The organism is Bifidobacterium sp. LCP19S3_E9, assembly GCF_052121135.1.
In the GTDB taxonomy this organism is placed as follows: domain Bacteria; phylum Actinomycetota; class Actinomycetes; order Actinomycetales; family Bifidobacteriaceae; genus Bifidobacterium; species Bifidobacterium thermacidophilum.
In genome coordinates, this window is the sequence record NZ_JBQKEV010000002.1 from 1 (window position 1) to 230,686 (window position 230,686).

Here is a 230,686-nt window from a genome sequence, read left to right on the forward strand (position 1 = left end):
GGCGAACAACCACGACGATCCGACGAACGAACCTGGATTCTACATCCGCAAAGGACACGTCCACTAACCAAAAATGGAAGTCTAAAACACCACGTTTAGTTCCTATAGCCCCAAACTGGTGACGCTGGGCGGGTGATTTGCGTAGACAGTTGGTATGGGATGGCGGTCCCGGCATGAAAAATGAGGAGACGGCCAAAAACGAAAAACCCGCCGATGGTGGCGGGTTGTTGAGGTGCCCCCGGTGGGACTCGAACCCACACTGTGCAGATTTTGAGGCTGCTTCCTCTACCAATTGGGATACAGGGGCGTGCTCCGTATTGAAGCAACAAAATAACAGTGTATCACATATCTGCGAGTGACACGAACATTTCAGCAATCGGACGATTTCATGCTTGATATTTGCCATACATCGCTTGGCACGCCCGAATTCGGCGTCGGAACCTTTGTCTTGACCTTGTCTGCTGGTATTATCGCTAATAGAATGACGGCAGATCGTGCCTGGGTGTGGGTCCGCACAGAAGGGCATGGATCGGTCTCGGTGTCGGTGCGGCGCGTGCCAGCGTGCCTGCCGGATGATTAGGAAAGAGGCAGGGATGACTGCGAAGAACGAGACGGGACAGGCACAGCCGGATACCCCGGTGCTGACGGAGGATGAACTCAAGGCAGTTGCCGCCGGCGAGCCGGTCGTGCCGCAGGATAAGCAGGACGGTGACGCTCGCGGGGACGAGCATCGCAAGCGCACCGTTGTGGTCGCTGAGGACGAATCCGTCAACCGTATGGATTTGGTCGCCATTCTCGAAGACAACGGTTATGAGGTCGTCGGTGAAGCCGCAAACGGTGAGGAAGCGGTCGAGCTGACACGCAAGTATCGTCCGGATGTCGTTTGCATGGACGTCAAAATGCCTCGCATGGACGGTATCACCGCCGCGGGTGTCATCTGCGACGAGAATATCGCCCCTGTGGTCATGCTCACCGCGTTCTCGCAGCCTGATCTGGTGAAGCAGGCGACCGGCGCAGGCGCTATGGCGTATGTGACCAAGCCGTATGAGGAATCCAAGCTGCTGCCGGCGTTGGAAGTCGCTATGGGGCGGTTCCAGGAAATCAACGATTTGCTTGACAACGTGGAACGCAGCGAAAACGAGCTCAATGAAACCCGTGAACAGTTGCGCGACGCCGAAGAAAAGCTGAAGAAGGCGCAGGAATCTTTGGAAGAGCGCAAGCTCGTCGACCGCGCTAAGGGTCTGCTCATGGACAAGGCGGACTTCTCCGAGCAAGGGGCGTTCCGCTGGATCCAAAAGACATCCATGGATCAGCGCATTCCGAAGAAGCGTCTCGCCATGGCGATTATCGCGAAGTATGGCGATCAGAAGCCGGATGCCGACGATGAGCGATAACTCCCAAGCTCAAAACGCTCAACAAGGTGCCGCGGAGAAGGATTTCCGCGGCACCTTGCTTGTCGTGGACGGACACTCGCTCGCGTTCCGCGCGTATTTCGCCCTTCCCGTCGAGAACTTCTCTACCGCGAGCGGTCAGGCGACGAACGCGGTCTGGGGCTTCGCCAAGATGCTCGCGCAGGTCATCGAGACCGAGCACCCCGATAAACTCGCCGTCGCGTTCGATGTCAAAGGCGGTACGTTCCGCAATGATCTGCTGCCGCAATACAAAGGCACGCGCGAAGCGGCACCGGAGGATTTGCTATCCCAGCTGCCGCTCATCCAGGAGATGCTCGCCGCGCTCGGCGTCACCTACATCGAAAAGCCCGGGTTTGAAGGCGATGACATCATCGGCACTCTGGCGACCATGGGTGAACGCGAACGGTACCGCACTCTCGTGCTCTCCGGCGACCGCGATGCATTCCAGCTCGTGGACGATGCGATTACTGTCCTGTACCCGGGCCACCATTTCAAAGACCTCAAGCATATGACCCCGCAGGCGGTGGAGGAGAAGTACCACGTCACTCCGCAGCAGTACCCCGATTTGGCGGCACTGCGCGGCGAGACCGCTGACAATATCCCCGGCGTGCCCGGCGTGGGTGACGGTTATGCGGCCAAATGGATCGGCCAATACGGCTCGCTCCAAGGCATCATCGAACACGCTGACGAAATCGGCGGTAAAAAAGGCCAGGCCCTGCGCGACAATCTTGATCAGGTCAAACTCAACCGCAAAGTCAACGCGTTGGTGCGCGACCTTGATCTCGGCGTCGACATGGATGACTTTGATTTCGGGCCGATGAATCGCGAACAGCTGTCAGCCTTGTTCTCGAAGCTTGAATTCGGCGTTCGCACACGCAATCTGGTCGTCAAGGCGTTCAGCGGCGGCAACAGCGCGTCGGCAGCGTTGCATGACTCCTCCAAGACCGCCTCTGCTGACACCGACGAGCGTCCCGGCGAATCAGTCAGTCTCGTCAAGGATTGTCCGGCAAGCCGGATACGGGACTGGGCGCAGCGGTATCAGGCGCAACACGCCGCCAACACCGACGCAACAACCCTCGCCGAAAGCGAACAATCGAAGACAGTAGCGGTCGCCCCGGCCCAATCCGCGGCCAAGCCAGCGCCAGCCACTGCCGGTACGCCCGCTTCTCCGGAAGCTTCTTCCTCTTCCGACTCGCCTGACAGTGACACCTCCGAATCAACGGAGCGCCGGAGCGAACCGGAAAAGACCGCAACATCAAGCATCGTCATCGACCATCACGCCGTGAGCGCCCCGAAAGTCGCCCAAGGCTGGGTGCTGTACGCTGACGGTGATCCGAAACCTGGCGCTCCACACTGCACGGGTGTGGCCTTGCTGGCAGGTGACGAGGCGTTGGCATTCACCCCGCCGCTTGAACTGGATGTGGCTGCCGCAATCCAGACTTTCATCGACGCCAACCACGACACGATGATCGTCCACGGGTACAAAGAGCATCTGCACCTTCTGGAAAGCATCGGCATTCATCTGCGTCGGCCTGCATTTGACACCAAACTCGCCTGCTATCTGGTGCTTCCCGACTATCATCCCGACTCCCTTGAGCAGGCTGCGGTCCGGTTCGCGGACATCCACCTTGACCAGCCGGAACGTCCGGCTCAAGGCCAGCTTGACCTTGACGGCCTGGATGATTCAGGTGCGGTCGCATCACAGGATGATGCGACGATCACCGCGAAACTGGCTACCATCAGGGAGCTTGCAGTGCGGTTGTCCGCAACGTTGGACGAGCGCGAGCAATACGGGCTGTTGCGTTCGCTCGAATTGCCGGTTTCCGAGGTGCTTCACAGGATGGAGGACGCGGGGGCGTGCGTCGATCAGACGCGTCTGGTGGCCATGCGCGACCAGTTTGCCGCCGATGCCGCACAAGCTCAGGAAATCGCATGGCGTGCAGCCGGCAGCGAAGTGAACCTGCAAAGCCCCAAGCAGTTGAGTAGCATACTGTTCGACAAGCTCGGCCTGCGGCCGCTGCGCAAGACCAAATCCGGCCAGTACAAGACGGATGCGGCGACATTGACCGCCTTGTACGCACAATCGGCAAATGGCAATGAGCAGGCGAACGATTTCCTGGGAGCGTTGCTGCGTCACCGGGAAACCAATAAGCTCAAGCAGATTGTCCAGACCTTGATTGATGCGACCAACCCCCATGACAGCCGTATCCACACGACTTTCGAGCAGACGGTCGCGGCCACGGGACGCTTGAGTTCGGTCGATCCGAATCTGCAGAACATCCCCAACCGCAATGCGATGGGGCGGGAGATCCGTTCAGCGTTCGTTCCCGGGCCGGGATTCTCGTCATTGCTCAGCTGCGACTATTCGCAGGTCGAGTTGCGCATTATGGCTGATTTGTCAGGGGATGAGGCGCTGATTGAAGCGTTCCGTTCCGGGGCTGATTTCCATAAGTATGTGGCCAGCTTGGTGTATCAGGTTCCGGTCAGTGACATCACGCCGGACCAGCGCAGCCACGTCAAGGCGATGAGTTATGGCCTGGCATACGGTTTGAGCACGTATGGTCTCGCGCAGCAGCTGCATATCAGCCCTGCGGAGGCCGACGTGCTCAAAGAGAAGTATTTCGCCACCTTCGGCAAAGTCCATGACTATCTCGAGTCGTTGGTCAGCAACGCGCGGAAGGTCGGGTACACCGAGACCTTGTTCGGCCGACGCAGATACTTCCCGGGATTGTCCAGCTCCAATGCAAGGGCGAGAAATGCCGCCGAACGCGCCGCACTCAACGCGCCCATCCAGGGGTCGGCGGCGGACATCATGAAAATCGCGATGATCCGCGCCGATCAGGCCTTGAGGGATGCCGGCGTGGCCAGCAGAATCATCCTGCAAATTCACGACGAACTCGTGGTGGAAATCGCGCCTGGCGAGGAGGAGCAGGTCTCTGCACTGGTCAGCGACGCGATGGAACATGCCGTGACCCTGGCGGTGCCGCTTGACGTGTCGATTGGTATCGGCGCTGATTGGCAGCTTGCCGCCCATTAGCCCCCTGCATGGCGGACCCTCGTAAGAGGAGACATGAGGACCATGCCAACAGACATATCGAGTTGAACTGGTGCCGTCAACGGTGATTTTGCGTTAACGGCACCAGTGGAAAGCGAGGACGAATGCCGAATCTGCAAACCGTTGTGGACGCTTTGGAGACCTTGTATCCGCTGCGATACGCGGAATCGTGGGACGCGCCGGGACTGATTGTCGGCGATTTGGACGCTCCGGTCACCCGCATCGCCTTTGCGGCGGATCCGACGCATACGGTCATCGATCAGGCGCTCGCATGGCATGCCGACCTGCTGGTCACCCATCACCCACTGTTCTTCCGCGCGGTGCACGAGACCTCCGGATCTGGCGCACATGGTGCGATTGTCAGCGAACTGTACCGCCACGGTTGCGCGCTGTGGGTGGGACATACCAATGCCGACGCCGCATACCGTGGTGTGGGGCAGGCGGCCGCCGACGCATTCGGACTGCAAGACCAGCGGCCACTGGAGCCGATTGATGATCCGCAATCACCGCACGCGGTCGGTATCGGGCGTGTCGGCCGGTTACCCCAACCGATGCCATTGCGTGATTTCGCACGGATTGTAGCCCGCGAGCTGCCGCACACCGAATACGGTATCCAAGTCGCCGGCGAGCTTGACGCACCGGTGTCCACGGTCGCCGTACTGCCGGGTTCCGGCGATTCGATGTTCGACGTGGTCCGTGCCAGCGGGGCGGACGTGTACGTGACTAGCGATTTGCGCCACCATCCGGCTACGGATGCGCTTGAGCAGGCGCGCTGGGAGGCGTCGCTTCGCCGGCAGGGCCTGCATGCAGGCAGTGGGGACGGCCATATGCGCCCGGCGCTCATCAACACCCCGCATTCGGCGATTGAATCCCTGTGGTTCAGGTATGCGTTGGATGACGTCCCTGCGGCGGTTGAAACACGGTTCGGCGAGCGTCCCGAAGTCACGTGGATTGATACGCGCACTGACCCGTGGGATCTGGTGATTCGCTGAACCGTCCCGGCCAAGAGTCAGGCTCAGCATCAGGTTCATCAGACCATGCATACGATCCGCCCGTGGGTGGGCAGAGAGGAGAACACGGACATGACACAAGATTCAGCTCACAGCGGGCAGACCCGCAATACGCCGCTTCTGCATCATGGTGCTCAGAGCGAACTCGACGCGAGGCGTCTACTCGATCGTTCGTCGGATGGCGTCGATATGAACGGTTCCGTCCGCGAAATCAGCCGCAAGACGGTGTTCGAAGGCCCGATTTTCGCCATCGACGATATCGTTCTCGATCTGCCGACAACCGATGGCGGTACCGCGCGAATCCGCAGGCAGCTGATCCGACACGCCCCATGCGTGGTCATGCTGGTGCACGACGTGCCGGGTGACCGCTACCTCATCGAACGCGAATACCGAGTCGGTTCCAACCGTTTCGCCTACGGCTTGCCGGCAGGCCTGATGGACGCGGGCGAGAATCCCGAGCAGGCCGCTCTGCGTGAGCTGTCCGAGGAAACCGGCACCGTGCCTGACAACCTGCCCGCCGTCCGCTTCGACCATGTTGGGGCGTACTACTCGTCCGAAGGCATGACCGACGAGCTCGCCAATATCATGGTCATCCACCTTGACCGTTGGCATACCGAAGACCGGCATTTTGACGCCGACGAGCATGTCGAATCGGCGTGGGTCTCCTGGCAACAGCTGCTGGACACGCCCGTGACTGAATCCAACGCCATCATCGCCATCCAGCATGAGATGCTGCGCCGCACCAAGCATATGGGCGATACCGTCGCGTAAACCAATCGGACGGAACCGTTCGGGCGGCACCAATCAAAGGCGCGCCAACCGAGAAACACACGGCGGGCAAGCCTGCGAACATGAAGCGGCAAAACGTGAGATACTGGAATCATGCAAATCAGACCTGGTTCCATGTTTCCGCTCGGAGCAAGCTATGATGGCGCGGGCGTGAATTTCGCATTGTTCTCGCAGGTGGCAGACAAAGTCGAACTGTGCCTGTTCGATGAGAACGACCATGAGACACGCGTTGAGATGACCGAGAAGAACTCATACGTGTGGCACAACTATCTTCCCGGCATCCAGCCAGGGCAACGTTACGGGTATCGCGTCTACGGGCCGTATGATCCCGAGCACGGTTTGCGGTGCAACCCGCACAAGCTGCTCCTGGACCCGTATGCCAAGGCGATTGAAGGCAACATCGACGGTGATGAAAGCCTGTACTCGTACTGGTTCCGCAGCCCGGACGACACACATGACATGAACACGCTCGATTCGGCCGCCCACACGATGAAAGCTGCGGTTATCAACCCGTACTTCGATTGGGGCAATGACCAGCATCCGTTCATCCCGTACCACGATTCGGTGATCTACGAGGTGCATGTGCGCGGCATGACCAACCTCAACACGATGGTGCCACCGGATATCCGCGGCACCTACGCGGGGCTGGCGTACCCGGGCGTAATCGAATATCTCAAGAAGCTCGGCGTCACCGCCATCGAGCTCATGCCGATCCACCAGTTCGTCAACGACTCGTTCCTGCAGGAAAAAGGCCTGAGCAACTACTGGGGATACAACACCATCGGCTTCTTCGCGCCACAGAACTCATATTCGAGCTCAGGCGAGCGCGGCGAGCAGGTCAACGAGTTCAAGTCGATGGTCAAGGCATACCATCATGCCGGCATGGAAGTCATCCTCGACGTCGTCTATAACCATACGGCCGAAGGCAGCAACTACGGACCAACCTTGAGCTTCCGCGGCATCGACAACAAGGCCTACTACCGTCTCGTGGACAACGACCAACGCCACTACTTCGACACCACCGGCACCGGCAACTCGCTGCTCATGCGCTCGCCGTACGCGCTGCGACTGATCACCGACAGCCTGCGCTACTGGGTTACGGAAATGCATGTCGACGGGTTCCGTTTTGATCTCGCCGCGACTCTCGCACGCCAGTTCCAGGAAGTCGATAAGCTGTCGGCGTTCTTCGACATCGTCGAACAGGATCCGGTCATCTCGCGGGTCAAGCTGATCGCCGAACCGTGGGATTTGGGCTCGGGCGGTTATCAGGTCGGTGGCTTCCCGTCCAGCTGGTCGGAATGGAACGGCCGGTACCGCGATTGCGTTCGCGATTTCTGGCGTTCGCAGCCTTCGACCTTGCCAGAATTCGCCAGCCGATTGATGGGCAGTTCGGACCTCTATGAGCAGAACGGGCGCAGGCCGGTCGCGTCGGTGAATTTCATCACCGCGCATGACGGCTTCACCATGAACGATCTGGTCAGCTACAACAACAAGCACAATGAGGCGAACGGCGAAGGCAATCGCGATGGCGAAAACAACAACCGTTCCTGGAACTGCGGTGTCGAAGGCCCGACGAGCATACGTGACGTCAACGAACTGCGTGAACGGCAGATGCGCAACATGTTCGCCACCCTCTTGGTCAGCCAAGGCATCCCGATGATCTGCGGCGGTGACGAGGTCGCGCGCACTCAGCAGGGCAACAACAACGCGTATTGCCAAGACAACGAGATCTCGTGGACCAATTGGGATCTCAACGATTCCCAGAGGGATTTGCTGCGGTTCGTCAGCAAGATGATCCATCTGCGGCTTGACCATCCGGTGCTGCACCGCCGCCGCTTCTTCACGGGGCGTACGCCGGGCGATGACGAAAATACGATACCGCAGGTCGAATGGTTCGACCATCTCGGGCGGATCATGGATATGAATGATTGGCAGAACACGCATGCCTCGTCGATGATGGTGTATCTCAACGGCAAGGATATTCCCGAGAGCGACTGGTACGGCAACCAGATGGTCGACAACGATTTCATCCTGATTTTCAACGCCCACTACGAGCCGATCATGTTCACACTGCCTGACGAGAAATACGGGCAGAAGTGGCAGCTGGTCGTCGATACCTACAATCCCAAGGGACCGGAATTGAGCTATGAGGCCGGGTTCGACATCACCGCGCAATCGCGTAGTTTCCTGCTGCTCATGAGCGTGGATGATACAGACAAGGAGGAGCTGTTCTGAAGGAACCGCTCTGAACGCGTGGTTGTACAGGGATATCTGATGATTGTCCGGCGATCGGCAGTGATTGACTGGACCGTACAAACTGGTGACGCTAGGCCAGCCGCTAGCGTCGCCAGCTTGTACGGGCAGACTGGTCGGTACTGCCGACCGCCGAATGTCGTGCTGCTGTGCCCGATTACTGATCGGATGCGAGCCGCGACTCCAGCGACGAATCAACCGGTTTCGTCTCGATTGTCGAGCGATGCCGGGAAGGCAACCAGCGCAACCAATGGTGGCGACCGGATTTCGAATGATGGTCGTCGGTGGCGCCTGAACCGGCTGTCTTGGCAGCTTCCACATCGTCTTTGGATGCTCTCGTCACCGGCACGTTGACCGGAATTGGCACGGTCCGCATCGCATCAGCGTCGTTGCCGCTTGCGGCGACATCATACTGGGCGTGCAGAAGCTGGGCCTGGACACGGTCGGTTTCAATCGCCGCAATCTGCCTGGTGAACACCACGAACCATCCGAGGAAGAGCAGTCCGGCGAACGCCTCGACATTCGTCAGCGTATTCTCGCCTTCCAACCAGATGATGCCAGTATAAGCGCACACGACGATCGCGAGATCAGAGATTACATACACCGCTTTCGACAGCTGCGGCGCCAACCATGGCAGGGCGAGCATCAGAATGCCCATGACTCCGGGCAGACTACGTGCGAACACGTTGTGCAACACCGGATGCGGGGTGTAACGGAACATGCCGATGCCGAAGAACTCGATACCGGCGAGCGTGAGCAGAATTCCGAGAATGACGGTGCGCGGAATGAAATGGGGGATAGGGCCCGAACCCAGTTTTGTCTCGTCGCCATGCCAGCGCAGACGTTGCCGGTAATTCGCCACGAGCTCGGAGATGGCGAAGTAGCTGATGATGATGATGCAAATGCCGCCGAGCATGAGTGTGGAATTGAACATGCGTGCCGCGAACGTGGTGCGGTCGCCCAGCTGGGAGAAATTGTTGTTTGCCCAATACGGGTCGTCGCTGGTCGAGCCCGCGGTGCTGACGCCTGCGATGATGAAGAACGGCAGCAGGAACGCCAGTGTTTTCGCGTTCATGAGTTCTGCCTGCACGAAAGTCAGATAGCCGACGATTCCTGAGAATGCGGCGCAAATCGCAGGAAGGTACCCGGTCATCGTCTTGCCCATGAGCGAATTGATCATGTCGAGGAACATGAACGACGTGAGGAATATCGTCGATCCGTACACAACCGATAATGCGAGCACCTCAAACAGACGCCGGACGACGAGATACCAATGGTGTTTCTCTCGCAACGACCTGGAGAAATGCGTATACCCGATGATGAACGAAACGACGGCGCATCCCGCGGCGATACCTGAACATGCGGTGAATGTGCGCTGGGTCAGCTGCCAGATTGCGGGCGCGTAGGCGCGGAACATGGTCATCGCGAAGTACCCGATGACCGCACAGACGACACAGGAAATCAGCCCCGACGATTCAGCCCGCTGGTTACGTCCCACGTCGTTCTCCTCTCATTGCCTTGCAGCAGCCATTGTATCGCCAGCGATAGAGGGGCGGTGATGCGGGCTTTTCAGTCAAAGCCGCTACGATTGAACAGCAGGATGGAGGCGGTGTCGCATTTAGGCGTGTGCGTGGATTTCTGCGTCCATGTCAATGTGTGGCGAAAACAGGTGCGACGCAATCTTTGTCGACAACCATGGTGTCATCGAAGGAGTGCCAGGAACCATACTGGAAGTGGTCGGAATTGCCACCGCTGGTTGTGAGATTCAGCGTAAGCTTGCCGCCTACGAAGTCGTATATATTGCACACGATTGTTCCGTTGTTCTGTGGTTTGCACTTGCCTATGGACAGTGAGTCGCTGCTGAGCTTGCCTGGTGTGTACGTGACCGTCCACGCGGAATAGACTTGCGGATCGAGGTATTTCGAGATGAACGTGCACGTGTTGTCTGACAGGTCACGCGCATTGAGCTTGCTGACGCAGCTGCGCGTATGAACGTCCAACTGTCGCAACATCGAAGTCTTGGCTTAATCGGTGAAATGATAGTCAATGGAGAAGGAATATGACAAACTCGCATTGATGAGGCAACCCATGTGCCGTCGTCGGAACGTGTTTCACCGTAGCGATAACGGTCTGATTCGGTATCGTCAGTACTGGTGGCGTCGGAACCATCCGTATTGCCGGAACTGTCGGCGCTGCCGGCAGTGTTGTCACCATCGGTTCCGGATGTTTCAGGAACGCGCGTATTGGAGGAACCATACGGAATGAAGATATCTCGTTGGACAACGGTGAACAGTTTCGGATTGTCCGCAGGTAGAGGCGTGCTGACCGCATAGATGCCTGGGTATGCGGGAACATAGAAATCATCGTCGCCGATGTCAAGCATTAACTTGCTCTTGCAGTATTTCTTCGATGTAGGACATATCGAGTTCAGGTTGAAACCGGTATCGGACACTGGCACACCATTCACCGTGAATCGTTCGGGCCGTGGCGGTTTCATCACGTTGAGCAGGCTTTGATCAAACGCCCATGAGCCATTGGGCTTCATGTGCAGATGGAGCATGCTTGAACCACGATATTGTTCCCCTTGCGTATTGCCCAGAGTGTAGAACAGATGAACCGAGTATCGCAACGGTGAGAAAGATTCGTGCTTGAAATCGATGTCATACGATGTGATGCGATGATTGGCGTCCAGCACGCCGTGGGCGAACAGTACACGCGCGGATTGCGGCACATTTGGGTTGGCGAGTTGTGTAGCGTGTTCGAAATCGCCATTCGCAACGGCACGGACATACGAGGCAACCAGTTCACGCGGCGCCTTAATCCGAGGCAAGATAAGCGAAGCCGCGATAAGCGCCACGATGATGACGACAACTGCGGCGATACACGACGAGGGCTGCAATGCAGCAAACGGCGATGTCTTCTTGGAAAAGATATCGAGCTCCTGATCCGCGGATGTGTCGGCCGACGATTCTTCGAAGGGAAAAGCTGAATCATGGCACGATGATGAATCCCGGTGTCGGGGCCGTGTCGTCCTCGTCGTATGGAGCATCCAGGTGGGAGCGTCATCCGTGCATATCCTTGCCTTTCGTGAATCGGTATTCGTCATTGTGCTACGGTCACTTGCAACGTCATGCCACGGTGGCATGTCATGGTGAGTCTTGGAAAGGAAAAAGAAACCAAATCATTGGACCCCCAACGATTTGGCTTTTGTGGTCGGGCTGACAGGATTTGAACCTGCGACATCCTGCTCCCAAAGCAGGCGCGCTACCAAACTGCGCTACAGCCCGATGTGTCAAACGGCACAATCACCCATTATACCTAAAGCCAAGACGAGTACGACACGACACTGTTATTCCATCGCCATTTCGCCGGAGTTCCGCCATTATTGCATTGTCATTCCCGCCGCCCTCCGTTCTGTCTGCACTGGCTTGTCTCGCAGACTTTTCTCCCATATGCTGTGATGAGGCGTCGCCAGATGCGGCGTTTCGGATACTATGGTGACCATGACCGAACACGCATATCCCGACCCTTGGCCCGCACCGACAGCGAGCCGTCCGCTTAACGCGACTGTGACCATTCCGGGCAGCAAATCCCTGTCCAACCGTTTCCTCATCCTCGCCGCGCTCGGCACGAAGCCGGTTACGTTGCGCGGATTGCTGCGTTCGCGCGATACCGAGTTGATGATGGACGCGCTGCGTACGCTCGGTGTGCATTGCGAGACCGCTTCTAACGCCGAGACCACAGTGACCGTGACTCCTCCGGCCGACGGACATTTCCACGGTTCGGATACCGTGTATTGCGGGCTCGCCGGCACGGTGATGCGTTTCGTCCCCGGCCTCGTCTTGTTCGCCGACGGTCCAATCCGCTTCGACGGGGACGAGCAAGCCTACCAGCGGCCGATGGGACCGATTCTCGACGGTCTCGAGCAACTCGGCGCGACCATCGCCTACGAGGGGGAGACCGGACGATTGCCGTTCACCATCACCCCGCCACTGCATGTGCATATCGACGGCCTGCGTCGGCATGTCGCCATCGACTCGTCGTCATCATCCCAGTTCATTTCCGGGCTGCTGCTGATCGGTTCGCGGCTCTCCGGTGGGCTTGATCTCACCCACACCGGCGAACACCTGCCCAGCATGCCACATATCCGCATGACCATGCATGATGTCGAAGCCGCGGGTGGGCATATCAGCATGCCCGAGCAGGGTCACTGGATTGTGGAACCTGCGTCGCTCGAACTACCCGCAGACGTCATCGTCGAACCCGACCTGTCCAATGCCGCGCCCTTCCTCGAGGCGGCGATGATCGCTTCCGGCAGCGTGTCCATACCGAACTGGCCGTATATCACCACCCAGCCTGGGGGACTGCTGCCCGGAATCCTGCAACATATGGGCGCGAGCATCACCCTCGACGGCACACCATTCGACGAAGCCATGCGTCAAACCCAAACCCAACCACACGCGTACACCCACCGGTCGGGAACGCTGACTTTGACCAGCAACGGTACCATCCACGGGCTTGGAGATTACGACATGTCCGCCGCGGGGGAGATCGCACCGAGTATCGCCGCCGCCGCAGCGCTCGCCGACACGCCGTCAGCGCTGCATGGCATCGGGCATCTGCGCGGCCATGAGACCAATCGTTTGGCCGCGTTGGTCACTGAAATCAAGCGGATCGGCGGGAAAGCCGAGGAGCTGCCTGACGGGCTGACAATCGAACCTGTCCCGCGCGCTTCACTGCACGCTGCGGTCATGGAAAGCTACGCCGACCACCGTATGGCTACGTTCGCCGCCATGATCGGGCTCGCCGTGCCAGGCATCGAAATTCGCAACATCGCGACCACCCGCAAGACGATTCCCGATTTCCCCGGCATGTGGGCGGATATGCTCGCGCAACGCTGATTCGCGTCATCGCTGTTGTGGCAACTGGGATTGCGCGATCGCGCTGTATTGCTTGTGATTGCTCCCATCTCTGTTTCTGCCGACGCTGACAATCCGCTCAGCGTCGGCAGAAACAGAGATGGGAGCCGCTGGGCGCAAAGGAAGGTACCGCGCACCTGATTGTGACACGCAGGTATATACAGCTGAGGGGCTGTGAGGATGTTTCTGCGCATCCTCACAGCCCCTCAGCTGTGCCAACGTTCAGCGGTTACCGACTGTGTCATCGACCAGCCGGTAAAACTGAGTGATGTATTCAGCGGGTGAACTCGTTGCCGTAGGAGTCCTTGCCCTCCGCGGCGATGGTCGCGGACTTGCGGGCGATGGCGAGCTCCTCGTTGGTCGGCACAACGGCGATGACCACGGAGCTGTCCGGCGTGGAGATGACGCGCGGCTGCTTGGAACGCGTATTGTTCTTCTCCTCGTCGAGCTTGACACCGAACGGGGCGAGACGATCGCACACCATCTTGCGCACAATCTCGTCGTTCTCGCCGACACCGGCGGTGAAGGTGATCACGTCGACGCCACCCATCTGAGCGGTGAAGTCGCCCACGTACTTGATGATGCGGTGCACGTACACGTCGAGCGCGAGCTTGGCATCCTTGTCGCCGGCAGCGACAAGCTTGTGGACCTCACGCATATCGGCGTGGCCGCACATGCCGGTCAGGCCGGAACGCTTGTTGAACAGGGTGTCCAGCTCGTCCACGCTCATGTGGGCGTTGCGAATCAGGTGGAAGACGGCAGCCGGGTCGATATCGCCGGTACGGCCGCCCATCATGAGGCCCTCGAGCGGGGTCAGACCCATGGAGGTGTCGATCGGCTTGCCGGAGATCTGGGCAGAGGCAGAAGCGCCGTTGCCGATGTGCAGGACGATCTGCTTGAGGCCTTCAGCGGGCTTGCCGATGATGCCCGGGACGACGGAGCCGACATACTCGTGGGAGGTGCCGTGAGCGCCGTAGCGGCGGATGTGGTACTGCTCGGCGATGTCCTTGTTCAGCGCGTAGGTGCTGGCCTCGGCCGGCAGCTGGAAGAAGAAGGAGGAATCGAACACGAAGACCTGCGGCACGTCAGGCAGCAGCTGACGCATGACTTCAGCGCCCTTGGCCTCCGGGCCGTTGTGCAGCGGGGCGAGCACGGCGAGATCCTTGACCTGGTTGATGGTCTTGTCGGTGACGAGCGCCGGCTTCGGGAAGATGTAGCCGCCCTGGACCACGCGGTGACCGACAGCCACGATGCCAGCCTCGGACAGCTTCGGGCCGTACTGCTCGAAGAAGCCGAGCACACGCTTCAGGCCCTGCTCATGATCGTGGATGGGCTCTTCGAGCTCATGCTTCTCACCGTTGTACTCGTGCTTGTAATGGCCGTCGGTCGGCTCGCCGATCTTCTCGACGAGGCCGGAAGCGAGACCTTCACCGGTCTCGAGGTCGACCAGCTGGTACTTGATCGAGCTGGAACCCGAATTGATGACAAGGACGGTTTTCGCCATAGTGGGCATCCTCCATTGTTGTGTACGATCCGTGCGGTTTTGCACGGCTACCATTGCTGACTTTACTCGTGAGCGGCTACAAATCGGGGCGTACACCATGGCGAATCCATGAGCGTACACCCCTCGTCACAGGGCTTGCCCGGCAGCTCCGGCTTCGGACCAGCCCGCCCTCGGTCAGTCTTCTTTCGTCTGCAACGCCGTCAATGCGATGGTGTTGATGATATCCTGGACGGTCGCGCCGCGAGACAAATCGTTGACCGGTCGGTTGAGGCCCTGCAGCACCGGCCCGATTGCGCGGGCGCCCGACGCACGCTGGACTGCCTTGTACCCGATATTGCCGGCGCTCAGGTCCGGGAAGACGAAGACATTGACATGCCCGGCGACCGGGTTACCCGGCGCCTTGGTTGCAGCCACCTCCGGCTCCCACGCGGCATCGAACTGGATCGGCCCGACCAGGGGCAAATCCGGCTGCTGTTCATGCGCCAATGCGGTGGCTTCCTCGACCAAGTCGACGTCCGGCCCCTTGCCCGAGCCGAGCGTCGAATACGACAGCATGCCCACCCGCGGATCGATGCCGAGACTCTTGGCCGTGCGCGCCGATTCGATGGCGATTTCGGCGAGTTGACGAGCATCCGGATTCGGTGTGATTGCCACGTCCGCAAAGACTGCGACATGCGTCTTGAAACACATGAGGAACGCGCCGGACACCAGCGAATTGCCCGGCTTGGTCTTGATCACCTGCAAGGCTGGCCGCACGGTGTTCGCTGTGGAGTTGACCGAGCCGGATACCAGCCCGTCCGCCTTGCCGAGCACGACGAGCATCGTGCCGAAGTAGCTCGGATCCTTGAGCTGCTCGCGCGCCTTGTCAGGCGTCATGCCTTTCTTGGCCCTCAGCTCGCACAGCTTGTCAATCATCGGAGCGAGAACGGTTTCATCGTTCATGCTCTGGAAGCGTGCCTCGGACAGGTGCTTGAGTCCGAGTTCGTCGCCATGTTTGAGGATGCCATCGCGTTCGCCGAGAATCAGCAGGTCGACGACCTCGCGTTCGAGCAGATAATCCGCGGCTTCGAGAATACGGCCTTCCTCGCCTTCCGGCAGCACGATGGTCGCGCCGGACTCCTTGGCGCCATGCAGCAGCTTGTTCTGGAACGCGTACGGCGTGGTGGCGGGGCAGAAGGGGGTGTCGATTGCCACCCGGACCTCGTTGGCGGGAGCGTTGTCGCGGAAAGCTTTGAGCGCACGTTCGGCGGCATCGTCATGCTCAGGATCGGGGAAATCGACCGCGGGAATCGTCCACACCGGAATATCAAGCCCGGACAAGGCCTGACGGGCGTCGGCGGCTTTCTCGGGCGTGCAGCCGGTCACGAACACGCCGACGACAGCCGAGCCGCCGTGTTCGATCGCCTGACGGCAGGATTCGACGGTTGCGAGCACTTCCTCGCCATTGCGTCGCATAGTGCACACCGCCAGGAACACCGGGGATTTGAGGTCGGCGGCGATATCGACGTCAAGTTCGAAGCTGTGCGGGTTGAACACGTGGGAGGCGTCGGTGCCGACGATGACCATGGCCTCGGCACCGCTGGCTTTCACGGTGTCGTAGTATGCGGAGACGATGTCGGGGCGGACGCACTGCGGGTGCTCGCGTGCATACTTGGGGCATACTCCGTGCACATCGTCAAGACCCTGACCCGCATTCGACGCTTCGACAAGGGACTGCGTGATGGGGCTTTTTCGACATGCGATCGGGCGGAACACCCCGGTGCGTGCCACGGTGGTCAGAGCGTCAAGCACCCCATACGCCACGACGTTGCGGCCGTTGCCGCCTTCTGGACTGGCGATATAAATCACTCGTTCCGACATACTGCTCCTTGATTCAGGCCGTCGCGCGTCTATGCACGCGGCTTGGACGTGAACTGTTCCGTTCTATTGTACGGTCGTTGCGTTTCGCGGTATATCACTGTGTCGCTGTTGCAAAGAACGATTCGCGTTACCGCGGAATGAAAGAAATCGCGATGAAGGGACTTCAAAGGATGTTCTGTCGTGCGGCGCATGTCGGGACATGCATAACCGTGCAGATGCTGGGGCCTGCCATCCGTCATGTCATTATCGGCTGACGCATGTCCGGGTATGCTCGGCATGGCAGGCGCAGAGAGACGCTGTTGACATTTCAGTGTTTTGATGAGTTGTGCATGTTACGGCATTCACAACACGACGGATATCGTGGGGAGAGTTGCTTGGCATTGTGCGTCCGGTATCTTATGTATGCCCCGGCATACGCAACACGGTGAACCTCTGAAGACGGGTAGCATCGGTTCATATTCTCCGATATTGCTTGCGAATCCACAACAAAACGGCAGGAGGGGCACCGGGATTGTTCCCGATGCCCCTCCTGAGCTTAAGGCTTATGCCTCATGCGTCTTGCGACGCTTCAATCACTCGTTGTCGCCAGCGGTTGCGGCGGTGGCGGTGACGGCGCCCTGCTTGGCGGTGTTCACGCCCGGCCACACCCAGTCGGTGTAATCCGGATGATCGTAGCCCTTGTCGACCGCGAACTGGAAGGCTTCGTCGCGGAAGGCCTCCAGCTTGTCGATCTCAGCGGCGTACTTGTCGGCATCAACCATGCGCAGAGCCTCAGCGGTCAGCTCGTAGCGGTCGATGTTGTTGACGCGCACCATGTCGTACGGCGTGGTGGTGGAGCCCTGCTCTTCGTAGCCGTGAACGTTGAAGTTGTCGTGGTTCGGGCGATCGTAGATCAGGCCGCGCACGTCGCGGGCATAGGAGTGGTAGGCGAACAGGACCGGCTTGTCGGTGGTGAACAGGTCAGCGAACTCCTCATCGGTGAGCGCCTCGTTGTTCTCCTTGGCAGACTGGAGCTTGACCAGATCCACCACGTTGACGACCTTGAACTTGATGCCGAGCTTGTTGAGCTTGTCGGCAGCAGCCATGATCTCCTGGGTCGGAACGTCGCCGACGGAAGCGAGGACGATGTCGGCCTCGTCGTTGGACTTGACGTTGGAAGCCCACTTCCACTCGGCAGCACCCTTCTCGAGCTCGGCACGAGCCTCGTCGAGGGACAGCCAGGTGGCGGCCGGCTGCTTGCCGGCGATGATCGCGTTGATCATGTTGGTGGACTTGAAGCACTTCTCGGCGACGGCCAGCAGCATGTTGGCATCAACCGGGAAGTAGATGCCGATCACGTGGTCGTTGTTGAAGCACTTGTTCAGCAGCACGGAGGTCACACCCGGATCCTGATGGGAGAAGCCGTTGTGATCCTGGCGCCACACATGGGAGGAGACCAGCAGGTTCATGGAGGAGATCGGCTTGCGCCACGGGATCTCACGAACCGTTGCCTCGAGCCACTTGGCGTGCTGGTTGAGCATGGAGTCAATCACGTGCACGAAGGACTCGTAGGAGCTCCAGATGCCGTGACGGCCGGTGAGCAGGTAGCCCTCGAGGAAGCCTTCCATCTGGTGCTCGGAAAGCTGCTCGGTGACCTGGCCGGTGACGGCCATGTGCTCGTCAACCTGGGCGGACAGGTAGCCGGCGTCCCACTGCTTGTTGGTCACTTCGTAAGCGGCAGCAAGACGGTTGGAAGCGGTCTCGTCCGGTCCGAAGATACGGAACGAATCCGGGTTGTTCTTGATGATGTCGCGGCAGTAGACGCCAAGACGACGGGTGGCCTCGAGCTGACCCCAGCCGTGTCCGTACTCGGAGACTTCCTTGACCTCGTAGTCCTCGAGCTTCGGCAGGTTGAGCTCCTCGCGGATGCGGCCGCCGTTGGCGTTCGGGTTCTGGCCGATGCGCAGCTCGCCCTTCGGCATGAAGGCGGTGACTTCCGGACGCACAGCGCCCTTGTCATCGAACAGCTCTTCCGGCTTGTAGGACTCGAGCCAGTTCTTGAGCACCTGGAAGTGCTCTTCGGTATCGCGAGCGGAAGCCAGCGGCACCTGGTGAGCGCGCCAGGAGCCCTCGGTCTTCTTGCCGTCGATGAACTTCGGGCAGGTCCAGCCCTTCGGGGTGCGGAAGATGATCATCGGGTAGAACGGACGGGTCATGTCGTCGGTCTGAGCCGCGGCCTTGATGTCGCAGATCTCGTCGAAGACGGACTCGAACAGGTCGGCGAAGCGACGGTGGATGGACATGTGGTCCTCATCGTCGAAGCCGGCGACGAACTCGTACGGCTCATAGCCCATGCCGTGGAAGAACTCGTGCAGCTCTTCGTCGGAGATGCGGGAGAGGATGGTCGGGTTGGCGATCTTGTAGCCGTTGAGGTGCAGGATCGGCAGCACGATACCATCGGTGCGCGGGTTGATGAGCTTGTTGGACTGCCAGCCGGTGGCCAGCGGGCCGGTCTCGGCTTCGCCGTCGCCGACGATGGCCGGCACGAACAGGCTCGGGTTGTTCATCACAGCGCCGTAAGCGTGGGACAGAGCATAACCAAGCTCGCCACCCTCGTGGATGGAGCCCGGGGTCTCCGGAGCGAAGTGGGACGGGATGCCACCCGGGTAGGAGAACTGGCGGAAGAACTTCTGCAGGCCAGCCTCATCCTTGGTGATGTTCGGGTAGTACTCGGTGTAGGTGCCGTCCAGGTAGGACTGAGCGGTACCGGCCGGGCCGCCGTGGCCCGGGCCCATGATGATCACAGTGTTCTGCTGGTGATCGGCGATGAGACGGTTGATATGGCCGATGAGGAAGTTCAGGCCCGGGGTGGTGCCCCAGTGACCGACGAGACGATGCTTCACGTCTTCGCGGGTGAACGGCTCCTTCATCAGAGGGTTGCTGCGAAGATAGATCTGGCCGATGGACAGGTAGTTGGCGGTGCGCCAGTACTTGTCAACACCTTCGAGGGCTTCCTCGGAAACCGGAGCGTCAAGCTTCTTCCAAGGGGTGCCAATAACAGGATTCGTCATGTGTACTCCTGTACTCCTGCACTGTTCGTGCGATTGGTTGTTTACATTCGGGCAAGAAGACCTCAGGCCTTGCGGTCCATGGACTTCTCTCCCTGTCGCGAACCATCGTACGTGGAGCACACGACTTTTGCACGTTTTTTTGCATGTGTGTTCGAAACTGTTGTCAAATTTTGATGTATTGTGAGATTGAGACGGTGGAGATGTGAAGGTGAATGCAAGATGACATTGCCTCAAAAACCGCGGAATGTCAAGGAATATAGTAGTCGCTGAACATTTTGGACGTTCATTTCGGCGAAAAACATGGCGGCGTGTTGACGCGTGGCGTGTTCTGTTCATGTTCGTTTGCTGGTGTGGTCGGTTCCTGGGAGTAGCGGTGCGGGGTGTGACCGGATTGCCACACGGCGGGTTGGTTTACACGACTTTGGGATCTGGTGTTGGGGGTCACATGTCGCGGAGCGACTGGGATGCCGCTTTTTGCCCACATGTCCAGTATGAGTTTGTGAGTTTGCCACATATCCACCACGGCGTTGTCGGCTTGCCACGCAACAATAGGTATGTTGTTGTGACCAGTCGATTGTATAGATAGGGAGAGTCACCTATGGCGAAAGGTCCAGTGCTCGTCGTCGATTTCGGCGCGCAGTACGCCCAGCTTATCGCGCGTCGCGTGCGCGAAGCCAACGTGTATTCCGAGCTTGTGCCCCATTCCATGTCAGCCGATGAGATGCTTGCCAAGGATCCTAAGGCCATCATCCTTTCTGGTGGCCCGGCGTCCGTGTTCGAGCCCGGAGCCCCCGGCATCGACAAGAAGGTGTTCGAGGCCGGCGTCCCGGTGCTCGGCATCTGCTATGGCTTCCAGGTTATGGCATACGAGCTTGGCGGCACGGTTGATAAGGCGGCGCTCGGCGAGTACGGCAAGACCGAGACCAGCATTGATGACGCTGAAGGTATTCTCGCCGGTTCCCCTGCCGAGCAGACCACGTGGATGAGCCATGGCGTGGCTGTGGAGAAAGCACCTGAAGGGTTCAAGGTGCTCGCTCACACCGGGGGCGCTCCGGTCGCCGCGATGGAGGATGAATCCCGCAAACTCTACGGCGTGCAGTGGCATCCGGAAGTCAAGCACACCCCGCGTGGCCAGGAGCTTATCGAGACCTTCCTGCACAAGTGCGCCGGTCTCGACCGCGATTGGGACGCGTCGAACATCATTGAAGACCAGGTCAAGAAGATCCGCGAGGAAGTTGGGGACGCCCAGGTGATTTGCGGCCTGTCCGGCGGCGTGGATTCTGCTGTAGCCGCAGCCCTCGTGCACAAGGCGATCGGCGACCAGCTGACCTGCGTGTTCGTCGACCACGGCCTGCTGCGCAAGGGCGAGGCCGAGCAGGTCAAGCATGATTTCGTCAAGGCGACCGGCATCAAGCTCATCGCCGTCGACGCTTCCGAGGACTTCCTCACCGCGCTCAAGGGTGTCTCCGAGCCGGAACGCAAGCGCAAGATCATCGGCGAGAAGTTCATCCGTACTTTTGAGAAGGCCCAGCGCCAGGTCATTGAAGAAGCCGGCAAGAACGGCGCCGAAGTGAAGTACCTCGTGCAGGGTACCCTGTACCCGGATGTCGTCGAGTCCGGCGGCGGCGACGGCGCGGCCAATATCAAGAGCCACCACAATGTCGGCGGCCTGCCCAAGGACATCAAGTTCAAGCTGATTGAACCGCTGCGTACGCTGTTTAAGGACGAGGTGCGTGCCATCGGCACCAAGCTCGGTCTACCGGACGATATCGTTTGGCGTCAGCCGTTCCCCGGTCCGGGCCTCGGCATCCGTATCATCGGCGAAATCACCCGCGAGCGGCTTGATTTGCTGCGCGAGGCCGATGCGATCGCGCGCGAGGAGCTGTCGAAGGCTGGTCTTGACCGCGATATCTGGCAGTGCCCGGTTGTGCTTCTGGCTGACGTTCATTCCGTGGGCGTCCAGGGTGACGAACGCACCTATGGTTCACCGATTGTGCTGCGTCCGGTCAGCTCCGAGGACGCGATGACCGCCGACTGGTCTCGCGTCCCGTATGACGTGCTTGCCACCATCTCCACGCGTATCACCAACGAATGCCGTGGCATCAACCGCGTGGTGCTTGACGTGACCAGCAAGCCGCCGGCAACCATCGAATGGGAGTGATGTCGGAGCACGCCGAATTTGCGCATCGCCGAGAATCCATAGGAGTCTCCGGGGATCGCCGGGACAATTCGGTTATGCGATGAGAGGCTCGCAGTCGTTGCAATGACGGCTGCGAGCCTCTCACCGTATCTGTCGCTTGTCGTATCTGTCGTAACTGAAAGCAGCCGTGCGCTTGTGCCCGCCTACGTTCATCGCATGCTTTTTCGTGGATTCCCGACCGCCTGACGTCGTCACATGCCCTTGACCAAGCGGACTTACGATGGGAACGACGCTGATCGGGCGCGTTCAGTGACCCGAATCATCAAACTGCATGATCGACGGGAGGAACGACATGGCATACCGGACATCACATGGGGTACCGCTTCAGCACGCAGGTGATGGTGCCGCTGCACACACGACAACCGGGGTGCGGGCCATTGATCCGACCATCTGGCGCGTCGTCGGCACACCGCTGATCGCCGCCACCCACCCCGGTCCGCTGTCAGGCATGGGCGTCGCAGTCAAGGATTTGTATGCGGTCGCCGGGCAACGCGTCGGGGCAGGCAATCCCACGTATTTGGCCGAAGCACCCGTACAAGAGCATTCCGCTCCCGCGGTTCAACGTCTGCTTGACGCAGGAGCAGACGTGATCGGCATCGCACAGACGGACGAATTCGCATACTCCCTTGCCGGTGTCAACGCGCATTACGGTACGCCGCCGAATCCGAGAGCGCCGGGACGCGTACCGGGAGGATCGTCTTCCGGCCCGGCAAGCGCGGTAGCCTCAACACAGGCGACCATCGGTTTGGGGACGGATACGGCGGGATCGATCCGCATTCCATCCGCATATCAAGAATTGTGGGGGTTGCGCACCACGCACGGCAGGATCAGCCGTGAAGGCGTGCACCCGCTGTCAGGATCATTCGACACGGTCGGCTGGATGACCCGCGACGCACAGACTATGGATGCCGTGACGCAAGCGATGCTGCCTGACCGGGACACGGCGACATTGTCCGGCGAAGTGGCGGTCTGCGTGTTGCCCAGTCAGATGGTGGATGCGGATGTCGCCGAAGCGTTCGGGCGTTCCTGCGATATGATGCGCAACGCGACGCTTGCGAGCGGACGCGACTGCCCCGACATGTGGGATGAACTCACCTTGGACGCTGACATGTTCGACGGGTTTCTTGACATCTTCTCCGTGGTACGTGGTTATGAGGCGTGGCAAGCTAACGGCGGCTGGGTCAGCGGGCATTTCGATGCGATCGCCCCGGATATCGCCCAGCGTTTCCGTAACGATGCGCTGATCGACGAGACCGCATATCGCCAAGGATTGGAACGGTTGGAACAGTCTTGCGCGATGATCAGATCACTGGTGGGCGATAGGGTGCTGCTCACGCCGACCGCCGCGACTGTCGCCCCGACCCTCACGGAACAAGATGACCCCGACACTGCGGCCCGCACGCGCAAACAGACCATGCGCCTGACGTCACTTGCCGGCATCGGCGGCCTTCCCGCCTTGAGCATGCCCATCGCAACCGTGCAAGGGCTGCCGTGCGGCATGTGTCTGATTGGTCCTGCCGGGAGCGATAAGGCGTTGGTGGCATTCGGCAAGGAGCTTTACCGGCGGCTTTCGGCGTGAGTTCGCGCGATACCAATCGCGGCAGCGGGTCGGCGACTGAAATAAGGGACGGAGAGCGTCGTCCGTCTGCCGGCGATTGCGATCGGCATCCGTTTGCACGGCCACCGCAGGCAATCTCAGTTTGCCGCTGTGAGCTGCAGATTCAGGCGTATCGCCTTGCAATCATGCGGAAGTTGGAATCGTCACCCTGTGTCGCGTAGAGTAGGAGAAGGATTTCAGATGCCGCAAGAGGCGCGGCAGCTGGCGGCGGAGGGCCGCGAGATATGCAGCGTGAAGCGATGCAAAGCATCATGATGCAGCCAGAAGAAAGGGAAGACCATGGACGATTTCGATGACGATGAGAACATGTCCTTCGAAGAGTCACTGAGTCACGACGAGATGGGGCCGGTGACCGTTGAAACGCTGCAGAACATCGAACGACAGATCAACGAGCAGAGTGGGGTACCCGTGTGGGCGGTCGTGCAGAACCTGTTCGTGCCCACCGCGCATCGCATCATGCAGGACGCCGGAAGCGTAGTCGGCGGACGGGCGGCGAGTTTCGTGCGTTCCACGTTGGAAGAAGTGATCCGCACCACACCTGATTCCGGCGATGACCTGCCTGATGTATCGCTGAGCGTCACCGGCGCCATGACCTTGCTTGGTTCGTACTATTACGATGGTGTGCTCGGCGAGCAGGATTACGCTAAGGCGTTCGAATACTACAAGGCTGCTGCGGAACGTGGCGGCATCCGGGCGACGCTGAATCTGGGGTACTGCTACCAGTACGCCCACGGGACCATGCGTGATGATGCGAAGGCTTGCACTTGCTACAGCGTGGCGTATCTCGCTGACCCCACCAACCCTGAAGCGCGCTACAAGATGGCTGACATGTTCTTCAACGGCTACGGCGTGCCGCGCAACGAGAGGGTAGCCGTGCAGGCGTATCTCGAGATTCTCGACGAGATGACCGACGATGACATGAAGGACTGGTTCGCCGAGAACGAGGAGTCCCTGTACCGCCGGCTGGCGCTCGCGTACCGTGACGGCAGGGGAGTCAAGCGCAGTCCGCTCAAGGCGCTTGAGTATTACGAGAAGCTGGAGATTATCCACTACCGTGACTTGGCGCATGGACGGCGTGACACACCGTATTACAGTACTGCACATCACTTGGACAGTGTGCAGAAGGAGATCGCCAAGCTGCGGGCGGAGTTGGATGCTGATCCTACGGCGGCATCGATGTAGGGCGGAGCGGTGCTGGCGGGCACGGGCAGGTGCGTGCTGGTGCTTGCTGGCGTGCGTGGGCTGGTGCGCGGTATGGTGCCGGCTGGCGCCTACTGGCGTTTGCTGGTACGAGTGCAGGTATCTGGGCTGGCGTGCGGGACTTTATCCGTTGACGGGTTTGTTTGGGATGATTTGCCATGCGGGCGTTGGAGTTCGTCGGAAATCTTGGGGGATTGTGGGAGATTACAGCAAACAGGCCGTTTGACAGGTAAAGTCCCGTGCTGTTGTGGGAGATGAGTGCGATTCGGTCACTTTGCGGGCTAAGTCCCGTGTTCTCCCGGGAGTTTACAGCGGATGGGTCATTCGATGCATAATCTCCCAACCACGGATTCCTGCCGATGTGCAAAAACCGCGGAATTCCAACATTCTCATTAGGGAGATAATCGCCAAATCCCAAAATCCGCGAGTTCTCCCGGGAGCATTTTGGCTGATGGGCGGAATCGGGCTAAACTCCCACCGCGCGAATGCTTCCGGGCAGTCTGCGGGTAACACCGAGCAATGCTGCTGGGTGCGCTGTGATGAGTTCGGCAGGAACTGCCGTCATATCAATCAGTCCTCTTGCGCGTGCTTTGAGACTTGCGGCTGTGTGATCACGGATTTCGGCTGCTGATGTTCTCATGCAGCCAACATTTGTGCCAGGTCGGAGCGGGGTAGGATGGATTTCATTCTGTAGCGGGCAGCATAGTAGCTCTTGGTTTTCAAGTGGAAACTGAAATAGACATCGATTCTGTATTATCTTAGATGCTTGATGAGCATTAATATATGCGAGTGAGTATTGCAGGGGTGTGAGTCTAAAAAATGAAGCGGGTTGAGAGATTCATGAAGTGTTTCAATGTGAGGAGAAAGATATTGAATATATTTGATAATTTCATGAAATGGGCTACAGAATATGACAGTGCGATAGAAGCGATTTCAACATTTATAGCTACAGTGATTGCTGTTTTTGGCATTGTTCTCTCATGTATCTCGATTCAATCATCGAATGTGGCGAATGAAATTTCTCGAGAACAGTTCATGTATTCGAAGAGCCGGGAGCATGAGAATGAGATTCGAGCTCAAGCTGTTCTTGTATCAGCGTGGATGATAACGAGTGATGTCGATACTTCGGGGGATGACAGACATCTTGTTGTGAATGTCCGCAATGGAGACACGCAGCCTGTTTACGACGGAGTGATATCGACAGGGGCAATTCAAGGCGCAGCGCCTGAACTTTTCACTGGCGAATATGCCGTTCCCGTTGGTACAATACCGCCTGGAGAATATCAGGTTACCGTTCCTCGTCCGCCGTCGGGGATGGGGATTCGATTCAATGCATCCATTGGTTTTACTGATTCAGCAGGAATTTCATGGACTCGAGATGCCAAAGGTCAATTGAAGCAAATCAAGAAACACCCATACGAGTTCTTTAAGATTCCGTTGCCGGTTCAAGAATTTGCAGAATTGTCACCCGTGCAAAAGAAACATGATTCGGGCGTAGATTCTCAACTTGACGGAGATGAGGAACTTGGATAGGTGATAATCGGCGTGCATGCGGGACGCTCTCTGCCCTGTAATCGGAATTTCATAAGAATAATGAAAATTATCCTTTGCTGATTTTATGATACAGGCATGCAAGTAAACGTGCTGATTTCGCATCCCGGGGATGTTGCAGAAGATGTTCTGGAGAGAGTTTATGAAAGCTTCAATCGCTGGAACAGTGAACATCGTTCTACGAGTATTCGTTTTTATCCATTTGAGTGGCAGAAGGACATTGCTGCCACTGCTGAGGTCATGAATGGGCAGAACGTTATTGATCTTCATGCTGAAACGCGGTGTGATGCCACATTAGCTTTATTCAACACGCGGTTGGGTAGCCCGACGAACGAATCGTTATCAGGAACAGTGCATGAGATTGAGGAATCTGTACAACATGATAAATATACGGGAATAATTGTGGACCAGAGACAGAAGGAAAGGCAAGAGAAAAGACTGCGCGATTACCTTGATAACGGTCACGGACTATATAAATCCTTTGATTCATTTGATTGTCTCGATGACGAAGTGAGATGTTTTCTCGACGAATGCATGAGACGTTTGCGTGACGGTGAGAATCCAAATAGCAGACAACCGGAGACGCTGTCACGCACTGATTCGCCCATATATCCTGCTAGTAGAATTGCGCAACACATCTACAACCCTTATTTCCATAACAAGACAGGTAAAGAGAAAAAACTTGATTGGCATGAAGAACAAGGGGAAGTTGTGTATGCGGCCAATGGTGAATCTGGCATTAGATTGGATTGCATAGGCTGTGAAATTCCCTCTCCCTTTTCTGAGCAGACGCGCGCTTGTTGTCGCGCTGAAGGCCTGTCAGGCGGAGTCATACGCGTCCAAGGATTATTTGGCAAGCTTTTTGGAATCATCAGTCAAGAGTTGCCCCATATGGATTTTGATGTTCCTGCTAACACGTATATTGTGCTAGTTTTCGTACCGGATAAAAATAAAAATCTAGTATGTAATTATTTGGGACTTACATCTTCACATATATTTCCTTTTTCCGGTTCGACTGCTCCCGAAGCAGGATTGACGAATTGACGCGACAAGCAAATGCAGCTGTATAGTTGGATAACATCAATGGGAACGAAGCGGTCTTAATTTCGCGCGAGGTAGGCTATTCTCGCGAGTTCGCATCTGCATCAGAACAAGGGAGAGAAGGAGAGCAGTTCGATATGTGGAAACGTGGCAAGATGACGACCGCGTCTGAGAACGGTGATTCTGATAACAAATTGGGAGTTACGGAATTGCAGCCGCTATACCCGCGGTATATCGAGGGAGAGCACCGTGTGTACGTCGATGCGATTGAAAGCGCAATCGAAAATGACCGTGAAGGTAAGCTGCATAACATCGCGTTATCGGGGGTGTATGGCTCGGGCAAGAGCAGTATTCTTGAGAAAGTAGTTGAGGATTTTGAGGTCGGTAAGCGGTTTAGGATCGCGGCGAAGGGCAGTGGCCGAAATTTCCGCAGTCGCACGAAGAGCATTTCTCTTGCTCCATTGGCGTCCCGTATCGATGACGACATACATGACGACGGACAATTCGGTGGTAGTTCCACTGAAAGCACTCCAGAAAGCAACGGCAATTCGGTAGATTCCCGGACCAATAAAATACAACGCGAGATTGTAAAACAACTGTTGTACGGGGCGAAACCTGAGGATGTTCCGCTTTCAAGGTTTCATCGTATTCATGAAGTGAGCGTTCCAAGGTTGCTGCCCTGCGCATTGTGCATCAGCTTGTTTTTAGTTGTATTTCTGGGAATATTTTTCGGAGGACAGCTTAGTGCTTTCGGAAATATATTGTTGGAATTCCCTCTACTGAAAGCGAAGTTGAAGAATAATTCAAATGCGCCGATAGTTGGTTATTTGGCTCTGGCGGTATTTCTGTTTCTCTTATCTTGCGCAGTATGCTACTGTCTGATGAATAGCAACTTGAAAATATTGCAAGTTGATGCTGGTGGGGCTTCTATCAAACTGGACAAAGGCGTAGATTCATACTTTGACCAGTACCTTGATGAGATTGTGTATTTATTTGAAAAATCGAAAGTAGAGCTTGTAGTTTTTGAAGATCTCGACAGGTTTGAAAGTCCTGAGATTTTTGATTCGTTACGAGAGTTAAACCAAATCCTCAATGATGACCCGAAGATTGCTAGAAAGAGAGTAATACGTTTCATATACGCGATAAGTGATGCCGTGTTTGATGATCAGTGCACCGCTTCCTCTGCACATCAGAGTGGCAATAATAATGATTGTGATGACGATCACAATCACGCAGAGGCATTCGCGCGTGCGAAGTTCTTCGATCTGATTGTTCCAGTTGTCCCGTTTGCGAATCCGGCCAATTCCTACCAAATGGCCCGCCGTACGCTGGGCGACAAGATTACTCAGATGGAGGGTGTCGGTGACCTCTTGGAGGATGTCGCACGATATATTCCGGATCAACGAACCTGGATTACTATCCGAAATGATTTCATTGTGTATTGCACAAAGCTGCATATCGGATTAGAAGACGGGAAAGATATCGAGAACGTCCTTGGTCTGTCGCCGAAGTATCTTCTCGGATTCCTCATTTATCGCAACTACTATCTTGCCGATGCGGCAAGTATGAAAAACGGCAAAAGTAAAGTTGATAAGATATATTCCATAGCTCGGGACATTGTTGCGGGCAGCATTCCTAAGCAGACAAAGTTGAAACAAGAACACCAACGCAAGATCGAGATGGTCTCAGAGGGTCACGAAGCAAATGCCAATGCAGCTGACTTGACACGCGATGTAAAAACATTTGCCGTGTCGCTTTCTGGATTAGATGCAAGTGAATGGTTGCTTCGTGTTGACAATAATGATGAAGAGCAATTGAAGAAGGCAAGCACATGGAGAGAAATATCAAGCAAAAAGGAGAATGAAGAAATCCATATCGAATTGTATAGCGGTTATTCGCGAGTGTTTGAAATCTCTCCAAGTAGGTCCACCCTTGAACAATACCTAGACAGATCCATAGATATCGACCAGTTTACATGGGATGCGCTTACACGAGAGGGGTATGAGATTGAAACGCGTCTGAAGAATCTGAGAACTGGGAATTGGGCCTTCCTTCTTCATGACGTAGAATGTAAAACAAATCTAGATATTGATGACACTGATAAGGAATCAGCAGGTCAAACTCTGGCTGAATATCTTGAGGATGACTTGCACGAAAGCGATACGTTGTTGTATCACCTGATTGATGGCGGATGGCTACGGCAGGATTATAAGTTGTATTCCACTGTTTATTCAGATGAAGGAATAACTAGAAACGCTCTTGATTTTACGATTCATCACATTGATGAGAATGCCCCTGATTTCTATTTCCATCTTGATAACGCAGATGTCAAGAGCGTACTGAAGCGCGTGCAATCACGCGGTACCTCCCTGTTGGGACAGGCATGGATGTTGAATATCGACATCCTCAATTATTTGTTGGAATCCGAGGGGAATCAAGACAAGGAGACACTGAAACTGGTCATTTCATACTTGTGTGATTTGAAAGATGATGCTTCAAGAGAATTTCTCAAAGCATTCCTCGGTGAGGAGGGCAATAGGACAACCGAGATTCTCGAGTTACTTGCAGGCAGGTGTCCGCAGATACTGACGTTCTTGACAGATGACGCGTCAGATGCGCTCGAGCCAGCTGCTTTGTGCGGATATCTAGACGCAGTGCTTAGACATTTAGCCCCTGATATCGAATATCAAGTACCTGAAGGGTTTGCCAACTTCATTCGGCTGCACGGCAGCTCTATAGCGGCGTTGAAGGATGATTCGCTGACAAAGGAGCGGGCCGAGGTTTTCGACCGGATACTAAAGCGTGCCGGATACATTGCACCGGAGTTGGGCGCTGTGGGCAGGGCTCTCCGTATGCTCCTTATTGACCATGATGGTTATTCGTTCACTAGAGTAAACCTTCTTTCGGCGCTCGGAACTCTCGATAGTTCATTGAAGGAAGGTCTTCTTCCTCCTCTCAATAGAATCAAGGCAATTTCACTGAACGTTTATCGATATGTCACCAGGCTCATGGAAGCCTATCTGCGCATGTTGAAGAAGCAGGAGTATTCATTTTCATTCGATGACACAACGTCGACCGATGATGTTGACAACACAATTATCTATGTGATGTGTGATGTAATCATGGCGCTGGATGGTGCGCAGAGCAATGGCGAGGTGGGGCCTGGAGATAATCCGCCTGAGACTACTCTCAGTAATCGCGGCAAGAAGGTAATCCAAGATGTGATTGCGAAGCGAGCGGATGACGTCAAAGTCAGTTGTTTTGAACCCGGGGAATTGAAGGCCGGCTTATCTCAGAAGATGGCTCCGGAGGTATGTGAACAGTACGACCATTACCTCTTCTTTGAACTACTCGACAACAATGCAATACAGTTTACTGCGAGGAACCTACTGTCAGCATTTACTGCTTTTACTAGAAGCGAGTCGCGAAAAGCCGTATACAAATGGATGAATTCTAAGGAATCATTTGACTCTGTGGACGATATCTCGGAGTCTGACAAGATGAAGCTTGTTGTCGAACTATTGAATGTACCTTCAGCCGACTGCAATATGGAGAAGAAAGTAGAATTCGTTCGCTCGCTTGATCTTGAATCTCCGTTGCCTGATGAGTTGACTCAACAGATTAAGGTTGGTGACAAGTCCGTCTTCGATCTCGAAAAACATCCTGATGCCTATGCAAAATTATTGGACGAGAAGCCGATAGTCACGGATACTTTGACAGCATTTAAGATGATTCCAGCTGATAACAGGAAAGCGCGACTCGAGTGGATGAAGAAGTCTGAAGAGTTTCCGACTTATGTATCGAGTCAGCTCCTTGATCCAAATGAAGCGTGTGATGTGATATCTATTTCAGATAATCGTCTTCGTAAAATCCAGCAGATGATACTCCAAAAGCCGGAAACGTATCTTCATGATGCGGATTATCAACATCTGCTGACAGCCGTGAAAAGCAATATTGATGCTGAGGGAGGTTGCGACGAGACACTGCTGGGAGTGTTTGCGCATAAGATAGACAAGCTTGGTACTATCGAGAAGCTGATGCGTGGCGACCTCCACAGCTTGAACAGTGAATCTATTTTAGCGATACTAAATTTTGTATTGTCTGAGAACGACCTGTCCAATTCCAATATTTATCTAGCACGTGACATTATTGTCAAATGCGGAAACCCCTATGTTCAGATGTTCGACAATAAAAAACGTGTTCTACTCGTAAAATATAATATATTCAGCGAACTTATTGCAAAGTTCAATGATTTTACAAAAAATGATTTCAAAGAAGGCAAAGGAATATGGAATTACGAGCAAGAGGAGAGCGGCGTCAAAAAGTATAGATCTGTTCCTGGCATTTTGCCGAAGCTGAATCGTCATATTGATCAACTGAAACGGCCGATGTTGACTGATTTAGTGGGTTGAAGTTACATCGATGCTTCTCGTAGGATTGTCGCAGTGTGTTCTTTCTGCCTCGCATTTTGCCCAATACCCCTCCCGGAGTAATCTGGTGTTTTGACGCGAAACCGGAGCCTGCGAGGAGGGGATGAACGTGTCTTGCGACATTCAGTCTGATGTGATGCGCGCCGACAAACGACGTGTGCTTGGACTGTTGTTGCAGGACAAGACGTCGAAGAGGAACATCCTGTGGGGCACCGACATGTACGCGGAACGCGGCACGGCATATGCGCATGACAGCAAAATCACTCCGGAGCTGATTACCGGGGTTCATGCAGGTCTTATCCGCAGTAGGGCTCAGAAGCATCAGGAGCAGCAGTCCGAGCGGACCAGAACGCATGCCGAGGTATTCACGCCGATGTGGGTGTGTGCCATGATGATTGATGCATTGGATGATGATTGGTTCGGTGCGCAACACGTATTCACTGATGAATCCGGTGAACGTACTCAGCGGGTCGAATTCCCAGAGGGCAAGACCTGGCAAGACTATGTGCGTTCGACACGTCTGGAAATCACGTGTGGAGAGGCACCTTTCCTTGTCAATAGGTACGATGCGGCGACGGGGGAGCCTGTCCCGGTGGAGAAGCGTATCGGCATTCTTGACCGCAAATTGCGTGTGGTTGACGAGAACGCTGTGGATGAAGACGAGTGGGTGCACTGGGTACTTCTTGCGTTCCGCAGTACGTTTGGTTATGAATTCCAAGGTGACAATCTGCTGATTGCGCGACTCAATCTGCTCGCAACATTCGAAGAATACCTTGACCACAGGTGGCATAGAGAGGCGACCGATCGGGAGCTGCGGAAGATTGCGAACATCATTGTGTGGAACGTGTGGCAGATGGACGGGCTGACATACCGCATCCCGTTTGACACTACTAGTGATGCCCCTATGGACCTCTTCGAGTCAGCGGGACTCGAAGATTCACAAGAGGTGCCTGCGGCCAGACGTATCTCAAGATGCCGTATATACGACTGGAGTTCGAATCGAAGCCAGGTATTGGTTTCGGAGAGAGGGAAGGCAACCATGAAATTCGATTACATCATCGGCAATCCGCCGTATCAGGAAGAGGTGGAAGGTGATAACAAAACCTATGCGAAGCCGATTTACGACCGGTTCCTAGACGCCTCTTACAAGTTGGGCAACGTCGTAGAGATGATTCATCCCGCGCGCTTCCTTTTCGATGCAGGCAGCACGCCGAAGGCCTGGAATGAGAGGATGCTCAATGACGAGCACCTTAAGGTTCTGTGGTACGAGGCCGACAGCAAGCGCGTCTTTACTAATACTGACATCAAAGGGGGAGTGGCTGTAACTCTGCATAATGCGAGTAAGCAGTATGAACCTGTTGGAGTATTTGTCCCTTATCGTGAGATGGCGTCCGTATTGAAAAAGGTCACTGGTTCGCCGGCTTTTCTACCTTTGTCTTCAGAAGTGCTTTCCGCGTATTCTTATAAGTTCACGCAGAAGATGCATGACGATTTTCCTGATGCCCTTGAAAAAATGAGCAGCGGCCATGCGTTTGATTTGAAATCGAATGTGTTCAATCGTTTGCCGCATATTTTGCTTGGTGAGAAACCAAAGGATGGTGATAACTATCTTCGTATTGTTGGGCGCGAGGGCAATAATCGTGTGACTAAATACATTCGGCGCGAGTATGTGAATCATGTCGAGAATCTTGATTCATGGAAAGTGTTCCTTCCTGCGGCAAACGGAGCTGGCGATTTCGGCGAAGTCTTTTCAGATCCTATCGTTGCAGGACCAGGAGTCGGGTCTACAGAAACCTTTATCAGCCTTGGTAATTTTGGTTCCAAAGGCGAAGCAGAGAGCTGCCTGGCATACATCAAGACGAAATTCGCCCGTGCCCTCCTTGGCATTCTAAAAACAACGCAACACCTGACGCCGGGTGTGTTCAAGTACGTCCCCCTCCAAGACTTCACCTCATCCTCCGCTATCGACTGGTCCCAGTCCGTTGCGGATATCGACAAGCAGTTGTACAAGAAGTACAACCTGACCGATGAGGAAATCGACTTCATCGAGAAGAACGTGAAGGAGATGAAGTGACCATGGGCAACACGCCGAACATCAACCCCTTCAAGCGCATCCGTCCGATGATCTACGCCTATCAGACGCCCTCGGTCCCGGATCACAATGGCTGGACGAAGATCGGATATACGGCCACGCAGTCGGTGGCCGATCGCATCAACCAGCAGAGCCACACCATCAATGTGCCGGCTGACCTTCGCTGGACCGAACCGGCCATGTACTTGGATGGTTCTTTTGAGACGTTCACCGATCATGATTTCCATCGCTATTTGATGAACCAGAAGCATGTGGAGCGTACACCGGGAACAGAGTGGTTCCATATCGAACCAAATCCGGCGCATGCCGAGTTCACCAAGTTCGCTCACCGCGACTATGACATCGCCTCAGGCACCACCTACACGCTGCGGGACGAGCAGGCTGCGGCTGTGGAGATGACTCAGCGCTATTTTGCCAATGGCGGCAAAGAGTTCCTCTGGAATGCCAAGCCTCGTTTCGGCAAAACATTGACCGCCTACGATCTGGTGCATCGCATGGGATTCAAGAACGTGCTCATCGTCACGAACCGTCCCAGCATCTCCGACTCGTGGCTGAATGACTTCCAGAAATTCATCGGCTGGCAATACCCCTACCTGTTCGTCACAGACAATAAGGGAGTACTGGACCAGCACGCCAAGCTTAGCGCGCATGCCAATGAAGGCATCATGACGCGCAAGGAATACCAGGAATTTCTCAATTCCCACAGCATCATCTCCGTCTCTGACCCCGATTACAAAGGCATGATCGCGTTCGAGTCCCTGCAAGGACTGAAGACGTCGAAGTATTTCGGCGCGTATGACGGGGTGGACAAGCTCCGTTGGATTAGCGAGCTGGAATTCGACCTGCTGATCGTCGACGAATCACAAGAAGGCGTTGATACCTCCCTGACCGAAAAGGCATTCGACAGAATCAACCGCAAACACACGTTGTACCTGTCCGGCACCCCATTCAAGGCGCTCGCCCAAGGCCGGTTCTCGGACGACCAGATCTTCAACTGGACGTACGTGGACGAGCAGGAAGCGAAGCAGGCTTGCGCCGACGGTGAGAACTCAAATCCATACGAGGTACTTCCTCGCATGGAGATGTACACCTATCGCATGTCCGACATGATCACGAGCAAGATTCGTGAAGGCGCCGACGTGGACGATGATGGTGAGAACGAAGAATATGCGTTCGACCTCAACGAGTTCTTCGCCACCAAACGCGACGGCACCTTCGTGCACGAGGATGCCGTCAAGGATTTCCTCCACAACCTGACGACGCTGGAGAAATACCCGTTCTCCACTCCGGAACTCCGTGCCCAGCTCTCGCATACGCTGTGGATCCTCAACCGCGTGGCAAGCTGCAAAGCGCTCGCCAAGCTCATCCAACAGGAGCCCGCTTTCGAAGGGTACAAGGTTGTGGTTGCCGCCGGTGACGGCAAGCAGCCGCTCACGGAGAACGGTGAGTCGCTCGTCAACCCCGACGACGCCGACAAGGTGGAAGCGACCGCTCTCGAGCGGGTGAAAAACGCCATTGCGAACAATCCCCGCACCATCACGTTGAGCGTTGGGCAACTGACCGTGGGCGTGACCGTTCCCGAGTGGAGTGGCGTGCTCATGCTGTGCAACCTGAACAGCGCTTCATCATACATGCAAGCGGCGTTCAGGGCACAGAATCCGTGCACCATCACTGCTGAGGTGGACGGCAAGCCACAGCCAATGCGCAAGGAGACCGCCTACGTCTTCGACTTCGACCCCGTGCGTACCTTGACCATCTTCGAAGAGTTTGCGGAGAACCTTTCCCACTCGACCACAGGCGCTCACGCCGCATCGTCCGGTTCAAGAGCCGAACAAGTGAAACGACTGCTGAACTTCTTCCCGGTGATTGGTGAAGACGACGAAGGCCGTATGGTCCAGCTCGATGCGGAAAAGGTCATGTCCATCCCGCGCAAAATCAAGAGCCAGGAAGTCGTCAAACGTCGCTTCCTGTGCAACTTCCTGTTCCAGAACATCGCCGGCATTTTCGGAGCCCCCAAAGAAATCACGGATATTCTCAACAAGCTCGAACCAGCCAAGGAAGAGAAGCATTCCAAGAAGGACATGGAGGTTCGGCCGGCGGACTTCACCTTGGACAAGGACGGGAACCCGGTCATCGACGATGCCGATGTCAACAAAGACGTCAAAGACCTATTCAGCGATGAGAAAATCATGGTCATCGACCCTGTGGATATCCCGCCCATCCCTACGATTGAGCAGAGCCAGGATCCCGACACCGGTTATCTGTCACACGTGGATATGACCACGGATACCAACCTCTTGGCAAAACAAGCCAAAGAGCAGTTCCGTGAGAAGGTTATCGCCCCGATTGTGCAGAAGCATAACCTCAACGCACGCGACAGCAAGAAACTCGCCGAAAATGTCAACCATGCCTTCGATGCAGTGGTTGAGCAACAACGCGATGCTTTCAACCAGAAGCAGGCGGAGCTCAGGCAGGCGTACACGGAGAATCTCGAGCAATCCGAAGACCCGGACGAGCGCATGCAGATGTTGAAGGATAATGCGGTCAAACTCGCCAAAGATGCTGAAACTATGATGAAAGACATAGTCAGCCAGATCAACGAGATTACAGACAAAGAAATCAAGAACGTCAGTAGGCAAGCACAGACGATAAAGGCTGAACATGAGAAGAAAAATGATGAAGACATCATGCGCGCTCATCTGCGCGGCTTCACTCGGACCATCCCGAGCTTTGTCATGGCGTACGGTGACCGTGATCTCAGGCTGGGCAATTTCGATGACTATACCGAAGACGACGTATTCCATGAAGTGACCGGCATTACTGAAGAGGAATTCCGTTTGCTGCGTGATGGTGGCGATTACCGGGATGAAGTTACCGGAGAGAAGAAGCATTACGACGGGCACGTTTTCGATGAAACCGTGTTCAACGACGCCATCCAGGAGTTCCTCAACAAGAAGGAACAGCTCGCCAACTACTTCGATGATTCCCAGACCGAAGACATCTTCGACTACATTCCGCCACAGAAAACTAACCAGATTTTCACTCCGCGCTGGGTCGTGGAGAAAATGGTGGACGAGCTGGAACATGAGAATCCGGGATGCTTCGACGATCCTGACGCCACATTCGCCGACCTGTTCATGAAATCAGGCCTGTACATCACGGAGATTGTGAAGCGGCTCTACCGAAGCGAACGTATGAAGCAGCTGTTCCCGGATGGCGAAGAACGCATCAAGCATATCTTTGAGCATCAGGTGTACGGCATGGCACCGACCCGCATCATCTATTTGATTGCAACCAATTACATCCTCGGGTTCAATGACCAGCTCAAGGCATCCACCACGCATTTTGTGCAGGCGGATGCCGCGGAAGCCGCGAAGAGCGGGACGCTGCAGGAGCTCGTGGACGAGAAGTTCGGGAAGTGATGAGCAGAGATGCTGGTGTGAGTGGCTAGCACGGGGTGCACAGCGGTAACTGGTTGTGCTGTGGCAAGCGGCATACTTGCCACAGCACAATCGGCAATCAACACTGATTGATCAGCCTCATCACTTCGGGAATGTCCTCCGCGCTGTGCACATCCACCCGTGTCATGCACCCTGCTTCAAATCCGTATGGTCGCTTATCTTGCGCGTAGCCGTTTGGATCATCAAGACTATCAATGGTGATGTTGAGGCCGATGCTGAGACTCGTGGAGCTAGGACGTGCCTTGATGACGATGTGCAGGGACTTACCGCTATCGGTGTAGTAACCGACGTAGTTCTTTTTCACGCCGAAGGTCCAGTCGTGTTGTGTTTTCACGATGGCTTGTTGCAGCTGTTCGAACAAGTCGTGGCATCTGCCGCCGGTCGCAAGTTCCGGTTGCGTGGTTTCAATCGTCCAGTCGGTGGAGCGGGTTGTGGCTCTCGATTTTGGTCGGTATTGGTCGATGATTTCATCCTCGAGTGTGGGGCGTTGCCATATTGAACAAGCTCTATCAGCGAGCGCGGCGGCTCGCTCATGGATGGTTTCTGCGTTCCACACAGTGCAATCGGCGATATAGCGGTTCAGGCTGAGTGGACTGTATTTGTACCCTCCGGGGTTGAGGTTTTGCTTATCCGGGAACGGCCTGTTCGAATATTCCTGGTTGTAACCGGTGAGTGTGAGATTGCCCAGCGTGTGGCACAACGTGTCGTGAATGGTCTGCCAGTCCGGGCCGAGCATGGTCTGCCATGCGGCGGAATCATCGATGGTCTGCGGCATGACATGCTCGATCTGGTACATGCCGGTATTGACAGGCTCCTTCGGATGGTACGAGTCCTCCAGACGTTCCAGTAGATACTGTTTTCCTTTCTTAAGGCCGCGGTATATGTCACGAGTCGTGAGTGCGTCGGCGAACTGGCTGTCATCGGGGAAGTAACCGGTGGAATCCTTCTCGGGTGCGAGCAACAGTGCGGTCAGACACTCTTGGGGATTATCGGCGTCATCGAGTCTGCGGTACATTCCGGCGAACATTTTGTTCAGCCCTTGCGTGGACTTGCCTACCGTCATGCGGCGGAACAGGAAGGATTCAACCATGTCGCACATCCTGCCGAACTCGTCTTTGGTGAGTTTGTGCTCGTCCATCAGCGTGTACAGGCACATCAGCAGCGGACGTGCGGGTCTGACATCCAGAGTGTTGATCCTGTCGAACTTGCGCTTGAGATCGGGGTCGGGCTCCTGCCTGAGGAACATGCGAGCGTATCGTGTCGCATACGCAAGCAGTTCGGAGAGGATGGTTTGTGGTTCCCGGTCGAGGTTCCGGCTTTGCACATAATACTTGAAATCGTGATAGGCGTTCTCTTGCTTGGGTGCGCGCTCGGGAATCTTCAGAGACAGCCAATACCAGAGGAAGGTGTTGAATTCGTTCTCGGCACCCTGCCCGAACAGGTGTTCGATAGGGCGCCAATACTGGTCGTAAAGCTCGTTCTGCCGGTCGTTCGACAGTGACAGGAGCATGAAGTTGCGCACGAGGTCGATCGGGGTGAGGGGTTTGCCCTTGGAATTCATCGACTCGAAGATGAGCTGTGCATTGTCTTCATTGGGGTTGAGCTCCGTGTCGATGATCACCAGTTTGTTCAAGCCGTTCCACAGCGTTTCGGGGGAGGTTTGCCCTTCGCGGATTCTTTTAGAGAAGAATGATTTGGCGTCCACAAGAAGACGGACCGGGTGCTCCGGCAGGGGGCTGCCGTCGACCAAGGAATGCACGGTTGTCTTATCGTCCATCGACAGGACAAGCTTGTACCGTGATTCTCCTCGGTAGTCATCATTGAACAGGTAGCTTTTGCGCAAGGATTTGGGGGAGAGATCGGTGAGAAATTGCGCGCGGGAATCATCCTCGTCCAGATAATCGAGCAGTGCGGCGAGGAGCAAAGAGAGCGTGGCCATGCGCTGCTGGCCGTCGATGAGGAGCTTGCGGTGGATGCTTGTCGCGGTGCTGTCCTCTTCGGGGATATACAGGAACGAGCCGATGAAATGGGTCATGCCATCCTCACCCGCCAGCGTCACGTCGTTCCATAAGTCCTCCAATTGCGGACGCTGCCAGGAATATTCACGCTGATACACAGGGATGATGAACTGGGTTCTGTCCGCCCCGAGCAGGTCAAGGAATCTTGCTTGTGTCGCCCGCATGGTTGGTCTCCTTCTTCGGTGATGCCTTGGTTCTATGGTATTGCGGGGTGGGGTGATTGGTGTGGGGTGTGGTTGGTGGGTTGTTGCTGGTGGGTTGTTAGGTGTGGGTTTGCGGCAGAAGTGGAAACTCGCTGGTGTGCGATGATGATGTCGCACGGCGGCGGTATTGCCTGATGGCTGAGAGTCGCATTGGTGGATATCATGCTGTGGAGCGACTCGGTGTCGCACGGCTGGCAGATAGCTTCCGTAGCGGGACCATGCCGTCGGCTATCTGGCTGTTGTGCGACTGCTGCGTCGCACGGCGGGCGGATGGCGATCATTGGTACGGCCATCCCGATTGCTATCTTGCCGTGGTGTGACTGGTGTGTCGCACGACGACAAGATAGTGCCCAGTGGTTACAGCATCCTGCTTGCTATCTCGTCGCGTTGCAACAGCCGCGTCGCACGGCGGGCAGATAACGAGGCACGGTTTCCAGATCGCTATCCGTTCGCGCTGGGACTGTGGGGTCGCACGCCAGCGCCGATGCCCGTCCACCGTCTCTGTTAGTATCGACCACAGCATGTCTATCACAGCATTGAATCTGTCACATATCACCTACACATACCCCGGGGCGCCGGAACCGATTTTCGAAGACGTTACTGTCACGTTCGCGCCCGGCTGGACCGCCGTGCTCGGCGACAACGGTATCGGCAAATCCACGCTCATGCACATCGCACGCGGTGCACTCACACCAGAACGCGGACAAGTCAGCCCGTCCGACGCAGTTATCGCCTTCTGCCCGCAGGATGTCGCCGTCGTACCGGCCAATCTGGATGATTTTGCCGGCGACTGGAGTCCGGAAACCATAGCGATCCGCGACACGCTCGGCATCGCGGACGACTGGCCATACCGGTACGACACGCTCTCGGGCGGCGAGCGCAAACGGTTGCAAATCGCGTGTGCGCTCGCCGCGCAACCTGACGTGCTGATCCTCGATGAGCCGACCAATCACGTCGACGCGCCGACGCGCGACACCATCGCACGGGCCATGCTTGATTTCACTGGGCAAGCCGGTGATGCCGACTCGCCTGCATCCGTGCCTGCCGCGCTTCCAGCACCACGACGGGGACGCGTCGGTATCGTCGTCAGTCACGACATCGAACTCATCGACCAAGTCGCCATGCGATGCGCCTGCTTCGAACGCCGTCATATCGGCCACAACAACGTGACTCAGGTCATCGTGCGTCCCGGCAACTACACGGCCGCATTCGCCGACGCGCAAACCCAGCAGGCGGGCGAACAGCGGGCGCTCGATCAGGCGCACAAGGAAGCCGCGCGACTGCAACGCGAAAGCGCATCCCGCAGGCATGAGGCGGCACTCGCTGCGACATCATGGCGGGCGAACCGCACCATCGACCGCAAAGACCATGATGCACGCAACGCCGCCAAACTCGCCAAAATGACCAGTGTCGACGGCTCCGCCGGCTCAGCGCAGGCGCGCCTCGACGCCCGGGTTGAGGCCGCACGGCAGGCTGCGGACTCCATTACGGTCGCCGCGAAACGCTACGACGGGGACCTGACCGCATTCGCCGGCATCGAACCCAGCCATGCGACGGAACTCGTCCGCCTAGACGCGGGTGTTATTCCGTTCGGGGAAGCGGCAGTGCAGGTTTGGGCGCAATCTAGCGACCGTGTTACGGGTGTAAGCGGTAAGAGCTGCAATGCGGCGGAATCTGCAAGGTCAAGGAAATCGAATGATATCAAGCTATCGGCGGATATAACAGAATCAGCGTCGGATGTCCCCGTGACTGTACACGCTTGGCACACCCCGGACGGCGTGCAAATTCCGATGCTCAGCGTCGGCCCGAACGACCATATCGGCATCATCGGGCCGAACGGCGCCGGCAAAACCACCATCCTCAACGCGTTGCTCGCACAGCTCGACGCGCAACCATCCGACGTGCCGCGGCTCGTCATCGCGCAGAACACCACAAGCGCCGACGCGCACGCCGCGCTCGACCAGCTGGCGCAACTCAGCCCCTCCGACCGTGGCGACGTGCTCTCAGCCATGGCCCAGCTCAACGCCGACCCCGACCGCATTCTCGCCGCCTCCAGCGAACCCTCGCCGGGTGAATTGCGAAAACTGCTCCTGTGCCTCGGCGTCACGCGTCACCCGCATCTGATCATCATGGATGAGCCGACCAACCATCTCGACCTGCACTCCAGACAGGCACTCGCCCGGGCGCTTGCAGCGTATCACGGGGCGGTGATTGTGGTCAGCCATGATATGCCGTTCCTGCGAGAAGCGGTCACCCAGCTGTGGGCGGTGCACGCCTAGGCGTCCGACGGTTGGTATGCCGGTTCCGATGGCCGTTGTGTGAGGATTGGCTCACACAAGGAGGGCGCCGTGAGTGGAATCCGGCGGTTTTGGCCGGTGTGGGTGCGGGTTTGTGAGGATTCGCTCACACAACGCCCCGTCGACACCCAGCGAATCCGGGGTGCATCAAGGAGCGCAGGATATGCCCGGACAGACCCGCGCATAATCGGCCTGCGGTGCAACCGTACCGTCACACGACGGCAAGATACCGTCCGTCAGGGGAGAGGAAAAACCGTCGCCTCTGCCCGACCCGACCATGCCCAGCCTCTGCCCGCCCGTGGCCCGCCCCTTACCCGGTCCGCCCCGGCAAACGGGGGAATGTCAGCCGCGTGCCTGCATGCGCCGTTGCACCCGGAATGATGCGGCGACGCACACCCCGATGGCGAGCGCCAACACCAGCAGGATGATGAAATCAATCCGGCTGCCGCTCACGGTGGCCGCGCCAACGGGCATGTGCAGGCCCTGCGCGGCGATGACCGCGCTCATCACCGCGGTGCCGAACGATCCGGCGAACTGCTGCATCATGGAGAACAAGGAGTTCTGATCTGATTTCTGGGGTGGGGCAACGTATTTGCTTGCGTCTGACATGGTGATGCCGAATCCGATATTGAAGCCGATTCGCAGCAACGTGTAGAACACGCCGGTCAATATGACGGTCAGCGATCCGGCGAACCCGGCGAGCAAGGAAAGCGCCAGCACCATCAGGGTGACGCTCAGGGTGATCGGCCGGCGCAAACCGGAACGGTCGTACGCCTGTCCGGCGAAGGGGGCGGCGAGCGAGCCGATCAGGGATCCCGGCAGCAGCATGAGTCCCGCGGTCATGGCGGATCCGCCGAGCACATCCTGCACGTAGAGCGGGAAGACGATGGAAATACCGATGTTGATGAACTGCATGCCGAAATATGAGAACAGACGCAGCCGCACCATGGGGTTGCTTAGAATCGCATAGTCGAACAGTCGGCGTGAACCGTGACGGGCATGCCAAACCATGATGGCGGCCAAAACCAGGCAGATGGCCAGTCCGATCCAGAATCGCGGAGACAGCCAGCCGTATTGGCCCGCCTCGTTGAAGGTGACGAGCAGCCCCAGGAATACGCAGGACAACACGGCAAGCCCGATGATGTCGAAGCGTTGCCCGCCGACCCCGCCGGCCTTGCCGGTGACGCTCAACGCCCCGGCGATGCCGATGAGCGCAAGCAACGGCAGTACGCCCACGAAGATCGCCCGCCACGACCATAGACTTGTCATGATTCCGCCGTAGGAGGGTCCCAGTGCGGGGGCGAGTGAGATGATCACCGCGGCGAACCCGGTGTACACGCCGAGCTTGCGGACCGGGACTTGGGTGAAGATGGTTTGGAACATGAGGGGCGTGGAAATGCCGGTGGCGATGGCCTGCAACATGCGACCGGCCAGTAATATCGTGAATCCTGGGGCTGTCATGCAGATGGTCGAGCCGATGATGCTGGTCGCCAACGCGAAGAAGAACAGGGTGCGCGGGTTGAACCGTTTGAGTACGTAGGCGGTGCTGCCCATCACGATGGTCACCAGCAGCAGGTATCCGGTGGTCAGCCATTGTACGGTGGTCAGCGGCACGTGCATGCTGCGGATGAGGATCGGGAAGTCCACGGTCATCGAGGTTTCGGTGAGGATGCCGACGAAGGACAGCATGCCGATCGCCGCGATCGCCAGACGGGCGCGCCAGGAGACCGGGGGATCGGCAGCCGGGCGCTCGCCGGCGAGCCCGGTGGTGACGGGTGGTTGGTGTCGCATGTGGTCAGCCATGATGCTCCTTGCTGTTGTTGTCGCCTGCTTGATGGCTCGGTTGTCCCGTGCGCCCATGAATCGTTGTTTTCCGCTGATTGTGGGGTTGCTTGCGGAACGCGCATCAGTTACGGGTGGCGTGGATGGGGGAGGATCTTCGTCGCCGATCCCATGGGGCATGTCACACCTCATCCAGCGCGGAAGACGCTCATACTCTACGCTTCCGGGGTGGACGCGGGTGGTTGCGTCGTGAACGTAAAAATACGCTATTTTCCTAAAAAGTCTTGTGCAATCGGTGTCATGCCGGTTATTGTCGGTACGTGATGAAACGAGAACCAGGCACACACAGCCCACACCCACATGACCCGGCAGCAGCTTCACATGCTGGAAAACCGGCACATGATACCGGTTTCGATTCCGATGGTGAACCCGGCGGTGGAAACGGCTCCCAGCCCGGTAACGGCACAGGCTCTGGCATTGGCTTCGATGCCGCACGCGAGTGGACGTTGGAAGAATGCCCGGTGGGGCAGGATATGCGGGTCACCGGCGTACGCATGGATGAACGGCATGTGCTGCGCATGCTGGAACTCGGCATCAGGGCGGGCGGCTTGGTGCGTGTCACCCAGCGGTCGAATTTCGGTGGACGCGTCATCGCCATCGGCACGGGCAGAATCGCCATCGATGCGGCCACCGCCCAATCCATCACCGTCCGGCCAGCGGAACCCAACACGCATGGAGAACAATCATGAGCGCGGATATCAAGCCTGAAGAATCGACGAATACCGCCGGATGCGCCGCGTGTTGCGGGCATGGCGACGGCGAATCCAAACCCGCTCATACCGGGGATACGGGGCATGACGGGCATTACGGACATTCCCAGCACGGCGGGCAGCCTGACGGGCAGCATGGCGGACACGACGACATGATGTCGATGCCGTCTCCGACCGCCCGAGGAAGGCTGGAACGGCTGTTCGACGCCATTCGATTCGGCCGCACGCCCAGTGCCGACGCGGATGCGGACTGCCACCACGGTTCCGGCGGCGGGCATACGTTGACTGGCGAAACCGCACGACGCGTGGTCTTCGTTGGCAACCCCAACGTCGGCAAATCCACACTGTTCAACGCGCTGCTGGGTGCTGGCGCGCGTGTGATGAACGCGCCGGGCACCACGGTGCTTGTCGAGCGTGGGCGGCTTGACATGACCGGCAAACCGGGTATTTCCGAATCTTCCGCGGGCATCTGGGACATCATCGACACGCCCGGCACCTACTCGCTGCTGCCGCAGTCGCCGGACGAACGGGTTGCCGCGCAGGCCGCCGCAGGGATTGACGGCATGCCGACGTCTGATGCGCTGGTGGCCGTACTGGACGCCACTAATCTCGTCCGGTCCCTGTACTTCCTCGCGGGCGTGCTCGAACTGGGCAGGCCCGTCGTCGTCGCGCTGTCGATGAACGACCTGGCCCGCCGCCAAGGCGACGATATCAATCCGCAAACGTTGTCACAGGCGCTTGACGGCGTGCCGGTGATTGCGATTGACCCGCGTACCGGCGAGGGAACAGATACGCTTATGAGCACGGTCGCCGGCAGTTTCGACGGCACCCCGCTTCCGCACGGTTTGCAACTGATGCACGCCGGCAATGACGAAGAGCTTGCAACCATGGTTCGTGAGGGCGCCGACCGCCGCTTCGACTGGGCTGCCGGCATCATCCACCGGCTCGGTCTGGACCATGCCGGGCGGGAAACCGTCTCCGACCGCATCGACCGCGTATTGCTTAACCCGTGGCTGGGTGTGCCGGTGTTCCTTGCGGTCATGTATCTGGTGTTCCAGGCGACCACCACGCTCGCCGGCCCGATGCAAGACTGGTTCGACGTGACCGTACGCGGATGGCTGACCGACGGGATCGACGCGGTTATGTCGTTGTTTGGTCCGGACGCCACGAGCGGTTGGGTGCACGGGCTGATCGTGGACGGTCTGCTTGATGGCGTCATCACCGTAGCTACGTTCATCCCGCCGATGGGCATCATGTTCATCATGCTGTCTCTGCTGGAGGATTGCGGGTATCTGGCGCGCGCCGCGTTCGTCATGGACCGTCTGATGCGCGCCCTGGGGCTTGACGGGCGTGCGTTCCTGCCGATCGTTGTCGGTTTCGGCTGCAATCTGCCCGGACTTGCGGCCACCCGTACGCTCACTGATTCACGGCAGCGCGTTATGGTCGGCATGCTCATACCGTTCGCCTCATGTTCTGCGCGACTATCCGTGTATCTCGTGCTCGCGTACGCGTTCTTCCGCTCCACGGCGGGCTTGGTCGTCTTCCTCATGTACGTCATCTCGATTGTGCTGATTCTGGCGATTGGCGTGCTGTTGCGTCACACTGTATTCCGTGATTTGAAGCCTGAACCGTTTGCCATGGTGCTGCCGCCCTACCAGTGGCCGAAAGCCGTGGCACTGGTCCGGTCCGTGCTGATTCGCCTGTGGGGGTTCCTGCGCGGGGCGAGCTCGATCATCATCAGCGTGATCATTGTGCTATGGTTGCTCGCCTCCGTTCCGGCTACGGCGGGTGCGGGGAGCTTCGGAAACGTCGAGGATGTACATGATTCGGCCTACGGTGTGGTCGCCGACGCGGTGGCGCCGGTGTTCGCGCCCGCCGGATTCGACGACTGGCATGCCTCGGCCGCCTTGCTCACCGGGTTCGTCGCCAAGGAGGTAGTGGTCGGCTCGATGTCCCAGTCCTACAGCATCTCCGGCACGGACGACCAGTCCGAACAACAGCAGGGGCAGGGTGCGCTCGGCAGCAAGCTGCGCGAATCCTTCGATGAATCTTCAGGCGGACATGGGCGTGCCGCGGCGATCGCGTTCCTGTTGTTCGTGCTCGCCTACACCCCGTGCTTGGCAACGGTGGCCGAGTTGAAACGCCAGTTCGGCGGGCGTGTCGCCGCCGGCAGTGTCGCGCTGGGGCTGGCGGTTGCGTACGTGCTTGCGGTGGTCGCATTCCAACTGCTCAGGCTGGTGATGTGAATGAGTGCTGGTATGGATACTGCCGCAGAAAGCGCCAAACACACCGTTCGCCGCATGCCTACCGGTGTCCGCGGCAGGGTTGCGGTGATGATTCGGCAGGGGCTTGATATCGCCGCGTGTGCTCGCGTACTTGGCATGCCTGTGGATTTTGTCCGACAGGTCGCCGAAAGTCTGGAAGCTGAGGGTGCAATTGATCTGGTTACGTGGCGCGGCTCGCACGGCTGCGCCACGGGCGGCTGCACGCCCGACCCGGATTCGCCGCTATGCGCGGGCTGTCCGCTCAAACCCGTCCAACTGCGCCGCCACAGGTCGGCACAGGAAGCAGACCTGTCCCCACGCGCGGGACTGTGGCATCGGGCGTCCCGCAGTCACTGATTCACCCGGCCAGCGTGTCAAGTCTTCGTCCGTTGCCGTGCCGGGCTACAGTGGGATGGGGTTACAGTGGGATGGTCGAAAGGAGCACGTGTGAAGGATCTCATCCAGACCGTGAACCAAAGAACCCACGCCTGTGCCCAATGGCTGGACAAGCCGCGGACCATGCCCCGCTGGGACGCCTACGACATGGTCTACTTGTTCGCCATCGCCGGTACGGTCGGCACCGTGTATGAGGAAGTACTGATCGCTCTGACCCACGGCGTGTTCGAGAACCGCAGCGGGTCGATCATCACAACCGTCAACTGGGTGTACGGCATGGGCGCGGTCATCATGTTCCTCGCCTTGCAACGCGCGAACCGGCCTTGGCAGTACATCGCCTACGGCGCGCTGCTCGGCGGTGCCGTAGAATTCACGTTAAGCCTGATCCAACAGTATCTGCTGGGCACGCGCTCATGGGATTATTCCGACAAATTACTCAATATCGGCGGCCGCACGACCATACCTTACATGCTGGTGTGGGGCCTGTTGTGCATGGCCTGCATGTGCTGGCTGTTCCCGCCGGCCCTCAGACTGGTCCACCGTATTCCGGAACACGCCCGGCATACCATCGCGGTAGTGCTCGCTGTGATCATGCTGATCGACCTGTCGCTCATGGTGCCCGCGATTGTCCGCTACGGGCAGCGCGCGCACGGCGTCTACTTCGACAACCCGTACTGCCGTTGGGTGGACCGTGTGTTCGATGACGCGTTCATGCGCTCGCGATACCCGAATATGCAGGTCGGCTAGGCCTTATCCGTGTGGCGGTCGCACTCGCCGAGCAGGTATTCGCGCAGGACGACCGCGTTGTTGTGTTCGCTGTCTTTGGCGCCATACAGCAGGGTGACACGGGGATGATCGGCGATCAGCTCGCGCAGGCGGTTGACCGCTTCCGTATTGGCGTCAAGCTCACGGCGGTAGCGTGACGCGAACTCGTCGAACCGTTCAGGGATATGCCCGAACCAGCTTCTCAGCTCTTTCGACGGGGCGATATCCTTGAGCCACACGTCGATATGCGCGTTCTGCTTGGATTTGCCGCGCGGCCACAGCCGGTCGACCAGGACGCGCAGACCGTCATCCGCGGACGCATCCTCATACACGCGGCGGATCCTCACATCGGTACCGTTGCCGGTGCCCTTGCCGGTGGCGGCGCAGAGGTCGGCGTTGGCGTCCATATCGGGTTCCGACATGCGGACGGCATGAGTGTGTCGCGGTGCGGGGGATTGCGATACTGCCGATTGCTGCGAAGCCTGTGCGGTCGCACTGCCGCCTGCAACCGTTGGCACGCCGTGCGCCCCTTGCGCTCCGGACACGTCTTGCGTCCCTTCGGCTGCGTACAACGGTACGGCTTTCGCATTCAACGGGCTTTTCGACACGAACGGATTGCCCATGATAATCAGACGCCTGTCGCGGTCGGTCGCCTTGCTGATGCCGATACGTGGCGTGCGCGCGATCCGTTCACCCTCGCGCAGCGATGCGCGGACCAGACGCAATGGAGGATTGTTCAGATCATGGCCGTACAGGGATTTGTCAATGGCGAGCGCCTGGCAGAGTTTCGCCGGCCCGTTGGTCAGTTCGACCCCGGTGCGCCCGCCGCGCAATGCGCGCATATGCTCGATTCCTTCGACAGGCTCGCCCGCCCGGATCAGCACCCCGCATCCGAAGCCGTCCGCGCCCGCGGTCACATTCACGCAATAGTGCATACCGTAGGTGAAATACACGTACGCATGGCCCGCCGGACCGAACATCGCCCGATTGCGTTCACTGCGGCCGTGATACGTGTGGCTTGCCGGGTCGTTCTGGTCGTAGGCTTCCGTTTCCACGATGCGTACCGCGCTACGGGTGCCGTCCGGCCAGTCGCGAACCAGCAGACAGCCAAGCAACCCCGCCGCCGCCTCATCGGCGCCGTGGATGAGCAGATCCATGGGAATGCCTTGCTCTGCGCCGTTCCCACCGCCGTTTTCGTCGTTGTACTGTGACATGTGTTTCCTCCCGTCCGGCGCGGGCGCGTCGACTGCCACCATCGTCGCCCCGGATATGGACGGAAGTTGACATGTTCGTAAATCGTTGTCGCCCATGCTGCTCTCGTTGCAGCATATGACACATGGGGCGATGGGCGGGTTCGACCGGTCTGATGGCATTGTATGCGATCGCGTTCATCGCCGCGGGGCTGGTCGTCTCACGGTTCGTCTCACGACGCTCGTGATTGACGCGCGGTACCATGGCATCATGATCTCACCGACTCCACAGCTCGCCCTGCTGCCGATCCGCACGGCCACGACACAAGATCTCGATGCCATCGACAGCCTCGAACGCGCGTGCTTCCCGCCGGCGGAAGCGGCCAGCCGCACGTCGATCAGCAGCCGGCTGGCGGTGTTCCCCGACCATTTCTGGCTGTTGGAAGCCTCTCACAGCGCCGATACCGGCGACCGTACCGATGCCGACCTGCTGGTGAGTTTCGTCAACGGCATGGTCACCGACCAGCCGCATCTGCTCGACGACATGTACGACCATGCCGAGATGCATGACCCGCACGGCGCGTGGCAGATGATTTTCGGCGTGGACACCCACCCGGACTACCGGCGTCACGGGTACGCGGGACGGGTATTGCGCCATGCGATCGACACGGCGCGCGCGGAACATCGCCGCGGCGTGGTCCTGACCTGCAAGGATCGGCTGGTGCACTTCTACGCGTCCTTCGGTTTCCGCGATGAAGGCATGTCCGCCTCCACGCATGGGGGAGTGCCGTGGCATGAGATGCGTCTGACCTTCTGACCCGGGCGCACCGGCGATACGCGCAGCGCACGCCCGATGACGCCCCGATCAAAACCGGAACAATCACTGGAATCACCTGTGGAAAGCCGAGGTGCCGATGACATTGCCCACCGTCGCATTCATATGCACGCACAACTCCTGCCGTAGTCAAATCGCAGAAGCGCTCGGACGGGCGTTGGCTTCGGACGCGTTCACGTCATATTCAGCCGGCACCACCATCAAATCCGAAATCAACCCGGACGCCGTGCGGCTCATGCGTAGCCTGTACGGCATCGATATGCCGGCGAACGGGCAGCATCCTAAGACACTCGACCAGCTGCCGCCGATCGATGTCGTGGTCACCATGGGTTGCGGTGTCGTCTGCCCGGTGCTGCCCGCCGGCTCGCGTGAAGACTGGGGGCTTGAGGACCCGACTGGCAAGGATGACGCCGCTTTCACCGCCACAATCCGTGAAATCGAACGCGATATCCGTAATCTGCGCAGTCGGCTGCTGCAACACGAGGCCTGACGTCAGCATCCGCCGAACCGCGAACCTCAGCCGCCGGCATACAGCCTTGAGCCTCGAGCCTCGAGTCTCCATCGGCATGGCTGTCGGCGGCATCGGCAATCATCGCAAGGCTTGTCTTGAGATTGTCTTCGATGCTGCGGGTCATGCCCATTTGTGCCAGCGCGATTTTCATGCCGGTATCGTATCGGCTGCGATGCGGCTGCGACAACACTCGTCTCGCACGGTGAGGCATCCACACTAGACTCGGCGGTATGGCATTAACGGGCGGAACACGGGATTTCGTGCAGGAGATTGCGCGGTTTGCGCTACAGCGGCTGCATACTCAACCCCGCCCGGGCGGGCGTATAGCGGGAAGTCTGGTTTTCGACCACCCGGCGACCGGCAGGAGATACGCCATGATGATCGGCGGGCATGATCTCGTCGTGCGCTGCGAGCCTGCGCATATCGCGTCGTTGCTCACCCTTCCGGGGTTTGGACCGACCATCAAGGCCGATCATGACACGTGGATGTTCATCAAACTTGATGGGACGGTTGATCTGCCAACTATGGCCGACTATCTGACGTCATCCTACGCGATGGCATCGCAGCCCGCAAAGGATGTCGACGTGCAAGCAACGCGATTCTCGGCACCCGAAACGAAAATGAACCCTATAGCGACGCTGGAAGACCCATCGCAGCAATCCATCTCGACGGATGATGCCGCCTCGACGCGGGTGCGAATGCATGACACGGTGTACACTGACACGCCCATCCCCATAAAACCCGCCGCATCGGGCGCTCCCGCATCGGGCAGGACCGTTGCATCCGGCGTTTTCGGGCATGTCGAGGATGCCGGTAGCCAGCCTGCCAACACTCATCGCCGTCCGAGCATCCAGCCCGGCGGCTACGAACCGTATCCCGATACCGCAGATACCGGAACGGTCTACGGGCGCAACGACTCCATCGCATCCGAAGCAACCCAGCCCACGCACCTGAACCAGCCCGCGGGGCGAGCCATACCACGGCCGTACCGCGACCAGCCCATCATCATGCCCGAGGAATCAGACCTCGCCGCGCGCCCGTCTCGCCCAGTGCGACCTCTGCGCCCGGCCCGCCCGACCACCACACGGCAAAGCAACTCCCGGCAAAGCATCCTGCCCGCCCGCCTGCGCCGCATGCGAGCCATCCGCGCCCACTACACTTTCCGCGACGTGACGCTCGGCCGCGCTCTCGACTTCTACCTGCAAGGCGCATCCGTGGCCGACTACCGCGACGACTACGACTGGCACGGCATCTTCCGCTGGCAGCACCCCACTTACCGGGATATGGACAACCACCAGCTGCGCGGATATTTCGCCTGGCGCACCCGGTTCCTTGACCGCACCGACCAGGCAGACCACCCTGACCGGTCCAGAATCGACAGCGACGCCGGCCCCACGCCACGCGAACGCGACTGGTACGACACGTGCATGGCGTTCTCCAAAGTCCGCGCCTACGAAATCATCTGCGGTATCGAACCCGACGCCGACCAAGGCTTCCGCCAACTCGTCCGCATCGCCCACAGCTACGCCTGGCAGGACCGACGCTACGCGGAAACCATCGACATGTGGATTCGCGACTACCTCATCGACCGCAACCTCACCGCATACATCAGCGAGGACACCTTCCCAGTCATCGCCTACGACGAGATGATCGACACCGTCATACACCCCGAGTCCGCCAGCGACGACGACTACTTCAACGCGGTCACACACCTGTCCGGATACCACTTGGACACCTCGGCATTCGCCAAACGCCACGCCGACATCATGCGCTACTCCCTGCGCCGCATCTGCATCGCCATTGACGAACACTTGAAAACCCGCGCCTCCAGCCTCGCCGGCACCTGCTTCGGCCCACTGCCGCAAGAAAGCACATCCCTGTTTTGGGATGCGATCTACCTTGACGCGCAGCGCTACCAGCCGCAGCCCGACTACGGGCTCATGCGCCTGACCAGGCATGAACCACAAACCGTGACCATCGACCCCATCCGCTACTACCAGTGGACCCCCGAGGACGGCTGGCACCTGCACGCCTACAACCTGAACGGCTCCATAAATCGCACATTCGGCGACATCACCCGCGAAATCGACAGGCAACTACGCCTGTACCACCACTTCGGCCACCCCATGAAGGCGCCTGCGCCAGGCAGCCTCGCCGCAAGCCTGACACCGGTCATTGCCCGGACAATCGAGACCATTGAACACGAACGCGAAGAAGCCGCCCGACCGCATATCACCATCGACATGCAGGCGCTCGCCAGCATTCGCCACGACGCCGACCTCACCCGGGATGCGCTCATCGTCGATGACCAAGACACGCAAGTCGAAGACACGGCGGAAACCATCAGTGAGCCAGCCGCATCGCAACCGACTGCGGTACAAGCACCTGCAGTACATAAGACTTCGGCACAACCCGCCGAGCAACAGGAAGCACAGCCAGCCAATCCGCCGACACCGCCGACACCGCCGACACCGCCGACACCGCCATCCACTCCACAGGCCGCACCTGCGACGACTCCCACACCCACAGCGCACCCCACCGCGAAACCCGGAGAGCAATCCGCAGCGCACCCCGGAACCGACGATTCCGAACGCTTCCTTGTTCGCTCACTGCTCAACGGCGAACCATACGAGGACGAGCTACGCCGCCGGCACGAAAGCCTGAGTATGCTGGTAGACCGGATCAACGAACGCATGATGGACGAGATCGGCGACACCGTCATCGAATTCGACGGCGACCGGCCCGTTATCATCGAAGACTACGAAGACGACCTGCGGCAATGGCTGGCACGCTAGCCGCACGCCACCATACCAACGTGAAGGACGCGCACATGGACCATACCGAATCGGCAGCCAACACCCCTGGCAGTGCGGAAGCAGGGCAGACTACGCCACGCCGACAAGTTCCCAAACGCATCGCCGGAGTCATCATCAACTCCCTCAAAGGCGGCGTCGTACCCCGCATCGGCCTGCCCTACATCACCGTCGGCCGCCGCCGCGAAATCGAAGCCATCCTCCACGACGTCGACATCATCGAAAGCGGGGGAGCAGCATTCCGCTTCATCGAAGGCCGATACGGCAGCGGCAAAAGCTTCCTCCTACAAGCCGTCCGCACCCACGTCATGGACCGCGGCTTCGTCGTCGTCGACGCCGACCTCTCCCCGGAACGCCGCCTGCAAGGCACCAAAGGGCAAGGCCTGGCCACCTACCGTGAACTCATGCGCAACATGTCCACCAAAACACGGCCGGAAGGCGGGGCACTCCCGCTCATCCTCGACCGGTGGATCGCCACCGTACAAACTGACACCGCCGCCGCGCTCGCCGGCGAAACCGGTGCTATGCCCGGCCCTGACGACCCTGAATTCGCAGCCCGCGTGGACCAAACCATCGCCGAGACCATCGCATCCATGCGGGATATGGTCCACGGCTTCGATTTCGCGCGCCTGCTGACCATGTACTACCATGCCAGCCAGCAAGGCGATGACGAGACCGTGGGGCGCGTGCTCAAATGGTTCCGCGGCGAATACGCAACCAAGACCGAGGCGCGCGGCGAGCTGGGCGTCGGCGTCATCATCGGCGACGACAACTGGTACGACTATCTCAAGTTGTTTGCCGATTTCCTCGTCAAGGCTGGTTATCGCGGGCTGATTGTCATGATTGATGAACTGGTCAACATCTACAAAATCCCGAACGCCATCAGTCGGCAGAACAACTACGAGAAGATGCTCACCATGTACAACGACACCATGCAGGGCAAGGCGCATCACTTGGGCATCATCATGTGCGGCACCCCGCAGTGTGTGGAGGACCGGCATCGCGGCATCTACAGCTACGAGGCGCTGCGCAGCCGGCTCGCCGACGGGCGATTCTCCAAGGAGGGGTCGCGTGACCTGTTGGCCCCGGTCATTCACCTCGACCCGCTAGGCCCAGAGGAGATGCTTGTGCTCGCATGCAAGCTCGCCGACATTCACGCCCGGCTCTACGGGTATGAGCCGGTATTGGGCGATGACGACCTCGCGATGTTCATACGCGTGGAATATGAGCGGGTTGGAGCGGATTCGCATATTACGCCGCGCGAGGTGATTCGTGATTTCATTGAGCTGTTGGATATCCTCTACCAGCATCCCGACAAGAAACCCGCCGATTTGCTGGCATCCGACGAATTCTCCTACGCGCAGGGCGACCCGTCCGACGGAATGAGCCCGCAGGCGGGCGGACAGTACGCCCAGTTCACGATCTGAGCTTCTCACACCTTGGCAAGGCTGGTGTGTAACTGATATGGAGAACAGATATACAGCAGGTTGTCGTCGGTAAGGCAATAAGGCGATGAAGCAATGAGCAAAGGAGAGCCGCGCATGGATGTGTTCAACCGGTACGCGCCGTTCATCCAGGACACGATTTACGAGCGCGGATGGCAGAGCCTGCGCGGCGTGCAGGTCGCGGCGGGTGAGGCGATTTTCGGCACCGACCAGAACGTGCTGCTCAGCGCCTCGACCGCATCCGGTAAAACGGAGGCCGCGTTCTACCCGATCCTCACCTTGATGGCTGAAGACCCGCCGGCATCGGTCGGTGCGTTGTATATCGCGCCGCTCAAAGCCCTGATTAACGACCAATTCGACCGGCTCAACGAAGTGTGCACGCAAGGCGATATCCCCGTATGGCATTGGCATGGCGACGTCTCGCAATCCCACAAGCGCAAGCTCATGAAACACCCCTCGGGAATCCTGCAGATCACGCCCGAATCGCTTGAGGCGATGCTCTTGCACCGGCATGCGGCCATTCCCGCGCTGTTCGGCGATCTGCGTTTCATCGTGATCGACGAACTGCACGCGTTGATGCGCGGCGATCGCGGTGGGCAGACCTTGTGCCTGATTGAACGGTTGTCCCGCATGGCCGGCGTCAACCCGCGCCGCATCGGGTTGTCCGCCACCATCGGGGACCCGAAGCAGGCAGCGGAATTCCTGAGCGCCGGAACCGGCAAGGGCACGGTTGTTCCGAATATCGGCGCCAGTGGTCAGACCTGGCGGCTGTCCATGGAGCATTTCTTCAATAGCGGCCCGCAAGCTTCGCAGCGGGGACTACGCATGCCGGCATTTGCACGAAACCCGCACGCGGTTGACGGCGAAACCCGACCATTGTTGGAACAGACGGAAGCAACGCTTACCGGTGAAACCCAACTCAAATCCTCGATGGAATCCCCGTTTGAATCCCCATTTGAACGGCAAGACAAGCCACTTACCGGCCCGCTCGCCCAATCCGAACCCGCCTCGGACACCGCCCCGCAGGCCGCTGACCCTGGCATCGGCTACATCTTCGAACACACGCGTGGCCGCAAATGCCTCGTATTCTGCAATTCCCGCGAGGAAGCCGAAGCCGTGACCACCACCTTGCGCCAGTACTGCGAGGTACGGCATGAGGCGGACCGCTTCCTCATCCACCACGGCAACCTTTCAGCGCCCATCAGGCAGAGTGCCGAAGAGGAGATGAAGGACGAGAACAGCTGCATGACCACCGTCACGACGGCGACCCTCGAACTGGGCATTGATATCGGCCGGCTCGAACGCGCGTTCCAGATTGACGCGCCGTTCACCGTCTCCTCGTTCCTCCAACGCATGGGACGCACTGGCAGACGCAACCAGCCGCAGGAAATGTGGTTCGTCATGCGTGAGGATCCGCCGCAATCACGTGAAATGGCGCCGGATATCATCCCGTGGAAACTCATCCAAGGCATTGCGCTCATCCAGCTGTACGTGGAACGCCGCTGGGTGGAGCCGCCCCGGCTTGATGGTCTGCCTTACAGCCTCCTGTACCACCAGACCATGAGCACGCTCGCGTCAGGAGGTGAGATGACGCCTGCGCAACTGGCGTCCCAGGTGCTTTCGCTTGCCGTGTTCAAACGCGTCACGCAGGATGATTACCGGATCCTCTTACGTCACCTGATTGGTATCGACCATATCGAGACCACTGAACGCGGCGGTCTGATCGTCGGCGTGGCAGGGGAGCGCATCACCAGCAACTTCAAGTTTTACGCGGTATTTCAGGAAAACGAGGAGTACAGCGTACGCAGCGAATCGCAGGAGATCGGCACGCTGGTGGCCCCGCCTCCCGCCGGCGAGAAAATCGCCATCGCCGGCCACGTGTGGGTGGTCGACGAGGTGGACCGCAAACGGCATATCGTCTACTGCACCATGGTCAAAGGCAAAGTGCCCGCATATTTCGGCGACGTGCCCGGGGACATCAACACGGTGATCCTCGAACGCATGCGACAAGTGCTTCTGGAGCCGCCGGAGGCCACCTACCCGTATCTCATGCGCAATGCCGCGGCCAGATTGCAACAGGCGCGCGTTGACGCGGCGGTTATGGGGCTCGCCGACCAGCCGTTGCGCCACCTGGGCGGCAACATGTGGGCGCTGTTCCCTTGGCTCGGTACATACGCGTTCCTTGCGCTTAAACGCCTGCTGCTTCTGCGGTGCGCGCCAAGCCTCGGGCTCAAGGGCTTGGAGGCCTTCTCGCCCTACTACATGACCTTCACCATGGACGCCAACGCGCAGGCGTTCTACGCGGCGGTTACGCAGGCCGCCCGCGAACTTACCGATCCGCTGACGCTCATGTACCCCGACGAGATCCCGGATTTCAACAAGTACGACCGCTTCCTGCCGCCGCAGCTGGTGCGCAAGGGCTTCGCATGTGGCGTGCTCGACCTTAACGACATGCGGGAGCGCGTACGTCAGTGGGAGCGATTCGTCCGCAAACCTTGATGCTTTGCAGACGGTTGCAGCCGATGCCAAACGTGCTTACAACGCTGTCTTTCCAAGCCCGTTGCGGTCGATCCGTCAATTCGGCAATGCCTTCTCACCGCCCGCGCAGCCGGTAGCGTTTGGTCCCATCCTCGGCAGGCGGGTGCGCCTGCGCGATCTCTCCGGCGCGGACGAGCTCACGCAGGCCGGAAGCCACGGCGAGCGGCGTCAAATGCAGTTCGCGGATGATTTCCTTCGCGCTCATCGCCGAATGGCGTTCCAACAGGCCAAGAATCGCTTGGGAGACCTCGGACGGCGAATCGACGGCATGAAGTCTGCGTTTCGTGAACGTCATCGTGAACATGCCATGCTCGTTGCGCGCTTCCGCCGGTTCAATGCCGGATTCGCGCAACTGGGAGAGGATCTGCCGGAACCCGTCACCCTCAGAGGTAACGACCGTGCCGCCGTGCGGTGAGGGAGTGAGTTCAAGCAGCGTGAACAGGAACTGGTTGCGGGTCGATGTCATCGTCGGCCCGTCATCCTGCGGGTGTTTGGACAGCACCTCCTGCGTGACGGTGCCATACAATCCGCCGGGATTCGTGATGGTAATACGGTCGGTGAACACGCTCACGCGGACGGGCGTGCCTTGCGCGTCAGGGGAGTAGTCGCGGTGGATGAGCGCGTTCGCGATCGCCTCGCGCAGCGCCGCTGGCGGGTATTCGGGCTTACGCCCGCCGATCCAACGCATCAGCGATTCCGTGGTGTCCTCGATCATCACCGGGATGGATCCGACCACATGCTGGGTCGCAATTAGTGATTCATTCCCGCGGAACACGTCATCGGCGTTCGTGCCAGGGAACACCGCCACGGATACGCCAAGCCGCGGATAGTATTTCTGCGGGTACCGGCCGAGCGCGAGCAGACCGGCAAGCGTGGGGCGCAGCACACCGCCGACTTGGGACGCATCACTGTCGTCATGGCGAAGCGCCTGCAAATCGCACAGCACCTGTTCGTCACTGCGGTCGGCGAACACGTGCGGATGCCGTTCGCGCGCATTGCCGGTCACCGCTTGGACCAAGGCCGGATCGAGGTCATCGATAGTCGCTCGCGGAACAAGATCGAGATCATACGTGGGCTGGTTGTGCTCCTCGATAAGCCGGTCGACCTCATAGGCGGTCATATGCCGGTCCCCGTCACCTGTACGGATGAACGACCCGTCATGCGGGCCGAGCGCGGTGATGAAACACGGTTTGAGTCGCGGCTGCATCTCATCTACCCGCGCGAACACCAAGTTGGTTCCCTCGAACGGGCATGTGACGATTACCGGACGCACCACCGGGGTGAGCCGCTCACACGCCTGGCTGAGCGCCTCCTGCATGGCGCGCGCGTTGAACCCCTCGACCGGTGTGAACCCGTTCTTCTCTGACAAACCGAGAATGATCCAGCCGCCGGAACCGTTGGAAAACGCGGACAGCGTTTCGGTGATGGTCGAGGACATCTTGCGCTTGCATTCCTTGACCTCGCACTGCTGGGTGTCATTGCCGATGATGCGCATCAGACCGATGAGCTCGGTCATCGTGCTCGTGTAACGGTCCATAAGGCTTCCCTTCGCCGCCGGGTGTACCCAGGTACCATCATTGTCTCACAAATCCAGGTGATTCGGTATTACAGACGGGAAATACGCTAACGAAAACGGCGACACCGGGAGAGATAGTTTCTTCCGGTGTCGCCGCTTTGGAACGTCTATGAACGTCTATGAGATTCAGCGCTTTTCGTTGACTTCGCCGTTCGACGCGAGGAAATGCTCCTCGCCCGGCAGTACTGCGTTGAGGATGACCGCGACCACGAAGGCCAGCGCGATGCAGTTGCTCGCGAAAATCGACTGGAACAGTGACGGGAACTGGGAGAATATGCCCTGCACCTGTGTGAAGCCGATGCCGATGGTCAAGCTGAGCGCCGCGATGGCGATATTGCGCTGTGTGAAGCCCGCTTCGGCGATCATCTGGAAGCCGGAGAGCACGATTGTGCCGAACATCATGATGGTGCAGCCGCCCAGCACTGCTTGCGGCAGCGAGTTGAACACTGCGGCGATGCCGGGGACGAAGCTTGCGAGCACTAGAATCAGGCCGCCGGAGAGAATCACCTTGCGGTTAACAACCTTGGTCATCGCCACAAGCCCGATATTCTGTGCAAACGATGTCAGCGGCAGGCAGCCGAACAGGCCGGAGACGCTGGAAATCAGGCCGTCACCGGCGATTGCACCGGCGGTTTCACGCTCGGAAGGCGCACGGTTGAGACCGACCTTCGCCAAGGCGGCGGTGTCGCCAAGCACTTCGACCGAGGACACCACGTACAACAGGGCGAAGGAGATGATTGCGCCCGCGTCGAACTGCACCTTGAACGGCATGACATGCGGCGCGCTGAGCACTGCCAGGTTCTGGAACCCCGAGAAATCGACCTTGCCCATGAATAAGGCCACCACATAGCCCACCACGAGGCCGAAGAGCACCGACAGCTGCTTGGCGGTGCCTTTCATGAGCAGCTGGAACGCCAGGCAGGCAACCAGGGAGACCAGACCGAGGGTCAGATTCTGCCAGCTACCGAAATCCTTGGCGCCGGAGCCGCCGCCGAATGATGTCGCGCCGACGCTGAGCAGCGAGAAACCGATCGAGGTGACCACGATTGCAGAGACGATCGGCGGGACGAAACGGCGCCAGAACCGTGCGGTCAGGCCCAGCACGAGTTCAAGCAGACCGCCGACCATCACTGCGCCGACAACCGCGCCATACCCTTTGTCGCTGACTACGGCGATGGCCGCCGCCACATAAGTGAAGGAAATACCGGTGACCATGGGCAGACGGCTGCCGATACGCCACAACGGGTACAGCTGAAGACACGTGCCGAGGCCGGCGACCAGCAGGCCGTTCTGGATAATCATCGCTGACTGTTCCGGGCTCATCTTCGCGGCCGCCGTCACAAGGAAAATCGGGGCGAGATTCGCCACGAACATCGCCATCACGTGCTGCAGACCGAAGGGGATGCCTTTCCAGAAGGAGATTTTGCCGTCAAGCTCGGTCAGCGGGTTGGATGTTGCGGCTTTCTCCGTTTCGGCTGATGCGGCGGCGGCCGTGGTTTCCGGCGTGTTCTTCTTCGTGGCGGTGTCTTGCACGGTGTTGCCTTGTACAGGTTTGCCTTGCGTCGCGTTGTCCTGAGTTGTTGTTGCCGTTGTCTGTGCCGTCGTTGTCACGTTCTGGTCGGCTGCCGTCTTGTCATGCTCCGACGGCATTTCGATGGGGTTGCCCATATGTCTCCTGCCTGTCTTTTTCCTGGTCTCTGTGCTGTTTGCGTATTTGCTGTGCACAACCCGTCAGGCTTCGCGGAACGTGATTTCACCGGTGTCCGGATTCATCGAGTCCACAATTGCCAACGATTGCAGGTCATAGCCGGCCTCGCGCAGCTTCGCGCCGCCGTCCTGGAAGCCCTTCTCGATGGCGATGCCGATGCCTTCGACCACCACGCCTGCCTCGTGGCACAGCTCGATCAGCCCCTCCATCGCCTTGCCATTGGCGAGGAAATCATCAATGAGCAGCACATGCTCGCCGGGGTTCAGGAAGCGCTTGGACACGATGACCGGGAACTCGCGCTGCTTGGTGAACGAGTACACCTTCGTGACATACTGGTCGCCGTCAAGATTGATGGACTGCGCTTTCTTAGCGAACACGACCGGCACGTCGCCGAAATGACGCGCCGCGACACAGGCGATACCGATGCCTGAAGCCTCAATGGTCAAGATCTTGTCGATCTGCTTGCCGGCGAACAGCCGTGCCCATTCCCGGCCCATCTGGTCGAACAACTTGACATCGCATTGATGGTTCAGAAATGCGTCCACTTTGAGGACGTTCCCCGGCTTGACGATACCGTCACGACGGATGCGCTCTTCGAGTTCTTTCATTGACCTGCCTCGTGTTCTCTTGTGGAGCCTTGGCCCCGGCTTGTCTGGCCACCCTCGCGGCCATGTGTTTGATATGGTTCGTGGGTGCATGACGACATGCGCGACGAGCCTGGCCGGGACGGGTGTAATGGAGCGAGCATACCGCGAGCGCCGCACATCCGCCCGGCAGTAGGCGCGCGTCGTGCTGACCTGTGGCTGTGGTAGAAATTATGGGCGCCGTACAGTCGGCGATGGCATGATTCGGAGGGTGACAGTGTTCGACAATGATTCCCCAGTTCTCGCTCGTAGCGCACAGGAGCTGCTTGGCGGGCTCAATCCGCAGCAGGCGCAGGCGGTCCAGTATCAGGGGCCGGCACTGCTGATTGGCGCGGGCGCCGGTTCCGGCAAGACGCGTGTGCTAACCCGTCGCATCGCGTGGATCCTCACCCAGTTCAACGCCTGGCCGAGCCAGATCCTCGCCATCACCTTCACCAACAAGGCTGCAGCCGAAATGCGCGAGCGGCTGACCACGCTGATTGGCCCGGTCGCCCAGCGTATGTGGGTGTCCACCTTCCATTCGGCATGCGTGCGTATCCTTCGCCGTGACGGGCAGGCCATCGGATTGAACTCCGGTTTCTCCATCTACGACACCCAGGACTGCCAGCGGCTGGTCAAGCTCATCGCCACCGACTTGAACATCGACATCAAGCGCTATACCCCGCGCGCGATGCTCGCCAGGATTTCGGATTACAAGAACAATCTGCAAACGTGGCAGGGGCAGCTCAAGCAGTTCGCCCCGGATTACCGTCCCGGCCAGCGCGGCTACCAGCTGGGCCGGTACGGCAATGAGGAACAGCTGTATGCCGTGGTCTACGCGGAATACCAGCATCGTCTCGCCGCGGCGAACGCCGTCGATTTCGACGACCTGATCATGCGTACCGTCGAACTGCTGCGTACCCAGCCGGATGTCGCCGATTACTACCGGCATAAGTTCCGCTATATTCTCGTCGACGAGTACCAGGACACCAACCACGCGCAATACGTGCTGATCCGCGAGCTTGCTGGCATCGATGCCAATGAGCAGCCTGATCCCTCGACGATTGGCGCTGGCAGGGTGGGCCCGGCGTGGGTGACGGTCGTCGGCGATTCCGACCAGTCGATTTACGCGTTCCGTGGCGCGGATATCAGCAATATCCAGGATTTCGAGAAGGATTTCCCGGACGCGAAGACCATCATGCTCGAGCAGAACTACCGTTCGACGCAGACGATTCTCGACGCGGCCAACGCGGTCATCTCTCACAACGAAGGGCGCAAACCCAAGAAGCTGTGGACCGCCGCAGGCAAGGGCGCGCCGATTACAGGCTACGCGGCGGACAACGCGCAGCAGGAAGCCTTGTGGATCGCCACCGAAATCGCCCGTCTCGTCGCCGAAGACGGCTACAAGTACTCCGATGTCTCCATCATGTACCGGGCGAACGCCCAGTCGCGCTCCCTTGAAGAGGCCTTGATCAACGCGGGTATCCCGTACCAGCTCATCGGCGGCACCAAGTTCTATGAGCGCAAGGAAATCAAAGACGCCATCGCCTATCTTCAGGCGATTGTCAACCCGGCTGACAGCGTGAATATGCGGCGCATCCTCAACGTGCCCAAGCGTGGTCTCGGGGCGCGTGCCGAAGCGATTGTCGCCTCGTATGCCGATGCGCATGCCGTACCGTTCTGGCAAGGAATAGCCAATATGGAACAAATCGAGGGTCTGCCCACGCGCACCGCGAAATTGCTCGGCGCATTCCGCGACACCATGCAGCATCTTGCCGCCTTCGCGCGCGACCATGCGAACCAGCCGTCAGACATCGTCGCTGAAGTGCTTGACAAGTCCGGTCTGCTCGAGGAACTGCAACGCTCCGAAGACCCGCAGGACGCCTCCCGTGTGGAGAACCTCTCGCAGTTGCAATCGGTTGCAGCCGAATTTGAGCAGAATACGCCCGACGCGACCCTCGAAAGCTTCCTCGAAACGACCGCGCTCGTTGCGGATTCCGACCAGCTGCCAGGCGAGAACGAAGACAGTGGCAAGGTCACGCTTATGACCCTGCACACCGCCAAAGGCCTCGAGTACCCGGTCGTGTTCCTCACCGGCATGGAACAGGGCACGTTCCCGCATTCCCGCTCGCTCGAAGACACCAGCGAACTGGCGGAGGAACGCCGGCTCGCCTACGTGGGCATCACCCGCGCCAAGCAGCGCCTGTACCTGACGCGCGCCGCGGTCCGCTCGCAGTGGGGGCGTGCCGACGACATGATGCCCAGCCAGTTCCTTGATGAGATTCCTGATGAACTTATCGACTGGAAGCGGCGTGAGGCAAGTACCGAACGCATGGGCAGCGGCTGGAAGTCCGGTGGTCTCGATGACGATGAATTCGGCGGATGGGGCGATGACGACGATTTCGGCTCGACCAGCTTCGGCGGCTCGACCTTCGGATCATATGGCTCACGCAGCTCGTATGGTTCGGGACGCTCCTCATCGTCCCGGCGTTCCGGCGGCTCGACATACGGCTCCTCCTACGGCGGGTCTTCGTATGGCGGCTCATCCTACGGATCGCGGTCCGGCTCGTCCTCGTCGCGCGGCTACGGGTCGCGTTCGGGCTCCTCGTATGGTTCCCACGGCTCGTACGGCTATGGTCCGTCATCAGATTCGGGGCGTTCCGGGAAAGTGACCACTCGGCACACCTCAGCCGTTTCACACAAGAAGAGCGCGGCATCCGGCACATCGCAGGTGGGCAAGGACAACGGCTTGAACATCTCCGATTTCAAGGTCGGCGACAAGATCACGCACGACAAGTATGGCCTCGGTACTGTGCTGGAAACTCAGGACAAGGGCCGCAACTCCGTGATCACCGTGGACTTCGGATCCGACGGCGTCAAGCGGCTCATGCTCCGCGCGGCACCGATCGAGAAGCTCTGAGCGCATGCGTTGCTGTCACCTATCGCAGCCTTGCACGACGCTCCCGGCACGCCGTCACAGGGGAGCCGGGAGCGAGGTCGCAGGTGTGGTGTATGTTAGTGACTCGTGTGTGCAACCGCACGCACTATCTGGAGTCTTAGCCCGTCAGTGGGTCGGCGGCGGTCCGTACAAAGCGGTCCTCCGTTCGTGCATGGCACGATGAAGCACTGGAGAGGCTGGCTCAGCGCGAGGGAATATCTTTCGCGTTCCGTTCAGATAACGACAGAAAAGGAACAATATGACTAACGCTCAGCGTTCCCGCCGTCAGGTGCGTCTTTCTCGCGCCCTCGGCATTGCACTGACCCCGAAGGCCCAGCGCCTGTTCGAAAAGCGTCCGTACGCTCCTGGCGAGCACGGCCGCACCCGTCGCCGCACCGAATCCGATTACGCGGTGCGTCTGCGTGAGAAGCAGCGTCTGCGCGCCCAGTACGGCATCTCCGAGAAGCAGCTTCGCGCCGCTTACGTCAAGGGCACCCGTACCGCTGGCCAGACCGGTGCTGCTATGCTCACCGATCTTGAGACCCGTCTCGACGCCCTCGTGCTGCGTGCCGGCTTCGCCCGCACGACCGCCCAGGCCCGCCAGTTCGTGGTGCACCGTCACATCATGGTTGACGGCAACATCGTCGATCGTCCGTCCTACCGCGTCAAGCCCGGCCAGACCATCCAGGTCAAGCCGAAGAGCCAGACCATGGTGCCGTTCCAGGCTGCTGCCGAAGGCGTCCACCGCGACGTGCTTCCGGCTGTTCCGCCGTATCTCGATGTCAACCTCGCTTCCCTGAAGGCGACCCTGACCCGCAAGCCCGTTCCGGAAGAGATCCCGGTGCAGGTGAACATCCAGTACGTCGTCGAGTTCTACGCTCGCTGACCTGGATCCATTCCATTTTTCAAGGACATACAGCACAAGGCCCCGCTTTTGACGGGGTCTTCTGCTATCTGCAACTCTTCTCTGAACAGACGCTGCATGGAACAGACATTGCATGGGATCTGTCGCCGCAGGATTCACCAAACTTCGATATTCTTCAACGGCAACCGGAGCCTGTACGGTCCGCGGGTCAATGAAGATCCGCGGACACCTGCGGGGGGGGGGGAGTCAGCTTACTTGCCGAACACGCCTGAAACAATCGACGACACGATGGACATGATGAGCGAGCCGAGTACCGACCACCAGAACCCGTCGATGACCACGCCCACGTCGAAGAACGAGAAGGCGAGCCACGAGGCGAGCTCCATGAACAGCCAGTTGATCACCAGCGCAACGAATCCGAAACTCAGCAGCGAGAAGGGGAGTGCCAGAAGGTGCACGACCGGTTTGATCGACGCATTGATCAACGCCATGAACAGAGAGAACGCGGCGATGCCCAGGATCGGAGGTTCACCTTTCGCCTGCATGCCGGGCAGCACCGCCACCATGACACCGGCCGCGATAGTCAAGATCAGCCAATTGATGAGAAAGCGTTTCATGCCGTCAGTCTACAGCACACGATCAGATATCAGAAGGAATCCGGGCGTCACTGGCCGCAGAATGCCTGGCGGAGCATGGTGGCGTACACCGGGCGGCCTTGCGGCGTCAGATGCGTGCCGTCGTCGTACAGGTATTCGCTGTGCCCTTCGCTGGTGCCGTACCAGTCGATGATGCCGACATTGCGGTGGCTCGCCGCGAAGGAACGCAGAATCGCGTTGTTCTGGTCTTGCCACGAGACCGGAACGCGCAAGGTGAGGAAGTACACCGGCTTGCCATCCATCGCATCGACGATGCTTTGCAATTCGGCCTCGTCGCGAATCGGGCCGTTGTCGCCGAGCGCGACTACGACCACGCTGCCGCCTTGCCCTGCCCCGGCATGTTGGGCGTAGATTCCCGGCGCTGTGGTGATCTGCCGGCTGACCTGCGCATCAATGACGGCTTTGGGCATGATTTGCTGGATGATATCCGCGGCTCCCAAAGCCACGGAATCCCCGATGATCAATGGGTCGGCGCTACACACACCGGTCGCCGCATCGAAAGTCCACGACGACAGCGGGACGCCTGTCGGCACTTTTTCGGCATGCGCGTTCATCTTCGGCGTGGCGGGGGCCTTCGAAGGAGTTTGCTGGGCGTTCTTGGACGAGCCTGAAGCCGAGGACTTGGACGATGGGGAAGCGGCGTGTCCAGCGGAATCTGGTGCCTTGGACGCTCCCGCGGACGGTGACGAACCGGGGACACCAGCGAGGGCCTTTTTCCCTGCGAGGCTGGCTTCGCCTGCGATTTCCGGCCGCAGCTCGATTGAACGCTGTTCAACGATGCCGTCCCAGTCGAACGGCAGGCACCCGACGATGATGACAGCGACCAAACCAGCCGCAGCCATCACCTTCGCCGCCGGCTGCACATCCGCTAGATATGTGCGCACGGTACGCCCGGCGCCTGTCACCACCAGCCGCAGGCCTGTCATGGCCTTCGACTCCGCGTTGTTATCGTTGGGCTGACCCGCGCGACCATCGTTGCCGCCGGCAACTGACTTCGCGCCTTTTTCCGTCGCCTCGGAAGTGGTTCCGGCCGTGATGCCCCGCTGCACCGGGACTTCGATGAATCGGTGGATGAGTTCCGCCGCGCCCGCAATCACCGCGAACTGCAACAGCCAGCCCCACCACGGCATCGTGGTCGTGCGTGTCGCCGGATTCATGATCTCCAGCAGCGGGAAATGGATGATGTACACCGCAAACGCCCGAGCCCCCGCGACGACCAACGGCTGGCACCCCAGAATCGCCGCTGTGATAGACCCGCGTACTGTGCAGGCAGCGACCAGCAACGCCGCCAAGATGGCCGCCACCAGATAGCCGCCGCGGTACATCCATATGGCCTCGCCATCGACAACTGCGACGCCGGCTGCCAGGGCGAGCAGCGCGATCAACGCGAATATGTCGGACATGCCGATGGTCGCACCTCCTACGGTGGTGCGATAAGTCATGCGCTTGACCAACCGGTTCACCCACGCCCGTGCCGGAACCCGCTGTCCGGTTCCGTCGTTCGCGGAGTCGTCGGTGGCCGCACGAAGCCCTGGCTTGGTATCTTTTGACACAGGCGCCGCGCCGCGGTCCGCGAGCAACAGTGCGAGCTCGGCGCCGACCAGCAGCTCGGCCGCGCGCGTATCAAGACCGTAATACAGGTGCGCGGTATCGTTCCCGTTGAAGGAAAGCGCCCCCATGGCGACGGATGAACCAAGAATCAGGAACAGCACCGCCGCGTGCATCATCCAGCGGGTACGGCAGATGCGGTGCAGCAGCAGCAGGATCGCCGGCCACAGCACAGCGAACTGCATGACAATCGCCACAAACCACAGCGGGGTCAGGGGAGAAGGCAGGCCAGCCGTGGCGAAATACGGCAGTTTGCGGAAGATATACACCCAGTTGACCACGAATGCCGCCGCAGGCAACGCGTCCGCCCGCGCCTTGAGAAGCAGCGAAGGGGAGAACAGGTACACGAGCGGAATGGTCAGCGCGATGGATGCCAAGACCATCGGCCACAGCCGTTTGAGCCGTTTGAGCACGTATGAACCGTACCGGAAGCTACCGCGTCCGATCGCGCGCTCAATGCTACGGGTACTCAAGAAACCGGTGATGACAAAGAAGACCGTCACGCCGAGGAAACCGCCGGAGAGCATGGACGGACGCGTATGAAACAGCACGACTGACACAATCGCAAGGGCGCGCAACCCATCGATACCACGGTATCGACCGCCGGCATGCACAGACATGTCTTCGTGCGACTGGTGTTCGCTGATACCGGCTTGACTTGCCATGGTTCCCTTCCTCGCGTTCGATGCGTTAGACATTTGTACAAACCGCTACAGACGTATCTAAAAACGACACGCCGGTGCGACATGCGCACCTACGGACACGCGGCTATAGCATGGGTGTCATGAAGTTGCATCTGTATCTGGTCCGCCATGGCCAGACCTATTTCAACCGCTACAACCGGCTGCAAGGCTGGTCAAATTCCCCGCTGACCGAACAAGGGCTCACCGACGCTGAACGCGCCGCCCGCAAGCTCGAAGGAATCCAGTTCGCCGCCGCTTACTGTTCTGACACCACGCGCGCGGAACAGACGGCGCGCATGATCCTCGACGTGAACGAAAGCCACGGTCATAAGCGCCCGACACTGATCGCCGACTTGCATTTCCGCGAACAATACTACGGGTATTTCGAAGGACAGGATATGTCCGCCTCCTGGTGGGCGGCGGGGGCTCCTCATGGCGCCGGAACCTATCAGAAGATCGTCTCGCAGTATGGGCTCTCCGCGACCCGTGATTTCCTCAAACAAGCCGATCCCTTCCATGATGCGGAATCAGACGAGGAATACTGGAACCGGATCGAAGGCGGGTACCGGCTCATCGCGTCCAATCACATGCTCCATGACGGTGACCGCGTGTTGCAGATCTCTCACGGCAACACCCTGCTCAGCCTCATGCATCGTTTCGCCCCGGACGGCTATGACCTGTCCGAACGACCGGGCAACGGCAGTGTGACACAGCTTGACTTTGACACCGAAGCCCCATTCGATACGGCGCTGAGCGTAATTTCCTACAACAATTGACCTGCGCGCCCGGGGGCGATACATTCGTCAACAAGGCGCGCGTCTCGCCCGCCTACTAGGCTTAACCCGGTATCGTAGCGCTGTACGCGCGTGAGCAGAAAGAGGTTCGCATGGGTGTTGGAGACATCGCCGGGCTGATTGCGGCAATCGCATTCGCGATTCTTGTCGGCTTCCTTATCTACCCGCTGATTCGGCTGGGCAAGCTGTTCGACCAGATCGCCATCACCGTCAAGGAGTCGGGTGACCACGCCATCCCCGCCATTGACGAGGGGGTCACCACAGTCAAGCAGGTCAACAAGTCCCTGGCTGATGTCAATCGCATCTCCGATTCCGCATCCACCACGGTAAACAACATCACCGCACTGACTGATTTGTACGGTTCATTCCTCGGCAAGCCGGTCATCAAAGCTGCATCTACGGTGTATGCGCTCAAGTCGACGGCTCAGCAATTCTTCTCCAAGAAAACCGCACGCAAGCAGGTCGTGCCCACCAAGCCGGCTGACGCCAAGACGCGGGCGAAGGCCCAAACGAAGTAACCGGGCATGCAGACAAGGAGCATCATGAAAAGAACGTTCTGGGTGGCAGTAGGCGTGGTCATAGGTGTGGTGGCCGTCGCCAAAGCCCAGGCTTATGTCAAGGCCAACACCCCTGATAACGCAAGGCAGTTCCTGCTCGGACCCGATCAGGACAATGTCCTGCAACGCACGCTCGCTGGTCTCATCGAGGATTTCAACACGACCCGCAAAGCGCGCGAAGCGGAGTTAAACGCACAGTATTCAGGTATTTCAAAGTAACAGGTGCCGCACCAGTCTGGCATCAATAACGCAGGCCCACGCCGCAACCGCGAGCCGCACACAACACAAGGAGTCATCCCGCTTATGCGCACAGCAGACATCGCAAAGCGTTACCTCACGTATTTCCAGAAGCATGGCCATTTGGTCATGCCGTCGGCTTCGCTCATCTCGCCGAACCCGACAACCCTGTTCACCATTGCAGGCATGGTGCCGTTCATCCCGTACCTGCTCGGTGAGCAGACGCCGCCCGCCACGCGCGTGACCTCGAACCAGAAGTGCGTGCGTACGCTCGATATCGACGAGGTCGGAAAAACCACCCGCCACGGCACCTTCTTCCAGATGTTGGGCAACTTCTCCTTCGGTGATTACTTCAAGGAGGAGGCCATCCATTACGCGTGGGAGCTGCTGACCACCCCGCAGGACCAAGGCGGCTACGGTTTCGACCCCGAAAAGCTTTGGGTGACCACCTTCACTGACGATGAGGAAGCGCGCTCGATCTGGAAGAACGAAGGCTTCGACCCCGAACATATGCAGGTGTTCGGCATGGAAGACAACTTCTGGACCACCGGCGGCCCCGGCCCCGGCGGCCCCTGCTCCGAGATTTACGTGGATCGCGGCCCGGAATACGGCCGTGACGGCGGCCCCGCGGCTGACGAGAACAGGTTCATCGAAATCTGGGATCTCGTCTTCGAAAACTACGAAGTCGACAACGTCAAGTCCAAGACCGACCTGCATATCGTCGGCGAGCTGGAGCACAAGAACATCGATACCGGCGCCGGTCTGGAACGTCTCGCGTACCTCATGCAGGGTAAGCAAAACATCTACGAGACCGATGAGGTCTTCCCGGTCATCGAGGCCGCGGAGAAGCTCTCCGGCCGTACCTACGGTGAGGACGCCGACGCGGATGTGCGCTTCCGCGTCGTGGCCGATCATGTGCGTTCGGCCCTCATGATCATGTCCGACGGCGTGCGTCCGAGCAACGTCGGTCGTGGCTACGTGCTGCGTCGTCTGCTGCGCCGAACCGTGCGCTCCATGCGTATGCTCGGTGTGCGCGACCACGTGCTGCCCACACTCTTCCCGGTCTCCGAAGCGGCAATGGAACCGAATTATCCGGAACTCAAGGACACCTTCCATGAGGTTTCGGAATCCGCATACGGTGAGGAAGACGCCTTCCTGAGGACGCTGGAAAGCGGCACCACGATTCTTGACGTCGCGGTCGATCAGGCCAAGCGTAATCATGGTGAAGTCTCCGGTGAGGACGCCTTCAAGCTCCACGATACCTACGGCTTCCCGATTGAGCTCACCCTTGAAATGGCCCAGGAACAGGGCGTTAAGGTCGACGAGGCGAAGTTCCGCGAGCTCATGCACGAACAAAAGTCCCGTGCACGCGCCGACGCGCTCAAGAAGCGCCACAACGTTGATCTGAGCGTCTACGACGATTTCAAGAAGACGCTCGCCAAGCCGATCGACTTCCTCGGATACACCGATTTTTCGAGCCGTTCCACCGTGCTCGGCATCATGCAGGAAGGCAAGGGTTCGGTGCCTGCGGTGACAGGCCCGGCGAACCTCGAGGTCATCCTCGACCGCACCCCCTTCTACGCCCAGGCTGGCGGTCAGCTCGCCGACCAGGGTGAGATTATCTCCGATGATGGCGCGGTGCTTGAAGTCGACGACGTGCAGAAGCCCATCAAGGATCTGATCGTCCATCAGTGCCGTCTGACCGAGGGCACGCTCGTGGTCGGTGCCGCGGTCAACGCGAATATCGACCTGCAGCGTCGTGGCGCCATCGCTCGCGCTCACACCGCGACCCACATGGTGCATAAGGCTTTGCGCGAAGAGCTCGGCCCGCAGGCTACCCAGCGTGGCTCCGAAGATGCCCCGAACCGTCTGCGCTTCGATTTCCAGTGGTCCAAGGCCCCGAGCAAGACCGTCATGGACGCTGTGGAGGCGCGAGTCAACGACCGTCTGCGCGACAACCTTGTCGTCACCACCAAGGAAATGAAGTTCGACGACGCTATTGCGCTCGGCGCGATGCATCTGTTCGGTGAGAAGTACGGCGATATCGTGCGTGTCGTGTCCATCGGCGAGGACGGCTGGAGCCGTGAGCTGTGCGGTGGTACCCACGTCGACCATGTCGGCAAGATCGGCCAGATCAGCATCATGTCCGAAGCTTCCATCGGTTCCGGCGTCCGCCGTGTCGATGCGGTTGTCGGCCAAGGCGCTTACGAATTCAACGCTCGTGAGCATGCGTTGGTCTCGCAGCTGTCCGACAAGCTCAACGCCCGTCCGGACGAGCTCGCAGATCGTGTCAATACGCTGCTCGCCAAGCTCAAGGAATCCGATCGTCGCCTGTCCTCTATGTACGAGGCCCAGCTTGCAGCTGCCGTCCCTGAGCTTGTGAAGAACGCCCAGGCTTCGAACGCGCCTGTTACGGTAGCCTCGAAGAATGTGGGTCATTTCGGCTCCTTCGACGCGCTGCGCAAGACCGTCCTCGATATTCGTGGCCGGCTTGGTGACGACAAGCCGGTTGTGGTGGCTCTTGCCGGCATCAGCGGCGACGACAAGCCGATGGTCGCCGTGGCAACCAATGAATCCGCACGCAAACTCGGCATCAAGGCGGGTGACCTCGTGCGCGGTGCGTCCAAGATGCTTGGTGGCGGCGGTGGCGGCAAGCCCGATTTTGCCCAAGGCGGCGGCGCCGACGCGAGCAAGATCGATGCTGCGTTGAGTTCTCTCGCCGACGAGGCGATGAGAGGCTGACCACACGATGGTGTGGCTTGGTGTCGATCTCGGTGAAGCCAGGGTCGGACTCGCATTGTCCGACCCCGAGCTCACCTTCGCACACCCGATAGGCAATATCAAAGTCCACGGCAATGCCATGGACGCCATCGAGGATGTCATCGACATCATCGAACGAGAGCAGGTGGGACGCGTCATCGTGGGCGTCCCCCTGCTGCTCAGTGGCAAACGGGGAGAAAGCGCGCGCAAAGCGCAAGGCTGGACGCGCGAACTCATGTCGCGGCTGTTGGAATACCGTAACACCGGGCAAATCCAGCTCAACGACGTGCCGATTGTAGAGCTGCAAGACGAACGGTTGACCACCGTCACAGCCCACCGCCAGCTGAGCGATACCCAGATTTCAACACGTGACCACCGTCCGATGGTCGATCAGCAATCGGCGGTGCTGATTCTTCAATCAGCGTTGGACGCCCGTCATGCCGATGCCATACCCAGCAACGAGGCTGCGTAGGCCGGCGAAAGGAAGAGATGAGACCATGCCAGATGATTTCCGCGAGTTCTTCGAGGAGCGTACGCAATGGACCGATACCGATGACGCTGGAGACCATACGCATCCTGAAGGTGCCGCCGAGCACAGCGATGCCGAGAACGAGATGCCTTTGTCGCGACGCCAATTGCGCAAATCGCACGAGAAGCGTCGCAACCAGCGGATCATTCGTATCGTGGCGATTGTGGTCGTTGCGGCCATGGTTGTCGGATTGCTGGTATTCGGCTATTCCAAACTCAAGTCTTGGCGTGATGCCCGTGAACGCGCATCCCAGGCGTTGACCGCCGATTATCCCGGGCCAGGTACCGGCAAAGTGGAATTCACAGTGGAGAGCGGCGAAGGGCCGGCAGAAATCGGGAACAATCTGGTCAAGGCCGATGTCGTCAAATCCCAGGCCGCATTCACCAGCGCCGTGGCCGCCAACAACAGCACGTTGTATCCCGGCACGTACGAACTGAAGAAACACATGGCCTGCGCTGATGTCATCGCGATTCTTTCCGACCAGTCCAAGGCCACTGGATTCCTGCAAGTCAAGGCAGGAGAACGGGTTTCGCAGGTCATCGCCGACGCCGCCCAACTGTCGGGCATCAGCGCCGACGACTTCAATGCGGTCATCAATGGCGGCGGCGCCGGAATCCTCCCCGCGGAAGCCGGCGGCAAATTCGAAGGCTGGTTCGAGCCGGGCACCTATAACGTGAAAAACCGCAATTCAGCTAGCGACATCATTAAAGAGATGGTTGACAAGCGCGTTGAAAAGCTTGATTCGCTGGGGGCGCCCACAGGGGCGGACCGCGAGAAGATGCTGATCATCGCTTCAATCGCCGAATCTGAAGTCAATGCTGACGAATACTACGGCAAAGTGGTGCGCGTCATCCTCAACCGGCAGGCCAAGAACATGCCGCTCGGCATGGACTCGACCGTCGCCTACGGTCTGGGAACAACCGCCGACAAACTCACCGATGCCATGCTTCAGGATGCATCGAACCCGTATAACACGCGTGTCAATACTGGCTTGCCGCCTACGCCGATCAGCAATCCGGGCGAATCAGCAATCAAAGCCGCCATGAATCCTCCCGAGGGGGATTGGCTGTACTTCGTCACCGTGAATCTCACCACCGGTGAGACGAAATTCGCCACCACCGAGGATGAGTTCTGGAAGCTGCGTCACGAATACAAGAGTTCGAACAGCAACGCGAACTGAGCAGACAGTACGCGCCCAGCGGCGTCTTTCGTGTCCATATAGAAGACGCGGATGCACGCGTGGGGCGGGTTGACGCTATCATTCGAGAAGCTGCGCCAGCTGCATGGCACGAGCGGAATCACGCATTCCTGTCATGCAGCAGGCGGATTTACCGAAAACGACAGACAAGCCGGAATTTGAGCAAAGGAGACGACATGTTGCGTTGGCAGACCGCAGGGGAGTCGCATGGTGAAGCGCTCGTCGCGATGATGGAGGGGTTGCCTGCCGGCGTGCGGGTCTGCACGAAGGATATCTCTGCGGCTCTTGCCCGGCGTCGTCTCGGTTATGGGCGTGGCGCGCGAATGAAATTCGAGCAGGATCAGGTGCGCCTGCTGACCGGTGTCCGCCACGGCTCCACCTTGGGCTCGCCGATCTCCATCGAAATCGGCAACACCGAATGGCCCAAATGGACCGAAGTCATGAGCGCCGACCCGCTTGACCACGAATTGCCTGACACTGGCCGCAATGCTCCGCTGAGTCGTCCCCGCCCTGGACACGCGGACCTGACCGGCATGCGCAAATACGGTTTCACCGACGCCCGCCCCATTCTGGAAAGGTCCAGCGCCCGCGAAACAGCCTCCCGCGTGGCTTTGGGCGCAGTTGCCGCGAATTTCCTCGAACAGGCGCTGTCCATTCGTACGGTTGCACACGTCATCTCCATCGGCGGTGTCGGCATTGACGAGGATGCCCCGTTGCCGGTCCCGGATGACCTCGACGCCCTCGATGCGTCACCAGTCAGAACCCTGGATAAAGACGCCGAACAGCGCATGATGGAACGCATCGACGAGGCGAAAGCGTCTGCCGATACACTTGGCGGTGTCATCGAGGTCATCGCGTACGGCGTTCCCGCAGGACTGGGTACGTACGTCGAATCAGACCGTCGTCTCGATGCGGCGCTGGCCGGTGCCCTGATGGGCATCCAGGCGATTAAGGGCGTCGAAATCGGCGATGGATTCAAGGAAGCAGACCGTCCCGGCTCCCTCGCCCATGATGAGATTGTGGTGAATGATGACGGCCGTATCAGTCGTCTGAGCAATCGTGCCGGCGGTATCGAAGGTGGTATGTCCAACGGCGAGCCCATCCGCGTGAGGGCTGCGATGAAGCCGATTCCGTCGATTCCGAAGGCTTTGCGCACCATCGACGTGCTGACGGGCGAGCCGGCACAGGCCATCAATCAGCGGTCCGACAACACTGCAGTCCCGGCGGCGTCGGTCGTCGCCGAAGCGATGGTGCGGCTGACCTTGGCACAGTTCGTCCTTGAGAAATTCGGCGGTGACAATATCGCCGAAACGCGTAGAAATGCCGAGAACTATCTCGCCTCCTGGCCCGAGCATCTGCGCTGAGCGCCGCCCAGTGGCAAGTTCGCATACATCGGTAGGGATTTCACTGATTACAGAGTGAGGATGGTATGACTGAGCATCGTCATGGCGGCCACGGCAATCGCCATCATGGTCAACGTCGTCGGTCAGGCAAATCACGGAACATGCCTCGTATAGCTGAGCCGCCGGTGGCAGTGCTCATCGGCATGCCTGGAGCTGGAAAAACACGTGTGGGCGGCGAAGTCGCGCAGATGCTGGGAGTTCGGTTCACTGATTCGGACGAGGTGATCGAGCAGCGTGCTGGCATGCGTATCACCGAGTATTTCAGCGAATACGGCGAGCCGAAGTTCCGCGAGCTGGAATCGCAGGTCATCGCCGATTTGTTGCACACGGCCGGTGGTATCGTCTCGCTCGGCGGGGGAGCGCCCATGACCGAGTCCGTCCGACGCAATCTGCAGAAGTATATCTCGCAAGGCGGCAAAGTCGTCTATTTGCAAGCCGATCCGCAGGAAGCGATGGAGCGGGCGCGCCGGGGCGGCAACAGGCCGATGCTCGCCGGTGATGCCGACGCCCGTTGGCGTGCCTTGTACGAGGAGCGCGACCCAGTATTCGACGCCGTCGCGAATGTGCATGTGCATACCCGTGGATCGTCGCCGCAACATGCGGCAAGGAAGGTGATGGATATGGTCATGGAACATGACGTGCATGTCACGGGCACGTCGATTACCCCGTACGATGTGCGCATCGGAGTCGGGACATCGAATCATCTCGCTGAAGTGCTGGGCGACCGGCCGGTGAGAATCGCCCTGATCCATACGGCGCCCGTACAGCGGCATTCGGATCGTGCGCGCGCGCTGTTGCGCCAGGCCGGGTACGAGGTCAGCGATGTGCTGATTCCGGACGCCGAGGCCGGCAAGACCATCGAGGTCGCCAACGGCATCTGGCAGCGGCTCGGTAACGAGGGATTCACCCGTTCTGACGCCGTGGTCGGCTTGGGTGGCGGCGCGGCGACCGATCTTGCCGGATTCGTCGCGGCGACTTGGATGCGCGGCATCCGCTACGTGAACTGCCCGACATCCCTGCTGGCGATGGTGGATGCCTCAACCGGCGGGAAAACCGGTATCAACACGCCGCAAGGCAAGAATCTCGTCGGTTCGTTCTACACGCCTGCGGGAGTGCTCGCAGATATGCGAGCCCTGGAGACCCTGCCCAACGATATCTTCATCGAAGGCCTGGGTGAAGTCGCCAAATCCGGATTCATCCGCGACCCTGAGATTCTCAGCATTCTGGAGAATCATGCACAGCAATTGCGTGAATTCAACGGCTCCACCTTCCTCGGCTCTCCGCTTGAGGATGTTGTCGCAGAACTGATTGAGCGTACGGTGAAGGTCAAAGCCTATCACGTGTCCAACGACCTGCGCGAAGCCGGGTTACGTGAATTCCTCAACTACGGGCACACGCTCGGTCACGCCATCGAACAGATTGAGCATTTCAAGTGGCGGCATGGCAATGCGGTTGCTGTCGGGTGCGTGTTCGCGGCGGAACTGTCCAATATCCTCGGGTATATCGATCAGGATCTCGTTGACTATCATCGTCAACTGCTCGGTTCGCTCGGCCTGCCGATTTCATGGTCGGGCGGCGATTGGGACAGCGTGCTCGCACTCATGCACCGCGACAAGAAGGCGCGCGGCAACACCCTGCGTTTCGTGGTGCTCGAAGGTGTCGGCCACCCGATCCATCTGGACGATCCGCCTATCGAGGCAGTGCATGAGGCGTTCGAGCGGATCCGCTCCGCGCACTGAACGCCTCCTGCGATTGCCAAGGATTCGGTAACAAGCGAAAGGACAGCAATGGCACGACATGTTCTTGTGGTCAATGGACCCAATCTCGGGCGTCTTGGCGTCCGCCAGCCCGATGTGTATGGGCATCAGGACCTTGAAACGCTGCGCAAGGATTGCACGCAGTGGGGGCACGAACTTGGTCTGGATGTGGAAGTTCGGCAGACCGATGACGAGGCGGAGATGATCCACTGGATGCATGAGGCCGCGGATGGCGCCATTCCGGTCGTCATGAACCCGGCGGCGTTCACGCATTACAGCTACGGCCTCGCCGACGCGGCGCATATGGTTGGTGATGCCGGCGTGCCTCTGATGGAGGTGCATATCTCGAATCCCGCTGCACGCGACGAGTTCCGCAAGCGCAGTGTTATTTCACCGGTGGCTACTGGAACCATCACCGGCATGGGATTCTTCGGGTATCGTCTCGCCCTCGAGGCGGTGGCCCACATCATCGGCCAAGAAGCCTGAATCCCACCCCGAATCCATCAGCTTAGCCCTGACGATTGTTGGATCGTCGGGGCTTGTTGTTTTTCATGCGCATAGCAGCAGAGGATTGCGCGCGTGAGTCGCCACGAACCGGCACGGCAACGGGTTGACAACCGGCATGACAACGTTTGTGGGAAGCGATTCAGAAGACACTGACCGCCGTCTCATGAAACAATGTCAAACAGTGTTGAAGAATGGCGGACTTTCAACAATCGCACCGTTGCATTGGTGTTGCGGAACAATCCCGATATCATGAAAATACCTGATACAAACGTATGCAATCCGATGACGGACCTCCCCAGGTGGTCGTGGTCACACGGCCGGAGGGCATGCGATACAGCCACGGCAGGGTACGCGCAATCCGGCGCGATTTCCTGTACGGGCATCTCACAGTTGAGAATTGGAAGGATATATGGCCATACAACGATTCAGTTCAGCAGCCAAGCGGGCCTTCGGCGCCGCTGTCTGCGCGGCGATGATCCTCGGCTCAGGCGCTCTCGTCCTGCCGTCCATCGCCCAGGCCGGAGATACATCAGCTTCCTCCGGCTCCAGCACCACCGCATCATCCAATGTCTCCGCAGCAAATGCGGCGGATTGGGTCAACAGCGATGTCCAGGTCATTGCGTTCCAGCAGACCTGGAACACCATCGCCAAGGAATGCAAGGACACCTACGGCCCCGAAGGCGTAGGCTACGTCGAAGTGTCCCCGCCCCAGGAATCCATCAAAGGAAGCTCCTGGTCGACCTCATACCAGCCGGTGAGCTACAAGCTTGATTCGAAGCTTGGCACCGAAGCTGAATTCAAGAACATGATCACCGTCTGTAAGGCGCAGGGCGTGGGCATCATCGCCGATGTGGTCATGAACAACACCGCTGCCCCAAGTACGGACGGCAAGACCACTACATACACCGGCACGAACGGCAGCGAGTACACACCCGATACCGGCTCGTTCCCCGGATTCGCGACATCCACGTATCCTGACGGTTTGACTGCTGCGGACTTCCACACGTGCACCAAGGAGGTTGCGGATTATAAGAATCAGGAGGAGGTCCAGCAGTGCCGTCTGCTGGGTATGCTCGACTTCGATTCTGAATCCGAGAAGGTCCAGGATATCGAAGCGGACTACATGGCCCGCATGTACAACTACGGCGTGCTCGGCTTCCGTATCGACGCCGCCAAACACATCAACACCGACAGCCTCCACGCGCTGAAAGCCAAACTTGCGCAGAAGATCGGCAAGAACGCATCCGATATCTACTGGATCCAGGAGGTCATCGGCAATGCTTCCGAAGCCGCCGGCATCCAGCCGCCGCATTATACGCAGAACGGTACGGTCACCGAATTCGGATTCAAGAGCGAAATGAGCAAAGCGTTCAACAACAACGTCACTTCGCTCAAGGACTTGGCCAAGCGACTGAGCGGCGACCTATCAAGCAACGATGCGAACGTATTCGTCACCAACTGGGACACCGAGCGCGACAACGGCACCATCACGTACAAGGACAGCGGCAAGTACCAGCTCGCCAACGCGTTCATGCTGGCCTACGGCTACGGTACACCGCGCCTGATGTCAGGATACAAGTTTGACAACAGGGATGCTGGTGCGCCAGGAGCCACCGACACGACGGTCCCGGATGTTGACATGAACAAGGCCTGCTCCACCAACACGGGCGACTGGAACTGCGAGCAGCGCTGGACCTCCACGCGCGGCATGATCGCCTTCCACAAATACGTCGGCGATACCGCGACCTCACCGGTCAAAGACTGGCAGTCCAACGGCAACGACAGCATCGCCTTCTCGCGCGGCGCCAAGGGCTTCCTGGCGCTCAACAACGGCACCAAGGCGTTTGACGTCACTTACGACACGACGCTTCCGGACGGCGAATACTGCAATGTGTTCTCCACCCAGGATTGCTCCCAGACCGTGACCGTCTCCGGCGGCAAGGTCAAGACCACCATCCCGGCCCGTTCGGCAATCGCCCTGTACGGCGGCGCCACCAAGGCCAGCCATCCGGCGGCCTCGGCGACCACCGACCCGTCCGACCCGAAGGTCGAAATCAAGGACGAGGCCGTCAAGCCCACGGACACCACGCTCACCGTGTACTACAAGAACGACAACGGATACAAGCAGCCGTACATTCACTACGGTGTCGGCGAAACCTGGACCGACGTTCCCGGCAAGGCGATGACCTACGACAAGACGAGCGGCTACTGGAAGTACACCATCGAAACCGGCGGCAATGCCGTGCAATACGTGTTCAACGACGGCAGCAACAGCTGGGACAATCCGAACGGCGGTGGCAATTACGAAGCCGCCAAGGGCATCGTCCAGCAGACCGTCACCGATCATGCCAGCACGGTCGGTTCGCCGAAAACATACCACCAGAACGGCAAGACTCGTTTGGTCGTCCATTACAAGGCGCCTGCGGGTGACAAGGCACGCGCCCTGTGGGTGTGGGGATCGAATTCCAACACCTCAGCGAAACTTGACGGACAGCAGATCGAGTTCTCCGGCACCGATTGCTGGGGCGAAGTCGCCACTGTCACCTTCGACGGTACATACACCGATTTCGGTGTCATTATCAAGGGCAAGGATGACTGGGACAAGGTCGGCCAGAACGACCGTAATGTGAAGGTCTCAGCGGACGGCACCGCCGAGATCTGGGTGGACGGCACCGCCTCGGATCTCGAGCAGACGCTCACCGTTGCCCCGGCCGACTACGTCAGCTCCTGCAAAGGGTATGACGTGAACATTACGGTGCACTACTACCGAGACGACGGCCTGTATTTCAACGCCGGCGACACGACGAACAAGACTCCGCAGTGGGACCTGTGGACATGGTCAGGTGCGGGCAGCGTTAATTCGCAGCAGAGCCTCACCAGTCATGATGACTGGGGTGAAATCAGCACGTGGACGCTGAAAAACTACAAGTATCCCACCGACACGTCATCTGGAGCCAGTGACATCGGCTTGCTGCGCCGCTACGGTGGCGATGCCTGGATCAAGGAACCTGATGGCGGAAACCACTTCATCCCGGCCGACTCCCTGGTGTTCGACTCCGCCACCAAGACCGGCAAGGCTGAGGTCTGGCTGGTCGCCGGCGACCCAACCGTCTACACCGCACAACCGTCCCTGACCGTTTCGGTGCGCAGCGCGGAAATCGCCGATGCCAAGAAGATCGCCGTCAAACTCAGCGGCGAGCCTTCCGGCGACGTGACGGCTACGGTGACCGACGCCAACGGCAAGACCGTCGAAGTCGCTGATGCGAAGGCCGACAAGGCGACTGTGACCGTGACCACGAAGGACGCTCTCGCTGTGGACGGCGCGTACACCGTGACCATCAGCAACGACAAGGGTGACAAGATCGGTTCGGCGACTGCGGTTGCTGGTGCCATCGTGCGCACCGACGACTTCGACAAGAACTACGCCTACGACGGTGATGATCTTGGAGCCACGTGGACCAAGGCCAAGACCACCTTCAAGGTGTGGGCTCCGACCGCCACCGGCGTGGACCTGGTCGTCTACAAGTCCGACACGAGCGCGGACGCCGAGCAGGACTATACCTCGCAGATGATCAAGGGCGACAAGGGCGTGTGGAGCGTCGCGGTGGACGGGGATCTCAAGGATACCGCCTACCAGTATCGCCTCACCTTCGCCGACGGCACGGTGAACTATTCGCCGGATCCGTATGCGACCGCGGCCGTAGTCAACGGCAAGCGTTCCGTGGTGCTGTCCGACGCGGAGAAGTCCATCAAGGACTTCCACCGCATGCCGTCCTTCGGTTCGTCGTCCAACGCGGTGATCGCAGAAACCCATATCCGTGATCTGACGATGAACGCCAATTCCGGCGTGTCCGAAGCCAATCGAGGCAAGTACCTGGGTGTTGTGGAGGAAGGCACCACCAACCCCCAAGGCAAGGCGACCGGTCTTGACTACCTCAAGCAGTTGGGCATCACCCACGTGCAGATCCAGCCGATGTTCGACTACGCGAGCGTTGACGAGACCAAGACATTGGACGATAACAACTACAACTGGGGGTATGACCCGGAGAACTACAACGTGCCGGAAGGCTCGTATTCCTCGAACGCGAGCGATCCGTCCACGCGTATTGTCGAAGCCAAGGAGATGATCAACGGACTGCATAAGAACGGTCTGCGCGTCATCATGGACGTGGTGTACAACCATGTCGCCGACGCTTCCACGAACCCGTTCAATCTCACGGTTCCGGGATATTACTTCCGGTACAATGCGGACGGTTCCATGGTCAACAACTCCGGTTGCGGCAACGATACCGCCTCCGAGCGGGCGATGATGCGCAAGTACATCGTCGATTCGGTCACGTATTGGGCGAAGAACTACAATGTCGACGGCTTCCGCTTCGATCTCATGGGTCTCGAGGATCTCGAAACCATGAAGGAAGTGCGTGCCGCCCTCGACAAGATCGATCCGGGTATCATCATCGTCGGCGAAGGCTGGGATATGAACACCACGATGGACAAGTCCAAGATGTCCATCCAGCCGAACGCCTATGAGCTGGACAACACCGGCTCCAACGGCACGAAGACCGGCTCGACTGTCTCGTTCTTCAACGATTCCATCCGCGATGGGCTCAAGGGCTCCGTGTTCTCCGACACCGACACCGGTTTCATCTCCGGCAAGAAGGATCAGGAGAAGCTGATCCTGCACAACATGCTCGGCTGCCCGTACGATACGAGCGAGGGCGCCACCACCTGCTGGAACGGCAATGCACAGGATCATTACCAGACCGCCTCCCAGGTGGTCCAGTATGCGGAGATTCACGACAACATGACCTTGTACGACAAGCTCGTCAAGTCGGTGCCGAACGACGACGAGGCGACGCGCACCAAGCGCGCCGAACTCGCCGACGCCGTGGTGTTCCTGTCGCAGGGCATCTCCGAGATTCAACTCGGCCAGGAATTCCAGCGCACCAAGAACGGTGAAGGCAACAGCTACAAGTCCGGTGATTCGGTCAACGCCATCGATTGGCATCGGCTCGACGATGCCAACTATGGCGCCAATGCCGAGTACGTCAAGGGGCTGATCGCCCTGCGCAAGAAGGTTGCGGCATTCCGCATGTCCGACTATGACCAGATTGCGAACAACACCAAGGTCTTGCAGGCCAAGGATGGGGTAGTCGCATATCAGGTCAAGGATGATGACGGCACGTACGTGGTCATCCTCAACGCCAATGATGCCGATTCCACGGTATCCGGCTTGACTGCTGGCGACTACAAGCTGCTGGTCTCGGACGGCACGGTTGCCACCGATGCATCCAAGGCCAAGACTGCCGCGGTCACCGACGCCGGCTACACCGCTCCGGCGCTGTCAGCCACTGTGCTCGCCTTCGTGCCGTCGACCAAGACGGATACGCCTGGCGACAAGGCTGACGATGCCAATGCCCAGAAACCTGGCGATTCTGACAATAAGGGCGATGTGCCGTCGCAGAAAAACGACAACGGCAACACCGCTGCGAAGCCCCAGGACGGCAAGTCCGCGGCGCAAGCCGCGAACCAGCCGGCGGATCTCGCCAAGACCGGCGCTTCCGTTGCCGGTGCCATCCTCGTGTGCCTCGCACTGGCCTTGGCTGGTGCAATGTCACTGGCAGGGGAGCGCAGAGCCAAGCACGGCGCATACCGTGACTAGCCTGGTCTACGGCGCATAGTCCGACCTCGTGTCAGACGCGTCCCACCAACGGGTGACGAACGTAAGACAACGTTCGTCACCCGTTGTCGTTTTCATCGACTCGTTTGCGCTCCCGCAAGGTGTTATCGTCCACCGCCGACTGCGAACGTTTGCAGGACCGAGCCGCCCGTCATACAATGCTGTCAGCCCATCCAACGGAGGAATCATGAAACAACGCATCAGAACCATCCTGATCGCAGTGCTGTGCATCGCCGTCAGCGCAGGCCTTACCGTAGCGACATTCCGCACGCCGACCGGTGTCCCCGCTGATTTCGATCCGGCAAGCTACCGCAGCGATGTCATCGTGACTATGTTCCAGGCCAACTGGAAGTCGGTCGCCGAGGAATGTACGGATACCCTCGGACCTGAAGGCGTGGCGTACGTTCAGGTCTCTCCGCCGCAGGAATCCATCAAAGGCACTCAATGGTGGACGTCCTATCAGCCGGTGAGCTACAACTTGAACTCCAAGGAAGGAACCGAACAGGAGTTCAAATCCATGGTCGCCACCTGCAGGGCCGCAGGGGTCGGCGTCATCGCCGACGCCGTTATCAACCACACCACCGGCGTCGATCAGGGTAGCGGCACCGGTACCGGCGGCAGCTCCTTCGACGCGAAGGGCGATTTCCCCGCCATTGGATACACCGCGAAGGACTTCCACACCTGCGACACTGATGTCATCAACTATTCCGATCAAGAGAATGTGCAGGATTGCCGTGTCACCGGATTGCAAGACCTCGACACGTCTTCAGCCCATGTGCGGGATACGCTCGCCTCGTATTTCGCCAAACTCATCACGTATGGGGTTGCAGGCTTCCGCGTCGATGCTGTCAAACACATCTCCAACACGGATGTCCTTGCCATCAAAAAGCTCGTAGCACAGAAAACCGGACGCTCCCTGAACGATATCTGGTGGATGCAAGAGGTTATCGGCAATGTGAACGAGGCGGCGTCGATCCAGCCGAAGAACTATACGCGTTCCGGGCAGGTGTCGGAATTCCAGTACGCGTACCAGCTCAAGACCTTCTTCTCCAATTCGCTTGTCGGGGGCACCAAGTCGATCAAGGACATCACCAGCAATCTCGTGCCAAGCGACGAGGCGGCGATATTCGTCACCAATTGGGATACGGAACGCAACGGCATGACGTTGACATACCGCGACGAAAACTCCTATCTGCTGGCCAACGCCTTCATGCTTGCTTATCCGTACAGCACGCCGAACATCTTCTCCGGCTACGAATACGAGAAATCTGACGACGGAGCCCCAGGGGCGACCAAGACATCCGTTCCCGACACCACATGCGGCACAGGCTCGGATTGGACATGCACGCAGCGGTGGACCGCGATTCGCGGCATGATCGGCTGGCACAATGTCGCCGGATCGGCGCGCATGACCGACTGGCATGATGACGGCGATAACGTGATCGGTTTCGGCCGTGGCAATCGGGCCTACATCGTGATCAACAACGGCGAGAACGACGCCACCGTGTCGTATGCCACGTCGATGCCAGCCGGCGACTACTGCAATGTCTACGCCAGCGGCGACTGTTCGTCGACGGTGCATATCGGTATCGATGGCAAGCTCAACGCGACTGTGCCGGCGGGATCGGCCATAGCGATCCATGTGGCGGCCACGCCGTCCACCTGGCATGGCGGTTCCGCTCGCGACGCATCCGACCCGGATTGGTATGGGAACTGATATGTTCGCTCAACCCGCGTTGTCCCGTAATCAACGGCGGTAATCGGGGAGGAGTCGATTTCGTTGCGCACAGCCCGCTACCTGTCGTGCCGTGCGCAACGAAACACGCCGGGTCATGGCGAGATGATAGATTGGAGTTCCATGGCAAGAAGACAACATGGCAATGCATCGGAACACGTCACCAAGCATATTTTCGTCACCGGAGGCGTGGTGTCCTCCCTCGGCAAAGGACTGACTGCTTCGTCCTTGGGCCGTCTGCTGCGCAGCCGCGGAATCCGCGTCCTGCAGCAGAAACTCGATCCCTACATCAATGTCGATCCTGGCACGATGAACCCCTTCCAGCACGGTGAGGTCTATGTCACCGAGGACGGCGCCGAGACCGATCTCGACATCGGCCATTATGAGCGCTTCCTTGATGTCTTCCTCAGCCAGAAGGCGAACGTCACCACTGGTCAGATCTACCAGTCCGTGCTGCGCAAGGAGCGCGCCGGCGAGTATCTCGGCCAGTGCGTGCAGGTGATTCCGCACATCACCAACGAAATCAAGAGCCGTATGCGCGCCCAGGCCGCGGACGACGTCGACGTGATCATCACCGAAATCGGCGGCACGGTCGGTGACATCGAATCCCAGCCGTTCCTCGAGGCCGCACGCCAGGTGCGCCGCGAACTTGGCCCGGAGAACTGCATGTTCGTGCACGTCTCCCTGGTGCCGTACATCTCCGCCGCGCATGAACTGAAAACCAAGCCGACCCAGCATTCCGTGATGATGCTGCGCCAGCTGGGCATCACCCCGGACGCGCTCGTGCTGCGTTCCGACCGCACGCTCAACCAGTCCATCAAGGACAAGATTTCGCTCATGTGCGATGTCGATCCTGAAGGTGTGGTCAACTGCGTGGACGCCCCGAGCATCTACGACGTGCCGAAGATTCTGTTCGACGAGGGACTGGACGCCTACGTCGTGCGCGAACTCGGCCTGCCGTTCCACGATGTGGATTGGGCCGAGTGGGAGGATCTGCTCGAGCGCGTGCACCACCCCAAGCATGAGGTGAACGTCGCCATCGTCGGCAAGTACATCGATCTGCCGGATGCCTACCTGTCCGTCACCGAGGCGATCAAGGCCGGCGGTTTCGCCAACTACGCCAAGGTCAACGTCAAGTGGGTCGCGGCCGACCTGTGCGAGACCTGGGAAGGTGCGAAGGCGGCGCTCAACAACGTCGACGGCATCGTGATCCCTGGCGGTTTCGGTATTCGCGGCATCGAAGGCAAGATCGGCGCGCTGAAGTTCGCCCGCGAGACTGGCCTTCCGGCGCTCGGCCTGTGCCTTGGACTCCAGTCCATGGTCATCGAGTATGCGCGCGACGTGCTCGGCCTTGAGGATGCCAACTCCACTGAATTCGAGCCCGATTGCAAGAACCCTGTCATCGCCACAATGGAAGAGCAGAAGGACATCGTCGCCGGCCACGGCGATATGGGCCACACCATGCGCTTGGGCTCCTACCCGGCGAACCTCGAGGAGGATTCCTTGGTCGCCCAGCTCTATGGCAGCACCCACGTGACCGAGCGTCATCGTCACCGTTATGAAGTCAACGTCAACTACAAGCAGCAGCTGCGTGACGGCGGCCTGCGGATTTCCGGCGAAAGCCCGGACGGCGAACTCACCGAGTTCGTGGAGCTTCCGCAGGATGTCCACCCGTTCTACGTGGGCACCCAGGCTCACCCGGAGTTCAAGTCCCGCCCGACCCGCCCGCATCCGCTGTTCGCGGGTCTGGTCAAGGCGGCCCTCGATCATCAGGCGGCCGACCAAGACTGACTGTGACTGACGTGCGAAACAGCCGGCATCATTGACCGGAACCACGAATGCGCCTGCACATCCAAAGTTGTGCAGGCGCATTCATTTCGACACGCCTACACGTGTCACCATCCGATTTCGCATGAGGCGTAGTTCGGACAACCCCTAGTTTTTTCCGTCCCTGTCTGTTAGGTTAGCGATGGAACAACGAATGAATGGAGGCAGCGTACGGTGGCGAGCGAACACACACCAAACGCCGCGGAAGACGTGGAGATGAGCCAGTATGTGGCTGACCGTTCCCGCGTCAACGAGGACAAGATCAAGCAGGATGACGAGATCATCAGCCAGTTCGGTGACTACAACTACGGCTGGCATGATTCCGACGCAGCCGGCGAAGCGGCGAAGAAAGGCATCGACGAGAACGTCGTAAGGGCCATCTCCGCCGACAAGCACGAGCCGCAATGGATGCTTGACATGCGTCTGCGCGGCTACAAGGCTTTCGTCGACAAGCCGATGCCCTCGTGGGGCGTTGATCTGAGCGGCTTCAACGCCGACGATTTCAAGTACTATGTCAAGCCGATCAAGGAGCAGGCGAAGCGTTGGGAGGATCTTCCCGACGATATCCGCAATACCTACGACAAGCTCGGCATTCCGGAAGCGGAGAAGAAGCGTCTAGTCTCCGGCGTCGCGGCGCAGTACGAATCCGAGGTCATCTACAATTCGATTCGCGATGATCTGAAGAAACAGGGCGTAATCTTCGTCGACACCGATACCGCGGTCCGCGAATACCCTGATTTGGTCCGCAAGTATTTCGGCAAGGTCGTGCCGCCGGAGGACAACAAGTTCGGCGCACTGAACACGGCGGCATGGTCGGGCGGCTCCTTCGTCTACGTACCGAAGGGCGTACACGTCGATATTCCACTCCAGGCCTATTTCCGCATCAACACGCCGAATATGGGCCAGTTCGAGCGCACGCTCATCATCGCCGACGAAGGCTCCTACGTGCATTACGTTGAAGGGTGCACCGCGCCGATATACTCCACAGACTCGCTGCACGCCGCCATCGTTGAAATAGTCGTCGAGAAGCATGCCCGCGTACGCTATACGACAGTGCAGAACTGGTCGAACAATGTGTACAACCTCGTCACTCAGCGCGCATACGTGCGTGAAGGCGGCACAATGGAATGGGTCGATGGCAACATCGGATCCAAGGCAACCATGAAGTACCCGGCATGCATCCTCGCCGAGCCGTATGCCAAGGCATCCACCATGTCCCTGGGTTTCGCCGGCAAGGGGCAGTATCAGGATACGGGCGCGAAGATGATTCATCTCGCCCCCCACACAAGCTCCACGATTGTGGCGAAGTCCATTTCACGCGGTGGCGGTCGTTCTGCTTATCGTGGACTCGTGAAAATCGTCGACGGAGCCGAAGGCTCGAGCTCGTCGGTCGTGTGCGATGCCCTGCTGGTTGATGATTTCTCTCGCTCCGACACGTATCCGCATGTCGATGTGCGCGAGGATGACGTATCCATGGCCCATGAGGCGACTGTTTCCAAGGTTTCCGAGGACCAGCTGTTCTATCTCATGAGCCGTGGTCTCGAAGAGAAGGAGGCCATGGGCATGATCGTCCGCGGCTTCGTCGAGCCGATCAGCCGCGAGCTGCCGATGGAATACGCGCTTGAGCTCAACAGGCTCGTCGAATTGCAGATGGAAGGATCGGTAGGCTGATCCATGGCAGAACAAGAGCAGAACACAATGCAGAACGTACAGGACGTACAATCGCAAACCCAGCCGAAGGATACGGAAATCAAGGTCCCGCGAGCCGACCCGCATGACCCGTATGCGTTCCCTGCGGCCATGCCGTCGAGTGCGGACCGTGAACCGCGGTCCTTCGAGGTGGACGACTTCAAGCAGCCGACCCGAAAACAAGAGGATTGGCGATACACGCCGATTGAACGCATCGAGGAATTCTTCGACGTGTTCGAGCCGAGCGGCAAAACGAGCATCGAAGTCACCGACACCGAGGGACGTCCCGTCGATGCCGGGCATGTTGATGTGACGCAGGTCGCGATGGGGGAGCAGCCCTCAGGAACCGTGATGATGCCGAACGACCGGGTTTCCGCGGTCGAATGGGCCAGCGGCAAGGCGGCTACTGTGGTACGCTTGCGCGGCGAAATCGACACGCCGGTGCTCGTGCATATCCATGGCGGCGGCAATGACCTTGATGCGGTCCATCTGGTCATCGTCGCAGAGGATCGTGCGCATGGCGATGTCATCGTCGAACATGACGGTCTCGCCCGTATCGCTGAAGGCGTGGAAATCTCCACGGGCGCGGATTCTCATATCTCCACGACCTTCGTGCAGGAATGGGATAAAGGCTCCAAACATGTGGGCAACCACCGCATCCGTGTCGGGGCGGGAGCCTCGTTGCGGCATTCCGTGGTGACGCTCGGCGGTGACGTCGTGCGTATCCGCATGGATCAGGATTTCGGCGGCGCCCAAGGCGATCTCAACATGCTCGGCATCTATTTCGCCGACCCGGGCGAGCATATCGAGCATCGGACGATGGTCGTGCACAACTATCCTGAGTGCAAGTCCCGCGTCGTGTACAAGGGTGCGTTGAGCGGCAAGGGCGCGCATTCCACATGGGTTGGCAACGCGCTGATTGAGCCGACCGCCCCGGGCACGGACTCCTACGAGCTCAACAGGAATCTGGTGCTTACCCCGGGTGCCATCGCGGATTCCGAACCGAACTTGGAAATCGAGAACGGCAATATCGTCGGTGCAGGCCATGCCAGCTCGGTCGGCCGTTTCGACGACGAGGAACTGTTCTATCTCGAATCTAGGGGCATCAGCGAAACCGAGGCGCGCAAACTGGTGGTCCAAGGATTCTTCGCGGAACTCGTCGAGGAAATCGGCGTTCCCGCCATCGCACAGCACCTGATGAATGTGATCGACCGTCGCCTGGCACGTGGCGAGAACGCGGCCATGCAAGCCGTATTGGAGGAAAAGTAACATGCAGCATACTCTCGAAATCAAGGACCTCTACGCCTCTGTAGAAACCAAGGAGGGACGCAAGCAGATCCTCAAGGGGGTCAATCTGACTGTCCATTCGGGGGAGACCCATGCGATCATGGGCCCCAACGGCTCCGGCAAGTCCACCCTCGCCTACACGCTGGCAGGTCACCCGAAGTACGAAGTCGATTCCGGCCAGGTGTTGCTTGACGGCGTGGACATCCTCAAGCAGACGCCGGATGAGCGAGCCAAGGAGGGCCTTTTCCTCGCCATGCAGTACCCGGTCGAGGTGCCCGGCGTATCCATGACCAACTTCCTGCGCACCGCGAAGACTGAGGTTGATGGGAAGGCTCCCTCTATCCGCACGTGGACCAAGGAACTCAACGAGGCGATGAAACGGCTACGCATGGACCCGAAGTTCGCGATGCGCTCCGTCAATGAAGGGTTCTCCGGCGGTGAGAAGAAGCGCGCTGAGGTGTTGCAGCTCGAACTGCTCAAGCCGAAGTTCGCCATCCTCGACGAAACCGATTCCGGCTTGGACGTCGACGCCTTGCGCATTGTGTCCGAAGGCGTGAACCGTGCCAAGGAGAACACCGATCTGGGCATTCTCATGGTCACCCACTACACGCGTATCCTCAAGTACATCAAGCCGGATATCGTCCATGTCTTTGCCGACGGTCATTTTGTCAAGACCGGAGGCCCGGAGCTTGCCGACGAGCTGGAGGAGAACGGCTATGACGAGTACTTGCCGGAAGGCAGTACGGAATCGGCGTCGGCCTGAACAATCTGAAAGACAAGGATCACAATGGCAGATGTTGATTTCGCTGCAATCAGGCAGCAGTTCCCGATTCTTGACCAAGAGATCCACGGTCATCCGCTGGTCTATCTGGACTCCGCCGCGACCTCGCAGAAGCCGCAGTGCGTGATCGACGCCGAAAGCGAGTTCTACCGCACCATCAACGCAGGTGTCCACCGCGGTGCCCACGAGTTGGCTGCCCGCAGCACGATGGCGTTCGAAGAGGCGCGTGCCAAGGTCGCACGCTTGGTCGGTGCCAACAGCGAGGAAGGCGAGGAGGAAATCGTTGTCACCGCAGGTGCGACCGCGGGATTGAACCTACTGGCGACCGCGTTCGGCAATGCGAGCCTCGGCCGCGGCGGCAAGGCGGCCCAACGATTCGCTTTGAAGCCCGGCGATGAGATTGTGGTCTCCAAAGCAGAACACCATTCGGTGCTGCTGCCGTTCCAGGAGCTCGCCTACCGTACCGGAGCAACCCTCAAATGGTTCGATCTGACCGAGGACGGACGCATCCGTTCTGACACCGCCGATCAGGTCATCACCGAACGCACGAAGGTCGTCGCAATCACCCATGTGGGCAACACCACGGGCGCCATTACGGATATCGTGCCGATTGTCCGCCGCGCCCATGAAGTGGGGGCGGTCTTCATTCTCGACGCCTGCCAGTCCGTACCGCATCTCAAGGTTGATTTCCATGCGATGGATGTTGATTTCGCCGCGTGGAGCGCCCACAAGATGTATGGCCCGACCGGCGTGGGCTTCCTGTATGGCAAGCGTGAACTGCTCGAGGCGTTGCCGCCGGCCAATTTCGGCGGATCCATGGTCGAATTGGCGTGGATGGACAAGCCGGCAGAATATATGGCCCCGCCTGCACGTTTTGAAGCCGGGACCCAGCCCGTCGCCCAGGTGGTGGCAGCCGGCGTTGCCGCCGACTGGATGCGTGCGATTGGTATGGAGAACATCGAAGCGCATGAGAAGGCCATCGCCGGCGAACTGCTGAAACTCGGCGATATTGATGGGGTCCGGATCTTGGGACCGCGTGAAAATGTCGATCGTATCGGTACCGTGGCATTTGATGTCCAGGGCGTCCACCCGCATGATGTCGGCCAGTTCATCGATTCGCTGGGTATCGCAATCCGCGTCGGCCATCATTGTGCCCAGCCGGTGCACCGTCACTTCGGGCTGTATGCCTCCAACCGTGCATCCACCGGCGTGTACAACAGCGTTGAGGATGCGCAGGCCCTAGTCGAAGCGGTTTCTAAGGTCAGGCCGTTCTTCAAGGTCTGATGCCAAGGCTGGTGGACATTCGAAGCATGTTACATGCGTGCCCGACCGGTCTGACGGGTATGCCCAATTCGCAGTCGATGAATGCGCTTTGGGCGTATCCCTTATCAGGTATGGTGGTAACGCCTCTGCGGGGGTATGATATGCCCCCGCAAGCATGTAAGCGAGAGTAGGGAACAGGCATGAGTGATGATTTCGGCATGAGCGGCGATGACCTCGAGCAGATGTATCAGGAGGTCATTCTCGAAGCGGCTCGCGATCCGCACGGGAAAGCGCATTTCGCGCCGGATTTGGCCCAAGAGAACGATACCGCGACCGGCCAGTCCTCGCTCGACCAAGGTGAGGCGAGCGTACGCCAGAACCACGAATACTGCGAAACAGGGCAATCCCACCAATTCAACCCGACGTGTGGGGATGAGGCGACCATCCGTGTCGAAGTCTCGCAGGACGAGCCGCATCGCATCGAACAGCTCGAGTGGGATGGCCACGGCTGTTCGATTTCCCAGGCGAGCCTGTCGGTGATGACCGATCTGGTCGAAGGCAAAACCGTCGATGAGGCCATGAACCTGGGCACAACATTCCACAAACTCATGGAATCCCGAGGCAAGGGGCTTGCCGATGACGCCGAGAACGAACAGCTTGAGGATGCTGTGGTGTTCCAAGGCGTTTCGAAGTATCCTATGCGTATCAAATGTGCGTTGCTCGGCTGGGAAGGCATGAAAGATGCCGTCGCCAAGGCCTTGGCCTCGCAAGACAAGACACCTGCCGGCGAAGCCGACTGAGCCGATAAGGAGCAAGATGACAGATCAGGGCAATCTGGTCCCCGAACCACAATCCACGATTTTCGATACCGTTTCTCAAGCTTTGGGCAATGACAACGCCGCGCGCAAGGTCATGGCCAATCCGCAGCTGCTAGGCGCGTTGGGTGCCCAGACCGACAGCACGTCCGATACCAAGCCGGGGAATGACACAGCATCCGAAGGCGACCGTTGCGCGTGTGGCAAGCACAGCAAGCAGGAATGCAAGCACAGGGACGAGACGGACAACGAGGATGATATCCCGCTGGTCGCTGTGGACGATATTGGCCGTGCAACCGCCGCGGACGTGAAAGAAGCACTGCACCAAGTCATTGATCCCGAACTCGGCATTGATGTCATCGACCTCGGCTTGGTGTACGGCATCGAAATCGATAATCTTGGACGCGCAATCATCACGATGACCCTTACCACGCCGGCGTGCCCGCTGACGGAACTCATCGAGGACGAATGCGCGAGCACGCTCGCCGGGCTCGTCGAGGAATTCCGCATCGACTGGACCTGGCAGCCGCGCTGGGCCGTGGACAAAATCACCCCTGAGGGGCGTGAACAGCTTGCGGCCATCGGGTTCAATCTCGATGCCATGCCGCAATATTGATCGTCACAAGGCGCACGCCGTATACGAACCCGGTGCCGATATGCTTCCTTGCCGCCTTTCATCAGGCAGCGGGAAGCATTACTGTTTGCAGCGCTGTATTCTGTATCGCGTACGTCAGTGCTTGACCCGTGTCGCATAGAACGCGACCGCGCTGGAAGCTGCCACATTGAGGCTGTCCACGCCGTGGCTCATCGGGATTTTCACGGTGAGATCCGCATGGGAGATTGTGCGATGGGACAACCCGTCGCCTTCTGTGCCGAAAATCAAGGCGAGCTTGTCGATATGGTCGGGGGACGCTGGATCATTGTCGAGCCGACGGACAAGCTCATCGAGGCTGATGGAATCGTCATCCAAAGCCATTGCCGCCGTGGCGAACCCCAGCTCACGGAGCTGGGCGAGACCTTGGACCGGCCAGAAATGCGTGTCATCGCCGCCGATGCGCGTCCACGGCACTTGAAACACCGTGCCCATGGACACGCGGGCCGCCCTGCGGTAGAGCGGATCGCCGCACGAGGGCGTCACGAGCACCGCATCCACGTCAAGCGCAGCGGCTGAACGCATCAGAGCCCCGACATTGGTGTGATCGACGATGTTTTCCATGACGGCGATGCGGCGAGCGCCACGGCAGACCTCTTCGACGCTCGGCAGTGGCCAACGTTTCATCGCCGACAGCGCACCGCGGTGCAGACGGTATCCGGTCAGCCGTTTGAGTTGCTCGGGGCTGGCTACATACACGGGGATATCCGGCCCCCAATGCTGGTCGATGTATTCGAACTCGTCGCTCATGCCAGCGATCCATGGCTCTTCCACCAGCAGGGAGATTGGTTCACGGCCTGCGGCGAGTGCACGGTCGATGACTTTGGGGGATTCGGCGATGAACAACCCCTTTGCGGGTTCAAGGCGGTTGCGGAGCTGGAGTTCGGTGAGATTGGTGTAGGCGGCGATGCGCTCGTCGTCGATGTTGTCCACATGAATCAGCCGCATGAAAACAGGATCTCCCTTGTCTCGATAGTGATGGCGTGCCGGTTCGCCTGTGTATCGTGGTGTGTTCCGAAGGCGTGGCGCGTCGTTTCCTTTATTGCATCATAGTATGCGGGCGCCTTGGCCGTGCGATGTCAGGCGTATCGTCCCATGGCCCGTGACAGCAGCGACAACGCGACCGGCCCTGCGGTGGACGCGCGCAGGATATTATGCCCGAGCAACGTGCACATGGCTCCAGCATCGGCGAATTGACGCGCTTCCTGCTCACTGATTCCGCCTTCTGGCCCGACGACGACATTGACCGTGCGGGTACGACCGTCTTCAATGCAGCGTTGTTCCATATGCGCGACCGCCTGTTCGATCTGCTCCCAGTTGGCTGTCGCATCCTGGTGCAGGACGATGACGATATCGCCGAATACCATCGCCCGGCGGCAGACGGCCACGAGCTGCTTGCTGGAGATGCAATCGTCAAGCTGCGGCCGCCATGCCCGGCGTGACTGTTCTGTTGCGGCATCGATGGTTTGTGACCATTTGCGATCGCTCCGTCCGCGTTTCCATTTGGCGATGGAGCGGTCCGCCTGCCAAGGGATAACCGTATCGACCCCGATCTGGGTGGCCATGTCGATTGCCTGCTCGTCATGTCCGGTTTTTGCGAGCGCCTGGATGAGCGCGAGTCGGGTGACAGGCGGCTCCTCTTTGCTGAACGCGCTGACTTGCGCTTGTCCCTGTTCGGCGTCGACCAGTGTGGTGTGGATGCGCAGTCCATGGCCGTCAGACAGCTGGAGTGTGTCACCGTCGTGCAGGCGCATGGCTTGGATGGCGTGGCGTCTGATGGACTTGGGTAGCGTGATGTTCCATCCTTCACGCAGCGAGTCGGTGTTCACCGGCGCGTCGTCGGATTCGGGGTGCAGCAGAAACAGCGGATCAGTCATGGTTGCAAGGCTATCACTGGGTCAGGTTCCGCAGCTTGTGCGCGGTGTGGCCATGTTTGTCATTCTGTTGGAATGTGCAGGCGGCACAGGGCAGATTGTCGCTACTCAGGAAAACGACACGCCCAAGAGGGGTCTGATTTGCGTCAGGCTTGCGTCATGCTATAGTTTCTTTCTGTTGCTTCAAGGCACATGTCCGGGTGGCGGAATGGTAGACGCGCTAGCTTGAGGTGCTAGTGCCTATTTTAAACGGGCGTGCGGGTTCAAGTCCCGCTCCGGACACAAGCAAGGCTTCCGAAAGGAAGCCTTTTTTGTTATCGGCGTGAATGTCATCGCTTATCCGAACGGTTCAATAGTATGGGAGCTGACGGTGTACAGCATGTACAACGACCCATTCGGTAAGGAGTGTGTATGAGCCAGTCCGATGATTGCCTGTTCTGCAAGATCATTGCGGGGGAAATTCCGAGCACCAAGGTGTACGAGGACGACACGGTGTACGCGTTCAAGGACATCGCGCCGAAAGCCAAGGTGCATGTTCTGATCGTGCCACGCAAGCATTACGCGAATGCCGCTGAACTTGCCAAGGCTGACCCCAAGACACTCGCCCATATTGTCGAAGTCGCCCAGCATATCGCCGATGATGCTTTCCACGGCGCCTATCGCTTGGTGTTCAATACCGGTAAAGACGCTGGCCAATCGGTCTTCCACGTCCATGCCCATGTCCTGACCGGCCAGAAGTTCGAGGAGTAGGTTTCGGCAAGTGGCTACCACTACCCGCGTTGTTACGGTTCCCCCCGAGCTTGATCCCGTCGCCGTGTTCGGCCCGATTGACGAAGTCATTCGCGTAGTTGAGCAGGCGTTTCCGGAGCTGACCATTCTCGTGCGCGGCAATCGGGTCGCAATCGTATCCAGATCGAAGCAGACCGAAGCCCAGGCCGCACAAGCCGAAGAGGTCATGCACACCTTGATCGACGAGGCGTATACCGCGCCTATGGATGCTGACACGGTACGCCGTCTGCTTGACCGCCGCGTGCTACGCAATGGAGCACGATCGCAGCGTATGGATGATGTCCGTAAATTCGGAGCCGCTGCCGCGGTGCCTCGGAATGCCATGGTCGAGTCGGGTAGCCGAATCGACCAGGACCGCCGCCGTGCCCATGTGCCGGGTGTCATCACTTTCGCCGCCGGTGTTCCGGTCCGTCCCAAAACCCCGGGGCAGATCGCCTATGTCAATACGATTGAATCCAATACGATCACCTTCGCCATCGGCCCTGCCGGCACTGGAAAGACCTATCTCGCCGTGGCGAAGGCCGTCAGGGCCTTCCAGGACGGTGAAGTCCGTCGAATCATCCTCACGCGTCCTGCGGTCGAGGCGGGGGAGAATCTCGGCTTCCTGCCCGGCACGTTGAGCGAGAAGGTCGATCCTTACCTGCGGCCGTTGTATGATGCGCTCTCCGATATGCTCGGCGCAGAACAGTTGCACCGGCTTATGGATGACGGCACGATCGAGGTGGCCCCGCTTGCATATATGCGCGGCCGTACGCTCAACGACGCTTTCGTCATCCTCGACGAGGCACAGAACACGACCGAACAGCAGATGAAGATGTTCCTGACCCGTCTGGGGTTCAACACCAAGATGATCATCACGGGCGATATTACGCAGGTCGATTTGACCGTGCCGCGTTCCGGCCTCGCAACAATCGAAGACATTCTGCATGGCATCAACGGTATCGCCTTCGCACACTTGGCTTCCGAAGACGTGGTACGTCACGCGCTCGTCGGAAAAATCGTCCAGGCGTATGATCGGCATGCCGCCATCGCCGGGGACCATGGCAGACGCAGGCATCGCAGGAACGATACGCCGCACGGCCCGGCCGGACGTACGGAAGAGCACAACAGCGAAGCCGCCAGGCAGAACGCCCAAGACGGCGATGAGAACCTCGGCGCAGCTGACAGCAAAACCCACAACCTTTCCGATCATGAGGAGCATAACAACGTATGAGCGTTGATGTAACCAATGAAACTGTGTGGAACATCGACCCGGAGGTCTTCTCCCAGCTCGGTGTGTGGGTGATGAGCCAGATGCGCGTGAGCATCCAATCGGATCTGACGATCCTGTTCGTCGATCCCGACCCCATCGCACAGTTGCATGAACGCTGGATGAATCTGCAAGGTCCGACCGATGTGATGAGCTTCCCGATGGATGAATTACGTCCGGGCGACGGATCAACCGAAATGGAGGGAGTGCTCGGCGACATCGTCATATGCCCGTGGGTGGCGAGGCAACAGGCCCTTGCCGCCGGCCATAGCACCATGCAGGAAATGATGCTGCTGACCATCCACGGCATCCTCCACCTTCTTGGATACGACCATGTGACCCCTGAACAGGAACGTCAGATGTTCGGTTTGCAGCGCCAGTTGCTGCTCACCTATATGGCGGTTCGTCAAGTGGATGTCCCGCCGGCGACCCTGCCTTCCGGGGCGCGTGACATGCTTGCGGAATATGATGCCGGCCATGCTCGGTCTGGGGCTGCAGGCCGAACGGATGATGCGCATCATCAGTGACTGTGTAGCTGACATGTATTACAGTAAGACTGTTGGCGTGACGCCGATGGCCAGCTTGGTTCAGGGGGAATGAAATGCCTGATATGACTACGATTGTCTTGATTGCGTTGCTGGCCGTGGTAGCGGCGCTTCTGGTATGGCTGTCTTTGTCGATGGCAGCGGCGGAAGGCGCGGTGTCACGCGTCACTCGAGCCAGTCTGAACAATCGGATTTTGGAAGTCCAGACCGACCAGGAACTCACGCAGTTCTCACGCATGAAGAAAATCGATAAGATCCACAAGGTGCAGAGGCTTATCGCCGACCGGTTCGCCACATCGGGATCTTGTGCTTTCTTCCGTATCGTGTGCAACGTGTTCGACGGCGTGCTGGTGGCGAGCATCGTGTCTTTGTGCGGCGGTGTGCTGTGGGTGCAGCTGGTCAGCGGCATCGTGGCGGGCGTGTTTATCGGTGTGGTCTCCATCCTTGTCCGTCCTCGTTCCGCGGGTGCCGTCAAACCGGTCGATATCATGCTCAGGCACGTGCGTGTCGTGGGATTGGCTGTGGCGTTGACCCCGTTCGCCAAGGTTGGCGGCGACAAAGTCAACAAACGGCATCATCATGAGCAATCCGAACTGTCCGACGACGAGGAACTGGAGAAGTTGCAGCTCGAACAGGGGCGCGCAACCATCGATCGGCTGGTGGAAGCCAATGATTTCGACCCGGAAGTCTCCGAGATGCTGCGCAATGTACTGACCTTGTCTGAGACGCTGACCCGCGAAATCATGGTGCCGCGCACCGATATGATCTGCATCGAACGCGGCCAAAATCTTCAGGATTTCCTGCAATTGTGCTCCAGATCCGGGTTCTCCCGGGTCCCGGTCATCGGCGATGACGTTGACGATCTGGTCGGTATGGCCTACCTCAAGGATGCCGTACGCGCCACGGCCTTTAATCCTGATGCGATGACCCGCGATGTGGAAAGCATCATCCGCAATCCTATGCTTGTTCCGGAATCCAAGCCGGTCGATGACCTGTTCCACGAAATGCAACGTACACGGCAGCATGTCGCAATCGTGGTGGACGAATACGGCGGCATCGCCGGCATGGTCACCATCGAGGACACCATCGAGCAGATCGTCGGCGAACTTGAGGATGAGCACGACCGCACCCAGCACAGCGAACCTGAGCAAATCGGCGAACATACCTGGCGTATGCCCGCGAGGACGCCAATCGCCGATCTGGAGGATATTTTCGAGGTCGATATCGACGAGGACGATGTCGATACGGTCTATGGGTTGCTCACCAAACTGCTTGGTCGTGTCCCGATTGTCGGTGCTTCGGCGGTCACCCGTGGACTGCGCCTGACCGCAGTGGATTCGGCAGGAAGACGCAAAAAGGTCTCGACAATCGTCGTCGAACCGGCACACGTCGAGCCCGGCGAGGACACTGGTGGACAACAGCAAATCGGCGGTCAGCACGTCAATGACCGACATGACACGGAGCAGGACGGCCATCCATCCCAAGACGGACAGGACAACACCGCCAACCGCCACGAACAAGGAGCAGCATGAGCGAAAGCGATACCAGTACCGGACACGAACCGGCCCAACACGAGCCCGTCAAGGGTCACGACGTCTACCGGTCGGGATTCGTCGCGGTCGTAGGACGGCCGAATGTCGGCAAATCCACGTTGATGAACGCTTTGGTCGGCACACAGATTGCCATTGCCTCATCAAGGCCGGAAACGACCCGAAAAGCAATACGCGGCATCGTCACAACCGATAACGCCCAGCTGGTGTTGGTCGATACGCCTGGTATCCACCGCCCGCGGACTTTGCTCGGTCAGCGGCTCAATGATGTCGTTGAGGAATCCCTCGCTGATGTCGACGAAATCGCGTTCCTGCTTCCCGCCGACCAGGAAATCGGTCCCGGCGACAAACGTATCCTCAGCCGGTTGCGCTCTCAATTCGCCAAAAAACGCGATGACGGCAGCTTCGCATGGAAGATTCCGCTGATTGCAATTGTCACGAAAATCGATGAGCTCAATCGTCAGGAGCTGATCGAGAAACTCATCCAGGTCAATGAATTTGCCGATTTCACGGATATCGTCCCCGTCAGCGCCCTTGAGCACGACAATGTGTCTGAAGTGCGGGACGTCTTGATCGAGAACATGCCCGAAGGCCCGCAAATGTACCCGGCGGAACAGCTGACCGAGGAAAAGCCCGAATCAACTATCGCCGAACTTGTGCGTTGGGCTTTCCTTGAGGAGCTTGACGACGAACTGCCCCATTCGCTCGCGGTCGTCGTGGACAGCATCGAGTACCCCGACCCCGATGACCCCGAGAGCGACGGCAAAGCCCATGTTCTGGTTTCGATTTATGTCGAACGCGACTCGCAGAAGCCGATAATCATCGGTCACAAGGCCGAGCATCTGGTCAAGGTGCGCAAGAAACTGCGTACGCCAGTCAATCGTATCGTCGGTCAGAAAGCGAAACTCGACCTGCATGTCAAGGTCGCCAAGGACTGGCAGTCCGACCCGAAGAAGCTCGAACGACTTGGATTCTGATCCGGGACTCCAGTCGAGTCCCGGATCCGTCTGCACGCTTGCGTGGCAAGAGGTCTTAAAGATCCTGCCGTGAGCACGAAGTCAAGCGCCGAACGCGTACAACAACGATGATGGCCCGGCCCCAATAGCGGGGACCGGGCCATCATCATAACCGTCGCGAGGCTGCTCTTACTTACTGCTGCTTGCGCTTGGTGTACATCTGCGTGTTGAGCAGGGTCGCATACCGCTTGATGACCTTCGGGCGAATCACCTTCATCGAAGCGGTGAGCAGGCCGTTCCCCTGGGTGAATTCCTCGGGCAGGATAATGAACTTGCGTACGGATTCAGCGCGGGAGACGCCTTCGTTGGCCAGATCGACATATTTCTGGACTTCGGCGCGGACCACGGCGTTTCCGGCCGCCTCCTGCATCGACATGTCGGCGTTGAGCCCCTTGGATTTGAGCCAAGGACGCAGGGAATCCTCGTCAAGCGTGATAAGCGCCGAAATGAACGGACGCTTGTCGCCGAGCACCAGGGCCTGCGAAACAAATTCGCACCGCTGGATGGTTTCCTCGATCGGGCCGGGGGAGACGTTCTTGCCACCGGCGGTGATAATCAGATCCTTCTTGCGGCCGATGATGTACAGGAATCCATTATCGTCGAGATGACCCAAATCGCCGGTCGCATACCAACCATCCTGGGTGAAGGACGTTTCCGTCGCTTCCTCGTTCTTGTGATAGGCGTGGAACACCGACGCGCCCTTGACCTGAATCTCATTGTCGTCAGCGAGACGAATTGAGAAGCCTGGGAACGGGATACCAACGGAACCTTCATGGAACGGAACACCCAACGGATTGAATGCGCAGGGGGCGGTGGTTTCGGTCAGACCGTAGCCTTCATACACCGGGATACCAGCGCCGCGGAAGAAGGCGAGCAAATCCGGATCCAGCGGGGCGCCGCCGGTGACAATCCACTTGGCGCGGCCGCCGAGCACCTCTCGCAAGGACTTGTACACCAGCGGGTCGTAGGCAGCACGCTCCACACGCGTGAGCGTCGAAGCCTTGCCTTGATCGCTGATCTCCTTCATGAACTTCTGCGCGGTGACCACCGAAGCGGCGAACATGACACCCTTAGCGCCATGACCAGCCTTCTGCGAAGCGGCGTTGTAAATCTTCTCGAGGACACGCGGCACCACGATCATCACCGACGGACGGGAAACCTGCAAATCGCCGATCATGGTCTTGATGCCTTCGGCGATGTAGATATGCAGCTGGCTCGCCACGCAGATGTAGTTGATTGCACGGGCGAAAGAATGCGCCTGCGGAAGGAACAACAGAATCGTGTTCTTTTCGTCGTGCAACAGGTCAGGCATGTAGTCCGGCAGGTTGAGCGCGGTCGCACAATAATCCTCATGCGTCATCTCCACGCCCTTCGGCGCGGCGGTCGAACCGGACGTATACACGATTGAGCACAGATCGGTTTTCTTCACCGAATCGATGCGGGCGTCAAGCTCCTCATCGCTGACCGCGTCCGCATACGCCTGCAGCTCGTACAGGCCGCCGGTTTCGAAGCAGAAGATCTGCTCGAGCGTGGGGCATTCCTCCATCGCGCCGTCAGCCTTGTCACGCATGTCAGTGGTCTGTACGACCAAGAAGCGTGCATCGGAATTATCCACGATATTGCGGATCTGCTCCGCAGAATCAGTGTCATAGATGGTGGCCAACACGCCGCCGCACGCCATCACCGCCGCGTCGAACACATCCCACTCATAAGAGGTGCGGCACATGAACGCGACGCCGTCGCCCTTCTTCAGCCCATAATGCATGAGGCCCTTGGCCGTCACGCGCACCTCATGAAGGAATTCGTTGGCGGTTTTCGTCGTCCATTCGCCGTTGACCTTGAATGTGTACAGCGGCTTGTCGCCCATGCGCTTGGCGCGGTCGGCATAGATATCGTAGATGCTCCAACCGTCGTCCAGTGGAGGATTGCCGGCGGTGGAGGCTGTCAGACAACCCGTCTTCTGGTCGATGAACGTGGTTGTGGGATACCCTGGCCCCCATTCTGCGCTGTTTGGCAGATTGACCGGCATATCCGCGACTTCGATATCCTGCGGATCGATGTAGTCAGGATCGCCCGGCTGGTCGTCACTGACCGGATGGGTGAAATCCCCGCCAAGGCGCAGCGCCTTACGGGTGACTCTCATCGTTTGGTCCTTGATGGAATTGAGTAGGGACACGTCTCGCTCCTTGGCATTCACTTCAGCTATCAACCTTGTCATGATAGTCGAAAAAATCCCCCCCGTCACCTTACGGTTGCGTAGCTGAAGCGGCCGCAGGGCCGGCAGACGGAAGGACCGGCATCAACACCGGAGAAATAGGGTAGACTGTGCCCGTACCCCACGTACGCAATAGTAATGAAGCTAGAAAGGGCTGCTATGGCTGAACAACCAGAAGCCGGCGTGCAGTTCGGTGTCTTCAACGAGACGACCGAGCATGAACGGCGTGTGGCACTGACGCCTGACACTGTCGCAAGGCTGCGCAAAAAAGGCGTCGGATGTCTGATCGAACAGGGAGCGGGACTTGCCGCGCAATATACGGATGCCGATTACGAACGTGCCGGCGCTCGCGTGTGCGACCGGCAAACGGTGCTTGCCACGTGTGACGCCTTCGGATTCGTATCCCGGCCGGATGCCACGCTGGTTACCGCGATGCGTCCGGGGCAATGGGTTATCGGCATGCTCGGATCCTTCACCGATGACGCGTATATCGCGTCTCTTGCGCAGGCCGGACTGACCGCCGTCGCCATAGAACGCCTGCCCAGGCAGCTGAGCGCGGCGCAATCCATGGACGAGATGACCTCGCAGAATTCCGTCATGGGCTACAAGGCGGCACTCGTCGCAGCAAACGCCTACCAGTCCTTCCTTCCCATGATGACCACCGCAGCGGGCACCATCCGTCCTGCGAAGGTGCTGGTGTTGGGCGCTGGCATCGCCGGGCTCCAAGCAATCGGCACCGCCCGTCGACTCGGCGCGGTCGTCACTGCGTATGATGTCCGTCCGGCGTCCAAAGGCGAAGTCGAGTCCCTGGGCGCAAAATTCCTCGATCTCGGTCTTGATTTCTCAGCCGGCCAAGGGCAGGGCGGCTACGCACGTCAGCTCACCAAGGAGGAGCAGGCGGCGCAGCAGGCTGCGGTTGATGAGAAGGCAGCCCAGTTCGACATCGTGATCACCACCGCGAAAGTTCCCGGCCGCAAGCCGCCGATGCTGCTCACGGCGGCCGGCGTCAAGGCGTTGCATCGCGGAGCGGTTATCGTCGATTGCGCTGCGAGCGACCTTGGCGGCAATGTCGAAGGCTCTGTGGTCGGCACGCAAGTCACCGAAGGCGGTGTCACCATCATCGGAGCACCATATCTGGCATCTGATGTCGCGAACACAGCTTCGAACCTGCTGTCGCGCAATGTGGCTGACGTGCTGTCCCACTTCGTGCGCGACGGGCGTCTGAGAACGGTCGCCGGGGACGAGCTGGACGACGCCCTTGTGGTCGCCGGGCTCGAAGCGTCCGAAACCGAAGAATCAGGAAAGAAAGGGGAGTGACCCATGGATCCGCTTGTTGTATCCATCACGTTGTTCGTCCTGGCGTTGCTCATCGGCGTCGAAGTCATCGGCAAAGTGCCGGCGACGCTGCACACGCCGCTGATGTCAGGCGCGAATTCGATTCATGGCATCGTAATTGTAGGCGTGGTCATCGTCGCTGCGCAGGCGAATTCGCCGCTTGCATACGTGTTCGTGTTCCTCGCCGCGGTACTGGGCACGATGAACGTCGTCGGCGGATATGTGGTCACCGATCGCATGCTCGAGATGTTCAAGAGCTCCAAACCCACGAAATCCGCGGATGATTCCGACGCTGACGAGGAGGCCGGCAAGTGAACGCCATCGATACCGTAGCCTGGTTCGTATATCTGCTCTCGGCCGTGATGTTCGTCATCGGCCTGCACTTCATGAATTCACCGAAAACCGCCCGTCGCGGCAACCAGATCTCCGCCGTCGGCATGGTGATCGCCGTAATCATGGCTTTCGTACACTTGTTCGCCACTGGATACCGTTCTAGTATCGCGATCATCCTGTTGCTGCTGGGTATTGCGATCGGCGCGGTCGCCGGTGTCGTCAGCGCGAAAAAGGTGAAAATGACCGACATGCCGCAGCTGGTGTCGATTTTCAATACCGTCGGTGGCGGAGCAGCCGCACTGGTCGCGCTCAACGACATTCTCACCCCCGCCAAGGTGCCAGGGCTGGTGGTGTTGATCACCGCCGGGCTCGGCGTGGTTATCGGCTCGGTCACCTTCACCGGTTCATTGATCGCGGCAGGCAAGTTGCAAGGCGTGAAGTTCCTGCGCAAGCTGACGTTGCCCGGCAAAGGCTTCCTCAACGTGCTGTTCATCGTGCTGACCATCGCGTCCTTCGTGATGCTATGCGTGCAGCCTGGGCAACGCTTGCTGTGGGCGGTGCTCACCACAGTGTTCGCACTGGTGTACGGTCTGGTCTTCGTCATCCCGATCGGTGGCGCCGACATGCCGGTGGTCATCTCCGTGCTCAACGCGTGCACGGGTACCGCTGTAGCGATGAGTGGCTTGGCCATTGACAACGTCGCGCTCATCGTCGCCGGCGCCCTCGTGGGTGCCGCCGGCGTGACCCTGTCGATTCTCATGGCCCAAGCGATGAACAGGCCGCTGCATAGCGTGCTCGCCGGCGGATTCGGAGGCGCTTCGAACGCATCCGCCAACGACAACGGCCCCGAAGGCACCATGAAAGAGACCACGGCAGACGATGTCGCCGTCCAGCTCGTGTATGCGCAGAAGGTCATCTTCGTCCCCGGCTTCGGCCTCGCCCAGGCGCAGGCCCAACGCGAGCTCGCCGACCTCGGGGAGCTGCTCAAGGAGCATGGCGTGGAAGTGTCCTACGCGATTCACCCGGTCGCCGGCCGTATGCCGGGACATATGAACGTGCTGCTCGCCGAGGCGAACGTCCCGTATGACGAACTGGTGGACCTTGATGACATCAATCCGCAGTTCCCATCCGCCAATGTGGCTCTGGTCGTCGGCGCGAACGACGTGACCAATCCTGCGGCCCGCCGCCCTGGGACACCGGTTTCGGGCATGCCGATCCTCGACGTTGACCAGGCACAGCATGTGGTGGTCATGAAGCGCGGACGAGGACGCGGGTACGCTGGCATAGAGAACGAGCTGTATTTCGAAGACAACACGCAGATGCTGTTCGGCGATGCGAAAGCCGGACTGCAAGCCGTGATCGCGGCCGTCAAGGAGCTGTTGGCCTGATGTGTGTCCGCGCCTTGGAACACTGACAGGGAAAACTCCAGTGGACGGGGTTGCGCGTGTACCGCGACTCGGAAAACGGGCTTGGATACGACTGCTCATAGCGGTGTATCCAAGCCCGTTTGCTTTCCGCATCGGACGAGTGTCCAAAATCGCAACCATGATGTGGACATTCTGAATAGTGGTTTCTCGCCGGTTGGTAGCATCTCAATTACATCATCAAGGTTATCGTCCGCTACGGGAAAGCCCTCCGGTTCTTGGGCTTCCGGGTAGGTTTCATGTCCAGCTCGACAGCGTGACGGCGCACCAGAACACTGCTGGCCAAAAGCCGGTTCGTGTGTGTGATTTGGCGGTGTCGGCAAGTCCGTTCAAACGGCGGGCATGACGCGCCGCCTTTTCTTTTCGTCGCAAAGTTCGACGCCGCAAAGGGTCAGGCTATCCGCAACCCTTCTTCGACGATGGACTGCACCATACGCCAGTAGGTGTCCGGGTCTTTCACCGACGACAACGTATGTCCGGCGCCCGTTACGCTGAGCGTGAGACAATGCCGCCCGTGATAGGCGCTGACGATCCTGTCCATGAATTCATGCGGCACCAATTGGTCGGCTGTCCCGTGCACGCACAGCATCGGCACGTGGATACGCGACGTTGCACGCACGCAGTCGCCGTCAGTCAGCCCAAATCCCGCATGAATACGGCAGATGACGCTCATAGCGCCAAACATGGGTAGTCCGACAATCCGCGGCAACCTGAGCATCGACTTGGTCACATACCGCATCTCGTCGCTGATGCCTGAGTACCCACTGTCCTCGATCACCGCCTTCACCTGTGCAGGAAGATCAGGCTCGCCCGCGGCGAGCATCACCGCCGCGGCGCCCATCGAGTTGCCATGCAGAATGATCTGCGCATCTGGATCGCCTCTGACCACAAGATTGATCCAACGCATCACATCACGCCGGTCAAGATACCCCATGCCGACATATCTTCCTTGGCTGCGCTCATGTGCCCGCAAAGCGGGTAGCAGTACTGTGCATCCCATACGCGCGTACCGCAACGCGTATCTCGCCATTTCCTGCGGTTCCCCGCAAAAACCATGGCAGCATATCGCGTACAGATGCGGCTTCGGATCAAGCCTGTCGGGATCCAACACCCATGCGTGCAGACGCAATCCGTCTTCGCTGTAAGTAGTCAGGGACTGACGGGTCGCCTGGAACCACTGAACCGCGTCACGCTGTTCATCATTGTCCTGTTGCTTGAGCTGCTCGCCAATCTCTTCAATCGCGCGCTTGTTGCTTTTGATGAACAAAGGCGAACGCACATCGCAAGCGGTGCGGAACGCCGCATCGCCAAGCGCGAACATCCCAGCGCCTATGGCCGCCGACGTGGCAGCGGCACCGATGCCGATATGCTTGATTGCTGACCTGTGAGTCTTCTCAGTCGCGGACATGTCCACTCCGTTCCTTGCCGATGTACTGTCTTCTATTCTAATGATGGTGACGGTCTGGAATCGATATATGCGAACCGCGGGTCAATCATCCATGGCGCGTCGCATCGTGGCCGAACACGTCCATACCCATGTGTATATAAGAAGAGTTGCTTTGGCGGACTTGTTCGCCACGCTTTGGCGAGGGAGGCGCACGTCTCCGTTATCGACTCGGCTGATGGCACGGCATCTTTCGGTGTCCGGGAATCGGCGCGTCGGCGCGCCGAAACAACACCGGACTTGGAACAATCCTTGCTCCGGAAGATCACTATGAAGGAGAGCCATATGGCAACCAACACCATCACCCTCGAAGGCGAAGTCCGCGACCAGTTCGGCAAGGGCGTCGCCCGCCGTCTGCGTGTGGCCAACAAGATCCCGGCCACCATCTATGCCGGTGGCAATCAGCCGGTGTTCGTCACCCTCCCGATGAAGGAGACCACCCTGGCGCTGCGTCACACTAACGCGCTGTTCACCATCAACTATGGCGGCGAATCCAAGATCGCAGTCGTCAAGGACGTGCAGCGCAACCCTGTCAAGCGCATCGTCGAGCATGTCGATTTCTACGAGGTCAAGGCCGGCGAGAAGATCGACGTCGAGGTCCCAGTCTTCGTCGAAGGCACCCCGAAGGGCGCTGCCGTCGCATTCGTCGACATCCAGGAGCTCAAGGTTCGCGCCGATGTGTCCAACCTGCCTGAGCGTATCGTCATTGACGTTGACGGCATGACCGACGGCACCAAGGTGTTCGCCAAGGACGTCAAGCTGCCGGAAGGCGCCGAGCTCAACATCGACGATCCGGAAGAGTCCGTGGTCACCGTCGAGGTGCCTGAGGATGCCACCGAGTCCACCGCCGAGACTGCTGACACCACTGCGGCCGCTCCTGCCGCTGACGCCGCAGCCCCTGCTGACGACGCCGCAGCAGACAACAAGTGATTGAACCCGTCGGGGCTTTCGGTTCATATGCCAGGCCCGCGACGGTACCGTCCAAGGACCCCGCCTTCATGGCGGGGTTCCGCATTTTCCGGCTCTTTCATAATGTGAACCTCTTCACACATTCGTCCCAAACCTGTGCGAGAGTAATCTCAGAGCCGGTGCCACAAGTACCAGCGCAACATACGCAATACCGTGATAACGGTTGATTCAAGAAGAAGTTATTATGACTGAACAATCACATCATGATCCCGCGCAACTCAACAAGCTCGCCGACGAATTCACCGTCCTGCCGAACGATCACCCGGCTTCGGACGCCAAGCGTCAGGAGCTGATCGACAAGCCGGCTTTCGGTCAGATTTTCTCTGACAACATGGCTCATATGACGTGGACCGACGGCGAAGGCTGGTCCGATCGCCGTATCGAACCGTACGGCCCGCTCAAGATGGATCCGGGCGCTTCCGTGCTGCACTATGCCCAGGAATGCTTCGAAGGCCTCAAGGCGTATCATCACGCCGACGGCTCGATCTGGCTGTTCCGTCCGGATGCGAACGCCGAGCGTTTCCAGAACTCCGCCAAGCGTCTGTATCTGCCTGAGCTGCCGATTGACGATTTCCTCGGCTCCGTGGCCGCGCTGGTCCGTCGTGATGCCAAATGGGTGCCTACCCGCCGTGAGTACACTCTGTACATGCGTCCGTTCATGTTCGCCTCCGAGCCGTTCCTTGGCGTGCGTGCTCCGAAGGAAGTCGATTATTGCGTGATTGCCTCCCCGTCCGGCCCGTACTTCCCGGGCGGCGTGAAGCCGGTCAGCATCTGGATCGAAGACAAGTGGTTCCGCGTCGGTCCCGGCGGCACCGGTTTCGCCAAGTGCGGCGGCAACTATGCCGCCTCGTTGCTCGGCGAATATACGGGTATTAAGAACGGTTGCGAGCAGGTGTGCTTCGTGGATGCCGCGACCAAGACCTACCTTGAGGAGCTCGGTGGCATGAACATGTTCATCGTGCACAAGGACGGCCATCTCGAGACCCCGTCGCTCACCGGCAACATTCTGCCGGGTGTGACCCGTCGTTCGATCATCCAGCTCGCGCAGGATGACGGCCACGATGTGGTTGAGGGCATGATCAAGTTCGATCAGCTGGTCGAGGACATCAAGTCCGGCGAAGTCACCGAGGTGTTCGCATGCGGTACCGCGGCGATTATCACGCCGATCGGACGCTTCAAGTCCAACGACATCGACGTGACCGTCGCCGACGGCGGTTCCGGCGAACTGACCATGAAGCTGCGCAACCAGCTGCTGGGCATTCAGCTTGGCGAGATTGAAGATCCGCACAACTGGATGTGGAAGGTCTGCTGAGACCAAACACATTGGCCGAAACCCATACCGCTTCGGCAGTCTAGCAACAGGGCGATTCCCTTCGGGGGGAGTCGCCCTGTTGCGGTATATAGAAAGAAACCCGTGCTTGTTAGCACCCGCGAATCACCCAGTGTCCCACCGCTGCGACAACACCGTGCAACCAGGAGGCATGACCATGACCGTCACCGTCACGCTTGAAAGCAACGGCTTCTTCCTCGGTATCGAATATGTCGCCGTGTTCTGTTGCGGGCTGCTGGGCGGGCTGGCCGCAGTTCGCAAACATTACGACCTATTCGCCATCGTGCTGACGACATGGTTGACAGCGTTGGGCGGGGGATTGGTGCGCGATATGGTGCTGGGAGCGCTTCCCCCGGTCGGCATCTCGGATAAGGGCATGGTACTCACCACGCTTGCCGCGGGGCTGATTGTCGCCGTCATCCATCCAGAGGTGGACCGGCTCAAATGGCTGATGCTGGTCCTTGACGCGTTGGCTTTGGGGCTCTTCGCCGTCAATGGTACGCAAAAGGCGCTGATGTACGGTACAAGCGGGATGACAGCGGTATTCCTCGGCATGTTCACTGCTTTGGCCGGCGGACTGATTCGTGACACGCTGCTCAATGAAGTGCCGATGGTCGTCCGCGACCGCCACTGGTATGCCTTCCCCTCGTTGGTGGGATGCCTGTTGACGGTGTTGTCATATCGTCTAGAAATGCATGCGATTATCACCTACGGCGGTGAGATTGCGTTCGATGTGGCCATTGTCGTGTTGGTCGTGCTCATGCGTGTCTTGTCCGTGAAGTTCGATATCAAGCTTCCGGGTGCCGTACCCAGGGAACACCCGGTCTCCATACCCGAAGCGATGCGTCACCCGTATCACCATCATGGCGATGATGCGCAGCAGCAATAACAGACTCAACACAGCGAATATCAGCCGCGCAACAAAAAAGTAGTTTCTATGCGGAGACATCGCCGTTGCATAGTTCCAGTCGCATGATGATACCCTGATGGCTGCTGATGAGAAAGAAAACATGAGGGGTGCCCCGCGATCGATGCGGGACACCCCTCAGTTCGGAATCCGTGTTTCGGAAACCTCATCAGCGCTCACAAGATGCAAGCGCTTAAAGGTCACAGTGCGTTGATAGCGCGAGCGAGACCGGACTTGCGGTTCGCGGCCTGGTTCTTGTGAATCACGCCTGCGCCGGCAGCCTTGTCGAGCTTCTGAGCTGCGAGCTTGTACGCTTCTTCAGCCTGAGCCTTGTCGCCAGCGGCGATGGCTTCACGGGTGCGACGAACGACGGTCTTCAGGCCGGACTTCACCGACACGTTGCGCTTGTGCGCCTTCTCATTAGTCAGGACGCGCTTCTTCTGCGACTTGATGTTTGCCAATGTAACTCCAAACGACGGTTGCTATAAGGACATACAGGCGTTTATGATACCACGGGACCGGGATAACGCGCCGACAATGACGCGCGATAGCGCAACGCGGCGGAATCTTTTGCCGTGTGGAGCCGGTAGACTAGAACAATTGGAATGTCCCCGACATGCGGAGACGGGCGGCAACCGCCCACGACCGACAACCAACCGGCGCACAACGTACGGGAAAAGGAGAACGCTCAGTGATTGAACCGAAGAACAAACCCGGCTATACCGATCAGTCGCTGATCCGCAACTTCTGCATCATCGCGCATATCGACCACGGCAAATCCACCGTTGCCGACCGAATCCTCCAACTGTCCGGCATCGTCCCGCAACGTGAAATGCACGACCGTTTCCTCGACCGCATGGATATCGAGCAGGAACGCGGCATCACCATCAAGTCACAGGCCGTCCGCGTGCCGTGGACCGTCGACGGCACGGAATACACCCTCGGCATGATCGACACGCCCGGCCATGTGGATTTCACCTATGAGGTTTCGCGCGCTCTGGCGGCTTGTGAGGGCGCGGTACTGCTGGTGGATGCCACGCAGGGCATCGAAGCGCAGACCTTGTCCAACCTTTATATGGCGATTGACCATGACTTGACCATCATCCCCGTGCTCAACAAGATTGACTTGCCCAGCGCGGAACCCGATAAACACGCCGAGGAAATCGCCGGCCTCATCGGGTGCAAGCCCCAGGATGTGCTCAGGGTGTCCGGCAAGACCGGCGAGGGCGTCGCCGATCTGCTCGACACCATCGTCATGGATGTGCCCGCACCACATGGCGACCCCAAGGCGCCAGCCCGAGCACTCATCTTCGATTCCGTCTACGACTCCTACCGCGGCATCGTCACGTACATCCGTATGGTGGACGGCGAGCTGAAATCACGCGAGAAACTGCACATGATGGGCATCGGCATGACGCACGACCCCATCGAAATCGGCGTCATCAGCCCAGACATGACGCCTACCAAAGCGCTGGGGGCAGGCGAGGTCGGCTATGTGATCACCGGAGCGAAGGATGTCAGCCAGTCGAAAGTCGGCGACACCATCACATCCGCCATCAAACCGGCGAGCGAGCCGTTGCCCGGATACCGCGACCCCAAACCCATGGTGTATGCCGGCCTGTTCCCGATCGACAACGCGCAATTCCCGGAATTGCGTGACGCACTTGACAAACTGAAACTCAACGACGCCGCGCTGATTTACGAACCCGAGACCTCGGTCGCCTTGGGATTCGGCTTCCGTTGCGGATTCCTCGGCCTGCTGCATATGGAAATCGTCTGCGAGCGCTTGGAACGCGAATTCGGGCTCGATCTCATCTCCACCGCGCCGAGCGTACCGTACGAGGTCACGGCGGAGGACGGCACCGTGCATCATGTCACCAATCCGAGTGAATTCCCCGAAGGCAAAATCAAGAAAATCGTCGAGCCGATGGTCGCCGCAGATATCATCACGCCGAAGGAATTCATCGGTTCGGTGATGGACTTGTGCCAGGAGCATCGCGGCGAAATGGGCGATATGGAATATCTAAGCCCTGAGCGTGTTGAGATGCATTATCGTATTCCGCTCGCGGAGATTGTGTTCGATTTCTTCGACCAGCTCAAGAGCCGCACCAAGGGCTATGCTTCGCTCGATTACCATGAGGACGGCGAACAGGCGGCTGATTTGGTCAAGGTCGATATCCTGATTCAGGGCGAGAAGGTCGATGCGTTCAGCGCCATCGTGCACCGGGACAAGGCGTATTCCTACGGCGTCATGATGACCAAGAAACTGCGCGAGCTTATTCCTCGCCAGCAGTTCGAAATCCCGATTCAGGCGGCAATCGGTTCGAGGATCATCGCGCGCGAGAATATCAGGGCTTTGCGCAAGGACGTGCTGGCAAAGTGCTATGGCGGCGACATCACGCGTAAGCGTAAGCTGCTGGAGAAGCAGAAAGCCGGCAAGAAGCGCATGAAGATGCTCGGCCACGTGGAAGTGCCACAAGAGGCGTTCATCGCGGCGCTTTCCACCGGTGAGGCTGGCAATGACCGCGATACGAAAGACAAGATCCGCGCTGCGCAGAAGGCGGATAACTGAGTAGACGGCAGGCCCGCAGACACGGCGGGCCTGGGGGAGCGCCGTCTGATTCGCCTATGAGACGAATCGATCGACGGCATGATGTGGATTGTGATATGGCATGACGTTCGAGGTGTACATCCACGTGCCTTTTTGTATGAGGCGCTGCGGGTACTGCGATTTCAACACCTATACGGCTCGTGATTTGGGCGAGGGGGCGTCTCGCGGCAATTACGCGCGGATGGCGGTTCGCGAGATGGAGCTGGTGCGTGCGTGGCAGGCAGCGCATGACATCCGTGAGCAGAAGGCGGCTACGGTGTTTTTCGGCGGCGGCACGCCCACGATTCTTCCCGCCGCTGACTTGGTCGCCATGCTCGACGCGGTGCGTCACATCTGGGGGATTGAGCCTGACGCGGAAATCACGACCGAGGCGAATCCGGACACTGTCGACGCCGACTATATCAAACGGCTTGCCGACGGCGGGTTCACGAGGATTTCGTTCGGCATGCAGTCCGCCGTGCCCCATGTGCTCGCCACCCTTGACCGACGGCATACCCCAGCGAATGTGGAGGCTGGTTTGCGGGCGGCCGATGCATGCGGGCTGCGTTCCAGTGTGGATCTGATTTATGGGGCGCCGGGGGAGAGCTTGGAGGATTGGCGCACATCCGTGCGCACGGCGATAGATTTTGGCGTGAATCATGTTTCCGCATATGCGCTGACCATCGCCCCACACACCAAGATGGGCCGGATGATCGCCGCCGGCGATCTTCCCCAACCCAGTGATGATGATGAGGCGGCGAAATACGAAATCGCCGATGAGGCTTTCGCCGACGCCGGGTTGCACTGGTATGAGATCAGCAATTGGGCGCGGCTTGGCTACGAGTCGCGCCACAACTTGGGGTATTGGCGTAACGTCGATTGGGCTGGTATAGGGCCCGGCGCACATTCGCATTACCGGTTGGGCGGGGAAGCTGCCGGGGTGGCGAGCAGCAGCTTGGAAAACGGGGTTAGCGACAATCCCAAGTCAAAGGATCTTGGTGCAGATGATGCGGTTGCGCGTCATGATGATGCCGGGTTCCGCAAGACCGCGGCGGCCGCCCCCGGCACCTCAAGCATATCGGTGGCAGCCGGTGCCGTCGGCTTGCGTGCTTGGGACATTGCCCATCCACGCGCTTGGGCGCATGCGATCAACGCCGGCACCGTGCCATGGGGTGGCTGCGAAGGCATCACGGCCCAGGAAGACCGCGAGGAGACGCTCATGCTGGGGTTGCGCTTGCGAGAAGGCTTCGACACGTCGCGTTTCGCGGGCATCATTCCCGATGAAGCGTGGGTCTCTTTGCAATCCGAAGGGCTGATCACATTGGCGCCCGGTCCGCGTGCCGGTCAAGGGTGCATCGCCGTGCCCACGCTACGCGGCCGGTTGTTGAACGACCTCATCATCGAGCATCTGTTCGATTACCTGTGACGCGCCGATAGAAGGCGCAACTGCCGTATACCGCCCGGTGACACGGAAATCGAGACGCCATTCAGGCTTCGCCGATGGCATGCTCAGAGAGCCCGTCCAGGGCATACCTCGCTGAACACGCAGCCTTCGCACACCGGCTGCTTGCGGCAATGGTTCTTGCCATGTTCGAGCAGCAGCCAGTGGTACCACCCGTAGACCCGGTAATCGGCGGGCAGGCCGGATTCGAAGAAGCGGCGGATTTGCCGGTCATCGCTGAACCTGTACCCCATGCGGTCAAGGAAGCGGCGCGTGTAGGCGTCGATGACGAACGACGGCTTGTGCAGCGCGAACACGAGCATCGCGTCCGCGGTTTCCGCACCGATACCCTTCAAACCCAGCAGTTCGCGCCGCAGCCGATGCTGGTCTGCTGTTCGCGCCTGTTCGATGTCGAAGCCATACCCGCGATACCATTCGGTGACGCCACGGATCGTCGCCGCCTTCGCCTTCATGAAACCGCACGGGCGAATCATCTCCTGCAGCTGCTCGACAGGCATCGTCAGCACGGTGGAGGGCTCCGGTTTACCCCATGCGGTAAGCGCCTTCTCCACCTGCGTCCACGCCGTGTTCTGCACGAGGACGGCGCTGACCATGATTTCGTATGGCGTGCCCGGCCACCATCGCGGCTTGCCGTAGCCTTCGACCAGTCTGTCGTAGACCTGCTGCGCTGTCAACCGTTCCATGATCAATCCCGTCTCATCGCGTTATCACGAGCGCCGCCCGCAGTGATGCATTCGGCTCGCGCTGTGTTCACGGTGTTCAGCATATCGCTGAGCGTATCACTGAATCATTCCGGACGGTCACGGTGCCATGCAAGGATGGAACCGGCAATCATGGAGGTAACTGTGAACAAACACCGGATGCCGTCATCGTCGGATAACCACAAGTCGTTCCCCGCACATCCCACGAGCGCCCAAGCGCGGGCCCACACCCCATCCCGAAAGCCCGCCGCCATCGAAGTGCGCGGGGCGCGCGTCCACAACCTGCGCAACATCAACGTGGACGTGCCGCTCGGCACAATCGTGGGCATCGCCGGCGTCTCCGGATCGGGCAAATCATCGCTCGCGCTCGGCGTGCTGTACGCGGAAGGTTCACGCCGCTACCTCGAATCCCTTTCCACCTACACGCGCCGGCGCATGACGCAGGCCGAACGGGCGGACGTGGACGACGTGCGCTACGTGCCCGCCGCGCTCGCATTGCACCAGCGCCCCGGCGTGCCAGGCATCCGCAGCACCTTCGGCACGATGAGCGAACTGCTCAACAGCCTGCGCCTCATGTTTTCGCGCCTGGCAAGCCACCGGTGCCCCAACGGGCATTACGTCGAGCCCACCCTCGCCGTCGCCGCCATGCAGCAGATCGCCTGCCCCGAATGCGGGGCACAGGTCGAGGCGCCCGGGGCCGAGGACCTCGCCTTCAACAGTCGCGGCGCCTGCCCGACCTGCCAAGGCACCGGCATCGCGCACATCGTCGATGAATCCACCCTCGTGCCCGACCAGTCGAAGACCATCGACGAAGGCGCCGTCGTCGTATGGGGCAGCCTCATCTGGTCGCTCATGACGGACGTGTGCCGCGAGATGGGCGTGCGCACCGATGTGCCGTTCCGCGACCTGACCGACCGCGAGAAAGAGATCGTCTACCACGGGCCGATGGTCAAGAAGCACATCCATTACGTCAGCAAAAACGCGCAGCAGGACGGGGAGCTCGACTTCACCTACTACAGCGCCGTCAACACCGTCAAGAACGCGCTGTCCAAAGTCAAGGACGAGCGTGGCATGAAGCGCGTCGCCAAGTATTTAAAGGACGGCACGTGCCCCGATTGCAAGGGCACGCGTCTGAGCGAGGCGGCCCGGGCGCCGAGACTGCGGGGCATCGGGTTGGCGGACGCCACGGCGATGACGCTGAGCGATGCCATCGAGTGGGTCAAGGGCGTGCCGGATTCGCTGCCCGCCAAGATGCGCCCGATGGCAAAGAACATCGACGATTCGTTCCTCGACACGGCACGCCGCTTGATGGACCTGGGTCTGGGCTACCTGTCGCTCGACCGCGCAGGCTCCACATTGTCGACCGGCGAACGCCAGCGCGTGCAACTCGCCCGTGCTGTGCGCAACCGCACGACCGGGGTGCTGTACGTGCTGGACGAGCCGTCCATCGGCTTGCATCCCTACAATCTGCAGGGATTGCTGGGTGTGATGGACGATCTGGTTGCCGACGGCAATTCCGTAGTGCTGGTGGACCATGACACGCAGGTGCTGGGGCATGCCGATTGGATCGTCGAGATGGGGCCGGGCGCCGGTGCGGACGGCGGCAGGGTGATCGCGCAGGGCACGGTGCAAGACTTGGCGGGAGATGCCCGGTCGGTGATTGGCCCGTTCCTCGCGCGGCAAGTCGGATTCAGAGACGGGGAGCGTGCAGCGGCTGGCGGTGCAGACGTGGCGGCGGAACGCGTGCGCCCAGTGGTGCCCGAGGACATGGTGTTCGATCTGGGCACGATAGCCATGCATACCCGCGCCATTCACACCGTGCATCCGTTGGACGTGCGCATACCCAAGGGCAGGCTCACCGTCGTGACCGGCGTGTCCGGGTCCGGCAAGACGACGATGGTGCTCGAAAGTCTGGTACCGGCACTCCAAGCGATCGCGGATGCAGCGGATCCGGCCGATGTGATGTTGCCTGCGCATGTGCAGAGCATCTCGGCGCCGGGAATCCGGCATGCCAAGCTCATCGACGCCACGCCGATCGGCATCAACGTGCGTTCCACCGTCGCCACCTACGCGGGCATCCACGACGAGCTGCGCAAGGCGTTCGCACGCACAGATGATGCGAAACGGCTGGGATTCAAGGCAGGGGACTTCTCATACAACACCGGGAAGCTGCGGTGCCCCACATGTGACGGCACTGGCCAGATTTCGCTCGATGTGCAGTTCCTGCCCGATGTGCAGGTGGATTGCCCCGATTGCCATGGGTCGCGCTACGGCAAGCAGGCCGATGCGATACGACGCCCGTTCGGCGGCGCAGCCAAGGACGACGCGGTTGAATACAGCCTGCCGCAACTCATGCGCATGAGCGTGGATGAAGCACTCGAAGCGTTCGATTCCGGCCGGGGGCTCAAGCTGTTGCGCCAGCGCCTGCAGACGCTGCATGACCTGGGGCTGGGCTATCTCACAATCGGCGAGCAGACGCCCGGACTCTCCGGCGGCGAGGCGCAGCGTCTCAAGCTCGCCAGCGAGATGGGGCGCGCCCAGGACGATTCGCTGTTCGTGTTCGACGAGCCGACGATCGGCCTGCACCCCAAGGACGTGCTCACGCTGCTGGACGTGTTTCAGACGCTCATTGACCACGGTGCCACCGTCATCGTCATCGAACACGACCTCGATGTGATGCGCAACGCCGACTGGATCATCGACATGGGTCCGCTCGGAGGTGTGCAAGGCGGGCGTATCGTCGCCCAAGGCACACCGGACGATATCCGTCGCAATCCCGACAGCCTCACCGGCAGGTTCCTCTGAGGCGGGGCACGGCTGGCAAGGCAAAACTGGCGGCTGGTGGCGGGTGATGCCGGCGAGGCGGGTGAAGACGGCGGGCCGGCCGGTCAGCGCTTGATCAGATATTTGGCTTCCGCGAAGGACTCGCGCACCATGTTGTTCAGAAGCATGTCGCGTGGGGAGCCCGCCGCGATGCCGTGCACATCCGTGTACCCCTGGTCATGGGCGATGTGCAGGGAGCGGAATACGTGGAAATCGTTGGTGACGATGCCGATGGATGGTTCGGACGCGGCGCTTCCGGCGCTGCCTGTGTTGCTGGCGCGGTCGATGATCATGCGGCTGTTGCGCAGGTTCTCCACAGTCGTGGTGGAATCGGGCTCCTCGATGATGCGCGACGCATCGATGCCGGCGTCATGCTCAAGATAATCCGCCATTCCCCGCGCCTCCGCATACGGTTCATTGGGACCCTGCCCGCCCGAGACGATGCACGTCGTGTCAGGGTTTGCACGCAAGTATTCGGCGGCCCTGTCAAGGCGATAGCGTAGCACGAGGCTGGGGGAGCCTTGGTGGACCTGAGCGCCCAGCACAATGATGTAATCAAGGTTCCGGTCGCCTTCGTCGCGCATATGAGAAGCAATGGCGGCTTGCGACACGCCAAAACCGCACAGTGCGACGCATAGCACGATGCCGATGGGAATGCGCACCGCATTGGGCAGCGCTCGCCACCAATGGAACCAGATCGCCGCAGCCCACACGCCGAGGGCGAGCGCAAAAGCCACCCAGAACAGCCAGAATGACGTGCCGGTGTGCGTGTTGTAGACAGCACGGGCGTACCACAGGCTGGCGAGCGCGCCGATGCTCACAATCGCCGTCGCCACCTGACGCAGAGGGAAGTGAATGTGCGAAGCGGCTGGGTTGGTGGCGGTCGCGGCGGTGTCATTGGCGGATTCGGTGGTTGTGGTTTTGGCATCGGTTGAAGCGCCGGTTGCGGTGGCGGTGCTGGTGGTGTCGGTGTCAGCTTCGGTAGCGCCACCTGTTGAATGAGGATCGTGTCGGTTGTCTTGCGGGTCCCCGGACTGGAGTTCATTCATCATGGATCGTCCTTCAGCGGTTGTCTGTGGCGGATTGCCCTTGGGCAGTCTTGCGTGCCGCGGGTCGCGTTCTATGCGTAGCGTCAGCGGTGATGCAGCTCATGCCACCATGTGTATCGATTGTTGGCGAGCTTTCCCTTTTTCTTCGCTTTCCATTGTATTTCATTCCTTTTCGCTATCTCTTGTCATCTCCTTTCCCGTATCTCCTCTCTTTCTCCCCGCTTTCCCTTTTCCGCCTGCTTCTCTCATCCTCGGCGTGTCGCGCTTTGACCTCAAGTGTACTTGAAGTCCTACGGTGAAGTTATCGAAAGCAAACACGGCTGGATGCCAACCGAGAGGAGATGCGCCGCATGGAACGCTGCGCTGCGGACTGCATGACGATATAGAAGGAGACCACATCATGACGGATTCGGCATTGATCCAGAGGCCAATCTCAACAACGGGGTGACGACCAAACTCGCCGCGGAATACCTCGCACGCAGTGTCCAAACAAACCCACAGGCGCATTTGTAACAACCCGATGCAAACACAACTCAATCCACACAGGCCGAAGGGTAAGCATTCGGCCCCACTACCAAGGGGATGACAATGATCAAGCAAACAGCAGGACACGATCAGTTGGGCGATTTCTCACCGAAGTTCGCCCATTACAACGACGATGTGCTCTTCGGCGAAGTGTGGAACGACCCCACGCTCTCGCCTAAGACGCGCAGCATCATCACGATCAGCACCCTCATCGGCAAAGGCATCACTGATTCCTCGCTGACATACCATCTTCAGACCGCCCGCACCAACGGCGTGACCCGCGACGAAATGGCATCGATTCTTACGCATATCGCTTTCTACGCAGGCTGGCCGAACGCATGGGCAGCATTCCCGATGGCAAAGGAAGTGTATGCCTCCGATGCCGCGCGCGACACGGCAAAGCAGGAGGAACACGGCGGATTCTTCGGCATGGGCGAACCGAACGACGGCTACGCGCAATACTTCACCGGACGTTCCTACCTCAAGCAGGTGAGCATGCCTGACGATCCGCTGACCATCCACAATGTGACATTCGAACCTGGCTGCCGCAACAACTGGCACATCCACCATGCCACGCGTGGCGGCGGGCAGATCCTCATCTGCGTCGATGGTGAAGGGTGGTGCCAGTTCGAAGGCCAACCTGCGAAGCACATGCTTCCAGGCGACATTGTGGAGGTGCCGGCCGGAGTGAAGCATTGACATGGTGCAGCGAAGAACAGCTGGTTCTCCCATCTGGCGTTCATGCTGCCCGGCGAAGGCATGAGCAACGAATGGCTTGAGCCCGTCACCGACGCCGAATACGACGCACTCGTGGCATGACGGGCGGTTCTATCGACAGTCTGCGACCGGGATTGAACGGTTCAGGCAAACAATACAAGCGAGTCAAATGACTTAAGCGATTCAAGCATCGAGGAACAAATGAAGACATTGGTGGCGTATTTCACTGAAAGCGGTTGCACACGCCGTGTGGCACAGACCATCGCAGAGACGACTGGAGCCACGCTGCATGAACTCAAGGCGGCGCAACCATACACGTTGGCGGACCTTGATTGGCGCAATCCGGAAAGCCGCGTCAACCGTGAGGCGAACGATCCCGCTGCACGCCAGTCGGTGAAGCTTGCGGACACGTCCGTGCCGGACTGGGATTCTTACGATGTGGTGTTCATAGGCGCCCCGGTGTGGTGGGGCGCCGCCGCATGGCCGATCGACGATTTTCTCACCTCCAACGATTTCACCGGCAAGAAGCTGGCGGCGTTCGTCACCTCGGCAAGCTCCTCGTTCGGCAACGAATCCGAAGTCAAAGGCATGGCGAAGCACGCCCAGTGGCTGGTCGGCAAACGCTTCCCGTCCTCCGTGTCAGCTTCTACAGTCAAATCCTGGGTCGATTCCTTGGCGTTGTAGCCAGACAATCAGCCGCCCATAATATGGACGCATGGCAGCCATATGCCATAGGTGTATCGTGGCGGCATATCGCACAGTTGGCTCAAGTGCGTTTGATGCCAACCCGCGACACTCCATGATGTCCGCGCACGTGTCCGATGACCCATCGCCTTGGGTAGTATGGCATCGCTGGAATACACAGACCCGCCTTATCAGGCGGCGGAAGCGGAGCGAACCATGGTCGAGAATACGATGAATCAACACGAACGGATGCTGGCGGGACTGCCATACAAGGCATGGTTGGACGGACTGCCTGAAGCCCGTCTCGAATGCCGGCGCAAATTGTATGTGCTGAACACCATGGCACCGGATCTTCGTGAAGACGGCGTGCCTCGGGTAATCAAAGACCTCTTCGGCGGCACAGGGGAGCGGGTCTGGGTTGAACCGCCATTCCATTGCGATTATGGGTCAAATATCACCGTTGGAGAGGATTTCTACGCCAACTTCAATCTCACGATCCTCGATGTCGGGAATGTGACGATCGGCTCGAACGTCATGTGCGCGCCGAATGTGTCCATCTACACCGCCGGGCATCCAGTCCACCCGGACAGCCGCAACTCCGGCTATGAGTACGGGATCCCGATCACCATCGGCGATAACGTATGGCTTGGAGGCAATACGATCGTCCTGCCCGGCGTGACGATCGGCGACAACGTTGTCATCGGCGCGGGCAGCGTCGTGACCAAGGACATCCCTTCAAACGTGATCGCCGTAGGCAGCCCGTGCCGTGTCATTCGCGAGATCACCGACGCCGACCGCGATTACTACTTCAAGGATCGCCGGTTCGACGTCACCGATTACTAATACTGACTGATCTGGCGCATCGGCGATTCACGCCTCGGATATGTGGCTGCATCACAAGGATTCCGTGCCGATCTGAATGTGGGGCTTGACTTTTTGAGGTCGCCGGTATATGGACAAACAACGATATTTGACCTGTCTGCGCTGTAACCTGTGAGGGCAGTGTATTGGGTCGCAGGCATTGTCCTGCCTAAAGAGAGGTGGTTTCGGTGACGTTCAAAGCTCCGCTAGATTTGACGGTTCATCGCCCGGAAGGCATGTATGACCCTTCCCAAGAACATGATGCCTGCGGTGTCGGCATGGTCACCACGTTGAACAAGCGTCCCGAACGCAAGATCGTCGATGACGCCATCGAAGTGTTGGTGAACCTCAATCATCGCGGTGCGGTCGGTGCCGAGGAGAACACCGGTGACGGTGCCGGCATCCTCATGGCCATGCCTGACGAGTTCATGCGCGCGACCACCGGCGTGGAGCTGCCCGAAGCCGGGCATTATGCCGCGGGTATCGCGTTCCTGGATCGTGATATCGCGACATCCGGCCAGCAGGAGCAAGCCATCGCCAAGATCGTCAACGAGGAAGGTCTCGAAGTACTTACGTGGCGCGTCGTCCCGACGAACCCGGACGGTCTGGGATTGCAGGCTTTGGCATCGATGCCTTCGTTCAAGACGCTGGTGGTAGCCGACCCGGAGAACAAGCTTTCAGGAATCGACCTCGACCGCAAGACCTTCCGCATCCGCAAGCGCGTCGAGCATGAGGTCGGCATCTATTTCGCATCCCTGTCCGCCCGCACCATCACCTACAAGGGCATGCTCACCACCATGCAGCTGACCGGGTTCTTCCCGGATTTGCTTGACGAGCGCATGAAGACGACTATCGCGATTGTGCATTCACGTTTCTCGACGAACACCTTCCCGAGCTGGCCGTTGGCCCAGCCGTTCCGCCTGATTGCACACAACGGAGAAATCAACACCATCCAGGGCAACCGTAACTGGCTGTCCGCCCGCGAAGGCAGGCTGAGCTCCGAGCTGCTCGGCGAATTCAAGCCGTTGCTTCCGATCGCGACCCCCGGATATTCGGATTCGGGCACCTTCGACGAGTGCTTGGAACTGCTGCATCTCGCCGGACGCAGCCTCCCGCACGCTCTGCTCATGATGCTCCCGCCGGCTTGGGAGAACGACGACACGCTCGACCCTGACGTCAAGGCGTTCTACGAATACAACAACACACTGATTGAGCCTTGGGATGGCCCGGCGGATATCGTCTTCACGGACGGCACACTGGTCGGAGCCCAGCTCGATCGCAACGGATTCCGCCCCGGCCGCTGGCAGGTCACAGACGACGGCTACCTGGTTCTTGCATCCGAGGCTGGTGTGCTCCCGGAAATCAGCCAGGACCATATCGTCGCCAAGGGCCGTCTCGAGCCTGGAAAGATGTTCCTTGTCGACACCAAGGCTGGCCGCATTATCCCTGATGACGAAATCAAACATGAGCTTGCCTCGCAGCATCCATACCGTAAATGGATCGAAGGCAATTCCGTCGAGATGAGTCAGCTGCCGGTGCGCGAGCACGTCAGCCACTTCGGCCAGTCCGTCCAGCGTCGTCAACGCGCCTTCGGCTACACCGAAGAGGATTTGAAGCTGCTGCTCGCCCCTATGGCGAACACCGGCAAGGAACCACTCGGATCCATGGGCTCAGACACGCCGCCGGCTGTCCTGTCCAAGCGCAGCCGCATGCTGTTCGACTACTTCACCCAGAAATTCGCCCAGGTTACCAATCCTCCGCTGGATTGGGAGCGCGAGCGTATCGTCACCAGCCTTGAATCGGCGATTGGCCCTGAAGCGAATCTTCTGCAGGACACCGAACTGCATGCCAAGAAGATCCTCATCCCGCTGCCGGTCATCGATTCGGACCAGATGGCGCAGCTCAAGCGCCTTGACAAAGCCAAGATCCTCGGCGGGTTCTACAAGCCCTTCGTCGTCCGTGGCCTGTATCAGGTCGCAGGTGGCGGCAAGGCACTGAAGGAGCGCCTCGACGAAATCTTCCAGGAAGTCGATGACGCCATCGGACAGGGCAAGAACTTCATTGTGTTGTCCGACCGCGAATCCGACCATACCTGGGGTCCGATCCCGTCTCTGCTGCTGACGAGCGCTGTGCAACACCACTTGCTGCGCAAGCACACGCGCACCCAGGTCTCGCTTGCCGTGGAAGCCGGCGATGTTCGTGAAATCCACCATGTCGCGCTGCTTATCGCATACGGCGCCGCATGCGTGAATCCATACCTCGCCTTCGAATCGGTCGAGGAGCTGGCACGCAACGGCTATCTCAAGGTCGATGCCCAGACGGCCGTCAAGAACCTCATGCATGCGCTGTCCACCGGCGTGCTCAAGATCATGAGCAAGATGGGTGTCTCCACGATTATGAGCTACCGAGGCGCGCAGCTGTTCGAAGCCGTCGGCCTGAACAAGGAAGTCATCGACGAATACTTCACCGGCACCACTTCGCGTGTCGGGGGAGCGGGACTTGACGAAATCGCCGAAGAGGTGGCGATCAGGCACCGTGTGGCGTACCCGAACCAGTGGACGAGCCGTCCCCACCGCAATCTGCGCACCGGCGGCGATTACAAGTGGCGTCGCACCGGTGAGGACCACCTCAACGACCCCGAAGCGATCTTCCTGCTTCAGCAGTCCACCCAGCGCGGTGATTACAACCTGTTCAAGAAGTACTCGGCGCATATCAACGACACTTCGAACCGTCTCATGACACTGCGCGGGCTCATGAAGTTCAAGCAGACCCGCAAACCGATTGATATCTCCGAGGTCGAACCCGCAAGCGAAATTGTCAAACGCTTCTCTACAGGCGCGATGAGCTACGGCTCCATCTCGCAGGAGGCGCATGAGACGCTTGCCATCGCGATGAACACCATCGGGGCGAGGTCGAACTCCGGTGAGGGTGGCGAATCCGACGACCGTATCAACGATCCGCTGCGGTACAGCCGCATCAAGCAGATCGCTTCCGCGCGCTTCGGCGTGACCAGCGATTATCTGGTGCACGCCACCGATCTGCAGATCAAGCTCGCGCAAGGTGCCAAGCCTGGCGAGGGCGGCCATCTGCCGGGTGCCAAGGTGCCGCCGTGGATTGCGAAGGTCCGTCATGCCACACCTGGTGTCGAGCTGATTTCCCCGCCGCCGCACCACGACATCTATTCCATCGAGGATCTCAAGCAGCTGATCAACGATGCGAAGATGGCGAATCCGAAGGCGCGTATCCATGTCAAGCTCGTCTCCGAATTCGGTGTCGGCACCATCGCCGCTGGTGTGGCCAAGTGCCATGCAGATGTGGTGCTCATCTCCGGCAGCGACGGCGGTACGGGCGCGGCTCCGCTCAACGCCATCAAGCACGCCGGTACGCCGTGGGAGATCGGTCTGGCCGAAACCCAGCAAACGCTGGTACTCAACGGTTTGCGCTCCCGCATCGTCGTCCAGTGCGACGGTGAGCTCAAGACCGGCCGTGATGTGGTGATCGCAGCGCTGCTTGGAGCCGAGGAATTCGGCTTCGCGACAGCCGCCCTCATCACCGAGGGCTGCGTGATGATGCGAGCATGCCAGAAGAACACCTGCCCGCAAGGCATCGCGACCCAGGATCCGGAATTGCGCGCGCGCTTCCGCGGCAAGCCTGAATACGTGATCAACTTCTTCATGTACATCGCACAGGAGGTCCGCGAAATCCTGGCACAGCTCGGTTTCCGGACGCTTGAAGAGGCCGTCGGCCATGTCGAGTGCCTGGATCAGAACGAAGCAGTCGCGCGCTGGAAGTCCGACGGCATCGATCTGAGCAATGTGCTCATGCAGCCCGGCCCTGTTCCCGGAACGATCCTTCATCAGACCATCGAGCAGAACCACGAATTGGACAAGGCGCTGGACAACAAGCTCATCGAGCTTGCGCAACCTGCCCTTGAACATAAGGAACCGGTTCGTATCGATATGCCCATCCGCAACGTGAACCGTACGCTCGGCACCATGGTCGGCTACGAAATCACCCGCCGTTACGGTGCCGAAGGCTTGCCCGACGACACCATCGACATGACCTTCCACGGTTCGGGCGGCCAGTCCATCGGCGCGTTCATCCCGCGCGGCGAGACTATTCGCGTCTACGGTGAGGTCAACGATTATGCGGGCAAGGGCCTGTCCGGCGGTCGCATGATCATCCGTCCGGAGCATGACATCACCTTCAATCCGCACACCAACGTAATCGCCGGAAATGTGACCGGTTTCGGCGCGACCTCAGGCGAGATGTTTGTCGCCGGACGTGCAGGCGAACGATTCGCCGTACGTAACGGCGGCGCCACCTTCGTGGTCGAAGGCGTCGGCGACCATGGCTGCGAGTATATGACCGGCGGTGTCGTCGTGGTGCTCGGTTCAACGGGCCGCAACTTTGGCGCCGGCTTCTCCGGCGGCAACGCATACGTGCTCGATCTGGATATGGATCAGATCAACCCGGATGCACGCAAGAGCGGCGCATTGCTGTTCGAATCGTTGGAAGGCGCCGACGAGGAGCTCGTCCACAGCTTGGTCAAGCGGCATGCCGAGGAAACCGGCTCTGCGTTCGCCCAGAGCCTGCTGGACGACTGGGAGCACACCCGCACACGCATCACACATGTGACGCCCAAGCACTACGTCGCCATGACCAAGGCGATGGAACAAGCCGAAAAGAACCACGTCGACTTCAACGCCCCCGGTGCGTGGGAGCACGTATACGAGCAGGTCATGGAAGGAGCACACTGACATGGGAGATCCAAGAGGATTCCTGAAGGTCCGCACCCGTCGCGAGCTTGCTGAGCGCCCGGTCGAAGAACGCATCAAGGATTGGCTTGACGTTCACGCGGAAAGCGGTTTGCAGCCTTGGACCACACAGCAGGCTGCACGGTGCATGGATTGCGGCACGCCGTTCTGCATGAGCGGATGCCCGCTGGGCAACCTCATCCCGGAGTTCAACGATCTGGTTCGTCAGGAGAAGTGGGAGGACGCCTACAACCGGTTGTCTATGACCAACAACTTCCCCGAAGTCACCGGCAGAATCTGCCCGGCGCTGTGCGAGCAGGCATGCGTGCTCGGCATCCATCAGCCGCCGACCATGATCAAGAACGATGAGGAAACAATCATCGATCAGGCGTGGGCGCTCGATTATGTCAAGCCCATGCCACCTGAACGTCTGACTGATATGACCGTTGCGGTCGTCGGATCCGGCCCTTCGGGGTTGGCTTGCGCCCAACAGCTGACCCGTGCAGGCCATACGGTTGTCGTCTACGAGCGTGACGACGCAATCGGCGGACTTATGCGCTACGGCATCCCGAATTTCAAGCTCGACAAGCGTCTGCTCGACCGCAGAGTCAAGCAGATGGAGGCCGAAGGCACCCGATTCCGCACCAACATCGAAATCGGCAAGGATCTCAGCTGGGACGAGCTTCGTGACCGTTACGATGCTGTCGTGGTAGCTATCGGTTCGACGGTCCCGCGCGATATGAAGTTGCCGGGCCGTGAGCTTGACGGCATCCATTTCGCCATGGAATTCCTGCCTGATGCGACTCGACGCGTCTACGGCGTGGAGCCGGTGCACGACATCACCGCGAAAGACAAGCATGTCGTGGTCATTGGCGGCGGCGATACCGGTTCCGACTGCTTGGGAACCGCAATACGCCAAGGTGCGAAGGACGTCACCGTCCTGCAGATTATGCCGAAGGAACCGTCCTCAAGGCCGGACAATTCCCCGTGGCCGACGTATGCACGCACTTACCAGAAGACCTCGTCGATGGAAGAGGGCGGCACGTACCTGTACAACGTGGATTCCGTGGAATTCGAAGATGCGGACGCCGACAAGGTGACCGTCGAGAACTCCGCGACCGCATCCGCGTTCCTCGCGGACGAGCGCGGCCATGTCACCGGTCTGAAGATCGTGGACGTGGCTCCAGGCGAGAACGGGCCGTTCACTCGCCAGCCCGGAACCGAGCGTGTCATCCCAGCAGATCTGGTTCTGATTTCCGTCGGGTTCCTGCATCCGGACACCTCTTCAATCATGGAGCAGATGCCGGTCGAACTGGACAAGCGTGGAAACGTCGCCCGCAATGACGATTTCGCCACTTCGCAGGATGGCGTCTTCGTGTGTGGCGACGCCGGCCGTGGCCAGAGCCTCGTCGTCTGGGCGATTTCCGAAGGCCGCAGCTGCGCGGCCGCCGTTGACCGGTATCTCACCGGATCAACCGAGCTGCCGGCACCCATCGTGCCGACACAACGCCCGATGATGCTGCCCCGCTGAAACGGGGAGCCCACTCATGATGGCGGATGGAATCAGGCAATACCCCGATTCTATCCGCCATCAGGTTCTTCACAGTCTGTACGAGTCACCTGGCATAGCCGGCTCAACGGAGTCGCAAATGGTACCTTGGCAGGCGAGTACACTAGTGACCGATAACCCAACAACGCGAAGGGAGCGAAATGCCGAACCGAGCAGAGCGTCGCGCAGCAGCGAAGCGCAGCAAGCAGAACAAGGGAGTGCCTCAGCAGGCCAACGAAGCACAAGGTGGTAATCGTAGCGGACTCGTCGACGAGTACGCCCTGCAGGAACGTTCTCGCCATCTCGAAGAGCATGAGCAGGAGGGCGAGTGGAAGCCCTCTTCCAGCGTTCAAAAAGAGCGCCACGAAGACGAGGATATCACGCTCAACAACCCCAAAGTAAGCCATACCCCGCATTCAGTGCGCCAGGTATTGCGCATCATCACGTGGACGCTGATTCTGCTGTGCGCAATCTCATTCCTCGTCATCATGTGGATTCCGTCCGTGCCGATGTGGCTGATCATCACCATCGCCTCGGTCTTCGCCGTCGCGGTCATCAGCCTGTTCTTCGTCGCGGGCAACTCGAAGGACAATCCCAATCTCGACGCGAATGGATGCGCGATCTGACAGATCGCCATATATGATTGGCCAATCCGCAGCCGATCAAGGTTCCGGCCCGGCGTATGTTGTATACGCCGGGCCGTGTTGTATACCCCCTGCGTATGCCCCGCAACTTTTGACCACATGTACCGCTGCGGCTTGTCCCGATTGCGGCAATCATGGCACGATGCACTCATATACTTCAGCACAACGTGACAGCACAACGCATCATCACAGAGAACGGGGGTCTCATGTTCATATCGAAGCCTATTCCTAAACCCACTTCGCAGTTCATCTCGACGTTCGCCCGAATCGTTTGCATCCTCATCACGTGCAATGTCATTGCTTTCCCGGCGCAAGGTTCGCATTCGGGGATTTCCGAAACTTCAATCCCCAGCGATCCCACACCGCAAAATCCGGACATCGTGTCGGTGACCGGACTCGCATCGTGCAGGAGCAACACCGAAGCAGTGAACCAGAGCACGATATCAACCCGCATCACAACATATCAACCCACTGCAGCCGATATGACGGCATCCGCCGAAACCGGCAGGAACCCCAATCGATCCCCAGCGGGATCGTCAGTGACAACCTCGTCAGCGCAAATGTCCGATATCCGCAACAGCAATACGTCAAACTCCGGCGCCGCCCGCCAATGCCGTGCGCGGATGGTGTTACCGGTCGCCGACGCTCACATTTCCAAGGCCTTCGACCGTCCGTCCATGCGCTGGGCCACGGGACACAGGGGAGTGGATATCACGGCCGGCACTGGCACTGCCCTCATCGCGCCCGATGATGGCGTCATCGCCTTCAACGGAACGGTCGCCGGCAAGGACGTGATCAGCATCAAGCACGCCGACGGGCTGACATCAACATTCGAACCGGCGCACAGCGACTTGGAAACCGGCGATCCGGTTTTCAGAGGTCAACCTTTTGGTGTCGCCGATGGGTTGTCCGATCATTGTCTTGATTTCTGCGTCCATTGGGGCGTCATGGATGCGTCCGACGACTATCTTGACCCGTCAACGTTGATTCTGCCCAGAACCATCGCGCTCAAACCTGTACAGGTCGGCGATTGAAGCCCTCGCGAGGAACATCGGATCAGACATCGCAGCCGTGACAGCAGACTTGCAGCCATACCCACCCGGGCGAAAAACACCATGCCTAAACAATCACAACCCTGCATCGGCCAAAGTGACATACCCCGTATCGATGAGTTCGCTCTTGAGATTCGACGCACTCACCGCGATCAGCGATTGCGTGAACGCAGGCACGGACTTGCCATTGACCGTAGTCTTGCTCACCGATTGCAATGCGGTCACATCCCCGCCGGACGCCAGCTGCCGACTCACTTTCGCGATGCCTGTCGCCAGCTCCGCACGGTCTTCGAGGGCGGTCATCCATAACTTGCCGTTCACGATATCGGGAAGCATGTCGGTATATGCCCCGTATCCGGTCACAATCGGCCATTGAAGGGATGCTGCCGAAGACGTATCGTCCTGCCCCAAGCCAGCGGGGGATGGTACGGCCGACTTGGTGAGATCCTTGTGGCCGGCGAGATTGCCAACGATGCCAAGAATCGATATCGATGGGTTGATCTCAGCCGAAGACCCTTCATATCCGAGCGCGTCGAGTTCCTGCACAATCACCGATGCGATGTAGTCATTCATCGCGATGATCCCGTCGATATGGACCGGCTTTGCGGCGCCCTCAGGCTTCAGTCTGGAATCAAGCTCCTGCTTGACATCGTTGTCGCTTGACGCCGTAAACGCCACGGAACTCCAGCTTGTCGCCGACGTGGACGCATTGAGTGTGCCGGAGGCGCTGACTACGGCTCCCGATTTGAAATACGGGCCAAGCACCTTCCAGATGCCCTTGAACGCCTCTTTGCCGAAGGCCATGGATACAGACTGGTCCTCATCTTTGGCGGAACCGACAGGCAGAAAGACTTCGATGGTCTTTGGATTCGTGGCGGAGACCGAATCGAGCTGCAGCTTGCTGACCAGCTGCTTCGCCTGGATTTCACCGATGCTCCGTGCGGTTGACATCTGTACGAATGCGTCGGGCGAGAACCCACCGATGTCGTTGGACAGCACGATGACATGCATGCCTGATTTCCGGGCGAGCGTCAATGCGCTGGTCATCCGCTGATCCGCTGTGGCATCGGCGTCGTTTGATGATGATTCGGAATCCAGGGGATTGGTGACATAATCACCATACTGTGTCGTGGTGCTGTCCGTTGACGTGCAAGGCGCGACAATCAAGGTGGTCGCGCTGCCCGTCGAGGAATGTTTCGACGAGGTCTCGGCGGCGCGGGACACGACATAATCCTGGATGTCTTGGCTCTGCTTGTCTAGACTACCGTCCGTATGCGTGCTTATCTGCTTGGCAGCGAACCCTTGTTCCACCAGCTCGCTTTTGATGCTAGGCACAAGTTTCGCCCACTTGTTCAGTGGCGTGTGCTGTGAGATGGTGATGCCGTCGGACGGGGTGAAGATTGCCACCGATCCCAAGCCGGAGGTCGCGGTACTTGTCGGCTGACCATCGCTTCCCGTGCCGCATGCGCCCGCCATGGACAGCATGCCGATGCACGCGAGTGACGTGACCAAAGCCTTCAACGTGCCGATGCGATGCGATGCCATATGAACCTTTCCGTCCTAACGTGCCCACGTATGGTATACCTTACCGGATACAGCAATGCCCGGGAACAAGATGTTCCCGGGCAATACCTCCACGAACGGCTAGGGTTACTCGGCGAGCGCCCGAGACAGCTCCTCGTCGAGAGCGTCCATGAAGCCTTGGGTGTCAAGCCATGGCTGGTCAGGACCGACGAGCATGGCGAGATCCTTGGTCATACGGCCGGACTCCACGGTGTGGACGATCACATGCTCCAGGGTTTCGGCGAAATGCGCCACTTCAGGCGTGTTGTCCAGCTTGGCGCGGTGCTTGAGGCCACCGGTCCAGGCGAAGATGGAGGCAATCGGGTTGGTCGAGGTCTTTTCTCCCTTGAGCCAACGACGGTAATGCCGGGTGACGGTGCCGTGCGCCGCTTCGGCTTCGACGGTTTGGCCGTCCGGTGTCATGAGCACAGACGTCATGAGACCGAGCGAACCGAAGCCCTGGGCGACGCTGTCGGACTGGACATCGCCGTCATAGTTCTTGCACGCCCAGATGTACCCGCCGTGCCATTTCAGCGAGCTCGCCACCATGTCATCGATGAGACGATGCTCGTAGGTCAGGCCTTCCGCGGCGTACTGGTCCTTGAACTCGGTTTCGAAGACCTCGGCGAAGATGTCTTTGAATTCGCCGTCGTACGCCTTGAGAATCGTGTTCTTGGTGGACAGATACACCGGCAGGTGACGCTGCAGGCCGTAGCGGAAGCATGCTCGCGCGAATCCGCGGATGGATTCGGCCACGTTGTACTGCACCTGCGCAACGCCGGCACCCGGGTAATCGAAGACCACATGCTCAATCGGCTCGCTGCCGTCGTCCGGGGTGAAGGTGACCGTCAAGCGGCCGGGGCGATCGACCTTGAAATCGGTCGCCTTGTACTGGTCACCGAACGCATGACGCGCGACAACAATCGGCTTGGTCCAGCCGGGAACGAGCCTCGGGATATTGGAAATCACAATCGGCTCGCGGAAGATGGTGCCACCGAGGATGTTGCGGATGGTGCCGTTGGGTGACTTCCACATCTTCTTCAGACCGAATTCCTTGACCCTGGCCTCGTCCGGGGTGATGGTTGCGCATTTGACGCCGACATGTTCGCGCTTGATGGCGTTGGCCGCATCGATGGTCACCTGGTCGTCGGTGGCGTCTCTGTTCTTGATGCCCAGATCGTAGTATTCCAAGTCGATGTCGAGATAGGGGAGGATCAGACGATCTTTGATATCCTTCCAGATCACGCGGGTCATTTCGTCTCCGTCGAGCTCGACGACCTTGCCTTCGACCTTAATCTTGGCCATGAATTGCCCTCCTCACGGGGTTGTGAAGGTTATGCGATATCTTATTCATACCGCAAACCCATAACGAATGTGTGCCCGCGTCCACGATGTTGGACACTTCCGCCGCTTGAGCCGCTTCGAACGCCACGATGCTGCATCAAGCTTCAGCTGGTGGAAACTTGATGGCGTTCGTCACGAGTTCGCATTAGCCTTGAAACCATGTCTCAGGAAATTGAAATCGGTCTGGGCAAGAAGGCCCGGCTCGCATACTCTCTGGATGATGTCGCCATCGTCCCGTCCCGCCGTACGCGCGATCCGCAGGACGTCAGCACGGCATGGCAGATTGACGCCTACGAGTTCGACATACCGGTCATCGCCGCGCCGATGGATTCGGTAACGAGCCCAGAAACGGCCATCGAAATGGGTCGTCTCGGCGGACTCGGTGTCCTCGACCTCGAAGGCTTGTGGACGCGGTATGAAGATCCCAAGCCGCTTCTCGACGAAATCGCCACGTTGCCGGAAGGGCAGGCGACCCGTCGCATGCAGGAAATTTATGCCGAGCCGATCAAGCCTGAGCTGATTACGCAACGCCTTCACGAGATCCGCAAGGCGGGCGTGACCGTCGCCGGCGCGTTGAGCCCGCAGCGTACGCAGGAACTGTATTCCACCGTGATCGAAGCCGGCGTGGATTTGTTCGTGATCCGCGGCACTGCGGTGTCGGCGGAACATGTGTCTACTGATCATGAGCCGCTCAATCTCAAGAAGTTCATTTACGACCTTGATGTCCCCGTCATCGTGGGAGGCGCCACGAATTACACCGCGGCACTGCATCTGATGCGCACTGGCGCCGCGGGTGTGCTCGTCGGCTTCGGCGGCGGCGCTGTCTCGGGAACGCTCAACACCATTGGTCTTCAAGCCCCTATGGCCACGGCCATCGCGGATATTGCCGAAGCAAGGCGCGACTACATGGACGAATCCGGCGGACGGTATGTCCAGCTCATCGCCGACGGCGGCATGGGCTCGTCGGGCAACTTCATCAAGGCTTTTGCACTCGGCGCCGACGCGGTGATGCTGGGTTCGCCGCTCGCCCGCGCGACCGAGGCCCCCGGTCATGGCATGCATTGGGGTTCCGAGGCACGGCATCAGACGCTTCCGCGAGGCAAACGCACCAATGTCGGTACCGTCGCCCCGCTCAAGGAGATTCTGTATGGGCCCAGCCATCAGGCTGATGGTACGACCAATTTCATCGGTGCGCTTCGCCGTGCCATGGCGTCCACGGGTTATGTGGACGTGAAGAATTTCCAGCGTTGCTCGGTGGTCGTTACCTCCTCCGGTCGCTGACCGAGGCAAGTTATCCACATATCCACAAATCCCGTCATGCCGGTTGACATGGCGGGATTTTTCTGTTCCCCTTGAATAGCCATCCGGCAACAGGCCGGCGAGCAATGAAGCCCGGAAGGGGGAACACCATATGAACGACAGCACCGAACTGTGGACATACCGGTACGAACGCAATCTGCCCAGAATGGAGGGCAATATCACCGTAGGCTCCTTTGGGGTCACGGTTCCCGTGCGTATCGTCGGCTTCTTTCCCGAAGCCCCCGACACGTACAGTGTGAAATTCTGCCAGGAATACGCATTCCTCGTCTACAACATGGCGTGCATGCTCGCCGACACCTATCGCGGCCGCGGCGTAACGCCCTTATTACGCAAACATCTGGCGCCTCAATGCATCGAACGTCTTGAATTCATGTGGCAGCTGGTTGGTTGCTATGACATCCTCAATCTCGAAGATGAGAAAAACGCGATGATCAAAATGGTTCCACCTATGCCGCAATGGATCCATTTCGCGCTGGTGACCAGTGAGCTCATGGAATGCACGGTCAACGTCAACATCGGCACCATTGTGTTCCATTCGATGCTTGTCTTCCGCCGCAAAGCAAGCCGGTGGATTTGCGACCTCGCGGACATTGGCTGACAAATCCCAGCGAACATCCATGTTCCAAGCAAGCCATAGGACTATAATTAAACACATGCTGAAAGAATTTTCTGTTGATCCGGTCTATCAGACCACGGATGACGATACGGTCTACTCGCTCCTCGCGAAGCGCGCGCAACGCGATCCGCAAGGAGCGATAGCCGAATGGCAGAGTGAACGCGACCGTGTATGGCATACGGTCAGCGCACAGGAGATGGATGACCGTGTCCGCGCGGTCGCCCGCGGTCTGTTGGGTATCGGCGTCAAGCACGGCAGCATGGTGGTTATCTACTCCGCCACCTGCTACGACTGGGCGATCGTGGACTTCGCATGCTCGGCGATCGGTGCGGTCACCGTACCGATTTACGAGACGGATTCCGCCAAGCAGGCGGCAGGCATTGTCCAGGATGTCAAGCCAATCATCGCATTCGCCGGCGATGAATCGCATGCCCATACGCTTGACGTCATCCGGCGTGACAGCCCTGACCTGACCTACGTGTTCAATTTCCAGACCGATGGGCTTAACGCCGTCGTTGATTTCGGGGAATCCGTCACCGATGACGAGCTCGCCCTCGCGATGGGCAAGGTCAAGGCTGACGACGTGTCGACCATTGTGTACACCTCAGGTTCGACGGGCAAGCCCAAAGGCGCCATGCTCACCAGCCGCAACTTCACCCACATCGTCTATGCTGGCTACGATGTGCTCGACGAGATGCTGTACCAGCCCAGCCGCCTGCTGCTGTTTCTGCCGCTGGCACACTGCTTCGCCAGGTACATCCAGTACACCGCGATCGGCGCCCAGGGCGTGGTTGGGTATATCCCTACCGCCAAGCATCTGCTCGCCGATCTGCGCAGTTTCAAGCCAACGTATCTGCTCGGCGTGCCGCGCGTGTTCGAGAAGGTTTACAACGCGGCTTCGCAGAAGGCCGGCGCAGGCTTCCAGGGCCGTGTGTTCGCCAAGGCGTTCAAGCATTTCGTCCAATGGTCGAAGGATGAGGACGAGCACCAAGGCCGTCATACTTTGGGGGAGCGGATCCACCATCGTTTCTACATGGCCACGGTCGGCAAATCGATGCGCTCCGCACTCGGCCCGAACCTCAAGTATCTTGCCTGCGGCGGCGCGCCCATCAACGCCGACCTCGCCCATTTCTTCAACGGTATGGACGGCATTACCTTCATCCAGGGGTACGGCATGACGGAAACCGCAGCTCCGTGCGTGGTCAACTTCGAAGACGCGAACAAAGTAGGTTCGGTCGGCCGCCCCGGCCCCGGCATCGCCATCAGGACGCTGGACGACGGAGAAGTCGAAATAAAAGGCCCGAATGTGTTCAAAGGCTATTTCAAGCAGCCTGAACTCACCGCTGAAGTCCTTGAGCCCGACGGCTGGCTGCACAGCGGCGATATCGGATATATCGACGACCGCGGATTCCTGTTCATCACTGGCCGCAAGAAGGATATCATTATCACCGCGGGCGGCAAGAACATCAGTCCGGCACCGTTGGAGGACACGATCAACACCTGCCCGATCGTCTCGCACACCGTAGTGATCGGCGATGGACGGCCGTTCGTGGCGGCACTCATCGCGCTCGACGAAGAGATGACCCGTGATTGGCTGAAGAACCAGGGTATGGATGCCGAGATGCCAATGGAACAAATCGCGAACAACGATGCTGTCAGGGCGTTCGTGCAGCAGTACATCGATCAGGCGAACAGCTCCGTCTCCCGTGCGGAATCGGTGCGCAAGTTCGCCATTCTTCCCGATGATTTTAGCCAGGACGCCGGCACGCTTACCCCGAGCATGAAAGTGGTGCGCAAGAAGGTCATCGAGCGTTACGACGATATCATCGAGCATGTCATCTACACGCCGAAAGGCCCATCCGTACCGATTCCCGCGACCGTGAAACTGTTTGACAAGACCGCGGAAACGGTGTCGCAGGTCTCTGAGACCGTCAGCCCGAAGGTTAAGCAAGCGATTGACCAGGCCAAGTCGAATATGGCCGAACTCCGCGCCAAGCGGCAGGGCGAAAGCTCCGACGAGGAACTCGCTCAGGGCACGGATGCCGAGACCCAAGACAACGGCACTGAGAACACTAACGAGACAGAGGAGAAGTGACAATTGGCAATCCGAGAGATTCGAGTAATTCCCGACCCCATCCTGCGCACCCCGTGCGATGAGATCACCACAATCACGCCGGCAATCCGCCGTTTGGTGCAGGATCTGCTCGACACCGTCGACGATCCCGGTCGCGCCGGACTTTCAGCGAACCAGATCGGCGTGGGTCTGCGCGCCTTCTCATACAACATCGAAGGCAAGGTCGGCTATGTCCTCAACCCGGTAATCGAGGACAAGCAGGGCGAACAATACGGCGATGAAGGCTGCCTGTCCGTACCCGGCTTGTGGTACAAGACCCGTCGCGCCGATTACGCCCGGGTGCGCGGCATCGACCTCGACGGCAAAACCGTCGTGCTCGAAGGCAAGGGTATCATGGGAAGAATGTTGCAGCATGAGACAGACCACCTCGACGGCCATATCTATCTGGACCGGCTGGAGAAAAGCGAGCGCAGGGCCGCAATGAGGCAGTTGCGCGGCGAACGCTGATCTGGCGGTTGATTGTGTGATGGCACGGATCGGGAAATCCCCGGTCCGTGCTATTATTTTACCCCGTGCGCCACATCGCTTCCGTGCAAGTCGCGCAGCTAGGAAGCACCCATTGTCCAACCGGCGCATAATTCGCGTCATGTCCGCGACGCCCCGTGTCGGTCGGCCTAGTATCAGGTTGCACGCGGAGGCACATGGCCAGGCAATAACCGACAATGAAAGGTAGCAGTACCATGGCTCAGATCACTATGAGCGACATGCTGAAGGCCGGTCTCCATTTCGGCCATCAGACCCGCCGTTGGAATCCGAAGATGAAGCAGTACATCCTCATGGAGCGCAACGGCATCCACATCATCAATCTGTTCAAGTCCCTTGATCTGATTGACGTCGCCTACGACTTCATCAAGGAAACCGTTGCCCACAACGGCACGGTTCTCTTCGTGGGCACCAAGAAGCAGGCGCAGGAAGCCATCAAGAACCAGGCGACCCGCGTCGGTATGCCGTATGTCTCCGAGCGCTGGCTCGGCGGTATGCTCACCAACTTCCAGACCGTGTCCAAGCGCGTCGCCCGTCTCAAGGAACTCGAAGAGATGGACTTCACCGACGTGCGTGGTTCCGGCCTGACCAAGAAGGAACTGCTGCTGCTTGAGCGCGAGAAGGACAAGCTGGAGAAGCAGCTTGGCGGTATCCGCAACATGAACCGCACTCCTTCGGTGCTGTTCGTCGTGGACATCAACAAGGAAGCGCTGGCCGTCTCCGAAGCCCACAAGCTGGGCATTCCGGTGGTCGCCATCGTTGACACCAACACCGACCCGGATCTGGTTGATTACCCGATCCCGGCGAACGATGACGCGATCCGCGGCATCGAACTGCTCACCAGCCTGATGGCTGATGCCGTCGCCGACGGTCTGCTCGAGCGTTCCGGCAAGGCGGCCAAGGCCGATGACAAGTCTGAGCAGCCGATGGCTGCTTGGGAGAAGGAGCTCCTGACCAAGGACGCCCCGACTGCCGAAGCCGAAGAAGCCAAGAGCGAAGAGCCCAAGGCCTGATTCGCGGCATTTGTTATCCTAGGCGGCGGGAGACCAACCATCTCCCGCCGCTGGGTATCACTTCAAAATCAAGAGGAGACAACACATGGCAGCTATCACTGCAGCTCTGATCAAGCAGGTGCGTGAAGAAACCGGCGCCGGTATGATGGATGTGAAGAAGGCTCTTACCGAAGCCGAAGGCGATGTCGCCCGCGCCAAGGAAATCATCCGCGCCAAGGGCATCGCGGCAGCGGGTAAGCGCGAAGGCCGCAAGGCCCAGGAAGGCACCATCGCGTCTAAGGTCGTCAAGACCGCGGACGGCGAGGTCGGCTACGCTGTTGAGATCAATTCCGAGACCGATTTCGTGGCAAAGACCCCGAAGTTCGTCGAGTTCGCCGAGTCCGTGCTGGACGCAGCCATCGCCGCCGACGCGAACAACGTGGACGACGTGCTTGCAGCCAAGACCGCTGACGGCGATGTCAAGCTGGACATCGAACAGGCCGCCGCGCTCTTTGGCGAGCATGTCAAGGTCGGCCAGTTCGCCAAGATCGCCGGACCTCATGTCGAGATCTACGCGCATCGCAAGTCCGCCGAAATGCCGCCGTCCATCGTGGCTCTCATCGCCACTGACGAAGCCGGCGAAAAGGTCGCTCACGAGGCCGCGCTGCAGATTTCCGCGATGAGCCCGCGCTGGCTCACCCGCGAGGACGTCGATCCGACCGTTCTCGAGTCCGAGCGTCGTATCGCGACCGAGAAGACTTCGGATGAGCTCGCCGCCAAGGGCAAGCCGCAGGCCGTCATCGATAAGATCGCGCCGAAGATCGTCGAAGGCCGTCTCAACGCCTTCTACAAGGAAGCGGTGCTTCTGGATCAGGATTACGTCAAGGATCCGTCCAAGACCGTCGGTAAGCTGTTCGACGAAGCCGGTGCGAAGGCGATCGCTTTCGCCCGTATCGAAGTCGGCAAGGGCGACGAAGAGGACTGACCCTCTGACAGCCCGCCCCGTGCCATCACCTGAAGGTCGGGGCTAGGGACGCGAACCGATACCCGCCGTAGTCAGTTTCAAGCAACTGCCCGCGGCGGGTTTTCCTATCTTTGGTGGTTTGTGATATTCCCAATGCGGTGATGCAAGACCCGCGGGCGAGTCGATGCACGTCTGTCGTTCATCGACGCTACAGTGGTTAGGCGGCAATGATAAGACAGGCACAGAAAGGCCCAAATATGACTGGCACGGATAAGCCACGCAGGGTGTTGCTCAAGCTCTCAGGCGAAGCGTTCGGCGGGGGAGCAGTCGGCATTGATACGAAGGTGGTGCGGCGCATCGCCCAGGAAATCGTTCCCGCAGTACGTCAGGGTGTTCAGGTAGCCATCGTCACCGGCGGCGGCAACTTCTTCCGCGGAGCAGAACTTCAACAGGCCGGCATCGATCGCAGCCGCGGCGATTACATGGGCATGCTCGGCACCGTTATGAACTGTCTCGCATTGCAGGACTTCCTCGAGCAGGAAGGCCAAGCCACCCGTGTGCAGACGGCCATCGCCATGGGGCAGGTCGCCGAGCCGTATATCCCGCTCAAGGCCATCAGGCATCTGGAAAAGGGCCGCGTGGTGATTTTCGGCGCAGGCGCCGGCATGCCATATTTCTCAACTGACACGGTTTCCATCCAGCGTTCCTTGGAAATCCATTGCGACGAGGTGCTGATGGGCAAGAACGGCGTCGACGGTGTCTATACCGCAGACCCGCGCAAAGTCGAACACGCGCAGCGTTTCGCCACGCTCAGCTACAATCGCGCCCTTGTCGACAACCTCGCTGTCATGGACGCGTCCGCATTGTCCATGGCACGCGACAACCGCAAGCCGATCCGCGTATTCGGGCTCGAGGAGCCGGGCAATGTCACCAAGGCCCTGCTCGGTGAACAGCTCGGCACGCTCGTGTCAACCGCCCAATCGACGCTCGTCGACTGAACATCAAGGGTCGTGCGCCGATTCGACGCCGCATGACGATACAATAAGAACAACCAGTCGTTCAACGACGAATCCGCCAAAGGAGATAGCATGGCCACAGTCATCGAACAAGCCAAGGAACAGATGGGCAAGTCCGTCGAAGCCACCAAGGAGAACTTCACCGGTATCCGTACCGGGCGCGCGAACCCGGCGCTGCTCAACGGCCTGACCGTCGAGTATTACGGCGTGCCTACGCCAATCAAGGCCGTCGCCACCATCGGCGTTCCAGAGCCGCGTACTCTGGCGGTCACTCCTTATGACGCCTCACAGGCGAACGCCGTCGAAAAGGCCATCCGCGACTCCGATCTCGGCGTCAGCCCCCGCAGGGAGGGCAGCGTCATCTACGCAACCATGCCCGAGCTGACCGAGGAACGCCGCAAGGAGTATGTGAAGATCGCCAAGACCAAGGCCGAAGAGGGCAAGGTGGCGGTTCGTAACATCCGTCGCAAGGCCAAGGAAACCATCGACAAGTCCGTCAAGGACGGCGATATGGGCGAGGACGACGGCGATCGCCAGCTCAAAGAGCTTGACAAGATCACCAAGCAGTTCACGGACGAACTTGATTCTCTGCTGGAAACCAAGCAGAAGGAGATTATGGAGGTCTGAGGACCCCTACACGACGGGCCTCGATCATGCCGTATACACGGATGTCGGGGCCCGTTTCCGATGGTGAGCCGATAAGGGATGATGATGGACAAACATGTAGAGCATGACGGCAACGCCGACGAAACGATAGAGGAAATCAACAAGAAGACGGGTCGCAACATGCCCCAGGCGATTGCCACGGCCGTCGTGCTGATCGCGATCATCATCGCATGCTTGGCGATCAGCATGGACGTGTTCATGGTGTTACTCGTCGTCTTCATGATCCTGGCCTTGTGGGAGCTTCGAGTCGATTTCGCGATTGCCGGCATGCACATCCCTGTGGTGATGCTGTGGATTTGCTCAACGGTCACCCTGCTGGCAACCTACTATTCGCCTTGGCATGTGTCGACAATGGCCTTGTGCATCATGCTCTCAATCGTGCTCGTCGCACTGAGCGCCACCGCGAATTTCAGCTTCGGAGACCGGCTGAGTATGGAGGTTGAGCGGAAACTCGCGCAGACAAACGCCGGGGCACGGCTCGAATCCTCCTTCAATCACGGTTCCGCCACCGTACAGCACAGCCGGCTGACCAGTGTGGCGGTCTCCGTGTTCGCAGTGTTGTATATCCCCTTGATCGCCTCGTTCATCGCATTGTCGCTGACTTTCCATGGCCATGCTTTCGCCCATGCCATCATGATTGTGTTCCTGCCCGCGTTGAGTGATACCGGCGGCTTGTTCGCCGGCGCTTGGTTCGGCAAGCACAAACTGTCTCCACGTATTTCCCCCAAGAAATCGGTGGAAGGGCTGCTCGGCTCGATTCTGTTCGCCATGGCGGGCGCGTTCGCCATCTTCGCATGCACCTACCCGTCTCTGTGGGCATCCCGCTGGTGGGTGCCGATCGTGGTCGGCATCCTCATGGGTATCGTGGGCACGTTCGGCGATTTGTGCGCATCCATGCTCAAGCGCGACATCGGCATCAAAGATATGGGCCATCTGCTCAAAGGTCACGGCGGGGTGATGGACCGCGTCGATTCCATTCTGCTGACCGCCCCGTTCATGATGGCGTTGCTGTATGTCACCGGCTTGTAACCTGATACGCCGTCGGCATCATCAATGACAGCATTCCATGAGTACACCCGCAATACAAGAACCAAGCAACACAACTGACAGGAGCATGTATGGCTACGCACGATGACGGCGACGTGAACTCGGGTCAGACACCGGAAACCGGTATCACCCCCGGAGGCACCACTGGCGCATTCCGCGATGTGCTCGCCAAGGACCATGCCCGGCGCGGCAAACCGCCGGTTCATCTGGTCGATATGAGCCCCGAGGAACGCGTGGCTGCGGCGAAAGCCATCGGCATGCCCAAATTCCGTGTCAAGCAGCTCGCCAACCACTATTTCGCGCATTTCGACACGGATGTCGAATCATTCACCGATTTTCCGTCGAAACTCAGCGCCACCGCGCAGGAGGCTTTCTTCCCGGAACTCATCCATGAGGTCACACACCAGAGCGCAGACGAGGGAACGACAATCAAGACGCTGTGGCGCTTGTTCGACGGGGCCATGATCGAATCCGTGCTCATGCGATACCCGAGTCGCACCACCTTGTGCATCTCAAGCCAGGTCGGTTGTGGGATGGGCTGCCCATTCTGCGCCACGGGCCAGCTCGGATTGACGCGCAACATGTCGACCGGCGAGATTCTCGAGCAGGTGCGCATCGCGGCGAAAACCGCTCGCGACGGCGGCATCACCGGAGGTCCGTGCCGATTGAGCAATGTCGTGTTCATGGGCATGGGCGAGCCGATGGGCAACTACCGTTCCGTCATCAGCGCAGTCCGGCAGATCAGCGCGATGCCTCCGGAGGGGTTCGGCATCTCCGCACGCAACATCACCGTCTCAACGGTCGGCGTCGTGCCCGGCATTCGAAAACTCGCCCAAGAGGGGCTGCCTGTCCGCCTTGCGGTGTCGTTGCATGCCCCCAGCGACGAGCTGCGCGATGAACTCGTCCCGATGAACCGCAGGTTCAACACCACCCAGGTGCTCGATGCCGCTCATGACTATTATCTGGCGACCAAACGCCGAGTGAGTATCGAATACGCACTGATGCGGGGAATCAACGACCAGGCGGAACATGCCCGACTACTCGCGAAACGATTGAACCACTACGGCGATGATTGGGCGCATGTCAACCCAATTCCGCTCAACCCTATCGAGGGATCGAAGTGGACCGCGTCTAAACCGGAAGACGAGCGTCAATTCCTTGACATCCTGCACCACGCAGGCATCACGGCGACCCTGCGGGACACACGTGGACAGGATATCGACGGTGCGTGTGGGCAACTTTCAGCGAAATACAGGAAAACCGCTTGAAACGAACCGAATTCGGATTGCGCGCCCACTTCGTGAGACGGACCGTCGGATTGCTCTAGCCCAACGGCTATGGTGTGACGTGTAGGCAAGCTTCACCCTTCACACAAGGAGTCGCAAATGGCATTGGCGGTTCGCGTTATTCCGTGCCTCGACGTCGACGCAGGTCGTGTGGTCAAGGGCGTGCATTTCGAGAACCTCCGCGATGCAGGTGATCCAGTGGAGCTTGCAGCCGAATATTATCGTCAGGGCGCAGATGAGCTCACCTTCCTCGATGTGACCGCCTCCACAGGGCATCGTCGCACCATGTTCGACGTCGTCAACAGAACGGCCCAGCAACTGTTCATCCCGCTTACCGTGGGTGGTGGAGTCCGTTCCGTCGACGATGTAGACCAGCTTTTGCGGTGCGGCGCCGACAAAGTCAGTGTCAACACTGCGGCAATCAACAATCCGACGCTAATCAGCGATATTTCCCAGCGTTTCGGTAGCCAGGTCCTAGTGCTTTCTGTGGATGCACGTCGCGAACGCGGCGAGCAGCACACGCAGTCCGGTTTCGAAGTGACGACCATGGGCGGCCGCCATTCCACTGGCATCGACGCGTTGTGGTGGGCCCGCCGGGCCCAGGAACTTGGAGCAGGCGAAGTACTGCTGAACTCAATGGATGCTGATGGAACCGAGAACGGATTCGATCTCGAGATGATCCGTGCGATGCGTTCGCAGGTCACCATACCGATTATCGCCAGCGGCGGTGCCGGCAAGGTGGAGGATTTCCCACCCGCCATCGAGGCCGGAGCCGATGCGGTCCTCGCAGCGTCAGTCTTCCATTACGGGAAGATGACGATTGGCGAAGTCAAAGCCGAGCTGCGCAAGGCCGGCTATACGGTTCGCTGACCCAACAGCATTCCGAGGATACGTTGAGACATCCGGATATGGCCGTAACGCAATCAGGCCAGTCCACCATCCCGGAGTTCCTCTCATGTTTTCTTCAGTACCCGCTTTCCGCACCGGCGGACGGGAAATCCCTCGCCGATGCTTGGCGACAATGACATCCCAACAACAAGCCAACAGACAGGGAGCGAAACCCATGGCATCGAATGGCAATGATCCACAGCCGCAATACGACAACAGCACCGCGCTCGACCCAAGAATCGCCGCAAGACTCAAACGCGATGACAAAGGACTTGTCGCCGCGGTCATCCAGCAATACGACACGCATGAAGTGCTGATGGTCGGTTACATGAACGATGAGGCTCTCAGACGCACACTCACCACCGGGCGGGTGACGTTCTGGTCCCGCTCACGACAGGAATATTGGCGCAAAGGAGACACGTCCGGACATGTCCAGTATGTCAAGGCGCTGAATCTCGATTGTGACGGCGACGCCATCCTCGTCGAGGTCGATCAGGTCGGAGCGGCATGCCACACCGGCAAGAGGTCATGCTTCGAACAGGGCGGTCCGCTGCCGGTGGTCGTTGGATATCGCACGAAGGAGCAGGAACAGCAATGAGCACGTGCAGCGTAACCAACCTGAGATGGGGCGAAACTTGGCCGGACCGCCGCCAATTCCACGAGCTGGCTGACCAAGGGTACCGTGTCATTCCCATTGTGCGCAGGTTGCTTGCCGATTCACTGACACCTGTGGGATTCTACGAACGGCTCGCCGGTGGAGCAAGCGGCACGTTCATCCTGGAATCCGCGGAATATGGCGGATCGTGGAGCCGGTACAGCTTCATCGGTGTACATTCCATGGCGCAATTGCGTTCCGACCACGGCCAAGCCAGCTGGTTAGGCACTGTGCCCAAAGGCATCCCCACGAGCGGCGATGTCGCCGAAGTCGCTCATGCCACTCTGCGAGCGCTCAAGGCGCCTAACGTCGAGGGGCTGCCGAACCTGACCAGCGGGCTGGTCGGCACGGTCGGCTGGGATGCCATCAGACATTGGGAGCCGACGCTCAGCGCGAACGCGCCCGATGAGACCGGTCAGCCGGAAACGGTGCTGGCACTGGCCACCGATATCGCCGTCATCGACCATGTGAACGGTTCGGTGTGGCTGATTGCGAACGCCGTCAACATGGATGATTCGCCTACCCGTGCCGACCTCGCCTACGATCGCGCCGTCGAGCGCCTGAACACGATGGAGCGCAAGGCCGCAACCCCCGCCGAGGGCGAATCTCGGGTCAATGTCCTCGACCCGAGCGTCCCCAAGCCGGAACTTAGGTTCCGTACGCCCAAGGACCAGTACGAGCGCGCGGTCAAACGCGCCAAGCAGCATATCATCGACGGGGACGTGTTCCAGGTCGTCATCTCGCAGCGTCTCGACATTGATTCCCCAGCCGATCCGATTGATGTCTACCGGGTGTTGCGCACGCTCAATCCGAGTCCATACATGTACTTCTTCGCGTTGACGGACGCACAGGGCCGTGATTTCAATGTCGTCGGTTCGAGCCCGGAAACCCTGATCAAAGTGGACGACGGCCATGCGATGACCTTCCCAATCGCAGGATCGCGACCACGTGGCGCCACCCCAGAAGAGGACGCCCGTCTGGAACAGGAACTGCTTGCCGATCCGAAGGAACGCAGCGAGCACATCATGCTTGTCGACCTGTCCCGCAACGATCTAAGCCGCGTATGCGTCCCCGATAGCGTGGAAGTCGTCTCCCTGATGGATATCAAACGGTTCAGCCACATCATGCACATTTGTTCGACGGTGACAGGCACGGTCAGCCCGGACAAAACCGTATTCGATGTCTTCACCTCGGCGTTCCCGGCGGGCACGTTGTCGGGAGCACCGAAGCCCAAGGCGATTGACATCATCGACCAGCTCGAACCCGCAGACCGCGGTATTTACGGTGGAACCGCCGGATACTTCGATTTCAGCGGCAACATGGATATGGCCATCACCATCCGCACCGCCTTCATCCGCGACCATCAGGCCTCGGTGCAAGCGGGCGCCGGCATCGTACTCGACTCCGTGCCAGCCAACGAGTGGCAGGAGACACGCAACAAAGCCGAGGCCAGCGTCGAAGCGATCCAGATCGCCGCGCAATTGCGTTCGTTGCAACCAGAGGATCCACGCCATGTACGGGGATGAGCTGCGACGCGTCCACGCGCACGCCGATGTCCCGGTATGCGGGAATCCCCGTGGAATGACACGTCTGAATCGTTAGTCTTGGGAACAACTTCTGGAGGAACCATGTCAGTACTTGACGATCTTGTGGCAGGAGCCACACAAGACATGCATGAACGTGCGCAACGCACGCCGATCGATGAGCTCAAACGGCTCGCGGAGACGAGGACGCCGGCGCTTGACGCCACGCAATGGCTCAAACGCGCCGATTCCATACCGGTCATCGCGGAAATCAAACGTGCATCGCCGTCCAAAGGACATCTGGCCGATATTCCCGATCCTGCTGCGCTGGCACGCGAATACGAGACCGGGGGAGCAAGCGCAATCTCCGTGTTGACGGAAGGGCGTCGATTCCTCGGCAGCCTTGTCGATCTCGACCAGGTGCGCCAAGCCGTGCATATTCCGGTGTTGCGCAAGGACTTCATCACCGATGAATACCAGATCTGGGAAGCCAGGGCGCATGGAGCGGATCTGGTGCTCCTCATCGTCGCGGCACTCGACGATAGCCGCCTCGCCCAGCTGCTGAAGCTCACCCACGATTTGGGCATGACCGCACTGGTCGAAACCCATACGCGTGAGGAAATCGACCGTGCGCGCCATGCGGGGGCGAAGGTCATCGGCATCAACGCCCGCAATCTCAAGAATCTTCAGGTGGATGTCAGCAAGTATCAGGAACTTGCCGGCGATCTGCCTGATGATGTCATCAAAGTCGCGGAATCCGGCGTGTTTGGCAGTGTTGAACTCGAGGATTACGCGCGGGCCGGCGCCGATGCGGTGCTGGTCGGTGAAGGTGTCGCGACCGCCGACGACCATACCGCGGCGGTGCGCAGGCTAATACAGACAGGAGAACGCGTGAAAGCCTCAGAATCCACACCATTATCACAACATCAAGGCCCGTACTTCGGCAAGTACGGTGGCCGATTCGTTCCGGAGGCGTTGATTGGGGCGTTGGACGAGCTCGAGCGCGTCTACAACGAAGCCAAAGCCGATCCGGCGTTCCAGGCAGAGCTCAAGCGGCTCAACGAACAATATGTCGGCCGTCCTTCGAAACTCACCGAGGCGCCGCGCTTCGCCGAACGACTCAACAAGAAGACCGGACTCAACGCCCGTGTCTTCCTCAAGCGTGAGGACCTCAACCACACCGGTGCCCACAAAATCAACAACGCGTTGGGCCAGGCGTTGCTGGTCAAGCGCATGGGCAAGACCCGCGTCATCGCGGAGACCGGCGCCGGCCAGCACGGTGTCGCGACCGCAACGGTCTGCGCATTGCTCGGCCTCAAGTGCCGCATCTACATGGGCCAAATCGATGCCCGCCGCCAGGCGCTGAACGTGGCGCGTATGCGGCTGCTTGGTGCCGAGGTTGTCGAAGTAACTCAAGGATCGCGTATTCTCAAGGACGCCATCAACGAAGCGTTGCGAGACTGGGTCACCAACGTGGAGACCACGCATTACCTGCTCGGCACGGTCTGCGGGCCGCACCCGTTCCCAACCATCGTGCGTGACTTCCAGAAGATTATCGGCGAGGAGGCCAAGGAACAGCTCAAGGACATCTACGGCATCGACCACCCGGATGCGATTTGCGCTTGCGTCGGCGGCGGCTCGAACGCCATCGGCATCATGAACGCCTTCCTCGATGACCCCCGTGTCAACCTGTACGGGTTCGAAGCCGGCGGCCACGGCATCGAATCGGGCGAGCACGCCGTACGTCTGACCCCTGGAGCGGCGGATCTGGGTCTGTTCCAAGGCGCCGAATCCTATCTGCTGGAAGATTCCGAAGGACAGACGAAGAACACGTATTCGATTTCTGCCGGCCTTGATTACGCCTCCGTCGGCCCCGAACACGCGTGGCTCAAGGACATCGGCCGCGTACAGTACTCGTATGCCACCGATGACGAAGCGATGAGCGCGTTCAAAGACCTGTGCGAGACCGAAGGTATCATCCCAGCCATCGAAAGCTCTCACGCAGTCGCAGGCGCCTATAAGGCTGCCGCCGATCTCAAGGCGAAGGGGTACACCAATCCGGTGATTGTGGTCAACATCTCGGGACGCGGAGACAAGGACGTGGCCACAGCCGGCAAATGGTTCGGCTATCTGACCGATGAACAAAGCAAGGCGCTGGAAGCCAACGGCGCACACGGCACGAGCGTAGATGGAGAGTGAACGATGACCAACCCCGCAACAACCCCTTCAGGACAGCCTCTCGGCATCAGCCATAAACCGAGCAAGACCCGCGCAATGTTCGATGACTTCAGGAAGCGCGACGAGCCCGCGTTCATCGGATACCTGCCGTATGGTTTCCCGGATTCCGAATACTCGCTCAAGGCCTTCGACACGATGGTTCGCCATGGCGTCAACGCCGTGGAAATCGGCCTACCGTATTCCGACCCGGTGATGGATGGCCCGGTCATCCAAGCGGCGTCAAAAATCGCAATTGACAACGGCGAGCGCATCGCCGACGTGTTCAAAGCGGTGGAAACCGTGGCGAACGCTGGCGGCGTGCCGCTGGTTATGAGCTATTGGAATCTCATCTTCCATTACGGTGTGGAACGTTTCGCGACCGATTTCGAGAACGCCGGTGGCGCCGGTATCATCACGCCTGATCTGATTCCCGACGAAGCCGGTGAATGGATTGAGGCGTCTGACCGCCACGGTCTCGATCGAATCTTCTTGGTGTCTCCGGACACTTCGGATGAGCGTCTGCGCATCGTCGCGGCGAACGCACGCGGTTTCGTGTATGCCGCATCCCGTATGGGCGTCACCGGCGAGCGCGCGACCCTGTCCGCCTCCCCGGAGCGTCTCGTCGCCCGGACCAGGGATGCCGGCGCGCAGAACGTATGTGTCGGCATCGGCGTGTCCACCCCAGAGCAGGGCGCACAGGTCGGATCGTATGCGGATGGCGTGATTGTCGGTTCCGCGCTAGTGCACACCTTGCTCGATGATTCTGCACGCATCCCGAAGCCACTCAACGAAGGCCTGTCCGCGTTGGCAGCAAAAACAGAGGAGCTCGCTGAGGGCATCCACAACGCGCGGCACTGACACCTTGCGCTGAGGCGCTCGGTCGGTCGGCCCGCCTTCACGTACCATCGTGCCGATGACAGGACCCCACCAAGGTGACGCTTGGTGGGGTCCTGTTGTATTCGTTCCGTATCCTCGCCTGGTCACAGCCGACCTAAACTACTGTACTGCTGTATTACATTACTGCAATACAACAGTACAGTAGGAGCAAAGACAGCCCGGGAGTAACCGCCCGCCCACGACGCGCGCCAATACGCCACATCGGCACGTTATCGCCATCGTCTACTACCATCAAGGAATCATGACACTGGCTTATATCCCGTCCCCGTCGATTTCGCAGTTCACCATCGGCCCGGTGACCATCCATTTCTACGCGCTGTGCATCCTCGCCGGCATCATATGCGCGGTGTGGATCACCACGAACCGGTGGAGACATGCCGGGGGCACATTCGACCAGATTCTCGACATCACGCTGTGCGCTGTGCCGGCCGGCATCATCGGCGCGCGGGTGTACCACATCATCACCACGCCGGAACGCTTTTTCGGCCCCAACGGCGATTGGGTCGAGATGTTCCGCATCTGGAACGGCGGACTGGGCATCTGGGGCGGTGTCGTCTTCGGCGCCTTGGCCGCATGGGCATGGTGCCGACACAAGCATTACCCGATGGCCTTGCTCGCCGATTGCGTGGCACCGGGGCTCTTGGTCGCCCAAGCAATCGGGCGTCTGGGCAACTGGTTCAACCAGGAACTGTACGGAGCGCCCACCACTCTTCCTTGGGGCCTGAAACTCAACACTGCGGGAACCGCCATCGGCAGCATGGAGCAATGCTACGACGGCTCGACCTGTCCGACAGGCACTCTGTTCCACCCGACCTTCCTCTACGAGATGATTTGGAATCTCATCGGCGCGGCACTGCTCGTGTGGGTCGGGCACAAGGCGTACCGCACCCTCAAATGCGGATCCCTGTTCGCGCTGTATGTCATGTGGTACACCGCCGGACGCACATGGATCGAATGCCTGCGCATTGATTTTGCTCACGAGTTCCTCGGCGTGAGGATCAACGTATGGGTGTCGATGGTGGCGTTCGTTCTCGGCGCCATCGCCTTCGTCATCCTGCAACGGCGCGGAAAAGACAGTTCGCTGCTTGCGGAACGTCTGCGTACCCAGACCGAACTGGAAGCCAGCGCAAGCGAGGCATGACCTGCCCGGCTGCGGGCCATGTCCACCTTCCGGCTCCCGGTTCGTCATCGTCAGCCGTACTCCATAGAATGAGTATTATGAGTATTCAAATCGCACCTAGCATCCTGTCCGCCGATTTTTGCAATCTCGAGCGTGACCTCAAAGCGATCAGCAATGCCGATCTCGTCCACGTCGATGTGATGGATCACCACTTCGTACCGAACCTCACCTTGGGCGAGCCAATCGTCAAGCGTATCTGCGAGGTCACCGACCTGCCGGTCGACGTGCATCTGATGATCGAGGATCCGGACCGCTGGGCTCCGGAGTATGCGAAGCTCGGCGCAGCGTCGGTGAGCTTCCATATGGGCGCCACACATGCGCCGGTGCGTTTGGCCCGCCAACTGCGTGACATGGGCTGCAAGGCTTGCTTCGCGGTTCGTCCTGCCGAGCCCGTCGAGCCGATTTTCGACATTCTTGACGAGTTCGACATGGTTCTGATCATGACCGTAGAACCGGGCTTCGGCGGCCAGAAGTTCCTTGACAACCAGATGGGCAAGGTTCGTCGCTTGCGCGATGAAATCACCCGCCGCGGTCTGGATACCCACATCCAGGTCGATGGGGGAGTCAGCCCCAAGACCGCGCACATCGTCGCCGATGCGGGCGCCGACGTGCTCGTCGCAGGTTCCGCCGTATACGGTGCCGAAGATCCCGCCGCAGCCATCGAATCAATCCGTGAGAAAGCACAGGCGGCATACCGGGCATAACCGGCCGCCCTGCACGCAACAACAGACAACATAGGGAGACAACAAGTGAAGACCTTCGAATCACTGTTCAAGGAGCTCAGCGAGAAAGCCCAGACCCGCCCTCAAGGTTCACTCACCGTCGGCGAGCTCGACAAAGGCACGCACTTCATCGGCAAGAAGATCGTCGAAGAAGCTGGGGAGACGTGGATCGCTGCCGAATACGAAGGAGCGGAACGCACTGCGGAAGAGATGAGCCAGTTGATCTACCATCTTCAGGTCATGATGATCGATCGGGGTATCACACTGGAAGACATCTACAAGAACCTGTGAGCGTCCTGTCTTCGGGAACCGCAGCAATTAGGGAGGAAATATGTTAAGGATTGCCGTGCCGAACAAAGGCATGCTGTCGGAACCGGCCTGGAACATGCTTGCCGAGGCGGGGTACCGCCTGCGCAGCAACTCACGGCAGTTGGTCGTCGAAGACCCCGATAACGATATCGAGCTGTTCTACCTTCGCCCGCTGGACATCGCCGTGTACGTGGGCCGCGGAACCATCGACGTCGGCATCACCGGCCGCGATCTGCTGCTCAATTCCGGCACCGAGGCCGTCGAGCATATGCCGCTCGGGTTCGGTGCGTCCACGTTCAGGTTCGCAGCTCCCGCGGAATCGCCGATCAACCGTCTTGAGGACATCGACGGCAAGCGCGTTGCCAGCTCCTATGACAAACTGGTCGACGATTATCTCAAGGCCCACGGAATCCACGCCGATATCATTCACCTTGATGGCGCGGTCGAATCCTCCGTGCAGCTTGGCGTCGCCGATCTCATCGCAGATGTCGTCTCCACCGGCACGACGTTGCGCAATGCCGGCCTGCGTGTGTTCGCCGACCCGATTCTGCACTCGGAAGCTATCCTCATCCGTTCCCCGCGTGTCACGGAGAACGACGAGCGCCTGACCATCCTGGGCCGCCGCATCCAAGGCGTCTTAACTGCACAGCGGTACGTGCTTATGGACTACGATATCCCCGTCTCGAAAGTCGCAGCTGCAGTCGAGGTCACGCCGGGCTTCGAGAGCCCGACCATCTCCCCGCTACATGACAAGCAGTGGGCAGCTGTGCGCGTCATGGTGCCGCGTGAAAAGGTCAATCAACTGATGGATCGGCTCTATGAGGTCGGCGCCCGCGGTATCATCGTCACTGCACTCCAGGCATCCCGTATCTGAAGTCCCCAGTGGTTATGAGCGATACACACACGCATTCCAACACCTCAGGGGAGCAGTACAGCCCTGAAGCACGCGACGTGATATTCACGGTGCCCAATGGCATCAGCGTTTTGAGGATTATCTCAATCCCAGTGATTGCCGTCTTGGTGTCCAAACACGAGATGGTCGCCTCGTTGATCATCATCGCCCTGTCGGCCATATCCGACGGGCTTGACGGAGTCATCGCGAGGAAATTCAACCAGGTGAGCAAACTTGGACAGATCCTCGACCCTATCGCTGACCGGCTGCTCATTTTCTGCAGTATCCTCGCCCTCGGCATCGCCCATGTCATCCCATGGTGGGTGTTAATCGTCATCGGTATGCGGGATTTGCTTATGGGAGTCCTCATCGTGATGCTCGCGCAGCATGGGTATGGGCCCCTGCCGGTCCATTTCGTGGGAAAGACGGGCACGGCTCTGCTTATGACGGCGATTGTGTTGCTGATTTTCGCCGATATCTGGAGAAATCCGGCAACTTTGACCTTGCATCTCGTTGCCTTGGCCATCTGCATCTGGGGCATCGCGTTGTACTGGCTCGCAGGGCTTATCTACGCGCATCAGGGACTGGGACTGATCCGTAACGACAACAGGCAGTGACATATGGCAGATATGCTGCATGAAGCACCACAGGCGCCGGACTCCATATCCATACCGAAGGAGATGGCGCCTGTGCGTACGCGGGCTGTCTTTTCCGCTTCCGCGTCATCACTGGGCGCACACCATGCAGCGCCGTCACCTGACATGCCCATCACTCCGAGGCGCAGGCGCCCCCAACTGGAGGATGATTCGCTGCGTCTCATCGATGACCTGACGAACCGTCCGATGGACCCGATGTTCAGCGATTCAAGGCTGGACAAGCGGCCGAAATCGGCTTTTCGTGTGTGGTCGACACGGGTTATCGTGTTCATCATCTGCATCGCCGTAGGATTTTCCGGCAGTATCATCGTCCAGATTCTGCACACCGACCCTCGCAAGGAGATTCGTAGCAGTCTGGCAAAGGAACTCACACAGCAGACCAAGCATCTCAACACCCTGAACAGTGAAGTCTCCTCCTTGAGAGTCAAGGTGGAGAACCAGTCCAAGCAGCTGGCCAACACCACCAAGGACGACACCTTGACCTACGACGAGATGGCCACCGGCACGATTCCGGTGACTGGGCCGGGTATCACGCTGACCATCGCGAACCCGCTCGCCGCGAACAGCGACACCACTTCGGGGTCGTTGCCGCGGGAAAGCAGCTCGAATATCCGTGTCGTCACCGACGGCGATCTGCAGGTGTTCATCCAGATCCTATGGCAGGCCGGCGCGGAAGCCATCTCCATCAATGGCTATCGTCTAGGTGTGCAGACGTCGGTGCGCACCGCAGGCCAGACAATTCTGGTGGGTGTCAACCAGGTGCAGAGCCCCTATAAAATCCAAGCCATAGGGGACGCAAGCGCGTTGGCCTCCGCCGTGGGGGAGAAGAGCCAGCGCTCGTTATATACGACGTTGAAAGGCGCGGGAATCTACCCGCAAATCACGACGTCGAAGTCGATTACACTGGAAGCGGCAAGCTCAAGTGACATCAGCTACGCGGAAAGGGCGAACTAATGGCTGCAGTATTGGGGCTGATCATCGGCGTGGTCATCGGCATCTTCGTAAAACCGGATATACCGGTCGTCTTGCAGCCGTACCTGCCGATCATGGTCGTCGCGGCGCTTGACGCGCTGCTGGGAGCGGCCCGTGCGTATTTCGAACGCACATTCTCCGACAAGGTGTTCGTGATTTCGTTCATCTCCAATGTATTGACCGCCACACTGCTCGTGCTTCTGGGCAATCAGCTCGGCGTCGGCTCGCAGCTGCAGACCGCAGTCATCGTCGTGCTGGGCATCAGAATCTTCTCCAATGTGTCCGCAATCCGCCGGTTCGTCTTCAAGGCGTAATGTCATGAGTCATAAGAAGGAACCACAGGATCTGCTTAGCCGTTTGCACCGTCAGCGTGTCGCGGACAGCGCAAACGACCATACCGAGACGGGATCGTTCCCGGTTGTCAGAAGAAAACCCAAGCGTTCGCTACAAGCGAACGCGGCCCGCACCCGCTTTATGACCAGCCTGCTTGTGCTCTTGCTGTGCGCGTTGCTCGGTTTCAGCTATGCCATCCAGCTGAACAACACCACATCAACATATGAGACGATGAGCGAGGACGAACTGACCAGGCTCATCACCGAGACCAGTTCCCAAGTACAGAATCTCGAACAGCGCAAAAGCCAGCTGACCGAACAGCTCACCGCGCTGCAGAAGGCCGCGGACAAGCAGGCGGAAGCCGAACGCATCGCCAAGCAGAACGAAGAGACCAGCGGCTTGCTCTCCGGCCGTCTGGCGGCACAGGGCAAAGGCGTGGTCATCACCATCAGCAAGGGCGCGAAGGAGCGCATCGATGCCGCCACCATGTTCGAACTGATTGAGGAACTGCGCAATGCAGGTGCGGAAGTCATGGCGGTCAACACCGTGAGAGTCGTGACGTCAACCTACTTCGCCGACACGAAAACGGGGCTGATTTGCGATGGTCAGGAACTTTCCACACCGTACAAGGTCAAGGCTATCGGCGACCCGCAGAATCTGCAGAACGCCGTCAATATCGCCGGCGGCGTCGGCTCCAGGCTCAGTGTGAAATTCGGCGCGAAAGTCAAAGTGACATCATCCGATAAGGTCGAAATCAACGAGATTCGCGACGTACCCCAATATCAATACGCAAAGACTGTAGAATAGCAAGTATGACTGATCCGATTCCAAGCGCAGGCGAAACGACCATCATCGGGATGCCTGCCATCACGATACCCATTACCACGACCGGGGACCGTCCTCTGACCCAGGAAGACCTCGACACCATCACCAAATTGTCGCCCGGCACGGCGCTGCTCATCTCGACGCGAGGCGCTGTATCAGGCTCCAGGTATCTCCTTGACGAGGACGAAGTGACGGTGGGACGCGACCCGCATGCGGACATCCTGCTCGACGATTCGACCGTGTCGCGTCATCATGCGGTCTTCCGCCGCACGAACGGCACGTTCGAAGTCATCGATGCGGGAAGCCTCAACGGCACATATGTCAACCGTCAACGCGTGGATAACGCGGTGTTGCACAACGGTGACGAAATCATGATTGGTAAATTCAGGCTGGTGTTCTTCGGCAACGCCGCGCAGGCCTGAATTTATTTCGGCGTGATCGGCGGCAATCCCGCGATCACGCCTCCTCTTCCCGCACTGCGGCCTCGGTACGGTCTCCAAGCCACCGCAGTATTCTTCAGAAAGGGCACAGGTGACATGGCAGTACATCGTGCTACTCACGCGTCGAACGCTACTGTGTCATCCAGTGACATCACCATCGTCCAAGGGGAGTTGTTTTCCTTCCCTGACGATGACAAGCCGACACGCGGGTACCGAGGGACTGTCGCCTCGAAAGTCGCCGGCATCACCTACCGTCAGCTGGATTATTGGGCACGGAAGCAAATCGTCGAGCCGTCCATCAAAGCCTCGCATGGCTCAGGTTCGCGAAGGTTGTACTCGTTCAAGGACGTGCTGATTCTCGCCGTGTCCAAACGGCTGCTTGACGCAGGCGTGAACCTGCAGAACGTGACCATCGCCATCGGGTATCTCATGCAACGAAGTACCGCGCAACTGGAGCATACGACGATTCTCAGCGACGGCGAGCATGTGCACGAATGCCGGGACGGGGACAGAATCGGCGATGTGCTCGGCAGCGGAACGGCGGTGTTCGGCATTTCCGTGACCGCGCTGTGGCATGGAATCGAGCAGCGGCTTGAACAAGAGCCGCACGTCGACGTGTTTCCCGATGGTTCCGTCACAGCTTCCCAGATGCCGAGCGGTGGACCATTCGAGGAGCTTGCGCAAGCCCGTATGCGCAGGAAACTTGAAATCCGACATGAGGAACGCAGCATGCAGGACTTGGATGAGTATGATCCGTTCCTTGTGCATGTGTGAGTGGCCAGGCATTCACGCGCGGCATGCCATTGCTGCTGTGGATTGCCGTTGTTGGCAGATATGCTCTGATACGGGTTTATTGTCAGTTCTAAGGAGTTACATTCGATGACTGCTCTTCCACTTGTTCTCTGGCTGATTGCCTTGGTATGTTGCGTCACCGTCATCGTGATGGTGCTGAAGATGGATACGCGACGCTCCCATGCCGGTCATCCGGCGGATTCGGCATCCGCCGCCTCTGTAGCGTCTGCTGCCAAGACAGCATCAGATGGTGTTGTGACGTCAGACGATACCGTCGCGGCAGGGGAGGAGGAGAGCACAGATCCTCGTCCGGTCAGCAAAACCGTCATCATCCTGCATTTCGTCTCGTTGATTCTTGCTATGGCGCCGTATATCGTGGCTACCGAAGCCGCGGAAAGCATCGGCAAAACCATGCTGTCCTGGTATGACAGCGTCGGAGGCATCTCTGGGGCGATTCTGATCGTGCTCATCGCCTTGGAACTGTGGTTCATGTACCGGCAGGCGTCACGCGCCGCGAAAGCCGAAGCCACACACGCCAAACTTGCCGGGCATAAGAACCTCGAGCCTGCCGATCAGTCAGCGCAGACCGGGAAAGACAACCCCAGGAAACACGCCGATGACGCCGTCTCGGCGGCAAACAGCGGGAATGACCGGAAGTAGTCCTTACGTGACTCCTGCACCTCGCTCCCGCATCGGCGATATGAGTCACGTTCGATTTACCAGCGCGTGGTCATCCACCAACCGGGCAGAAACACCAGGAGACAGGTTGCGCTGATCGCATACGTCGATATCATCAGCGCGCGTGTGACATCGGGGAAACGACCGCGGTTCCGAAATCGCCTGAACGATCCGCCTACGAAGAAATACAACACCCACAAATCACCGAACGCGCGGAACAAGGGCAGACTCACGCCGGGGACGATGCAGAAGCAAGGATGCCACAGTTCCATATGTGGTCTACGCGCCGAGCAGACACAGCAGGACACAGAAGAATATCGACCTGGCACCGTCATGCAAGCGGTAATGGAACACGGACACAGCAACGGCATACACCAGAAAGCCGATATCCAGTATCATCGCAACCATAGCCGGCAGGGACCAAGCCATAGCAACCTCACTACGCGTCATCAAATATCATCGTGGTGTGCCGAACGCCATGTCGAGCCGAAGCCGGTCCACGCGATAACAACGCCGTCGTGACAACGACATCAATGACGTTTGGCGCCTACACCAATGATATGACGACGAACAGTCACGTTGGAATTCGCATCGGAGTGCCGACGCCGATTGTCATAGATTGCTGATGCGCCGGGATGAGCGCATGCGTCGTTGTCGTATGAAGCATCGAAAGATATGCGATTGCGTGTACGGGGAGGGGTCAATAGTTACAATCTGACATAACGTACATTATCGGATGTTAATGGTACCAATTCCGTCGCCGCTGACTGAAGTGCTTCATGCGTTGTTATTCCAGGCAATCACGCACACAATAAGAACGTCCGGATGCATATCATTCTGCATCCGGACGAATGTGTTATGTTTGTATCGGCATCCATTCCGATTATGGATTGTCGATTGCCTTTGATTTAGTTTTCGTCAATGTTGAAGTAATCTTCGACGGCGTCACGCAACTGGCTGACTTCGTCGATAATCCGGTACGCGCCATGTTCGTTGAGCTCTCCAGGCTCGGCGTACCCCCATCCGCAACCCAGGCAATCCAAGCCGCATGCCTTCGCGCCTTCGACATCCGTCCAGCGGTCGCCGACCATCAACGCGCGATCACCTTGGATGACATTGAAGCCCATATTTTCGAACGCGTACCGGATGACCTGGTCCTTGTCGAGCCTGGAATTGTCTTTGCTGGCCCCATAGACTGCATCGACCAGCTTGTCAAGCCCGAAATGCTCACAAATCGGCTTCGCCTGATATTCCGGCTTGCACGTCGTGACAGCCAGGAAATACCCGTCAGCCCTCAATGTCTGCAACTGCTCAGGAATGCCCGGATACACAGTGTTGTACAGCTTTCCCGGTACCTTGTTCCCGGGATGATTGGGGTCGTCGAACACCGCCTTGTTGCTGTAATAATCACGGTAAATCTCGACGGCTTTGGCCAACTGATCATCCGGAATGTGATTGCGCTTCATCGATTCGATAATCGCCGGCCCGATGAACCGGTGAAGTTCCGCTTCGTCCGGCACCGGACGGCCAAGCGCCTCAAACGCCTTGACCACGCAGGCGATGATGCCCGGGTCAGATTTGGTCAACGTACCATCAAGGTCAAGCAGCACAATGCGCCGCGGTGAATGCAATACGGTCATACGGTCCTCTCTCCGAATGCTCCGAAGGCTGTATAAGGTAAACGTCTTCTCAACGCTTCTCCCCATTCGTATTATGCCTTGAACGCGTGACCTTGGCGTGTTCGAACCGACGCATGGGAATCCACTGGTGAACTGGAATCTCCCTAATACATGAAGTGCCGTGCCAAGGCAGGTATCCATGGCACGGCACTTCAGTACAACAAGTCCGGCTCAGCGCTTACAAGCGCTGAGCCAAGCCAAGGAAATCACTCGTAATCCGGAATCCAACCGTCACGATGCATCTGAAGCCGCTTTTCCAACAACTCCTTGAGCTCATCCTCAGTACGGCGCTCCATCAGCATGTCCCAGTGGGTACGTGTCGGCTTGTTGATCTCGTCGTCCTCGGCGTCCTGATCGCCTTCACGATGGGCGATCTGCCCGCAACGGCATTCCCATTCCTTCGGAGGCTCAGCACCTTCGGCAAACGGGACAATCGTACGATGCCCGTTCGGGCACACGTACGCGATGTCAGTACGGGCCGCGAAATCCACATTATCGTCTGATTCCAGTGACTTGGCTCCGATGCTCATACCGCGCAGACTGCGTTCTGCCATGTCAATCCATTCCTCCTAGGGGTTTAGTCAACTATCCAAATTACCTAACAGCCCGGACGCACCGCATATTCCCCGGGCGAAATGAGCCATGGCTTGGGGCACAATCCTGAACAAACCCAAGACGAGCAGGAGGGAATGAACCCGCGACTCCTGGTTCCTCAGTCAACACCCGAGTATGCCACGACTCCCCTGTTAATCATCAACTGGGAGGCACGCGCATGCACGGACAACGGTCCCTCGTATTCCGGAACACCGGGAAGCGCTGATGCTATCTGCTGCAGCATATCGGCCAGACGCTTCATGTTGCGTACAAAATCGCCGCCGGTCAAATCCATGTCGTGAAGGATCACTGCCAGAGGTTCACCGTCGGCCCATGCATACACCGCATCGACAATCCCGAAATCTACATCCGGAAGCCGCTCCAGCCCATAATCCTCACGCAACGCATTGATACGCATGCTCATCGCCCGCAATTGCGAGCAAGCATGGGCGACCGGACCGGTAGAGCCTCCAGGATACCGGCGGGGTTCACCACCCTCTCCCCTGCGCGACTCATAGACAAGCCCAGACAACGCGGCGGCAAGCTGCTGCGGGGTCAAGGTATCCAGCAATCCGGTACGGATCGCTTGGGCGAGCACAAGATCCTGTTCACTGTACAGCTGGCGAAGGAGACGCCCACCGGCAGTTAATTCCAAAGAGGTTTGCTCCTGGCCGTTCTGATGGCGTTCGAGATACCCCAGTTCAACAAGGATGTCGCAGATGCGGTCGAACTGCCTAGCCACGGACCCTGTGCGCGAATCGTAGCGCCGTTGCACCCGGTCGAGTTCGCGCCGCTCCCTCATCCAGCGGTGTCCCCACCTGAGGTGTTCCTGCACGTCAGGGCATGAGGCGCAAGGATGGTGCTGCTGTTCCCATTTGATTTCGGCAATCTGCCTGTCGAGATCATGGAAGGCCTTACTACGCGCCTCTTGAGACGGGAACGAACGATGTTTGAGTTCGCGCCGCCCGTTCTTCTGCAAATCGCTGAGTTTCATCCTTAGCAGCATGAATTGGGTGAAATCGCCGCGATCGCAGTATGCCGCCTGCTCGTAGCCTTCCAAAGCATGTTCGAGCGTATGGATTTCGGATTCAAGCTGCCACGCAGACTCATTCGCCTCCCATTGCGCGAAGGACTGGTCGAGCGTCTTGCGGGCGGTTTCGTAGGAGCTGGAATACAACAGATTCACGGCCATATTGAAAGTAGGTTTGAAACTCGAATGCAACGGATACACACGTTTGCTGGACAACGCCGCGGCGGTGGCCGGAACGAACCCCTTATGGTCGACAATCACCGCGTGGCCAATCGTATCGATGCCACGACGCCCCGCACGGCCCGTCAGTTGCGTGAATTCTCCGGGGGTGAGCATGACGTGCCCTGTGCCGTCGTATTTCTCAAGTTTTTCGACGATGACGCTGCGGGCCGGCATGTTGATACCAAGCGCGAGAGTCTCCGTGGCGAATACCACTTTCACCAGACCCTCTTCGAACAGACGTTCGACAATCTGTCTAAACAGGGCAATCATACCTGCATGATGCGAGGCGAAACCTTCCTCCAACGCGAAACGGAATCGCGGGAATCGCAATGCTTTGAGATCGTCGCGGCTCATCTGCCCTTCAACCATCTCATCGACAATCTCACGGATCCGCATCGCCTCATCGTCAGTCGTCAGTTCGAGCCCCGCATTGATGCACTGCTCGACCGCCTGATCGCAGCCATTACGTGAGAAGATGAAATAGATTCCGGGCAACATGCCGAGGAAATTGAGTTCGTCGATGACTGCCGCACGCCGTGGAGTGAACCGTTCGGCTTCATACTGCGAACGACCGGTCCGGCCGAAGCCCCGGCCTTTGCGGTATCCATGGGGCGGACGCCTGCGGGCAGCTTGATGCTCCAGTTGATCGATACGTCTGGCCAATTGCGGATTGAGCCGTGTTGTGGCCTCACCGTCACTGTCGCGACGATACAGGTCGATGAGCTCCGGTTCGGTGCGCTCGTTGGCCTGCACCATCACATGCTGTTCAAGAGGCACCGGACGATGCTCGGACACGATAAGCCTAGTGGAGCCGCGCACCGAGGAAATCCACGCGGAGAAATCCTCGACATTCGATACCGTCGCAGACAATCCGACGATGCGAACGGATTGCGGCAGGTGGATGATGACTTCCTCCCACACCGGTCCACGGAATCGGTCGGCAAGATAATGGACTTCGTCAAGAATGACGTATTGAAGCGCAAGCAGAGTGTTGGAATGCTCGTACAGCATATTCCTCAGCACTTCCGTGGTCATCACGATAATATCCGCCTCGGAGTTGATGGACGTGTCCCCCGTGAGCAACCCGACATGCTCGGCGCCATAGATTGCGGACAGATCATGGTACTTCTGGTTGCTCAACGCCTTGATCGGCGTGGTATAAAACGCCTTGACATGATGTTCGTGCGCCAAGTACATCGCGAAATCCGCGACCACCGTCTTCCCCGCGCCCGTCGGTGCTGCCACAAGGACATTGTCCCCGGATTCCAAGGCTTCACACGCCTGAATCTGGAAGGCGTCAAGATCGAACGGCAACGATGACGCGAACTTTGCCACGGCCGTTTTCCGGTACTGCTGGTTGCGTTTGAACCGCTGGTACCGTTGAGCCGGAGAATCCTGAATCTCCCCCTGACTGTGGCTGGAATCTGTCCCACGCCCTTGCGGGGCATAATGCGAATGTCGAGACATGCCTTCTCTCCCCCATGTCAACACTGAACGAATACCGTGGAACGGTGTTACTCGTTGAATACGCCCCAACGACGCCATACGGCCTCATGCCGTTCGCGCTTGTGTTCCTCACGTCTGATCACTTGGGCGTGGGCAGAACTGTACTGGTCGATGGATTGCTGGAGCGGAACCGTGAACGATGCCGGTTTCGGCTGCGATTCATCGACACCGTCCGCCGCGGCAAACTTGCTGCCAATGGCATCACCGAGCGAGGAGACCATATGCAATGCAGCCAGACCCCGTCTGAACACATACCAGATACCCGCGGCAAGAGATACCAGCAACGCTAAGACAAGCACAACCCAGACAACCCACCATTGCATGGAAACCTCCTGTCAAACGGATACGGACAGCATTCGAGCCTATCAGTCAGTGTCGTCTTCACGCTTGTCCACGCTGAGTTCACGCTCGGCGCGTGCCTTGATCATCGAACGCAAGGTCTCAGGGGCGACAGCGGTAATATGCCGCGCGTGGGCAATACAGAAAGCAACGAACCACGAATCGGAAGATACGATCAGCCGGACTTTCTGCCCGTTGCCGCACGGTTCCACCGTCGCGCCCGGGAGCCGCTTGGTGAACGGCAAATCAGGCTGGTCCGTGATGAACACGGTCTGCGTGCCATTGTCGAAACTCCACTTGCGCAGTTCACTTACCGGTACATCCGGGATATCGAGCTTCTTGATCGGCTTGACCAGCTCGGCCTTCTCGATACGGGCAAGACGCAGAACCTGCCACACCCTGGGCAGACCGTTCGCCTTGTTGATGGTGACGTCCTTCTGCACGAACTTGGCTTCATCGTGCGGAGCTGCGGATGCTACATCCGTCCAGACCGCCACATAGTACACGCCCTCATCCACGAAAATCTTCGCTGGGGCCACCAGCTTACGGCGGGTACGACCCGCGCCATCCGTGTACTCCATGTCGAGCAGGCTGTCCGTGGAAATAGCACGCTTGACGACCGAGAACGCACGGGGCTCGAGTTCGTAACCGGTCAGGCTCAGCCACGGCGTCTGACCGGGCTTGACATGCTGACGTAAGCGCGAATACAACGACTGCGCCTGGTCGCGCTGCTGATCGGGAAGCAATGACGAATGGGCCAGATAACTCACCGAAGCCGTCAACATGCTCAGATACTGCTGGGAAATGCCGGCGAGACGCTCCAAACCAAGGGAATTCGTGGCCGACACGATACCCTCACTGTCCAGAAGCGGCCAATCGATATCGAAGAACTGGCTACCCGCCATCTCACCGTCATCGGACACCGTCGTCAAGGTGTTGATGTCCTTGTGGATGATGTTGACGTACTTGGTGAGCTCATCCTCGGACTTGGGCTTGCCAATGAAACGCTCCGCAAGCTCGGCCAGCGAGAACTCCTCGCCGAGATGGGCAGACAGGAACAGCATGAGCCTCAACCTGCGGTCGACTTCGCTGCCGGTCTGGAATGACGGCCCGATCTTCTTCTGACGGGCCTTTATGCTTTCCGGATCACCAGGTTCGTGCACCTGCCGACTGATCGAGGGAGCATTGACCTCCAAGCTCTCCGAATTCTGGGCGGAGTCGGCTAGCTCGAACTTCGTCGCCGCGGTGAGCCTGCGGTTGAACGCGTCCACGGCCTCCTGAGGGCTGACGATATACGCGCCTGGATGTTCGAGCACGTACATGGCCAAGTCGTCGGAATCCGTGTAGGCGACGTTGATGCGCTCGCCGTCGACATCCACGGTTGCCGCAAAGCGACGGGAATCAATCACCTTCACCAGCGATTCAGGCAAGGTCTGTGTACCAAGCCCCGGAGCGATGGAATCCAAGCCAAGACCGGGCACAGGCGTCTGAGGGACGCGCGGCGCGGTCCGTGAGGTGTGCTGGACCTGCTGACTGGAAGCGCTTGACGAAATCGACATGGAACGCGCGAGGTAATTCGCTGCGGCGAGCACAGGCAAATCCTCCGGCTCGAAATGCAGGCGGACACGAGGCTCGTCCCCGAGTTGCAAGCGGTATGACGCGAAATCCTGACCTTCGGATTTCGAGGAATATTCCGGCTGCCGCGATTCAATTGCGATACCCATCGCCGCAAGCTTGGCGCGATCACGCTGGAACTGCTTGGCGAAAGCCGCCTTCGCCGCTTGATCAGCCAATTCCCCGTATGAGTCCGCATACGCCTTCACGCGTTGCGCGATCTGGCGCGAAGTGAGCCATTGGGGGAAGGCTGATGACAATACGGCCAAGACATCAAGCTCGTGCTTGCCCCATTTGTCGGAAAAACGCCGTCTCCCGTTGCTACCCTCTGCCATTAGTCCTCACGTATCGTTACAGTCTTCGAGTATCTGTGCTGGAAAGCACCTTTCCTCTATATTAGAGGCTTTTTATGTTCCTGTGGGTCATTTCTCGAAAAAAGAGATATTTCTTGCCTGCAGTATAATCACGCGAGCCACTCGTCAGGCTCGATGCCCTGAGGGCCGACGAATTCGCCGTTTGGCACGTAACTGGGCCGTCCTTGGTCTTGCAAGACTGCGTCGCCGTAGAACGACACGTTCTGCCCGAAGGTCCAATCCCCCTCGATACGAACCGAGTTGGCGGCAGCCAAAGAAGGCACGCCATACGGGAAGCGCTCGTTGAAGTCGTCGATGTTCTTGTAGTACCGCGAATCAAGTTCCACATTGGGGAAGATATAGTTGCCGTCCTCCATTTCGAACTGGTCCGTAAGGTGGAATCTATCCGACCGCATAATGAACAGATCGTCGGTGGTTTTTACGGGGAGGAACCGCATCCTGTCCACCTGGACGCAAATCGCGTCGTCGAACAGAGAAATCGCAGCGCCCATCGCGGTCTCCAGCTGGATCACCGGCGTGCTTAAGGGGTCAGTGGGATCGACCGTCTTTTTGTTGATGATGACCGGCAGCGGCAGCACCCCATGGTGGCTGGCGAGCAGTTCGCGCAAGGCATCGATGCGAATCCAGAGGCTGTTCGTGTTGAAATACGGATGCCTGCCGATGTTCTGTGCGTGGGCGCGGTCTTCAGGATGCACCTGGCTCATCTCGCGGAGCATCAGACGTCCCGTTCGGCGGCTGCGCACCAGGTGTCCGCCCTTGCGGTCGGCTTCGGTGCGAACCGCGACCTCTGCCATGAACGGAGCACCGGTGTTTTCGAAATATTGCGCCAAAGTGCGCGATGGACGTGCGCCGAGATTATCTGAATTCGAAATGAACAGGTAGCGCAGCCCTTTATCCCATAGGATGTCAAGCAATCCCGACTCCCACAGCGTGGAGAACAAATCACCGTGTCCCGGAGGGCACCACTCCAATTCGGGGCGCTGGGGATACTGGACCGGCTCGCCGGTGGCGATATCGATCTTCGGCTCGCGATGCTGGACGATCTCGACGGGAATGTCATCTTGATGGAACCGCGGGGTGGCTTCGAGGACACGCAATGTATCGGCCGAGGTACGGAAGGAATTCATGAACGTCAACGGCAGCGGCACGCCGAGCCGCTCACGCGCGGTCAGCACCTGGCCGATGATGATGTCAAGGAAGCGCATCTGACGAGCCTTGTGGCGACGCACAGGCAGCAGTGATTTCGCGCAGGACAAGCCCATTGAGGTTCCCAAACCGCCATTGAGCTTGATGAAGGCCGTCCTTCCGAACGCCTCCACAGCCTTGTTATGATCGATGGTCTGGTAGATATCGTGGAAGCTGGGGACGTCGCGCAAGGGTTCGACATCATCTTCGCGGATCCATGTCGTCTCGGAGCCTTCGGCCCACACGTCATACAGATGGCTGAACTGTGCGATGGCCATCTCGCTCATGCCATGTTCCCGCATCACTTGTGCGCAACGTTCAGCGTGTTCGTTTGCCGTCATGTCGTAACCCTTTCTTCCATGACTGCTCATAAGTGTAACCCCCATCGAGGCGACGTCCGCGCATTGCAACCCCGATACGAGTGAAGGATTCGTGGATGAATCCGCTAATCGTATGGCGATGCGCGCATGAGCAAATCCCCAAGAGCGGCACTAGGCACCCGGTCTTCAATCATGAGCCTTGACCGGTCGGTCTGTAAGCGCCGTCTGCAACTATTGCACGTCCGAGTATGTCACACAACACCGCATTGGGCAACGCGGAGCAGGGACGCCAGGCGCATTGGATGTGGGTACGGCAGGTGGCGGATTCCATTCGAATTTGGATGTGGATATGTAGGCGGTGTCGCTGTCCGGCGTGCTGTCCATGTTGCACGTTTGTTGCACGCCGGGAAAACAGAAGCCGCGGAATCGTTGCGATTCCGCGGCTTTCCCGTCGGGCCGGCGGGATTTGAACCCGCGACCCCTTGACCCCCAGTCAAGTGCGCTACCAAACTGCGCTACGGCCCGATCGGCGCTTGACGCGCCGAAGAGCTAACTTACCACAGCAGTTCAGTCTACGCAACCCGGCGTGGCGTGCCCTTCCGATTTCGGTAGGCGCCTACTTCCGCCGCTTTTCGCGGACCTTGACGGAAATCTGGACGGGCGAGCCTTCGAATCCGAATTCTTCGCGCAACTGACGCTCCAGATACCGCCGATAGCCGTGTTCGAGGAATCCGGTCGCGAAAATCACGAACCGCGGCGGCCGTGTCGAAGCCTGTGTCGCAAAGAGGATTCTCGGCTGCTTGCCGCCTCGTAGCGGGTGGGGATGCGCCGCCTGGATCCGTCCGAGAAATGCGTTGAGCTTGCCCGTGGGTATGCGCTTGTCCCAAGATTCAAGAGCCGTTTGCATAGCACGAGACAGGCGGTTCGTATGCCACCCGGTCTTCGCTGAGAGATTGACGCGTTCAGCCCACGTCACCCGGTTGAACTCGGTTGCCCACAGACGCTCCAGCCGCTGACGGGAGAATTCGTCCATCAAATCCCACTTATTGAACACCAGGACGATTGCTCGGCCGGCGTCAACCGCCTGGCTCATGACTTTCAGGTCCTGATCGGCGATCGGCTGGGACGCGTCGAACAGCACCAACGCAAGTTCCGCACGCTCGATAGCCGCCTGGGTGCGCAGTGAGGAATAGTATTCCGCGCCGGACAACTTGTGCTGGCGACGCTTGATACCGGCGGTATCGATGAACAGCCAGTCTTGGCCATCCATCGAGATGATCTCATCGACCGGATCCCTTGTGGTGCCGGCTAGATCATTGACAACCGAACGCTCCTCGTGGGCGAGTTGGTTGAGCAACGATGATTTGCCGACGTTCGGTCGCCCGACGAGCGCGACACGCCGCAGATGCGGCGGCGCCAGGAATCCCGATGTCCGGTCGGCGGACTTCAGGGAGTCCAACGCGGCGTCGAGCAGCTCGCCGACTCCCCTGCCGTGCATGGCTGAGATGCCATAGGGCTCTCCGAGGCCAAGCTTCCAGAATTCCGCGGTGAGATACTCGCTTTGCGCGTCGTCGACCTTGTTGACCGCGAGCGTCACCGGCTTGCCGGCCGCGCGCAGCATGTTGACGATCCGCTCATCGGTGTCGGTCATACCGATTTGCCCGTCCACCACGAAAATCACGGCGTCGGCAAGTCTTACCGCCACCTGCGCTTGGGACGCAATCGCCGAGGCGATGCCTTCAACATCGGCTTCCCAGCCACCGGTGTCGACGAGTTTGAAATCGGTACCTGCCCATTCGGCGTCGTAGCTGACGCGGTCCCGGGTGACCCCCGGGGTGTCCTCAACGACCGCCGCGCGGCGACCAAGAATACGGTTCACCAACGTGGATTTTCCGACATTCGGCCGTCCGACCACCGCGATGACACCGACCTGCTTACCGGAACCGGCATCGGCGTCGCCTTCATCTTCGCCCGCGATGAGTTCACGGTCTTCCTCGTCAAGCTCGTATCCTTCGAGATTCGCGGCGTACTCCTGGTACTGCTGCTCCTCAATCGCTTGATCAACCAAAGCGATGAGCTGGTCCAAGGTCTGCTCGAAGGTCAGATCCGAGTTATCCAAGGTCACGACCCCATCGGCGGCGGTCAGGAAACTGGTGACCTTCGAGTCCATGCGATCGCGTTTCGCGACATCCTCAGCGCCCACGCCCTGCGCGGATTGCCCGCTCCGGCGTGCCTGACGCACTTCCTCACGCGCGGTCAGCAACACTCGTACTTCGGCATCGGGGGCCACGACGGTGGTAATGTCACGGCCTTCAGCGATGATGCCACGCCCTTGCGAGAAGGAATCCCCCGACGCTTCACGGGCGATATACGCGCGCTGCGCTGCAATGAGCACATGGCGGACGGGGATGATGCCTGACACCCGTGACACATGGGTGGACACCTCAGAAGATCTGATGTCCTCACTGATGTCCTCACCGTCGGCGAGCACAATCGGACGGTCAGGGTCTACCGAGATATCGAAATGGTCATCGGTGAAGAACTCCCCCACCGTCTCGGTAATCTGCTGCTCATCAATCTGCGGGGAGTCAAGGTCAATGCCCTGATGCAGGCACCACCATGCGCATGCGCGATACATGGCTCCAGTATCAAGGTATGCGAAACCGAAATGTCTGGCCAGTTCCTTCGCCGTAGATGATTTTCCGACACCGGCGGGGCCGTCAATGGCGACACGGATCACAGTCCGACCTCCTTGGCAAGTGAACGAACCTCAGTCTGGGACAGCACGCGGTACGAACCTGATTTGAGATCGCCGAGCTTGATCGGGCCAATCTGCGTGCGCACCAGGCGCTTGACGGGGAACCCGACCGCGTCGAAAATACGACGGACAATCCGGTTCTTGCCCGAATGCAGCACGACCTTCACCAAGGTCGTGTCATGGTTGGCGTCGATGATGGCACAATGGTCCAGGCGAATCCAGCCGTCGTCCAGCTGCACTCCTTGGGAGACAAGACGCCGACATACATTGCCGCTGATCCTGCCCTGCAGGGTGGCGATGTAGGTTTTCTCCACCTCATATTTGGGATGCATGACATGCTGGCTGAGTTCACCGTCATTCGTCATGAGGATGAGCCCTTCCGAGTCATAATCGAGGCGTCCCATATGGAAGATGCGCTCATACTTGTCACCGACGATGTCCCGCAAGGTATAACGCCCCTTGGGGTCGTCCATGGTGCTGAGCACCTTGCGCGGCTTATTAAGCGCAAGCGTGATGTGATTGGGGTTCAGGCGGACGCGGGAGCCGTCGACACGAATCTCCTGCTTGCTCGGATCGGCACGGGTGCCGAGCTCGGTCACCAATTCGCCGTCAACCTCGACACGTCCGTCGAGGATGATCTGCTCGCACTTGCGCCTCGAACCGAAACCGGCTTGTGCGAGGATCTTCTGCAGGCGAATGCCTTCTTGATTATTGTCATGTGCTTTCAATGCACGAGAATATGCGTTTGGCATCGTTCTCCCAACGTGGCCGGACGGCGCCATCGGAGCCGTCATGGATAGATATCTGGTGTCGTGATGCACTCGCAACGGTACTCGCCATGGCATGAACTACGAGACACACGACATAGACATTGTAGCGTAAGGCACAGAAAAGCGTTCCTACTGATAGAATGTCACACGTCCGGCGGATATGGCCACGCTTCAGGCCGGAGCCTTGTCCGCTATTCCCCTAGAGAAAGAACAATCAATGACTGATACGGGATCCCAGCGCGCCAGTGACGCGGCATCATGCACGAAGGAACCACTTGCGGTACGCGTGGGCGCTGAGCTGGCGGGAAGCTTCATCGCATTCTTCGCGATTTACAGCTTCACGACCTTCGGAACCGCCCTGTTCGGCATCAATATGGCGTTCATCGCCTTGGCCACCGGTATCGCGTACGCCGCGATGACACTGATATTCTCAAAGGTGTCCGGCGGACAGCTGAACCCGGCGATTACCCTCGCTGCAATACTGACCGGCAAGACCAAGGTGCTCGACGGCATCCTCTACATCATCGCCCAGGTGCTGGGCGGCATCGCCGCCGGCGCGCTGATCGTACATATCCTGCCGACGACCGAAACACTGACCGCGAAGATCTGGCTGACCGATGCCGTCAACGGCTTCGGCAACGGCTCCGTCTCCGCATCCACGCTGAGCAGCGTGAGCGCCTCCTTTGACATCACTCTGGCTGTCGTGGTCGAAATCATCGCAAGTATTGTGGTGATTGCCGCCGCTGTGGCGACCATGAACAAGGAGACCACAGCGGTTTCGCACGCTGCGGCCATCGGTTTCGCCTACGGTCTGGGCGCCGCGATGACCTATCCAGTCACCGGAGCCGGCATGAATCCTGCGCGCTCCACCGGCATCGCCCTGTTCGCGCGCAACGCCGGACTGTCCCAGAACCCGCTGCAGCAGCTGTGGGTCTTCTGGATATGCCCGATTCTCGCTGCGGCGATTGTCGCGATGGTCATGATCGGTGCGCAGTTGCTGCGTGACAATGCCAACGCCAAGCAGCAGGTTGTCGATGACACCGCCGCGCAACAGAATGTAGCTGATACCGACGCACTCGCCCTCAGCGGCAACGATGCGACGCAAACAGCTACCGAGTCTGCCGATCACGGCGAGCAGGAAGCGTCCGCGGTGTCAGAGCATGATGCGGATGCTCAGATCGAGCAGTGAGACTCCGATACCAAAACACAGGGACATCGACGCATCGAATACCACGGACCGGACCTTCCATGGGCTGCGTTCACGCAGGATGATGCGCATTGTCCCCAAGACGATGGCCGTCGCAGCGAGCAACGCTGTGGCGGCTATCGTATATCCAAAGGCGGCAAGGATGCCGCTGACACATACCAACAGCGCCACAATCCATTCACATACCGGTTTGCCTTCTTTGGCTTCAGACACATACGGATGCTCTTGCGGCATGATGGCCTCCTCGTGGCGGTTGGGAACAGATGTCACATCGACAATCGGTGTGCAGTGAGTCCCGTTGTCGATATCTTGACACATCAAAGGGAAGAATACCTGTCCGCTTCGACGTGGCATCGAAATCGCTGAGGAATATGGCAGCACGGTACGAGTCGATTGGCGACACCGGAAATCAGCCAGTCTGGAACACACGGCACCGCTGAGTACCGACCACTGAAATGCGACCAATGGTGGCTACCGCACCACCAGGAAGTCGCATCCGTGCAAAAGGCGGTGCCCGGCCCGAAGACCAGACACCGCCCCAAACAGGCCGTTACGCCGAAAACCGCGAATCAGTGGAAGAAGTGGCGGGTTCCCGTGATGTACATGGTAATGCCGGCTTTACGAGCCGCCTCGAAAACTTCCTCATCGCGGATGGATCCACCGGGCTGCACAATCGCCTTGACACCGGCGTTGATGAGGTATTCCGCGCCATCAGCGAACGGGAAGAACGCATCGGAAGCGGCGACCGAGCCAGTGGTACGGTCGGCGCCATCAGCCAGCGTATTGGCACGTTCGACGGCGAGATGGCAAGAATCCACACGGTTGACCTGTCCCATGCCGATGCCGACGGTTGCTTGATCGTGGGCGATGAGAATGGCGTTCGACTTCACGCAACGAATGGCACGCCAAGCAAACTCGAGGTCACGCAGCGTATCGGCATCCGCGGGATCGCCGGAGACAAGCTTCCACGCATCCGGGCTGTCGCCGGGGGCGTTAATCAGATCAGTAGTCTGCACGAGCAGTCCCCCGTCGATCTGACGGTACTGCTGCTTGGTGCGAGGAGGCTCGGCGACCTTCAGGATGCGAAGGTTCTTCTTCTTGGTCTTGAGCAACTCAAGGGCTTCCGGCTCATAGTCGGGGGCGACGATGACCTCAGTGAAGATCGGCCGCACGTTCTGGGCCATTTCAAGCGTCACCGTGGTGTTCGCGGCGATGACACCGCCATAAGCGCTCATCGGGTCGCAGGCATGCGCCTTTTTGTGGGCTTCGGCGACGGTCTTGCCGAGTGCCAAACCGCAAGGATTGTTGTGCTTGACAACAGCGACAGCGATGCTCGGGGCGAAATCCCACACGGCGCGCCAAGCAGCATCGGCGTCAACGTAATTGTTGTAGCTCATGGGCTTGCCACCGAGCTGTTCGGCATGGGCGAACCCGTTCTGGTTCAGCGGATCCAAGTAGAGAGCTGCCTGCTGATGCGGGTTCTCGCCATACCGCAGCATATGAGAGCGATCCCACGTACGCGTGTACGCCTTTGGGAACACGGTATCCTCATTGGGAATGTCGTCATCCGACACAGGCTGGTCGGCGGTGATGCTTTCCGGCTTCGGCCACTGCTTGGACGTCCACTCGTTGATGGTCGCGTCATAGGCAGCTGTGTGGGCGAAAGCCTTGGCGGCGAGCCAGCGACGCTCCTCAAGGCTGAACCCGCGACCGTCTTCGATGCGCTTGGCCACCAGCGCATAGTCAGCGGGATCGGTAATGATGGCGACTGTGGCGCTGTTCTTCGCCGCTGCGCGAACCATGGACGGGCCACCGATATCGATTTTCTCGATGGTGTCCGCCTCATTCGCACCGGAACGGACGGTATCCGCGAACGGATACAAGTTGACCACCACCAGGTCGAAAGGCTTGATACCCAGCGTTTGGAGTTGCTTGACATGCTCGGGGTTGGTCATATCGGCAAGGATGCCCGCATGAATGTGAGGATCAAGGGTCTTGACACGGCCGTCAAGGCTTTCCGGGAAGCCGGTGACTTCACTGACCTCGGTCACGTTGACACCAAGTTCGGCGAGACGCTTGGCGGTCGAACCGGTGGAAACGACTTCAGTGCCTGCGGCGATGAACGCCTTGGCAAGCACGTCGATGCCTTCCTTGTGGAATACGGATACGAGGGCCCGTTTAATCGGCCTGTTCGTTGATGCCATCCTGTTCCTCCTTGGTGGTTGTTGTCGCATGATCTACGACAATAGGTGTACTGGCGACACCTCGCGGTTGTCTGTCAGCCGTATTCCCGGTTGACTGACTGTTCTTGGCCGGGCGCAGATGCGACCAACACAAGCGTAATCCATACCATGCCGCATCGGCAACGATGACCGCCGCCCATGTGCCGAATAATCCGACGATGGTCGGATATCCTACGGCGCGTGTCGAAGCCACGACGTCGACGCCGACGTGCGCGAGCCGATGCGCTCCCAGCGCACCGTTGGACAGGGCGAACATGCACGACGACCCCAAAGCCACGAGCGCCCCCGAAATGCAGAATGAGCCAAGCGGATAGGCGAACATGATAATGTCGCGCACCACTGTGGCACGGTCGTCTCCGGCGCGGGGCGCCCTAATGGCGAAACCGGTCGGCGACAACATGAATGCGAGGGCACAGACGAGAGATACGATCAGCGGAAGCGACAAAAGGAATGAGCGCAACCCATCATTGCCGATGGCTTGCGGGAAAATGCCGAACAGCGGCACACCCGGCAGGTCCGTGGACTGTCCGATCCACATCGTGAAATGTGCAAGCTCCCCTATGCGGAATCCAGCCCCGAACATCCAAGACAGGGACCAGATGCACAGGTTGGGCAGCCACGCGAGTGAACATACCGATGTCATGATGCGTGATCCCACGCCCATCGCATCAAATTCAAAAATCTTGGATACTGCATCGGCGCCGTAGACAATCCAGACCACCACATCGATGCACGCCAACAGAACGTATATGCCTAGCAGCGTCAAGCCCAGTGCCGCGCCGAGCGACAGCGCTCGCCTGAGTTCACGGGACACATGTTGTCCGAAGAACGCCTTGATGCGTTGCCACGATTCGCTTACCGGGAACACCCCGAGCACGAAGGCCACAGTGAATACAAAGCAGGTTTTTACCGCCACGATGCCGATATTGTCAAGCAGGCCCACGGAGATATGGAAGGCGAAGGCCATGTTGAAGGACAACCATGTGATGAGCCCGCCAAAATATGCGGCCCAAGACAGATGACGCTTGCGCGCGATGGATGCGAGCAACCACACCATCAACAGCGTCAGTGCCAGAGGAATCACACTCAGGGTGATTGCGCTGGTCTGGAATCCAATCCCTTGGCTGAGCAGAATCATGCTTCGCGTCAGCGAGAAGGCATAGTCTGTCAAACCGCCGGTACCTTCTTCCATGGATATGACCAGCAGAAGCAGGGAAATCAGCAACCAGAGCGCAAGCGCATATAACGCCATGGAGGCCGCCGCGAAGACGACCCCCTTGACGAATGAAACGCACCGTTCTTTCATGCGGCGATGGATTGCAATGCCTTGCGCATGAGGTCAGCGGTCTGACGCGGTGTCTTGCCGACAGGAATCCCGACGGCTTCCAGCGCAATCTTCTTATCTTGCGCGGTGCCTTTTCCACCGGAGACAATGGCGCCTGCATGACCCATCTGCTTGCCTTCAGGAGCCGTGAAGCCTGCGATATAGGCGACGACGGGCTTGGTCATGTGCTTGCTGGCCCATGCGGCGGCATCCTGTTCGGCGCTTCCGCCGATCTCGCCAATCATGACGACACCCTTGGTGGCGTCATCGGCTTCGAACTGTTCCAAAGCTTCCTGGAGTGTCGTGCCGACGATGGGGTCGCCCCCCACACCCACGCACGCGGTGAAACCTATGTCGGAGAGCTCGCCCATGAGCTGGTAGGTGAGCGTACCGGATTTCGACACGAGGCCGAGCGGACCGCGGTGGACGATGCCATCGGGGATGATGCCAAGGTTGACGCCGTGAGCACCGTCAGTCGCTGGCAATGTAATCAGGCCCGGGCAGTTCGGTCCGATGATACGGACACCCTTGCGCAAGGCGAGTTCGACGAAGTATGCTGAATCGGCAACGGGAATACCCTCGGTGATGACGACGATCGTGCCGATACCGGCTTGAATCGCTTCGACGACAGCGTCTTTGGCGAAGCGCGGAGGTACGAAGATGACACTCGCCTTGGCTCCGGTCGCTTTGATCGCTTCGCTGCATGTCGCGTATACGGGAATGACCGCGTCCTTGCCTTCACGGGCCTTCGGATAGGTGACGGTCGTGCCTGCCTTGCGAGGATTGACACCACCGACGATATTCGTCCCTGCCTTGAGCATTCTTGCCGTATGGGTCATACCCTGATGGCCCGTCATGCCCTGGACGATGACCGGGGCACCATCTTCAACAAACAACGTCATTTCGTGGCCTCCTTGCTGGACGATGCGGCAGCGATGCGTGCGGCCTGTTGTGCTGCTTCCTCCATGGTGTCATAGACATGCAGGTTCGGGTCATTGGCATCAGCGAGCATGCGCAGACCTTCCTGTGCAGCGTTGCCGTCGAATCGGACAACAATCGGCTTGACGGTCTCGATGGCTTGCAATGCGCCGAGAATGCCAGCAGCGACTTGCTCACATGACGTAATGCCGCCATAGACGTTCACGAAGACAGAACGCACTTGCGGGTCAGACAGTACAATCTCTAAGCTGTTGCGCATGACCTCGGCTGAGGCGCCGCCGCCGATGTCGAGGAAGTTCGCCGGCTTGATGCTGGTGCCCTGTTCCTCGCCGGCTCCCGAAACCGCATCAAGCGAGCTCATGACGAGTCCTGCGCCATTGCCGATGACGCCGACCTGTCCGGTCAGATGTACATAGTGCAGTCCGAGTTCCTTTGCCTTGCGCTCGTACGGGTCAAGCTGCGTGGCGCCTTCGAAACGCTTCCAACCGTCATGCCGGTACGAGGCGTTGTCGTCGAGTGAAATCTTGGCGTCGAGCGCGCACAACGATTTACTTGATTCATCTTGCGGGTCGCCGATTTTGGCGAGCGGGTTGATTTCCACGAGCGTGGCATCGTTGGCCTTGAAGCACTGCCACATATTCAGCAGAATGCGCGCAGCCTGGTCAACGTCCGCATGGTAGAACCCGATGTTGTGCGCCATCTCAGTCGCGGCTTCGAGGTCGAAAGTGTCCAACGCGTTGATGTGCAGGCGCTTGACCGATTCGGGATGGGCCTTTGCAATTTCCTCGACTTCGGTGCCACCGTTCGCTGTCGCGAGCACATCGAAATCACGCGAGGTGCGGTCCACTGAAATCGAGACATAGTATTCGTGGATGACGTTCTTGGCTTCCGCGACCAGTACGCCACGAACCTGATGGCCATGGATGACCATGGGGAAAATGGTATTCGCCGCAGCGACAGCTTCATCGCGCGTATGGGCAATCTTGACGCCGCCTGCTTGACCGCGATGGCCGATTTTCACCTGCGCCTTGATGACGCACGGATATCCGATGGTATCCGCAGCCTGGGCGACTTCGTCGGCATTCGACGCATAAATCCCACTTGGGGTGGGAATCCCTTGCTCGTCAAGCAGCTGGCGAGCCTGATACTCGTATAAATCCATTTCTGCCTCTCTTCATCCGGTCACGCCGGCATGGACACCAGTGTGCTCGTAGGGTATGGACCAAGACTGTCGATTCCGTCAAGCCCTTCGAGTTGCATCACAAAGCTGAAACCGGCGATGATGCCGCCGCATTTGCGAATCAGGTCCGCTGCCGCCTTCGCCGTACCGCCCGTTGCGATGAGATCGTCGACAATCAGTACGCGTTCGCCGGAGCTGACCGCATCGGATTCCACTTCCACACGGGCTTGCCCGTATTCCAAGGTGTAATCCTCGCCGATGACGGGTGGCGGTAGCTTGCCCGCCTTACGCACTGCGATGAACCCCTTGCCAAGTCGGGCTGCAAGCGCCGGACCGAACAGAAAGCCCCTGGCTTCCAGCCCTGCTACAGAGTCAAAGGAATCAGCAGGAACCGGCAGTGCCTTTTCAAGGCCTTCCAAGAGAATCTGCAGACCTTTCGCGTCCTCGAGAACCGGCATGAAATCACGGAAGTTGATACCTTCCTTGGGGAATCCAAGCACTGAACGGAACAGGGAGGTCATGTATTCGGCCTTGTCCCTGCCTACTAGTTCAAGTTGTCTGATATGGATATCGGATGCCATCGATGGGACCTGATCTTTCTGATTGCTGTGTTGCCGGATTCGCCGGGCTGCAAATCGAGACGGAAACCGACTATGATAGGTTATTTGGCTTCGTTGTCGGATGCTTTGTCTTCGGTATCGGCTTCGCCTGCTTCAGCCGGTGCAGCTGTATCAGCAGTGTCATCCGCCGAGGACGCATTCTGCACGTCGGTTCGCTCGATGTCAGAAACCCCAGTCTCGGACGCCGCAGACGCGCCCTCGGCACCCTCGCTGCTGGCATCTTCCTGCTGCGAATCATTGGCTTCGGCCTCGTCGTCATCGATGAACGCCGGACGCACGTATTTTCCGGCGACGGCGTTGAGCTTGAAGCGCAGACGAGAGCCTTCGGAATCCACGACGATTTCCTCGTACTTCTCGTCCACGGATACAATCGTGGCGATGATGCCGCCACGAAGCACGACGAGAGTGCCCGGGACCATGGCCTCGCGCAATTCTTCCTGCTGCTGCTGCTGCTTCTTCTTCATACGACGTGAACTCATCCACATCATGAAGATGAACAGGATGAGGATGACGATCATAACCATATTAGGATCGAGATTCTGAGACATGGGACTCCTGACGTGCTAGCGGGGTGCTATCCAAATATCTAACCTTAGAATAGCTTGTTGACATCATCCTGGGGTTCAAGGCCGAGATGCCTCCAGGCCTTAGCCGTTGCGACACGGCCTTTTGGAGTGCGTACGAGGAATCCCTCGCGGACAAGATACGGCTCACATACCGTCTCCACGGTTTCCGATTCCTCGCCCACCATCGCCGACAGATTGTTCAAGCCAACTGGTCCGCCGTTGAAATTACGGCAGATTGCCTGCAATACGGCGATATCGAGTCTGTCCAATCCTTCGGAATCGATCTGGTACAGAGCCAGCGCCTGAGTGACCGCATCGACGTCCACACTTTCCAAATCATGGACGATTGCCCAGTCGCGCACACGACGCAGCAACCGGTTCGCGATACGCGGCGTCCCTCTGGATCTCAGGGATAGCTGATGCGCCGCGCCTTCTTCCAATTCCACGCCAAGCACCGAAGCGGACCGCTCGATGAGTTTCTCCAACTCCTCATGTGGATAGAAATCCAGATGCGCGGTAAAACCGAAACGCGCCCGAAGCGGCGAAGGCAACATGCCTTCCCTTGTGGTGGCGCCAATCACCGTGAAGCGCGGCAAAGTCAACGGGATGGATGACGCACCGGGCCCCTTGCCGACCATGACATCGACACGGAAATCCTCCATGGCGATGTACAGCAGCTCCTCTGCCGGCCGAGGCAGACGATGGATCTCGTCGATGAACAGTACTTCTCCGGCGTCCAACGAGCTGAGAATGGATGCGAGATCTCCCGCATGCTGGATGGCAGGCCCCGAAGTCACCCTGATCGGCACGCCCAGTTCGTTGGCCACGATCATGGCAAGTGTGGTCTTACCCAGCCCTGGAGGGCCCGCCAGGAGGATATGGTCCGGGGGAACTTCACGTTTGCGTGCTGCGTCAAGGAACAGCTGCAATTGTGCTTTGAGCCGTGGCTGCCCGATGAAGCCTTCAAGGACATGGGGACGCAGCTCCTCGTCACTCACTGGCTCGCTGTCCAATGGTTGCGAAGATACCATACGCAGGGATTCCTCCCTGGCGCCATCATTATTCACCGTCATGTCTTCAGATTGTCGCATATCTCGCCTGTGCCCTTCTCATGCATTATCGCCCGCGGTCAAGTTCGGTCAGCGCCAGTTTGAGCACACGAGGCACGTCCTTCTCGCCTATAGGAGTGTCAATATCATGGTCGCGGCATGCGCGTTCGACGGCATCCAAGGCATCCTGCTGACGCCACCCAAGCGAAATAAGCCCTTCAACGACCTGTTGGGCACCCGTGTCCACCGGCGACTGAGCTGGGCCCGATACGCCCTCGACTTGGGACAGATCAAGCGAACCTTTGAGCTCCAGGATGATTTTCTGCGCCCCCTTCTTGCCGAGCCCCGGGGCTTTGGCCAACGCAGTGGCATCCCCGTCGGCAACCGCCCTGGCAAGACGGTCAGGAGGCAAGGTGGACAGCAACGAAAGTGCGACCTTCGGGCCGATGCCGCTCACTTTTTGCAGCTGGAGGAACATCTTTTTCTCAGCAGGTGACAGGAATCCATACAACGTGATGGCATCCTGGGTGACCGCCATAGAGGTGTACACGGTAGCGGATTGCCCTGAGTGCAATGAGGCGAGATCAGTCTGCGGCATACGGACGGCAAAGCCCACACCGCTGACATCAAGCACGACCCCGGACTGGTCGACCGCTGCGACCTGCCCATGAAGCATGGCGATCATATTGCCTCCTTCAGGCTGTGTAACCAACAATCGAACATCTGTTCGATAGCTTACATGCCGCGGTCGACTCCGCGACGACGCTTCGCCCGCTGCGCCGCGACCGCCCACTGTCGTTGCGCGGCGGTCAGATGCTGTTCACGTTCGCCTCCCTGCAACGCCCCTGCCGGCCGCAACGCATGGCACATCGCTTGCGCCAAAGCGTCAGCTGCGTCAGGCGGGGTGGGCATCTCGGACAGGTTCAGGATACGCATGACCATGCGTTCGACTTGGAGCTTGTCCGCTTTGCCGTTGCCAGTGATCGCGAGCTTGACTTCGGTCGGAGTGTGCAAAGCGACGGGTATCCCCCGCTGCGCGGCTGCGAGCATGGCCATACCCGCCGCCTGCGCGGTTCCGAGCACGGTGTTGCGATTGGCCTGCGCGAACACGCGTTCAATGGACACCGTGTCAGGGACAAAGCGTTCGATTTTATCAACCAGTCCGTTGTAAATCGAAAGCAGCCTCAAATCCTGGGAAGTGTCGGGGCTGGTGCGGATGACATCGACATGGATAAAAGAAAGCCGGCGTGACGCGCCGGCTTCCACCACGCCGACCCCGCACCGAGTCAGGCCGGGATCAACGCCAAGGATGATCAACAGATCACTCCTCTTCCTCCAATTGGGCCATCACCTCGTCGGATGCGGTCCAGTTGCTGTAGATGTTCTGGACATCGTCAAGGTCGTCGAGGTTGTCAATCAGCTTGGACACCTTGCGGGCGTCGTCGAGGCTGAGCTCAATCTCGTTCTTCGGAATCATGACCAGATCGGCGGAATCGTAGTCGATGCCAGCTTCCTGGAGACCCTTGCGGACCGTGATAAGATCGGCGGGATCGGTGATCACGCTGAACACGTCACCGTCATCGGACACGTCCTCGGCGCCGGCTTCGGCTGCAATCTCGAAGAGCTTGTCGTAATCCAGACCCTCGGACGGCACCTCGATCTGGCCCTTGCGCTCGAAGTTGAAGCTCACGGCGCCTGACGTGGCCAGGGAACCGTTGCCCTTGGTCAGTGTGGAACGCACTTCAGCCGCGGCACGGTTGCGGTTATCGGTCAGGCATTCGATGATGAGGCCGACGCCGGCAGGCGCATACCCTTCGTACACGATGTCCTCGTAGTTGGCGGCACCGTCTTCCTCACCAGAGCCACGCTTGACGGCGCGCTTGATGTTGTCGGCAGGCATGGATGCCTTCTTGGCCTTGACAATCGCATCATACAGCGTCGGGTTGCCGTCGGGGTCGCCGCCGCCCAGACGGGCTGCGATCTCGATGTTCTTGATCAGCTTCGCGAACAGCTTGCCGCGCTTGGCGTCAATGGCGGCCTTCTTATGCTTGGTGGTCGCCCACTTGGAATGCCCTGACATAATGCTCCTAGCAGATACGGGTACGATAAACACACCGATTGTAAAGCGCTTTCAAGACAAGACCTCGGCGTACACGCCGAGCACCTGGTCTACGACACTGCTCCAGTCATACTGCAATGCGCGGTTCTGGCCGGCCTCACCCAACGACGCGCGTGCCCCACGGTCTGCTATCAACGAACACACCACGGAAGCGCAATCACGGTCGTCACCATTACCGAACAACGCAGCAGCACGACCATCATCCGCGACAGCCGCGAATGCAGGAAGATCGGAAGCCACGACCGCGCACCCCGCCGCCATGGCTTCGGCGAGCACGATACCGAAGCTTTCACCTCCGGTCTGAGGAGCGATATAGACGCTGAGCGACCTGTAGAATCGAGCCTTGTCTTCATCGCTGATTCTGCCAAGGAACTCCATATGATCCATAAGGCGCCCCGATGGGTCGACCGCATTGACAATCGACCTGCCTTCGCGCTCACCATCGCCGGCACACAGGAACCGGGCTTGCGGATACCGGTCAAGAATCCTTGACGCTGTACGGCAGAATACCGCGAATCCTTTCCGTTCCTCCCCCATCCTTCCAAGGAACCCGATCGTCGGGCTCTCATCGTCTCCCTGCCAGGCGGGCACGGGGGTGGCCTGGGCGAATTGATCAGCATCGATGCCATTGGGAATGACCGACACCGGCACGTTCCCGGGCAAATACCGTTGTGCAACCTCGCGTGCGGCATCGCTGACACAGATGGCGTGGGACAGTGGTCGCAGATAACGGTTGAGGTAACCATGGAAGAAGCGCAACGCAAACGGGTAGACGTCGAACGCGGCATGGAATGTCCCGATGAGCGGAGGATGATGCACCATGGTCAGCGGTTTATGACTCAGGGAAGGCGTCTCGGGCTCATGAAGATGCACAATATCGAAATGCCCCTGCCGGACCCAACGACGCACCTGGGCCCCGACGAACCCGAAATAGCTCAGCCGCGACACCGAACCGTTGTAGGGAATCGCGAAGGAGGTACCGACCGTCTGCACCCACAACGGCATATCGTTGGTCCGTCGTCCGGGCGCAAGAACCTCGACCTCGTGGCCTCGCGCGATCAGCTCCTTCGCGAAGTCACGGATATGGAACTGCACACCGCCCGGAGTCTCGAACGAATACGGCGAGATGATACCGACGCGCAACTTCCGGCCGTGCAACGGATCCGGCTGACACTGCGCTCCACAGTCTGCCTCATCGCGACGATCTGCGTTCGACATCATGTCCTTTCTTCCGTCAACAAGACAATAGTCATAGCCTACACCGTCTCGGGCTTTCCGGCGAAGGCTTACATGCCTCGTTTGCGCTGCTTGATCATCTTGAGGACCTCGTCGGGGACGTCCTTGAGCCGTGACAGGTCGAGATCCTCGATGAAAATCGGTTGGAGCATATGCCAGTCCTGCGGATGCTCGGCTATACCGCTCGCCCACACATCAACCCATGCCTGGCTGATATCATGAATCGCCTGCTCACGGGGAAGACCGGCGAATCGAGAGATATCAATCGGGGCGCTGACCCGGCAGACATACCCGTATGGGGTACGGGCTGTCCTGCGTCTTTCTCCATGCAGACGTTCACGATACATATTGACGACATACAGGGGCAAGCCGGTGTCATAGGCCAAGGTTGCAGGCCCTCGCGCCACACGAATCATCGAGTCGAAGGCGCGGACGAATTCGCCGTGACGGCTCAGATCACGGTCTGCGAGTAGCGGCACCACCACATGCGGCTTGTCCAGTTTTTCCTCCAGTTTACCGATTAGGCCGGGCTGACCGGTGAGCAGGATTGAAATGCCCAGGGACCGTCTGATGTCCACGAAAGTCTTGAGCAGTTCTTCGTTCTCCAACCGTTCGGCGACCGTGGTCACCGGGGCGATATGGCGATACGCCCAATACCCGGCGTAATCCCAATTGCCTTGATGTCCCATAGCGATGGGCACCGAACCGGCTTGCACACGCGTGGATTCGATGATCAGCGCACACCCGGGGCCGTCCCCGCGTACACGGGCACTCAGGCATTCATCGCTTCTGCCGCCGACCGTCATGGCTTCGGAGAAATACGTGAAATAGGACCGCATCGCCCGGTGGGAAACATGCCGCAGATGTATCCTGTTCCGGATTGCTGCCCATACTCCGTCATGTTCAGACCGGTTGTGGTCATGCAATACGTGTGACAGGTTGCGTTCCAACTGCTTGACGCCGCCGGCGCGCGTCAGCCAAGCGATATCAGCGGCGAACAAGAACAGCCCCCTGACCAGCCGCTCAGGCAGCATACCGGCGTGCTTGGCGATGAAGATAAGGACCCTGTCAAGCATGGCCGGTGTTACCGCTCATCGGCTTTCATCTGACGCCGCACCTCGAAAATCCTCTGGAACACCGTAATCAGGCCGAGCACAGTCAAGAGCGCCATCGCGATGGCAAGCCACAGCCCGTTATGGGTCAATCCGGTCACGAACATGCCAACTAGGATGATGAACAGGCGATCAGCCCGTGTCGCGATGCCGTTTTTAGCCTCGTACCCCACAGATTCCGCACGAGCACGGGCATAGGAGGTGACGAATGAGGTCATGATGGAAACGAGCGCGCAACCGATACCGACATGAGAGATGACGTCCTCACCGGATCCGCCGTGCATCCACCAGTCGCTATGCAGGTAGAAAATCAGGATGCAGCCGATGAGAACCGCCCAATCGGCGATTCTGTCAAGAGTTGAATCAAGGAATGCGCCGAATTTCGTTCCCCCGGTGGTCAGCATGGCCACAGAACCGTCGAGGGAATCGAACAGCACGACAATCGCGAGGAAAAACACGAGGGGAATGATCCAACCGGTGATGCCAATTGCAATGGACAACGCTATGGACAGAATCGACCCGGTGATTGTAATGCCATTGGCACTCATATGCATACGTACGCAAACACGGGCGATGGGTTCGGTCAGTTTCTTCCACAATCCCCGGCAATGTTCCAGCATTGTCTTCGATACCTTTCTTGTCGATTATCGGCAGGCGAATCGGGCGGCACTGAAATGTCCAGTGCCGCCCGAACCCGTTCAGCGCAATGTCGTACGGGTCACTTGGTCGCGGCCGCGAAATCGTCGGCGTTGTTCACTTGGACACGCTTCTTGATGACTTCGAGGATCCACGCCTTAGCCTGGTCCACCGGCACGCCGTTGAGCTGGCTACCGTCACGGAACCTGAAGCTGACAGCGTTCTTCTTGACGTCCTCCTCACCGGCAATAAGTGTGAACGGGACTTTCGACTTGGACGCATTGCGGATCTTCTTGCCGAAACGATCGTCCGAGTTGTCCATCTCGCAACGCACGAGGTTCTCCTCGAGATCATCGATGAACGCCTGCAGATGCGGGGCGAACTCGTCGGCGACCGGGATGCCCGTGACCTGCACCGGGGCGAGCCAGACCGGGAAGGCGCCGGCATAATGCTCGAGCAGGATGGCGAAGAAACGCTCAATGGAGCCGAACAGGGCACGGTGAATCATCACCGGGCGCTGGTGGGTGCCATCTGCCGCGATATACTCAAGGCCGAAACGCTCAGGCAGGTTGAAGTCGAGCTGGATGGTGGACACCTGCCAGGTACGGCCGATGGCATCGCGCGCCTGGACGGAGATCTTCGGGCCGTAGAACGCGGCGCCAGCAGGATCGTCGACGAGTTCGAGTCCGGATTCCTTGGCGACCTCGGCGAGCGTATTGGTCGCTTCCTCCCAGATCTCGTCGGAGCCGACGAACTTGTGGGGATCCTTGGTCGACAGTTCCAGATAGAAGTCGTTGAGGCCGAAGTCCTTGAGCACCTTGAGCACGAAGGTGAGCAGGCGGCGAAGCTCAGGCTTCATCTGCTCGCGCGTGCAGTAGATATGCGAATCATCCTGAGTCAAACCGCGGACTCGCGTCAGGCCGTGCACCACGCCGGACTTCTCGTAGCGGTACACCGTGCCGAATTCGAACAGACGCAGCGGCAGTTCGCGGTACGAACGCTGACGTGACTTGAAAATCAGGTTGTGCATCGGGCAGTTCATCGGCTTGAGGTAGTAGTCGAAGCCCTGCTTGGTGACGTTGCCGTCCGCATCACGTTCCTCGTCAACGCGCATCGGCGGATACATATTGTCCTTGTACCAATGCAGATGCCCGGATGTCTCATACAGGCCGCCCTTGGTGATGTGCGGGGTCTGCACGAAGCTGTAATGGGCTTTGCGATGCATTTCGCGGGAGTAATCCTCCATCGCGTTGATGACCGCGGCGCCCTTCGGATGGAACACGGCGAGACCAGGTCCAATCTCCTCCGGGAAGGAGAACAAGTCCATTTCCTGCCCGAGCTTACGGTGATCGCGCTTGGCGGCCTCTTCCATGCGGGACATATAGGCCTTCAGGTCGTCCTTGCTCGCCCACGCGGTGCCGTAGATACGCTGAAGCATCGGGTTCTTCTCATCGCCGCGCCAATATGCGGCTGCGGTGCGTTCCAGCTTGAATGCCTTGATGTAGCGCGTGTTCGGCAGGTGAGGTCCGCGGCACAGATCCTTCCACACCACATTGCCTTCACGGTCGACATTGTCGTACATGGTCAGCTCGCCCTTGCCGGAGACCTCGGTGGACGCGGCTTCGTCGATTTCGGCTTCCTTGGCGCCAATCAGCTCAAGCTTGTAGGGCTGGCCCGCTTCTTCGGCGCGAGCTTCTTCCTCGCTGACCACGCGGCGGCGGAAGGACTGGGAGGACTTGATGATGCGCTGCATGCGCTTTTCGATTTCCTTGAGATCCTCCGGAGTGAACGGATCCTTGACGTCGAAATCGTAGTAGAAGCCATCCTTGATGACAGGGCCGATGCCGAGCTTGGCATCAGGACGAATCTCCTGCACGGCCTGTGCCATGACGTGGGTTGCGGAGTGCCGCATGATGGCCAGACCGTCCTCGGAATCGAGGGCGATCGACTCAACCTTGTCACCATCGTGAAGAGGGGTGTACAGGTCACGGGGTTCGCCGTTGAGACGCACGGCGATGATGTCTTTGTTGTCGCTGAAGAGATCGACGCCGGTCTGGCTTGCATCCACCTCCTTCACTTCACCGTTGACTGTTATGGAGATGGTTTGTTCTGCCATGAGGTGTCCTTTGCTATCGGGGCCCGCGGTACTAAGGTGCAGGCCTGGACTGTGTGTTACCTCGTTTACGGTAAATGCGGGACACGACATTGCACCCCGGTGCGGCATGAAGACTGTGGATGTCCGCCAAGTATCGCCCAATCTGTGTGTCTGGAATTGGGTGGAAGGGTTGTGTTGTCGGGTGTGTCGCGGTTTTGGGTCTTCTGGTCTGTGGGTTCGGACCGGGCAGGCATGGGTGCCTGAAACCCGCACGGACCTGTTGCGATGCAAGGTGTACGCGCGAGTTCGGATATGCCGTGCCGCGCATGCCCCGGCATACGTCTCACGCTAGGTAGGAGATCTTCCAGCCTGTCTGGGTGACGGAATGTCACTTTACATATGTCCGGGCATGTGTAAGGCGCGGAACACGATGCAGTGCCGATACTTTCCGGCTATATCTGTCCAGTTGCGCATGCCACGGCGTACAGGACGCACACAACTACCGGAACAATGATCCTAACTGTCGTACGCTCCACAACCGGACACGCGTCTTGGGCAATCACTGCACAAACTGACGGCGTTGACGATGATCCCGGCGTAACCAGTTGTAGGTGACGGCAGTGTTCCATTGGCGCGCCGCTGGACACACATGTTGGCCTATAACCCGGCCGCGGAGGGGAAGCCGGCAGTGGAAAACAAAAAACGCCACGCATCGCGTGACGTTCCTGATGATGTGGGTGATGCAGGAATCGAACCTGCGACCCCTTCCGTGTGAAGGAAGTGCGCTAGCCGCTGCGCCAATCACCCGATTGGTGAAGAAAGCCGGATTCCTCCGGACTCGTGGGCGATACAAGATTCGAACTTGTGACCCCTTCCGTGTCAGGGAAGTGCGCTACCTCTGCGCCAACCGCCCAGGTTGTGTCTTGGTTTGGAAGACTTACGCCTTCCTCGCCAGAGGTGGGTACGAGAGTCGAACTCGTCTATACGGCTTTGCAGGCCGCTGCCTAACCGCTTGGCTAACCCACCGTAAGGTCGTCAACTCATCGGACCTTAGAGCGGACAACGGGACTCGAACCCGCGCTCTCGACCTTGGCAAGGTCGCGCTTTACCAACTAAGCTATGTCCGCGTTTCAACCACATTGCTGTGTTTGAAGCAACGAGTAATTACTATAACGACATCCGTGTGATTTGCAAAATCGAGTGCCTTCCTCGGCGTGTCGCTTTCTGCCGCCGTCGTTCCCGTTAGCAGGAAAAACTCAATATTTCCAAGGGCTGAGAGGATTCACCACCGGCATAAGCGCCGGCACACACCGCAAGGAACAGATACATTAGAGGCTATGAGAGCAGAACCGATGCATGAGACATTCATGATCTCCGCCTTCGAGGGCTGGAACGATGCGAGCCAAGCCGCAAGCGAAGTCATCCATTACCTCATCGGCCACTACGAATCCAAACTCATCCACGAAATCAATTCGGATGGCTATTACGACTACCAGGCCACCCGCCCTATGCTCTGCCATATCACCGGCCGGGCACGCATCATCTGGCCGCACACCTCGTTCTACGACATCACCCTCTCTCCCGACCTACACGTTCTGGTCCAGATCGCCCCAGAACCGAATTATCACTGGAAAGACTATTGCAGGGAGGTCCTGCATGTCGCCGAGGACTACGACGTCACCCATGTCATCACGCTCGGCTCGATGTACGCCGCATGCCCGCACACCAGGCCGCTGCCGGTAGACATTTCCAGCGCCACCTGCTCTTGCGAGCTCGACCGTGAATACAGCGGCCCCATCGGTATCACCACCATACTTGACCAGATGGTCTGCAACGCTGGCATGCGGACGACATCCATGTGGGTGTCCATTCCCAAATACATGAATACGGATATGTGTGCGCAGGGCACTTTGGAACTTGTGCACGGACTGTCCACGATTCTCGGCGTGCCGCTTGACACCAAGGATCTGGCGGCGAAGGCGGAGACATGGAAGATGAAGGCGTCCACAATCGCCGCATGTGACGACCGGCTGTCAGCGTATATCGCCAAGCTAGAGCGCGAGTACGACCTCGCCCAGCGCGCCCGTACCATAGCCTCGCTCGGGGCGCCGCAAGCCGAACAGCTGGTCAAAGAGGCCGAGGCATTTCTCAAACGCATGGAGTAAAGCGGCGATTCACCTTCAGCAGTCGTGGGGGGGGGGGGGGGGGGGGGGGGGGGGGGGGGGGGGGGGGGGGGGGCGCCGCCCGGGGGGGGGCGCCGCCCCCCCCCCCCCCCCCCACGACGCTATAGTAATCTACGTTCCAAGTCGTGCGGTTACGTTGTGACAGAAGAACATGCGGACATAGCTTAGTTGGTAAAGCGCGACCTTGCCAAGGTCGAGAGCGCGGGTTCGAGTCCCGTTGTCCGCTCCATCATCCCGGGTGTCAAGCCCGGGCTTTTTTGTTTTCCACTGTAGGCTTCCCCTCCGCAGCCCCGCTTCTCCCGCCCGCGGACGCGTCAGTTGCCGCATGCACCGTCACAATCGGCTCCCGCCCCAAGCACCCCTGCGCGGGCGAACGCCGCTCGGTAAATCGACACCAGATCATCCAGCGACTTGGCTGCATTTGCCGGACTCGTGGACGCCACTGTCATCATCTCCACATCAATACCGAGCCGTTTGAGTCCGGGTTCGACAAGTTTGACGTACAGCTGTCCGGCCTTGCTTCCAGTGGTCATCACCAGCCGTATCGGCGCGCCACGTAGAATCATGCTGATGTCGTTGGGCTCGGGATTGCGGATGCTACCGTCGCTCGCCCCCGAAATATCACAGGAGGCAAGCACGTCCCACAATGCGACATGATGGTTCAACGCGAACGCCGCACGCGTGGCCGGCTCACGCCCGGGATCGCCGCCGAACACCGCCGCCATCACAGGCCAGAACCGGTTTCTGGGATGCATATAGTAAAAGCCCTGCTCCCTTGATTTCGGGCTCGGCATACTGCCCAGCACAAGCACTTGCGAAGCCTCGTCCCATACAGGGCCGAATCCGTGAACCACATGTTGCATCATGGAAGGGCATGATACCCACAGGCCTGCTCAGGGTAGACAGCGCTCTTCGGGTATGCGAAGGGCGCCACACGTATGAATCCGCGAATCCGCGGAACCACACGCATGGCGCCCCTCGCCGCCCGCCACGTGCATGGCGGCAATCCAAAGCCTTACGTAGGTCAGAACATCGCTGCCACGGTGTTGACCATCTCAATCGCAGCCGTCTTGGTCGTCTGCTCCATCGGCTGCAATGCGCCGGCAATCAGCAGAATCGCGACGATAACGGCGATCACGATGCGGTAGATAGCGAACGCGCGGTACGAGAACGTCGAAACGAACTTCAGGAAGCCGATGATCACGACATAACCGACCACGAAACTGACGACAGTCGCCGCGATGGTCGCGCCCCAACCCGGGAAGGTCGGATCGGCAGCAGCCGAACCCACCGATTTCACGGTTTCCAGAATGCCCGCACCGAAGACCGCCGGAATCGCCATCAGGAAGCTCACCCGCACTGCGGCTTCACGGGTGTATCCCATCGCACGGCCGAAAGTGATGGTGCCGCCGGAACGCGACACGCCAGGAATCAAAGCGAGCATCTGTCCGATACCGAAAATCAGCGCCTCCTTCCAGTTCATCTCGCGAATCGTCTTCTTCTGCGGCGCCTTCGCATCAATCACCCACAGCAGGACGCCGAAGATGATCAGCACCGTCACCGTGATCCACAGGTTGCGCAGCGTGGTCTCGATGGCGTCCTGGAACAGCAGACCGGCCACGACAATCGGAATGGTGCCGATGATGATGTACCAGCCTTCGGCCGCGTCCCTGTCCCGCGTGCCGAACCGCTCCTTCCAGTCCCCCGTGACCGGACGGGTGAACAGGCAGCGGAACCAATGTGACAGAATGCGCGCGATATCACGGCGGAAATACAACAGCACCGCGAGTTCAGTACCCAGCTGAATGATTGCGGTGAACGCAGCCCCAGGATCGGTGTGCAACATCAGCTCGCCGATGATACGAATATGTGCGCTCGACGATACCGGAAGATATTCGGTAAGCGCCTGCACCAAGCCGAGAATAATCGCTTGGAAGAAATTCATGATCCCTCTTATCGTGTCGAATCGATTGTCTATCTGGTTGTCAGTATTGCTTACAGCAGATGACGTGACTACTTTATCCGGCCGTGCGCATATTTCCCACAACACGGTTCGGTTTTGCCGCAAAGAGCACACACAACGGGAAAGGCATACACTGGAATAAACCGATCAGGAGGTTGTTCATATGGCGAAATACCGCAAGAGCAGGATGTTCGCTCCCGCCGGGTTCTTCGAATGCGAGGGCCGCGGGTTGCAATGGTTGGGTCAAGCCCAAGCCCAGGGCGGACCGCGCGTGGTCGACGTCTACGGATGGGGCGACAACTGGCTGGATATCGAGCGTGTCGAAGGCTGCTCGCCCACGCCGAAAGCCGCATACGATTTCGGGGCCGCGCTCGCCCATATGCATGACGCCGGCGCCGCGCATTTCGGGTCGGCTCCGGATGGATACACAGGAACGTGCTATTTCGGCCCGCTGCAGGACCCGGTTCCGATGGACACCGGCGACTGGGACGATCCGGTGAGTTATCTGGCGGACGGCAGGCTCAGGCCGATGGTGCAATTGGGCATCCAGCGCGGCGAGCTTACCGACGATGACCTGGCACTGACCAATGAGGTCATCGACCGCCTGCCGGATCTGCTGGGACGCGCCGCGGACGACACGCCGGCGCGCGTGCACGGGGATCTATGGAGCGGCAACGTCATGTGGACCCGGGACAGCGGCGATGTGGAGGCAGTGCTCATCGACCCGGCCGCCCATGGCGGACACCGGGAGGAGGATCTCGCGATGCTGAACCTGTTCGGCATGTCGTATCTGCACGAGATTCTCGACGGATATCAGCGTGTGCATCCGCTCAAGGCAGGATGGCAGGACCGCATCACCATCTGGCAGCTCTATCCCATCGCCGGGCACTGCGTGTTCTTCGGCGGCGGGTATGTCAGCGAATACCGCTCGATGTGCCACTCATTGTTGAAATAACTCCTTGCTGAAATAACAATGAACAGCGGGCTGGTCTCCTTGCCAGTGCGCAACCGAATGTGCCCGTTTGCTGTTGATGGGAATCCTGAAAACCCATCAACAGCAAACGGGCACCGTTATTGAATCACCGGACCGTCACCATAAATCAGCCCAAAGCGTCTTTCAGCTTGCTGAAGAAGCCTTTCTTCGCGCTCAACGGCTTGGAGCTTTGCTCGACCTTCGGTTTGTCCCCGTCGTGACGTTCGCCGAACTGCTCAATCAGCTGGCGTTCATCGTCCTTCAACTTGGTCGGAATGACCACATTGACGTGGATGATCAGGTCGCCGCGGTTCGTCTCACCGAGCTTGGTCGCCCCAAGCCCCTTCAAGGTCACGGTTTGTTCTGGTTGGCAGCCTTCAGGAATGTCAAGATGCTGCGAACCATCGAAGGTGTCGATATCGAGCCCGTGTCCAAGCACCGCCCAACTCATCGGAATCTGTACCCAGCAGTGCAGGTCATCGCCGTCACGGGTGAATTGTTTGTCAGGCTTGATGCGGATATCGACGTACAGGTCGCCCGCGGCCCCGCCGCCTTCGCCGACTTCTCCCTGATGCGGCAGACGCAGCCTGGTGTCATCGTGGACGCCCGCCGGGACAGTCACTCCGACGTCACGGGTAGTACGTACGCGGCCATGCCCCATGCACGCCGGGCAAGGATGCTCGATGATGGTCCCATGTCCTTCGCAACGTTCGCACGGCGCGGATGTCATCATCTGGCCGAGCATCGTGCGCACGACTTTCTGGCGGTACCCCTGTCCGTGACAGTCGGGGCATGTCACCGGCTGGGAGCCTTCTGTGGCGCCCGATCCGCCGCATTCCTGGCACAGGCCGAAGGTGTTGATAGTCACGTGGGCGACACCGCCGAACACCGCGGTTTTCAGGTCGATGGACGTTCTGGCGAGCGCATCCCTACCCGGCTGGGTGCGCGGGGTGGGACCTTGCGAAGCGCCGCCGCCGAAAGCACCGCCGAAGAATTGTCCGAAGATATCGCCGACATCGCCCATATCGAAGCCGGCAGCTCCGGACCCGAAACCGCTTGACGGGTCGTTGGGGTCGACGCCCTGGTCGTACATCCGGCGTTTGTCGGGGTTGGACAGCACTTCGTAGGCGCTGTTGACCTCCTTGAATTTGTCCTCGAATTCGGGACCGGCGATATCAGGATGGTATTTGCGGCTCATCTTGCGATAGGCCTTTTTGATTTCCTCTTCGCTGGCCGTGCGTTCCACGCCCAGGACCTCGTAGTAGTCTGCCACTGCTTATTTCCTTTGGTTGGTTTCTGCAAGTATTGTGTCACAGCCCTATGTCAGCTGTCTGCGTCTGTCGCGTCTTCGCCGATGATCCCGGTGAGGTATCTGGCGACCGCTCGGACCGCGGCCATGGTCGTGACGTAATCCATATGCGTGGGACCGATTGACCCGACAAAAGCGACAGGCTTGCCGGCTTGCGCGGAGGCAGAGCCTTCGGAGATGGTCGCGTTGATATGCCCATATCCGCTGGTGACGACGGAGGCGTGCATGAGTTCGGGGGTATGCGTTTCCGATCCGATGGCGACGCCCACGCCGTTTTCCGTGACTTCCTCGCTTAGTGAATTCATGAGTCTCATGATGACGACCTGTTCCTCGAGCGCGTCGAGCAGCGGGGCCATCTCCGTGCCGGAATGCTGATGGGCGAGTTTCGATGTACCCGCCATATACATGTCGGTGGCCTGTTCGTCTTCTGCCATGCTGGTCAGGGCGCGGGACAGGGCCTGTGCCAGTGCCGACAGTTCGCCGTGTTCGACGGTTTTGCCCAAGGCGACGATTGTTTTCGCCGCCAATGTCAGTGATTGCCCGGCACAGCGCGCGTTGACCGTCTCCGAGAAGGTCGCGAGCAGCTCGGTCGAGGGTAACGGGTGCACTTCCAAGGTATGCTGGGCGACTCTTCCGGTATCGGTGATGATGACCGCAAGCAGTTTGTTCATGGATACAGGGACGATTTCGACGTGCCTGAGCGTGGATTTCGACAACGCCGGAGAAGCGACGACCGCCACCTGCCCGGTGATGCGGGCCAGCAATCGGGCGGCTCGCTGCAAAGTGTCCTCAAGGCTGACCGATCCGCCGAGGAAGTTGCCGATCGCCCTGCGTTGCGCTGGTGACAGCGGAACGACGGTCGCCAAGCGGTCAACGAAATATCGGTATCCTTTTTCGGTTGGCACTCGGCCGGCGGAGGTATGCGGCTGGACCAGGTAACCTTCGTCTTCCAGTGCGGCCATATCGTTGCGCACGGTCGCCGAGCTCACACCGAGATGGTGGTTCCGTGTCAGCGATGTCGAGCCGACCGGCTCCTGCGAACGGATGTAGTCCTCCACCACGGCGCGCAGGACCAACATGCGTCTCGATTGCGTCATATGCGCGCCTCCTTATTCATTCTTTTCAGTGTTTCTTTGTCGTTCTCGTGTTTCACGTTCCGTGAAGGTTCTTCTGTTGGAATCATGCCGGTCTCCCGTCCAGGCGGGCAGGAGCGCGCTTGTGTACCGGCACACACGACACAGGCATGATTTCTGATGAGAAGTCGATATGTATTGTCTTAGCACTCCAGAGTCGAGAGTGCTAATCGGTTCATCGACAGGGAAATCCGCACAAACATCATGTTCATTTGCATCAACAAGAGCACACGAATGTGCCATAACACGCCAAAAGCGCACCCCGAAGTCTGATGCAATAGTTAGCATGGAATAGCAATGTGAGGGCGTCCGTGGCGCGACACAAGCCGAATGCGCGGCCACCCGAAGTATTGGAAGGAAAGTAGATCACCTATGACCGATTTCACCTGGTCTGAATTGGACGAGCGCGCCGTCAAGATGGCGAAGGTCCTCTCCGCCGACGCCGTCGAGCGTGCTGGACACGGCCACCCCGGCTCCCCTGTGTCCCTGGCTCCGATTGCCTACACGCTGTATCAGCACTACATCAAGCACGATCCGAACGATCCCAAGTGGGCCGGACGTGATCGCTTCATCCTCTCCGGTGGCCATGCTTCGCTCACGCAGTACGTGCAGCTGTTCTTCTCCGGCTACGGCCTGACGCTGGACGACCTCAAGTACTTCCGCGGCGGCGCCGACACCCGCACCCCGGGCCATCCTGAGTACGGCCTGACCCCGGGCATCGAAATGACCACCGGCCCGCTCGGCCAGGGTCTTGCTTCCGCCGTCGGTTTCGCATATGGCCAGCGCTTCGAGCGCGGTCTGCTCGACCCGGATGCCGCCGAAGGCACCTCCCCGTTCGACCACAAGGTGTGGGTCATCTGCGGTGAAGGCGACGTCGAGGAAGGCGTTTCCTCCGAAGCCGGCTCGCTCGCTGGCAACCAGAAGCTCGGCAACCTCTTCGTGATCTTCGATGCGAACCACATCCAGATCGAAGGCGACACCAAGCTCACCTTCTCCGAGGACATCCTCAAGCGTTACGAGGCCTACGGCTGGTACACCGACGAAGTGTCCTTCATCCAGCCCGACGGCTCCTACAAGGAGGACGTCGAGGCGCTCGCCGCGGCCATCGACAAGGCCGAGACCGTCACCGACCGTCCGCACTTCATCAAGGTCGACACGCTCATCGCATGGCCGACCCCGGGCAAGACCAACAACGAGGCTTCCCACGGCTCCAAGCTCGGTGCCGAGGCTGTCGCCGGCCTGAAGAAGGAACTCGGCTTCGACCCGGACGTCGACTTCCCGATCGACGAGGAAGCCCTCGCCCATGCCCGTAAGGTCGCCGAGCGCGGTCTCGAGGCCCACAAGGAGTGGGACGAGAAGTTCGCCGCTTGGCAGAAGGCCAACCCGGACAAGGCCGCCCTGTATGAGCGCATCAAGGCGCACAAGCTGCCCGAAGGCTTCGACGCGGCCATCGACGCCTTCGAAGCAGCTCAGGAAGTCGGCAAGGGTGTCGCCACTCGTAAGTCCTCCGGCCAGGTCCTCAACGCCATCGCTGAGGTCATGCCTGAGCTGTGGGGCGGTTCCGCCGATCTCGGTGGCTCCAACAACACCAACATCAACGGAGCAAAGTCCTTCGGCCCGTCCTCCGACGAGACCCGCACTTGGCCTGAGCAGTCCGAATACGGCCGCCAGCTGCACTTTGGCGTGCGCGAGTTCGCGATGGGTGCCATCACCAACGGCATCCTGCTCGGCTCCGACACCCGCCCGTTCAACGGCACGTTCTTCCAGTTCTCCGATTACGAGCGTCCGGCTGTGCGTCTGGCCGCACTCATGGAGATCCCGAACCTGTACGTGTGGACCCACGATTCCGTCGCCCTCGGCGAGGACGGCCCGACCCACCAGCCGATCGAGCATCTGGCCGCCTTCCGCGCCATGCCGCAGCTCGAGGTCGTGCGTCCTGCCGACGCCTACGAGACCGCAGAGGCCTACCGTTACTTCTTCGAGAAGAAGAACACCCTGCCGACCGCGATGATCCTCACCCGCCAGGGTGTGCCAACGCTCGCCGAGACCAAGGACAAGGCGAAGGACGGTGTCCGCAAGGGCGCTTATGTCCTCGTCGACACCGAGGGTACCCCGGACGTGATCGTCATGGCTTCCGGCTCCGAGGTCCAGTGGGCCGTGGCCGCCGCCAAGACCCTCGCCGCTGAAGGCATCAAGGCTCGCGTTGTGTCCTTCCCGTCCATGGAATGGTTCGAGGAGCAGGACGACGAGTACAAGGAGGAAATCCTCCCGGCCGGTGTCAAGGCCCGCGTCTCCATCGAGGCCGGCGTTGCCATGCCGTGGTACAAGTACCTCGGTGCTTACGGCAAGGCCATCTCCATCGAGCAGTTCGGCCTGCAGGGTGACGGCGCCCAGAACATGATCGATCTGGGTATCACCGCCGAGCACGTCGTGGAGGCTGCCAAGGCTTCCATCGCCGAAGTGAACGCCTGATTCCGTTCATTTCCACCATGGGAGGGTACCTTGACTTCGCGTAAAGGAAACCTCAAGGTACCCTTCCATATAGAATAAATGTGTTCCCATCTAGGAATATCAAGGAGTAACACAACATGACTGAAGCAACTCAGCGCACCAGCGACAACGGTGTTTCCATTTGGCTGGACGACCTGTCCCGCACCCGCATCGAGTCCGGCTCCCTGCAGGACCTCATCAAGAACAAGAACGTCGTTGGCGTGACCACCAACCCGTCCATCTTCCAGAAGGCCCTCTCTCAGGTTGGCCCGTACGATGCGCAGCTCAAGGAGCTCGGCAAGGTCGACGTTGAGACCGCCGTGCGCGAGCTGACCACCACCGACGTGCGCAACGCGACCGATATCTTCCGTGATATCGCCGAGGCCACGGACTTCGTCGACGGCCGCGTCTCCATCGAAGTGGACCCGCGTCTTGCCCATGAGACCGAAGCCACCGAGAAGCAGGCTGTGGAACTGTGGGAGAAGGTCAACCGCCCGAACGCCATGATCAAGATCCCGGCGACCCTCGAGGGCCTTCCGGCCATCACCGCCACGCTCGCGAAGGGCATCTCCGTCAACGTGACGCTGATCTTCTCCATCGAGCGCTATGAGCAGGTCATCGACGCCTTCATCGAGGGCATCGCCCAGGCTGACGCCAACGGCCACGACCTCAAGCACATCGGCTCCGTCGCTTCCTTCTTCGTGTCCCGCGTGGACACCGCTGTCGACAAGCTGCTCGAAGCCAACGGCTCCGACGAGGCCAAGGCCCTCGAAGGCAAGGCCGCTGTCGCCAACGCTCGTCTGGCTTACAAGCTCTTCGAGGATAAGTTCGCGAACGATCCTCGCTGGGCTGCTCTCGAGGCCAAGGGCGCCAAGAAGCAGCGTCCGCTGTGGGCTTCCACCGGCACCAAGAACGCCGCGTACTCCGATTGCAAGTATGTCGACGAGCTCGTCGCTCCGCACGTGGTCAACACCATGCCGGAGAAGACCCTGAATGCTCTCGCCGATCACGGCAACGGCGCTCCGTCCATCAAGGGCACCTATGAGGAGTCCCAGGCCATCATGGACAAGCTCGCTGCCCTGGGCATCAACATCAAGGACGTCACCGACCAGCTCGAGGCTGACGGTGTCGCCAAGTTCATCGCCTCTTGGGATTCCGTGCTGGCTGACGTCCAGTCCGGTATCGACCGCGTCAACGGCTGAGACTATGAATCCACGCTGATGTAACTCATCAGTAGGACGATAACGCAACTGGCCCCGCTTCCCCACTTTGGGAGGCGGGGCCAGTTGCGTTTTGGACGGAAACTGATATCGACACGTGCGGGTTCGGTGAGATGCGGTGCTATGTGGGACGTACAGGTTGGCAATCTTCTGTTTGCTGATGACGCCCATCTGTGACATCGTTGTCACAGCACACCTGACCTTTCTGTTTCTACCGACGCTGAGACTACTGTCAGCGTCGGTAGAAACAGAAGGAAGCGGCGTATTCAGGTCGAGCCAAGGAGGGAAACCGTCCGCCGCTGCACCAACCAGCTACGAATATCACGACGTCAGCGTAGCTAGTTTGTAGTGCTACACAAACTGGTGACGGAATTCACGCGCGCAGCGTAGCCGGTTTGTGGACTGGCACAAACCGGCTATATAACACGCACACTGAGGGTTACCAGATTGTGTGATGGCCACGCGGTTACGCCGCCATCACACACGGGCATTCGGTTCCCGTCGCATCAGGAACCACAGTTTCAGCCTTTGGCTGATTATTGATGATAGGTGGCCAGGAAATTGCGCAGTTTGGCGGTAGCGTCCTTGAGCACTTCGATTCTCGGCAAATAGACCACACGGAAATGATCGGGCTGCTGCCAATTGAACCCACTGCCCTGCACGATGAGGAGCTTCTGCTCGCGCAACAAATCCAGCGCGAACTTCTCGTCGTCCTTGATACCGAAGCGTTTGACATCCAACTTCGGGAAGATGTAGAACGCGGCTTTCGGCTTGACCGCCGACACGCCCGGAATCGAGTTCAACGCCTCATAGATGTATTCGCGCTGCTCGTAAATCCTGCCACCCGGAACGATATAGTCGTTGACGCTCTGATGGCCGCCGAGCGCGGTCTGGATGATGGACTGTGCAGGGACATTCGAGCAGATGCGCATGTTCGTCAGCATGTTCAATCCCTCGATGTAGTCCTTCGCAATCTCCTTGTTGCCGCTGAGCACCATCCAGCCGACGCGGTATCCAGCAATCATGTGTGATTTCGACAGCCCTGAGAAGGTGACGCAGAACAGGTCGGGCGCCATGGACGCGATGGAGACATGCTTGAGACCGTCCATCACCAACCGGTCGTAGATTTCATCGGAGAATATCATGAGCTGATGCTCACGGGCGAGTTCAACGATCTGCTGCAACACTTCCGGCGGGTACAATGCGCCTGTCGGATTGTTCGGGTTGATGATGACAATCGCTTTCGTACGGTCGGTGATCTTGCGCCGCATATCCTCGATATCGGGATACCATTCCGACTGCTCGTCACACACGTAATGCACGGCCGTACCACCCGCCAGCGTGACGCACGCCGTCCACAACGGATAATCAGGCGAAGGCACCAGCACCTCGTCACCGTTGTCAAGCAACGCCGACATGCTCAGATTGATCAGTTCGCTCACACCGTTGCCCGTGTAAATCCCGTCGATGCTGACATTCGGGATATTCTTGAGCTGCGCGTATTGCATGATCGCCTTGCGAGCGGAGAACAGGCCTTTCGAATCGGAATAGCCTTCGCAATCGGTCAGCTGCTGCGCCATGTCGTATACGACTTCATCAGGCGTGCGGAAGCCGAACGGCGCCGGATTGCCGATATTGAGCTTGAGGACATGGGTCCCGGAGGCTTCCATTCGCGCCGCTTCGTCGACAACAGGTCCTCTGACATCATAGAGCACGTTATCAAGCTTCGATGACTTGCCGAAATGCCGCATGGTGGTTCCTTTCGTTGATGCAGCCTTAACGTCGAGATGCTCAGGCGAGGCTTCGCCGGATTCCGGGGATGTGGAAGCATCCGGCTTCCTGCGGGTCATCTCGTCGCTGTCCCCCATCAGCCACGAGGCGCTCACGCCGAGCATATCAGCCAAGGCGTTGACTGTATCGGTACGCGGGACAGTTTTTCCGCTCACATACTGGCTGACATGGCTTTTGCCAAGATGCACGCCAAATTCAGGTGCACGCCTGACGATGTCTATCTGCTTGAGGTGGCGTTGGTTCATCGCCTGGGTGAGCCGTTGTGCGAACAATCCTTCTGCCATAACACTCCAGAGTTCAACGTATGTTCAATCTTATCAGAAACTATAGCACAACTCTCGGAAACAATGAACCGGAAAGTCTGAAATTGAACCATACAGCGTTACAGGAAGTTCAATTCGATTCCGGGGGCATCACCATCGTCATTTGGGACGCTCATACCACTGGAAGATGCTCACATCCCCCAGTGCCGTTCAATCCATTGGGCCACACCATCCTCATTATTCGACGGGCAGATGTCATCCGCGATTGCCAACACCTTGGGATTCGCATTCGACACCGCTACACCGGTTCCCGAGCGCCGCATCATCGCGATATCAATCAGATCGTCGCCGAACGCAACGGTCTGCGACAGCGGAATATTCATCGACGCGCAAATCCGTTCCAGCGACCGTTCCTTGTTCGCCTGCGGGTTCATCAGCATCCACATTGATCCTTCGGAGATGCTCACCGAAAAATCGTCCGGTACTAGCCTACCCAACACCGACCACTGGTACGGATCGGGAAAGATGATGATCTTGTCGGCCACGCCATCGGGTACGTCCGTGAAATCCGTGATGACGAAGGTCTGCGTTTTCCAGTAGACGCTGACGTCAAAATTCGTGTACCGGACGTCATCCATGACGATGCCGATCTTCAACCCCGGCAATTCATGCACAAGATACCTGCACACCTCGCATGCGCGTCGGGATGAGAACCCGATTTTCATCAGATGCCCGTCATCGGGCAATACACCGCTGGTGAGCATATCGACGTCGGACGCAGACGGATTGGTGTCGATCAGTGCCCCGTTGAGGTAGATGCACGCGTCGACTGGCAGTCTGTCGACGACCTCGTATCCAGTGCTCACCGGGCGTGCCGTCGCAACGGCGAATCGAACGCCCGCGTCATGCATCCGCCACACGGCGTCGATGGAATGCTCGGTGAGATACCGTTCCTCGAAAGTCGGGGCATCGTGCATCAACGTTCCATCAAGATCGGCGACGACCAAACGCACGGGCGTATCGCAGCGGTCCCGGTTATTATCGTGATTCATGGGTGCACCATGTTCAAGTCGGTCCCTATGTTCGGGACGCTCGGGGGTGGTGTCTGTCCCCGATTGGGATGATGATGCCGCCTCAATCATTGTTGCTTCCTCTCCCCCAACCGACCGATGCATGGGATTACCGCCGTTGCGCGATTGCTTTCCTGGCGAGGGGTGATGTTGGGCTGAGCATTTGATAGGCCGATGGATACAAAATCCGCCCTGTCTCCGTATGGGAAGCAGGGCGGTTTCATGACGATGCTGTACTGATATCCGCTGATATCTATCGCGCTGAATTACCGTGACGATAGCGAAGGAGCCGGCGAGACTGCATAGCGTGACGTCTGTGTGCCGGAATTCGCAACGATTCAGCCGCCGATATTGAATTTAGTGAACAAATCGAGGGCGATAATCAGAGCGACCCAAAGCACCGCGATAATCACCGTCCAACGGTTCAGGTTCTTCTCGGCGACGCCTGAAGAGCCCGCGTTCTGGGTGAGACCGCCGCCGAACATGTCGGAAAGGCCGCCGCCCTTGCCCTTATGCATAAGAATGAGCAGCGTCAACAGGAAGCTGAGTACAACGACCAGAATCTGGATAACCAGCTTGAGAACAGCCAAACCTGACACGAGTTGAACCTCCATTGTGTGTAACTTATCTAAGCATAGCGCAACCGCGGGATTTTGGCATGCTAACCCCGAAAGGGGCAAGGCACTCTGACAAACGGCAAGAATGCAGTACCGCAAAAACTCATTTCCGCCGGGCGCGGCCCCACGCTACTTGCGGCCCGACGCCCCAGATTTCGCCACCAGCCGTACAATCTTGGCGAGTTCCTCCGGATGCAAGGACGCGCCACCGACAAGGAAACCATCGACATCGGGTTGGGTGATCAATTGGGACGCATTCTTCGAGGTCACCGACCCGCCGTACAAGATACGCAGGCTCGTGGCTGTCTCATCGCCGAAGGTCTCACGGATATCGTCACGAATCGCCTTGGCTGCATCCTGGGCTGACTGCGGGGTGGCCACCATGCCGGTGCCAATCGCCCAAACCGGCTCATATGCAATCAGCAGCTTCGTGGCCTCTTCCACAGACAGGTCACGGGTCACATCCCGCACTTGGCCGACGGCGAAATCAAGCTCGATGCCCTGCTTGCGTTCCTCGTAGCTTTCGCCCACACACAGGATGGGCCGCATGCCAGCTGCGAGCACGGCGCGGACCTGATCGACGATATTCGCGTCATCTTCCGGATGGTATTTGCGTCGCTCCGAATGACCGACAATCACATATGAACAACCCAGCGCCGCCAGCATATCTGCGGAAACGTCACCGGTGAACGCCCCTTGCGAAGTCACGGACACGGATTGCGCGCCATACTTGATGGGCAGATCATCGGCTTCGACCAGCACCTGGACACTGCGAATCGACGTGAACGACGGCATCAACGCGACCTCGCACGTGCGCGGATCCACATGAGCGTCCCGCAACAGCCATGCGAATTTCTGGACGAAATAGGTCGCCTCGAGATGATTGAAGTTCATCTTCCAGTTCCCCGCGACCAGCGGAATCCGATTCACCGCCATACCATCTCCATCCTTGTCAACAACCCCGACACCACTTTTCCGGCGACGATACGTGCACGACACCGGGAAACACGTGTGCGGGCACGCCGGTCACGACATGCCCGCACACGGTTCGCCGTCCATGCGAATTACTCGAGCACCTTCAGACCCGGAAGCTCCTTGCCCTCGAGGAACTCAAGAGAAGCGCCACCACCGGTGGAGATGTGGGAGAAGCCATCCTCCGGGAAGCCGAGGTTGCGCACGGCAGAAGCGGAATCGCCGCCGCCGACGATGGTGAACGCACCGGCCTTGGTCGCATCGACCAGCCCCTGCGCCACAGCGCGGGTGCCCTCAGCGAACTGAGCGACTTCGAAGACACCCATCGGGCCGTTCCACACGACCGTCTTGGAATCGACGATCTTGTCGTGGAACAGCTTCTGGGAATCCGGGCCGATATCCAGACCCATCTTGTCAGCCGGGATGGCATCCGCCTTGACGACCTCCGGAGCGATCGGGGTGTCGCCAGCCGGGAAGCCGGCGTTCACGACGATATCGGTCGGAAGCACGAGCTCGACACCGGTCTTCTCAGCGGTCTCGATGTAGCCCTTGACCGTTTCGAGCTGGTCTTCCTCGAGCAGCGAGGTGCCGACTTCATAGCCCTTGGCCTTGAGGAAGGTATAGACCATGCCACCGCCGATGACCAGACGGTTGGCGCTGCCGAGCAGGTTCTCGATGACGCCGAGCTTGTCGGAGACCTTGGAACCGCCGAGCACGACCGTCAGCGGGCGTTCCGGGTTCTCGGTGGCGCGGGACAGCGCCTTGACTTCCTTCTCGACCAGCAGGCCGGCCGCGGAAGGCAGGAACTTGGCGATGGAGTAATTGGAGCCCTGGGCGCGGTGCACGACACCGAAGCCGTCGGAGACGAACACGTCGCCGAGTTCGGCGATCTTCTTCGCATAGGCGTCGCGCTCGGCTTCGTCCTTGCTGGTCTCCTCAGGGTTGAAACGCACATTCTGCAGCAGCACGACGTCACCGTCGTTCATCGCCGCGACCTTGGCATGGGCGTCCTGGCCATAGGTGTCCTCAGCGAGCGGGACATCGACACCCAGCAGCTCACCGAGGCGCTTGGCAACCGGCGCGAGAGACAGTTCAGGAACAACCTTGCCCTTCGGACGGCCGAGATGCGCCATGAGGATGACCTTGGCGCCGTCGGCGCGCAAAGCCTTGATGGTCGGCAGGGCGGCACGGATACGGCCGTCATCGGTGATCGTGGTGCCGTCCAGCGGAACGTTGAAATCCGCGCGGACGAGAACGCGCTTGCCCTTGAGATCTCCAAGATCCTTCAGTGTCTTCATGAATATCCTTTCCTAACCGCATGCCACACAGGCCATGCGGGAAGATGGTGACGTGACTACGCCAATTGCGATGATACAGGCAACGAAGAACAAAAGACGCCATCCTTCGCGTGCAGCGAGAAGGATGACGCCGTCAAAGTGGAAAAACGCAACCGTGTCGCGAAACGAGAGGCTCACAACCCCTGTTGCCGCGCATTCTGGACTTTCTCCGCTTTCTGCAGCAGTCGCCGGATGCGCCCTGCGATTGCATCTTTGCTGATTGGGGGATCAGCAAGGCGGCCGAGTTCCTCTAGGCTGGCGTCACGGTGATCGAGGCGAAGCTGTCCTGCCGCACGCAGTTTCGGCGGAATATCCTCGCCGAGGACTTGGAAGGCGTTACGCACTTTTTCGGTCGCTTCTGCGGCTGCTTTCGCGCTACGACGCATATTGGCGTCATCGAAATTCGCCAGACGATTCGTCTTGCCTCGTGGTTCGCCGTCGGTGCGCTTGCCGGTCCATTCCCTTGCGGACTGGGGTGCGCCAATCAGGTTGAGCAGCCGTTCGATGGCGTCAGGATCACGAAGAGTCACACGCTCCGAGCTGCGCACCTGACGTGTTTTTGCACTGATGCCCAGACGATGAGCTGCGCCTTGGAGCGCCAGTGCCGCCTCATGGGTTGGGCAGATGACCTCGAGATAGCCGGCCGTGCCGATGTCCGAGATACGGCCGTGGGCCATGAACGCACCACGCCATGCAGCTTTGATCTGCGGGATTTTCCCGTTCACAATCTCGGGCGGCAGGCCACGAACCACGCGATGGATGCGCGGATTGTACAGTCCCAGCCAGACAGCTAGTCCCATAGCCCCATGATCGACGACGACGTTGTACCGCTGGATGATTTGACCCTGCGGGGTCTTACGGCGGACCGACTTGATGACAGCGTCGAATTTCGGTTGCTTGGCACCGTTCTGCTCGTGCAACGGCTGTCTCTTCGCGACTTCCTGAGCCTGATGCTGGAACTGGTTGACAATGGCATTGCGCAGCCATTTTGCCGCTTCCAGCGAATCGAACTGTGCGAACAACACGACCTGTTTGCTGCTGGTCTGACGCAGACCGCCGCCAAATTGGAACATGGCGGCCGCCTGAGCCACCATTGCAGCTGGCAGGTCATCGTTAATCGTGGCGAGTTCGCTATTGACATCATCGAGAAGAGCCAAGAGCCAACCTCCTACTTCCTGTTTCTCTTCACTGCCTCTGCAACATGCCGGCATAATCCGGCAAGGTGGCAACGTGTAACTGTGATATCCAATATCTTGGACAAGATTACGACAAGCCGTGTAAATTCAGCTTGGGGCTTTTCGCCATGCGGTCAGGCCTGATGCAGATGACGATGCAGCTCGCGCGCGGACACCGTCACGGACAATCCTTGCGCGCGCAAACGCTCAGCAAGCGCATTGCTCATGGCCACTGAACGATGCTGACCTCCGGTACAGCCGATGGCTATGGTCACATAATGTTTGTCTTCCCTGGCGTAACCGTCGATGGCGATACTGATGGCTCGCTGGTAGGCGTCAAGGAACTCCTTGGCACCCTTGCTCGAGAGCACATAGTCGCTCACCGGTTTGTCCAGACCGGTCAGCTCACGCAGGGAAGGCACCCAGTACGGATTGGGCAGGAATCTGACATCCGCCACGAAATCGGCATCGATCGGGATGCCGTATTTGAATCCGAAACTGAAGATATGAACCGAAACCGTGGTGGGGCCGGAGCCGAGTAACGCCTCATACAGTTTGGTAGACAGCTGATGGATGCTGAGCGACGACGTGTCGATCACCATATCCGCATGTTCCTTGAGATTGGCGAGCAACGTACGTTCTTCTAGAATGCCATCAATCAGCCGGTTGCCATGCTGGAGCGGATGCGGGCGACGGACGGACTCGTACCGTTTGATCAGCACTTCGTTGCTGGCATCGAGGAACAGGATGCGCGTCTTGACACCCAGATCATCAAGATGACTGAGCACCTCGGACAAATCGTCGAAATAGCTGCGCGAACGAACATCCACCACGGCTGCGAGCTTGTGGACCTTCGAACCGGAGGATGTCATCATATCGACCAGCGGGATCAGGAGTTTCGGGGGCATGTTGTCGACAACGTACCACCCCATGTCCTCGAGTGCATCCGCGGCATGCGTGCGTCCGGCTCCGCTCATACCGGTGATGAGCAGCACCTCGAAAGAATCGGCGGGATCCGGTCGATCGCCATTTCCCGTGGCGGCGGTCGCAGGGCTTTGTTCGCTCGTTTCAGCCATTCAGTGCCTCCAATAACGCTTCTCTCATTGCATCTTCCAGCGGGGCATCGACTTCCTCCATGACTGCCGGCTGATCCCCGTTCCAGCGTTCCGCTCCCCTGCCGGTCATCAGGCATACCTGCCCGATGGCTTGATACAGGAGCATGTCCTCGCCGCCGATGGACAGGCCGCCCGCCTGCGACCAAGCGCGGTTCAATGCGCTGGGACGTGGATCATAGGCGACGTCGAGCAAAGTGCCGTGTACCATGGCTCCGGCTTCACCCAAGGCGTCCGCAATGGGATCCGCGGCCCTCGACGGGAGCGTCGAAATCACGATATCGCAATCGGCGATCGTCTCAGGGACACGGTCGATCATGATGATGTCGACGTCGATGCCGATGCCGGACAATCTGCCGTTGTCTCGATGCTCGGCAAGTGCGACGATGTCCGCATTATGCTCTGGATGGCGTGCGGCTACGGTGATACACCGCACCACCGCTCCCTCCGGGGAAGACAACTGAGACAATGCGGCGATCGCGGACATCGCGGTGTTCCCGTTGCCGATGACCAACGCGTGCATACCATGCCTCTGGGGTCGCATATCCGCTCCTGCCGTCTGCCACGCGTGGCGGATGGCGAGGTCGATGCCGTCAACGTCCGTGTTATACAGGCGCATCAAGGGAAGGCCGTGCTCTCGCGCCGGGCCGGGGATGCCGGGCTCGTCCCAGTCGAAGACCACGGTGTTGGCGACGGCAAGCCTGCGCGCCCACATATTGGAGGGAAGCCCGTACGGCTGGATGGTGCGTTTCAACGGCATGGTGAGGCTCAGACCTCGCCAACTCGAATCAAGACCTGACAGAAACGGCCCAAGATGATCCTCGTCGATCTCGTAGCGGTGATACGACCACGTGCCGGCGAGGCCGAGCGCACGGTAAGCTGCCTGATGCAGCGTCGGAGAGAGTGAATGCCTGATCGGCTTGCCGAGCACCGCACACTGGTTGCCGGTAATCGGAGCTCCCGCGGAATCCTCGATATCCATCATGCGTGTGCCTCCCCGTGTTCTAATCGTGTCTTCATACCGCGCACCCGTTCGGTGACGACGTTTCCGGCATTGCCCATGGTAGCCGAATCACTCGTCCTTCGCGTGGAGCGCCGCGTACACGGCTTCGGCCTTGGCGTGGCCGACGCCCTTAACCTGTTCGAGCTGTTCGATACTCGCCTCGCGCATTGCCCTGACCGATCCGAACGCGTTCAGCAGACGCTTCTGGTAGGACGGCCCGATGCCCGGAATGTCGTCGAGCGCGGAACGCAAAGCCCCTTTTCTGCGTGTCTGACGATGGTAGGTGATGGCGAATCGGTGCGATTCGTCGCGCACGCGTTGCAACAGGTACATGCCTTCGGATTGGCGCGGGAGAATGATCGGATAGTCATCATCCGGGACCCACACTTCCTCGAGACGCTTCGCAAGACCGCATACGGCGACATCGTCGACCCCGCAGTCATGCAATGCCTTCGCCGCCGCCATGACCTGGGGTTTGCCGCCATCGACCACGACGAGATTCGGTTTATAGGCGAAATGACGCCGTTGGGTGTTCTGTTGGATGACTTCGTCCACGGCGGCATCCTGTACGGCGCCCTGTTTGACCGTGTGCTGAGCCAGGATCGACTGCGCGGACCCGGACACGCCGGCAGACCCCGACGTACCGGCAGCTTCTGCCGTCGTCGCCATACCTGCCGGTTCGCCGTTGCCGGTTTCGGGCCGGTCTGTGACGAGGGACGCATGCTGTTTGGACGCATGCTGTCCGGCTTGCCGGATTCTGCGCTCGTTGTCCATGCTGTCACCGGAGTCGCCAGCGATATTTCCATGGCGGAATCGTCTGGTCAGAGTCTCATACAGTGCGCTCAAGTCGTCGAGCGCGCCTTTGCCGTCATCACCGCGGATGGCGAAGCGGCGGTATTCGGATTTCTTGGCGATGGCGTCTTCGAACACCACCATCGACGCCACCTGATAGGCGCCTCCGATGGTGTTGGAGATGTCGTAGCATTCGATGCGCAGCGGTGCCTGGGGCAATCCGAGCGCGTCCGCGACGTCGTTCATCGCTTGGGTGCGGGCGCCGATATCACTGATTCTGCTCATTTTGCTACGTTGCAACGCTTGGGCGGCGTTGTCGTTGGCGCGTTCCATCAGGGTCCGTTTTTCGCCGCGACCAGGGACCCGAATCGTGACTAGCGATCCGCGTTCGCTGCTGAGCCATGCCTCGAGGTCAGCCCGTCTTGCCGGCTCGATGGGCATGAGGATTTCCCGCGGCACCGGAGCGATCGGGGCGAGCAAGTCGGCGCGGCCGGTTTGTTCCAACCGCTCGTGGCGGGTTCTTGTCGCCTGCGCCCTGGTGAGGCTGTCTGAAGCGGTGACGCTCTGGGTAGCTCCGATAGCGTCCCTGCGTTCTAGAACATTGATTGGCTGGGCGCCCTCGCCGGTACGGGAGCTTTGGACGCTACCGCGTTCATGGAGTAAATCGGCATACACCTGGACGATGAGATCGGACATCAGTTCGTCATCCCCGATATCCTCGACACGTTCGACGGTCCAGTTGCGTTCGCCGCGAATCGATCCATCTCTGACGAAGAACACGTGGACCGACGCTTCAAGCTCGTCAGAGGACAGGCCGAAGACGTCGGCGTCCACATCCTGGTCGAGAACGACGGAATTTTGCTGCATGACGGTTTGCAGCATCGCGATTTCGTCCCGCAGCCTTGCAGCGCGTTCAAAATCAAGGTCGTCGCTCGCCGTTTTCATCTCCCGGCCTAGCTGGGCGATGTATGATTTACCGACCCTTCCGGTGAGCACACCGACCAGCCGCTCGCATTGGCGGCGATGGTCGGCCTCGCTGATACGTCCGACGCAGGGTGCGGAACATTTGCCGATGGAGGCGAGCAGGCATGGCCTACCGGTGAGACGCGCCTTGTTGAACACCCCGTCCGAGCATGTGCGCACCGGGAAGGTCTTGAGCAGCCTGTCCAGGCTGTGCCGAAGATCCCACACCTTCGCGTATGGGCCAAAATACCTGGTATCGCGCCGTTTTCTGCTGCGCGTCACCCATACGCGCGGCACGCTTTCCCCCACCGAGACGGCGAGGTACGGATAGGTTTTGTCATCACGGAACACGACATTGAACCGCGGGTCGAATTCCTTGATCCATGTGTATTCGAGGGTCAGCGCCTCAAGCTCGGTGCCGACCACCGTCCATTCCAAGCTTCGTGCGGTGAGCACCATGGTCTGGGTGCGAGGATGCAGCTGGTCAAGAGGCTGGAAATAGTTCGTCAGACGGTTGCGCAGGTTCTTCGCCTTACCGACGTAAATGACCCTGCCCTCGCCGTCACGCCACTTGTATACGCCAGGTTCCGCGGGAATGTCACCGGTTTTCGGGCGGAAAAGGTCTCGTGAGTCGCCAAGCAGCGGGGCCCCGTTCGCGTTCACGCCCCGCGACGCGCCCACCTTGCCGCCAGTTGCGTCGCCTGCAGGGCCGTCCACGGTCGTGGAATCATGCCCCTGCGCAGCCTGCTCGGCCAGAATCCCCTTGGCTGTGGCACGCCAGCGATCAGGGCTGTGGCGCTCGATGATGCCCATCTGCTCGTCGGTTCCTTTCCATGGTTACCTGTCGTGTTCTGGTTCCGGTGCGTTGACGTACATGTACGTCCCGCGCCCATACCGTTCCCGGTTTCCCGGAGTTCCCTGAGGTTCAGAGCATGTCCTTGAGGAATCGGCCGGTCCAGCTGTTCGCGTTCTTTGCGACCTGTTCCGGCGTGCCCTGAGCGACGACAGTGCCGCCGCCATCGCCGCCTTCAGGACCGAGATCGATAATCCAGTCCGCCGATTTGATGACGTCGAGGTTATGCTCAATCACGATGACTGTATTGCCTTTGTCGACAAGCCCCTGCAGGACAAGGAGCAGTTTGCGTACATCTTCGAAATGCAGGCCGGTGGTCGGCTCGTCGAGAATGTAGACGGTTTTGCCGGTGGAGCGCCGCTGCAACTCGGTCGCCAGCTTGACTCGCTGCGATTCACCGCCTGACAGGGTCGTCGCCGGCTGTCCCAGACGGATATATCCCAAGCCGACCTGAGTGAGCGTATCGAGGTACCGGGAGATGGACGGATAAGCTTTGAAGAACTTTGCCGCCTCCTCGATGGGCATGTCGAGCACGTCCGCCACCGATTTACCGTTGTATTTGACTTCCAGAGTCTCGCGGTTGTACCGCTTGCCGTGGCATTCCTCGCACTGGACGTACACGTCGGGCAGGAAGTTCATCTCGATCTTCAACGTGCCGTCGCCGTGACAGGCTTCGCAACGGCCTCCTTTGACGTTGAACGAGAACCGTCCCGGCCCATAGCCTCGCACCTGGGCTTCGGGAGTCTTGGCGAAGAGCGCACGAATCTTGTCCCACACACCGGTGTACGTGGCCGGATTGGACCGTGGGGTCCTGCCGATGGGGTTCTGGTCGACATGAATGACCTTGTCACACTGTTCGATGCCCTCAATCCTGGTATGTTTTCCTGGCACGATGCGCGCGCCATTGAGTTTGTCAGCCAACACGGGGTACAGAATCGTGTTCACCAACGTGGATTTGCCCGAACCGGACACGCCAGTGACACAGGTCATGACGCCCAGCGGGAAGTTCACATTGATGTTCTTGAGGTTGTTCTCCCGAGCGCCGACAACAGTGAGCCTCCGGCCAGCGTTGGTACGTCGACGACGTTTCGGCACTTCGATCGCACGCCGCCCGGCGATGTAGTCACCTGTGATGGAGCGCGGCGCATCGATGATATGCGCAGCCGGCCCGGAGTAGACCACTTCGCCGCCGTGTTCACCCGCTCCGGGGCCGATGTCGACCAGCCAGTCCGCGGTTTCAATAGTCTCCTGGTCATGCTCGACGACAATCAGGGTATTGCCCAGATCGCGCAGATGATGAAGCGTTTCGATCAGCCGCTTGTTGTCCCGCTGGTGCAGGCCGATGGAAGGCTCATCCAACACGTACATGACCCCGACGAGTCCGGAGCCTATCTGCGTGGCGAGCCGGATGCGCTGTGCCTCGCCGCCGGACAGGGTCTTCGCAGCGCGCGACAAGGTCAGGTAGCTCAATCCGACATCGTTGAGGAACGTGAGACGTGCCCTGATCTCCTTGACCACCTCGCCGGCGATCGCGGCGGCGGAACCTTCCAGACGCAGGTTCTTTATCCATGCGAGACCGCGTTCGACCGGCATATCGCACACGTCGGCGATGGATTTGCCGTCCACCGTCACCGCCAGCACTTCCGGGCGAAGGCGTTTGCCGCCACACGCCTGGCATGGCACCTCGCGCATATAGGACTCGTAATATTGCTTCATCTGGTCGGAATCCGTCTCGTCATGGCGGCGCATCAGCGTACGCACGACACCTTCGAATCCCGTTGAATATTCGCGCAGACGGCCCCAGCGGTTACGGTACGAGACCTTGACCTTGAAATCATGGCCGTACATGATTGCATGACGGACGTCTTCAGGCAGGTCCTGCCATGGCGTATCGAGATCGAATCCCATCTCCTCGCCGAGGCCTTCCAACACATGCCGGTAATAATCACCGGTACCCTTGGTCAGCCCCCATGGCTCGATAGCGCCTTCGTTGAGGGTCTTCGACGGGTCGGGAATCACCAGTTCAGGGTCGATTTCCAGGTTGTACCCGATGCCGGTGCATGCGGGGCATGCGCCGTACGGGGCGTTGAATGAGAAGGTGCGCGGTTCGATTTCGTCAAGCTCAAGCTGATGGCCGTTCGGGCACGCCCGCTTTTCCGAGAACGGACGCCGACGGTTCGGGTCGTGTTCGTCGAGATCGACGAAATCCGCGACGACCAGGCCTTTGGACAGTTTCAGCGCCGTCTCGATGGAATCGGTGAGCCGTTGGCGGATGCCGTCCTTGATGACTAGACGGTCGACGACCACTTCAATGGTGTGTTTCTTCTGCTTGGCAAGTTTGATGTCGTCGGACAGTTGCCGCATGTCGCCGTCGATCAAAGCGCGGGCGTACCCGTCGGAGCGCAGGAGTTCAAGCAGATCCACGAATTCACCTTTGCGGCCTCTGACCACGGGGGCGAGAATCTGGAAACGGGTGCGCTCCGGCATGGCGAGCAAGGAGTCAACCATCTGCTGCGGGGTCTGCGCGCTCACCGGTTCGCCGCACACCGGGCAATGGGGCTCTCCGGTACGCGCGAACAGCAATCGCAAATAGTCGTAGATTTCGGTGATGGTGCCGACCGTCGATCTGGGGTTGCGGTTCGTGGTTTTCTGGTCAATCGACACCGCAGGGCTCAAACCTTCGATGAAATCGACATTCGGCTTGTCCATTCTCCCCAGAAATTGCCGCGCGTAGGCGCTTAGGGATTCGACATATCGGCGTTGTCCTTCGGCGAACAGCGTGTCGAACGCCAGCGACGATTTTCCCGACCCGGACAATCCGGTGAACACCACCATGCGATTGCGTGGCACTGACAGATCGACGTTCTTGAGGTTGTGTTCGCGAGCGCCTTGGATGGTGATTTTCAGATCGTTGGGGATGTGGCTGATATCGGCGACGAGGGAGCCGTCATGCTCCCGCAATGGCGCTTTTGCGAGCTCCCGCTGCAGGAACGAATCACTGTCGAGGATATGCTCGGTCGCGGTGGTGCGATGCTGGTGCTGCGCCTGTTGTGCTGTGCTCACGTCTTGCCTCCGATACGTCTGGTGCTGGGTTCTAGGATACAGGCAAGCACGACGAAATTCGAACAGATGTTCGATATTGGGTTGAACCGCGGGAGAGTGCCGCGCGTGTCGCGCCATGACATGCCCGGCACGTCGGCGCCCCATGGGTAAGATAACCCGTTGGACTTTGACCCGGATGATGAAAGAAACGGCAGGTTGGCATGGCTATCGAGGCAAAGGGACTGGAGATTCAGATCGGTGCGCGTACATTGCTGCATCCCACTGATTTCCATGTCGTCAAAGGCGACAAGATCGGTCTTGTCGGCCGAAACGGCGCAGGCAAAACGACACTGACGCGCGTGATCACCGGTGATATGCTCCCCGCCGCGGGTTCTGTTCGCATTTCCGGCAAGCTTGGGTATCTTCCCCAGGACACGCATGCCGCCGACCCTACGCAGACTGCGTTGGACAGGATGATGAGCGCACGTGATATCGCGACGATCATTTCGCGTTTGCGCAAGGCGGAAAAGGATATGACCGATCCTGACCCTGATGTGATGACCAAGGCGATGAACCGGTATGACAAGGCCATGCAGGATTTTGAGAAGGCAGGCGGGTATGCCGCCCAGTCCGAGGCGATCTCGATGGCCGATAGCCTGGGTCTGCCGCAAGAGGTGATGCAGCAGCAGCTGGGCACATTGTCCGGTGGCCAGCGGCGGCGCATCGAGCTGGCGCGCATCTTGTTCTCCGACGCCGACACGTTGATTCTCGACGAGCCGACAAACCATTTGGATGCTGATTCGATTGAGTGGCTGCGTGGCTATCTCAAGCGTTTCGAAGGCGGTTTCTTGGTGATCTCCCACTCCACGGAACTGTTGGATGAGGTTGTGAACAAGGTGTGGCATTTGGACGCCCAGCTTGGCCAGATCGACATGTATTCGCTGGGCTGGAAGGCCTATCTGCACCAGCGTGTGGTCGACGAGGAGCGCCGCCGCCGTGAACGCGAGGTCGCGGAGAAGAAGGCGGAACGCCTGATGAAGCAAGGCATCCGGCTGCATGCGAAGGCTACGAAGGCGGTCGCCGCCCAGAATATGATGCGCCGCGCCGAACGGTTGCTCGCAGAGACAAGCGAGGCGGAGAAGAAGGAGAAAGTCGCCGACATCCGCTTCCCGGAACCGGCGCCTTGCGGCCGTACCCCGATTATGGCGAAGGATATTTCCAAGGCCTTCGGATCCAATATCGTGTTCGCGGGTATCAATCTGGCAATCGACAAGGGTTCACGCGTCGTGATTCTTGGCTATAACGGAGCCGGCAAGACGACGACGTTGCGGATCCTGGCCGGCGAGGAGCAGCCGGATACCGGCGAAGTGGTGTATGGGCACGGTTGCAAGATCGGGTATTTCGCTCAGGAGCACGACACGCTTGATATGGATGCGACGGTGTTGGAGAATCTCCAGCATGTGGCTCCCGAGCTTGACGACACGCATACGCGTTCGATTCTGGGCAGTTTCCTCTTCTCCGGTGATGACGTGATGAAGCCGACGAAAGTGCTCTCCGGCGGCGAGAAAACCCGATTGGCGCTCGCCACGCTGGTCACGTCCCGTGCGAACGTGTTGCTGTTGGATGAGCCGACCAACAACCTCGACCCCGTCTCCCGCGACGAAATCCTCAAGGCGATTGCGAAATACGAGGGGGCGATCGTACTGGTCACCCACGATGAAGGGGCCGTCGAGGCGTTGAACCCGGAACGTGTCCTGCTCATGCCCGACGGCGACGAGGACCTGTGGAACGACGGGTATTTAGAGCTCGTCGCCGAAGAATAACCGTGGCACTGGGCCAACGGAGCCCTGTCCTATGGGTCTGCGGCTACAGCGTTGCGGACCCATAGCCGCAACCGGTGCTATCGCAGTTCGGAGGTCATCCATCCGCCGAGCATCTGTCCGACGCGTTCCGCCATGCACCGGTACCCGTATGCGCTGGGGTGGAAATGGTCGTGCGCGTAGAAATCGTCTCGATCGGCGTGCACATCCTCGTGGGTCATGTCAAGGAACCTGACGCCATGCTGTTCGCAGATCTCACGGCTGGTCTGCGTCTGCTCGTCGGTCATGTCCGCGATTACGTGACGCAATGACCGCCCCAGCGAAGGACTGCAGTACAGCTGGGCGGCGCTGAACACGACCACATGGTCGGCGCGCCCCTTGGCCAGGTCAATCGACGCTGACAGGTCATCACGCCACTGGGCGATGGTCCTGCGTGCCATCAAATCGTTCGAACCAGCGCACAACACCATGAGATCGGCATGGTGATCGACCTGCGGGAGCAGACGGTACCGAACGCGGCGCATCGTGGCGCCAAGCTTGCCGACGGCACGCCAGTCAACCGGCCTGTCGAGCATATCAGAGAACACCGATGCCATGGCGGGGGTGAATCCCTCGGACTGGTTCTCGACCCCGCAGCCGGCGATCATCGAATCGCCCACGGCGACGAACGACAACGCGTCACCGGGATCATCGGCGTTGACGACACCGTGCCGCTCCCCCCGCGGCTCAGGATCAAGATGGATTGTATGCTGCGCCCATAACGCTTCAGCAGCCGCCACTACGTTCATACCCACGCTCCCTAGTCTCCTCCCGGCTGTTCGCCGATTCGCTCATCCCCACCACTGTACCGCCCTAGGGGAGACGAACACCTTAAGCCGGGTTTTCTTCTTGCTGTATGCAGCTGCGAACAAGGGAACGGGTGGAGCATGATTCACCCGGAAAGGGACTACAGTTGGAAGAGCAGTCCTGATGCCGTGTGCAGCGGGCCTGGACGCCAATGATAGGAAAGGGGCCATGCCATGGGTGAGAGCATCGATCATGAACGCCTGCAAATGCTTAGATTCAACGCATATGCCGCGGACACGGTACGTGAACTGGAGCGGCCGCTGTTGGATGACGGCGTCCCACTGATGCGTATGGCTGCGGCAGCCGCCGCACATGAGGCCAAACGCATGCTCGGCGCCCAAGGCGTAGCGCTCGAGGATGCCAATGTGGTCGTACTCGCCGGAGCCGGCGACAACGGAGGCGACGGCTTGTTCGCCGCGGCGCAACTTGCCGGAGAGGACGCCCGGGTCACAGTGGTCGCCGTCGGACGGGGCCTGCATGACGCCGGTTTCGCAGCGTTCGCGCATAGTGGCGGACGTGTGCTGGTCCTTGACCCGGAAGCCGAGATCCCCGGTTGCGTCACCGGTTTCTCCGCCGGCGAAGCCGGTGAGCGTCTCCGCGTAGCCGTCGATCTGGTCAATCAGGCGGATCTTGTCATGGATGCGATGACGGGGATAGGGGTTTCCGGCGCATTGCACGGCATCGCGGCGACATTGACGTCGGCGTTATTGGATTCGTGGGGTATCGACGGGCGGGCTGGTTCCGAGACGATCCAAGACCATCCGGGCGAACGGCCGCTGGTATTGGCGGTGGACACGCCTTCGGGTATCGGCGTGGACGATGGTACACTCCCCGGTCCGTACCTTACTGCTGACCGGACCGTGATGTTCGGCGCCCTCAAGCCGTGCGCCATGCTGCCTCCCGCAGCGTACGCCTGTGGCAAAGTCACACTCGTCGATTTCGGGTTCGATATCGACGAAGCCGAACCCGCCTCGGAAATGATGGACGCCGACCTCGCTTCCTCCGCGATTCTCGTGCCGTCCGTACATGACATGAAATACACGCGCGGAGTCGTCGGGCTGGTCACCGGGTCGACGCGATATCCGGGGGCTGCGGTTCTGGGGACCAACGCAGCCGCAAGATCAGGCATCGGCATGGTACGCTATCTCGGCCCGCAACGCGCCCAGGATCTCGTGTTGCAGGCGCTGCCGGAAGCGGTCATCGGCAAAGGGCATGTGAACGCCTGGGTCGTCGGTTCGGGCGTCCCCGCGTCCACGGACACAGCAGACGGTGACGATATCCAACGTGAGACGATAACACGACTGCTGGCACATTATGCGCTCGTCGACGAGTCCGGAACCAACGACGACGGTGGCGATGCGGCAGCGCAGGGCACCCATCCTGACGCGATGCCGCCCATTGTCGTGGACGCCGGCGCGCTCGACCTGCTGCCCGCCCGGGTTCCCGGCAATGTGGTGATTACCCCGCACGCCGGGGAGTTGGCGGGTTTGTTGACCAGACTCGATACCATAAACGGGCCGGTTACAGCCGACCAGGTGATGTCAGCGCCCGTCCGGTATGCACAGCTCGCCCATGAGGATACCGGCGCAACGGTTGTACTCAAAGGCGCGATCAGCGTCATCGCCGGAACCGACCCGTACGACAACGACCGCACGCGGATTCTCCTGTGCGGACGCGCCCCCGCATGGCTGGGCACGGCCGGCGCGGGAGACGTACTTGCCGGCATGATCGGGGCGTTACTATCCCAGTCCGATGTGTCCGGATCACCCGATGACGCCCCAGCGGTGGCCGACACCGTCGCCGCGGCCGTGTATCTGCACGGTCTGTCGGCCGCCATCGCCTCGCACGCGACGCAATGCGGGTGGCGCGCGCCCGAAATCTACGGTGCCGGCGAGCGAAATACCGGGTATGTTGCCGGCGAGCCGATTATCGCAAGCGATGTGATACGCGCCATTCCGCAGGCCATCGCCAAGCTCATCGGGTGAAACCCGCGAACGTCAGGTTCCCCATTCCCAGCGACGGTACAGGTACAATGAAGCCATGACGTGGTCGTATGCGTCAGCAGTAGGAGAATGGTAGAAGAGTTTGTGCGCTTCACGGAGGAAGGACATATCATGATCGGTTCCCAGCATGGCAATGGTTCCAACGGTTTGTCGTCCCGTACCGGTTCATCACGGCGGTCCGGGGCTCATTCCCCGGCTCGGGCGTGGGCGGTGATCGCATTGAGTGCGGCGGTGATGGCCGGCTCCCTGTGCGCGTGTGGCTCGACATCCGGAACGAATGCCAGCCCGTCCGCCTCGGCATCGTCCCCCGCAGCTTCGCAATCCCCCTCCTCCACCGCGTCGGCATCCTCACCGTCCGCCTCGGCATCGGTCTCCTCTTCCGCCGCCGCTACCGGCGCATGCACCACGAAGGAACTGACCGCGAAGCTGACGCAAGGCGCGGGTGGGGGCGCGGGAAGCTCCTACCCGTATCTGGTGTTGACCAATTCCGGTTCGCAAACCTGCACGTTGCGTGGATATCCGGGCGTTTCTCTACGTCACGGTGACACGCAAATCGGCGCTGCAGCGAAGCGCGACAGCACAGTCACTGCCTCCACGATCACACTCAAGCCGGGGCAATCCGCGCACAGCGCCCTGCGCATCGTGAACGCTGAGAATTTCGATGCCGCGGATTGCACACCAACAGCTGCTGACACGATGCTCATCTACCCTCCGGACCAGACGGACGCCCTCAGCATCGATGCCACCGGTCTCACCGGATGCGCGGACAAAAACACCCAGATCCTGTACGTTCAGGTATTCCAACCCGGCGAAGAGTGAGCCACGCCCTGTTTGCGATACGTTCCCGAGATGTTCATATCCCCGATACGCCGGTCTACGCAAGTCCGGGGGCCGTTGCCGCTAGACTGTGGTGCGGGCTTCGTCGCTGGCGGAGCTGACTGATAAATGACGCGCGCGTCGGTAACCATCGCCGAGGCTCATAGGAAGGGACAGCATGACGACACTGGCAACGCAGACGGCAGGACCGCAGGACGGCACGAAGCACGCAGAGCCCACGGAACATGAAGCTGCGGCGATCAGCGATATCGTGTTCGATTTCTGCGGCGTGCTCATCGACTGGCAGTGTGCTGCTGCGTTGCGCGGCCGCTACCCCGATACCTTGGTGGATCGTATTTGCGCGCCGGACGACCCGTATGGCTTCTTCGATTATGAGGACCGTATGGACCACGGTGAGGCACTCGCGGATATCCTCCCGGATGTCAGGCGCGACCACGGGGATGACATCGCCGATATCTTTGCCGACTACATCGCCCGCTACGACGATTCCCTGACGCGGATCATCCCGGGCACGGAATCGCTCCTCAAGGATTTGAAGGACGCCGGATACGGCGTGTGGGGGTTGACGAACTGGTCGTATGAGACCTTCCACTTCGCGTTCGACAAGTTCCCACAGCTCAAGGAGCTGCTCGACGGGACCGTGGTGTCGGGCGTGGAGAAGCAGTTCAAGCCGAACGCGGGCTTCTACCGTCTGGCTTTGGGCCGTTTCGGCATCGCCGACCCCGCATCCAGCGTGTTCTTCGACGACACGCCGCGCAATGTCGAGGGGGCGAAATCCGTGGGCATGCATGCGTTCCTGTTCGATGACGCAACGCACGCCAGACGCGAGCTGCAATCGTTGGGCGTGCGGATCTGATCCGGTGTTGAGGGTCCCACCAGCATGTGGATATAACCACCCGATTCTTGACATCTTCGTGATATAAAATCCTCTTATGACTCTCTTGCAACTCAAGTACATCGTCAAAATCGTCGAATGTGGTTCGATGAACGAGGCCTCCCACGAGCTGTATGTCTCGCAACCGGCCTTGAGTTCGTCGGTCAAGGAACTGGAGCACGAGCTGGGCATCGAGATCTTCACCCGATCCTCCCAGGGCATCGCGCTGACCGTGGACGGCGCGGAATTCCTCACCTATGCGCGTCAGGTGCTCGATCAGGCCTCACTGCTCGAGGAACGCTACAAGAATGCGAAGCCACGCAAGCAGCTGTGCAGCGTCTCGACCCAGCATTACATGTTCGCTGTCGAAGCGTTCGTCGAAATGATCAACTCAATCAACTCCGACGAATACGAGTTCACCATCCGCGAGACGCGCACCAAGGACATCATCAACCAGGTCGCCAACATGCAGTCCGAAATCGGCATCTTGTATCTGTCCGATTTCAACAAAAACGTGATCAACAAGCTGCTGCGTGAGAAGCATCTCGTGTTCCACCCGCTGTTCCGTGCGAACCTGCATGTGTTCATCTCGCGAGACAATCCGCTGGCCGGCAAGAAAAAAGTCACGATGGAAGACCTCAAGCCCTTCCCGTTCATCCAGTATGAACAAGGCTCCGAGGGCAGCTTCTATTTCGCCGAGGAAGCGGTGTGGCCGGAGTACTCCCCCAAGCAAATCAACGTGACCGACCGTGCGACGATTCTCAACTTCATCATCGGCCTCAACGGCTACACCGTGTGCACGGGCATCGACAACGGCGACCTCAACAATGAGAAGATCGTCACCGTGCCGCTGGACACGGACGAGACGATGCTGCTTGGCTGGATCACCAACGAGCGTGCGAAACTCTCGACCGCCGCGCAGACCTATCTGGACAAGCTGCGCACGGTGATCGCCTCCCACGGGTACAAGCTCATCGACTAATCCCGCAAGGTGCAAGACGTCGCTCGACGCTCACCGGATGTGAGGACGTCGCATACCGACACGAACGCAATAACGATAAGGCCGGCCGGGAACCCCATACGGTGGTTCCCGGCCGGCCGTTGTCCGCAGTGACGTGCGAATCGCATCATGCGGTTGTCACGCGCCATACGTGTCGAGATACTCCTTGGCACGCGTCTTGATGTCCTCGTCGAGCAGCGGCAGGCCATCATCGCCGGTCATATGCGACGCCGCATCGAAAATCTCACGCACGTTCGCGATGGAAACGACCGGGAAGCCGAACTCCTGTTGTACGGCGGCGACGGCGGATATATTGCTGTCCCGCGTTTTCTCCATGCGATCGACCGACAACACCAGTCCGACAATCTGCACGTCGGCCGCCTCGCGCAGCTTGGGCACGACCTCGCGCACGGCAGTTCCCGCGGTCATCACGTCGTCAACAAGCAGCACTTTCATGCCGTCACGCAGCTGGGTTCCGACGAACATGCCGCCGTCACCGTGATCCTTGCGCTCCTTGCGGTCGAAGGTGTAGCCGACGCCCATATCGTATTGCGCGGTCAAGGCGATCGCCGTGGAAACCGCCAGCGGGATGCCCTTGTACGCTGGCCCGAACACGGTATCGATATCCCCAGGCAGGGTTCCGTCCGCAATTGCGGCGTTGATCTTCTCAGCGTAGAACGAGCCAAGCAAAGCAATTTTGCGACCGGTGTCGAAGGCTCCCGCGTTGATGAAATACGGTGAGCGACGGCCTGACTTCAAAGTGAAATCTCCGAACTTCAATGCCTGCGATTGCAAGAGGAACGAGGTGAATCTCCGGTCGAGCGGCACTTTCTGCTCAGTCATAGGTCAGAGGGTCCTTTCTCTATTCAGCCGCACTCCAGGGCACGGCCGATGCCTGCACTGGGTGCAGACGGTTTCCGGAACATCAGGGTACCGCAAGGGGGTTGACCGTCACCGCCAAGTCTGGCCTGCGGCGAGTTTCGCGGCAAGCTCGGGCCGGGAGTCCAGCAGGTCGTCCAATTCGCGGGCCACACGCATCGGAGCAGTCGGCTCATACAACGCCACAGCACCGACCTCGACGGCGTTTGCCCCGGCATACAGGTATTCCAAGGCTTTTTCACCGGAATCGATGCCGCCGATGCCGATGATCGGAATATCGGGCAACGCCTGGCGCACACGCCATACGAAGCTCAGGCCGATCGGGAGAATCGCCGGCCCGGACACGCCACCCGTGCGGTTCGCGAGAATCGGCTCGCCCGTGCGGATGTCGATACGCATGCCGACCAGCGTGTTGATCATGCTCAACGCGTCGGCACCGCCGTCCACCGCGGCTTTCGCGATCGGGACGATATCCGTCACATTCGGGGTGAGTTTCACGATCAAAGGCTTCGAGGTGATATGACGCAAGCGGGTGATCAGCCGGTTGAGTGCTACCGGGTCGGTGCCCACGCTCATGCCGCCGTGGGTGACATTCGGGCAGCTCACGTTGATTTCCAGCATATCCGCAGGGCAATCGGCAAGTTTGGCGACCACTTCGGCGTAGTCGTCATCGCAATGGCCGGCCACATTGGTGATAACCGTCGCGCCTTCCTTCTTGAGCTTGGGCAGCTCATCGACGAGATAATGGTCGACACCCGGGTTCTGCAAGCCGACCGAATTGACCGTGCCCGCCGGGGTTTCGGCCGTACGCGGCCCGGGATTGCCTTCCCATGGGACCGGGGAAACGCCCTTGGTGGTCACCGCGCCCATCTGGCTGACATCGTAGAACCAGTGGCACGCGTCATACTGGAACGTGCCTGAGGCGGTGCCCACCGGGTTCTTCCACTCGACGCCGGCGACGACGGTGCTGTGTTTCCATTCGTGCGGTTCGTAAACGTTGATCTGCTTGTCCATCTGCTGCTCCTGCATCGTGCCTTGACCTCTACTTGTCCCATCCGAGTTGTTCCGGGGTGAATACCGGGCCGGCGACGCACACTTTCTGCCGTCCCTCCGCCGTGTCGACGACGCACACGTAGCAGGTGCCGTACCCGCAGCCCATACGCGCCTCGAGGCTCAACTGGCATGGGATATCGCGCGCGACCGCCCAGGAGGCGACGGCACGCATCATCGGCATCGGGCCACAGGACAGGATGACCGGGGGCAGTTCCCCGTTGACCAGCGAATCCTCGATCGAATCAAGCAGATCGACGACATTGCCTTGCGCGTTGGTGATGCTTTCCACACGTTCCGCGTATTTTGCCACCAGTTCGTCGGCGAAGCGTTCGTCACGATACCCGAACGCGGCGGTCGCGGTCGCGTCATCACGCAACGCGAGCTTCTGGGCGGCATACAGCAGCGGTGGCACACCGAGACCACCAGCCACCAGCACATAGTTCGCGGCGGCTTTCATGTCGAATCCGCGCCCCAAGGGGCCCATGACATCGACGGTATCGCCTGCTGCCAGTCGGGAGAACTCCTCGGTGCCTTTGCCGACGACCGCGAAGATCAGGCTCACGTCATCGCCCTCGACTTCGCTGACGCCGAACGGCCGTGGCATCAGGCGCGTGGGATCCGCGGAATACAGATCCACGAACTGGGCCGGCTTGGCATGTCCCGCGATGTAGCTGTCGCGGAAGGTAAGTCGATAAATGCCGTCGGACAATCTGCGGTTATCCACCACCGGTACGGTGCGCCTGCCGGGGAAGCGTCCTGCACGGGATGCTTCGGCGGTCACGTCGAAGGTTGGGATAAACGTTGCTTTGGGCATTGCCTCTCCTTTGGGCTGTTGGGCTTGGTAGCTGTGGGTGGCTGAACCTGTGCGGCTGAACGTGCGAGGCGTCCGCCGACGGGTGCATTCTATTGCTTCGGCGTTTCGCCGTGTTACGCGGTGTGTCAGGCGAGCGTGGCCTCCAGGTCGTCCCGCATGGCGATTGCCGCGTCCCGGGCGCTGGTGGCGACCAGGGCGAGCGCATCGTCAGCGGACATGCTCTCGTCGTATCCGCCGTTCTTGCGCCATGCGCCGATGATGCCGCGCGACGAGTTGACGATCGCCCCGGAGCCGTCGGCATCGAACATGCCGGCGACATCCTGCGCGGTGCCGCCTTGCGCCCCGTAGCCGGGGATTAGGAAGAAGGTATGTGGCATGCGTTCGCGCAACTGTTTGCCTTGCTCGGGGTGGGTTGCCCCGACGACCGCGCCGACACGCGTGTATCCGGATGCACCAAGCGTTTCGGCGCCCCACTGCTCGACGAGGTCGGCGACACGCTCGTACAGGCGTGTCCCGTCGGCGAGCTCGAGCTCTTGGATTTCCTTGCTGGACGGGTTGGAGGTGCGTACCAGCACGAACAGGTCCTTGTCGGCTGCCTTGGCCGCGTCCACGAACGGGATGATGCCGTCCGTGCCCAGATACGGGTTGACGGTAACGGCGTCCTCGTGCCACAGGTCAAGAGCATCGCCGTCCTGCGCGTTGAGCCCGCCGAGATGCCGCGCGTAGGCGGCGGCCGTCGAGCCGATATCGCCGCGCTTGATATCCCCGAGTACGTACAGGCCTTGGGATTGCGCGTATTCGCAGGTCATCTCATAGGTGTCGATGCCGGCGGGCCCCAAGGCCTCATACATCGCGATTTGCGGTTTGACGGCAGGCACAATGCCCGCGATTGCGTCAATAATCGCGCGGTTGAACTCGAAATACGCGACCGCACGCTGCATGGCGGGGATTTCAGCCGGGTCATCGACTTGGTCGGCGACTTCCTCGTGGAAGGAGTCGATGAGCTGCGCCGGCACTACCTGGTCGGTCGGGTCGAGCCCGACGACGCTTGGATTGTGCGTCGTATTGATCGCTTCGATGAGCTTGTCCATGTGCCTTCTTTCAGAACGCTGTGAGCATGTGGCTTGGGTATTGCGACGGTTCCCGGTTCATGCTCCGATACGGGAGAACACCAGCCGCGAGCCGATGATAGTGGCGAGCGGCAGGCCGGTGACCTGCCAGCCGTCGAACGGTGTGTTGCGCGCCTTGGAATGGAAGCGGTTCTTGTCCACGGTCCAGTGTCGGGAGGTGTCGAGAATCGTCAGATCCACGGTTTCGGGGTGCTCCACCGCAGCAAGGTCCAAGGTGCGTTTGGTCGCGCATCGCGAGGAGGTATTCAGCAGTCCGGCCACGTCGGTCGGCGTATGCCCCATGAGGTGCTCCGGAGCCACGGACATGAGTTCGATGAGCCGCTGCTCGGAGATGTAGCCGCCGTCCACCAGCACCCGATGGCATACGCCGTACGCGCATTCAAGGCCGATGATGCCGTTCGGGGCCTGTTCAAGGCCCGCGGCCTTCTCATCTTGCGCGTGCGGGGCGTGGTCGGTGGCGATCAGGTCAACCGTTCCGTCCGCAATCGCCGTGACGGTGGCCCTGCGGTCTGCTTCGGAACGAAGTGGAGGGTTCATTTTCGCCATGACGCCGTAGGTGAGAATCGCCTCGTCGTTCAATGCAAGATAATGCGGTGCGGTCTCGCAGGTAATGGGCAGGCCTTCCGCCTTGGCTGCGCGAATCGCCTCGAACGACCCGGCGGTGCTCACATGCTGGAAATGCACGTGCACGCCGGTGCGCCGCGAAGCCTCGATATCACGGGTGACGATGCGCAGCTCGGTGTCCTCGGGGATGCCGGGCACGCCAAGCTTGCGGCTGACCGGGCCCTCGTTGATGATGCCGCTGTCATGGTGTTCGCAATGCTCGATGAGATACAGCCCAGTGGCTTTCGCATTGGCGAGCACCTGGTCGAGAATCGCGTCCGGGACGGCCGCGCCGTCATCGCTGATTGCGGTGACCGGATGCGTCAACTGGTATTGGTCTTTTGTATCATCGCCGACACCGGGCAGGTGCGCGCGCCAATCCTCGGGGTCGGTGGCCTGCGCTCCGGCACGATCCACGGAAGCGCATACGCACAGGTCGTAGCGTGCGGGCAGCGTGCCGTCATGGGTCGCGTCGTAATGCTGGAGATAGTCGATGGTGTCTCGGGCGCCGGCGGCGAGTACATCGTCGGCACCGGGTGCCCCCGGTCGTGCCGGTTTGCCGTCCATCGCAGACAACGTGTTCGGCATGATAAGCACCCGCGTATAGCCGCCTGAGGCCGCCGCAGCACACCCGGAACGCATGGATTCCTTGTAGATCTGCCCCGGATCGCGGAAGTGAACGTGCGGGTCGGCGAATCCCGGTGCCACGGTCAGCCCGGAGGCGTCGAACTCGCCGTCAGACACGGCTCCCGGCTCGTCGAAGTAGCGCTGGGCATCCGTGCCGGGGATCACGAGGTCGATCCTCTCCCCCGTGTCCCAGACGCGGATGTCATGCAGCGTGAGCATACTCATCGTTCCTTTCCTCGACGCTCGCGGCGCGGCTCAGAGCTTGGCTTCCTCGTCGCAATAGTCGCAACGGTATTCCTGGCGTTCCGAGTGCACCAGATGGAACATCTGGTCGATTCCGCGTTCCGTGGTGGTCACGCACCGCGGATTCTTGCATTTGATGACGTTGACCATGTGTTCAGGCAGATTCGGCCTCTCCTTACGCACGATCTTGCCGCCGCGCACGATGTCGATTGTCGCCTGGCGTGCAATGAAGCCAAGCACGTCGAGGTTCAAATCCCCCGCGTCCTCGATCTTGATGATGTCCTTCGAACCGTACTGGCGGCTGTCCGTATTCATGATGAGCGCGAGCTTCGTGCTGGTCGGGTCGATCTTCAGGTACTGCAATACCTTCAGCGCGGTGCCCGCAGGCACGTGGTCGATGATGATGCCGTTGCGGATGCTGGTGACTTCCATCAGGCGTGGACCTCCTCGTTCTTCCATTCCTCATATCCGGGCAGCGTGTCGCCGACGACCGAGCTTTCCAACGCCATGCGCATGAGCATGCCGTTGTGCACCTGTTCGAAGTAGGCGGCGCGCGGGTCATGGTCGACGTCCACGGAGATTTCGTTGACGCGCGGCAGCGGGTGAAGCACGGCCATGTCCGGCTTGGCGCGCTGGAGTTTCGCTTCGTCAAGAATGTAGGTGTCGCGCAGACGCAGGTAGTCGTCCTCGTTGAAGAAGCGTTCCTTCTGCACGCGGGTCATGTACAGCACGTCAAGGTCGCCGATCACGGCGGCGAGGTCGCGCACTTCGGTGTAGGTGCATGAGGGGGCGCGTTTGATGCGGTCGATCACATACCGGGGCATCTTGAGCTCGTCGGGGCTGATGAGCACGAAGTTCACGTTGCCGAACCGGCACAGGGTCTCGACCAGTGAATGCACGGTACGGCCGAACGTCAGATCGCCGCACAGGCCGATGGTCAGGCCGGTGATTCTGCCGTAGCGTGATGTGATGGTTGCCAGGTCGGCGAGCGTCTGGGTGGGGTGCATGTGGCCGCCGTCGCCCGCGTTGATCACGGGAATGCCGAAGTCCTTGGCCGCACGGGCCGCTACGAGCGCGGCACCTTCCTTGGGGTGGCGCATCGCGATGACGTCGACGAGGTTGGACACGGTTTTGACGGTGTCGGCGATGGATTCGCCCTTGGTCACGGAGGACAATTGGGCACCGGCGAAACCGATCACATGGCCGCCGAGCCGGAGCATCGCCGTTTCGAAGCTCAGACGCGTGCGCGTACTGGGCTCATAAAAAAGGGTGGCCAGCACCCTGCCATCGCAGGTATGCGCCACCTCATGACGATGCGTTTCGATGTACTGCGCTTTATGGAGCAAATCGACAATCTGGGATGTCGTCAAATCGTCAAGCGTGACCACGCTTTTGCCGACCATGGACGATTCGACTTCTTGGGGAACGCCGTTTGCCGGCAACTGAATGCTGTGTTCGGACAAGGCTCACCTTCCTGTTGAGAGGTGGCCACCTTATGTGACCTAGCCAACTGTAGGACGATTCAGGGACATGCCGGCTGCTTGCGGCCAAGCTCGCGGCACACTCGCGTTCGGCGCGGGTTGTCCCGGCGCCACGGAGTCACCGCGGGTTCGCCGGGACCGGTCGTGTCAGCTTGTCCCAAGCCTGCCAGGAGCTTACTGCTGCCCGTAGAACAGACGTTCCACGACCCCACGGCATTGGCGCATCAAGGCGAGGATGTCGTTTTCGAATTGCTGCCCGCGATTGGCCCCGTACCCGAGATATACGGCCATTCCGCCGAGCGAATCGAGGTCGTCAGGCAGGATGTCCGCGCGCGAGGCACGTCCGGACCACAGGTAGTTGCCGTTGCGGGCCGCGGTGCAGATCCGCCATGCGCGACGCAGCGTGTCCGCGTCCTTGTGTCCAAGCATGTCTTGGGTTTCGAGCGCGTCAAGCGCATCCATCGTGGACCCGGTGCGCAACTCGGGACAGGTGCCGGCATGCTCCAATTGCAGCAGCTGCACGGTCCATTCCACGTCGGACAATCCGCCCTTACCGAGTTTGAGATGCCGGTCGCGGCGCACGCCCCTGGGCAGCCGTTCAGCTTCCATACGGGCTTTGAGCTTGCGGATTTCACCGATCTGCTGCCCGTTGAGCGGTGCCGTCGGATAGCGCAGCGGATTGGCGATATTGTCAAGGAAATCATGGGCGAGCGTGCCGTCCCCCGCCGCATACCGCGCACGGATCAGCGCCTGGCTCTCCCAGGTGCTCGCCCAGGACCCGTAGTATTCCTCGCATGAGGCGTACGAGCGGATGAGCGGGCCGTTCTTGCCTTCCGGCCGCAAGTCGAGGTCAAGGTCGATGCGTGGCTCCAATGTGGACGGGCCTTGCAGCAGGGAACGTACATCGTCGGTGACCTGTCTCGCATATGAACCGGCGAGCGCCTCGTCCGGCGTTCCCTGTCCGGTGTCTCCCGTGCCGTTGGCTCGGTAGATGAGAATCGCGTCGGCGTCGGAGCTGAAGTTGATTTCCCTGCCGCCGTAGCGTCCCATGCCGATGACGGCGATATCTGCCGGATATGCGTCCAGACCCATCATGGCACAGCGGTGTTCCAACGCCCAGCGCAAGGCCGCATCGATGATTGCGTCATACACGTCGGTCATGCCGGTGAGGGTGGTGTCCTCGTCGATGACGCCGCTCATCCAGCCCAGTCCGATGCGTTCGATCTCGTGCCGTCTCATGGCGCGCAACAACGTGGCTGCGTCTTTGAGACTCGACCGGTTGCGGGCGATGATGCCGTCGCATTGCACGTCGAGGCTGGCTCGGGTGCGCGGCCTGAGTTCGTCATCGTCGCCCAGCCAGGTCACGGATTCGACCGAACGGTTGAGCGCGTCGCCCAAGAAACGCGAGTTGGACAGGATGTGGCACAGCCGTTGCGCTGCGGATTGGGAGTCGCGCAGGAAGCCGAGATAGTCGCTGTCTTCGCCGAAATGCTCTTCCAATCGTCTCCAGTTGAGCAGACCCATATCCGGGTTCTGCCCTTGCCCGAGCCACTGGAGGACGGCAGGCAGGAGGATGCGGTTGATGCGCGCGGCACGTGACAGGCCGTCGGTCAACGCCTTGACGTGGCGCATGGCGGCGTCGGGGTCGGCAAAACCGATGGATTCGAACCGTTCGCGGGTCGCTTGGTCAGACAGGGTGATCTGGTCGTCGTCCATGCGCGCGCTGATCGGCAGCATCGGTCGGTAATAGATGTCTAGGTGCAGACGCCTGACTTCACGCCGCGTCTCGTCGTAGCGTTCGACGAGCTCCTCGGGGTGCAGGCCGAAGGTACGCGCGAGCCGGCGGAGTTCCTCATTGTGACTAAGCGCGTCGATGTCGACGTCCCGTTTGCGTTCTAGGCCGCCGATATTGCCGGTTCCGAGGTCCGGGAACAGGTGGGTGCGCTTGAGTTCCCACATCTGCTGGCGGTGTTCGAGCACGCGTTCGAACCGGTAATCTTGCGCCAATAGCGTCGCCTGCTTGCGCGAGACGTATCCGCCGTCGGCGAGCGCCCTGAGCGCGTCCAGCGTGCCACGTTTACGTAGCGTGGTGTCCGAATGCCCGTGGACGAGCTGGAGCATCTGCACGGTGAATTCAACGTCCCGCAAGCCGCCTCGGCCAAGTTTGATTTCACGGTCTTTGAGATTGTCGGGGATGAGCCGTTCGACGCGTTGGCGCATCTGCTGGCAGTCCTGGACGAAATTGTCGCGTTTCGAAGCGGACCATACGAACGGGCGGGTCATCTCCAGGTAGGCTTGTGACAGTTCGCTGTCGCCTGCGGCGGGACGTGCTTTGAGCAGCGCCTGGAATTCCCAGTTCTGCGCCCACTGCTCATAGTAGCTGCGATGCGATTCGAGACGGCGGACCAGCGGGCCATCCTTGCCTTCAGGCCGCAGCCCGCCGTCAATCTGCCATAATGGAGGTTCGGTGGAACCCATGATGACGGATTGGCAGACGCGTTGCAGCATGGTGCCCATTCTGGTGCCGATGCGGGTGAGCGTGGTCGTGCCGGTGTCGGCGTCGGTGGGTTCAACCACGTAAATCAGATCTACATCGGAAACGTAGTTCAATTCCTGGGCGCCGAGTTTGCCCATGCCGATGATGCTGAACCGGCATCGTGCACTGTCCGGGGTCTCATGACGGGCGATGGCGAGCGCCGCTTCGAGCGCGGCATCCGCGAGGTCCGACAGCGCTTTGCTGATTCGCGGCTGAATGTCACACGGCTGTTCGGCGGTGGCGTCAACGGCGACGATCGCGGCAAGCTGGCGGCGGTAGGCGGCACGCAGGCGGTCGGTGGCCTCCGGCAACGGCAGGGATGATTCGTACGCCAGATGTGTCCGGCCATCCTCCTGTGCGTCGGTAAGTTCCAATGTTTTGGCTTGTACCGCGTCGAGGAGCTTGGCGAACCGTTGCGGACGGTTATAGTCGCAGCTATGGCAGGGGTCTAAGGCCGCGGCGCGGACAAGGTCGGCTCGGGTGCGCATGAGTTTACCCAGTTTGTCGCTCGCCCCGAGCACGGCAATGAGCCTGCGCGCGGCGGTGGCGTCTTCGAGGATGCGACGCACGCTGTCATCGTCCTGCGGCAGTCCGTCGAGTATGCCGATGAGATTGTCGATTGCGGTGTCCGGGTCGAGGGCGCTCGCCAATGCGTCGGCGATCGGGCGGATATAGTCGGCGCCGATGCCGTACTCGTTAAGTGTCGAAAAAGCCGATCGAGCCTCGTCCAACCGTTGGAATCCGATATGGATGAGATCACGGGTGCTGAAAGGAAATGCCGGTGATGAATCCATAGTTCCAATATACCGCCGATGCCGCCGAATCCCGCCGATGCAGGGAATACGGGCCTGATATGACGGCAACTTGATTACGGCCCGCCGTGTGACCTGTTGATCGCACCGCAGGCAGATACCGTATTGCAACAGCCTCCTCCCGTGTTATATCTCCATGCTCTGGCACTGCGCAATCGCACCGCGGACAGATATCGTGGAGCAACGGCCTCAATCCACATCTATCTCCAACACCGTGTAATAGCGCAATCGCACCACATGCCGATTCAGCACCGCAGGCCTCTACACTCACGCATAACCGCCGCCGCATGCAACCAGGATGTCGCACCGCGGGCGAATACCAAACTCAGCCACCACCACAGAGCCCTCCGTCGGAATCAATTCCGCCCACCACATAAAAAAGCCGGCGGACAGTCACACCGCAATGGTGCGTCCGTCCGCCGGCTTGTTGCAATAGATTACTCAGGCGAAGTCTGTGCCCGTTTGCCCGGGCGAGAACAGGTCCTCGACGTTGTGCCATATCTGCCGTGTGACAGCGGGCTTGTTCATCGAGTACAGGTGAACACCGTCAACCCCGTGGGCGACAAGATCGGCAATCTGGTTCGACGCATAGATGACACCCGCCTGCTTGAGTGTCTTCGGGTCGTCGCCCCATTTGTCGAGCAGGGATTCCAGCGGCAGCGGCACACGCGATGAGCACATACGCACCATCCGACGAATCTGCTTGGCGTTGGTCACGGGCATGATGCCAGCCTCAATCGGCACATCGATACCCGCGGCTCGCGCCTTGTCAAGGAAGTGGTAGAAATCCGCGTTGTCGTAGAACAACTGGGAGATCAAATGGCTTGCACCAGCGTCAACCTTGATTTTGAGGTTGCGGATGTCCTCATCCAAGTCGGTGGCCTGCGGGTGGCATTCCGGGTAGCATGCCCCGAAAATCGTCATGTCAGGCTCATGCTCGCGGATA

General features: G+C 59.3%; 169 protein-coding genes, 9 tRNA genes and 1 pseudogene (1 of these 179 cut by a window edge). 102 read left to right on the plus strand and 77 right to left on the minus strand.

Annotated elements, in window-relative coordinates; all coding sequences use genetic code 11:
- Window positions 1-233: 233 nt before the first annotated feature.
- Window positions 234-307: transfer RNA gene (locus tag ACTQYB_RS00995), tRNA-Leu, on the minus strand.
- A gap of 286 nt (window positions 308-593) precedes the next feature.
- Between ACTQYB_RS00995 and ACTQYB_RS01000 the strand changes: the two genes are divergently transcribed.
- The 5 genes from ACTQYB_RS01000 (at window position 594) to glgX (ending at window position 8,501) form a co-directional block, all read left to right on the plus strand.
- Window positions 594-1,394, plus strand: a complete 801-nt coding sequence (locus tag ACTQYB_RS01000) for an ANTAR domain-containing response regulator (protein WP_033505449.1) — start codon at window positions 594-596, stop codon at window positions 1,392-1,394.
- Window positions 1,384-4,449 (plus strand): DNA polymerase I, encoded by a 3,066-nt coding sequence (gene polA / locus ACTQYB_RS01005; protein ID WP_441481923.1) that lies wholly within the window; start codon window positions 1,384-1,386, stop codon window positions 4,447-4,449. The genes ACTQYB_RS01000 and polA overlap by 11 nt, the downstream gene beginning before the upstream one ends.
- A 122-nt stretch (window positions 4,450-4,571) precedes the next feature.
- On the plus strand, window positions 4,572-5,459 hold the full coding sequence (locus ACTQYB_RS01010; protein WP_441481924.1) for a Nif3-like dinuclear metal center hexameric protein: 888 nt from the start codon (window positions 4,572-4,574) through the stop codon (window positions 5,457-5,459).
- A 90-nt stretch (window positions 5,460-5,549) separates the two neighbouring features.
- Window positions 5,550-6,248, plus strand: coding sequence for an NUDIX hydrolase (locus tag ACTQYB_RS01015; RefSeq protein ID WP_152570324.1), 699 nt, complete (start codon window positions 5,550-5,552; stop codon window positions 6,246-6,248).
- Window positions 6,249-6,359: 111 nt separating this feature from the next.
- Window positions 6,360-8,501: a glycogen debranching protein GlgX gene (glgX, locus tag ACTQYB_RS01020; RefSeq protein ID WP_441481925.1), complete on the plus strand. Its 2,142-nt coding sequence runs from the start codon at window positions 6,360-6,362 to the stop codon at window positions 8,499-8,501.
- Window positions 8,502-8,676: 175 nt separating this feature from the next.
- On the opposite strand, the gene ACTQYB_RS01025 is transcribed toward glgX, so the two are convergent.
- The 3 genes from ACTQYB_RS01025 to ACTQYB_RS01035 form a co-directional block, all read right to left on the minus strand.
- Complete coding sequence (locus ACTQYB_RS01025) at window positions 8,677-10,017, minus strand: ABC transporter permease (RefSeq protein WP_412170262.1); 1,341 nt, start codon at window positions 10,015-10,017, stop codon at window positions 8,677-8,679.
- A 342-nt stretch (window positions 10,018-10,359) separates the two neighbouring features.
- A complete protein-coding gene (locus ACTQYB_RS01030) occupies window positions 10,360-11,625 on the minus strand; it encodes a hypothetical protein (protein WP_441481926.1) in 1,266 nt (421 codons plus the stop codon).
- Window positions 11,626-11,729: 104 nt separating this feature from the next.
- Window positions 11,730-11,806 (minus strand) — tRNA-Pro (locus ACTQYB_RS01035).
- A 216-nt stretch (window positions 11,807-12,022) separates the two neighbouring features.
- On the opposite strand from ACTQYB_RS01035, the gene aroA reads away from it, so the two are divergent.
- Window positions 12,023-13,420: a 3-phosphoshikimate 1-carboxyvinyltransferase gene (gene aroA, locus ACTQYB_RS01040; RefSeq protein ID WP_033505801.1), complete on the plus strand. Its 1,398-nt coding sequence runs from the start codon at window positions 12,023-12,025 to the stop codon at window positions 13,418-13,420.
- Window positions 13,421-13,712: 292 nt separating this feature from the next.
- Here aroA and ACTQYB_RS01045 read toward each other — a convergent pair whose 3' ends face one another.
- The 3 genes from ACTQYB_RS01045 to ACTQYB_RS01055 all read right to left on the minus strand — a co-directional run bounded on the left by ACTQYB_RS01045 (window position 13,713) and on the right by ACTQYB_RS01055 (window position 19,852).
- Window positions 13,713-14,942, minus strand: a complete 1,230-nt coding sequence (locus ACTQYB_RS01045; RefSeq protein WP_029576309.1) for an acetate/propionate family kinase — start codon at window positions 14,940-14,942, stop codon at window positions 13,713-13,715.
- A 174-nt stretch (window positions 14,943-15,116) separates the two neighbouring features.
- On the minus strand, window positions 15,117-16,802 hold the full coding sequence (gene pta, locus ACTQYB_RS01050; protein ID WP_441481927.1) for a phosphate acetyltransferase: 1,686 nt from the start codon (window positions 16,800-16,802) through the stop codon (window positions 15,117-15,119).
- Between the two features lie 572 nt (window positions 16,803-17,374).
- Window positions 17,375-19,852: a phosphoketolase gene (locus ACTQYB_RS01055; protein WP_044092029.1), complete on the minus strand. Its 2,478-nt coding sequence runs from the start codon at window positions 19,850-19,852 to the stop codon at window positions 17,375-17,377.
- Window positions 19,853-20,450: 598 nt separating this feature from the next.
- Between ACTQYB_RS01055 and guaA the strand changes: the two genes are divergently transcribed.
- The 8 genes from guaA to ACTQYB_RS01095 all read left to right on the plus strand — a co-directional run bounded on the left by guaA (window position 20,451) and on the right by ACTQYB_RS01095 (window position 37,406).
- Window positions 20,451-22,013, plus strand: coding sequence for a glutamine-hydrolyzing GMP synthase (gene guaA, locus ACTQYB_RS01060; RefSeq protein WP_441481928.1), 1,563 nt, complete (start codon window positions 20,451-20,453; stop codon window positions 22,011-22,013).
- 331 nt (window positions 22,014-22,344) lie between these two features.
- The gene (locus ACTQYB_RS01065; protein WP_441481929.1) at window positions 22,345-23,631 is read left to right on the plus strand and encodes an amidase family protein; all 1,287 of its coding nucleotides are present in this window, start codon (window positions 22,345-22,347) and stop codon (window positions 23,629-23,631) included.
- A 318-nt stretch (window positions 23,632-23,949) separates the two neighbouring features.
- A complete protein-coding gene (locus ACTQYB_RS01070) occupies window positions 23,950-24,852 on the plus strand; it encodes a tetratricopeptide repeat protein (protein WP_441481930.1) in 903 nt (300 codons plus the stop codon).
- 858 nt (window positions 24,853-25,710) lie between these two features.
- Window positions 25,711-26,403 carry a hypothetical protein gene (locus ACTQYB_RS01075; RefSeq protein WP_441481931.1) on the plus strand — a complete coding sequence of 231 codons (693 nt, stop codon included), beginning with the start codon at window positions 25,711-25,713 and terminating at the stop codon, window positions 26,401-26,403.
- A gap of 96 nt (window positions 26,404-26,499) precedes the next feature.
- On the plus strand, window positions 26,500-27,465 hold the full coding sequence (locus ACTQYB_RS01080) for a hypothetical protein (protein WP_441481932.1): 966 nt from the start codon (window positions 26,500-26,502) through the stop codon (window positions 27,463-27,465).
- Window positions 27,466-27,491: 26 nt separating this feature from the next.
- On the plus strand, window positions 27,492-31,874 hold the full coding sequence (locus ACTQYB_RS01085) for a YobI family P-loop NTPase (protein ID WP_441481933.1): 4,383 nt from the start codon (window positions 27,492-27,494) through the stop codon (window positions 31,872-31,874).
- Window positions 31,875-31,995: 121 nt separating this feature from the next.
- On the plus strand, window positions 31,996-33,966 hold the full coding sequence (locus ACTQYB_RS01090) for an Eco57I restriction-modification methylase domain-containing protein (RefSeq protein ID WP_441481934.1): 1,971 nt from the start codon (window positions 31,996-31,998) through the stop codon (window positions 33,964-33,966).
- Between the two features lie 2 nt (window positions 33,967-33,968).
- Complete coding sequence (locus ACTQYB_RS01095; protein WP_441481989.1) at window positions 33,969-37,406, plus strand: DEAD/DEAH box helicase family protein; 3,438 nt, start codon at window positions 33,969-33,971, stop codon at window positions 37,404-37,406.
- A gap of 97 nt (window positions 37,407-37,503) precedes the next feature.
- Here ACTQYB_RS01095 and ACTQYB_RS01100 read toward each other — a convergent pair whose 3' ends face one another.
- On the minus strand, window positions 37,504-39,627 hold the full coding sequence (locus ACTQYB_RS01100) for a DUF262 domain-containing protein (protein ID WP_441481935.1): 2,124 nt from the start codon (window positions 39,625-39,627) through the stop codon (window positions 37,504-37,506).
- A gap of 560 nt (window positions 39,628-40,187) precedes the next feature.
- Here ACTQYB_RS01100 and ACTQYB_RS01105 point away from each other — a divergent pair.
- Window positions 40,188-41,945 (plus strand): ATP-binding cassette domain-containing protein, encoded by a 1,758-nt coding sequence (locus ACTQYB_RS01105; RefSeq protein WP_441481936.1) that lies wholly within the window; start codon window positions 40,188-40,190, stop codon window positions 41,943-41,945.
- Window positions 41,946-42,305: 360 nt separating this feature from the next.
- Here ACTQYB_RS01105 and ACTQYB_RS01110 read toward each other — a convergent pair whose 3' ends face one another.
- The gene (locus tag ACTQYB_RS01110; protein WP_441481937.1) at window positions 42,306-43,766 is read right to left on the minus strand and encodes an MFS transporter; all 1,461 of its coding nucleotides are present in this window, start codon (window positions 43,764-43,766) and stop codon (window positions 42,306-42,308) included.
- A 302-nt stretch (window positions 43,767-44,068) separates the two neighbouring features.
- Here ACTQYB_RS01110 and ACTQYB_RS01115 point away from each other — a divergent pair, with 302 nt between their 5' ends.
- From ACTQYB_RS01115 to ACTQYB_RS01125, 3 genes are all read left to right on the plus strand, one after another.
- A complete protein-coding gene (locus ACTQYB_RS01115; protein ID WP_081965229.1) occupies window positions 44,069-44,494 on the plus strand; it encodes a ferrous iron transport protein A in 426 nt (141 codons plus the stop codon).
- Window positions 44,491-46,761 (plus strand): ferrous iron transport protein B, encoded by a 2,271-nt coding sequence (feoB, locus tag ACTQYB_RS01120; RefSeq protein WP_441481938.1) that lies wholly within the window; start codon window positions 44,491-44,493, stop codon window positions 46,759-46,761. Before ACTQYB_RS01115 ends, feoB begins: the two co-directional genes overlap by 4 nt.
- Window positions 46,762-47,226: 465 nt before the next feature.
- Complete coding sequence (locus ACTQYB_RS01125) at window positions 47,227-47,922, plus strand: putative ABC transporter permease (protein WP_441481939.1); 696 nt, start codon at window positions 47,227-47,229, stop codon at window positions 47,920-47,922.
- Here the strand turns inward: ACTQYB_RS01125 and ACTQYB_RS01130 are convergent.
- The gene (locus tag ACTQYB_RS01130; protein WP_441481990.1) at window positions 47,919-48,347 is read right to left on the minus strand and encodes a DUF488 domain-containing protein; all 429 of its coding nucleotides are present in this window, start codon (window positions 48,345-48,347) and stop codon (window positions 47,919-47,921) included. The two genes, ACTQYB_RS01125 and ACTQYB_RS01130, sit on opposite strands and share 4 nt — an antisense overlap.
- Before the next feature lie 201 nt (window positions 48,348-48,548).
- Window positions 48,549-49,313 (minus strand): annotated as a pseudogene (locus tag ACTQYB_RS01135) (DNA-3-methyladenine glycosylase); the annotation flags it as partial.
- Between the two features lie 88 nt (window positions 49,314-49,401).
- Here ACTQYB_RS01135 and ACTQYB_RS01140 point away from each other — a divergent pair.
- From ACTQYB_RS01140 to ACTQYB_RS01160, 5 genes are all read left to right on the plus strand, one after another.
- Window positions 49,402-49,947, plus strand: coding sequence for a GNAT family N-acetyltransferase (locus ACTQYB_RS01140; protein ID WP_441481940.1), 546 nt, complete (start codon window positions 49,402-49,404; stop codon window positions 49,945-49,947).
- Between the two features lie 97 nt (window positions 49,948-50,044).
- Window positions 50,045-50,455, plus strand: coding sequence for an arsenate reductase ArsC (locus ACTQYB_RS01145; protein WP_441481941.1), 411 nt, complete (start codon window positions 50,045-50,047; stop codon window positions 50,453-50,455).
- A gap of 251 nt (window positions 50,456-50,706) precedes the next feature.
- Window positions 50,707-53,271, plus strand: a complete 2,565-nt coding sequence (locus ACTQYB_RS01150; protein ID WP_441481942.1) for a TerB N-terminal domain-containing protein — start codon at window positions 50,707-50,709, stop codon at window positions 53,269-53,271.
- A 35-nt stretch (window positions 53,272-53,306) separates the two neighbouring features.
- Entirely contained in the window at window positions 53,307-54,716 is a 1,410-nt protein-coding gene (locus tag ACTQYB_RS01155; RefSeq protein WP_441481943.1) for an ATP-binding protein, read from the plus strand.
- A 93-nt stretch (window positions 54,717-54,809) separates the two neighbouring features.
- Window positions 54,810-57,233 carry a DEAD/DEAH box helicase gene (locus ACTQYB_RS01160; protein WP_441481944.1) on the plus strand — a complete coding sequence of 808 codons (2,424 nt, stop codon included), beginning with the start codon at window positions 54,810-54,812 and terminating at the stop codon, window positions 57,231-57,233.
- Window positions 57,234-57,327: 94 nt separating this feature from the next.
- Here ACTQYB_RS01160 and ACTQYB_RS01165 read toward each other — a convergent pair whose 3' ends face one another.
- From ACTQYB_RS01165 to ACTQYB_RS01175, 3 genes are all read right to left on the minus strand, one after another.
- Entirely contained in the window at window positions 57,328-58,809 is a 1,482-nt protein-coding gene (locus ACTQYB_RS01165; RefSeq protein WP_441481945.1) for an ATP-binding protein, read from the minus strand.
- Window positions 58,810-58,974: 165 nt separating this feature from the next.
- On the minus strand, window positions 58,975-60,516 hold the full coding sequence (locus ACTQYB_RS01170; RefSeq protein ID WP_441481946.1) for a nucleobase:cation symporter-2 family protein: 1,542 nt from the start codon (window positions 60,514-60,516) through the stop codon (window positions 58,975-58,977).
- Between the two features lie 63 nt (window positions 60,517-60,579).
- Entirely contained in the window at window positions 60,580-61,164 is a 585-nt protein-coding gene (locus ACTQYB_RS01175; RefSeq protein WP_441481947.1) for a xanthine phosphoribosyltransferase, read from the minus strand.
- Window positions 61,165-61,399: 235 nt separating this feature from the next.
- Between ACTQYB_RS01175 and ACTQYB_RS01180 the strand changes: the two genes are divergently transcribed.
- Entirely contained in the window at window positions 61,400-64,099 is a 2,700-nt protein-coding gene (locus ACTQYB_RS01180) for a UvrD-helicase domain-containing protein (protein ID WP_441481948.1), read from the plus strand.
- Window positions 64,100-64,376: 277 nt separating this feature from the next.
- Complete coding sequence (gene rpsD / locus ACTQYB_RS01185) at window positions 64,377-65,003, plus strand: 30S ribosomal protein S4 (RefSeq protein ID WP_015450480.1); 627 nt, start codon at window positions 64,377-64,379, stop codon at window positions 65,001-65,003.
- 230 nt (window positions 65,004-65,233) lie between these two features.
- Here the strand turns inward: rpsD and ACTQYB_RS01190 are convergent, their stop codons facing one another.
- A complete protein-coding gene (locus ACTQYB_RS01190) occupies window positions 65,234-65,599 on the minus strand; it encodes a phage holin family protein (protein ID WP_168984156.1) in 366 nt (121 codons plus the stop codon).
- A gap of 47 nt (window positions 65,600-65,646) precedes the next feature.
- Entirely contained in the window at window positions 65,647-67,911 is a 2,265-nt protein-coding gene (locus ACTQYB_RS01195; RefSeq protein WP_441481949.1) for an acyltransferase family protein, read from the minus strand.
- A 119-nt stretch (window positions 67,912-68,030) separates the two neighbouring features.
- Between ACTQYB_RS01195 and ACTQYB_RS01200 the strand changes: the two genes are divergently transcribed.
- The 18 genes from ACTQYB_RS01200 to ACTQYB_RS01285 all read left to right on the plus strand — a co-directional run bounded on the left by ACTQYB_RS01200 (window position 68,031) and on the right by ACTQYB_RS01285 (window position 93,364).
- Window positions 68,031-68,705 (plus strand): histidine phosphatase family protein, encoded by a 675-nt coding sequence (locus ACTQYB_RS01200; RefSeq protein WP_441481950.1) that lies wholly within the window; start codon window positions 68,031-68,033, stop codon window positions 68,703-68,705.
- 110 nt (window positions 68,706-68,815) lie between these two features.
- Window positions 68,816-69,241, plus strand: coding sequence for a DUF948 domain-containing protein (locus tag ACTQYB_RS01205; RefSeq protein WP_033505493.1), 426 nt, complete (start codon window positions 68,816-68,818; stop codon window positions 69,239-69,241).
- A gap of 21 nt (window positions 69,242-69,262) precedes the next feature.
- Entirely contained in the window at window positions 69,263-69,499 is a 237-nt protein-coding gene (locus ACTQYB_RS01210) for a hypothetical protein (RefSeq protein ID WP_026650494.1), read from the plus strand.
- An 84-nt stretch (window positions 69,500-69,583) separates the two neighbouring features.
- Window positions 69,584-72,259 (plus strand): alanine--tRNA ligase, encoded by a 2,676-nt coding sequence (gene alaS, locus ACTQYB_RS01215; protein WP_441481951.1) that lies wholly within the window; start codon window positions 69,584-69,586, stop codon window positions 72,257-72,259.
- A 7-nt stretch (window positions 72,260-72,266) separates the two neighbouring features.
- On the plus strand, window positions 72,267-72,749 hold the full coding sequence (ruvX, locus tag ACTQYB_RS01220; RefSeq protein WP_441481952.1) for a Holliday junction resolvase RuvX: 483 nt from the start codon (window positions 72,267-72,269) through the stop codon (window positions 72,747-72,749).
- Window positions 72,750-72,774: 25 nt separating this feature from the next.
- Window positions 72,775-73,986 (plus strand): endolytic transglycosylase MltG, encoded by a 1,212-nt coding sequence (mltG, locus tag ACTQYB_RS01225; RefSeq protein WP_441481953.1) that lies wholly within the window; start codon window positions 72,775-72,777, stop codon window positions 73,984-73,986.
- Between the two features lie 194 nt (window positions 73,987-74,180).
- Entirely contained in the window at window positions 74,181-75,368 is a 1,188-nt protein-coding gene (gene aroC, locus ACTQYB_RS01230; RefSeq protein WP_015450490.1) for a chorismate synthase, read from the plus strand.
- 140 nt (window positions 75,369-75,508) lie between these two features.
- The gene (locus tag ACTQYB_RS01235) at window positions 75,509-77,146 is read left to right on the plus strand and encodes a bifunctional shikimate kinase/3-dehydroquinate synthase (RefSeq protein WP_441481991.1); all 1,638 of its coding nucleotides are present in this window, start codon (window positions 75,509-75,511) and stop codon (window positions 77,144-77,146) included.
- A gap of 48 nt (window positions 77,147-77,194) precedes the next feature.
- Entirely contained in the window at window positions 77,195-77,650 is a 456-nt protein-coding gene (locus ACTQYB_RS01240) for a type II 3-dehydroquinate dehydratase (protein ID WP_015450492.1), read from the plus strand.
- 430 nt (window positions 77,651-78,080) lie between these two features.
- A complete protein-coding gene (gene pulA / locus ACTQYB_RS01245; protein WP_441481954.1) occupies window positions 78,081-83,333 on the plus strand; it encodes a type I pullulanase in 5,253 nt (1,750 codons plus the stop codon).
- 205 nt (window positions 83,334-83,538) lie between these two features.
- Window positions 83,539-85,068 (plus strand): alpha-amylase, encoded by a 1,530-nt coding sequence (locus ACTQYB_RS01250; RefSeq protein WP_441481955.1) that lies wholly within the window; start codon window positions 83,539-83,541, stop codon window positions 85,066-85,068.
- Window positions 85,069-85,209: 141 nt separating this feature from the next.
- Window positions 85,210-86,877 carry a CTP synthase gene (locus tag ACTQYB_RS01255; RefSeq protein ID WP_015450495.1) on the plus strand — a complete coding sequence of 556 codons (1,668 nt, stop codon included), beginning with the start codon at window positions 85,210-85,212 and terminating at the stop codon, window positions 86,875-86,877.
- Window positions 86,878-87,129: 252 nt separating this feature from the next.
- On the plus strand, window positions 87,130-88,584 hold the full coding sequence (gene sufB, locus ACTQYB_RS01260) for a Fe-S cluster assembly protein SufB (RefSeq protein WP_044086142.1): 1,455 nt from the start codon (window positions 87,130-87,132) through the stop codon (window positions 88,582-88,584).
- A gap of 27 nt (window positions 88,585-88,611) precedes the next feature.
- A complete protein-coding gene (gene sufD, locus ACTQYB_RS01265; protein ID WP_441481992.1) occupies window positions 88,612-89,871 on the plus strand; it encodes a Fe-S cluster assembly protein SufD in 1,260 nt (419 codons plus the stop codon).
- Between the two features lies 1 nt (window position 89,872).
- Window positions 89,873-90,652 carry a Fe-S cluster assembly ATPase SufC gene (gene sufC / locus ACTQYB_RS01270; RefSeq protein WP_441481956.1) on the plus strand — a complete coding sequence of 260 codons (780 nt, stop codon included), beginning with the start codon at window positions 89,873-89,875 and terminating at the stop codon, window positions 90,650-90,652.
- Between the two features lie 24 nt (window positions 90,653-90,676).
- Window positions 90,677-91,954, plus strand: a complete 1,278-nt coding sequence (locus ACTQYB_RS01275; protein ID WP_321046942.1) for a cysteine desulfurase — start codon at window positions 90,677-90,679, stop codon at window positions 91,952-91,954.
- Window positions 91,955-92,133: 179 nt separating this feature from the next.
- A complete protein-coding gene (gene sufU, locus ACTQYB_RS01280) occupies window positions 92,134-92,733 on the plus strand; it encodes a Fe-S cluster assembly sulfur transfer protein SufU (protein ID WP_441481957.1) in 600 nt (199 codons plus the stop codon).
- Window positions 92,734-92,749: 16 nt separating this feature from the next.
- A complete protein-coding gene (locus tag ACTQYB_RS01285) occupies window positions 92,750-93,364 on the plus strand; it encodes a metal-sulfur cluster assembly factor (RefSeq protein ID WP_441481958.1) in 615 nt (204 codons plus the stop codon).
- 114 nt (window positions 93,365-93,478) lie between these two features.
- Here ACTQYB_RS01285 and ACTQYB_RS01290 read toward each other — a convergent pair whose 3' ends face one another.
- Together ACTQYB_RS01290 and ACTQYB_RS01295 are read right to left on the minus strand one after the other, a co-directional pair.
- On the minus strand, window positions 93,479-94,348 hold the full coding sequence (locus ACTQYB_RS01290) for a TrmH family RNA methyltransferase (RefSeq protein ID WP_321046944.1): 870 nt from the start codon (window positions 94,346-94,348) through the stop codon (window positions 93,479-93,481).
- Between the two features lie 131 nt (window positions 94,349-94,479).
- Window positions 94,480-95,277 (minus strand): 16S rRNA (uracil(1498)-N(3))-methyltransferase, encoded by a 798-nt coding sequence (locus tag ACTQYB_RS01295; RefSeq protein WP_033505521.1) that lies wholly within the window; start codon window positions 95,275-95,277, stop codon window positions 94,480-94,482.
- A 191-nt stretch (window positions 95,278-95,468) separates the two neighbouring features.
- Between ACTQYB_RS01295 and ACTQYB_RS01300 the strand changes: the two genes are divergently transcribed.
- The 6 genes from ACTQYB_RS01300 (at window position 95,469) to era (ending at window position 100,384) form a co-directional block, all read left to right on the plus strand.
- A tRNA-Leu gene (locus tag ACTQYB_RS01300) sits at window positions 95,469-95,556 on the plus strand.
- Window positions 95,557-95,685: 129 nt separating this feature from the next.
- Entirely contained in the window at window positions 95,686-96,024 is a 339-nt protein-coding gene (locus ACTQYB_RS01305; RefSeq protein ID WP_033505523.1) for a histidine triad nucleotide-binding protein, read from the plus strand.
- Window positions 96,025-96,034: 10 nt separating this feature from the next.
- The gene (locus ACTQYB_RS01310; RefSeq protein WP_441481959.1) at window positions 96,035-97,276 is read left to right on the plus strand and encodes a PhoH family protein; all 1,242 of its coding nucleotides are present in this window, start codon (window positions 96,035-96,037) and stop codon (window positions 97,274-97,276) included.
- Window positions 97,273-97,839 carry an rRNA maturation RNase YbeY gene (ybeY, locus tag ACTQYB_RS01315; protein ID WP_033505528.1) on the plus strand — a complete coding sequence of 189 codons (567 nt, stop codon included), beginning with the start codon at window positions 97,273-97,275 and terminating at the stop codon, window positions 97,837-97,839. Before ACTQYB_RS01310 ends, ybeY begins: the two co-directional genes overlap by 4 nt.
- 74 nt (window positions 97,840-97,913) lie before the next feature.
- Window positions 97,914-99,389, plus strand: a complete 1,476-nt coding sequence (locus tag ACTQYB_RS01320; RefSeq protein WP_321046947.1) for a hemolysin family protein — start codon at window positions 97,914-97,916, stop codon at window positions 99,387-99,389.
- The gene (gene era / locus ACTQYB_RS01325) at window positions 99,386-100,384 is read left to right on the plus strand and encodes a GTPase Era (protein WP_033505532.1); all 999 of its coding nucleotides are present in this window, start codon (window positions 99,386-99,388) and stop codon (window positions 100,382-100,384) included. Before ACTQYB_RS01320 ends, era begins: the two co-directional genes overlap by 4 nt.
- Before the next feature lie 172 nt (window positions 100,385-100,556).
- Here era and ACTQYB_RS01330 read toward each other — a convergent pair whose 3' ends face one another.
- Window positions 100,557-102,566: an AMP-dependent synthetase/ligase gene (locus ACTQYB_RS01330; RefSeq protein ID WP_412170429.1), complete on the minus strand. Its 2,010-nt coding sequence runs from the start codon at window positions 102,564-102,566 to the stop codon at window positions 100,557-100,559.
- Between the two features lie 231 nt (window positions 102,567-102,797).
- On the opposite strand from ACTQYB_RS01330, the gene ACTQYB_RS01335 reads away from it, so the two are divergent.
- The 3 genes from ACTQYB_RS01335 to ACTQYB_RS01345 are packed head-to-tail and all read left to right on the plus strand — an operon-like array spanning window position 102,798 to window position 105,694.
- Window positions 102,798-103,955, plus strand: coding sequence for an NAD(P) transhydrogenase subunit alpha (locus tag ACTQYB_RS01335; RefSeq protein ID WP_441481960.1), 1,158 nt, complete (start codon window positions 102,798-102,800; stop codon window positions 103,953-103,955).
- A gap of 3 nt (window positions 103,956-103,958) precedes the next feature.
- Window positions 103,959-104,288: an NAD(P) transhydrogenase subunit alpha gene (locus ACTQYB_RS01340; RefSeq protein ID WP_033505539.1), complete on the plus strand. Its 330-nt coding sequence runs from the start codon at window positions 103,959-103,961 to the stop codon at window positions 104,286-104,288.
- Entirely contained in the window at window positions 104,285-105,694 is a 1,410-nt protein-coding gene (locus ACTQYB_RS01345; RefSeq protein WP_441481961.1) for an NAD(P)(+) transhydrogenase (Re/Si-specific) subunit beta, read from the plus strand. The genes ACTQYB_RS01340 and ACTQYB_RS01345 overlap by 4 nt, the downstream gene beginning before the upstream one ends.
- Window positions 105,695-106,121: 427 nt before the next feature.
- Here ACTQYB_RS01345 and ACTQYB_RS01350 read toward each other — a convergent pair whose 3' ends face one another.
- Window positions 106,122-107,138: an alpha/beta hydrolase gene (locus ACTQYB_RS01350; protein ID WP_441481962.1), complete on the minus strand. Its 1,017-nt coding sequence runs from the start codon at window positions 107,136-107,138 to the stop codon at window positions 106,122-106,124.
- Window positions 107,139-107,459: 321 nt separating this feature from the next.
- On the opposite strand from ACTQYB_RS01350, the gene ACTQYB_RS01355 reads away from it, so the two are divergent.
- From ACTQYB_RS01355 to ACTQYB_RS01365, 3 genes are all read left to right on the plus strand, one after another.
- The gene (locus tag ACTQYB_RS01355; RefSeq protein ID WP_441481963.1) at window positions 107,460-108,104 is read left to right on the plus strand and encodes a 50S ribosomal protein L25/general stress protein Ctc; all 645 of its coding nucleotides are present in this window, start codon (window positions 107,460-107,462) and stop codon (window positions 108,102-108,104) included.
- Window positions 108,105-108,327: 223 nt separating this feature from the next.
- Complete coding sequence (locus ACTQYB_RS01360) at window positions 108,328-109,455, plus strand: branched-chain amino acid aminotransferase (protein ID WP_033505550.1); 1,128 nt, start codon at window positions 108,328-108,330, stop codon at window positions 109,453-109,455.
- 169 nt (window positions 109,456-109,624) lie between these two features.
- Window positions 109,625-110,362, plus strand: coding sequence for a trimeric intracellular cation channel family protein (locus tag ACTQYB_RS01365; protein WP_441481964.1), 738 nt, complete (start codon window positions 109,625-109,627; stop codon window positions 110,360-110,362).
- Between the two features lie 218 nt (window positions 110,363-110,580).
- On the opposite strand, the gene rpsT is transcribed toward ACTQYB_RS01365, so the two are convergent.
- A complete protein-coding gene (gene rpsT, locus ACTQYB_RS01370) occupies window positions 110,581-110,841 on the minus strand; it encodes a 30S ribosomal protein S20 (protein WP_015450517.1) in 261 nt (86 codons plus the stop codon).
- A gap of 230 nt (window positions 110,842-111,071) precedes the next feature.
- Here rpsT and lepA point away from each other — a divergent pair, with 230 nt between their 5' ends.
- Window positions 111,072-112,952 carry a translation elongation factor 4 gene (gene lepA / locus ACTQYB_RS01375; protein WP_404439522.1) on the plus strand — a complete coding sequence of 627 codons (1,881 nt, stop codon included), beginning with the start codon at window positions 111,072-111,074 and terminating at the stop codon, window positions 112,950-112,952.
- Between the two features lie 100 nt (window positions 112,953-113,052).
- A complete protein-coding gene (gene hemW, locus ACTQYB_RS01380; protein WP_441481965.1) occupies window positions 113,053-114,396 on the plus strand; it encodes a radical SAM family heme chaperone HemW in 1,344 nt (447 codons plus the stop codon).
- 83 nt (window positions 114,397-114,479) lie between these two features.
- On the opposite strand, the gene ACTQYB_RS01385 is transcribed toward hemW, so the two are convergent.
- The gene (locus ACTQYB_RS01385; RefSeq protein WP_441481966.1) at window positions 114,480-115,115 is read right to left on the minus strand and encodes an endonuclease III domain-containing protein; all 636 of its coding nucleotides are present in this window, start codon (window positions 115,113-115,115) and stop codon (window positions 114,480-114,482) included.
- Between the two features lie 177 nt (window positions 115,116-115,292).
- On the opposite strand from ACTQYB_RS01385, the gene ACTQYB_RS01390 reads away from it, so the two are divergent.
- Window positions 115,293-117,938 (plus strand): excinuclease ABC subunit A, encoded by a 2,646-nt coding sequence (locus ACTQYB_RS01390; RefSeq protein ID WP_441481993.1) that lies wholly within the window; start codon window positions 115,293-115,295, stop codon window positions 117,936-117,938.
- 83 nt (window positions 117,939-118,021) lie between these two features.
- Here ACTQYB_RS01390 and ACTQYB_RS01395 read toward each other — a convergent pair whose 3' ends face one another.
- Window positions 118,022-119,008: a YdcF family protein gene (locus tag ACTQYB_RS01395; RefSeq protein WP_240932187.1), complete on the minus strand. Its 987-nt coding sequence runs from the start codon at window positions 119,006-119,008 to the stop codon at window positions 118,022-118,024.
- A 585-nt stretch (window positions 119,009-119,593) separates the two neighbouring features.
- Here ACTQYB_RS01395 and ACTQYB_RS01400 point away from each other — a divergent pair.
- From ACTQYB_RS01400 to ACTQYB_RS01430, 7 genes are all read left to right on the plus strand, one after another.
- Complete coding sequence (locus ACTQYB_RS01400) at window positions 119,594-120,229, plus strand: carboxymuconolactone decarboxylase family protein (RefSeq protein ID WP_441481967.1); 636 nt, start codon at window positions 119,594-119,596, stop codon at window positions 120,227-120,229.
- Between the two features lie 219 nt (window positions 120,230-120,448).
- Window positions 120,449-120,931 carry a flavodoxin gene (locus tag ACTQYB_RS01405; protein ID WP_441481968.1) on the plus strand — a complete coding sequence of 161 codons (483 nt, stop codon included), beginning with the start codon at window positions 120,449-120,451 and terminating at the stop codon, window positions 120,929-120,931.
- 216 nt (window positions 120,932-121,147) lie between these two features.
- A complete protein-coding gene (locus ACTQYB_RS01410) occupies window positions 121,148-121,774 on the plus strand; it encodes a sugar O-acetyltransferase (RefSeq protein ID WP_197017455.1) in 627 nt (208 codons plus the stop codon).
- A 206-nt stretch (window positions 121,775-121,980) separates the two neighbouring features.
- Window positions 121,981-126,552, plus strand: coding sequence for a glutamate synthase large subunit (gene gltB, locus ACTQYB_RS01415; RefSeq protein ID WP_033505845.1), 4,572 nt, complete (start codon window positions 121,981-121,983; stop codon window positions 126,550-126,552).
- 1 nt (window position 126,553) lies between these two features.
- A complete protein-coding gene (locus tag ACTQYB_RS01420; protein ID WP_033505555.1) occupies window positions 126,554-128,080 on the plus strand; it encodes a glutamate synthase subunit beta in 1,527 nt (508 codons plus the stop codon).
- A 179-nt stretch (window positions 128,081-128,259) separates the two neighbouring features.
- Complete coding sequence (locus ACTQYB_RS01425) at window positions 128,260-128,724, plus strand: membrane protein (protein ID WP_033505556.1); 465 nt, start codon at window positions 128,260-128,262, stop codon at window positions 128,722-128,724.
- A gap of 557 nt (window positions 128,725-129,281) precedes the next feature.
- Entirely contained in the window at window positions 129,282-129,776 is a 495-nt protein-coding gene (locus ACTQYB_RS01430) for a M23 family metallopeptidase (RefSeq protein WP_441481969.1), read from the plus strand.
- A 93-nt stretch (window positions 129,777-129,869) separates the two neighbouring features.
- On the opposite strand, the gene ACTQYB_RS01435 is transcribed toward ACTQYB_RS01430, so the two are convergent.
- Both ACTQYB_RS01435 and ACTQYB_RS01440 read right to left on the minus strand, forming a co-directional pair.
- Complete coding sequence (locus ACTQYB_RS01435; RefSeq protein WP_441481970.1) at window positions 129,870-131,339, minus strand: hypothetical protein; 1,470 nt, start codon at window positions 131,337-131,339, stop codon at window positions 129,870-129,872.
- A 105-nt stretch (window positions 131,340-131,444) separates the two neighbouring features.
- Window positions 131,445-132,662 (minus strand): NADP-dependent isocitrate dehydrogenase, encoded by a 1,218-nt coding sequence (locus tag ACTQYB_RS01440; RefSeq protein WP_015450531.1) that lies wholly within the window; start codon window positions 132,660-132,662, stop codon window positions 131,445-131,447.
- Between the two features lie 198 nt (window positions 132,663-132,860).
- Between ACTQYB_RS01440 and ACTQYB_RS01445 the strand changes: the two genes are divergently transcribed.
- The 26 genes from ACTQYB_RS01445 (at window position 132,861) to ACTQYB_RS01570 (ending at window position 157,186) form a co-directional block, all read left to right on the plus strand.
- Complete coding sequence (locus tag ACTQYB_RS01445; RefSeq protein WP_412170325.1) at window positions 132,861-133,982, plus strand: GuaB3 family IMP dehydrogenase-related protein; 1,122 nt, start codon at window positions 132,861-132,863, stop codon at window positions 133,980-133,982.
- A 130-nt stretch (window positions 133,983-134,112) separates the two neighbouring features.
- Entirely contained in the window at window positions 134,113-134,619 is a 507-nt protein-coding gene (locus ACTQYB_RS01450) for a hypothetical protein (RefSeq protein ID WP_015450533.1), read from the plus strand.
- A gap of 55 nt (window positions 134,620-134,674) precedes the next feature.
- Entirely contained in the window at window positions 134,675-136,732 is a 2,058-nt protein-coding gene (locus ACTQYB_RS01455) for an AMP-dependent synthetase/ligase (RefSeq protein WP_321046441.1), read from the plus strand.
- A gap of 3 nt (window positions 136,733-136,735) precedes the next feature.
- Window positions 136,736-137,218 carry a peptide deformylase gene (locus tag ACTQYB_RS01460; protein WP_015450535.1) on the plus strand — a complete coding sequence of 161 codons (483 nt, stop codon included), beginning with the start codon at window positions 136,736-136,738 and terminating at the stop codon, window positions 137,216-137,218.
- A gap of 233 nt (window positions 137,219-137,451) precedes the next feature.
- Entirely contained in the window at window positions 137,452-138,267 is an 816-nt protein-coding gene (gene rpsB, locus ACTQYB_RS01465) for a 30S ribosomal protein S2 (RefSeq protein WP_015450536.1), read from the plus strand.
- A gap of 85 nt (window positions 138,268-138,352) precedes the next feature.
- Window positions 138,353-139,231 (plus strand): translation elongation factor Ts, encoded by an 879-nt coding sequence (gene tsf / locus ACTQYB_RS01470; RefSeq protein WP_033505567.1) that lies wholly within the window; start codon window positions 138,353-138,355, stop codon window positions 139,229-139,231.
- Window positions 139,232-139,467: 236 nt separating this feature from the next.
- The gene (gene pyrH, locus ACTQYB_RS01475; RefSeq protein WP_033505569.1) at window positions 139,468-140,208 is read left to right on the plus strand and encodes a UMP kinase; all 741 of its coding nucleotides are present in this window, start codon (window positions 139,468-139,470) and stop codon (window positions 140,206-140,208) included.
- A 90-nt stretch (window positions 140,209-140,298) separates the two neighbouring features.
- Window positions 140,299-140,853 carry a ribosome recycling factor gene (gene frr / locus ACTQYB_RS01480; protein WP_015450539.1) on the plus strand — a complete coding sequence of 185 codons (555 nt, stop codon included), beginning with the start codon at window positions 140,299-140,301 and terminating at the stop codon, window positions 140,851-140,853.
- 84 nt (window positions 140,854-140,937) lie between these two features.
- Complete coding sequence (locus tag ACTQYB_RS01485) at window positions 140,938-141,921, plus strand: phosphatidate cytidylyltransferase (protein WP_033505849.1); 984 nt, start codon at window positions 140,938-140,940, stop codon at window positions 141,919-141,921.
- Between the two features lie 89 nt (window positions 141,922-142,010).
- Complete coding sequence (gene rlmN, locus ACTQYB_RS01490; protein ID WP_044098472.1) at window positions 142,011-143,207, plus strand: 23S rRNA (adenine(2503)-C(2))-methyltransferase RlmN; 1,197 nt, start codon at window positions 142,011-142,013, stop codon at window positions 143,205-143,207.
- A gap of 117 nt (window positions 143,208-143,324) precedes the next feature.
- Window positions 143,325-144,095, plus strand: coding sequence for an imidazole glycerol phosphate synthase subunit HisF (hisF, locus tag ACTQYB_RS01495; protein WP_015450542.1), 771 nt, complete (start codon window positions 143,325-143,327; stop codon window positions 144,093-144,095).
- Between the two features lie 193 nt (window positions 144,096-144,288).
- Complete coding sequence (gene hisI, locus ACTQYB_RS01500) at window positions 144,289-144,711, plus strand: phosphoribosyl-AMP cyclohydrolase (protein WP_441481971.1); 423 nt, start codon at window positions 144,289-144,291, stop codon at window positions 144,709-144,711.
- Entirely contained in the window at window positions 144,708-146,294 is a 1,587-nt protein-coding gene (locus tag ACTQYB_RS01505) for a chorismate-binding protein (RefSeq protein WP_441481972.1), read from the plus strand. Before hisI ends, ACTQYB_RS01505 begins: the two co-directional genes overlap by 4 nt.
- A gap of 102 nt (window positions 146,295-146,396) precedes the next feature.
- Window positions 146,397-148,490, plus strand: coding sequence for a tryptophan synthase subunit beta (trpB, locus tag ACTQYB_RS01510; RefSeq protein ID WP_033505579.1), 2,094 nt, complete (start codon window positions 146,397-146,399; stop codon window positions 148,488-148,490).
- 3 nt (window positions 148,491-148,493) lie between these two features.
- Window positions 148,494-149,366: a tryptophan synthase subunit alpha gene (gene trpA / locus ACTQYB_RS01515; RefSeq protein WP_033505581.1), complete on the plus strand. Its 873-nt coding sequence runs from the start codon at window positions 148,494-148,496 to the stop codon at window positions 149,364-149,366.
- A 280-nt stretch (window positions 149,367-149,646) separates the two neighbouring features.
- The gene (gene lgt / locus ACTQYB_RS01520; protein WP_441481973.1) at window positions 149,647-150,546 is read left to right on the plus strand and encodes a prolipoprotein diacylglyceryl transferase; all 900 of its coding nucleotides are present in this window, start codon (window positions 149,647-149,649) and stop codon (window positions 150,544-150,546) included.
- Between the two features lie 77 nt (window positions 150,547-150,623).
- Window positions 150,624-151,289, plus strand: coding sequence for a ribulose-phosphate 3-epimerase (rpe, locus tag ACTQYB_RS01525; protein ID WP_015450549.1), 666 nt, complete (start codon window positions 150,624-150,626; stop codon window positions 151,287-151,289).
- 45 nt (window positions 151,290-151,334) lie between these two features.
- Window positions 151,335-151,598 (plus strand): phosphoribosyl-ATP diphosphatase, encoded by a 264-nt coding sequence (locus tag ACTQYB_RS01530; RefSeq protein WP_029576760.1) that lies wholly within the window; start codon window positions 151,335-151,337, stop codon window positions 151,596-151,598.
- Window positions 151,599-151,638: 40 nt separating this feature from the next.
- Complete coding sequence (gene hisG / locus ACTQYB_RS01535) at window positions 151,639-152,490, plus strand: ATP phosphoribosyltransferase (protein ID WP_033505585.1); 852 nt, start codon at window positions 151,639-151,641, stop codon at window positions 152,488-152,490.
- A 14-nt stretch (window positions 152,491-152,504) separates the two neighbouring features.
- The gene (locus tag ACTQYB_RS01540; protein ID WP_321046962.1) at window positions 152,505-153,125 is read left to right on the plus strand and encodes a CDP-alcohol phosphatidyltransferase family protein; all 621 of its coding nucleotides are present in this window, start codon (window positions 152,505-152,507) and stop codon (window positions 153,123-153,125) included.
- Window positions 153,126-153,128: 3 nt separating this feature from the next.
- The gene (locus ACTQYB_RS01545) at window positions 153,129-154,118 is read left to right on the plus strand and encodes a DUF881 domain-containing protein (protein ID WP_441481974.1); all 990 of its coding nucleotides are present in this window, start codon (window positions 153,129-153,131) and stop codon (window positions 154,116-154,118) included.
- A complete protein-coding gene (locus tag ACTQYB_RS01550; RefSeq protein ID WP_015450554.1) occupies window positions 154,118-154,450 on the plus strand; it encodes a DUF1290 domain-containing protein in 333 nt (110 codons plus the stop codon). The genes ACTQYB_RS01545 and ACTQYB_RS01550 overlap by 1 nt, the downstream gene beginning before the upstream one ends.
- Window positions 154,451-154,454: 4 nt before the next feature.
- Complete coding sequence (locus ACTQYB_RS01555; protein WP_441481975.1) at window positions 154,455-155,276, plus strand: DUF881 domain-containing protein; 822 nt, start codon at window positions 154,455-154,457, stop codon at window positions 155,274-155,276.
- A gap of 5 nt (window positions 155,277-155,281) precedes the next feature.
- Window positions 155,282-155,716, plus strand: a complete 435-nt coding sequence (locus ACTQYB_RS01560) for an FHA domain-containing protein (protein ID WP_015450556.1) — start codon at window positions 155,282-155,284, stop codon at window positions 155,714-155,716.
- Window positions 155,717-155,830: 114 nt separating this feature from the next.
- Window positions 155,831-156,508, plus strand: a complete 678-nt coding sequence (locus tag ACTQYB_RS01565; protein ID WP_044282230.1) for a MerR family transcriptional regulator — start codon at window positions 155,831-155,833, stop codon at window positions 156,506-156,508.
- A 105-nt stretch (window positions 156,509-156,613) separates the two neighbouring features.
- Window positions 156,614-157,186, plus strand: a complete 573-nt coding sequence (locus ACTQYB_RS01570; protein WP_441481976.1) for a hypothetical protein — start codon at window positions 156,614-156,616, stop codon at window positions 157,184-157,186.
- 926 nt (window positions 157,187-158,112) lie between these two features.
- Here the strand turns inward: ACTQYB_RS01570 and ACTQYB_RS01575 are convergent.
- From ACTQYB_RS01575 to ACTQYB_RS01615, 9 genes are all read right to left on the minus strand, one after another.
- Window positions 158,113-158,844 carry an HAD hydrolase-like protein gene (locus tag ACTQYB_RS01575; protein WP_033505597.1) on the minus strand — a complete coding sequence of 244 codons (732 nt, stop codon included), beginning with the start codon at window positions 158,842-158,844 and terminating at the stop codon, window positions 158,113-158,115.
- 245 nt (window positions 158,845-159,089) lie between these two features.
- Window positions 159,090-159,437: an RNA polymerase-binding protein RbpA gene (locus tag ACTQYB_RS01580; RefSeq protein ID WP_015450561.1), complete on the minus strand. Its 348-nt coding sequence runs from the start codon at window positions 159,435-159,437 to the stop codon at window positions 159,090-159,092.
- A 158-nt stretch (window positions 159,438-159,595) separates the two neighbouring features.
- Entirely contained in the window at window positions 159,596-162,196 is a 2,601-nt protein-coding gene (locus tag ACTQYB_RS01585) for a DEAD/DEAH box helicase (RefSeq protein ID WP_441481977.1), read from the minus strand.
- Between the two features lie 47 nt (window positions 162,197-162,243).
- Window positions 162,244-162,558, minus strand: a complete 315-nt coding sequence (locus tag ACTQYB_RS01590) for a hypothetical protein (protein ID WP_033505601.1) — start codon at window positions 162,556-162,558, stop codon at window positions 162,244-162,246.
- 42 nt (window positions 162,559-162,600) lie between these two features.
- Window positions 162,601-164,523: a helix-turn-helix transcriptional regulator gene (locus ACTQYB_RS01595; RefSeq protein WP_033505603.1), complete on the minus strand. Its 1,923-nt coding sequence runs from the start codon at window positions 164,521-164,523 to the stop codon at window positions 162,601-162,603.
- Between the two features lie 128 nt (window positions 164,524-164,651).
- A complete protein-coding gene (locus tag ACTQYB_RS01600; RefSeq protein WP_441481978.1) occupies window positions 164,652-166,088 on the minus strand; it encodes a UTP--glucose-1-phosphate uridylyltransferase in 1,437 nt (478 codons plus the stop codon).
- A gap of 430 nt (window positions 166,089-166,518) precedes the next feature.
- Window positions 166,519-166,592, minus strand: a tRNA-Pro gene (locus ACTQYB_RS01605).
- Between the two features lie 91 nt (window positions 166,593-166,683).
- Window positions 166,684-168,807, minus strand: coding sequence for a bifunctional cytidylate kinase/GTPase Der (gene der, locus ACTQYB_RS01610; RefSeq protein ID WP_441481979.1), 2,124 nt, complete (start codon window positions 168,805-168,807; stop codon window positions 166,684-166,686).
- Entirely contained in the window at window positions 168,804-169,577 is a 774-nt protein-coding gene (locus ACTQYB_RS01615) for a pseudouridine synthase (protein ID WP_029576735.1), read from the minus strand. Before ACTQYB_RS01615 ends, der begins: the two co-directional genes overlap by 4 nt.
- A gap of 235 nt (window positions 169,578-169,812) precedes the next feature.
- Here ACTQYB_RS01615 and ACTQYB_RS01620 point away from each other — a divergent pair, with 235 nt between their 5' ends.
- The gene (locus ACTQYB_RS01620) at window positions 169,813-170,784 is read left to right on the plus strand and encodes an MIP/aquaporin family protein (protein ID WP_441481980.1); all 972 of its coding nucleotides are present in this window, start codon (window positions 169,813-169,815) and stop codon (window positions 170,782-170,784) included.
- Here the strand turns inward: ACTQYB_RS01620 and ACTQYB_RS01625 are convergent.
- The 19 genes from ACTQYB_RS01625 to ACTQYB_RS01715 form a co-directional block, all read right to left on the minus strand.
- Window positions 170,749-171,036: a DUF3017 domain-containing protein gene (locus ACTQYB_RS01625; protein ID WP_441481981.1), complete on the minus strand. Its 288-nt coding sequence runs from the start codon at window positions 171,034-171,036 to the stop codon at window positions 170,749-170,751. The genes ACTQYB_RS01620 and ACTQYB_RS01625 overlap by 36 nt on opposite strands.
- Window positions 171,037-171,371: 335 nt before the next feature.
- The gene (gene purH / locus ACTQYB_RS01630; RefSeq protein WP_441481982.1) at window positions 171,372-173,006 is read right to left on the minus strand and encodes a bifunctional phosphoribosylaminoimidazolecarboxamide formyltransferase/IMP cyclohydrolase; all 1,635 of its coding nucleotides are present in this window, start codon (window positions 173,004-173,006) and stop codon (window positions 171,372-171,374) included.
- Complete coding sequence (locus ACTQYB_RS01635; RefSeq protein ID WP_441481983.1) at window positions 172,981-174,351, minus strand: cell division protein PerM; 1,371 nt, start codon at window positions 174,349-174,351, stop codon at window positions 172,981-172,983. Before ACTQYB_RS01635 ends, purH begins: the two co-directional genes overlap by 26 nt.
- On the minus strand, window positions 174,348-175,271 hold the full coding sequence (gene sucD, locus ACTQYB_RS01640; RefSeq protein ID WP_015450574.1) for a succinate--CoA ligase subunit alpha: 924 nt from the start codon (window positions 175,269-175,271) through the stop codon (window positions 174,348-174,350). Before sucD ends, ACTQYB_RS01635 begins: the two co-directional genes overlap by 4 nt.
- The gene (sucC, locus tag ACTQYB_RS01645) at window positions 175,268-176,470 is read right to left on the minus strand and encodes an ADP-forming succinate--CoA ligase subunit beta (RefSeq protein WP_441481984.1); all 1,203 of its coding nucleotides are present in this window, start codon (window positions 176,468-176,470) and stop codon (window positions 175,268-175,270) included. Before sucC ends, sucD begins: the two co-directional genes overlap by 4 nt.
- A 20-nt stretch (window positions 176,471-176,490) precedes the next feature.
- Window positions 176,491-177,069, minus strand: a complete 579-nt coding sequence (locus ACTQYB_RS01650; protein WP_033505620.1) for an adenine phosphoribosyltransferase — start codon at window positions 177,067-177,069, stop codon at window positions 176,491-176,493.
- Between the two features lie 80 nt (window positions 177,070-177,149).
- Entirely contained in the window at window positions 177,150-177,656 is a 507-nt protein-coding gene (locus ACTQYB_RS01655) for a preprotein translocase subunit YajC (RefSeq protein WP_441481985.1), read from the minus strand.
- Window positions 177,657-177,700: 44 nt separating this feature from the next.
- Window positions 177,701-178,765: a Holliday junction branch migration DNA helicase RuvB gene (ruvB, locus tag ACTQYB_RS01660; protein WP_033505622.1), complete on the minus strand. Its 1,065-nt coding sequence runs from the start codon at window positions 178,763-178,765 to the stop codon at window positions 177,701-177,703.
- Window positions 178,766-178,790: 25 nt separating this feature from the next.
- A complete protein-coding gene (gene ruvA / locus ACTQYB_RS01665) occupies window positions 178,791-179,408 on the minus strand; it encodes a Holliday junction branch migration protein RuvA (RefSeq protein ID WP_441481986.1) in 618 nt (205 codons plus the stop codon).
- Between the two features lie 50 nt (window positions 179,409-179,458).
- A complete protein-coding gene (ruvC, locus tag ACTQYB_RS01670; RefSeq protein WP_015450580.1) occupies window positions 179,459-180,040 on the minus strand; it encodes a crossover junction endodeoxyribonuclease RuvC in 582 nt (193 codons plus the stop codon).
- Between the two features lie 4 nt (window positions 180,041-180,044).
- Window positions 180,045-180,803 (minus strand): YebC/PmpR family DNA-binding transcriptional regulator, encoded by a 759-nt coding sequence (locus tag ACTQYB_RS01675; RefSeq protein ID WP_015450581.1) that lies wholly within the window; start codon window positions 180,801-180,803, stop codon window positions 180,045-180,047.
- A 51-nt stretch (window positions 180,804-180,854) separates the two neighbouring features.
- Window positions 180,855-182,060: a glycosyltransferase family 4 protein gene (locus tag ACTQYB_RS01680; RefSeq protein WP_441481994.1), complete on the minus strand. Its 1,206-nt coding sequence runs from the start codon at window positions 182,058-182,060 to the stop codon at window positions 180,855-180,857.
- Between the two features lie 68 nt (window positions 182,061-182,128).
- Window positions 182,129-183,154 (minus strand): phosphatidylinositol mannoside acyltransferase, encoded by a 1,026-nt coding sequence (locus tag ACTQYB_RS01685; protein WP_441481987.1) that lies wholly within the window; start codon window positions 183,152-183,154, stop codon window positions 182,129-182,131.
- A gap of 8 nt (window positions 183,155-183,162) precedes the next feature.
- Entirely contained in the window at window positions 183,163-183,810 is a 648-nt protein-coding gene (locus ACTQYB_RS01690) for a CDP-alcohol phosphatidyltransferase family protein (RefSeq protein ID WP_033505628.1), read from the minus strand.
- A gap of 98 nt (window positions 183,811-183,908) precedes the next feature.
- Window positions 183,909-185,942, minus strand: a complete 2,034-nt coding sequence (gene thrS / locus ACTQYB_RS01695) for a threonine--tRNA ligase (RefSeq protein ID WP_033505630.1) — start codon at window positions 185,940-185,942, stop codon at window positions 183,909-183,911.
- 713 nt (window positions 185,943-186,655) lie between these two features.
- Window positions 186,656-186,728 (minus strand) — tRNA-Val (locus tag ACTQYB_RS01700).
- A 34-nt stretch (window positions 186,729-186,762) separates the two neighbouring features.
- Window positions 186,763-186,834, minus strand: a tRNA-Val gene (locus tag ACTQYB_RS01705).
- A 42-nt stretch (window positions 186,835-186,876) separates the two neighbouring features.
- Window positions 186,877-186,947: transfer RNA gene (locus ACTQYB_RS01710), tRNA-Cys, on the minus strand.
- A 28-nt stretch (window positions 186,948-186,975) separates the two neighbouring features.
- Window positions 186,976-187,048, minus strand: a tRNA-Gly gene (locus ACTQYB_RS01715).
- A gap of 210 nt (window positions 187,049-187,258) precedes the next feature.
- Here ACTQYB_RS01715 and ACTQYB_RS01720 point away from each other — a divergent pair.
- Both ACTQYB_RS01720 and ACTQYB_RS01725 read left to right on the plus strand, forming a co-directional pair.
- Complete coding sequence (locus ACTQYB_RS01720; protein WP_441481988.1) at window positions 187,259-188,086, plus strand: PAC2 family protein; 828 nt, start codon at window positions 187,259-187,261, stop codon at window positions 188,084-188,086.
- A 171-nt stretch (window positions 188,087-188,257) separates the two neighbouring features.
- Window positions 188,258-188,333, plus strand: a tRNA-Gly gene (locus ACTQYB_RS01725).
- An 85-nt stretch (window positions 188,334-188,418) separates the two neighbouring features.
- Here the strand turns inward: ACTQYB_RS01725 and ACTQYB_RS01730 are convergent.
- A complete protein-coding gene (locus ACTQYB_RS01730) occupies window positions 188,419-188,970 on the minus strand; it encodes a DNA-deoxyinosine glycosylase (RefSeq protein ID WP_441482324.1) in 552 nt (183 codons plus the stop codon).
- Window positions 188,971-189,128: 158 nt separating this feature from the next.
- A complete protein-coding gene (locus tag ACTQYB_RS01735; protein ID WP_441482325.1) occupies window positions 189,129-190,049 on the minus strand; it encodes an undecaprenyl-diphosphate phosphatase in 921 nt (306 codons plus the stop codon).
- 181 nt (window positions 190,050-190,230) lie between these two features.
- Here ACTQYB_RS01735 and ACTQYB_RS01740 point away from each other — a divergent pair, with 181 nt between their 5' ends.
- Window positions 190,231-191,022, plus strand: a complete 792-nt coding sequence (locus ACTQYB_RS01740; protein WP_033505637.1) for a fructosamine kinase family protein — start codon at window positions 190,231-190,233, stop codon at window positions 191,020-191,022.
- A gap of 145 nt (window positions 191,023-191,167) precedes the next feature.
- Here the strand turns inward: ACTQYB_RS01740 and dnaJ are convergent, their stop codons facing one another.
- Window positions 191,168-192,313 carry a molecular chaperone DnaJ gene (gene dnaJ / locus ACTQYB_RS01745; RefSeq protein WP_321046858.1) on the minus strand — a complete coding sequence of 382 codons (1,146 nt, stop codon included), beginning with the start codon at window positions 192,311-192,313 and terminating at the stop codon, window positions 191,168-191,170.
- Window positions 192,314-192,363: 50 nt separating this feature from the next.
- Window positions 192,364-193,446 carry a heat-inducible transcriptional repressor HrcA gene (hrcA, locus tag ACTQYB_RS01750; RefSeq protein ID WP_033505642.1) on the minus strand — a complete coding sequence of 361 codons (1,083 nt, stop codon included), beginning with the start codon at window positions 193,444-193,446 and terminating at the stop codon, window positions 192,364-192,366.
- Between the two features lie 408 nt (window positions 193,447-193,854).
- On the opposite strand from hrcA, the gene tkt reads away from it, so the two are divergent.
- A complete protein-coding gene (gene tkt, locus ACTQYB_RS01755) occupies window positions 193,855-195,954 on the plus strand; it encodes a transketolase (RefSeq protein ID WP_033505644.1) in 2,100 nt (699 codons plus the stop codon).
- A gap of 116 nt (window positions 195,955-196,070) precedes the next feature.
- Complete coding sequence (tal, locus tag ACTQYB_RS01760; RefSeq protein ID WP_015450595.1) at window positions 196,071-197,174, plus strand: transaldolase; 1,104 nt, start codon at window positions 196,071-196,073, stop codon at window positions 197,172-197,174.
- Between the two features lie 554 nt (window positions 197,175-197,728).
- On the opposite strand, the gene ACTQYB_RS01765 is transcribed toward tal, so the two are convergent.
- The 10 genes from ACTQYB_RS01765 to uvrA form a co-directional block, all read right to left on the minus strand.
- Window positions 197,729-199,267 (minus strand): aminotransferase class I/II-fold pyridoxal phosphate-dependent enzyme, encoded by a 1,539-nt coding sequence (locus ACTQYB_RS01765; RefSeq protein WP_441482326.1) that lies wholly within the window; start codon window positions 199,265-199,267, stop codon window positions 197,729-197,731.
- A gap of 170 nt (window positions 199,268-199,437) precedes the next feature.
- On the minus strand, window positions 199,438-200,298 hold the full coding sequence (locus ACTQYB_RS01770; protein WP_044098478.1) for an HAD family hydrolase: 861 nt from the start codon (window positions 200,296-200,298) through the stop codon (window positions 199,438-199,440).
- A 356-nt stretch (window positions 200,299-200,654) separates the two neighbouring features.
- Window positions 200,655-200,906 (minus strand): preprotein translocase subunit SecG, encoded by a 252-nt coding sequence (gene secG, locus ACTQYB_RS01775; RefSeq protein WP_321046876.1) that lies wholly within the window; start codon window positions 200,904-200,906, stop codon window positions 200,655-200,657.
- 156 nt (window positions 200,907-201,062) lie between these two features.
- On the minus strand, window positions 201,063-201,869 hold the full coding sequence (tpiA, locus tag ACTQYB_RS01780; protein ID WP_033492503.1) for a triose-phosphate isomerase: 807 nt from the start codon (window positions 201,867-201,869) through the stop codon (window positions 201,063-201,065).
- Window positions 201,870-201,997: 128 nt separating this feature from the next.
- Complete coding sequence (locus ACTQYB_RS01785) at window positions 201,998-203,203, minus strand: phosphoglycerate kinase (protein WP_029576710.1); 1,206 nt, start codon at window positions 203,201-203,203, stop codon at window positions 201,998-202,000.
- 173 nt (window positions 203,204-203,376) lie between these two features.
- On the minus strand, window positions 203,377-204,399 hold the full coding sequence (whiA, locus tag ACTQYB_RS01790; RefSeq protein WP_033505648.1) for a DNA-binding protein WhiA: 1,023 nt from the start codon (window positions 204,397-204,399) through the stop codon (window positions 203,377-203,379).
- Window positions 204,400-204,551: 152 nt separating this feature from the next.
- Window positions 204,552-205,493, minus strand: a complete 942-nt coding sequence (rapZ, locus tag ACTQYB_RS01795) for an RNase adapter RapZ (protein ID WP_015450602.1) — start codon at window positions 205,491-205,493, stop codon at window positions 204,552-204,554.
- On the minus strand, window positions 205,486-206,514 hold the full coding sequence (locus ACTQYB_RS01800; RefSeq protein WP_441482327.1) for a shikimate dehydrogenase family protein: 1,029 nt from the start codon (window positions 206,512-206,514) through the stop codon (window positions 205,486-205,488). The genes rapZ and ACTQYB_RS01800 overlap by 8 nt, the downstream gene beginning before the upstream one ends.
- Window positions 206,515-206,601: 87 nt before the next feature.
- A complete protein-coding gene (gene uvrC / locus ACTQYB_RS01805) occupies window positions 206,602-209,100 on the minus strand; it encodes an excinuclease ABC subunit UvrC (protein WP_441482328.1) in 2,499 nt (832 codons plus the stop codon).
- 112 nt (window positions 209,101-209,212) lie between these two features.
- Window positions 209,213-212,149, minus strand: a complete 2,937-nt coding sequence (uvrA, locus tag ACTQYB_RS01810; RefSeq protein WP_033505873.1) for an excinuclease ABC subunit UvrA — start codon at window positions 212,147-212,149, stop codon at window positions 209,213-209,215.
- A gap of 254 nt (window positions 212,150-212,403) precedes the next feature.
- Between uvrA and ACTQYB_RS01815 the strand changes: the two genes are divergently transcribed.
- Window positions 212,404-214,005: an ABC-F family ATP-binding cassette domain-containing protein gene (locus tag ACTQYB_RS01815; protein WP_033492498.1), complete on the plus strand. Its 1,602-nt coding sequence runs from the start codon at window positions 212,404-212,406 to the stop codon at window positions 214,003-214,005.
- A gap of 77 nt (window positions 214,006-214,082) precedes the next feature.
- Here the strand turns inward: ACTQYB_RS01815 and ACTQYB_RS01820 are convergent, their stop codons facing one another.
- Window positions 214,083-214,790 carry an SGNH/GDSL hydrolase family protein gene (locus ACTQYB_RS01820; RefSeq protein WP_441482341.1) on the minus strand — a complete coding sequence of 236 codons (708 nt, stop codon included), beginning with the start codon at window positions 214,788-214,790 and terminating at the stop codon, window positions 214,083-214,085.
- Between the two features lie 231 nt (window positions 214,791-215,021).
- Here ACTQYB_RS01820 and ACTQYB_RS01825 point away from each other — a divergent pair, with 231 nt between their 5' ends.
- The 4 genes from ACTQYB_RS01825 to ACTQYB_RS01840 all read left to right on the plus strand — a co-directional run bounded on the left by ACTQYB_RS01825 (window position 215,022) and on the right by ACTQYB_RS01840 (window position 219,544).
- Window positions 215,022-216,833: a bifunctional ADP-dependent NAD(P)H-hydrate dehydratase/NAD(P)H-hydrate epimerase gene (locus ACTQYB_RS01825; protein ID WP_033505654.1), complete on the plus strand. Its 1,812-nt coding sequence runs from the start codon at window positions 215,022-215,024 to the stop codon at window positions 216,831-216,833.
- A gap of 87 nt (window positions 216,834-216,920) precedes the next feature.
- Entirely contained in the window at window positions 216,921-217,670 is a 750-nt protein-coding gene (locus ACTQYB_RS01830) for a DUF4232 domain-containing protein (RefSeq protein WP_441482329.1), read from the plus strand.
- A gap of 175 nt (window positions 217,671-217,845) precedes the next feature.
- Complete coding sequence (locus tag ACTQYB_RS01835) at window positions 217,846-218,544, plus strand: HAD family hydrolase (RefSeq protein ID WP_205827769.1); 699 nt, start codon at window positions 217,846-217,848, stop codon at window positions 218,542-218,544.
- 76 nt (window positions 218,545-218,620) lie between these two features.
- Complete coding sequence (locus ACTQYB_RS01840) at window positions 218,621-219,544, plus strand: LysR family transcriptional regulator (RefSeq protein ID WP_033505657.1); 924 nt, start codon at window positions 218,621-218,623, stop codon at window positions 219,542-219,544.
- Window positions 219,545-219,700: 156 nt separating this feature from the next.
- Here ACTQYB_RS01840 and pyrE read toward each other — a convergent pair whose 3' ends face one another.
- From pyrE to metF, 9 genes are all read right to left on the minus strand, one after another.
- On the minus strand, window positions 219,701-220,405 hold the full coding sequence (pyrE, locus tag ACTQYB_RS01845) for an orotate phosphoribosyltransferase (protein ID WP_168984559.1): 705 nt from the start codon (window positions 220,403-220,405) through the stop codon (window positions 219,701-219,703).
- 108 nt (window positions 220,406-220,513) lie between these two features.
- The gene (locus ACTQYB_RS01850; RefSeq protein WP_441482330.1) at window positions 220,514-221,455 is read right to left on the minus strand and encodes a dihydroorotate dehydrogenase; all 942 of its coding nucleotides are present in this window, start codon (window positions 221,453-221,455) and stop codon (window positions 220,514-220,516) included.
- A gap of 28 nt (window positions 221,456-221,483) precedes the next feature.
- Window positions 221,484-222,308 (minus strand): dihydroorotate dehydrogenase electron transfer subunit, encoded by an 825-nt coding sequence (locus tag ACTQYB_RS01855; protein ID WP_033505667.1) that lies wholly within the window; start codon window positions 222,306-222,308, stop codon window positions 221,484-221,486.
- Window positions 222,309-222,433: 125 nt separating this feature from the next.
- Complete coding sequence (gene pyrF / locus ACTQYB_RS01860) at window positions 222,434-223,399, minus strand: orotidine-5'-phosphate decarboxylase (protein ID WP_441482331.1); 966 nt, start codon at window positions 223,397-223,399, stop codon at window positions 222,434-222,436.
- A 57-nt stretch (window positions 223,400-223,456) separates the two neighbouring features.
- Window positions 223,457-224,887, minus strand: coding sequence for a dihydroorotase (locus tag ACTQYB_RS01865; protein ID WP_441482342.1), 1,431 nt, complete (start codon window positions 224,885-224,887; stop codon window positions 223,457-223,459).
- A 36-nt stretch (window positions 224,888-224,923) separates the two neighbouring features.
- Complete coding sequence (locus ACTQYB_RS01870; protein ID WP_015450618.1) at window positions 224,924-225,343, minus strand: aspartate carbamoyltransferase regulatory subunit; 420 nt, start codon at window positions 225,341-225,343, stop codon at window positions 224,924-224,926.
- The gene (pyrB, locus tag ACTQYB_RS01875; RefSeq protein WP_288272094.1) at window positions 225,343-226,314 is read right to left on the minus strand and encodes an aspartate carbamoyltransferase; all 972 of its coding nucleotides are present in this window, start codon (window positions 226,312-226,314) and stop codon (window positions 225,343-225,345) included. Before pyrB ends, ACTQYB_RS01870 begins: the two co-directional genes overlap by 1 nt.
- Before the next feature lie 252 nt (window positions 226,315-226,566).
- Entirely contained in the window at window positions 226,567-229,722 is a 3,156-nt protein-coding gene (locus tag ACTQYB_RS01880) for a bifunctional [glutamine synthetase] adenylyltransferase/[glutamine synthetase]-adenylyl-L-tyrosine phosphorylase (RefSeq protein ID WP_441482332.1), read from the minus strand.
- Window positions 229,723-230,181: 459 nt separating this feature from the next.
- Window positions 230,182-230,686 carry the 3' portion of a methylenetetrahydrofolate reductase [NAD(P)H] gene (metF, locus tag ACTQYB_RS01885; protein WP_441482333.1) on the minus strand. The gene runs 365 nt beyond the window's last position, so 505 of the gene's 870 nt are visible here — the last part of the coding sequence; the start codon falls outside the window, past its right edge; the stop codon is at window positions 230,182-230,184.

Bases quoted from the DNA above. Each gene is read 5' to 3' on its own strand.
- ACTQYB_RS01000 (WP_033505449.1), top strand. From the start codon at position 594: ATGACTGCGAAGAACGAGACGGGACAGGCACAGCCGGATACCCCGGTG.
- polA (WP_441481923.1), top strand. From the start codon at position 1,384: ATGAGCGATAACTCCCAAGCTCAAAACGCTCAACAAGGTGCCGCGGAG.
- ACTQYB_RS01010 (WP_441481924.1), top strand. From the start codon at position 4,572: ATGCCGAATCTGCAAACCGTTGTGGACGCTTTGGAGACCTTGTATCCG.
- ACTQYB_RS01015 (WP_152570324.1), top strand. From the start codon at position 5,550: ATGACACAAGATTCAGCTCACAGCGGGCAGACCCGCAATACGCCGCTT.
- glgX (WP_441481925.1), top strand. From the start codon at position 6,360: ATGCAAATCAGACCTGGTTCCATGTTTCCGCTCGGAGCAAGCTATGAT.
- ACTQYB_RS01030 (WP_441481926.1), bottom strand. From the start codon at position 11,625: ATGACGAATACCGATTCACGAAAGGCAAGGATATGCACGGATGACGCT.
- aroA (WP_033505801.1), top strand. From the start codon at position 12,023: ATGACCGAACACGCATATCCCGACCCTTGGCCCGCACCGACAGCGAGC.
- ACTQYB_RS01045 (WP_029576309.1), bottom strand. From the start codon at position 14,942: ATGGCGAAAACCGTCCTTGTCATCAATTCGGGTTCCAGCTCGATCAAG.
- pta (WP_441481927.1), bottom strand. From the start codon at position 16,802: ATGTCGGAACGAGTGATTTATATCGCCAGTCCAGAAGGCGGCAACGGC.
- ACTQYB_RS01055 (WP_044092029.1), bottom strand. From the start codon at position 19,852: ATGACGAATCCTGTTATTGGCACCCCTTGGAAGAAGCTTGACGCTCCG.
- guaA (WP_441481928.1), top strand. From the start codon at position 20,451: ATGGCGAAAGGTCCAGTGCTCGTCGTCGATTTCGGCGCGCAGTACGCC.
- ACTQYB_RS01065 (WP_441481929.1), top strand. From the start codon at position 22,345: ATGGCATACCGGACATCACATGGGGTACCGCTTCAGCACGCAGGTGAT.
- ACTQYB_RS01070 (WP_441481930.1), top strand. From the start codon at position 23,950: ATGGACGATTTCGATGACGATGAGAACATGTCCTTCGAAGAGTCACTG.
- ACTQYB_RS01075 (WP_441481931.1), top strand. From the start codon at position 25,711: ATGAAGTGTTTCAATGTGAGGAGAAAGATATTGAATATATTTGATAAT.
- ACTQYB_RS01080 (WP_441481932.1), top strand. From the start codon at position 26,500: ATGCAAGTAAACGTGCTGATTTCGCATCCCGGGGATGTTGCAGAAGAT.
- ACTQYB_RS01090 (WP_441481934.1), top strand. From the start codon at position 31,996: ATGAACGTGTCTTGCGACATTCAGTCTGATGTGATGCGCGCCGACAAA.
- ACTQYB_RS01095 (WP_441481989.1), top strand. From the start codon at position 33,969: ATGGGCAACACGCCGAACATCAACCCCTTCAAGCGCATCCGTCCGATG.
- ACTQYB_RS01100 (WP_441481935.1), bottom strand. From the start codon at position 39,627: ATGCGGGCGACACAAGCAAGATTCCTTGACCTGCTCGGGGCGGACAGA.
- ACTQYB_RS01105 (WP_441481936.1), top strand. From the start codon at position 40,188: ATGTCTATCACAGCATTGAATCTGTCACATATCACCTACACATACCCC.
- ACTQYB_RS01110 (WP_441481937.1), bottom strand. From the start codon at position 43,766: ATGGCTGACCACATGCGACACCAACCACCCGTCACCACCGGGCTCGCC.
- ACTQYB_RS01115 (WP_081965229.1), top strand. From the start codon at position 44,069: ATGAAACGAGAACCAGGCACACACAGCCCACACCCACATGACCCGGCA.
- feoB (WP_441481938.1), top strand. From the start codon at position 44,491: ATGAGCGCGGATATCAAGCCTGAAGAATCGACGAATACCGCCGGATGC.
- ACTQYB_RS01130 (WP_441481990.1), bottom strand. From the start codon at position 48,347: ATGGACGCCAACGCCGACCTCTGCGCCGCCACCGGCAAGGGCACCGGC.
- ACTQYB_RS01140 (WP_441481940.1), top strand. From the start codon at position 49,402: ATGATCTCACCGACTCCACAGCTCGCCCTGCTGCCGATCCGCACGGCC.
- ACTQYB_RS01145 (WP_441481941.1), top strand. From the start codon at position 50,045: ATGACATTGCCCACCGTCGCATTCATATGCACGCACAACTCCTGCCGT.
- ACTQYB_RS01150 (WP_441481942.1), top strand. From the start codon at position 50,707: ATGGCATTAACGGGCGGAACACGGGATTTCGTGCAGGAGATTGCGCGG.
- ACTQYB_RS01155 (WP_441481943.1), top strand. From the start codon at position 53,307: ATGGACCATACCGAATCGGCAGCCAACACCCCTGGCAGTGCGGAAGCA.
- ACTQYB_RS01160 (WP_441481944.1), top strand. From the start codon at position 54,810: ATGAGCAAAGGAGAGCCGCGCATGGATGTGTTCAACCGGTACGCGCCG.
- ACTQYB_RS01165 (WP_441481945.1), bottom strand. From the start codon at position 58,809: ATGGACCGTTACACGAGCACGATGACCGAGCTCATCGGTCTGATGCGC.
- ACTQYB_RS01170 (WP_441481946.1), bottom strand. From the start codon at position 60,516: ATGGGCAACCCCATCGAAATGCCGTCGGAGCATGACAAGACGGCAGCC.
- ACTQYB_RS01175 (WP_441481947.1), bottom strand. From the start codon at position 61,164: ATGAAAGAACTCGAAGAGCGCATCCGTCGTGACGGTATCGTCAAGCCG.
- ACTQYB_RS01180 (WP_441481948.1), top strand. From the start codon at position 61,400: ATGATTCGGAGGGTGACAGTGTTCGACAATGATTCCCCAGTTCTCGCT.
- rpsD (WP_015450480.1), top strand. From the start codon at position 64,377: ATGACTAACGCTCAGCGTTCCCGCCGTCAGGTGCGTCTTTCTCGCGCC.
- ACTQYB_RS01190 (WP_168984156.1), bottom strand. From the start codon at position 65,599: ATGAAACGCTTTCTCATCAATTGGCTGATCTTGACTATCGCGGCCGGT.
- ACTQYB_RS01195 (WP_441481949.1), bottom strand. From the start codon at position 67,911: ATGGCAAGTCAAGCCGGTATCAGCGAACACCAGTCGCACGAAGACATG.
- ACTQYB_RS01200 (WP_441481950.1), top strand. From the start codon at position 68,031: ATGAAGTTGCATCTGTATCTGGTCCGCCATGGCCAGACCTATTTCAAC.
- ACTQYB_RS01205 (WP_033505493.1), top strand. From the start codon at position 68,816: ATGGGTGTTGGAGACATCGCCGGGCTGATTGCGGCAATCGCATTCGCG.
- alaS (WP_441481951.1), top strand. From the start codon at position 69,584: ATGCGCACAGCAGACATCGCAAAGCGTTACCTCACGTATTTCCAGAAG.
- ruvX (WP_441481952.1), top strand. From the start codon at position 72,267: ATGGTGTGGCTTGGTGTCGATCTCGGTGAAGCCAGGGTCGGACTCGCA.
- mltG (WP_441481953.1), top strand. From the start codon at position 72,775: ATGCCAGATGATTTCCGCGAGTTCTTCGAGGAGCGTACGCAATGGACC.
- aroC (WP_015450490.1), top strand. From the start codon at position 74,181: ATGTTGCGTTGGCAGACCGCAGGGGAGTCGCATGGTGAAGCGCTCGTC.
- ACTQYB_RS01235 (WP_441481991.1), top strand. From the start codon at position 75,509: ATGCCTCGTATAGCTGAGCCGCCGGTGGCAGTGCTCATCGGCATGCCT.
- ACTQYB_RS01240 (WP_015450492.1), top strand. From the start codon at position 77,195: ATGGCACGACATGTTCTTGTGGTCAATGGACCCAATCTCGGGCGTCTT.
- pulA (WP_441481954.1), top strand. From the start codon at position 78,081: ATGGCCATACAACGATTCAGTTCAGCAGCCAAGCGGGCCTTCGGCGCC.
- ACTQYB_RS01250 (WP_441481955.1), top strand. From the start codon at position 83,539: ATGAAACAACGCATCAGAACCATCCTGATCGCAGTGCTGTGCATCGCC.
- ACTQYB_RS01255 (WP_015450495.1), top strand. From the start codon at position 85,210: ATGGCAAGAAGACAACATGGCAATGCATCGGAACACGTCACCAAGCAT.
- sufB (WP_044086142.1), top strand. From the start codon at position 87,130: ATGAGCCAGTATGTGGCTGACCGTTCCCGCGTCAACGAGGACAAGATC.
- sufD (WP_441481992.1), top strand. From the start codon at position 88,612: ATGCAGAACGTACAGGACGTACAATCGCAAACCCAGCCGAAGGATACG.
- sufC (WP_441481956.1), top strand. From the start codon at position 89,873: ATGCAGCATACTCTCGAAATCAAGGACCTCTACGCCTCTGTAGAAACC.
- ACTQYB_RS01275 (WP_321046942.1), top strand. From the start codon at position 90,677: ATGGCAGATGTTGATTTCGCTGCAATCAGGCAGCAGTTCCCGATTCTT.
- sufU (WP_441481957.1), top strand. From the start codon at position 92,134: ATGAGTGATGATTTCGGCATGAGCGGCGATGACCTCGAGCAGATGTAT.
- ACTQYB_RS01285 (WP_441481958.1), top strand. From the start codon at position 92,750: ATGACAGATCAGGGCAATCTGGTCCCCGAACCACAATCCACGATTTTC.
- ACTQYB_RS01290 (WP_321046944.1), bottom strand. From the start codon at position 94,348: ATGCGGCTGATTCATGTGGACAACATCGACGACGAGCGCATCGCCGCC.
- ACTQYB_RS01295 (WP_033505521.1), bottom strand. From the start codon at position 95,277: ATGACTGATCCGCTGTTTCTGCTGCACCCCGAATCCGACGACGCGCCG.
- ACTQYB_RS01305 (WP_033505523.1), top strand. From the start codon at position 95,686: ATGAGCCAGTCCGATGATTGCCTGTTCTGCAAGATCATTGCGGGGGAA.
- ybeY (WP_033505528.1), top strand. From the start codon at position 97,273: ATGAGCGTTGATGTAACCAATGAAACTGTGTGGAACATCGACCCGGAG.
- ACTQYB_RS01320 (WP_321046947.1), top strand. From the start codon at position 97,914: ATGCCTGATATGACTACGATTGTCTTGATTGCGTTGCTGGCCGTGGTA.
- era (WP_033505532.1), top strand. From the start codon at position 99,386: ATGAGCGAAAGCGATACCAGTACCGGACACGAACCGGCCCAACACGAG.
- ACTQYB_RS01330 (WP_412170429.1), bottom strand. From the start codon at position 102,566: ATGAGAGTCACCCGTAAGGCGCTGCGCCTTGGCGGGGATTTCACCCAT.
- ACTQYB_RS01335 (WP_441481960.1), top strand. From the start codon at position 102,798: ATGGCTGAACAACCAGAAGCCGGCGTGCAGTTCGGTGTCTTCAACGAG.
- ACTQYB_RS01340 (WP_033505539.1), top strand. From the start codon at position 103,959: ATGGATCCGCTTGTTGTATCCATCACGTTGTTCGTCCTGGCGTTGCTC.
- ACTQYB_RS01350 (WP_441481962.1), bottom strand. From the start codon at position 107,138: ATGTCCGCGACTGAGAAGACTCACAGGTCAGCAATCAAGCATATCGGC.
- ACTQYB_RS01355 (WP_441481963.1), top strand. From the start codon at position 107,460: ATGGCAACCAACACCATCACCCTCGAAGGCGAAGTCCGCGACCAGTTC.
- ACTQYB_RS01360 (WP_033505550.1), top strand. From the start codon at position 108,328: ATGACTGAACAATCACATCATGATCCCGCGCAACTCAACAAGCTCGCC.
- ACTQYB_RS01365 (WP_441481964.1), top strand. From the start codon at position 109,625: ATGACCATGACCGTCACCGTCACGCTTGAAAGCAACGGCTTCTTCCTC.
- hemW (WP_441481965.1), top strand. From the start codon at position 113,053: ATGACGTTCGAGGTGTACATCCACGTGCCTTTTTGTATGAGGCGCTGC.
- ACTQYB_RS01385 (WP_441481966.1), bottom strand. From the start codon at position 115,115: ATGGAACGGTTGACAGCGCAGCAGGTCTACGACAGACTGGTCGAAGGC.
- ACTQYB_RS01390 (WP_441481993.1), top strand. From the start codon at position 115,293: ATGCCGTCATCGTCGGATAACCACAAGTCGTTCCCCGCACATCCCACG.
- ACTQYB_RS01395 (WP_240932187.1), bottom strand. From the start codon at position 119,008: ATGATGAATGAACTCCAGTCCGGGGACCCGCAAGACAACCGACACGAT.
- ACTQYB_RS01400 (WP_441481967.1), top strand. From the start codon at position 119,594: ATGATCAAGCAAACAGCAGGACACGATCAGTTGGGCGATTTCTCACCG.
- ACTQYB_RS01405 (WP_441481968.1), top strand. From the start codon at position 120,449: ATGAAGACATTGGTGGCGTATTTCACTGAAAGCGGTTGCACACGCCGT.
- ACTQYB_RS01410 (WP_197017455.1), top strand. From the start codon at position 121,148: ATGGTCGAGAATACGATGAATCAACACGAACGGATGCTGGCGGGACTG.
- ACTQYB_RS01420 (WP_033505555.1), top strand. From the start codon at position 126,554: ATGGGAGATCCAAGAGGATTCCTGAAGGTCCGCACCCGTCGCGAGCTT.
- ACTQYB_RS01425 (WP_033505556.1), top strand. From the start codon at position 128,260: ATGCCGAACCGAGCAGAGCGTCGCGCAGCAGCGAAGCGCAGCAAGCAG.
- ACTQYB_RS01435 (WP_441481970.1), bottom strand. From the start codon at position 131,339: ATGGCATCGCATCGCATCGGCACGTTGAAGGCTTTGGTCACGTCACTC.
- ACTQYB_RS01440 (WP_015450531.1), bottom strand. From the start codon at position 132,662: ATGGCCAAGATTAAGGTCGAAGGCAAGGTCGTCGAGCTCGACGGAGAC.
- ACTQYB_RS01445 (WP_412170325.1), top strand. From the start codon at position 132,861: ATGTCTCAGGAAATTGAAATCGGTCTGGGCAAGAAGGCCCGGCTCGCA.
- ACTQYB_RS01450 (WP_015450533.1), top strand. From the start codon at position 134,113: ATGAACGACAGCACCGAACTGTGGACATACCGGTACGAACGCAATCTG.
- ACTQYB_RS01455 (WP_321046441.1), top strand. From the start codon at position 134,675: ATGCTGAAAGAATTTTCTGTTGATCCGGTCTATCAGACCACGGATGAC.
- rpsB (WP_015450536.1), top strand. From the start codon at position 137,452: ATGGCTCAGATCACTATGAGCGACATGCTGAAGGCCGGTCTCCATTTC.
- tsf (WP_033505567.1), top strand. From the start codon at position 138,353: ATGGCAGCTATCACTGCAGCTCTGATCAAGCAGGTGCGTGAAGAAACC.
- pyrH (WP_033505569.1), top strand. From the start codon at position 139,468: ATGACTGGCACGGATAAGCCACGCAGGGTGTTGCTCAAGCTCTCAGGC.
- frr (WP_015450539.1), top strand. From the start codon at position 140,299: ATGGCCACAGTCATCGAACAAGCCAAGGAACAGATGGGCAAGTCCGTC.
- ACTQYB_RS01485 (WP_033505849.1), top strand. From the start codon at position 140,938: ATGGACAAACATGTAGAGCATGACGGCAACGCCGACGAAACGATAGAG.
- rlmN (WP_044098472.1), top strand. From the start codon at position 142,011: ATGGCTACGCACGATGACGGCGACGTGAACTCGGGTCAGACACCGGAA.
- hisF (WP_015450542.1), top strand. From the start codon at position 143,325: ATGGCATTGGCGGTTCGCGTTATTCCGTGCCTCGACGTCGACGCAGGT.
- hisI (WP_441481971.1), top strand. From the start codon at position 144,289: ATGGCATCGAATGGCAATGATCCACAGCCGCAATACGACAACAGCACC.
- ACTQYB_RS01505 (WP_441481972.1), top strand. From the start codon at position 144,708: ATGAGCACGTGCAGCGTAACCAACCTGAGATGGGGCGAAACTTGGCCG.
- trpB (WP_033505579.1), top strand. From the start codon at position 146,397: ATGTCAGTACTTGACGATCTTGTGGCAGGAGCCACACAAGACATGCAT.
- trpA (WP_033505581.1), top strand. From the start codon at position 148,494: ATGACCAACCCCGCAACAACCCCTTCAGGACAGCCTCTCGGCATCAGC.
- lgt (WP_441481973.1), top strand. From the start codon at position 149,647: ATGACACTGGCTTATATCCCGTCCCCGTCGATTTCGCAGTTCACCATC.
- rpe (WP_015450549.1), top strand. From the start codon at position 150,624: ATGAGTATTCAAATCGCACCTAGCATCCTGTCCGCCGATTTTTGCAAT.
- hisG (WP_033505585.1), top strand. From the start codon at position 151,639: ATGTTAAGGATTGCCGTGCCGAACAAAGGCATGCTGTCGGAACCGGCC.
- ACTQYB_RS01540 (WP_321046962.1), top strand. From the start codon at position 152,505: ATGAGCGATACACACACGCATTCCAACACCTCAGGGGAGCAGTACAGC.
- ACTQYB_RS01545 (WP_441481974.1), top strand. From the start codon at position 153,129: ATGGCAGATATGCTGCATGAAGCACCACAGGCGCCGGACTCCATATCC.
- ACTQYB_RS01550 (WP_015450554.1), top strand. From the start codon at position 154,118: ATGGCTGCAGTATTGGGGCTGATCATCGGCGTGGTCATCGGCATCTTC.
- ACTQYB_RS01555 (WP_441481975.1), top strand. From the start codon at position 154,455: ATGAGTCATAAGAAGGAACCACAGGATCTGCTTAGCCGTTTGCACCGT.
- ACTQYB_RS01560 (WP_015450556.1), top strand. From the start codon at position 155,282: ATGACTGATCCGATTCCAAGCGCAGGCGAAACGACCATCATCGGGATG.
- ACTQYB_RS01565 (WP_044282230.1), top strand. From the start codon at position 155,831: ATGGCAGTACATCGTGCTACTCACGCGTCGAACGCTACTGTGTCATCC.
- ACTQYB_RS01570 (WP_441481976.1), top strand. From the start codon at position 156,614: ATGACTGCTCTTCCACTTGTTCTCTGGCTGATTGCCTTGGTATGTTGC.
- ACTQYB_RS01575 (WP_033505597.1), bottom strand. From the start codon at position 158,844: ATGACCGTATTGCATTCACCGCGGCGCATTGTGCTGCTTGACCTTGAT.
- ACTQYB_RS01580 (WP_015450561.1), bottom strand. From the start codon at position 159,437: ATGGCAGAACGCAGTCTGCGCGGTATGAGCATCGGAGCCAAGTCACTG.
- ACTQYB_RS01585 (WP_441481977.1), bottom strand. From the start codon at position 162,196: ATGTCTCGACATTCGCATTATGCCCCGCAAGGGCGTGGGACAGATTCC.
- ACTQYB_RS01590 (WP_033505601.1), bottom strand. From the start codon at position 162,558: ATGCAATGGTGGGTTGTCTGGGTTGTGCTTGTCTTAGCGTTGCTGGTA.
- ACTQYB_RS01595 (WP_033505603.1), bottom strand. From the start codon at position 164,523: ATGGCAGAGGGTAGCAACGGGAGACGGCGTTTTTCCGACAAATGGGGC.
- ACTQYB_RS01600 (WP_441481978.1), bottom strand. From the start codon at position 166,088: ATGACGGCAAACGAACACGCTGAACGTTGCGCACAAGTGATGCGGGAA.
- ACTQYB_RS01615 (WP_029576735.1), bottom strand. From the start codon at position 169,577: ATGCCAAACGCATATTCTCGTGCATTGAAAGCACATGACAATAATCAA.
- ACTQYB_RS01620 (WP_441481980.1), top strand. From the start codon at position 169,813: ATGACTGATACGGGATCCCAGCGCGCCAGTGACGCGGCATCATGCACG.
- ACTQYB_RS01625 (WP_441481981.1), bottom strand. From the start codon at position 171,036: ATGCCGCAAGAGCATCCGTATGTGTCTGAAGCCAAAGAAGGCAAACCG.
- purH (WP_441481982.1), bottom strand. From the start codon at position 173,006: ATGGCATCAACGAACAGGCCGATTAAACGGGCCCTCGTATCCGTATTC.
- ACTQYB_RS01635 (WP_441481983.1), bottom strand. From the start codon at position 174,351: ATGAAAGAACGGTGCGTTTCATTCGTCAAGGGGGTCGTCTTCGCGGCG.
- sucD (WP_015450574.1), bottom strand. From the start codon at position 175,271: ATGACGTTGTTTGTTGAAGATGGTGCCCCGGTCATCGTCCAGGGCATG.
- sucC (WP_441481984.1), bottom strand. From the start codon at position 176,470: ATGGATTTATACGAGTATCAGGCTCGCCAGCTGCTTGACGAGCAAGGG.
- ACTQYB_RS01650 (WP_033505620.1), bottom strand. From the start codon at position 177,069: ATGGCATCCGATATCCATATCAGACAACTTGAACTAGTAGGCAGGGAC.
- ACTQYB_RS01655 (WP_441481985.1), bottom strand. From the start codon at position 177,656: ATGTCTCAGAATCTCGATCCTAATATGGTTATGATCGTCATCCTCATC.
- ruvB (WP_033505622.1), bottom strand. From the start codon at position 178,765: ATGCGACAATCTGAAGACATGACGGTGAATAATGATGGCGCCAGGGAG.
- ruvA (WP_441481986.1), bottom strand. From the start codon at position 179,408: ATGATCGCCATGCTTCATGGGCAGGTCGCAGCGGTCGACCAGTCCGGG.
- ACTQYB_RS01675 (WP_015450581.1), bottom strand. From the start codon at position 180,803: ATGTCAGGGCATTCCAAGTGGGCGACCACCAAGCATAAGAAGGCCGCC.
- ACTQYB_RS01680 (WP_441481994.1), bottom strand. From the start codon at position 182,060: ATGTCGAACGCAGATCGTCGCGATGAGGCAGACTGTGGAGCGCAGTGT.
- ACTQYB_RS01685 (WP_441481987.1), bottom strand. From the start codon at position 183,154: ATGCTTGACAGGGTCCTTATCTTCATCGCCAAGCACGCCGGTATGCTG.
- ACTQYB_RS01690 (WP_033505628.1), bottom strand. From the start codon at position 183,810: ATGCTGGAACATTGCCGGGGATTGTGGAAGAAACTGACCGAACCCATC.
- thrS (WP_033505630.1), bottom strand. From the start codon at position 185,942: ATGGCAGAACAAACCATCTCCATAACAGTCAACGGTGAAGTGAAGGAG.
- ACTQYB_RS01720 (WP_441481988.1), top strand. From the start codon at position 187,259: ATGAGAGCAGAACCGATGCATGAGACATTCATGATCTCCGCCTTCGAG.
- ACTQYB_RS01730 (WP_441482324.1), bottom strand. From the start codon at position 188,970: ATGATGCAACATGTGGTTCACGGATTCGGCCCTGTATGGGACGAGGCT.
- ACTQYB_RS01735 (WP_441482325.1), bottom strand. From the start codon at position 190,049: ATGAATTTCTTCCAAGCGATTATTCTCGGCTTGGTGCAGGCGCTTACC.
- ACTQYB_RS01740 (WP_033505637.1), top strand. From the start codon at position 190,231: ATGGCGAAATACCGCAAGAGCAGGATGTTCGCTCCCGCCGGGTTCTTC.
- hrcA (WP_033505642.1), bottom strand. From the start codon at position 193,446: ATGACGCAATCGAGACGCATGTTGGTCCTGCGCGCCGTGGTGGAGGAC.
- tkt (WP_033505644.1), top strand. From the start codon at position 193,855: ATGACCGATTTCACCTGGTCTGAATTGGACGAGCGCGCCGTCAAGATG.
- tal (WP_015450595.1), top strand. From the start codon at position 196,071: ATGACTGAAGCAACTCAGCGCACCAGCGACAACGGTGTTTCCATTTGG.
- ACTQYB_RS01765 (WP_441482326.1), bottom strand. From the start codon at position 199,267: ATGGCAGAAGGATTGTTCGCACAACGGCTCACCCAGGCGATGAACCAA.
- ACTQYB_RS01770 (WP_044098478.1), bottom strand. From the start codon at position 200,298: ATGAATCACGATAATAACCGGGACCGCTGCGATACGCCCGTGCGTTTG.
- tpiA (WP_033492503.1), bottom strand. From the start codon at position 201,869: ATGGCGGTGAATCGGATTCCGCTGGTCGCGGGGAACTGGAAGATGAAC.
- ACTQYB_RS01785 (WP_029576710.1), bottom strand. From the start codon at position 203,203: ATGAAGACACTGAAGGATCTTGGAGATCTCAAGGGCAAGCGCGTTCTC.
- rapZ (WP_015450602.1), bottom strand. From the start codon at position 205,493: ATGGCTGAAACGAGCGAACAAAGCCCTGCGACCGCCGCCACGGGAAAT.
- ACTQYB_RS01800 (WP_441482327.1), bottom strand. From the start codon at position 206,514: ATGATGGATATCGAGGATTCCGCGGGAGCTCCGATTACCGGCAACCAG.
- uvrC (WP_441482328.1), bottom strand. From the start codon at position 209,100: ATGGGCATCATCGAGCGCCACAGCCCTGATCGCTGGCGTGCCACAGCC.
- ACTQYB_RS01815 (WP_033492498.1), top strand. From the start codon at position 212,404: ATGGCTATCGAGGCAAAGGGACTGGAGATTCAGATCGGTGCGCGTACA.
- ACTQYB_RS01820 (WP_441482341.1), bottom strand. From the start codon at position 214,790: ATGAACGTAGTGGCGGCTGCTGAAGCGTTATGGGCGCAGCATACAATC.
- ACTQYB_RS01825 (WP_033505654.1), top strand. From the start codon at position 215,022: ATGGGTGAGAGCATCGATCATGAACGCCTGCAAATGCTTAGATTCAAC.
- ACTQYB_RS01830 (WP_441482329.1), top strand. From the start codon at position 216,921: ATGGTAGAAGAGTTTGTGCGCTTCACGGAGGAAGGACATATCATGATC.
- ACTQYB_RS01835 (WP_205827769.1), top strand. From the start codon at position 217,846: ATGACGACACTGGCAACGCAGACGGCAGGACCGCAGGACGGCACGAAG.
- ACTQYB_RS01840 (WP_033505657.1), top strand. From the start codon at position 218,621: ATGACTCTCTTGCAACTCAAGTACATCGTCAAAATCGTCGAATGTGGT.
- pyrE (WP_168984559.1), bottom strand. From the start codon at position 220,405: ATGACTGAGCAGAAAGTGCCGCTCGACCGGAGATTCACCTCGTTCCTC.
- ACTQYB_RS01850 (WP_441482330.1), bottom strand. From the start codon at position 221,455: ATGGACAAGCAGATCAACGTTTACGAACCGCACGAATGGAAACACAGC.
- ACTQYB_RS01855 (WP_033505667.1), bottom strand. From the start codon at position 222,308: ATGCCCAAAGCAACGTTTATCCCAACCTTCGACGTGACCGCCGAAGCA.
- pyrF (WP_441482331.1), bottom strand. From the start codon at position 223,399: ATGGACAAGCTCATCGAAGCGATCAATACGACGCACAATCCAAGCGTC.
- ACTQYB_RS01865 (WP_441482342.1), bottom strand. From the start codon at position 224,887: ATGCTCACGCTGCATGACATCCGCGTCTGGGACACGGGGGAGAGGATC.
- ACTQYB_RS01870 (WP_015450618.1), bottom strand. From the start codon at position 225,343: ATGGAAGTCACCAGCATCCGCAACGGCATCATCATCGACCACGTGCCT.
- pyrB (WP_288272094.1), bottom strand. From the start codon at position 226,314: ATGGTCGGCAAAAGCGTGGTCACGCTTGACGATTTGACGACATCCCAG.
- ACTQYB_RS01880 (WP_441482332.1), bottom strand. From the start codon at position 229,722: ATGGATTCATCACCGGCATTTCCTTTCAGCACCCGTGATCTCATCCAT.